Consider the following 230,686-nt stretch of genomic DNA (forward strand, 5'->3'; position numbering starts at 1 on the left):
GTTGACCATGTATTTATGACCCGGCAGCAGGGTAAACCTGTATTCAGTCCCGGTCAGTCTGCCGGTTGCTTCTTTCATGACGTCCATCCCGTTAGCCAACCCGGTTAGCTGCATCGTATTCGCTGATTGCCGGTCTCCGAACTGAAACCTTTTTTGGTTTAGCCGGCCTGCGAATGAGGGGTCGGTCTCTTTTTTGACATTTTCCGAGTCACTGGAAATGATGCCCCGGAATTTGATCCTGGACGTACGCATTTCACCAACACCCTGGGCAATAGTTTCCACAAACAGGGTACAGGCAACAAGTAAAAGGAATAGCTTTTTCATAAACAGTTTTTTAATGTTGATAGCGGGGGTACGTTGCTCTGATAAAAAAACTCCGGAACCGGAGATTTCAAACGGGTAGAATGGCCGTAATAAAAAAAGTAGTATAAAAGGTACAGTTATTTTTGATAAGGCGCTAAAAAAGAATTTCTCTCACTGGCGCAGATATACAGGGTGGATTAGCGGGCAAGGGTATCTGTGTAGGGAAAAGGTTATAAATACCCCCTCTCCCGGTTCGTGGCCCACAAACCGGGAGAGGGGGCCCAAAATCTATTTTATTTTTCACGCCGTTGGTTGAAAACCAGACGGTGGCATATTCAGAGTAACTGAAAACCTGCGACAGCGGAATGATACATACGGAAAAAGACAATAAGCTTTGCTTCTAAGCAGATCATAACTTCTCATACAACCCCCTCAGCTTCTCCCTCGTCATCTGCTTTTCCCAATCCTTGCCCAGCGCATTTTCCCAAAGCGGCTTCATGCCAAGGGAAACATTGATCATCTTGTCAAAATCTTCGTCGTTGAGGCCGGCGCAGATGTTTTTTGGTATGTCTATCCTGTTCTTCTCCACCATGTATTTGAATTCCTTCACACCTTCGGGATAGTATTCTTCCAGGTGGTCGAACACGATGCAGTTGCCGATGCCGTGCTTGGTGCCCAGTAAGTAGCTGAGTCCATAGCTCACGGCATGCGCCACACCAACCTGGCTGTAGGCAATGCTCATGCCACCGGCATAGGAAGCCATCATCAGTTTGTCGTCGCTGTCGGCATCCCAGCCATCCTTTGTTACATATACTTCGCGGCAAAGCTGCAATGCTTTTTCGCCATAACTTTTGCTGAACTCGTTCAGGTACGTGCCGTTCAGGCTTTCAATACAATGTATATAGCAGTCCATGCCGGTATAAAAGCGCTGGTTGGCGGGGGCGTTGGCGGTTAGTTCGGGATCCAGTACGATCTGGTCGAATGGAGTGAAGTCAGAGTTCATGCCCAGCTTTTTGGTAGGACCGGTAAGCACGGTCGTTCGGCTTACTTCGGCGCCGGTGCCGCTTAATGTAGGTATGCCCGCTTTATATACACCCGGATTCTTCACCAGGTCCCATCCCTGGTAGTCTGCGCTGCTGCCGGGATTGTTCATCATGAGCGAAACGGCTTTGGCAAGGTCCATGGCGCTGCCGCCGCCGATACCGATCACACCGCTTACGGTGCCAAATTCTTCTTTGAGCTGGTTGGCCAGTTTGTCAACATAACTTGTCTTGGGTTCGTAGCTAACATCCACAAAGATCATTTTGTCGTTGCCACGAACAGGTACCCGGCCGGCCAGGGGTTTGCCATCAAAGAAATGATCTACCAAAAAAACCATGGGCGCATTTGCCTTGCGGTGAGGAGCGATGATCTCATCCAGTTGGTTAAAGGAACCACGGCCATAGATCACATAGCCTACCATTTTAAAATTTCTGAAAGACATAATTATAATTTTAACCACAGATGACCACGGATTATTAATCACAGATGGCCACAGATCAGAGAATGATTCTTTTTATTCCCTTCTTCATATCTGCGACGTTAAAATTAAGTAATAAACCAGTTTTACAACCCGAAAGTTTCAGGTAAGTCAGAACCTGTGCCATGTGTATATCTGTAAAAGATTCCACAGCTTTGATCTCAACGACCACTTTGTTTTCTACCAGGAGGTCAAGCCGGTACCCTGCATCAAGCCTTACCGTTTCGAATAATAATGGTAATACCTTTTCTTTTTCAACGAAGAACCCTTCTTTACCCAGTACATAAAACAATGCTTCTTTGTAAGCGCTTTCTAATAACCCAGGGCCAAGGGAGCTATGTATTTTATAAGCAGCGCCAATTACCTGGTAAGTGAGATTGTTGAGATTGTTCGTAATAAGGATTTATTTTTTTACACAAATACACAGCTTTTTATCACAAATAACCGCAGAGAAAATTAAAGTGTTTTCTGTGTTAATCTGTGTGTTAATCTGCGTAAATCTGTGGTAAAATATCCACGTAAATCTGGGGTAAAAACCTACTTCAGCATCGAAGCTGCCCTCACCAGGTCCTCCGGCGTATCGATCTCTACGCCCATGTATTCAGTAACCACCATTTTGAGCGGAACCCCGTTTTCGAGATAACGGAGGCATTCAATTTTTCTGCGGCCTCCAGCGGTGTTATGGGCCAGCTGGTGAAGCTGAGCAAGGCCTGTTTGCGGAAGGCATACACGCCAATGTGTTCGTAATAAACCGGCGAAATGGTTTTATCGCGGTGGTATGGGATGGGGCTTCGGCTGAAGAACAAGGAGTTCATGTTCTTATCAACCGCCACTTTTACGTAGTTGGGGTCGGCAATATATTTTTCTTCTTTCAGCACCTGCATCAGCGAAGCCACCTGCACGCCGGCATCATCAAAGGTCTTCAGCAGTTTTTCCAGCGGCGCTGCCTGAACAAAGGGTTCATCTCCCTGCACATTCACTACAATATCCACTTCCATACCGGCGATGGCTTCTGCAATGCGGTCGCTCCCGCTTTCGTGTTCTTTGATGCTCATCTTTACCTTACCACCGTGCGAAGTCACTTCATCAAAAATGATCTTACTGTCGGTAACCACCATCACTTCGTCGAATAAGCCGGTGGCAACAGTATTGTCGTACGTGTGAAGGATGACCGTTTTGTCCCCCAGCTTCTGCATCAGCTTGGCGGGAAAACGGGTGGCGGCATAACGTGCCGGTATCATGGCGATCTTTTTCATCTTTTGTTATTGCTCCGCAATTTAGTTTATCTGGGCGGAGATTAAGCAATGATTTACCACAGATAACCACAGATTTTTTTACAGATGGCCACAGATTATCTGTGGCCATCTGTGCCTGGATCTGTGTAAATCTGTGGTTAAAAAATCATACCCCCGAACTCCAGGAAATAACGGCCTGTGTATCCAGCATGTAAATTTCAAACTCGGTAAGAGCGCCCTGCGCATGCGTGATCTTTAATCTTTTTACCGGGCCCGTGCCTCCCCCGTATCTTTCTCTTTCCACCTCAATGGTCTTATCGCCGGTGTCTTTTTTAATGACGACGTTCTTCAACGGGAATGCATCCTTCTCCGCAACCAGGTCCGGGTACTGCCCGACCAGTCGAAGTAGTAAAAAGCATTGCTCAATGGTAAAATCAGGAAGGAAATAAACATCCGAACCAAACTCGTATCCCTGCGACTTATGCCATTCCATCCCGTTCTTGTACAACTGTTTGGTAAGTGTTGATTCTCCCATTTCATTCAGCGCCAGGTCCGACTTTTTTATTTCCAACGGATTCCCGTTCTTAGCAGATACCTGTGCAAAATAATCAGCCAGGGTTTTTGTTCCTGCCTTTGGCGCAGGCAGCGGAAGTACATAGCTGCTTACGATATACCCGGTCTTACCATTGTAATTCACCTTCCACCAAAATCCGCTGAAGCCTTCGGTGCTGATGGCGGGCTGGTTGGCATCACCGGTCACGGTGACCAGTTTTTCGCCATAAGGGATCTTTTCCAAAACGGTTGCAGCGGTGCCGGGTTGTTCCCGCATGCTCAGTCCCGACCGGGCTGCTGCATAATACGTGTACTGCGAAAAAGAGAACAGGGAGCAAAAGAGAAAGAGAGCAGATACAGAGATCTTCTTCATTGGATTATTTTAGTGAATGCAAGATACTGATACAAATAAAGATCGGGGAAGTGGATTGGAAAAGATTATTTAACCACAGATGACCACGGAAATTATTACGTTGCTTTCTGTGTTAATCCGTGAAAAAATCTGTGGCTATCTGTGGTAAAAACTCCGCATCAATCACTGGTAAAAACTCCGCTCTTTAAAATGACAAGGGAAGCTCATCAAACACCGCATTACAATTCGTACACCGGTATTTTTTACTGAAGGTGGAAGGCTGTCCGTAAGCGACCCGGTTCTTTAACCTGCCCCAGAAATCCTGCGGCATATTTATTTTCTCTTCAATGGTAAGTGCATGTACTTTGCAATCGGGACAGGCAATATCTTTTACATAATCTTCTTCGGCCTGTTTAATGATGGCAGTTGCCTTTTCAAAGTCAGACTCTTCCACCAGCAGTTTAATGCCGCCCACGGCGGGGTTCAGCAGGGGATCAACCGTTACAATATGTTCATCTTTCAAATGGCAGTTGATCTCATTTTCCTGCAACATGCCCAATGTCATATTCGCCAGCATGAAATTATCGTAAGAGGCGATCTGTTTAAAATTCATGCGGTTATTGTTTTCCATCAATGATGAGCGGTGTGTTTCCCTTTCCCATCACGATCACTTTTGCATTCTGGCTGAGGGCAAGTTCCTTCATGGCCTTTATCTGCTCATACTGCAGCTGCTGGTCGGTAAGCCCTGTGTTGATGATGCGCTGGTAATCGGCAATACCCTGTGCCTCCACCCGCTTTCTTTCTGCCTCCTGTTTCTCCTTCAGCAACACAAATTCCATCTTCTTGGCATCCTGCTCCGCATTGATCTTTGATTCGATGGATGCTTTTACCGAATTGGGTAATGTGATATTTCTTACCAGCAACTGCTCCAGCATCAATCCCCTTTTCTTAAAATCTTCTTCGATGCTTTTATAAATGCGTTGCTGAAATTCATCCCGCTTTCCTGCATAAAGGTCAACGGCCTGGTAGTACACGGCATTGTCTCTGATCTTGGTACGGGTAACCGGGCGCACCACTTTATCCCGGTAATCATCACCTGTTTCCCGTAAAAGTTTTGGCGCATCGCTGCCCACCACCCGGTACAGAACAGTAAGGTCGATCGTAACTTCAAGGCCATCACTGGTCAGCACACGGATGGCATCATCACCCATCTTATTACCTTCGTCATTCACCCCGCTCATGGTATAGTTCTGGGTTTTTACATCCAGCCTCTTTACATCCAGCAAGGGATTAATAAAATGAAGCCCGCTGCCCAGTACATCCGCCTGGATATTACCGAATAATATTTTTACGCCCACTTCGCCGGCATTGATCTGCTTTATACAGGAAGTAAGGATACCCAGCAAAATGAAAAGGAGGCCAACGATGCGGCCAACAGACCTGAACCTGGCCAGGGGAGAATTGCTTTTCAGCAAAACAGCTGTAATGACCAGGACCAGGACACCGATGATAATTAAGAACATGTTGTTTGGTTTAGGATCGCAAGTTCAAGAAAAGAATCTATACAGCGGAGAATGGTTTTGCACATTGAGAAAGGATTGGCTAAGGGGATAAAAGAGCAAAAGAGCAAAAAAAGAGAAGGACCGTTTGATCTTTCTCTTTTCTCCTCTTAGCCTTTATCTTTTTCGTTAATTATTCAGCATCAGCGGCATTACCAGCATCAGCAGTTGTTCGCCTTCTCCCTGTTCGGTAGGTTTTATGATGCCTGCTTTTGTGGGGGTGCTCAGTTCCATAACGATCTCACTGGTGTCGGCGCCGTTCAGCATCTCGATCAGGAATTTGGCGTTGAATGCGATCTGAAGGTCCTCGCCATCATACTGGCAGGCCATGCGTTCGTTCCCTTCAAAACTGAAATCAACATCCTGGGCGGCTAATTGCAGTTCGCTGCCGCTGATGCTTAAAGCCACCTGATTGGTACTCTTGTTACTGAACACACTCACCCGGCGCAAGGCATTCTGAAAATCGTGTTTGTTCACGGTCATCTTGTACGGGTTGTCGGCCGGTATCACCACTTTATAATCGGGGAAACGGGCGTCGATCAGCCGGCACACCAGTTCGGTACCGCCGTGCACCACAAAAAGATGATTGCTGTTGTAAGAGACCTTCAGCTCATCTTCGTTATCGGGCAAAGAACCTTTCAGCAGGTTCAATGGTTTTTTAGGAACGATGAAAGAATCTTTTTTAGGGCAGCTTACATCACTGCGGGTATAGCGGACCAGGCGATGGGCATCGGTGGCTACAAACGTGATCCCCTTTTTATCCAGCTCAAAGAACACACCGGTCATAGCAGGACGGAGGTCGTCGTTGCTTACGGCAAAGATGGCTTTGTTGATAGCGGTCACCAGGGCCGAGGAGGTCATGGTAAAAGCATTGGCATCATCTGCAGCAGGTTCTTTGGGGAAGTTGTCGGGTGTTTCGCCCATTACCTTGTACTTACCATTGTCGCTGGTGATCTCCACGGCAAAGTTCTTGTCAACATTGAACGTGAGCGGCTGCTCGGCAATATTCTTCAGGGAATCCAGCAGTATTTTGGCAGGGATACAGACCTTTCCGCTGTCTTTGGCCTCAATATCCAGGTGAACCTTCATCACGGTTTCCAGGTCGGTGGCAACAACGGTCAGCTTATTCTTCTCTATCTCGAACAGGAAATCTTCCAGGATGGGTAAAACGGTATTGGCATTGATAACTCCGCTGATCTGTTGTAACTGTTTCAGTAAAGCCGATGACGAAACGATGAACTTCATATATATATGTCTTTAGTTGGCAAATATAAAATTAACCAGCCTAAATGTACGGGCTATTTTTAAACAATTTTAAAGGGCATTGCCTGGCTGTTTTTTGGCTGAAAGTAACGTAAAACCCCGTTCTGTAAATAAATGATCCCCGGCCCGGGAAACCGGTGGTATAGAACCCCCGGCGTAATCAACAGCCCTTAATAAGTTTAACTGGCATACAATATTAAATAAGGTTATATTGTTAACTGTAAGGCATCAGGCAATGATCGCCTTTGCCAAAATTTATTATTTATGAAAAAACTACTGGTGCTGATGCTCTCGGCATTCTTCAGTATGGGCCTTTGTGGCCAGCCACAACAGATAAAAATCGTAAACTTTACCGTTAAAAACCAGCTACCGCCTGTTATTGACAACTGGAACAGTGTTCCAGGCTCTTTACTGCTGGTGGCGCAGATCACACCGGGTGTTCGTGTCCCGGGCATCCGGTTGGTAGTGCAGATAAAGGCCAATGGCGCCGTTATCTGCGGTAACAGCTCTGCCGGGGGTATGCAGGTAGATAATTTCACTACCCGTACGTTCTCCGCATCAGAACTGACAGGCGCCCTTGCCGGCTGCCGGGACCTGAAAGACGGATCCTATACGATATGTGTCCAGTTCTTTAACGGCGAACGGAAGGAAGTAAGCAATGAAATATGTAAGGAGTTCCGGGTAGAAACGCCCAAAGAAACAGATTTTGCTCCGCCCACGCTGATCATCCCGGAAAATGAAAAGCGGATCTTAAAAAAAGATATACAGAAACCGGTAACATTCCGCTGGACACCACTGGTGCCCAAACCAAGGGAGCCGGTGACCTACCGGTTAAGGGTCTGGCAATTGATGCAGGGCCAGAACGGTACACAGGCTATGAGGGCCAATACGCCCATCGTTTCAAAAGACGTGGAGAACATTACACAGGCAATGGTCACCAACTTGCTGACCGGACCCTGTAAACCTCCTTATCTCTGTGATTTTATCTGGACCGTACAGGCAGTGAACAGGGAGGGAAAACCCATGGGAAGAAACAATGGCAGCAGCGAACCCCATACATTTAAAATACTGGATGATAATATCAATACAAAGATCGACAGCGTAAGTGTAGGCTGTTGCATGAACGGTAAACAAAGCGTTTATGTGAAAATAAACAACCTGCACCCCACCAACCCCGCACAGGTTACGGCCATAAAGTACAGGGTAAATGGTACCGGGCCGCTTACAACACTATCGCCAACCGTACCGGCCATACCCTTTACGATCAATGCCAATTCTTCCCAGGCTTTTACGGCATTGATAAATTGTGTGGACAGCATGAAGACGATCAAATTCATCGTAGATGCCATCTGGCCAACCGATCCCGATAATATTAATAATGAGACTGCATGGGATACCCTGCATTGCGCCTGCGACGCCTGCGACGAAAAGCACTTTACATTAAAAGCACATCCTCCGCCGGTTATAACGTACGGGAACTATACCATAACCTTCAACCAACCGGTAAGCGTAACAACCACGCCTGCAAAGACCATTAAATCCATAAAGGCCGAACTGGTCTATTTTGAAATGGTGCCCGAGAACGATCTGTGTATACCCTGTGATAAAGATGCAGCCACCTATGGCCACTTCATCAACGGTACCAACAGCCAGCAATGGAACGGACCGGCACAAACGGTAAATATCAGTATAACAACGCCGCAACTGACGCCCTGTTGCAGTGCGGTATTCAGATGGTGCATACGGTACAAGATAGAATTTACCGACTGCACCACCTGCAACAAGCTGGTTTGTTATGAAAAGAAAAAAGAAGGATGTGAAAAAGTGGCTGGCGGCATTGATAACCCAAACAATCCTAAATAAACAGCCATGAAAAAACTGATCAACCTCTTTCTGTTTTCATTTGCTGTTATCATCGCAAATGCACAGGCACAGCCGGCAGGATGCTGCCCGCAGTTTTCATTATCAACCAGCCCCATTCATCCCTGCGATGACAATGCGTGCAAATCAGGCCCTGCAGATCCTAATGGAGGAGGTGCCGGCGGAACGGCACAAAGTTTAATTGCCTGCAAGAATCAGCCACAGACCTATTATGTGGTTCCTGCGTTGCCGGGCTTTACATATAGCTGGACAATTCTGGGTGGCACACCGGCCAGCACTACCGGAAACCCGGTAACCATCAACTGGGGAAATGCAAACCAGGGTTTTTTACAGGTGATCATTACAAATGCAGATGGTTCCTGCCGTGATACGATCAGCAGGAAGGTTTGTTTACTGGACGGGCCAACCGCAGCGATCTCCTATAGTCCCAGCCCCATATGTGCCGGGTCCTGGGTAAACTTCAGCGGTGCAGGATCAGTTGGTGCAACCAATTATTACTGGGATTTTGGCGATGGTACAAGCGCCAATGTTCAAAACCCGCCCCCACATATCTATGCCACCGGCGGTACGTATACGGTTGTGTTGACCGTATCCACCGTAGTAACCGATGCGAATGGCATGACCAGGGATTGTGGTTGTAAAGACACGGCCATGGTGACCGTGAATGTGCTGAACAAAAAAGGGATCGATATCTATACAGACGACTGCCGGAAAATGTTATGTACCGGCGATACGGTTAAATATTGCACCAGCACAACCGGCTGCAGCGGATTAACATGGGCCGTGAACGGCGGAGCGATCTTAAGCGGGCAGGGAACCAGTTGCGTAACGGTTACCTGGAATCAACCAAGCGTATATCCTACATCCGTTACATTAACAGCTTCCAGTTGCCCCGGAAGTGTTTGCGGGAATACGGCCACATTGAATGTGCCTGTTCTTTATCCCAACCTGCCCATCCAGGGGCCGCAGAATGTTTGCCCCGGCTCAAGTACGTCTTATTCTTTACCGGCACTACCCGGCACATTTTATTACTGGATGCTCAGCGGCGGCGGAACGATCGCGGGCTACGACAGCAACCACAACGTAATAAATGTAACATGGGGAAGCACAGCAGGCGGTCCGTATAAACTTGTTTGCCGGTATACAAATCCATACAGCGGCTGCAGCGGTGCAGATACCATTGACATTTTCATAAAACCAAAATTCACGCTGAATGGATTGTCGCCGGTTTGTGTGGGCCAGACAACAAGTATTTGTGCAAACGGACCGGTACTCACCTGGACACATTTACCCACCACCGGGTTTACGGTTAATTCCACCACCGCAAACTGTAAGAACATCACCTGGAATGTGGCGGGGAATTATTCTATAACGGCAACCCCGGTAACCGCTTCCAATTACTGTTCTTCCCCGGCATTACTGAACGTAGTGGTGATCGATACGCCCAAGATCAATGCACTGGCCGGCCCATTGGTAGTATGCCCGGCCCAAACGGCGATGTACAGCATTACCAGCAACATGAATGCGGGCACGTTTAACTGGACCATCACCAACGGAACTGTTATACAATACATGGGCGCACACAACGATTCGGTACTGGTACAGTTCACCGGCAACGGAACAATAAGCGTATCACAAACAGTGAACAACTGTTCAAGCTATACACAGGTGGTCAATGTTTCTGTGATCACTTCAATAGGAACCATTACCGGCAACTCCCCAACCTGTATTGACGCGGTTGAAACGTATACCATTGCCGGCCCGGTACCACCCGGCGGCTACACATGGACATTAAGCAATGCTTTGGGGTCCATCATAAATACAACGGCAAACAGTATTACCATACAGTGGAATGGAGCGGGACCTACTGCCACCTGTACGATCACGGCCACTGCCTGCGGCCAGACCGCCAGCAAAGTAGTTACCGTAAATAATCCTCCCAACGGAACGATCACGGCTACCGGAAATTTATGTACCACCGGGGTAACACTGACCACCTCTCTTACAATGCCATCGTATGACTGGTATAAGAATGGTGTGTTCTATACAAATACCGCAGTCAATAATATTAATGTAACAACACCCGGTTTTTATAAAGTAAAATCACCTACACCCTGTTACGGTACGGCCAGTATCAATGTACCCAATACGTTTACATCCAATGTAAGCATCTCGGCAAACAATGTTACGGTATTCTGTCCCGGGGATCCGATCAATGTGACCTTTGTTGCCACGGTGCAGGCAAATAATACATGTACGTACAGTTACCAGTGGTATAACGGTGCAACGGCTATAGGAACCAACAGCCCGTCTTATACAGCAACGGCGGTTGGTTCATACTACGTTGTGATCTCCTGCGGCAATTGTAAGGACACTTCCAATGTTATAAACATTACCATTGGCAATTGTTCCGGGGTTTGCGGTAATTATGATCCGCTGAAAGCAATTGGCAATGATGTGGGGGGTCCGGTTGATGAAATAACAGAACCGGTTTCGGATGCGTTGTTGTCCTACAGCATTAATATCAATCCACCAGTGGCAAGCCCGTGCAACGTGGTTACGTTCAGCGCCAATTATAATTTCACATCACCCCATTCGCCGAATGCAGGGGTGTTCTGGAATTTTGGCGATGGCTTTGGAGCAACTTCATCATGGGCCGGCATGTCGGGCACATCCACCGCGGCCCCGCATACATATACCACACCGGGCATTTATGTTGTATCTGCTTTAATGTATTCCAATTGTCCGCCACCGCCTACACCGCATATTTGCCCGGTGCTGGATACGATCCATTATGTAGTACCTGTTGCTGCCAATTTCGGATATAATGTGAACTGTAATGTGATCAGCTTATCAGACCTGTCAACAACATTACCAAGTCTGGGTTGCACCATCAGCGCATGGGCATGGACTGTTACCGGTCCGGCAGGCGCTTCATTTAATAACCCGGCGGCACAAAACCCTGTGCTTACGGTTACGCAGTCCGGCATGTATAATATTACACTCCTGGTAACATCCAATTGCGGGGGATGCCAGGCAACCATTACGTACCCGGTAAATATTACCGTGCCCACAGCAACATTTACGCCACCATCTCCCATTTGTGCCCTCACTGCTGCACCGTTCTCTGTTACAAACACACCGGGCTTTTCTTATAACTGGAATTTTGGTGATGGATATCAATCCAATTTAGCATCAACCAATCATGCATTTGCAGCAGCTGGTACAAGCCTGGTTACGTTAACGGTAACCGACCTGATGGGTTGTACGGCAACCAGCAGCCAGACGGTAACCATTTTACCGGCACTGACCGTTTCTATACCTACCGATAAATTCATATGCCCGGGTGCAAGCTTTACGCTGACGACCACGCCTGCCGTATTTACCAATTATCAATGGTATTTTAATGGCAGCCCGATAACCGGGGCAACAGGCGCCACGTATAACGCAACCAGCATCGGCGAATATTACGTGATCGTGAATAATGGAACCGGCTGTATTGCCAGGTCGAACAAAATGCATATCTGGCATCATCCAAAACCCATTGCCGATATACAAGGACAAACCATTCAATGCATCACCGGCGGAACAGGGAACATATATTTATACAACAGTATCACCAATCCCAATTATACATATCTCTGGACGGTGAACCCGGTGGCAGTATTCAGCCCGAACAATACACAGTTTGATGCCAATGTAACGGTGAATGCCACAGGCACCTACCAGTTCATTTTAACGGTAACAGATATTACCACGGGCTGCATTGCCAAAGACACGTTCTGTGTGTATGTTTACAATAGTCCCGCAGTAACTATTGCGCCAACCGGTTATTTATGCGAAGGCATCATGCATACGTACACGGCTACTGCAACACCTCCCAACCCGAATTATGTATATCAATGGAGTAACGGGGTAACCGGGATAAGTATGACCACGGCACAGGCCGGCAATTATTATGTGACCGTTTTAGATCCAGCAACGGGCTGTATTGCACAAAGCAACATGGTAACCATTAAGCGCCGCCCTTATGTAGCACTGTTCCCCATCGGTTGCGATACATTGTGCGATACTGCAAAATTAATTCCGCCATTGCCATTGGGCCCGGGACAGGCATACAATGGCGTGTATGTCATTAAATGGTATGTAGACGGAACCTATCATTCAACCGGTCCGGTTTTGAACCTGTCTGCATTAACATTGGGGCAACACCAGATAAATATTGTTGTAAACTTTATCGGGGATACCTGTGCTGCCACATCGGGTAAATACGACCTGTTCATTAAACACTGCGGCGACTGTGATTGCAAGGAAAGCCATTGGGGCGAGACCCAGTTAACGGAAGGAGAAAAGCCACCGGCTGCAAAAAATAATGTTAAAGCAAATATCCCACCGGTGGTCATTGGCAACCCGATAATTATAAATTGCGGGGTTGCACAAAAACTGGATTGCAATAAGACCTATACGATCAATTCTTCTTATATCTGCAAGGATTCTGCCTGTGCAGGCAAGGTCACGTATTCGCTGCAACCACCAACCGGTCCGGCCATTACCGGCAACAATGCATTTACATTTACCACGAACCAAACCGGTACATATATACTTACCATGTATGGCTGGTGTGGCAATAAGATCTGCGACAGCTGTGTCATTGACCTCATCGTTGACTGTAAAAAATGTGATTGCAAGGGCAGCAAGTGGGGAGAGAAAACATACAGCATAGAAAATATGACGAAACCATTTAACTGCGATAAGAACAAGACCATTGATGTAAAATGTAAAAAACCCATCACACTGAATGCTAACTACATTTGTGCAGATGCTTCCTGTAATGCAGCGGTAACATATTCCATGCAACCGCCGGTTGGTGCAGCAACCACCGGAACCCTGCCGCTTACCTTTACGCCCAATCAAACCGGGATCTATACGGTAACCATGTACGGCTGGTGCGGCAATACCATCTGCGACAGTTGCGTTGTTAAATTCAAAACAGAGTGCCCGGTTGATACCACCTGTTGTCCGTACGAGATAAAAGCAGAAGCAGGAACCATCAAATACGATCATGTGCAGATACCCAATGCCACGGTGGGCTCACAAACATTTACCATCAATGGGCTGGGGGCAGCCAATATTACAGAAGTGAGAGCCAATGTAGTAAGCTATACCATCACCGATAATTATGACAAGGAATGCATGAAGTGTGTAAACCTTCCCTTCACCTGGGCAAGTATCGCATCTGCAGCAAATATCGGCCCGGTGCCGGGATTGATCACCATGTATGGCGGAACAACGGTTCCATCCTTTAATGGAAGCGGTACAGGTGCTTATCAAAATCCACGGGAACTGGTGTGGAATAACGGAACGGTCATCCCGATACCGAACAATACCAATATCGGCATGAATTTTATTTTGCCGCCGATGCCGAAGATCGATTGTTGTGAACTGAAAGGAAGGATATGTGTGAAGTTCACGTTCCGGGACAATGACTGCAAAGAGTGTGAAGTGATCGCCTGTTTTGATTTTGTGATAAAGAAAAAATAGGTCAGTGTATCCGTTTGAAAAACAGGTGTCAGTCTTTTTCAAACTGGTACAATAATTAAATAGCGGATCCGTGGTTTTAAACCAAACCGGTTACTGTATGATGAGAAAAAAAATAATAACTGCCGGCCTTTTCTTTTGCCTGTTCTTTCCTGCAGCATCTGCACAGGGGGTGAAAGAAAAATTAAATATCAGCGGCAGCATGGGGGTTAGCTACGAAGGGTATGGCCTGAGCCGGAGCCCCTCGGGCTGGACGGGCTATGCACCCCGGAGACCATGGAACCAGGTACGCTTTAATTTTAATCCTAACTTTCAGTTTGGAAAAAATTTCAACCTGCCCTTCAATTTTAATTTTGCTGCCATACCCACCAATTTTGCCGGGCCCTATGCCGGCATCAAGAACCAGAACTTCGGGCAGTTCATCACCAACCCCATGAATAGCTTTGGCGTGAACCCAAAATACAAATGGGCAGAACTGCAGTTGGGTACGCAGTATTTAAAATATTCTGACCTTTCCACCGGTGATATCGGCATCTTCGGCGCCGGCATTGACCTGCGGCCCCGGTCATGGCGCTTTAAATTCTTTACAGGCATCTCCCAGGAAGGGGTTAATTATTTCAATGGTCCCCCAACAGTTACCGGAGCCTACAAAAGAAAGAACTGGATGCTGCAGGTCGGGAATGAAGTGGAAGGAAAATATTTGTTTGCCATAAACCTTGCCAAGGGAAAAGATGTACCCAACTCATCTGCCCCGCCACCACTTACCGTGAAGCCGCAGGAAGGTGTGGTGATCAGTATTGTGGGCGATGTGTATGTAGAGAATATCTATTTTAAAGCAGAGGCGGCGCAATCAACCTTCACAAAAGATGTAAACACGCCCGTAACAACATTGCTGCGTGGACTAAAACCGTTCATTGAACCGCATACATCCACCCTCACCGATTTTGCCGGCCAGGTATCAGCCGGAAGAAAGTCTGCCAACTTTGATATCGGGGTGATGGCCAAATACATTGGAGCCGGGTTTCAGACAACCGGCTATCCCTACCTGCAGCCGGACCGGGTTGATTATACACTCAACACACGATTCAATGCCTGGAAAGCCGCGTCGGGGAGTTATAAAATGAATGTGGTGGCAAGTCTTGGCCGCAGGGTGAATAATGTAAAGAACACGGCACTAAGGGCAAGCCAGTTCATCGGTAACCTGAATTGGTTCACCCAGTTCAACGAACACTGGAGCCTGAATGTGAACTACAATAATTTTGGTTTTCAGTCTGCCAGCGGCACCAATCCTTATGGTATAAAGAATGTGAGCAATGACCTGGGTATTAACCCGTCATTTACGTGGACGGGTAAAAAGATCATTCACCTGGTAAGCTTCAGTTACAATTACAGCAAGTACGACGAACGGGATGTGATGACGGGACTGACCACTTCCAACAATACCCATACGGCATTGCTGACCTATGTACCAACTTATTTTGAAAAAGACGTTTCGCCCGACTTCAGTGTGCTGTATTTTTATAATGATGTGCCCCTGGCAAAGATCAAACTGTTCACCATCAGCAGTGCGTTGAGTATGCAGGCTGCGAAAAAGAAACTGAAGCTGCGGGGACAGTTGCAATACACCCTGGGCAAGCTGAACAGTTTCAGCAGCAACAACAACCTCATCGCTTCCTGCAATATTGACCTTAAGCTGACGAAGAAACTGAACTGGAATACTTTTTTAACGACCAACTATTTCAAATACGGCAACGAGATTACACCTGTTGGCGCCAATTATTTAGAGAGTACCTGCCGCACCGGGTTCCAGTACCGGTTCGACACAAAAAAACAATGACATGCGAAAAATGATTTTGTTCATCATAGCAGCATTTATTTTTTCTGCAGCAACAGCGCAGATAAATTCCAACCTGGTATTGCAGGCACAACCACCGGCACAGTTATCAGAATGGGGAAACAGGAGGGAAGTGCTTACCCTGGTATTAAGCGCTCCCGGTGCAGTGGGCGGACAGTTTAAACTGAAAACAGAAATAAAAACACCGGATGGAACGGTCATTGCTTCCGCCGACCTGGCAAAGACAACAACATTCACCAACAATCCTACCGGTGCTACCATCTTATTTGCCAATGACGTGGTACCCCTGGAGTTCATGGTATTTACCGGCAGGTATAAAACATCATTACAGCGTACCGGTAAACTGCCGGCAGATAATTATATACTTTGTGTACGGCCCGTACGCCCGGCCGACTATGCGCCCCTGGGGGAAGAGCAGTGCAAGAATTTTTACCTGGCTACTACACAACTTCCTATTTTGATGAAGCCGTATAATGAAGAAGTGCTGGATGCAAAGATGGCGCAAACAGCCATCACGTTCCGGTGGACACCCGTTGTACCACGACAAGCATCACCGGTCACTTACCGGATACAGGTATTTGAAGTACTGTCCAACCAAAGCCCGGTGCAGGCATTGAGGAGCAACCAGCCATTGCTTGATAAAGAGATCCTGGCAGTCACCCAATTCATATGGCAGCCGCAATTGGCTTTTGCACCGGTCGACAGCAATGCAACAAGAAAATTCCCAACCTTCATCTGGACCATTCAATCGCTTGATAAGTCAGGGAATCCTGTGACCCAAACCGATGGCAATGGGGAAGGAAGAAGTGAGCCAATTATTTTTTTTGTAAACCCGGATAAAAACAAAAAGCCTGAAAATAAAATTAAAGAGTCCGGGAACTGATCAGGCTCTCTGATTATTGTTTAAGGGCGGCTGGTTTAACAGCTCTTAAAAAATTTCCCCGGCACTTCTTCCAGCATTGCTTCAATTTTTTTTGCGGCATTGGTTATAGAGAGGCCACCCAGGTTGGTGCAGCGCAGCGAGTGATGGATCTGATCGCCAACTGCTTTCATCGTTTCTATCACTTCGTCCAAAGGGACCAGGTGTTCGTAATCTGACAGGGCCATGTTGGCACAGGATACTGCATTGGTTGCAGCCATTACATTTCTTCCTAAACAAGGAGCTTCTACCCGGTTGCCAATGGGATCACAGATAATACCCAATGAATTTTGTAAAGCCAGCGAAGCGGCAGCAATGGATTGTTGCAAAGTTCCCCCTTTTAATTCTACGATGGCAGCAGCAGCCATGCCTCCACCCGAACCGGTTTCGGCCATGCAACCACCCACCTCTGCAGCAAAGGTGGCATGTGCAGCAATGAATACGCCGATCAACCCGGCAGACAACATGGCTTTCACCAATTCATCTTCCGGCAATTGCATAGAATGTGCTGTACCAAACAAGGCGCCCGGGAGGGCTCCGCAACTGCCGGCCGTGGGAGCAGCAACAATCACACCCATCGAACTTTTTACTTCCATCATGGCACTTACGTACATGATGATGCGGTTGTTGGTTTCACCGCCAATTAATTTATTGGCTTCCCAGGTTTCTTTAAACTGTACCGACTGGCTTCCTAAAATACGGTCGTCATAATGAGTGCCTTTCAATCCAAGTTGTATGGCATTACCCATGATATGAATGATGCCTCTCATTTTTTCAAATACTTCCGGGGCAGAAATATTTCCCCTGGCCATTTCATAATCAACTGCCAGTTCCCACAGAGCTTTGTTCTTACCGGCATTGTATTCCATCATTTCGTTGCAGGTAATAAAAGGTACTTTCAGATCTTTGCGTGCCATTACCGGTAAAACGGGTTGCAGTTGTTTGATGAATGAAACACCTTCCATCGCCTGCAGCTCTTTACAAATACCCTCATCAAAAAAAGCCTGCGATTTAATTTCAATAAAGGAAATTTTGCCTTTGTGAAATTCTATTTCATCAGATTCAACAGAAGCATTTAAAAAGGCAATGATATTTTCGGGTTTGTCACAATAGATCAATGTTTCAAAATAATCTCCTGCCATGGAAACCGGTACATCATCAATGGCGATCACTTCAATCATACCACCACCGGTGGAGATGGCGGTGAGTTTTCTTGTTTCTTTATTGTTGTGTAAAGTTATTTTATACAGGTTGGGGTGGCCATTGCCAATATCAACAATATTGATGGCAACATTGATGCCGGCTGTTGCCAGGTGTTTTTCAGATTCCGGTAACCGTTCATCATGGGCTTCCCATCCTAAAAAACCACCAAACAACCCCATATCCGATCCCTGGCTTTTGTGTGTGGTTGCCAGTGAGCCGTTGGGGTCAAATTCAACCAGTATGTCTTTGATGTTTTCATCCATTAGATCTCTGCACAGCCGGGCAATGCGTAAAGAGGCAGCACAGTGCGAACTGGAGGGGCCACGCATTACCGGACCGATGACATCGTTGAATATGCTGGGGTATGTACTCATTATGCCTGTTAAGTTACTGAATATTTTTTGGGTCAATTACAGGTTATCCTTCCAGAATTTTTCCATGCTCCGCCGCATATGCAGGGTGGTGTTCTTTCCCTGGCTGATGCCATGGTCACGCATGGGGTACGACAACATGGTAAACAGTTTGTTGTTTTTGATCAGCTCATTCACCAGTATTTCAAAATTCTGGTAATGCACATTGTCGTCACCTGTGCCATGAATGATCATGAGGCTGCCCTCCAGTTTACCGGCATGTGTTAACGGAGAGCCATCCCGGTAACCGGCAACATTATCATTGGGTAAACCCATGTAACGTTCCTGGTAAATATTATCATAAAGGGTTTGTTGGGAAACAAAAGCAACGGCAATAGCGGTTTTATAAACATCGGCATGGCGGAAGATACAGTGCAGCGACATTTGCCCGCCGCCGCTCCAACCCCAGATGCCAATACGTTTCTCATCAACAAAAGAATAGGTAGCCACAATTTTTTTAGCTGCCTTCGCCTGGTCATCGGCAGCCATTAAACCGATCTGCCGGTAAATACTTTTTCTGAAATCGCGGCCACGGGGTACACGGGTGCCACGGTTATCGATGCTTACAACAATATAACCCAGCTGATTGCTCAGGTACTGGTGCCAGAGGTTATCACCGGTGCCCCAGTTGTCCTGCACGGTAGAGCCGGCGGGCTCTCCATACACATGAACCAAAAGCGGGTATTTTTTCTGCGGATCAAAACTGATTGGCTTGATCATCCAGGCGTCCAATACCACCTCCCCGATATCTACTTTAAAAAATTCTTTGCTGCGCAAACCCAGCTCATTCATTTTTGCTTTTAAGGCCGCGTTGTCTTCCAGTAGTTTTATTTCATGGTGTGTATTCAGGTTGATCAGTGAGATACGCCTTGGTGTTGCTGCATTTTCAAAACTGTGTATGGCAAATTTGGCATCGGCAGATATCTGGTAACTGTGTTGCCCGTCCATACCAGCCGGTGATACCCTTTCTGCTTCCCCCTTCCCATCCAGCCTGCTGCGGTACAGGTAACGCCGGGTAAAATTTTCGGGCGAAGCAATGTAATATACAAAGCCGCCAACGGGGTCGATACAGTTTATGTTCACCACATCAAAATTTCCTTTGGTAATGAGGTTCATTTCTTTTCCATCCCGGGAAACTTTGTACAAATGCATCCAGCCATCTTTTTCGCTGGTCCATGTAAATGAGGTTGTATTGTCCAGCCACACAATATTATCATGTATATCTAAAAATGCTTCGTCTTTGTCGGTTAAAATATTTTTAAGCGCCATGGTTTTGGTGTTGCCTGTCCAAACGGTGTTGGTGTTCTGTAAACGGTTCAGTTGCTGTATCATCACTTCATCAGAACCGGGTATATACTCCATCCTGGCCAGATAATTATTGCGGGGATCGCCGGGAACTGAAAACCATTTTGTTTTTCCGCCTGCGGCAGAAATCACACCCACTTTAACGGCCGAATTGGCAGTACCCACTTTGGGATAAGGCAAAGGAATTGGTTTTGAATAATTGGAATCAACATTGTTGATCATGTAAAACGTGCCAACGCCCTTTGTATCCGATTGCCAGTAAGCAATATTTTTTCCATCGGGGCTCCAGCGAAACCCATCCCGGTTATCCAGCTCTTCTTCATATACCCAGTCAAATGTGCCATTGATGATATTGCCGCCGCCATCCTTGGTAAGTTGGGTAGTTTTTCCGGTGGCAATATCTTCCACATAAATATTCAGCTTGCTTACATAAGCCACTCTTCCTCCATCCGGAGAGAACTTAGCAAACATGAGTGTAGCTTCTTCAAGTCCTTTGCCTAGTTGAGTAAGCCTGCCATTGGCAAGATTCAGCACCCAATAATCGCCTCTTGAATTCTGGCGCCACACTTTACGGGTATTGGTAAAGACCAATAGTTTGCTGTTGTCTTCGCTCCATATATAATTGGCGATGGACAGTGGTTTGTTTGTTCCGGCAGGAATCAGCTGTTTGGCATTTACCAGAACGGTTCTTAACCTGCTTTCTGCATTGTATACCACAATATCAGTTCCTTTAGCCCCTGCATTGTTCTCCAGGGTAGAATAACCTTTGTTGTCTTTCATCCACCTTACCGGTCCAAAACCTTTCGACCGGTATACATTATTGGAGTAAATATCTTCCAGGGTTAATTTTTTTGTTTGCGCAAAACTGTTGCAGAAACAAAAAACGGCGAAGATGAAAATCAGGCTGAATGAAAGTTTGCGATTCATGTTGTGGATTTTATTTTAAAATAGTACGTATAGTTATTCAACCAGGTAAACTGCTCCCTTAATTGTTTTAAATTCAATCCGATTATCCGGTAGTTTTTTAAAGCGAACATTCCTGCCATTGCTGCTGATCTTACTGCCTGGTTTACATTCAATCCTGCAAACCTCCCCCGCCTTTGATACTATTTTAAGTTGTGTAACCATTTTATTTTTCCAGACAAAATCCAGCTCAAAGGCGCCTCTTGCAACCAACCCTTTGAATTCACCTTCACCCCATTCGTCGGGTAAAGCCGGTAATAATTTTATAAACCCGTCGTGCGACTGCATCAGCATTTCGGTAACAGCGGCGGTAACACCAAAAGAACCATCAACCTGTAATGCCCTGCCGCAAAGCGCAAAAAAGGAAGCAGTGCATTGTTCTTTCAAATACCCTTTGTAAATTTTATTGGCCCGGTTGCCATCATTCAGCCTTGCCCATAGAGCCATTTTCCAGGCACGTGACCAACCGGTAGAGGCATCTCCTCTTTCGTTCAATACTTTTTTATATGATTCAATCAATGCCGGAGTTCTTTTTTCGTACAACACTTTACCCGGGTATAATCCGTACATGTGTGAATAATGGCGGTGATTTTTTTCCAGCGATTTCCAGTCATCTGCCCATTCCTGTAAAGAGCCATCTTTACCAATTTGCGGGGGCACTAATTTTTCCCTGGCAGCTTTAACCTGTTGAATAAAGATGTCATCCTTTCCCAATATTTTTGCGGCTTCCATATAATAACCGAATAAATCATAAAGGATCTGCATATCAATGGAAGAGCCGGCACATATGGTTGTGCCTTCCCGGAATCCGGCGGTTACTTCATCAAAATAAGGTTTGTTGCCACCGCCATCCGGAAAGTTTTCGGGGGATGTGGAGGGATTGGTGACCAGCCATTTTCCATTGGGGTGTGGTACCAAAAAATCCATAAAGAATTGAACCGCACCTTCCATCAACGGAAAGGTTTCTTTTAAAAAATATTTATCCCTGGTGTATTGATAATGCTCCCATATATGTGTGCAAAGCCAGGCGCCTCCTACGGTAAATGTTCCCCAGGTGGGACCGTCCATCGGCGCTGCAACCCGCCATATATCTGTATTCTGATGAAATACCCACCCCCTTGCACCATAATGTTCACGGGCAACCTGTGTGCCCTGGTCGGTTAATTCTTTTATCATTCTTACCAGGGGTTCTGCACATTCCGGAAGGTTACCGCTTTCTACCGGCCAGTAATTCATTTGGGTATTAATGTTGGTGGTATATTTCGAATCCCAGGATGGATTCATATTGTCGTTCCAGATGCCCTGTAGATTGGCTGGTTCTGTTCCCGCCCTGGAAGAAGCGATCATAAGGTATCTGCCAAACTGATAACTCAATGCTGCCATAGAAGGATCGGGTTCTGTTTGAATCTTTTTCACCCTTTCGGGTGTAGGCAAAAAAGAATTTTGAGTACTGGATAATTGCAGTGAAACACGATTGAAATATTTTTTATGATCTGCTACAGCCGATTCCAAAATGGTATCGTAAGATTTATTTTCAATTCCGTTAAAATAATTATCTACCCGTTGATGCTGATCAGCACTCACATCTTTATAATTCACAAAATTGGTAGCCGCTGCAAAATAGATCGTTACAGAATTTGCATTTTCAATAATGAGATTCACATCGTCCGTTTTAATTGTGCCCCCTTCCGTTACTGCTTTTATTCTTGCCTCGTATTTCAGTTTCCCTTCTACTCCCATATAGTCGGCCGACTTTCCTGTAAGCACCAGTCCATCGCTGCCATAAGGATCCATTTTAAAATAATCAGTTGCATAATTGGAATGCGTTTGGTTTCTTTCTCCCCGGAGATTAGCGGTAAAAGAAATACTGCCTGGCTTATCAGCCGTAATACGAACAACAATTACCTGGTCTGGAGCAGAAGCAAGTACTTCCCGCTGATAAGTGATCCCATTGGAAATAAAACTAACACCCGTAATTCCGGTTTCCAGGTCAAGCCATCTTTTGTAATTGGTTATACTGTCCTGGTTCTTAAAAAACAAATGCAGGTTGGCCAGGCATTGGTATTTCATTTGTTCAACCGGGTAGCCCATTGTATTTCTGCCGAATAAATTGTGCGCCGCTAAATACTTTTCTTCAAAAACCAGTTTTTGTATTTCGGGTAAAACTTTATAACCGCCTTTAACAACGGTTGAATACGGGCCACCTGACCAATAGGTTTCTTCATTTAACTGAATGCGTTCTTCCCCGTTCTTTCCAAATACCATGGCGCCCAGGCGGCCATTACCAACCGGCAGGGCTTCGTCCCATTTTTTTGCAGGAGCAGCATGCCATAATAAAGTAGCCGGGTTAAAGGATTGTGTATTGATCTTCAGGGGGATCCCGGTTTTCTGCGCCTGAAGAGCGGATGCTGAAAGAAAAAAAATTACGAAAAACGGGAGCTTGTAATAATTCATCATTGAATATTCATTGAAGTGAGTGCAGAAAAACAAGATAATAAATAAAACATTCTCTGTATGAAAATATATTTTATACTTCGCACGGCATCCATTTTCTTATTTTCCGGAATTTTGCCGGGATTAGTTTTTTATGCTGCCCCTGTCTATTTTTGTATCCCGATGAATAAACAATTTTTTTCAAAAGAAGAGGCCTTTCAGAAAGCAAAACAATACTGTGCCTACCAGGAACGCTGCCACAGCGAGGTGAAGGAGAAACTCTACAGTTTTGGTTTGTATAGGAAGGAAGTGGAAGAACTGCTTTCGAAACTGATAGAAGAAAACTATCTGAACGAGGAACGCTTTGCCATCCAGTTTGCCGGTGGAAAATTCCGGATGAAGCAATGGGGCCGGGTAAAGATAAAATATACCCTCCGGCAAAAGCAGGTAAGCGAATACTGTATAAAAAAAGCGCTGGCCGGCATTCCGGAAACGGATTATTCAGGAACCATGCAAAAACTCTTCGACCAGAAATTAAGAACACTAAAAAGCGAAAAGAACATTTTTATCAAAAAAAGAAAACTGCAGGATCACCTGATGCAGAAAGGATACGAGCCGGCATTGGTAAATTCACTGATCGCCGGGATCTAGTTCCATACACTGGTCCATGTAAAAATCGAACATGCCCTCCCGGTCCCCCGACCACTACCTTTGGTTTATAACCGCTTAACATAAAGAAGTCCCCCCAACTTATTGCCTCTTAGTATCTTAGCTGCTTATGAAGCCTATCAAACAGCTCCTCATCATAACGATATCATTCTTCTTGTGCACCGTTGCCAACGGCCAGCAAGGCACAAAAGAAGAACCCGTGTTCGTGCTAACCGTATTGAATGAAAGATCGCAGCCGGTAGAAGCTGCCACATTGGAGTTGATAAAGGATAATAAATTAGTGAAAGCTGCCATCACAGATGCAAAAGGCCAGGCCCGGTTTGAAAAGATCCCGGCCGGGAACTATACTTTTTCCATTACCAGCAAGGGCTACCATCCGAAAACCACGGCGAATTATTCTTTTCCTTCCACCATAAATACGGCAACGGTAACATTGCTACCCTCCGGCACCACGTTGCAGGAAGTAAGCGTATCATCCCGTAAACCCTTTGTACAGAACAAACAGGGCAAGGTGATACTGAATGTAGAAGCAGCCGTTACCAACGTGGGCTCAACCGTGCTGGAAGTGCTGGAAAAATCACCGGGCGTTACCGTGGACAGGAACGGGGGCATCGCACTGCAGGGCAAGACGGGCGTTTTGGTCCTGGTAGATGATAAACCCACGTACCTGGGTGGAGCAGAGCTGAATAATTTACTCAGCAGCATGAGTTCGGCACAGGTGGAGCAGATAGAGCTGATGACCAACCCGCCTGCAAAATATGACGCCAGCGGCAATGCCGGCATCATCAACATCAAAACAAAGAAGAACAAGGTGAAGGGATTTAATGGTTCATTGACCGTTGCAGCAGGCCAGGGCGTTTACCCCAAGAACAACAACAGCCTGGTTTTTAATTACCGCTCCGGCAAGATCAATACATTTCTTACCTACAGCATGAACCTGAATAAATACCTCACCGATATTTATGCGTACAGGAAGTATTATGATGACAATGGTGCGGTCACTTCTATCCTTGACCAGCCCACGTATTTTTCCGGAACGGTTTTTAATAACACCATAAAACTGGGAGCGGATTATTCTGTTACTCCCAAAACAACCGTCGGTATTGTACTGGGAGGAACCACCATTCAGCGCAAAGGAAAGAGCCGGGCCAGCGCTACCTGGTTAAGCCCGGCAGGAGTGGTGGATTCAGCCATCAGTACCGGCAGCAGCAGCGACAACCATTTTAAAAGCGGGCTGGTAAATGCAAACCTGCGGCATACCATTTCAGCAAAGCAGGAACTGGCAGTGGACATAGACTGGCTGAATTATGCCATCCGCAGCGAACAGTATTTCAATAACCGGTTGCAGTCATCCGGTGGTTACAATGAAGCATCGCAGGGAAATATTCCTTCTGCCATCCATATTGTAAGCGGGAAGGTCGATTATACACAGCGGTTTGGGAAGAACAGTACCTTACAGTCGGGATGGAAATCATCGCATATCAGCACCGACAATACCGCTTCGTACCAGAATTTTCACGGAACCGCCTGGAATGAGGATTATAACAAGAGCAATCATTTTTTATACAAGGAAAATATCCATGCCCTGTACAGCAGCCTGGAAACGAAGTACAGAAAATTCTCCCTGCAGGCGGGGCTTCGGTATGAATACACGGGCTACGATGCCAACCAGCTTGGCAATGTGCTGCAGAAGGATTCAGCTTTCTCCCGCAATTACAGCGGTTTGTTCCCCAGCGGTTACATCAGCTACCAGGCCGATTCTTCCAACAGCTTTACGGTTACCATTGGCCGCCGGATCGATCGGCCTGCTTTTCAGAAACTGAACCCGTTTACGTTCATCATTAATAAATATACCTACCAGACCGGCAACCCTTTCTTCCTGCCGCAGTACAGCTGGAATATAGAACTGGGTCATCAATACAAAAGCATAGTCACAACTAGCGTCTCTTACAGCATCATTAAAAATTATTTTTCGCAGTTGTTCTTAACCGATACCGCAAAAGGGATCTTGTATTATTCAGAAGGGAATGTAGGGCGTACGCACAATATCGGCTTATCCGCCACGCTGATCGTATCGCCGTTCAAATGGTGGTCGCTTACTGCCCAGGCGGTGTTCAATCACAAAGAGCTGAAGGGATATAACGGCAATGCCAATTTCAGATCCGATATCAATCAGCTCAACATCAACATCAGTAACCAGTTCACGGTCTTAAAAAAATACACGGCAGAGATATCCGGGTTCTATACCAGCCGGGCAAGGAATGACCTGCAGGAGGTCTTATATCCTACCGGGCAGCTATCGCTCGGTGTGGCAAGACCTGTGCTGAAAAAGAAAGGCACGCTGAAATTCAGCGCCCGGGACATTTTTTATACCAATGCCATGGAGGGACTCACCCAGTTTACCAAGGCCACCGAATACTTCATCCTCCGCAGGGACAGCCGGGTGTTCAATCTTTCCTTTACATACCGGTTTGGCAAGGCCTACAAAACGGTTAAGCGTTCAAGTGGAAGTGCGGGTGATGAGATGGAGCGGGTAGGGAATGGTTAGGTTTTATAACAAAACAAATAATTTTATTGGCGTCACTATTTTTTTTTGCTTCTCCAAATTCTTCTGAACGCAGCCGAAGGATCTGTCAAGACAAAAAGAAAAGGGAAAAACAATATTTTATTTCAATTCAGCTTTCCAGGATGATGCCTAATTTTATACCCTATGCAGATCGTTGTCCTCATCATTTTCATTGGGGCCATTATCTATACGGTATGGTGGTTACAAAAAAGCAAGGTGCTGGTAAAAGAACCGCTGCCGTTTCAAATAAAGGAAATACTGGAGGAACAGGTACCCTTTTACCAGCAGTTGCCCGAAAATAAAAAGGGCAGTTTTGAGGAACGTACCAAACAATTCCTGGCCCAGGTAAAGATCACCGGCGTTAAGACCCGGGTGGAAGACATGGACCGGGTGCTGATAGCCGCCAGCGCCATCATCCCCATTTTTAATTTCCCCGGCTGGCAATACAGGAACCTGCACGAAGTGTTGCTCTACCCCGATTCTTTTGATCATAAATTTGAACAGCAGGGTGCCGGCCGAAATATCCTGGGCATGGTTGGCAGCGGCGCCCTCAACCATGTGATGATCTTATCGCAGTTTGAACTGCGGCAGGCTTTTACCAATAAGACCGGCAAGAACAATACAGCCATCCATGAGTTTGTACACCTGGTTGATAAAACCGATGGCGACATTGACGGCGTGCCCGGGGCCCTGCTCGGCAAAAAATACATCATACCCTGGCTGCAGCTGATGCAAAAAGAGATGGAGTTCATACGGGATGAGCGCTCCGATATCAACCCCTATGGGACCACCAATGAAGCCGAATTCTTTGCCGTGGTGTCTGAATATTTTTTTGAACGTCCCGACTTTCTGAAACAAAAACACCCGGACCTGTATGCGTTGTTGCTGAGGATATTCAGCCAGCCACTCTAATAAGTATAAGAGTGAAACAATAAAAATTTATTGAGGAAAGCACTTTCTGATCATATTTCTTTTTCTTTTTTGCTTCTCCAAATTCTTCGGCTTCGCTCAGAAGTAACAAATCCTTCGACTACGCTCAGGAGGAGCCCGGAAATCGATTACATCCCGATTTCCTCCGCCAGCTGGCGGACTGATTAAGCCTTGGTACTACTGTGGCTTGTACTTCGGTAACCTGTCTGACGGCAGGCAGGTTCTATTCGTAGGGTCAAACAGCTCACTTTATATTCAAAGTATTATTGTATAATCTTTCCTGCCTTATCCCGATAGCTATCGGAATTGTTTCTCCAGAGCGGAGCCTAAGGATGTATCAAGACAAAAAAGAAAAGTAGAAAACCCTGTCATTCATCAAGCATCTCCCTCCTTTCGTCAAACGGATTTTTCCCCCGGCCCCCGGCCCTCTTTCTTTGTACTGTAAACAGGATACGACCTTATTATTTCATCACTAAAAAAATAAAGCCATGAAAACAATGATCAGTAAAGCCATGATGCTGGTTGCTATAGCAGCAGCGCTTCTTTCTTTTTCGCCCAGGTTTGGCGGCGAGGGATTTGAAATACTCCTGAACGGGAAAGTGCTGCTGCAGCAATTCGGCAAAGACCTGAACACGGTGAAGAACCTGCAGCTCGGCCAGGTATCAGCCAATGACAAACTCACCATCCGTTATCACCACTGCGGGAACGTAGGCAAGAACAGGGTGGTTACCATTAAAGACGGGCAGGACCGGGTATTAAAACAATGGCGCTACAAGGACAGTGAATCCCGTGTTGCCGAAATGCAGTGCAGTACACAGGACATCATCACCCTGAAGAAAGCAGGCACCGATGTTTTTAAGATCTATTATTCTTCCAGCGAATTACCCAATGGACGGATGCTGGCATCCATTTCGGTCGGGAACAATGATGCGGTGAGCAGGAAGTAAATTTTGGTCCAGGTACAGAGAAAACTGCGATTTAAGATTACTGCTCTTATTTTAAGAGTAGAGAACTTATGCTGAAGCTACAGTAGCACAAAAGCAGAGTAGAGTTGTATGGCAGGAACGGGCTGTAATCGTTCCTGCCTAGATTTTTTGTTTCTTTTGTATCAAGGCAAAAGAAAAAGTAAGAAAAGAACCAAAAAATCCCGATAGCTAGCGGGACCTAATCGATTACATCCCGGTTGTGTCCGCCATTTGGCGGACTGATTAACCCCAATGCTACTGTAGCTTCAACAGCAGTTCCCGGTCCTTAGGTTTAAATAGCTGTTTGCTGTTTAAACCCAAGAACAACGAAGGGCTCCCCCAAAAATGTAACCAATAAAAATTTGCAGCGCTGCAACTCATGCCACAAATCTTATAGGTTTTTCAAATGCCTGAGGTCCTTCTCCGGGTGCTTGCCCTCATACTCAGCAAAAAAAGCCACGATCTTTTTAAAATCGGCTTCTTCGTCATTGCCGGTAAAAAAGGCTTCACCAACCACAACCTGTTTGTTCTTAAAATCCAGTGCCACCGGTAATATGGGCACCTGTGCTTTTTTGGCGATATGATAAAAGCCGCTGCGTAAACCATTCACCCGCTTACGGGTGCCTTCGGGCGCCAGGGCCAGCAAAAAATCTTCATTGCCAGCAAAAAGTGCAGCAGCCTGGTCAACCACACCATGCTTGCTGAACCGGTCAACCGGTGTACCGCCCAGTTTTCGCAGCACCCAGCCCAGCGGACCTTTAAACAGTTCCTGCTTCCCTAAGAATTTTGCATGAGGTATATTGAGTTCCCTGCGGGCGGCAAAGCCAACCATCACGTCTTCCTTGCTGGTATGCGGCGCCACCGCTATCACCATTTTTTTAAGATGATGGGGAAAACTGCCGGTGATCTTCCAGCCGGATAATTTCCAGTATAGTTTCAGGATCAGGCGAACCATAAGGTAAGGTAAATAAAAAACCTATAAGGTTTGCTGCGCCGCCGCTGGCAGGTAGTGTTTTGTTTTGAATATTTTGTGACCTGTCATGCTGAGGAACGAAGCATCTCAGGTTAAGCAAACGATCCTGATTAGGAGATCCTTCGTACCCTGCCTACCGGCAGGCAGGCTCAGGATGACAATCATTCAAAACAGGACACTACCTGCCAGCCTTAAAGGGTTTAAAAAATTGAAATTCCGTCTTTCTTCTTTAAATTTAAACATTGCAGGAACGGTTGCTTTAAAACTGCGGCTGACATCAATCATTTCAGCGGCTGAAAATGATCAGCAGACCTGTTCCCTGAACAGCGCAATTTGTATGACGTTATTTTCCCTAAACCTATTTTTCACTTATTCATAAAATATGAAATCAGATTACGAGATCGCCCAGGAAACACCGCTCCGGCCAATCACATCCATTGCCACCGATATGGGCCTGCCCGCAGATATGCTGATCCCGTTCGGGTATCACAAAGCCAAAATAAATATCAAAGAATTTGATGAAAAAAAGATCGCTTCATCAAAACTCATACTCGTAACGGCCATCACACCCACCAAGGCCGGTATCGGTAAAACAACCACTTCCATCGGGCTGGCAGACGGCTTAAAGAAGCTGAAGAAAAATGTGGTGCTGGCATTGCGGGAACCATCGCTCGGCCCCTGCTTTGGTATGAAGGGCGGCGCTGCCGGCGGCGGCTACTCACAGGTGATACCCATGGAAGAGATCAACCTGCATTTCAACGGCGACTTTCATGCCATCACGGCCGCCAACAATACCCTGGCCGCCCTGCTCGATAACTATCGTTTTTATAACCGCGGCAAACCCGAAGGCATCAAGACCGTTCTGTTCAAACGCTGCCTGGATGTGAATGACCGGGTGCTGCGTAAGATCGTGACAGCATTGGACACGCCCAATAACGGCATCCCTTCCGAAACCGGGTTTGTGATCACCCCGGCGAGTGAGATCATGGCGGTGCTTTGTCTTTCGGAAGGACTGGCGGAACTGCGCCAGAAAATTGATGAGATGCTGCTGGGCTTCACCTTTGCCGGAAATGGCTTCACCACCAAAGACCTGGGCGTTACCGGCGCCATCACAGCGCTGCTGAAAGATGCCATACAGCCCAACCTGGTGCAAACACTGGAAGGTACACCGGCCATGATACACGGCGGGCCATTTGCCAATATCGCACATGGCTGCAATTCATTGATGGCAACCAAAACAGCCTTGCAGTTTGGCGATTATGTTGTTACCGAAGCCGGCTTTGCCACAGACCTGGGTGCCGAGAAATTCTTTAACATCAAATGCCGCAAGGCGGGATTGCAGCCGGCCATGAGTGTATTGGTAGCCACATCGCAGGCATTGAAACTGAGCGGCGGCGCCAACGAAAAAACAATGATGCTGCCCGACAGGGAAACACTCACCAAAGGATTACGCAACCTGGAAAAGCATATTGCTATTTTAAAATCATTCAAACAACGGGTACTGGTATCACTCAACCGTTACCATTTTGATACCGACGAAGAGATCGCTTACCTGCGTAGCTGGTGTGCGGAAAAAGAAGTAGCGTTTGCCGTCAATGAATCCTTCCGCCTGGGTGGCGAAGGTGCATTGGAAATGGCGCAGGCGGTGGTGGATATCTGTGAAACGCCCCCGGTACCGCTTCAGCATACCTATGATACAGAAGATGATATTGAAACAAAGATCCGTAAGATAGTAACCACCATTTATGGAGGAAAGGATGTGGTGCTGTATAAAAAAGCGCAGGAAACATTAAAGAAGATAAAAGCGCTGGGACTGGAACACCTGCCCGTGTGTATGGCAAAAACACAATACAGTTTTACACACAACCCCGCCATCAGCGGACTGGATGGTGATTTTAAGATCGATGTGGACGACCTGGTGATCAGCAAGGGAGCCGGGTTCATTGTAGCCGTATGCGGAGAAATGGTCCGTATGCCCGGTCTGCCCAAAGTACCACAGGCGAATTTTATTGACGTGGTGGATGGAAGGATCACAGGCGTGAGTTAAGGGAGATCACTCCTTTAATTTCTTAGTCAGGTTGTCAAACGGTTTAAAAGGCACTTTGCTTAAAAACGATTTCGACATCCAGCCGGGGATATTGCCCCCGGAATCCGTTCCGGTTCATAATAAATGCTTGTGGTTTACTATATAGGCATGGTAACCTTCCAACGGGTACGGTGAGGCACCCGTTTTTTATTTCTTTGGAGGCATTGGTATCAATACACTCGTTCTTTTTTTATAATCCTCAAAAGCAGGATTGCCTTTGTATTTCCTTTCCAGCATAGGAATACCTGAAATAAAGACCAGCAACCCGGTAATCGAAAGCGGGCCTATGATAAACCAGAAAGCATCTGGGTATGGAATGGTAATGAAAAAAATGCCCCACCACATCAGGATCTCCCCAAAGTAATTCGGATGCCTGCTGTATTTCCACAAACCGGTTTGCATGATTGAGCCGGGCATTTTTCTGTTTTTAATAAAAACAGCCAGTTGCCAATCGGCCACAGCCTGAAAATAAAAACCAGTCAGCCAGCAAAAAAAGCCAATCCAGGTAAATCCATTCCAGGTATAAGGCGTTTCAACAGCAGCGTGTATTACCGGGGAAAGAACGATAAGGAGAAATAATCCCTGCAATAAAAAAATCTGTAAGTAACTGCGCCAATAAAATGACTTTCCCCATTCATCCCGCCAGGCCTTGTATCGAAAGTCTTCTGTTTTGTTTTTATTGCGGGTATATATGTGTATGCTTAATCGTAAACCCCATGCAGTAACCAGGGCATATAAAAGTAAATTAACCGAAGGGGCCGGATAACTTAATAAAAGATAAATACACAGTATAATATACCCCATGCCCCAGGCAATATCAGCAATATCATTTCTTTTTTTTATTACGGCAGCTATAAACCAACAGGTAGCATAAATGAAAATGATGAGGAAGCAATGTATGAAAACGGTAAACATTTATGCCACCCATTTTACAATATAATAACCGGCTGTGCTTACAATGCCAGTAAGCACCGAACCCCAGATGATATCAATAAAAACAATGGGTAACGGCCAGTCTTTTAAAGTGGCTAAGTTGGTAAGATCGTACGTGGCGTAGGTAAAAAAACCAAACAGCGCCCCTGCAATAATTGCTTTTGCCAACGAATTTTTTTCAACAGCTGGCAAAATGGCAAAATAAAAAATGCCGATAATGAACAGGAGGTAAAAAATAATGGCAGCGGGCCAGTTTACTTTATCACTTAAAAAACTACCCAGGTATTTTTTGTATAGATCTTTTGCAATAAAACCCAGCCAGGTCATATCTACAGCAAAAAATACTATAGTGGTGAGCAGGTAACTGATAATGAGTTTAGAAAACGACATGGTATAAAGTTAAACCAATTACACTATTAAATGTTTTACGGGCCCGGTAAAAAAATGAAATATATTTGGGTATGAAAAATTTAAAACAATACTTTTTGCTAAGAGAAGATATTACCTATCTTAATTTTGGCTCCTTTGGAGCCTGCTTAAAACCGGTATTTGAAAAATACCAGCAGTTTCAGCTGGAACTGGAACAGGAACCCGTACAATTCATTACCGTGAACGGCCTGAAGTATCTTGAAACAGCAAGGGAAGCATTGGCGGATTATGTGCATTGCCATAAAGATGACCTGGTGTATGTAACCAATCCATCCTATGCAGTGAATGCAGTAGCCAAAAGTTTTAACCTGCAGCCCGGCGATGAAATACTAACTACTGATCTTGAATACGGCGCCTGCGACAAGACCTGGGAATATTATTGCAAAAAAGCCGGTGCCAGGTATGTAAAGCAACACATCACATTACCGGTTCAATCGAAAGAACAGTTTGTAGCAGAATTTTTTAAAGGGCTCAGTCCTAAAACGAAACTGGTTTTTCTCAGTCATATCACCAGCAGCACCGGCCTGCGCCTGCCGGCGGAGGAAATATGTGCGCTGGCAAAAGAAAAAGGCATTATGACCTTTGTGGATGGCGCCCATGCACCGGGGCAGATACCCCTGGACCTGCAGAATACTCCTTTTGATATGTATACCGGCGCCTGCCATAAATGGATGATGACGCCCAAGGGAAGTACATTCCTGTATGTAAAAAAAGAATACCAGCACCTGGTTGATCCGCTGGTGGTAAGTTGGGGTTATAATGCCCTGTTCCCATCCTCATCCAGCTTCCTCGATTATCACCAGATGAACGGCACCCGGGACTACTCGGCTTTTTTAACCATACCCACGGCCATCGGGTTCATGAAAGAGCATAACTGGACAGAAGTGGCCGCAGCATGCAGGAAATTGGTAAGAGACAACGCCCCTGCTTTTTGTGAACTGCTGGATACCACAGCCCTTGCGCCACTCCATGATGATTTTATGCTGCAGCTCTGCAGCGCCGAAATAAGAACAAGTGAACCCGAAAAACTGCACCGGCATTTTTTTGATCAGTATAAGATCGAGATACCGGTAATGCGCCACGGCGATAAAGTGTACCTGCGCTATTCCATCAATGCCTTCAACAGCCAGCAGGACCTGGATACATTGTTTGATGCGATAAAGGAGATAAAGAGAAAGACGGATCTGATCGGGAAATAAATACAGGATACAAGATACCAGGTTCAGGATAGATTCCGGTTATGTAAAAGTTATTTAAGTTTTCAAGCTGCATCCCGGATCTTGTATCCTGGATCCGGGATCTCGTATCCTGCATTTCGTTCTCTACTCCTTCAACTTCTTCGCCAGGTTACTGAAGGTTTCAAAAGGCCCCTTGCTCACAAAGGAGTTTGCCATCCATGCCGGAATGCTGCCCGCAGGATCCAGTTCCACTTCATAATAAATGCTCAGGGTCCTGGGGGTGGGCATGCTCACCTTCCACCAGGCATTGTACTTTGTAACCCTCACCAGTCCTGATTTTTTAGCGATACGCTTCGGCATGCTGGTGCCGGTGATGGTCATGAATTTCGGAAGGCTGTCGGTATTGATCTGCATATGGATCACCACATCCCGGTTCGACATGGGCCAGGGAAGGAGCGTTTCGGTATGATAAATATAATCATGCGGTGAACTTACCTGTACCAGGCTGTTGGCCTTTGAATGGTAGATCCATTTACTGAACTGCGGCACATCCGAAAGAATGGCGATCAGTTTTGAATAGGTGCCGGTAAGAACGGCTTCCACCTTTACGGCTTTGTAATCGGCGTTGGGCACATCCGACGAATACACTTTGATACCATTCTCGTTCTTTTCCAGCTTCCATTTGCGCTGGCTGTGACTTATACCCGGAAGGAGAATGATGAACAGAAGAAAGATGATCTTTACCATATGGGTACCTGGGTGGTTGATGTAAAATTACGGCAGTCTTTACAATAACCGTATTTCCCGGTGAATAAGCCGGGAAAGCTTGCAAAAAATTCCGGGTATTTGTACCTTCCGGTAAAATAAGGATCATGCTGCAACGAACCGCCACCATTACCAGCCTTTGTATATTATTACTTGCATCCTGTGTAAGCTATAGTTCGGGTGAACATGATTATATGCGCCCGGTCTATGTCTATCCCGGCGTAGGGCTGGGAACCATCATTGCCGTGGTCATCTCCTGGAGCAGGAACAAGTCTGTCCTTTGGGCCATTGTGCATGGCTTTTTCGGGTGGCTATATGTTATCTATGCCCTCATCGTGGGAACGAAAAAGGATCAGTAACGGCAGTACGGGCGCCTGAACAGGTCAGATCTGTGCGGCGCTTATATTTTGCCCTGGAATTTATCCGTTACTTTATTGAAAAGGCCTTTGGCGCCTTCTTTCAGGTCTTCCAGTTTCTCTTTGGCCTTTCCTGCCAATTCACTTTCTTTTGCTTTTTCCAGCAATCCTTCCGTTTTCTCTTCCACTTTTTCCTTTACGTTTTCAAAAACGTCCCCGGCTTTTTTAAGCAGGGTTTCTTTGGTACCTTCCGGTGCTTTGATATCCTGGTTCATAAAATATATTTTTAAGTGAGTAATCTTGTAAGGTACAACGCCGGGAAGCCGGAAACTATGACAACCGTTCTGTTTTCGGGTGATAATTGGTAGATGAAGAAATTCCTTTTAGTTTGAATAAGTATCTTTATTTTCAACAGGCCCCGGCAAGGGTATTGAAAAAGCATATAAAAATGATCGAACAAACAGAACTGCTGGTAAGCAAATGGGAGTATAACCCGCCGCTGAATACCCTTGAAGATACCCCAGACAAGCTGACCAGTTATATTACGCTGGATGTGATGAAACTAAGGGCCGCCAGCAAAAAAGGCATTGCCTGCCGCTTTACCTGCGAATTTGTTTTTGAAAAAAGAACGCTGCTGGAATACGTGGCCGCCAACACCTATGTGATCGACTTGCCCGACCTCATCGACCGGAACGAACTGCAGACCATGATCCGGAATACCTACAGTTTATTCAAAGACAAATTTGACATACGAAAACTGGGAACGGCGTTGCAGGATAAAACACTGCTGCCTTTTGATGAATCCCGGTACGACCTGGAGCCGGTACTTGCATTGCTTAATCAGTAAATATTTATTTTTTACCACGAAGACACGGAGAGGGGCACAAGGTTCGGGATACAGGATGCGGGATACGAGATACAAGATACCGGATACAGGATGCCGGATACGGGATGCCAGGTGCCTCGCCCCGGTTCCTGTCTTCACGGACCGGAACAATTGGTTTGACTGCTTTAATCTTTCCAGCGGCTCCGCCAATTCACTTATACGCCCCGGTTCCTGTCTTCACGGACCGGAACAATCCCATTAAACCCATCGCCTTGGTGCACTAACAAGGGAGGTTGATACTGGTTGTTAGGTGCTGAACCCGATCTTTTCCCGGTCTTCCCATTTTCTTTGGGCGGCCTTATCATCAAGCAGGCTTTCTATTGCCTTGTAAATAGCTGCCAGTTGTGCATCGTGTTCACCTATCCGTTCATGAAGTTCGCTACGAAGTTCTTCCAGCTTTTCAGCCAGACCTTTGTGCTGCATTGCCATTTGCTTTAACGAAATGAATGCACGCACCACCGCAATACTCATTTTTATGGCTTTTCTGCTTTTCAACACATTGGCTAACATGGTAACCCCATGTTCGGTAAATGCATAAGGAAGGTACTTCGCTGTACGGTTCCTGGGTAAGTTTTCCATCATCACATTTTGTGATGATGGAAAGTTCTTCCACTCGTTTGCCGTAATTCTAAACATAAAGTCTTTCGGGAAGCGGCTTGCATTTCTTTTTACGGCCTGGTTCATCACTCTTGTTTCTACTCCATAAAGTGCAGCAAGGTCAAAGTCAAGCATTACCTTTTGTCCCCTGATCTCATATATCCTGTTCTGAATGCTTTGTATTACCTGCACGCTTTTTTGGGTTGAAAATAGCAGGCCAAACAACAAAATTTAAGAAAAATAACCCATGCTGATCAGGTGTTTTTCACCCTGGTTTGTCTCACAAACCGGAGTATTGGAGATAAAACCTAACCGCAAAGCCCGCAAAGGAAATGCACGCAAAGGACAAGAAGGATATACTATAGACCAGGAATCACAAACCAGAACGTAGTTGAACATTGATCATTGAATATTGTGTATTGAGTATTTTAACATGCCTCCCCGGCCCCGGTTCCTGTCTCCACGGACCGGAACAATTCCCATTAAGCCCATCGCTCACCCTGGTGCATGAACTGGTGGTGGTTGATAATAAAAAAACCGGGTGTAATTAATGACCCGCTTGTTAAAGGCGGCATTAACCCGAACCCCGGTTTGCGATGTAAAGATAGGAACAGGAAATATGATAGCAATAATTTTGGCAAGATACAGACATACTACGCTGCAATTTCTTTGTAGTATATCTGCGCCTAAAAGTTAAACTCACCGATAGCTCCTTCAAATTGCGCCTTGGGAATGAGGTTGATTGTTTTGTAAAGAGTTGGTAACTTATCTTATAATTTAGCACCTTAAATTTTCTTTAAAATAATTTTCAGTTTTTTTGTCAGTAAAATAAACATAACATCCCTTCATCCCTCTCGTCATTAAAACTCGGTAAATATTTTTAACGTGCTCCTCGAATTTTTCTTTGCTTCGTTTTAAAGTTGGGTCCTTGGTGGCAGTTTTATCCCCAATCAATTTATTTGTTTTTGAATCATAAATTAAATCATTACCAACAATTACTCCAATGTAATCAAACTCGAAACCCTGTGCGGTATAAATACAACCAACTTGTTTTATACCTTCTGGCCTATATGCCCATTCGTACCATTTTACATAGCCTTTAGGGGGCTTAATATCACCATGTGTTTCCCACGGCATTTGAAAATCCCCGATTACAATGTCTTTAATAAACTCGCCATTTTTATCTAAGGATTTACTCCAGGGCCAGCAAAATCCAGCAACCATTCTTGCAGAATTGGGGTGTTCAGCTTCTTTTTTAATTATTAAATCGTAAACCTTTTTTGGCGAATCTAATATTTGAAAATCAAAAACCTCGGTTTTCCCTAAAACCCTTTTTTCATCTGAATATCCGAGTACCGATTCTAACCATAACAAATAATCATTAGAACCCATGCAACGATATTGTGTTTCAAGAGATGTTTCATAAACTTTGCAGCCATATTTACCTGCAGCCTCTTTGATTATCTCTGAATTGCCAATTTCTTGAGACCGCACACTTTGCCTATCATCAATAAAAAATACTGAAGTTTTAGCACAACGAACTAATTGTGTAATTTGTGGCATATCAGTTCTGTCTTCAATTTTTGTATATTGAAAATTGCTTGTTTTTTCTATCCTATGTGCTTCATCAATTAATACAATGTCAAGCTCATTTTCTTTAACTCGTGATGGTAAAAAGCGATACAAGTTTGAAAAAAGAATTTCACCCTCTTTACCTATAAGATTTTTAAGACCTTCGATAAAAGGCTTGGATTTGCAACCATAAAAGACTTTCTTTTTTCTTTGAGCCGCTTCGGCAAGAATATTTAATGCAATAACTGACTTGCCGGTACCTGGGCCACCATGAACAACTATTACAGATTTTTGTTTGTTCTTTTCTGCTTTACGCACTTTTGACCAGATCAAATTTTTTGCAACAAGCTGTTCATTTAATAGTGAAAATACAACTTCATTCGAAATAATTTTATGAACATTATCTAAAAGTTTTTTGGATGGCCTAAGTGGACTTCGCATAAACCGATTAAATATTTCAAAACCACTCCCCTTTGAAAGGAGATCTTTAATTTTATTTGCTAATTCTTTTACATCACCTTTGGTATAAACAGGAAACTCTTCGTATATTTTTTTATAGATTGGATCAAATAATCCTGAGTTTTCGATTTTTGTATAATTGTGACAATACGCACAGCTAAACAAAGCCAGCGGAGATTTTGTGTCAAATTCAGAAACAAAACTCTTTATATAATTTGTGTATCCCTTGACTTGTTGAGATGGGTGGGCGACAATTCTATTTCTTTTCCCTGTAACTGTTTCTACTTGAAATTTTTCTTCAAAATTACCTTCATCCTCCAAAGCAATAACACTTTTCCATTGTTTCAATTCAATTAGAACAATATTATCATTTTGTGCAGCGTCTTTACCAAATAGCAGACAATCAATTCTTAACCCTTGATTATACGGCACCTCATATTCAAGAGCAATCATATTATCAGTAAGACCGGCGATTTCGATTATGTCACGAACTCTTGACAAAGAATTCTGCCACGAATCCATTTCGGGTTCCCCAACTCGTTTACCAAAACGTAGAAAAAAACTCTCAACCATTATATCAGTAAGCCTATTCTCTCTAATATCTTGGACAAATTGAGCAGTGGTATCTTGATATATCAACATAATTATAACTCATTGTATTTTTTTGCAGACCCCTTCGCTTTATCTACCGGATATTTCTCCGCATTGGCTTTTATTTTTTGTAAAACAATTTCTTTTATATCAAACCCATGCTTTTGAGCCAATAAAAAGGCAAAAGCAAAAATATCTGCCAACTCTTCTTTTATTTTCTCTTTATTTGCTTCTTCCGGTTGTTTCCAAAGGAATAATTCAAGCAATTCGTTTGCTTCAACAGAAATAGCAACAGCCAGATCCTTTGAGTTATGAAACTGTTCCCAATCTCTTTCATTTCGGAATTTAATAAGGGCGTCAGTTATTTCTTCTATCTCTGTCATAAATGGTTGCTGTTATAAGTAAATGCTGCCTGATAATACAAGAATTGTATTCCTTTGCCTTCGTGTCACGAATCATAACCGTTCGGTTCGTGAGCCACAAACCAGGGCATTGAGGCTAAGAGATACACTAATCCCAGAATTTCACCTTCCCCATTTTCCAGGGATCCAGGTATTCCATATCCACGGTAAAATTCTCTTTCAGGTCACGGTATTTTTCCGTTTGCCGCAGTTTGCCATTCATATAAAAATCAACGCTTGTCTCACACCAGTCATTTCCCAGCCTGGTATAATCATCACAAACGATCTCTGTTTTTTGTCCGTCTTTATTGTTCAGTATCCGCAGCGTAACCAGCTTTTCCTTATCCACCCAAAACTGGTTGCTTTCGGTTTCCGGCCTGTCGGTACCTATTACCACCACATTTTTTCCCTTCCAGGTTGTTTCAAAGGTCTTATCAGGGTTATAACCGATCTCCTTCAGTCTTTTATAAACCCCAACCAGCGGAAAGGAATACATCCCTCCCAATACAAACAACAGGTCGTGTGGCTGGTAGCTCCTGCTTTTTAATTCATTCTTTTGAAACCGGTACACCGAGTCGTTCACAAAAAAGAAGCTATTGCCTGCGGCGGGATCATCAATATCGATCCGCAGCTTATCGGGATATACCAGCACTTCGTACCAGGTGGCGGTCCGTATCAATGAATCATTCCGGTAAAAACCGGTTTCCTGTACAAAGGACAGGTTCTTACGAAAACCGGCTGCGTGTTTTGCATACATCTGCTGCACCATATCCTGTGCATGGGCGGTGGATGCAAAGCAGAGGAAAATGGCCGTTAAGATCTTTATGCCGGGACGGGTGCTCATGAGACTGCGTTTTTGATGGGCAGAAAGTTACAAATTATTCTGGGGAGGAAGATCTAACCACAGATAACCACAGATATTGTTCACAGATTTACACAGAAACTCTGTGTAAATCTGTGAACCAATCCGATCAATCTGTGGTTAAATCTGATGAATCTGTGGTTAAAAATGAACCAAAGCTTCTTATTGTTTATATAGCCCGGGTGTGCTAACTTTACACTATCAAGTCTTTTAAATGGAAGACCCCCTGGTTTACACAGACAAACAGGGTTTATCATTAAAACCGGCAGGCCCAAAAGACGGGAATTTCACTGTTTCCATCAGCGGATCCGTCATTGAAATCCTGGATCACCTCAGCAATAACCAAAACCTGCTTCCTGCACCCCCATCCCGTAAGATCCATATTACAACAGGGGGAGGGAACGACATCATACATATCATAAGCAACGGACAGTTACAGGAAGCGTTTTTTATAAATATCGATGCCGGTGGCGGAAACAAGCTGATCGTTGGTACACAAGATCCCATGATAAAATTACAGGTGGAACATGCGGATGAGAACGATCTTATTTTGCCAGACAACCTTCCGGGTACATACGAATGTTATGAAAAGAAAATTCAGCAATGGAATGAAACAAACCGTAACCCGGACGGGTTGTGGAAAAGTATAAAGCGGCGGCTGGTTTATTTCTTTGGCCGCGACCTGAAGTTCAGACGCCCTTTTATCTTTGAAGAAAGGATCAGGCGTGGTTTAAGTTCGTTACACCTGCACAAGGTGGACCAGGCCACGCTGAAAAATAATTATTTCACTACCCGCCAGCAGGTAGATGAACTGGAAGCCATTGCCCATGCCGGTGATATATTATTAAGGTACCAGGACGGCTACCCCTTTGACAGGTATTTTGTAGGCGTATGGCAACATGCCGGTCTGTACCGGAAAAGGGGCCAGGTCATTGACGCCATGGGAAACGGAACCTACCTGCGAACCATGGATGCTTTTGCAGAGGCGGATGGGATTCTATTGCTCCGGATCAACGGCGTTTCAAAGGAACAGGTGCAGCAGGCATTGGCCTATGCATTTGAACAGATAGGTAAATGGTACAGCGTGGATTTTGATGATAATATCGCCGAACAGTATTGCAGTGGGCTGATCGTAAATGCCTACAAATTTGCCGGGGTACTGGAAGCCGGTTACCGGCGTGGCGAATCGATCCATCCCGACGACCTGCTGAAACTTCCCGGCGTGGAAATTATATGGACCAACCGGCCAGACCTGCTGAAAAGAACCGGGATCCAAAAACCATTCAACAAAGAAAACAACCGACCGCAGTTTTTTAAACACAAAAAGCTTACCGTTGCCGGGTGTCAGAAATGACAGGGCATTGGATGTAAGAACCCGGATCCCTTTGCGCTCTTTGCGATTACCCTTCGGTCCAGGATAAAACCTAACCGCAAAGCCCGCAAAGAAAATGCCCGCAAAGGACACGAAGGATCTTTGTTTATGCTGCATAGCTGCACCGGAAGAAAAATTTCTCTATCTTCCAATTATGAAAAAAAACCTGTTTTTCTTTTTCCTCTTTTCCTCCTTTTCACTCTTCGCCCAACACGAAACACCCTATAAGCTCATTGCCTACGCCACCGGCAAAGCCGAAACCATTACCCAATATCCCATTGATAAGCTCACCCATATCATTTACAGCTTTTTAAAAATACAGAACGACACACTTACTTTTCACAACGAAGGCCAGGAAAATACGGTGCGGCAACTGGTTGCATTAAAGAAAAAATACCCGCAGTTAAAGATCATGGTATCTGTTGGCGGATGGGGCGGCTGTTCTTTCTGCAGCAACCTGTTTGCCTCTGCCCAACACCGGCAGAACTTTGCCAAAACAACCGCGGCGCTTTTTAAACAGTATGGTATCGACGGGCTTGACCTGGACTGGGAATACCCGGCCATTGAAGGTTATCCCGGCCATAAATATGACAGCGCCGATAAAAATAATTTCACCGAACTCATCAAAGCGCTGCGGCAGGAACTGGGCAATGACCGCCTGCTGACATTTGCAGCCGGTGGATTTGTAAAATACCTGGAGCAGTCGGTGGACTGGGATGCTGTAATGCCGCTGGTGGATTTTGTAAACCTGATGACCTACGACCTGGTAGGCGGGTATGCTACCGTAACCGGCCATCACACCCCGCTGCATGATTACCAGCCCGGGCAGGAGTCCACCAGCAGGTGCGTGAACTGGCTGCTGGATAAAAATGTTCCTGCCGGAAAACTCATCATCGGCGCTGCCATGTATGCCCGGGTTTGGGAAAACGTAGCAGGCATCAACAACGGTTTGTACCAGGCGGGTAAGTTTAAACGGGGAGTGGCCTACTCCGGTTTCAAAAAATACTTCAGCGATACGCCGGGGTTTAAATATTACTGGGACAGTATGGCAAGAGCGCCTTATTATTACAACGCTTCCCTGAAACTATTTGCCACGTTTGATGACAGGCGGTCTATACAGGAAAAAACCGGTTTCATCCGGAATAAAGGATTGGGCGGTATCATGTTTTGGGAGCTGGCGCAGGACCGGGTAAAAAATGGCTTGGTGGAAGAGATGTATAACGGGTTAAGAAAACAGGAACACGAATGACAACGATGAAAGCGGACCTGCACGGATCCCGGGGATCCACGTCATCCGTGTTCCTGTTTTAATAGGTTCACCTGTTTTCCGAATAAAAAATTACTGTATTTTTACAACCGGTGCAAAGATCAAGGTCCATACAAACAAAAGCAAAACTGGTTCGTTTCACTACAGCGATATTCCTGTGCGGATGCCTGTTGTTCTTAACCGGTATCAACTTCCTTGTTTATGGCAACAGCAATACCGTTTGCATGTTTGAACAAGCTGATACGGGAGGACCGAAGGATGAAGCGCCTGAAAAACCTGTTGAAGAAAAATCATCCGGCGTAAGCAACATGCAGGAAGAGTATGTGCACGAGCAGCACCTGCTGCGTGGCCTTACTGCCGCAGATAATACCTTTAAGTACTTCCTGATGGACGAGGCCAGGCTTGCCATCGTTCATTTTGAACTCATTTCACCCCCACCCGACCTTTAGTATTCTCATCGCAGCCCGGCCTCCCGGCCCGGCAACTCCGGATACCCCGGATGAATTTCTGTAAGCATAACATCCGGCATTGCTTTCTGCAGCAGCGCCGAACGACCAAAATATTTTATCATGAAAACACATACCAGGGAATTTCCTGAAAATAGTACAACATCACGGGCATATGAATTGCTCAAAGAAGGAAACAAACATTTTGCAAGAAGCCTGAAGATGAACAGCAGCCCGCTGCCGCTTTTGGAAACCGTTCAGGCCGAACGCCCCTTTGCTGTTGCACTCAGTTGCACAGATTGTCCCCATCCGCTGGAACAGGTATTTAACCAGGAGCCAGGCGCAATATTCAACGTACGCATTGCAGGCAATGTCATCAATGAAGACGTATTGGGCAGCATCGAATATGCCTGTAAAATGGCGGGGACCGGGCTTATTTTGGTGCTGGGCCATACAAAATGCGGCGCCGTAAAAGGAGCCTGTGACGGGGTGGAATTAGGCAACCTTACCCCGCTGCTGAAAAAAATAAGACCAGCCGTTGAATCCACAAAAGCATACGGACTTGGCGATCATCATTACCTTTTTGCCGAAAAGGTGGCATACCTTAATGTGATCAATTCCATGGAAGATATCATGCAGCGGAGCAACATCATCCGTGAACTGTGCCGCGAAGGAAAGGCCGGCATCGTGGGCGGTATCTTCAACCTCGAAAGCGGAAGGGTTCATTTTGTACGGGAGATCTTACCAACGGAAACAGAGGATTCCCTTCCTGCGGAGATGAATGGATAGTGCCACTACCCGGGTAACAGGACGGGTGAAGCGGCTCAGCAAATAATCTGGTCCGTACTCTATAATTTGTTTTGTTGTAAAAAACCGGGGTATCTTACTTCGGTTTTTTGCTTTATTTGCTATCATTAAAACCGATCCGGGTATTAAGCATTAAATTGCTGTTTGAGAGAAGGATCGTTTTTTAAAAGATAAGACATGGTCATTGCCATCTGCATCATTTTTATTTTGGGCTATGTGGCCATTGCGCTGGAGCACCCCATCCGGATCAACAAAGCTGCCACTGCACTGGTAACGGCAGCACTGTGCTGGTCTTTATATGCGCTGCTTTCAGGCGACAGTCATGCTGCAGCGGAACATCTTACAGGCCACCTGGGTGACGTGTCGGGGATCCTGTTCTTTCTGATGGGCGCCATGACCATCGTGGAGATCATTGATGCACACGATGGGTTTTACCTGATAACAAGCCGCATAAAAACCACCAACAAAAGAAAAATGGTATGGCTGCTTGCCTTTATTACTTTTTTTCTTTCTGCTGTTTTAGACAATCTTACCACCACCATTGTACTGGTCTCGTTGCTGCGGAAGATCATTGCTGATAAGGAAGAAAGGCTGATGTTCTCCGGGCTGGTGGTGATCGCAGCCAACGCAGGAGGCGCCTGGTCACCCATCGGGGATGTAACTACCACCATGTTGTGGATCGGCGGACAAATTACGGCCGGCTCCATCATATTTCAAACCATATTACCAAGCCTGGTAAGTATGATCATCCCTGCAGCATTGATAAGCTGGAGGATGAAAGGCGAACTGAAGCGGGCAGACAGCGTAGATGAACACGGCGCCAATTTCAATACCAATTCCTTTCAACGGAACCTGGTGTTTGTGGTGGGGGTATGCAGCCTGCTGTTTGTGCCGGTCTTTAAAACCATCACGCACCTGCCACCCTACATGGGTATATTATTCGGCCTGGGAGTAATGTGGGTGATCACCGAACTGATCCACAGCGGAAGGGACGAACAGGAAAAAGGGCTGTTGTCTGTTAACCACGCCTTGCGTAAGATCGATACGCCGAGCGTGTTGTTCTTCCTGGGTATATTATTAAGCATCGGCGCCTTGCAGGCAACGGGAGTATTGAATGATCTTGCTGTTGCCATGGACGAAAGGATCGGCAACATATCGGTCATCACGATGTCCATTGGTTTGCTTTCTTCCATTGTAGATAATGTGCCGCTGGTTGCTGCGGTGCAGGGCATGTATTCATTGGAACAGTACCCAACGGGTCATTTTTTCTGGGAGTTCCTGGCGTATTGTTCCGGTACCGGCGGCAGTGTTCTCATTATAGGTTCGGCGGCCGGTGTGGCTGCCATGGGGCTGGAGAAGATCGAATTTTTCTGGTACCTGAAAAAGATAAGCTGGCTGGCCATTGTTGGCTATTTCGCCGGCGCGGCAGTGTTCATGCTGCAGCATTTCCTGGTGGGATAAATAAATCACCAGGTAAGATATGAGCAGGTTATGTTAAAAAATGTGGGCTGTACCGGGCTCGAACCAGTGACCCTCACGTTGTCGACGTGATGCTCTAAACCAACTGAGCTAACAGCCCTTATGTAGTAAGTGATAAGTTATAAGTTGGAGGAGCTCACAAAGCAAACGATCTTACTTATTACTTACAACTTAACACTTACAACTCTTTTAGAATTCCGCACTCTTCGGATACCTCGGGAAAGGGATCACATCCCGGATATTTCCCATACCGGTCACAAACTGCACCAGCCTTTCAAAACCTAAACCAAAGCCTGCATGCGGACAGGCGCCAAAACGCCTTGTATCGAGGTACCACCACAGCTCTTCGGCAGGGATGTGCATCTCTTCCATGCGCCGGGTAAGTTTATCCATGCGCTCTTCCCGCTGGCTTCCGCCAACAATTTCTCCAATGCCCGGAGCCAGGATATCCATCGCTGCAACGGTTTGTCTTCCGGGCTCGCATCCATCATCCTGCCGCATATAAAATGCCTTGATGGCAGCAGGGTAGTTGGTAAGGATCACGGGTTTCTTAAAATGCTTTTCCACTAAATACCGTTCGTGTTCACTCTGCAGGTCAATGCCCCATCCTTCAACCAGGTATTGAAATTTCTTTTTCTTGTTGTGGTTGCTTTCTTTTAAGATATCGATCGCCTCGGTGTATGTGATGCGTTCAAAATCATTGTTCACCACAAAGTTCAGTTTCTCCATCAGCCCCATTTCACTCCGTTCGTGCTGCGGCTTTTGTTTTTCTTCTTCTTCCAGCCGTTGTGCCAGGAACTCCAGGTCTTCTTTGTTGTTGTCCATCGCATACCTGATGATGTACTTGATGAATTCTTCCGCCAGGTTTGCATTGTCTTCCAGGTCGTGGAAAGCCATTTCGGGTTCTATCATCCAGAACTCGGCCAGGTGGCGGGTGGTATTGGAATTCTCTGCACGGAACGTGGGCCCGAATGTATAGATATCACTGAAAGCCATGGCAGCAAGTTCACCTTCTAGTTGTCCGCTCACCGTAAGGTTGGTGCTTCGGCCAAAGAAATCTTCTTTGAAATTCAGGGAACCGTCATCATTTTTCGGAGCGCTGCCGTCCATAGGCAATGTGGTTACCCGGAACATTTCACCAGCGCCTTCTGCATCGCTGGCGGTGATGATGGGTGTATGCAGGTAAACAAAACCCTTCTTATTAAAAAACTCGTGCACCGCAAAAGCGAGTGAATGCCTTACCCGGAAAACAGCGCCGAAGGTATTGGTGCGGAAACGCAGGTGGGCGATCTCCCGTAAAAATTCCAGGCTGTGTTTCTTTGGCTGCAGCGGGAATTTTTCTGCATCACTGTCGCCCAGTATCTCAATAGAGGCGGCTTTCAGTTCCACTTTCTGACCCTTGCCCAATGAAGCCACTACTTCGCCGGTTGCCTTTATGCAGGCGCCGGTGGTGATCCGTTTTAAAATGCTTTCGTCAAATTTGCCCAGTTCGGCAACCACCTGTATATTGTTATTGGTACTGCCGTCATTAAGGGCAATGAACTGGTTGTTGCGGAAGGTACGTACCCACCCCATTACGATGGCGCTGTAGTTGCTGTTATCACTGGCCAGCAGGTCTTTGATCCGGGTTCTCTTGTTGAACATATGAAAAGAAATTGGGGGGCAAAGATAAGATAGAAACGCTGATGACGCAGATGAAAGCAGATCTGCGCAGATCAAATCAGTGAAAATCCGCCTAAATCAGCGTCATCCGTGTATCTATCCCCCAAAAAAATTGCATTTTGTAAAAAAAGCCCTATTTTTGAGCCGGAACAGGCCGATAAGTTTATCCAATCATTCTCTTTATCACCAAGCCGGGTTCTATCAATATAAATTCTCAATCACCATTTCAGATTTAAGACGGGATTTTTGAAGAAAATCATTTTTCATTTTTTATGTACGATATTTCACAACTGAACGACCTGCTCGTTCCTGAGTTGCTTGACATTGCAGAGCAATTTGATATTCCCAACGCAAAAAAACTTGTAAAACAGGACCTCATCAATAAGATCCTGGAAAACCAATCAAACATGAGCACCGAAAAAAAGAAAGACGAGAAACCCAAACGCAAGCGCATCATTAAACCCACCGCAGCAGAAAGCGAAGCAGAAGCAGCCTACACCAAGCACAAAAGGCCCGAAGTGGAAAAGAAACCCGCTAAAAAAGCAGCTGCCGAAGAAGAAATGGAGTTAATGCCCATCACCGACGAAGAAAGCACCATACCACCGGCCATCGCCCAGATGCTGCAGGAAGAAGATGTGCAGGGCCCGGAAGAAGAACTGGATGAAGAAGAAGAAGATCCTGCCCAGCCACCCGCCAAGCAATTCAGTCAGCGCCGCGACCAGCAGGCATTTAACATTGAATTTGACGGCGTGATACTTGGCGAAGGCGTATTGGAAATGATGCCCGATGGATACGGATTCTTACGAAGCAGTGACTATAATTATTTATCCTCTCCGGACGATATCTATGTTTCTCCCAGCCAGATAAAACTGTTTGGCATTAAAACCGGCGATACGGTTTATGGCAGTGTTCGCCCGCCGAAAGAAGGGGAAAAATATTTTGCCTTACTGAAAGTGGAGACCATCAACGGCAAATCGCCGGAAGAAGTAAGGGACCGGGTTCCGTTTGATTACCTGACGCCTTTATTCCCTTTTGAAAAATTAGAACTGTGTACAAAAGGAGATAATTACAGCACCCGGATCATGGACCTGTTCACGCCGATCGGTAAAGGACAGCGTGGACTGATCGTTGCCCAGCCAAAAACGGGTAAGACGATGTTGCTGAAGGAGGTGGCCAATGCTATTGCTGCCAACCACCCCGAGTGTTACCTGATGGTGGTGCTGGTGGATGAAAGGCCGGAAGAGGTTACCGATATGGAACGCAGCGTGAAGGCAGAAGTGATCGCATCTACGTTTGATGAGCCTGCAGAAAAACACGTACGGGTAAGCACCATGGCCCTGCAAAAGGCAAAACGCCTGGTGGAGTGCGGACACGATGTGGTGATACTGCTTGATTCCATCACCCGTCTGGCGCGGGCGCACAATACCGTAGCGCCGTCGAGCGGCAAGGTATTGAGCGGTGGTGTGGAAGCCAATGCGATGCAGAAGCCAAAACAATTCTTTGGTGCAGCAAGAAAGATAGAGAACGGCGGATCACTGACCATACTGGCAACAGCGCTTGTGGATACCGGAAGTAAGATGGATGAAGTGATCTTTGAAGAATTCAAAGGAACCGGTAATATGGAATTGCAACTGGATCGTAAATTGTCTAACAGAAGGATCTATCCTGCCATCGACATCGTTGCCTCTTCAACAAGGCGTGATGACCTGTTGCTGGATAAAGACACGTTCCAGCGCATGTGGGTGTTGCGCAAGCATATTGCCGACATGAACAGCGAGGAAGCCATTAACCTGTTGCTGAAGAATATGAAAGGAACAAAGGACAATGCGGAGTTTCTTATCAGCATGAACGGGTAACCAATTAAAAATTAAAAATTAAGAATTAAGAATGAGCTGCTGTTGGGCGGCTCTTTTCTTTGACGGAGAGAAATGCCGAAAGGTTCAATTTTTAATTTTTAATTCATAATTTTTAATTTAATTATCATGGCCATTCAGAAACTGACCATAGAAGAATTTCTGGAACTATCCAGGCAATACCCCGTGCTGGATGTACGCAGCCCGGGTGAGTACGGTCATGCACATATCCCCGGCGCATACAGCTTACCCTTATTTACTGATGAAGAACGAAAAGTAGTTGGCACCACCTACAAACAGCAAAGCCGGGAAGCAGCGATAAAGGTTGGATTGGATTATTTTGGCGTGAAGATGAAGAAGATGGTGGAAGATGCGGAGGAAATAATTTGTAGTTTGAAGTTTGTGGTTGAGGGTACACAGATACAAGAGCCATTAACTATAAACCACAAACCACAAACCACAAACACGGTACTCATCCACTGCTGGCGTGGCGGCATGCGCAGTGCGGGCGTTGCCTGGCTGCTCGACCTCTATGGCTTTAAAGTGTATACACTGGCGGGCGGATACAAAGCATACCGCAATTGGGTGCTGGCCCAGTTCGAAAAAGAATATGATTTTCACATCATCGGGGGTTATACCGGCAGCGGAAAGACCGAAGTATTGAATGAACTGCTGAAGCAAAATAAACCCGTCATTGACCTCGAAGACCTGGCAAATCATAAGGGTTCGGCATTTGGATCGATAAAAGACAAGCCCCAGCCAAAGCAGGAGATGTTTGAGAACTGCCTGGCACAAAAGCTGAGTGATACAGGATACAGGATGCAGGATATGGATGATAAAGATCCCGCATCCCGGATCCTTCATCCTGCATCCTGTATCTACCTCGAAGACGAAAGCCAGCGGATCGGCAACCTGCAGATACCGATGCCGCTCTGGTACACGATGCGGAGGTCCCCCGTCTACTTCCTGGATATTCCCTTTGAGGAACGGCTTGACTACATCACCGGCGAATACGGTAAAATTGAAAAAAAAAGGCTGAGCGAAGCCATAGTACGGATACAAAAACGGCTGGGCGGACTGGAGACAAAAAATGCCATCCGCTTCCTGGAAGAAGGCAACCTGAAGGACTGTTTCCGCATTTTGCTCAGTTATTACGATAAATGGTACAGTAAAGGGTTAAATAACAGGGAAAATCTTGCCTCCCTGTTAAATAAAATACCCTGTAAGGGCGTTGATACAAAAACCAATGTCCAAAAACTTTTGTCATGCAAAACCGTAAGCGCCTGATCCTTGCCTTTGTCCTGCTCGTTTCATCATTTCACGTTATAGCCCAGAATAAGAAAAGCCTCGAAGACATGGACCTTACCGGCCTGTGGAGGGGCTTCATGTATAACGATACCACCCGGCTTAATTACCGCTACGAAATTGCCATCAGCGAAAAAAAGGGAAAGCTGTACGGATTTTCCCATACCTATTTTATTCTGAACGATAAAGAGTACCATGGCGTAAAAAAGATCAGGATCAAACGGGATGGGGATGAGATAACCACCGAAGATGTAGAACTGATCGCCAATAATTATCCCATAAAACCACCCAAGGGAGTGCGGGTATCAAACACGTTGATATTCCAGGTAAAGGACACGGTCATGGTGCTGAGCGGAATGTTCAGCACCAACCGCACCCGTGAATTTGCCCCGGCCACCGGCTTCATCCATGTAGAAAGAAAAAATGATTACCGGAACAGCGCCCTGATCCCCCACCTGGAAGAACTGGGCCTTGCAAAAGAACTGACCTTCGTGAATGAAGAGAATAATAAACCTTCGGCGGTAACGGCTACCGTACTAAAACCGGTTCCTGTTGCGGAAGAAGAAAAAATAATCCAGGCCGCCGTAAAGAAACAGGCGGAAGAGATCAAACAACCGGTAACAACGCCGGCTGAAAAGCAACCCCTTGTTGCCAAAGCAGAGAACAAGCCTGTAACAAAACCAACCGAGCCCGTGGTAGCAAAACCGGCCCCTCAAAAACCGAAAGAACAGGTTGTGACCAAAGCGGCAGAGTCACCTGTGAAGAAAACAGAGACCGTGGTTGTAAATAAGCCGGTAGTGGCAAAGGCGGAAACACAGCCCGTTGCCAAAGCAGAAACAAAACCTGCAGAAGTAAAACCCGCTCCTGTAACACAGCCGGTAAAGACCGACCCGACCGCAGCAACCGATATTGACAAACGAAAAGTGGAAACGATACAAACGCTGTACTTCAAATCCGACAGCCTGGAACTGGTACTGTATGATAACGGGGAAGTGGACGGCGATACCGTCAGCATTGTAATGAACGGAACGGTGATCATGCCAAAGGTTGGATTGACCACCAATGCCGTTAAGAAAAAGATCTCCACCAAAGATGCGGGCGACAGCATCCGGATAATCATGTATGCCGAGTCGCTGGGAAGCCTGCCGCCCAATACCGGCCTGCTCATTGTGAATGACGGCAACGACCGGTACGAGATACGTTTCAGCGGCGATATGGAAAGAAATGCAGCGATCGTATTCAGAAGAAGGGAGTAGCGGTTACCTTTGCAGGATGGATGAAATAAAACTTACGCAATATTCCCGGGGGGCAGGATGCGGGTGCAAGATCGCCCCGCAGGTGCTGGATGAGATATTAAAAAGCAACAACAGCGCCCCGGTCATCAAAAATTTACTGGTTGGCAACAGCAGCAGGGACGATGCCGCTGTCTATGATCTCGGGAACGGGACGGCCCTGATCTCCACCACCGACTTCTTCATGCCCATTGTGGATGATGCGTTTGATTTTGGAAGGATCGCTTCGGCCAATGCCATCAGCGATGTGTATGCCATGGGCGGCAAACCCATTTTAGCCATCGCTGTTTTTGGATGGCCTGTTGAAAAACTGCCTGCTGCGCTGGCGCAGAAAGTGCTTGACGGAAGCCGGAAGATCTGTGAAGAAGCCGGCATCCCATTGGCAGGAGGACATAGCATTGATTCGGCAGAACCCATTTTCGGACTTTCGGTGAATGGACTGGTGGATATAAAAAACCTGAAGAAAAATAATACTGCAAAAGCCGGGGATGTACTTTTTATTACCAAACCGCTTGGCGTGGGTATTTTATCCACCGCACAAAAAAGAGGGTTGCTGAAAGAAGAACACCTGCAGGTGATGATCAGCCAGATGACAGAACTGAACAAGGCCGGCGAAGCGCTTGGAAAAACGGAAGGCGTTACTGCCATGACCGATGTGACCGGTTTTGGTTTACTTGGCCACCTCATTGAAATGGCGGAAGGCAGCGGCCTTTCTGCAGAAATAAATTATGGTGCATTACCCGTTGCGGAAGGGGTTAAGGAATATTTAAGCCAGCGCATCGTACCCGACGCCACCTACCGCAACTGGAACAGCTACAGCAGCAAAACGGGTTTTGAAAAAGGAGTGAATGTGATGGAAGCGTTTAATCTGTTACCCGATCCCCAGACAAACGGAGGCCTGCTGGTTGCCGTAGATGCGGCTTCTGTTGCTGCCGTAAAGAAATTACTGGAAGAGAACGGACTGGGAAAATTTGCAGAACCGGTTGGAATGATGAAGCCGGCCGCAGATAAAACCGTTTTCGTGAAACAATAAAATACCGGCCGGCAGGTATCTTTTATCTTCAGCAGAATTGTAAATTGGCACTTAAATAAACTGTATGAAAAAGACATTCCTCATTGCTTTCTTATGGATCGCTTCGGTCAGCAGCTTTGCCCAGGTGAATGTGCAGACCCTGATAAAACCCGGAACCAGGCTGATATATGCGGTGGAAGCCAATTACCAGAAATATAATTTTATAGTGACCGTCAAAGCACTTGTTCCTGCATTGGTATTCGACTGGGAAATGACCGACCCCATCAACAGCAGCGGTACCATTACCCATACCGCCACCGCGATGATCTCCGGCAATACCATGTATAATTATTTTTCCGGCGGACAAAAAACACTCGATGACAATACCCTCAGCGTGTGGCTGAGTAAAAATATCTTTACGGGACTGACGAAGAATTCCCGGGCTGTGATGATGAAAATGAATACCAACGAGTCGCCTCAAAAAATGGGGATCACGGAGGAAGATCCCGAAGAGTTGCAGATCCTGGTGAATGGTGAGAAAGAGACCGTGGAAGAATTCACTGCCCGGCAACTGAATGAATCAGGAGAACCGGCAGGGGATGATGTTTACTTCAGCTTTGCCAATTCAGCCAAAATGCCTGTCATCCTCCGGATGAAGAATGGTTTCTATATCGGGTTGAAGGAAATAAGAACCAAATAAGCGGCCGGATCAGAGCAGGGAATCGATCCGTTTTGCCAGCTTGTGATCCTTATCGGTTACGATATCCCCGGCATCGTGGGTGTTCAGCCAGATCTCTACTTTATTATACACATTGGTCCAGAGCGGGTGGTGGTCCATCTTTTCTGCTTCCAGGGCAACCCTTGTCATGAATGCGAAAGCGGCTGAAAAATTTTTGAACTCAAATTTTTTGTAGAGGCTGTTGTTTGATTCTTTCCACATGATAGAACGTTTAAGTCGTTTAAGTCGTTGAAGGGTTCGTCATTGCGAATGAAGCGATAGCGAAATGAAGCAAGCTTCTGATCAATGACGTTAAAATATCAGGTGTTGCTTGTTCTTTATTTTCTCGTTGGTCATTTCGGTGACCAGTTGTACGCCCGGTATGGTACGTATCGACTGCAGGAGATTCTTCAGGTCTTCGGCAGCTACGGGATCCCCCTTTATCAGCCACAGGAAATCAAGGTGTTTGAATTCCGGCAACAGGTATTCCCCGTCATACTGGTTGTTGTATAAATAATGCGCCACTGAAATGGAAGGGATGGCGTATTCATAAATGCTGAAAAAATAACTGCGCTTCTTTTTGGTGAGCTGTATCTCGATGTCGTTGTTCACCCGGAAATTAAAGCCGAGGAACTGGTTGAGCTGCCAGCTGAACTGGTAATCTTTAATGGGCGCAACAATGCCCAGCAGGGTGGAGTCTTCAAAGAACTCTTCCGCCAGCGCTTCGTTGTCAATTTTTAATTTCTGCCCCGTTGCCATTTTACTATGCCCTGTTAAAATACGGTAGTGTCCTGTTTTGAATATTGTCATCCTGAGGAACGAAGGATCTCCTGATCAGGATCGTTTGCTTAACCTGAGATGCTTCGTTCCTCAGCATGACAGGTCACAAAATATTCAAAACAGGACACTACCTAAAATACGATGTCGAATATTATTTCTTCGTTCCCACGCTTTACTTTCACTTTGGTTGCATCTCCCTTGCTGAATTTACCCAGGGTCTGCATATATCCCTGCACATCAGAAACCTTGTGGTCACCGATCTGTATGATCACATCTCCTGCCCGGATGCCCACTTTTTGTGCCAGCTTTCCTTCACTCACCCCATCTGCCCGTACACCGGCGCCGCTGTAGGTATAGTCGGGCATGATGCCGAGGCTTACGCCAAAACTTCTTTTGCCCTGTGCTGCCGCCTCCCTTGTTTTGGTAAAGGCAAGCTTCCCTTTTTTATCTGTTTGCTCAATTACCTGGTAGATGTATTTCAGCAACTGCAGCTGGCCGGTATAATTTATCTTGTCTGCATCATCGCCGGGCTTGTGATAATCGCTGTGGGCACCGGTAAAGAAGAACAGCACCGGGATGTCTTTGCGGTAAAAAGAAGTATGGTCACTGGGCCCGGTGCCGCTGCTGTCGAAGTGTATCTTAAAATATTTATCCGTGGCAGAAAGTGACTGGCCCCATGCAGGCGATGTACCATAACCGCCGATGGTAAAACCATGCGTGCTGTCGTTCAGCCTGCCCACCATATCCATGTTTATCATGTAATTGGCCTTAGTAAGGTCAATGGTGGAATGCTCGGTAAAATACTTACTGCCGTATAAACCCAGTTCTTCTCCCGAAAATGCAATGATAAGGTAGTTGTTGTTCTTCAGTTTCGATCTCTTAAGTTGCTTAGCCAGTTCGATCAGCGCTGCTGTCCCACTGGCATTATCATCCGCCCCGTTGTGTATCATGGGAGTGCTGCCGGTATAAAGGGAATTATGGTCTTCCCCATAACCCAGGTGATCGTAATGGGCGCCGAGTATGACGGTGTTGCCGGCTCCGTTGTCAATATAGCCGATCACGTTATGCCCGGTCCGCTTTTTCTCACTGATGGAGACCTCTGACCGGATATCATAGGATGTGGTTTCGTCTTTTAAGTATTTTTCCTTCGCTTCTTTGCTGATGTAGAGCACCGGGATCTTTGCCGTTGCAGTCTTTGACCTGGGCTCGAATTTCAGCTCGTCCCTGATGTCAGAATTGTTGTAAATAAAAAGGGCCGTTGCTCCTTTTGACGCAACATTGGTCACTTTTTTAGTGATGGCATCTTCCAGGTCGAAGTGGGGATTGTTCTTGTTCTCCTCCAGGATCTCTTTCAGGTTCCAGAACCAGATGGTACCGCTTTCGGGCAAGGCAATGGCTGCAGAAGCGCTTGTTTTTGCACGGGCGCTGTATGCCAGGGGAAAGAAATCCTTTTCTAAAGAAAGGTTGCTGTTGTTGATGCTGAGGGATGTGGAAGGATCTATTTGTTTCCCTTCATTCACTTCAAAGGACTGGATATAGCTGCCGTTCTCCCCTTTTGCGGCTAAACCGGCTGTTTCAAACTGTTTGCTGATGTATTCATAAGCCAGTTTCTCCCCGGCGCTGCCGGTCCTCCTGCCTTCCAGCCTGTCATCGGCCAGGAAACCGATATGCGTTTGCAGGTTGCTGATGACCAGCTTATCTGCCTTTTTTAATTTTTGTGCCGAAAGGGTTGTTGAGAAAAATAATGCCAGCCAGAGGATCCGTTTCATGTAATTGCTTTTGGTGAAGAGCCACAAAGGTAGTTTAGCGAAGGGCTAAATTTGTAAATGGAGTGTAAAAATTAATCACAATGTCATGTTTGAACCACATAGGAACATAGAACACATAGAAATGCATTTAAAAACTATGTTCCCTATCTTCCTATGTGGTTCAAAATTCATTATCTTAATTCCGCATTGCCCCTCCCATCTTTCCTATTTCGTAACCGGGGATGGGTGTTTACAGCTATTTTTGCAGCCAAGGATAGTTTGGCAAAGCAGATAAACATAGCACTAGTAGGCAATCCCAACAGCGGAAAGAGTTCCCTTTTCAATTATTTGACCGGGCTTAAGCAACAGGTGGGCAATTTTCCCGGGGTGACCGTTGACAAAAAGACCGGCTCCAGTGTCATTACTCCCGGGCTTACGGCTACGCTTATTGACCTCCCCGGCACCTACAGCCTTTATCCCAAGCGAAGTGATGAATGGGTGGCGTATAAAGTACTGCTTAACCAGGACGAAGAAATAAGACCCGATATGGTTCTGCTGGTGGCAGATGCCAGCAACCTGAAACGCAACCTGCTTTTCTGCTCACAGATCATCGACCTGGGTATACCCGTGGTGGTGGCGCTTACCATGATGGACCTGGCAAAAAGAAAGGGAACACAGATCGATATACCGGGTTTGGAAAGGGAATTGGGCGTACCGGTTGTTCCGGTCAACCCCAGGAAGAACAAGGGCGTTGAACAACTGAAAAAAGTGATCGCCCGGTCTGCAGAAAACCTCTACCAGCCGCCTGCCCGTGATTTTATTGAGAACAGGGCCCTTGCCGAAAATGCCATCGCTTCTGTAAAAGAGCATTTCCCTGCCTTCAGCGACTATACCGCCATTCATTACCTCATCAACCACGAACATTTTTTGCTGGATGAGAAAATGCAGCATACCATTGAACAGATAGAGGCCGATAATAAATTCAACCCCACCAAAACACAGGCGGAAGAGATCATACAGCGGTATGGCCGCATCAAACACATCATGCAGCAAACGGTGGTGGAAGCCGACCCGTTGCAAAAGGCATTGTTCACTGAAAGGCTTGACGACCTGTTGCTGCACCGGCGATGGGGCTATATTATTTTACTGGCCGTGTTATTCCTGCTTTTTCAAAGTGTGTTCTGGGTGGCCAAATACCCGATGGATGGTATTGAATGGGCCTTCGGCGAATTCAGCGGCTGGCTCGGCGGCATACTTCCTGCATCGTGGTGGAGCGACCTGCTTATCAATGGCGTGGTGGCCGGCCTCAGCGGCATCATGGTCTTTGTGCCCCAGATCATGATCCTGTTCGGCTTGATCACCATACTGGAAGACACCGGTTACATGGCCCGTATCAGTTTTCTCACCGACAAGCTTATGCGCAAGGTTGGATTGAATGGCAAGAGTGTGATGCCGATGATCAGCGGCTTTGCCTGCGCCGTACCCGCCATCATGAGCGCCCGGAATATCGAAAACAGGAAAGAGCGCCTGCTCACCATCATGATAACACCGCTGATGAGCTGCAGCGCCCGGCTGCCGGTGTACACGATCCTGATCGCCCTGGTGATCCCTTCAAAATTATATTTTGGTTTTTTGAGTTTACAGGGGCTGGTGATGATGGGATTGTACCTGCTGGGAACCGTAATGGCATTGATCGTTTCCTGGGTGATGAAGTGGTTCATCAAAAGTGCGGAGCGCAGCTTTTTCATTTTAGAGCTACCCACTTACCGGGCGCCGCGGTGGAAGAATGCATTGGCCACCATGATCGAGAAGGCAAAGATATTTGTGTTTGACGCAGGAAAGGTGATCATGATGATAAGTCTCTTGCTCTGGGCGCTGAGTACCTATGGTCCCAAACAAAAAATGGCAAACGTATCGGCGAAGTACGAGCAGCTGATAAAAGAAAACCCGCAGCAGGTAAATGAACTGAATAAACAACGCAAGACGGAACTGCTGCAAAGCTCTTTTGCCGGCACGTTGGGCAAGGCCATTGAACCGGCCATACGCCCACTGGGCTACGACTGGAAGATCGGCATTGCACTGATAACTTCATTTGCGGCCAGGGAGGTTTTTGTAGGCACCATGGCAACTTTATACAGTGTGGGGGAAGGGGCAGATGAGAATGATAATACACTCCGGAAAAAAATGGCTGCTGCCGTAAGGCCCGATGGTTCTAAAGTATATAGCCTGGCAACGGGCTTATCCTTACTGGTGTTTTATGTGCTGGCCATGCAGTGCATGAGTACCCTGGCGGTTGTAAAACGGGAGACCCGCAGCTGGAAATGGCCCATCATACAATTCATTTACATGACGGGGCTGGCTTATTTGATGAGCTGGGTGGTGTACCGGGCATTTTCCTGACCGGGTTTTATTGCAAAACGGATGTCAGCCTGGCATTACACGGCTAAAACCTCACATACTTTTCCATCAGCTTCTTATCCGTTCCTTTTTCTCTTGCTTTCTTTGCCTGCTTTCTTAAAATAAATTCAAACACACTCATCCATCCGGGGAGGTTACTTTCGCTGATATCGAATAACCAGGCCAGGGCTAATTTATCTTTTGGAAATCCATTGGGTTTGCATAGCCCGTCGCCTGCCAGTCCATAGCCGATCTGCAGGCTTTGTTCAAAGCCCCGGCTGGCCGGCCTCAGCTCCACTAAAAATTTACAGGGCTTACCGCTTCGGTTACGGAATAAATGATTGATGTTTGGTGCTGCCGTTGCCGACTGTCCGGGCTTAAGCCTGTGTATTATTTTGCCTGACTGTACCTGTACCTCTCCTTCCATGCAATCAAATTTTTCGCTGTAGGTTTTGTGGTAGTGCAACCCTACGCCACCGCCATCTGCCAGCTCCACTTCCACCAGGGTATATTCACCGTTGGTATCGGCATGTGTTTTTAAAAAGGTTACACTGTCTTTTTGAATGGGGTTGTAGATCTTTCGTTCCATGAAAGCCATTTACGCAAAAATAATATTACACGGATTTAGAGGGGGAATAAAAATAATGAACAAGGAACAAGGAATGTCGAATTTTGAAGTGTATCCTCTTTAGCATTCCGTTCCTTGTTCAAAATTCCTTGTTCCTTGTTCGATATTCAACAGCTACCAATCCACCGCATAAATGATCCGGTTCTTCACCTGCGGGTAGATCTTCCGGTACAGTTCATTCAGCACATCTTCTTTACGGGGTTCGTTGTAGCGGTTGTTGTTTATGAGGCTCCAGTCGTTGCCATCAAGGGCCCGGCTGTCGCCGGTATAGGTAGCGTATTCTTCCTGCCAGTTATAATCTTCCTGGTAAGAGTTCCGGCTGATCAGTTTCCGGCTGGCTGCATCGGTAATGGCCACTTCCATTTCGGCCCGGGCATTAAATGACTGCCGGGTGATGTTAACCGTTGCGTACACGGTCTGGTAAATGGGTTTGCCGCTGGTATCCCTGCCGGTCTCAACCCGCTTGCTGGCATTACGGCTGTAGCGGTAGCTTTGCGGACGGGGCAGGTTCATATTGCGCAGGGTGAGGTCAACCACCCAGTCGGGTTGTATATTATCACGCCGGGCTTCCCAGTCGGTATAAAAACGGGCGGGGTAGCGATTGCTGTTCTTCAGCTCCCTTACCAGCGTTTGCTGAAAATATTCGTTGCTGTAGTTATACCCGTAGTTGCCCCAGTTGCTGTTGAAGAAATAGGAATTATCCTGCACCGGGTTCACCTGCACATTCACAATGGCGCTTTGGTAGGCCTGGTCCATTTTTTCTTTGGCGTCTTTATAACCGGCAACAAACTTATCGGCCTTCTTGTAGTAGTTGTACGCCTTCTTTGCATTGTCGCGGCCCGTTCTGCTTAAATAGTCGCCGGCCCCGTTGTAATATTCTTCAGCGGCCTGCTGCTTCAGGTCGTACATGGTTTGCTGGTAATTGACGGGGGTAATGGCAGCGTATGCCGCATCCACATCGATGATGGCATTGTGCATATCCTGCAGGTTGCTGTATTCATCCATGATCTTATCCCAGCGGCTGAGCTCTTTGGATTCCTCCAGGCTGTTGATCTTGCGCAGGTGGCGCTGCTGTGCCAGGTTGTATAGTGTGGGGAGTGCATTGATGGCTGCTGTGTCGGCTTTGTTCTTTTTCAGCGCCTTCACGGCGTCAAACAGCGCATTGTCCGTATCACTGCGGTCCAGGTAATTTTTTTTGCTGCTGCTGCAGCCTGCAAATATGAGCAGGCTTGCCAGTGTGTAAAAGATGTATTTCATATAATGCCCTCCCTGGTTGTTGAACGGTGAAAAGGATACCGGTGTTACAGACTGTATTAAAGTTATAAAAAGATTAACAAGGAGGAGGATTAACCACAGATCTGCACAGATTATTGCCACAGATGGCCACGGAAGACCAGTTATAAACCCGGGTCATTCTAACCTCTCTTGTGATCTGTGAATCAATCCGTGCAGATCTGTGATTAGATATCCGGCCCTGGTTGTTGGACATGAGACCAACAACGGCGGGGAGTTTTGTTTTGCTGCTGGTCGGGAGACCAGGCAGCGGCGCTAACGGGGGAACACCGACGGCGGCGAAGCACAAATGCGCCTGTTGGCTGCTTTGCGAATTCTTCGATTAATAGACTGCTTGCTTAATTTCGTAATCTGATTTATCAAATGTCTATGCTCAGCAAGAGTAGAAATATATGCCGCATTGCATTTGGTTGCAATATTGAAATCTGGGTCATTAAGAGTACCAATGGAATATTGATCAAGGAATTACGAATTTTGAAGTAGGATTCTAATTAGTATTCCGATCCTTGTTCAATATTCCTTGTTCCTTGTTCATTATTCAGGTTTTTCCTAGCTGTTCTTGGTCCTGGGCGAAGCTGAATTATGCCACTCAACCGCCTATTTTCGCCGCTCATCAAATCCGGCCATTTCCCCAAAAATTATTTTATCCCACCAAATTCAATACCAGCGGGACTTTTTGTAAAAACCAGCTAATATCCAGCACCCACTACTGTAAAAAATATGGTATTATGTGTTGCATAGTACTAAAAACTTATTATCTTTGTGATGTGAAAGGGATAAACCGGTTGTTTTCCGATCACAGAGTTCTTAAAAAGTATAGCCTATTTCAAAACGATCTTCCACCCCCCTCTCCTTAGGAGAGGGGATGGGGGTGAGGTCGAAAGTATAGCCACTGAATAACAGGCAGAACAATAACCGCAAAGACGCTAAGGCGCAAAGCCATGAAAAAAGCGCCTTGGCGTTTGGGCGGTGAAACAAAAACCTGTTTGAAAGTATAGCTCAAATTTAACCGAGCTTCATCGCCCCTCTCTCCCCTAGTCGAAGGATGGAGAGGGGTAAGGGGGTGAGGTGGTATAGCCATGAAAAAATTATTTTAGTAGATGAATCTCATTACCCCCCTCTCCGCCAGCTGGCGGAGAGGGGTTGGGGGTGAGGTTAAAATTTAAAGCCATGAACATAGAGAACACAGCCAGCCAGATGCGTAAAGGGGTTTTGGAGTTCTGCATCCTCTCGGTCATTAAACAGGGCGAGGCCTATCCTTCCGATATCATTGATAAGATGAAGGCGGCCAACCTGAACATACTGGAGGGAACATTATACCCCCTGCTGACCCGGCTCAAGAACGCCGAACTATTATCCTACCGTTGGGAAGAAAGTACCAGCGGCCCCCCACGTAAATACTTTTCACTTACTCCAAAAGGTGCAGAGTTTTACAAAGAACTTGAAACCACCTGGTTTGAACTGGCCAATGCCGTAAAGGCGCTGACAGAACAGGAACAGGTATATTCCGATAACAACAACTTCAACAACCCTCAGTAAAAAAGTAAAGTATAGCCATGTTTCCTTTTTTTACTGGCTCAACAACTAACGAAACAAAAAACTAAAGCCATGAAACAAGTAATAAATATAAACTTCCAGGGCCGGGTGGTTCCGATAGAAGTTACAGCATTCGAGTTGCTGAAAAATTATACCGAAAGCCTCAACCGGCATTTCGCCAACGAGGAAGGCAAAGAGGAGATCATCAACGACATTGAGAGCCGCATTGGTGAACTGTTCCAGGAAAGGATATCCAAGGGCGCCACCTGCATTACCGATGACGACGTGAAAGCCATCATCAAAAGCATGGGCAACCCCGAAGATTTTGAAGCCATGGACGACGCCCCGGGCGCTTCTTCTGCCTCCTCTTCCTCTTCGCGGCAGGAGCAACAAACAACCAGCAGCAGCACTACATCTACCGGGCATAAAAAACTGTTCCGCAACGAAAACGACAAGATACTGGGTGGTGTTTGCGGCGGCCTGGCCAACTATTTTAACATCGACGTGGTGGTGGTGCGGATAATCTTTGTGATACTGCTGTTCTCCGGTATCGGGTTCCTGACCTATATCGTGATGTGGATAGCAGTGCCCAGCAGCAGCACCGAACAGATCGGCGGCACCCGCCGGAAACTGTTCCGTGACCCGGATGAAAAAATGATCGCCGGCGTATGCAGCGGCATCGGCAATTATTTCGGCATCAACCCCTGGATACCAAGGGTGCTGTTCCTCCTGCCATTCCTGTCCTTCCTTTCACGCTGGGGCCACTGGGGCGGCTTCTGGGATTTTGGTGATGTGATACGCTTCACCTTCAGTCCTACCTCCTTAATTATATATATCATATTATGGATCGTGATACCCGAAGCATTGACCACTTCCGAAAAACTGGAAATGAAAGGGGAGAAAGTAGACCTGAATTCCATCAAGGCATCGGTGGCTGAAGAAATGAAGAGCGTGAGCAAGAGGGCCGAGAAGTTTGGAAAAGAAGCAGCCGGCACCATCAGCGAAAAAGCAGGCGCCGTGGCAGGAGATGTAAAGAGCTTTACCAAACGGAACCGCGGCGGACTGGGTAACGTGATCGCCATGATCGCCAAGATATTCGCCTACTTCATCATCGGTTGCGTAACATTCGCCTTTGTAATGGCGCTGATCGGGATGGGCGTCTTCGCCATCGGCATCTTCCCGCTGAAGGATTATATCCTGCGCGGGCCCTGGCAGAACATCTATGCATGGGGAACCCTGCTGCTGTTCATTGCAGTGCCCATCATTGCCATCATCACCTGGCTGATCCGCAAGATCGCCCGCGTGAAAAGCAACAGCCGCATACTTGGCTGGACATTCGGCAGCCTGTGGACAATAGGATGGGTTTGCCTGACCATGCTGATCGCTACCATAACCCGTGACTTCAAATCAGCAAGCCGCCTCGAGGAAGAGCAGGTAGCATTGGTGAATCCCCAGGTAAATAAACTGGTGGTCACTTCCTCCCTGCCTTTCAGCAAAAAATATTATGGCCGCAACTGGATACGTTTTGAGCCTTTTGAGAACCTGATCGACGAGGATACCGCCTATGTACGCAACGTGTACGTGGAAATTACAAGGTCACCCAACGACAGCTTCCAGGTAACCATGAAAAGAACGGCCAGGGGCAATAGCCGGGCAGATGCCAATGACCTGGCAAACCTGATCAAATTCAGCGTAGAGCAAAAAGATTCCGTGCTGTTGCTTGAAAAAGGGATCGCCATCAACAAGACCGATAAGTTCCGTAACCAGGGTGTTGTCATCACCGTGTATGTTCCGGTAGGTAAACAGATCCGCATCAATAAAGGGATCGGCTGGCCGGTGCATATCGGCAGGGACTGGGACAGTGAATGGAATAATGACTATTACGACGGGGAGCAAAACATCCGCTGGCAGAGCGATGTGGACTACATCATGAAAGAAGATGGTCTGTATACACTCGACGGACGCAAGGCCGATGGCTGGAATGACAGGGAAGGCAGCAGCATTAAAAAGAGCCGCAACCGCATCAGCACCGGCGGCGATGGTTACCGCTACGATGAGTTTGACAAGAAGGCCGATTCTTTACGGAGACTGGAAGAGATAAAAAAGCAGAACAAGATCGATTCGATAGAAAAGGTGAAGGAAAAACTGGACAGCATTAAGGAGAAGATCGAGAACAGCGGGAACACGGAGCCCTTAAGCAGTACGCTCCGGATGCAGGTGAACGATCCCATGGTAGAAATCAACTAAACCAAGACCCATGCAAAAAAGAAACCTCTTATACGCTGCGCTTATCCTGGCGATGGTAGTTGGGTTAAGCTCCTGCTTTCACCGGCACCACGATGTTCACGTGCGGATCAATGACGACGAAGATGTTTACCGCCTGCGGGCCTCCTTTGACAAGGACCTTACCCGGGATGTGCAGCGGGTGATCAATGATCACCTGCGTAAACACCAGGCCCACGCATTTGTAACGGTATATACCGATAAAGAAATAACGCTGGACGACGGAACAAGCTTTTACATAAAGTCAGGGCCCGGCAGGCTGCGGATAAAAGTTGACAGGACCGGCAACCCGGAAGAAGGCAACGAAGCTGTAATAGAAATGTGCGACGAGATCAAAGAGGTATTGGCAGGCAGGTATGATAATCAATAACCGGCAAACAGGGATAGTCAATGAAAAGATATTTTTTATCCGGTTTATTCAGCATGACGGCAGCCATCGTGTTCGGGCAGATCGACCGTTCGACGGACCTGTACAAAATACTCAGGCAAAAAGATAGCCTGTTGTTCAATGCCGGCTTCAATACCTGCGATACGGCCGAGCTTGAAAGGCTGGTGAGCGATGACTTTGAGTTTTATCACGATCAATCGGGCATTACGCCCACCAAGGCCGATTTTATAACAAGCATCCGCAACGGGCTTTGCAAACTGAACTACAAGGCAAGAAGGGAACTGGTGGAAGAAAGCGTGGAAGTGTTTCCGCTCAACCGCGACGGGGTTTTATACGGGGCCATACAGACAGGCAGGCATAATTTTTATGCCATCGAAAAAGATAAGCCGGAATACCTGTCAACCACTGCCGTTTTCACCCACCTGTGGCTTCTGGAGAATGGCAACTGGAAACTGAAACGGGTATTGAGCTACAATCACCAGGAACCAAAGCGGTTGAACTAAATAATTTCCATAGTATTATCCTGAGCGTAGCCGAAGGAAAGATCGTTTCAATAGTTGAGTTGAAGTTGAAACCAACAAGGTCCTGCCTTTATAGGCGGGACTTTTTAATGTTTAACCGCAAAGCACGCAAAGGCCTTGCGTTCTTTGCGTGCATTTTCTTTGCGGTTAAACAAAATCCTTAAAAGTTTTTGAATTACTTTTGCAGGCATTAACGATCACTTCTAAACTCTTTTAAATGAAGAACACCCCTTTCACACAAAAACATATTGATTTAGGCGCAAAGATGGCCGAGTTTGCCGGTTACAACATGCCCATCAGTTATTCGGGCATCAATGATGAACATGCAGCCGTTCGCAAAAATGCCGGTGTGTTTGATGTAAGCCATATGGGCGAGTTCATATTAAAGGGAGAGCATGCGCTGGACCTGATCCAACGAACAACCAGCAACGACGCATCCAAATTAACGGATGGCAAGGCACAATACAGCTGCCTGCCCAATACAACCGGCGGCATTGTTGACGACCTGATCGTGTACTGCCTGGAAGAGAACAAGGCATACATGCTGGTGGTGAATGCCAGCAATATTGAAAAAGACTGGAACTGGATACAGCAGTTCAATGACAAGGGAGTGGAGATGCACAATATCTCCGATAATACCTGCCTGCTTGCCATCCAGGGCCCCAATGCCACAAAGATCCTGCAGCCGCTTACCGAAATGGATATCATGAACCTGAAATATTACACCTTCTGCAAAGGAACATTTGCCGGCGTGGAGAATGTAGTGGTAAGCGCAACAGGGTATACCGGCGCAGGCGGAGTCGAGATTTACTTTGAAGACAAAGGCGATAATGCTGATAAGGTATGGAATGCAATCTTTGAAGCGGGCAAAGCAGCCGGCATAAAACCCATTGGCCTCGGCGCCCGGGATACCCTGCGGCTGGAAATGGGCTATTGTTTATACGGCAATGATATTGACGATACCACATCGCCCCTGGAAGCCGGGCTTGGATGGATCACCAAATTCACAAAAGAATTCACCAACAACAAATATTTTGAAAAGCAAAAAGCGGAAGGCCTCACTAAAAAATTAGTGGGTTTTGAAATGCTGGAAAAAGGAATTGCCCGGCACGATTACGAGATAAAGGATTTTGAAGGAGGGGTGATCGGAAGGGTTACCTCCGGTACGCAATCCCCCTCGCTGGGCAAGGCGATCGGCATGGGATATGTTACCAGCAAATACGCTTCACCCGGCAGTGAGATTTTTATCAGCGTTCGCAATAGTTTGCTGAAAGCGGTAGTGGTGAAGATGCCCTTTGTGTAATAAATAATTTTGAACCACATAGGATCATAGAACACATAGCTATGTTTCCTATGTGCCTATGTGGTTCAGGTGCTTGCCTCAAACACCAAGCTCAGAAAGAAATGGTAAAGATCCATCTCACTACATTCATCAGCGCCCCCATTGAACGGGTCTTCGACCTGGGCCGCAGCATCAACCTGCACCAGATCTCTACCGCACAAACCAATGAAAAAGCAGTAGCCGGTGTGATCAGCGGGTTGATCAATAAAGATGAAACGGTGACCTGGAGAGCAAGGCATCTTTTCAGGACCCGTCGCTTTACGGCTAAGATCAGCACCATGGAACGGCCTGTTTTTTTCACCGATGAAATGGTAACGGGTGATTTTAAAAGTTTTTATCATGAACACCATTTCAAGTCCGTGGATAACGGGACCATCATGATCGACGTGGTTCATTTTGAAACGCCTTACGGCATCATTGGAAGAATAGTGAACAGCCTCTTTCTCCGCTCTTACATCGAAAAATTCCTGTTAAAAAGAAATGCCGTGATCAAAGAATATGCCGAAACACAAAAGTGGAAAGCAATATTGATCTAAATTTGTGCCGATGCAAACAAACAAGCCAGAACTCTTTACCTGCTTCTCCCCTTCTCTTCTGAACCTGTATGATGTTGACAAAAGCATTGTGGTGATCATTGATGTGCTGCGGGCAACTTCCACCATTGCTACGGCATTGTTCAACGGGGCCAAAAGCATCATCCCGGTCGACAGCGTGGCGGAATGCATCCGCATCGGCAAACAGATCGACAGCATCACCGCCGGCGAACGGGATGGCAAGATCGCCGAAGGCCTAGAACACGGCAATTCGCCGTTTGAATATCCCCGCGAATTCATTGAAGGGAAGACCCTGGTGCTCACCACCACCAACGGAACCAAGCTGCTGCACATGGCGCTTGACAGGAATGCGAAAGGAGTTATTACCGGGTCCTTTCCCAATCTTTCTGCGGTGTGCGATCACCTGCTGGCACAAAACCAGAATGTGATACTGGGCTGCGCCGCCTGGAAGAACCGGGTGAACCTGGAAGACACATTGTTTGCCGGGGCTGTCATTAACCGCATCGGGAAAAATTTTTCCATCAACTGCGATTCATCGCAGATGGCCATGGCCATTTACAAGGAAGCAAAACCGGACCTGTACAAATTCATGAAGAATAAAGAGGCATCCCACTATAAACGCCTCACCGGTTTCGGGCTGGAGAAAGACATACGTTATTGTCTCACGGAAGACGGCGCCAACATCCCGGTTGTATATGGGGATGGAAAATTAGTTGCAGGATAAAACGCAAAAAACCATTCAAATTACAGCTTCTTTCACAGAAGCCGAAAATTTTTTCCTTAACATTCTTTTTTATAAATCTTTCCCTTTTACAATCCAAACCCTCAGCTTTTTTCCTTTACTTTTGCAAATTGGCTTTTTCACAACGGCCAATGGAACGATTCATAAAAACCCATTAATAAATTGGCATTACCGCACCTTATCAAGTTTGTTTACAACAATGGTTCCGATGAAGTGATCCGGCGTGGAAAGAAGATCCACAGCATGGGTTTTGTAGAACTGGTAGAGCATGACCAGCTCATGAGCGGGGTGGTGTTCCGAGTGAAGGACGATAATTACAACACGTTTTACAAAGTATACATTCAGAAGTACACCGACCCCAAATCCATGACGGTGCGCTGTTCCTGTCCTTACAACCTGGGAGACATCTGTCGCCATGAAGCGGCTGCACTGATACGGCTGCAGGACATGGTGGACAAGAATATGCTGGGCAACACGTCCATTCATTACAACCAGCGGCATACCGTGGCCAAGATGAAACACATTGACCTGAAGATGATCAAGCTGCTTTCATCGCCGGGCATCTATGCCGAAGCAGAAAATATCCTGCGGAGCACAAAGGCAAATATCCTGAAAGCCGCTGATGAACGGATAGAGGCAGAACTGGTGGTGGAGGGGGAAACCTTTCCCCTGGTCATCCAGAAGAATGACGAAAGGAATTTTGATACCTCCTGCAAATGCGGGGAGACCGAGCATCCACTCTGCGAACACAAGACATTATTGTTTTTACAGTTGCTGGATGCCTATGGCCCTAATTATTTCGACAGTATACGGAACTGGGATAAGGAAAAAAATAAACTGCTTGCCATTTATGGTTACAGCCTCAGCGACAATATTGCCGGCAAGTTTGAATTTACTTATAAAGACGGCAAGCCATTTTTAAAAGTGCTCGACCCTGCCATTAAAAGAGTCGCTGCTGCTGCGCCTTCGTCCCGTCCTGCCGAAGCATTCATTGTTCCCGAGATCCCGAAAGAGGAAGAAGTGGCGGTAGTGGAAAAGCCGGGAAAAAAGCTGGGCATTGTTTTCAACTTTAATACAGCCACCTACCCGTACTTCAGCGTGGATGCCATACAGGGGGAAGCCGATGAAGAAGATAAAAAATACGTGGGCAAGGTTGAAAAACTCGACCTGAGTAAGTTTGTGGATACCGAATCATTCAGCGAAGAAGACAAACAGTTGCTGCAGCAGGTGCGTAAACTGCAAAGCAGCGAAATAAATAAATACCTCGACCGGAACTCTCCTTTCAGCGGCATCTGGGAAAACATCATCCATACCGATGGCGATGACCTGCCCGAAGAGACCAAGGCGCTGATCGCTGAATACCTTCAGCCGAAACTGAAAAAGATATTTGAAGAACAGGCAGCCAGTCAATTCGCCTTCTTCCTGCCCAAAGCAAAAGCATTCACCACGGCAAACCTGGCGGATATGGAATTAAGCAGCCAGTTCATTTCGCCGTTCTTTAAAGTGTTTGCAAAGAACAGCCATTTTGAGATCGCCTGCCGGGTAAAACGGGCAAATGATGCATTGCCCTTCAGTGATAATGAATGCGGCAGCAGCCTTGTTTTTCTTCACGAGGAAGTTTTATACCTGTGGCAGAAACCGGAAGATGTGATGCAGGCAGAGAAATTCCTGAAAGAAGGCAATATCCAGCTCAGCAAAGAGAACTGGGCGGAGAAAATGCAGAAAATAATACTGCCCCTGGCAAAAGAATACCACGTGGAGTTTGACAAGAGCCTGGTGAGTGAAATAAAAAGCGGCGAACCGGAAGTAAGGCTGCAATTGCAGGAGAAGGGAGACTTCCTGGTATTTCAACCCCTGTTTTCCTATAAGGGATTTGAGACCCGGGCATCCGATAAGGACAACATCATCATACCCGAGGGCAACAAGATCCTTATCATTGAACGCAACCGGGAAGCAGAGGAACGGTTCATGGCAAAACTGGAAAGCCTGCACTCGCAGTTTGTGCGTCATGAAGGAGGGAACAACCTGGTGTTGAAAGGCGTGGATGTACTCCGCAACAACTGGTTCTTTTTGTTTGTGGATGCCATGAAGGAAATGAAGGTGCCGGTGTACGGATTTGAAGCATTGAAGAATTTCCGGTTCAATACGGCAAGGCCAAGCACCCATATCCATGTAAGCAGCGGCATGGACTGGTTTGATGCAAAAGTGGAGATCGAGTTCGGCAGCCAGCGTGTGGGCATTGATGACATAAAGAAAGCGCTGGTGAACAAACAGTCATTTGTGCAGCTGGGCGACGGCACGCTCGGCATACTGCCCGACGAATGGCTGAAAAGATACTCACTGTTATTTAAAGTGGGCGACGGGCGCAGCAACCAGTTGCGTTTATCCAAGTATCACATGAGTGTGATCGATGAACTGTATGAGAACAGGGATGAAAGCGAGCTGAGTTTTGAGCTGGATGAAAAATACGAACGCCTGAAGGAATTCAAGCACATCCCGGAGGTTCAGCCACCGGAGCACCTGCTTAAAATACTGCGCCCGTACCAGACCTCGGGCTACCAGTGGCTCAATTACCTCAACGATGTGGGTTGGGGAGGGATACTGGCCGATGATATGGGTTTGGGTAAAACCATCCAGGCATTGAGCATGCTGGAGCATTACAAGGATGTGAATGGTTCTTTGAAAGCGATCGTTGTTTGTCCCACCACCCTTATTTACAACTGGAAGAATGAAGTGGAGAAATTCACGCCTTCCTTAAGCTGGCATATTCATCACGGCAGTACCCGGGGCCGCAGCACTGAAGAACTGCAGCAGCAGAATATCATCATCACCACCTACGGCACCTTGCGGAGCGATATACAACTGCTGCTGAAGGTGCACTATGATTATGTGATACTGGATGAAAGCCAGGCCATTAAGAATCCGGCATCAAAGGTCACCAAAGCCGCCTGTTTGCTGAATGCAAAGAACCGGTTGTGTATGAGCGGAACGCCCCTGCAGAACAATACCTTTGATATTTTTGCACAGATGAATTTCCTGAACCCCGGCCTGCTGGGTAATATGGAATTCTTCCGCAATGAATTTGCCACCCCGATCGATAAATTCGGCGAGCAGGATCAAAAAGAGCACTTACGTAAATTATTATACCCGTTCATTTTACGCCGCACCAAGGAACAGGTGGCCAAAGACCTCCCGGAAAAAACGGAGACGATCCTGTTCTGTGAAATGGAAGACGAGCAGCGGAAGATATATGAGGTTTACCGGAACACGTACCGTGAAAAGATCCTGGGCAGCATTGATGACCAGGGCATCGGTAAATCACAACTCACCATTTTGCAGGGGCTGATGAAACTGCGGCAGATCTGCGACAGTCCGGCCATACTGAATGAAGAAGAGAAACACCCCAATCATTCCATCAAACTGGATGAGCTGGCCAGGGAGATCGAAGAGAATATCGGCGACCACAAGGCGCTTATCTTCTCCCAGTTCCTGGGCATGCTGGCATTGATCAAAAAGAAACTGGTAGAGGACGACATCAAGTTTGAATATTTCGACGGAAGCACGTCGGCAGTTGACCGGGAAAAAGCCATTCAGAATTTTCAGAACAACGACGAGTGCCGGGTATTCCTGATCTCGTTAAAAGCAGGTGGCGTGGGATTGAACCTTACCGCAGCGGATTATGTATACATTGTGGATCCCTGGTGGAACCCGGCCGTAGAACAACAGGCCATTGACCGTACGCACCGTATCGGCCAGACAAAGAATATTTTTGCCTACCGGATGATCTGTATTGATACGATCGAAGATAAGATACTGCAGTTGCAGGAGCGGAAGAAGAAATTAGCCAGTGAATTGATCGCCGATGATGCCAGCTTTGTAAAAGCGCTGTCCAAACAGGACGTGGAGTATTTGTTCAGTTAAGTTCAAAATCCTGCCACGGCAAATTTGCCAGGACAGGATCAATGTTTTTAATGACCGTCAGTTGTTACGAGGCGATAAAATCTTTCAGGCGCTTAAAATCCCGGTTATTATTTGATACAAACAGGCTCCGGAAGGCCTCGCCGAAATACTTCAGCACAGCGTTAAATGTAATACCATGATGATGGGGGGTATAGCTTTTCATACATTTGGATTTTGAATATTAAAAGTACAAACTTTATGCCGGGGTTGTCAAGCGCAAATTTGCTGATTTTTAACGCCGGTAATTTCCGTACTCTTTTGCTTATTTCACAGCCGATCCGTTAAGGTCACGCCTGAATTTGCGGCTCTTCTTGTAATACCGTATCGGGTATATGTCCGGGTTCTGCCTGATCTTGCCTATAAAATTCCGGATGACCTGCACCAAAAGGGTGGATGACTGGGTTTGATATTTGGTTTTATTCATAGAAAAATAGATTTACACCCCTGTAACGATACGTATAAGATATTATTGTACAATGAGGCCGGTCTTTTAAAAAAAGATGCCCGGGCAGCCTTAAAAATCATTAACCTTAATTAACCTTATACCAATATTGGTTAACCGGCTTTGAGAGGGCCGGCCTATACTTTTGTGTTCAAATAAAAGTATAGCCATGAAATATTTTACGCTCCTGATCAGCCTCTTTTTCTTATCCATTGCAGCCAATGCCCAAAAGGGCGGGTTTGCCCTGAAGGGTCAATTGACCGACAGCCTGCAGAAACAACAGGTAGGCGACGCCACGGTTTCGCTGGTGAACGCCAAAGATTCTTCGCTGGTGGGTTTCACCCGCACAGATTCTGCCGGCCGCTTCCGCTTTGATCACCTGAAACCAGGTAAGTACCGCCTCTCGGCATCGCAGGTGAATTTTCACCCGCAGTGGAAGAATTTTGAAGTGAACGGCGATGTTGACCTGGGCCCGGTTGTGATGAAAGACAGGTCCATTATGGAAGAAGTGACCGTAAAAGCCCAGCGCCCCCCCGTGGTGGTGAACGGTGATACGCTGGAATTCAATGCCGAAGCATTCAAAACAAAACCCAATGCCGTGGTGGAGGATATGCTGAAAAAAATGCCGGGTGTGGAAGTGGATAAAGACGGAAGCATCCGGGTAAATGGCAAACGCATCAGCCGGGTGCTGGTGAATGGCAGGGATTTCTTCAATGGCGACCCCAAGATGGCCACGAGGAACCTGTCTGCCGATGCCATTGATAAGGTGCAGGTATTCGATAAGCAATCCGACCAGTCGGAATTCACCGGCATTGATGACGGAAACAAGACACCCACCCTCAACCTGAAACTGAAAAAAGATAAGAAGAATGCCGCTTTTGGCAAGGCAACCGTTGCTGCCGGAACAAAAGACCGCTACGATGGCCAGTTCAATATCAATAAATTCAACGGCGACCAGCAACTCTCTGCCATCGGTATGGCCAACAATACCAACCGCCAGGGGTTTTCCATCATGGACATGCTCAATTTCAGCGGACAGTCGAGAAGGATGATGAGCGGCGGCGGGGGAAGGATCGTGATCAATAATGGCAATGATGATGAATTTGGTTTACCGGTTGCCGGCATCAACAATAACCAGGGCATTACCCAAACCATTGCCGGCGGGTTGAACTATAATGACACCTGGAAAAAGAAGACGGAGGTGAACGCCAGTTATTTTTACAACAACCTTACCCTGGATAATACCCGGAACACCAGCCGGCAGAATATCCTGCCCGGGAATGAATTCAACTACCTGCAGAACAGCAGCACGGAAAACAAGACGAACAGCAACCGGTTCAACTTCAGCGTGGATCATAAGATCGATTCATTCAACTCCATCAAACTCAGTTCGGTGTTTGGTTATCAAAAGGGCAGCAATGCAAAAAAGAACGACTACGAATCCTTTGTACCCAATGACAAGATGCTGAACAATGGGTTTTCCAATACCAGCAACACCACCGAAGGATATGTAACCAACCAGGAATTGCTGTACAGGCATAAATTCAAAAAGAAGGGAAGAACCTTTTCTGCTACCGGCAGTATGCAGTATAACGACAGCCGGGCAAAAGGCACCCAAAATGCCATCAACAATTTCTTCAGCAACGGAACGATCAGCCAGCGGGATACGCTTGACCAGGTGACCAGGCTGAACAGTATTACGCAGAGTTATGGTGTAAATGCCAGTTATACGGAGCCACTGGGCAAACGTTCACTGCTTGAGTTCAGGGGATTTTATAATACCAGCACCGGCGACCTTGACCGTAAGACATACGACTACAACAGGACCAGCGGCACACATGATAAGATGAATACCATTTTAAGCAATGCCTTTGAGAACACCTATGATTATATGGGAGGCGGCATCAGCATGCGTACCCAGCAAAAGAAATATGGTTACAGCGTTGGCGCCAACCTGCAGCATGCACAGCTCAACAGTCATTTAAAAGACAGTGCATTCCGCATTAAGCAGAATTTTACGAACCTGCTGCCGGTTGCAAACTTTAATTACAATTTCACCAAAACGAAATCGCTGCGGCTCGATTATTCCACCTCTGCATCGCAGCCAACAGCCAAACAGTTGCAGCCGGTGCAGGATATCAGCGATCCGCTCAACATCATCTCCGGTAACCCGTCTTTAAAACAATCCTATGCACATAATGCCAGCCTGCAGTTCTTCAATGCCAGCCCGGCCCGGCAGAAGAACCTGTTTGTATTCCTGAATTATACCGCTACACAGAATGCCATTGTGAACAGCGACAGGATCAATGCATCCGGCGCCCGCACCAGCATGCCGGTGAATACGAACGGTGTATATAATATAAATGCGAACATCGACCGGGGCTTCCGCATTAAAAAACTGAATACCCGGCTGGAACTCGGTTTGAATGCCAATTACAACCGCTCGGTCAATTTTATCAATGATGACAAGAATAAGACCAGTGTTCTATCGGTGATGCCAAGGGTGAATGCCAGCTACAGTTATAAAGAACTGCTGGACATAAGTGCAGGAGCAAGGGTAAGCTACAACAATGCCCGGTACTCCCTGCAGCCATCGCTCAATAATAATTACTGGCGCCAGGTATATGAACTGGAAGCTACGGTTAACCTGCCTGCAGGATTTACCATCAGCAATGAATTCAGCTACAGCGCTTACACCGGCCGCAGCAACGGATACAATACCAGGGTTGCCTTATGGAATGCTTCGGTGAGCAAGCAGGTATTGAAGAGCAAGAAGGGAGAGATCAGGCTCAGCGCCTTTGACCTGCTGAACCAGAATACCGGCGTAGACCGTAACGGCAATGCCAACTACGTGGAAGATGTACAGTACAAAACACTGCAGCGCTTTTTTACACTTGGGTTTACTTACAGTCTGCAAAAAGCGGGCAACGGCGGGCCAAGGGCTGTGATAAGAACATTCTAACGCCCCTGTTGAACGCATGAAAGACCATCCTGCGAAAGCGGGGTGTTTTTTATTTTTAACAGGCTAATGGTTGATCAGCAAAGCAAAGGACTTTTCAACTTCTTTAACAAAAAACCCGGCAATCCGTTTTTACTGGCACCATGTTTGAAAAGTATAAGCGGACCAAAATATTGGCATCATGAAAAAGATATTGTTAAGTATGCTGCTTGTTTCTGCAGCCCTGTTCGTTGCAAACAAATCCACGGCGCAGGTGAGTGTTCAGGTAAATATCGGCGACCAGCCGGAATGGGGCCCGGCCGGCTATGCTTACGCAGAATATTATTACATGCCCGATATTGAAGCGTATTATTATGTACCCCGCCGCCAGTTTGTTTATTTATCAGGGGGCAGGTGGGTCTTCGCAGCTTCCTTGCCGCCCATGTATTCACATTACAACATATATACAGGGTATAAAGTGGTTATGAGAACACCCCATGCATACAGGTATTTTAAAAACCACCGGGTACGGTATGCCGGGTACAGGAACAGGTATGATCAGCAGGTGATCCTTGTTAATAAGCACGACAACGGCAATCACTACGGCCACTATAAGAACAAGGGAAAAGGACGCGGTAAAGGAAAGCATTAAAAATATTACGGAACACAAGAACAAACAGCCAGGAGCCACCATATGGTGGCTCCTGTTTTTATAGAAGACCCGGCAAATGAAATAAAGATTGGCTATTTTCACAAACGATCAATATGGATATCCTGTTAGACATACTGAAGGAAATGGTCAAGGCCCACCCGGGATCTGAATTTGTGAACAGCCTGTACCAGCAATACTGCAACCGGGGTGGCCTGAGTAAAAAACAACTGGAGGGGCTGCACAGCAAGGCGGTGAAGGCCAACAGCATTTCACAAAGCAAGATGGCAACGCTGGAAGCGATCATTAAGAAGAAACCAACAAGAGAAAGGGCAGCCGCCAGTATAAAAGCAGACCTGCCGGCAAGGGATGAAGCCCTTGGTAAAATGCTTTCAGCCATTCTTGCCAAATACCCGCAGCATAAAAGAATAGTGTTCCTGCGGTCAAAGTATGATAACAATGAGAATATCTCTCCGGCAGAGGTTGAAGAAATAAAAAAATTCAGCAAGCTACTGCTGAAATGATAAGGCCCGGTGCATCCGCACCGGGCCGTTTGTTTTCCTGGATATCCTTAATTCGTTACGATCCGCACCGGGCCATTGCCCTGCAATGCTTTTTGCTTTGCTAAAAAATCGCTGCTGGATATCTTCTTTCCTTTTGAAGGGACCTTTAAATTTTTCCTGTCGGCCTTCTTATCTAAAACTTTTGCTGTAAAAACGATCTCGCCCTTGTTGGCATCAAGTCCCAGTATCATGCCGGGCAGTCCGTTGAACTGTTCCGGTCCGGAAGCCACGGGGATCTCTTCGCTGTACCAGGCAACTATATCACTGCCCCGGGTCGTTTTACCCGTTGCTTTTTTACAGGCATACCCAAGGATGGTCTTTGTTTCCCCTTCTTCCAGTTTCCAGGCAAGGCTGCGTATGGAATCTTCCACTAAATAAAGGTCGTCCATCAGCTCCCTTATTTCCACCGCCTTTTGTGTATTGAAATTCCGGTAGTATTCATTCTCGCCGCTGCCGCCCATGCGTATCACCACCCCGCTGCCGCTGTTTTGCTCGGTCATATCGGGTTCTTCTTCCACCGATTTGAACAGGCTTTGGTTGTCGGCAAAAAGCAGTTCAAATTTTGCCGTGCGGAACTGCGGGATCATCGACCGCAGCTGCTGGTTCTCTTCGGGAATACGGCGGTACATATCCACCGTTTGTTCGAAAGTGATCCTGCCCTCCTTTACCTGGGCGGTTGCTGCCTGCAGGCATACAACAGCAGCAATAAATGATAATGTTCTTTTCATGACACATGATTTTGTTTAATGATGAGATTTACCGGGCAAAGCTATTTTATCAGCCGTCCAAAGCAGGTTAACCAGCCTTGCATTAAGGTTAATTAAGGTTAATGAAGGGGTGACCGTATTTATTTTAAAAGTAGTTTTGTTGCCTGATGAATAAATTACGCATGGCACGGGTACTGATGACAGCAACCATTCTGCTGATCATTGCTTTCCAGGCATACTGGATGCGGAAGCTGTACCTGGAAGAGACCGCCGGCTTTAAAAAGACCACCGACGTTATTTTCCGGGATGCCATGTACCGCCTGCAGGTGCAGCGTTTTTCCGGCGACACCCTGGCGCTGCGGGGCGGGCTCGATGATAACCTGTTCATGGCCGACTTCATCAGCAGTGTGGAAAAGATAAAGGGCAGCGACAGCCTGAAGCAGCGGCTGGTGATATCGATGGACACCCATTCGGAAAAGGTTGTGACAACCGAAGAGAAACAAGCTGCAAAGAGGGATAAGGATACCATCATTTATGTAACGTCAAAGGACAAGGACCTTCCTCCGCCCATCCTGGCGGAAACACTGATCCGGACCAGGAACCTTTCCGATTCCATCCCGGTAAGAACGGTGGACTCCATGTACAGGGCCCTGCTTCTGAAGGAAGGGATCAATGTGAACTTCACTATCATAAAGACGAACCCGGTTTTGCTGGGTACAGATTCGGGGGTGAAAAGGTTCACCATCAAAATGGATGAACCCCGCGGTACTTTTTCAACCAAGCGGGTCCCGGTGGGATTGATGCAACCCGTTTTTTACCGGGCCGAATTTGCCGACCCCGGGATGTATGTGTTGAAGAAGATGGGCATGCAGTTGCTGTTGTCGGCCTTGCTGATCAGTTTTACCATACTCTCCTTTGTTTTTATCTACCGGAGCCTGCTTGCACAAAAAAGACTCACCGATATCAAGAATGAATTCATTGGCAACATAACCCACGAACTGAAGACCCCCATTGCCACCGTAAGCGTTGCCATTGAAGCGATGAAGAATTTTGATGCCCTTCAGAATCCCGAACGGACCAAAGAATACCTGGGCATTGCCGGGCTGGAGCTGAACCGGCTTTCGATGCTGGTTGACAAAGTGCTTCGCCTGTCCATGTTTGAAAAGCAGCAACTGGAATTAAAATATGAATGGTTCGACCTGCAGCAACTGGTAAAGGAAGTGACGGATTCCATGCAGCTGCAGTTTGAAAAATCCGGCGCTGCAGTGAACGTGAATTCCCGGGGCGTGGATTTTTCACTGATGGCCGACCGGATGCACATAAGCAGCGTGGTCTATAACCTGCTCGACAATGCGTTGAAGTACAGCAAGGGAAGACCCGAAATTGAAATAAGCCTGGAGGCCACCGAAAAGGAACTGCTGCTGATGATAAAGGACAATGGCATCGGCATACCGGCCGCATACCGGGAAAAGATATTTGATAAATTTTTCCGGGTGCCGCACGGCGATAAACACAATATAAAGGGATATGGCCTCGGCCTGAGCTATGTGGCGCATATCATTGCAGAACATAAAGGCCAGGTGCGTGTGGAAAGCGAAGAAGGGAAAGGAACGACATTCATCATTAAATTACCCAAATAAGATGGCTGTTAAAATACTGTATGTAGAAGACGAATTATTCCTGGCCAAGATCGTGAAGGAAAGCCTGGAGAGCAGGGCCTATGAAGTGCTGATGGAAGCGGACGGCGACAAGGCCTTCCCCTTGTTCAAGCAGCACCGGCCGGATATCTGTGTACTGGATGTGATGCTGCCCAACAAAGACGGGTTTGCCATTGCCGAAGAGATACGGGGCATGGATGCCCAGGTGCCCATCATATTCCTTACGGCAAAAGCGCAGACAGAAGACCTGGTGAAAGGGTTTAAGACCGGCGGCAATGATTATATCCGAAAACCCTTCAGCATGGAAGAACTGATCGTTCGTATTGAAAATGCGCTCCGGTTCAGGAGCGGGGAGAAAAAACCGGATGATAAAAAAGATGTGGTGAAGATAGGCAAGTACAGTTTTTATCCGAACCACCAGGTGCTGAAGAATAACGGGGACGAACGGAAACTTTCATTCCGGGAAACGGAATTACTGAAAGTGCTTTACGAGAACCGGGACAAGATCATTGACCGCCGCGACATACTGAACCTGCTCTGGGGCAATGATAATTTCTTCAACTCCCGCAACCTGGATGTGTACATCACCAAGCTCCGGAGCTATTTAAAGAATGACGCAGCGCTTGAAATAATCACCATTAAGGGGATCGGCTACCGGTTTGTGACCGATTAAGATCATTATTGGTAGGGTCCTGTTTTGAATATTTTGTGACCTGTCATGCTGAGGAACGAAGCATCTCAGGATAAGCAAACGATCCTGATCAGGAGATCCTTCGTTCCTCAGGATGACAATCATTCAAAATAAGACACTGCCTCATTCCTTTATAAATACCTGTGCTGCATTATCGTTCTTCAGGAACACAAGCATGCTTTTCTTCTCTTTCAGGTAAATTATTTTACGCACTTCGCCACGTACGGTCAAACCGTCTTCTGCAGGCGATACACTGCTAAAACTACCACCACCGTTCCCTTTCAGCAGGAGGGCGCCAGGGCCATCAATATTGCCAACCATTACCGCCGCATCGTTTGAATTACCGCATACCAGGATGTCTTTAATGCCATCCATGTCCACATCATCAATAACGATGTCGTTCACCGTGGACAGTTGTGCCATCTCCGGGAACGGGATAAAACGGAAGGAGGCATTTCCCTCATTGATCAATACCCCCGATTCGAAAAGATTGGTCTTGTATACATCCATGCCTCTTTTTTCCTGTTCGGTAAAGATATCATCCAGCGTTTTACCGGAGTAATCCCGGTAGCGGATAAATTTTTTCCGCATGGCCGGCATCTGGTCCATCAACTGGTCGCGGCTGAAGAGGGGGTAACATTTTCCCTGTATATAATAACCCAGCACCGCATCATAGCTTCCATTATTGTCAAAGTCCTTTGCATAAATGGTGCAGGGTTGGTTCACATTTCCCTTGATGGTAGAGTTCAATCCCCGGTTGCCCATGATAAGGTCCAGGTCGCCGTCGTTGTCCATATCTTCTGCCTTCATGTTATACCACCATCCGCTGAAAGCATCCATGCTGATCACAGAATCTTTTCCGGAGGGGGCCATGATATGCACGGTGTTTTGCGTTTTTTTAAACTGCCCGTCCTGGTAACTGAATATTTCAACCGGCATCCATTCGCCACTGATGGTCAATTCTTTTTTCCCATCGCCATTCACATCGGCCCAGGCAGCCTGGTTCACGATACCGGGATTGAGTAATTCTTTTGCATACGCCTGGGTGACATCGGTAAAGACCCCTTTGTTGTTCTGCAGCAACATGCACCGGTCGGGTTTTGGAAAAACGCCGGGTAACACATGCCCGCCAACAAACAGGTCCTGGTCGCCATCGCCGTCAAAATCCAGGGCGGTCACACAGGATCCGTTGAACCCTTCTTTTGGTAATGCTTTTACAGAACGGGTGAAATTCCCTTTCCCATCGTTCAAAAGCAACCGGTCCTGGTACAGATTGCTGCCGGCCGGGAATTCTGCACCGCCGCTTACCACGTAAAGATCCATATCGCCATCACCGTCTGCATCAAAGAACAGGGCGCTCATGTCCTCAAAATTCTTATCAGCAGCAAAAGCAGCCTGCTTTTTTTCAATGAATGAACCGCCTGCATTCTGCATCATCAGTTTCCCTTCAAAACCTGCGGCGCCGCCAATGAAAATGTCTTCCAGCCCATCGCCATTCACATCTGCCCTGGCAAAGTAAGGTCCTTTGCGGCTGCACTTGTAAGGGATCAGCGGCTCCCGTTTAAAATCAATGAAATCATTTTCATTTTGAGTGAACCGGAACCTGGATTCTTTGCTGATGTCTTTAAAGGAAATGTTTTTCTTTTTTGCAGGGGCGCCGGTACCCGGGGATGCATTCGATTCAAACAGCATCAGTTCCTGGTCGGTATTTACATTGGTAAGTACAATGCCCTTCTGGCCCGGGAATATGACCTCCACTTTTGGAATGACCGTTTCAGCGCCTGTGCCAAAATGAAGCACATGCTCCATGCTTGATAAAAAACCACGTTGCGGATGATAATGCTGCAGTTGCAACTGTCCTTTCTGGTCGGTAAGTTTTACGGTTACCCCAAACACTTCGTCAAATGCGCCCGGTGCCTTGTAAAACCGGAAGCGTAAGAAATGGGAAGAAGCAGCAGCCGTCTCCCGGGTATTGTTTTTAAAAACAAATGCCGGCCCGTCAACATTATTTACCACCAGGTCCAGGTCGCCGTCGTTATCCAGGTCGGCATAGGCTGCGCCGCTTGAAAAAGAGGGAGGTGCATCACACCAGGTGTCGGTGTAGTTGTCGAATTTTAGCGTACCGTTGTTCCGGTAAATATAATTTTTGGTAGGTACCACGGGAATGCTTTGCAGCCAGGCGTTCAGGTCAACCGCACGTCCGTTGTTCATGGTACGCATCACCGAATCCAGTATGAAGACCTTGTAGTCCCAGTCGGTGATGTCACGCTTGATCCCGTTTGTAACATAAATGTCTTTTCTCCCGTCGTTGTCAAGATCGGTGATCAATGGCGCCCAGCTCCATTCGGTTTCTGCCACGCCGGAATAGTTGGCTATTTCACTGAAACTGCCGTCGGCATTGTTCAGCTGCAGGCTGTTGCGTGGGTACTGGTAATACAGCCCGTACTTTACCATCAGGTGAAACTTATCGTAGTTCTGGTTTACCGCAAAGAGTTGTTTTTGCCGGACCGGGTTCTCCACTGCCATGTCCACTACATATATATCTTCATGCCCGTCGTTATTGATATCGCTGATATCGGAACCCATGGCTGAAAAGCTGGTGTGTTTGATGTAATCGGTAAGCCGGTTGGTAAAGGTACCGTTGCGGTTATTGATGTACAGGAAATCGGGCTTATTGAAATCATTGGCCACATAGAGATCCGGCCAGCCATCGTCATTGATGTCGGCAATGGATGCGCTGAGGCCAAATGCATGATCGATGAGACCGGCCTTTTTGGTGACGTCCACAAATTTACCGCCGCGGTTCTCAAACAACCGGTCACTGGTATATACGGTCACGGTATCTTCCGAGTAAACCATCTTGCCGTTCACCATGGTAACAGGGATGGTCATGGATTTACTGAAATCATTCGGGTGGTCTACAAAAAAAACATCCTTATCCCCGTCATTATCGTAATCAAAAAAATAGGATTGTATGGTGAAGCTTGCGTCATCCAGTCCGTAGGCGGCTGCCTGGTCGGTAAAAGTTCCGTTGCCGTTATTGATGTACAGTATTTTTTTCCGGAGTGCCGGGTCTTTGAAACCCGACTTGTTTACAAAGATGTCAAGCAGCCCGTCGTTGTTGATATCAACCATGCTTACCCCGGTCTTGATGCCGGCGCCGCCATTTACCCCGGCCGTTTCGGTGATATCCCTGAACTGAAGATTGCCCAGGTTCTGGTATAGTTTGTTGCTGCCAAGGGTGGAAGAAAAATAAATATCGGGCAGCCCGTCGAGGTTTATGTCGCCAATGGCCACGCCGCCACCCGTGTACAGGTTCTCGTACATGTACATGAACATATTGGATGTCTCCACAATGTCGTTCCGGAAATTTATGCCTGTAGCCGTTCCGGGTAAAAGGGAAAACAGTTTTGTGCCGGTTGCCTGTTGTGCTTCTGCGGTTCCTGATAAAGAAACGAGGAGCCACAAAAGGGCAAACCGCCTGTGCGATGATGACATATTCTGTTTATTTGGTTAAGGCCTGCGGTATAATGTTTTCAGCACATGGTTACCAACTTCTTTTCCCTGCACAATACTTATACGGGCTGTTTCGGGATAATGTATGCCGCCATATACCCGGCTCCACGTAGATTCATAGGCTGCATCCAGGAACGATTTGAAATGACGTGCCTTGTTGCCAAACTGTATCTCTATCTCATCGGTGAATTCATAATTTTCTCCCAGCAAGGCGGTCAGCACAACCGCTGCTGCATCAGATACCACCGAGTGACCGCTGGTGAATTCAGGGAAGGGCGGTGTTTGAATATACGGGGTCCAGTTCTTATCGATCAGCCGGTTGATGATGGTGATGGGCCGGATCAGGTTGCCCCGGTATTTTTCATCCCAGCAACTGATGAATGCATCAAAGATGGCGATGGATGTGAGGGCATACACCTGTGCCGCTTTGGTGACCGGGATATTCTTTTGTTTACAGGCCTGCTGACCGATCAGGATCCAGTGCCCGCCCGGAGAGACCTTATGAATGAAATAATTGAGGTGGCCGATGTTGACGGATACATTGGGATTATCATCCCAGTAAAGGGCGATCTCTTTTTGCGTGGTGTCGAGATTTTTTCCAATTTCATAAGTTTCCAGTACTGTTTTGTAAAATTTGGAATCTTTTGATTTGCTGTACAGCAGTTTTTCTTTTGGTGCGAACTGTGTTGCAGACCTTAATGTCATTGGCCGGATGGTATTCCAATAGGGCTCCAGCGCCTGCGCATAGTCGAGTGGAGTAGGTTGCCAGGCGCCCGGCGCACTGGAATATGTAAAACGGGTCATTCCTCTCGACTTCAGGTAATTGTCTTTTTTTGTCCATGCAATGATGCTGTCTGCCACGCTGCGGCCAAATGCAATGGACTGCTGGGCAACAACGGAATCGCTGTGTAAGAAAAGCGAATCGGCAAATGCTTTGCGCCAGTCGCTGAATTTGTATTCAGAACCAACCAGGGTTTGCGCCACATGTGAGAAAGAGATGCAGGCAGCTATGAAAGGGTCGATCTTTTTACCTGCCGGGGGAACCGGAACTTTGTTCAGGCCATTCAGTTTCCCGGCCAGGGTCACCAGGGCCGGGTCATCATAGCGTATGCACTCATAAAAAGCAATGGTTGGGTATACATAAACCCGGCTGGCAACAATGGGCGTGAACAGGTCGGTCATCACCGTGTTCACCAGCATCGTATTCAGGTCATGGAGGGTTTGTTCTTTGCTTTGCGCTTTTACATCCGTGCTGGCAACAGCAGCAAGCAAAAGAATGAGAAAGGAAATTCTTCTGAATAAGAACAGCTTGTACATATGGAACGTGTTGGTGGTAATATTCTCAAATTTAATTTTTTTTCCTGTCTGTACCCGATAATAATTAAACTGCCCCTGAATTCTCAGCAACGTCTCCGCCAGGGTCGTTGCGTATTGCGAATACACAACGTCCTGCTCTTACGGATGCCACGGCGTGGTCTTCGACCAGCCGGAAAAAAAGAATTTAACCACAAAGACACGAAGACACTAAGGAAAATGCTGCGCATTTTTCTGCTTCAGTCCTTCGTGCCTTTATGTCTTTGTGGCAAACTGGTACCCGGGAAAAAGGCGCAAGCGCTGTACTTTCTTCGTGGCTGGTCATAGACCACGCCACGGCGTTCAAGGAGCTGAACAGAAATATAAAAAAAATAATACGGCAGGTAAGATCATGCCTGCAGGGCCGCTTCTTCTTTTCTCAGTTGCCTGTCAAAAATAAAGGTACCCAAAGGGATGACCGCTGCGGCAAAGGCTTTGACAAACCAGCCAAAACCCTTTTTCAGGTTTCCCATCACTTCAAAGGCAAACCACAGGAAGGCAACAAACAGAACGCCGTGCATCCAGCCGAAGATCTTTACGGCTTCGGGAGTATTATAAAAATATTTCAAAGGCATGGCGATCAGCAGCAGTGCCAGGAATGAAATGCCTTCGGCAATGCCGATCATCCGGAAGCGATACAATAATTTTTTTGAGTCCTGTTCTTTCATTATTTATTTATGGAGGTGTTTTAATAATTGACAACCTGTTCAACGATGGATGCAGGTATCTCCCTCCATTCGTACTGCTGGTTGCGCAGTTGCGGTTCAAAACCGGCTTCTTTAATGGCCAACTGGATGGACCTGCTGGTAAAGCGGTGTGGGGCGCCGGCAGCGCTTACCACATTCTCTTCGATCATGATGCTGCCAAAATCATTGGCGCCACCGTGTAAACAGATCTGTGCCACCTGCTTGCCAACCGTAAGCCAGCTTGCCTGTATGTTGGTGATGTTGGGCAGCATGATGCGGCTGATGGCGATCATACGGATGTATTCTTCGGCAGACGTGAGGTTGTGTACGCCTCTTATTTTTGCCAGCAGGGTATCCACATCCTGGAATGTCCATGGGATAAAGGCTAAAAATCCTTTTGCATTTGCCGGTTTGCGGCTCTGTACTTCCCGGAGTTTTACCAGGTGTTCAAAGCGTTCCCGGATGGTTTCCACGTGGCCGAACATCATGGTGGCCGATGTTGTGATGTTGAGCTTATGCGCTTCATGCATGATGTCGAGCCATTCCTGTGCCCCGCATTTCCCCTTGCTGATCAGCCGCCTTACCCGGTCGGTCAGAATTTCTGCCCCGGCGCCCGGCAGGCTGTCCATGCCGGCAGCTTTCAATGCCATCAGTACTTCCCGGTGGGTGCTCTTCTCCAGTTTGGTAATATGGGCCACTTCCGGCGGGCCAAGGGTATGCAGTTTGATATCCGGGTAAAGCGATTTTATCTCTTTAAAAAGGTTCACATAAAAATCCAGCCCCAGTTCGGGATGATGGCCGCCCTGCAGCAAAAGTTGGTCGCCGCCGTACCGGATGGTCTCTTCGATCTTGGTCTTGTATGTTTCCATACCGGTGATGTATGCATCGGCATGCCCGGGGATGCGGTAGAAATTACAAAATTTGCAGTTGGCAATGCATACGTTGGTGGTATTCACATTCCGGTCTATCTGCCAGGTCACTTTTCCGTGGGGCACCTGTTTTTTCCGTAATTCATCTGCCACAAACATCAGTTCTGCCAGGGCAGCATGTTCAAAAAGAAAAATACCTTCCTCTTCCGTAAGAAATTCAAAAGCAAGCGCTTTCTGGTACAGGTCATTCATGTTCATATTTCCCGGTTGTGTAGTTAATGGCAAAAGTACATCCAAATTCCTGCATGGCCATCGTTCTCCCCGGCTGCTGTCTTCACTTCCCTGGCCGGTGTCTTCACCGACCGGAACAGATCACTTAATTGTATGGCCTTCGGCCAACAGGTTTTTTAACCACAGATTGCACAGATGGGATCACAGATTTACACGGATTATTATCCAGGGCGAAGCCGAAGGAACCGCAAATGCCCCAAAAAATATTCAATACTCAACATTCAATGTTCAACCTGCTTACCGGCAGGCAGGTATTCAACGGAATCCCGTTCATTGAATATTGAATATTGAGCATTGTGCATTAATATTGATCATTCTTTCATTTCGCAGCCTGGCTTTGTCTCCTCGTTGCAGCGGAATAATATTCCCGTATGCGTAGTAATACGGTTACATAACAGGTATTACCCGTATAGATAGAACCGAAGAACCAAAATACCTTTATTTCATTATTATGTAATTATTCAATCTTAATTCCCTCACTGCGATGAACTTTAAACAGCTTCTTATCATGCTACTCTTTGCCGGAGTGGTCTGCCAGGCAAAAGCGCAGAAGCTGGACAGCACGATTGAGGCGCTTCAAAAAATACCTGCCAAATACCTTTCCAGAGTTGAGAACAAAATAGATAAATACAGTAGCCGCATTACCGGCAAAACAGAAAAGACTCTGGTCAAACTTGCCCGCTGGGAGAATAAGATCAAATCACTTCTGGAGCAGGTGAGTCCGGAAACGGCACAAAAATTATTTGGCAACAATCAACTAACCTTCAGTAGTGCACTGCAAAAACTGAAAGAAGGTAAAGCAGTTGTGGAAGGATACCGGACAAAGTATAATGAATACCGGGATAAATTAACTACCAGTATAAAGTACCTGGAGCAACAAAAAGATAATCTGGATAAAAAATATATCCAGCCGATTAATGCAGCAAGGCAAAAGCTGGATGAACTGGAAAAAGATCTGTCTACTACCGAATCAGTAGAGAAGTTCATTAAAGAAAGGAGAAGGCAACTGATGGATGAAGCGGTGAAGTATCTCGGTAAAAATAAGTATCTGACTAAGATTGATAAAGAGGCGTATTACTATATTGAAACCCTTCGTAACTATAAAGAACTCTTCAGCGACCGAAAAAAAGCGGAAGACCTTGCCCTTAAAATCCTCAATAAAATACCTGCATTTAAAAAGTTTGCACAACAGAACAGTATGCTTGCCTCCTTGTTCCGCCTGCCTTCGGGAAACGGAGGATATAGTCCGCAGGATTTGGCCGGCCTGCAAACCCGGGAGAGCATCAATGCCCTGATACAGGATAGACTAGCCTCTGGAGGCCCCAATGCAAGCCAGACATTCAGCCAAAATATGCAAAGAGCCCAGGCGGAATTAAATCAACTAAAAAGCCAGGTACTAAAGGCGGGTGGTGGCAGCAGTAGTGATGCCAATATCCCAAGCTTCAAACCCAATAGCCAGCGGTCTAAAACTTTTTTGCAGCGCCTCGATTTCGGAAGCAATTTCCAGTTTGGAAGAAACAACAGCCTGGTGCCCAGCACCGCAGATATAGCTTTGAGTGTGGGGTATAAATTAAATGATAAATCAATTGTGGGTATCGGAGCCAGTTACAAGATGGGCTATGGCAGTATCCGGAGGTTAAGCATCAGTCACCAGGGAATCGGACTCAGAAGTTTCATTGACTGGAAACTGAAGAAACAGTTTTTTGTAAGCGGGGGCTTTGAAATGAACTACAACGCTCAGTTTAAAAAACTTTCTCAGTTGCGAAGCCTGGATGCATGGCAGCAATCGGGGCTTATAGGCATAACCAGAAAAATGAATATTAAAACAAAGTTCTTTAAGGGAACCAGTGTGCAGTTGCTCCATGATATGCTGTACCGGCAGCATATACCGGTAAGCCAGCCCTTTCTTTTCAGGGTAGGTTATAGTTTCAGATGATCTATTAATTTTTTTATACAATGAGAAGAGTATTTAGTATTTCAGCATTATGGCTACTAAGCTGTCCGGTAATCGGACAGAACCTGCCCGGCGCCATGAAACTTCCGGATTTTGTTCAACCCACCCCGGAAGTTAGTTCAATACTTAAAGCAGATAATCTTTCGGTAAGCAATGCTACCGGGTCACCGAATATCAGTATTCCCATCGGAACACTTGCCGTAAATGGGATTAAGCTGCCGATCACCATCGGGTACAATTCAACAGGGATAAAAGTGGATGAATATTCCTCCATGATAGGAACAGGGTGGAACTGTAGTCCGGGAGGGGTGGTATCAAGAACAATCTTTCATAAACCCGATGAAAGCAGAAGCGGCAGCAGTTATCCTACCAATTTAAGCAATCCCAACTTCAATTCCTGGATGCGAACCTGCTGAATTTTTTAAAAAATACCCCGGATGCCGAATCGGATATATTCAGTTTTTCATTCCTGAACTATTCGGGCTAGTTTATCCTGGATTGAAACCGTACTACAATCATCCCACTATCAAATTATAACCTGAAGATAAAGGTGATCAGCAATAACTTTTTAAACGGGTTTGAGATCACAACCGAAGATGGAACCGTTTTGAAATTTGATGAGACAGAAACCAGCAAGAGCAGGAACCCGCTAGGCACCAGCTGCCCTAAAAGTTATGAATACAGCAATAATATAACCAGCTGGTACCTTACCCGTATCACAGCGCCGAACAAGCGCTCTTATATGAACTTCACCTACCTCACCCAGAACATCCTTTTTGAGCAATCGATCAACCAGTTTGTCTCAAAATGTATCTCAACAGAATATCACATGTATGGTGGAGGCGATGAATGGAATACATGTCCTACAGGAGCTGCACAATCCGTAGGATCAGAAACTTTTTACACATGTGTAACCCGCCAGTTAGTGACGAGCAAATTCCTTTCTAAGATCATTACTTCAGCCAATGATACAGCTTCCTTTATTTATGATGCCTCTATGCGGCAGGACCTGGATTCGGGAAAGCGGTTGTCTCAAATTAAAATCATTAGCCGGAACGGCACACCCATCAGGCAGGCAACTTTGTATGCTTCCTACTCCAATGGAACAGGTACATCAACGTATACAAACTCAAACAAACGGATGTATCTCGACAGCCTGCTTATGGATGATATTACCAGTTCGGCCAATTCTCTCAGCTATAAGTTTGAATACAACAGCCGGGGCAGTGTGGCAAACCGGCTCACTTTCGGGCAGGATATATATGGCTACAGCAATGGCCATGGAAGTAACCCTTCGCTGATACCTGTTTTGCCCTCTACAGATCAGAATTATTCTCATTTTAACAATGGAACAGGAGCAACGTCAGTAACTTTTGGCGACCGCTCAATAGATACCAATTATGCAAAGAAGGGTTTATTGAATAAGATCATTTATCCTACCGGTGGTTACGATACCATTATTTACTACGCCAACAAGTATTATAACAGCACCACACATGTGTTGGCTGGCGGATCTTCTGTTGCATCTATCCAATCATATTCATTTGGCAGCAAGGCAATGGAAAGGTCTTTTTCTTATACCGATACCAGCGGCAATTCATCAACGTTTATGCTGAGTACACTGGCAAGGTGCAGCAAACAGGACCTTGTTTATACAAGTGGATATATATGCAACGGGGGACAATGTTTAGGTTGTTTTCCCGTATCGGTCACCATAGGCCCTTCTTACTGGTCGGCCAGTGTGAGTTCTAATCTTATTAACCCGATTACAGCATTGGGCAGCCAACATGCATATCATAGAAATGTGAAAGAAAGCACGGTGGGAACTGTTAATAATGGGTATACCGAACATCATTACCAGTTTTTTAATGGTGGTAACCTGTTGCCATACGACCTGTTGAATAACCCGGTATTGTCTGCACCCATGCAGGTAGTGAATGATATAGTGATCGGCGAAGATCTTACCAGGGTATACCGGTATGACACCGCTACGAGCAGTTATAAGCTGCAAAAGAGCACCACCAATTACCTGTTCATGCACCATTTTGATGATTATTACAATTATGTGATACAGGATAATAATTTCATGCCCTTGTATACCAACACTCCGCCAGCCTCTTATGAATTTCTACGTTTTGATGCAACCAAGTATGCTATCAACAAATTCGTGGTGTATTCCGACAGTACAATAGAAGTCACTTATGATAACAATAATGATTCGTTTATTGTTAAAACGGTAACTGAACATTCAAATTCCCTGCACACATACCCCACCAAACAAAAGGTATATACCCCGGACGGGGATACGCTTGAAACCAGGATGAGTTACCCATTGGATGGCAGCGCCTCAGTATTGACAGCCCGCAATATTGTGGCTCCGGTATTGGAGGAGAAAAAATATAAGAACAGCAGCCTGCTTTCAACGGTAACAAATACCTATTACAACTGGCTTTCGGATAGTTCAATAGTTGCCTTACAAAAAACGCAGTATAAGGAATTAATCAATAGCCTGCCTGTGCACATCAATTACATTGGATATGATTCCTTAGGCAATGTACTGGAGATAGCCAAAGACAGCGGTGTACATAAAAGTTACTTGTGGGGACATAATAAGCAGCTGCCCATTGCTGTTGCCAGCAATGCTGCATCCAATGAAATCTTCTATACCAGTTTTGAAGAAACTGATGGCACTGCAGACAGCGATGCAAAAACAGGAGGCAAGAGCCGTACAAGCAATTATACGGTGAGTTTCAGTCTGCCTAACAGCAAAAACTATATCCTGAGTTACTGGAGTTGGGATGGAAGCAAGTGGGTCTACAACGAAGCCGCCTACACAGGGTCAACCACCATTACAGTAGCCAATAAAATTGACGAAGTGAGGGTTTACCCTGCAGCAGCGCAGATGGTGACATTTACCTATACCCCGCTGCTAGGCATGACAAGTCAGTGTGATGCCCGCAACCAGGTAAGTTATTATGAATACGATGCCCTGAACAGGCTTAAACTGATCCGTGATGAGAACAGGAAGATCGTCAAGCTGTTTGATTATAAATATCAGCAGTAAAAACTGAATGAGAAAAAACATCATAAACCAATTAATTACAGTATCATGCTCACTGTAAAGAAAATAAGGTCAGTGACTGTTGCCATATTTTTTGCAACAGGAACAAATGCACAGGATTCCCTGCCCCCGGCTTTTCCGGAGAACAGTAAACTGAATTATGTACGGACCTGGGATGCATTTTATCCGCAGACTAATAAGGACACCCTGATGGGAGGGCTACTTTGCCAGGTAAGGCAGATAACCCAGTATTTTGACGGGTTGGGCAGGCCGATAGAAACGGTAACAAAGAACACCAGCCCAACCATTGGAGATATCATCACTGCAAACACCTATGATGAATTTGGCAGGGAGAGCCATAAATACCTGCCGTTTCACTTAGTCAGAATGTTTGCAGGGGGAAATTTTAAATATGACCCTTTTTCAAGTATCAGAACCCATTACTTAAATAATTTCAACGACAGTTTTCCTTATAGCAAAACGGTATATGAGCAATCTCCGCTGAGCAGGCCAATTAAGGTTTATGCACCCGGCAAAAGCTGGGTCGGAGAAAGCCATGGTATCACTATGCAGTATCTATTTAATACCGTTTCCGACAGTGTTCGCAAATGGGTCATCAGCAGTAACCAGCCATCTACTTCTTCAAGATACGGAGCCGGGCAACTAGATAAAACCATTACAACCGATGAGCATGGAAAACAGGTAATAGAATACAAAGACGCAAAGGGAAATATCATCTTAAAAAAAGTTCAGCTTAATGCTTCCCTGCCGGGGCACATGCCGGATGGCTTTGCACCTACTATATTTATAACGATCTAAATGAACTGACCTTTGTACTGCAACCCAGGGCAGTAGAACAACTCATTAATAACAGTTGGTCATTCGGAACTTATGTACTTGACGAATTCTGTTTTCAATACAGCTATGATGAACGGCACCGCATGATCTCCAAGAAAGTACCGGGAGCCGGGATCGTATACATGATCTATGATGCCCGTGACAGACTGGTGATGACACAAGACTCAATATTACGTGCTGCACATAAATGGATTTACACCATTTATGATGTATTGGACAGGCCAACCACGTCCGGACTGATAACCGATAACAGCTATTATAACAATGCAGCCTACCACCGCAGCCAGGCACAAACCAGTACCAGCTATCCCAATACAGGAAGTTATACCAATGAAGTGCTTTCCAAAACATTTTATGACGATTACAGCTGGCGCAGCGGGGAAAGTAACCCCCTGTCTGCAACCCGCAGTACCAGTTATGACAGTTACCTGTTGAGTAACTCCAATACCACATGGCCTTATCCACAGGATGCAACAGCCCAAAGCAGCCGCTTAAGAGGAATGGTAACTGGAACAAAAACAAAGATATTGGGCAGTAATGATTACCTGTACACAGTAATGTTCTATGACGAGAAGGGAAGGATCATACAGACTCAGAATACAAACATAACTGGCGGAACCGATATCATGCTAACCCAGTATAGCTGGACAGGGCAGCCCCTGTTGTCTGTTGTAAAAACAGAAAAGGCAGGCACTAATTCACAAACTGCCGTTGCATTGACAAAACTTAGTTACGACAGTTCCGGGAGGCTTTTAAAGACAGAAAAAAAGATAAGCCATACAAAAGTGAACAGCGGCAGCATGCCTGGAAACTGGACAACGATCAATGAAAATGAATACGATATCTTAGGACAGGCAATCAGCACGAAAAAATTTGGAACCACCACACTTGATTCACTTAAGTATGAATATAATATCCGGGGTTGGCTTACCAGTGTGAATAAAGAATATATTAAAGACTCTGTCAATGGCCACTGGTTTGGGTTTGAATTGGGATATGATAAGCCAACCTCTTCTGTGAGCAATACCACTTATTCCAACCAGCAGTATAATGGGAATATCAGTGGTATGATATGGAAGAGCGGCGGCGACCAGGAGAAAAGGAAATATGATTTTACCTACGACAATGCCAACCGGATCACCGGGGCCGATTTCAAACAGAAATTCGGAAGTAGCTGGTCAAAAACAGATCCCGGAACCGATGTGTTTACCATTGATTTCAGCCTCGATAGCTTAACCTATGACGCTAATGGGAATATCCTGACCATGCGTCAGAAAGGATTAAAAATTAATGAGAGCCCGGTAATTGACCGGATGAACTACACTTATATGAACAGCGGGGTAAGTAACCGGTTGCTTTCGGTAACCGAAGGCGGCGGCATTGGAAGCACGGATAATAAGCTGGGCGATTTTACTGATATAAATACCAGTAATGATGATTACTCCTACGATGCCAACGGCAATATGATCTCGGATAAGAATAAAAAAATTGACAGCATTAAGTATAATTATTTAAACCTGCCACAAACGATCTATATAAGCTATGCGGTTAATCCACCGTACAGCAACCGGAGCATAACTTATACGTATGATGCGGCCGGTAATAAGCTGAAAAAAGAAACGTATGAAGTTACCGCCACCGGGGTGAACAAACTGATCAGTACAAAATACCTCAATGGCCTCGTGTACGAAAGTAAATTAACCAACCAGGGAGGCAGCCCCGAAGCGGATGATTATACGGATAAGTTACAGTTGATGCCAACCGAGGAAGGCAGGGCAAGAGTTTCAGCCGACAGCAGCGTTGTGCTGTATGACTATATGATAAAAGACCATCTGGGCAATGTACGGGTAATGCTTACTGAAGAAAAAGATACTACTTTTTATATTCCGGCTACCCTGGAGGATTCTACTTTGGCAACGGAAGAATTATATTACAGTTACCTTTCAGATGGCCGGGTGAATGTTTCCACGGTTACCGACTACCCGGCTAATACACCAGCAGGTAATAATTATGTAGCAAAGTGTAATATACCCGACCGCATACCACTGGGGCCAGCGATAACCCTGAAAGTAATGGCTGGAGATAAATTCAATCTTACCGTAAACAGTTGGTGGAAATCCACCAATACCCCCAATTCACCGGAAAATATTACAAGTAAACTGATGAGTGCCCTGGAGACCAATATCGGCGCCATACAGGGCAGCAAGGCCTCCTCGGCAGAGTTGGCAGCATCCGGTGTTTTTACACCTGGAGTAGCCGCCTTTTTTACCAGCCAGAACAGTAGTGGGAACAGCAGCCGGCCCTGGGCTTTTGTAAACTGGATACTGTTTGATGAGCAGTTTAGATTTGTTGCTGCCAGCAGCGGCTTTCAGCAGGTGGGTACCAGCAATACCTATACCACCCATGTTGAACAGGACCTGTCTATAACTAAAAGCGGATTTTTGTATATTTATGTAAGCAATGCAACAGATAATATTCCGGTGTACTTTGATAATTTACAGGTAACACATATTAAGGGGCCACTGTTAGAAGAAACGCATTACTATCCGTTCGGGTTAACAATGGCGGGTATTAGCAGCAAAGCCCTGGCCTTTGGCGGAGCCGAGAACAAGTACAAATACAATGGCAAGGAAGGGCAGCGAAAGGAATTTGCAGATGGCAGTGGGTTGGATTGGGTTGATTATGGAGCAAGGATGTATGATGGACAGATTGGGAAGTGGCATGTGATTGATCCTCTAACTGAAATAGATCGACAATGGTCCCCATATACTTACGTTCATAACAATCCTTTAAGATTTATTGACCCTAATGGTATGGCAAATGCAAGTGCTCGAAACACTAAATCAGAGGATGATTTATTTGAGAACTCTGCGATTAAACCTATGTATTGGGGTGAACGGAATAATAACAAACCTAATGATTGGTTTGCCAAAAAAAATAAAGATGGAACTATTAGTATGTACCAAGACAAAGGAAATAAATCTAACTACCAACATAATAAGTATACAAATGAAGTGTACGTAAATGTTGGTGGAGACGGCTTAACTGCTGAACAAGCAGAATATAATGCTCATAATTGGATAGGAACTCCCAATAGTAGTTCTACATCAAATTCAAGTGTAGGAAGTACAGATTATTCGATTCCCTATTCGACCATTGGCGGTACATTAGCAACAAATGCTAGTAATTATTATTTTAATGCAGAAGGTTGGTATAGTTATTCTCAAAATAAATTTTATTCCCATTCATTTTATGGTAACCAGTATACGAATGGAGGAAGAGGCGCTGCTGCAAGTACAAGTAGGTTTCTGAATCGGATTGGATATGGTTTTGGAGCATGGAATGCTTTTTCTATAAATGCTCAATATCGAAATGGAGAAATTGGAGCAGGAAGAATGAGGATTGAACAATCAAGCAATATTATTTCTACGTTTGGTGGAATTTATGGAGCAGCTCATGGAGTAGGCTGGGAAGCTGGTAGAGCAATATCAACTATTCCTTCGTATAGAGAAAATGTTCGTCCGATAATACAAGATATTTTTGGCTGGGAAAGGGATGAATATCCTAAATATTTATCAGGAGCAAGATCTTTAATAAAAAATTTATAAAGCCAAATAAATGAAAATTCTTAATGTTTATTATTATAATTATTATAAATTCTACAAAAATTTACTTAAAGACCCTGACCCTCATGTTGCTACAGTCTTAGCGTTGAGTTTTAGTGAATCTTTATTGCTGAATGGAGTATCTGATATAATTGCCTTACAATATTTTTGTTATGAAATAAAAATAGAGTTTCAGTTCACAATTCTTTGTTTTATAATAATTTTTAATTTTCTATATTGTTTTAGACCAAATCGAACTAAAATTATTATTAAAGATAAACCAACAATATATAATAGTAAATCTTTTTCAATTCTCTTAACTATACTATTTTTTGTAATAACCACTTCGTGGCTTTTTTGGGGTGGCATTTATGGAAAATATCTATTAGCCAATTGTAATTAATTTGGGTTGTGTTCTAATCGTTACTTTTTGAAATGTTGGATTGATAATTTTCGCATCTGTGGATATCTCCGCTGGTTCAATTTCTTTTACTACCCAGGTGTTTTAACAACTCAGGAACGCCACTGCCTTGTCTTTTGGCCATCAGTTAATATTTGACATAGCATTCGTATATTTAATAAGCAAAATGTTCTTTGATTATTTTAGGTGCATAGCTTATGTATGCTGCGCTTTAAAGATAAACAGCCATACCCGTTCGGGTTAACAATGGCGGGAATTAGCAGCAAAGCCCTTGCTTTTGGCGGAGCAGAGAATAAGTATAAATATAGTGGCAAGGAGGAGCAACGGAAAGAGTTTGCTGATGGTAATGGTTTGGATTGGATTGATTATGGAGTGAGGATGTATGATGCACAAGTTGGAAGATGGCATGTAGTTGATCCGTTGACAGAGGCAGCTTTAAGGCAGTCGCCATATAATTATTGTGTTAATAACCCGTTAAACAATATTGACATTTCTGGCAGATTCACAATTTCAAAGGAAACCGAAAAGTTATTAAAAAATAAATATCCCCGATTTTATAAATATATTACCTCTAAGGAAGGTATTGAGAAAATGGCATCAATTCCTAAACTTATTTCATTACTTAAAGTATTGGGGCTAAGCCAGGATGATATCAAAAAGGAATTTACTTTCGGTTCAGGAGCAGAATTGCAAGTTTCTTTTAAGCATACATTTAGGGCATACACTCCAGAATATAAATTAGGGAAGATAATTGAGATTGATTCAAAATTTCTAGATATTCTTGAATCTGCGAAGACTGATGAAGAAATAGCAGGCGCACTGTTTGCTATTTCTGAAGAAATAACACATGAAGAAGGGCATAGAATAAGTATGTTGCGTTTTTTAAGTACTAATCCTACTGATCCAAATATTGATATGTCTAATATGCATACTGGTAAAGAAGATGGCACATGGCTGTCTGAACAAATGTGGGGGCATGCAAATGGTTATAATGATTACAAGTCTCTCAACCCTGATGCTAAGAATTTTATGCTAGTTACACTTTTAAATGCTATAAGAGTAGTAAAGAATGAAACCGAAAATGGAAATGATGCAAACCTTCCTCCAAAAGAATTACCCCAAGACCCTCCTAAAAAAGGAGGTGGCAGAGCGCCATACTTCTATTAAAATATAAGCAAACCTAATGTCAATGAAAAGATATACTATACTAGCATCTATACTTTTAATTTCTTTTTATGAAATTAAGGGACAAGCAGTATCAAAAAAATATTTTTGTGAAATAATATCTGAGTTTATGAATTCGCAAAAAGTTGCAAATGCATTTCGCAGTACAGCAAGATTTCATGATTCTACACTAATTATAGTTGACCCTGATACTATTTTAAACAGATGTAAATTAGTCAAGTGGCGTGGATATTTAGTAGCGTTAATTTCTAATGGTGAAATTGCTGATAGCTCAAGAGAATTTGATGCCAATTACTTGTTCAAAAATCGTTGCGAATATTATATTCTGAATTACAAAAAAATTAATGCTTCTACCTATTATATTCAAATAAGACATGGATGTACAAATCATATAAGTAGTGCAACTATTTGGAAGAAAAAAAACAAATATTTCTTAGGAGATATTGAAAATGGAGTTTTATAAAGATGGAGTTATTGTTCCAGTCACCACTTCTGACGCAAGAAGTAGTTGCCGCAGCCTTATTTCTCAGCAAAGCCTATAGTAAGGAACTTCGCATCGTGGTGTCCCCGCTTTTTCAAATTATTTACAGCCCTTGTGTTCCGCTAACTCAGGAGAACCATAGCGTTGTCTTCTGGCCATCAGTTAATATTCGACATAGCTTTCGTATATTTAATAAGCATTTGTTCTTTGATATTTATTGAGTGCAGGTAAGTTTGGTATTGTATTTACAACGATAACATTTTTACCCGTTCGGGTTAACAATGGCGGGCATTAGCAGCAAAGCCCTGGCTTTGGCGGAGCAGATAATAAGTATAAATACAACGGAAAGGAGGAGCAACGGAAAGAGTTTGCTGATGGAAGCGGGTTAGATTGGGTTGATTATGGGGCAAGGATGTATGATGGGCAGATTGGGAGGTGGCATTCAATCGATATGTATTCCTCTTCTTTTGTCAAACAATCACCATATAGCTACACAGATAATAATCCGATTTGCTTAATTGATGTTGAAGGAAAATACCAATATCCAGCTGGCAAAGAGGGGCAAAAGCAGGCAGAAAATTATCCAAGACTTACAAATTATTTGTCATCAAATCAGATTAATAAAGATGTGACAAAAAGCCCCCGAATTATGGCTGGATTATTAAAATATAGTGGAGGTAATCTTACCCCTACTGAAGTAAACAAAGCAACGTCTTGGGGAAGTGGACCAATAATTAAAGTAGTAAATCAGCCAGGGGAAAACTCAGGTGGAATCGAATCATTAATGCCCGGAGCATTAGGATACTATGATCGTGAAACTAATACAATTGAAATATCAAAAGAAATTGCTGATCAATTAGAGTCAATGACTAGCCAGGAAGATATTTTGGCTGCCTTATATCAAATTTTTGAAACAGTTTGTCATGAGACAGTTCATTATGGAGACTATTTAGATGGGAAACGACAACATGAGAATGATGCTTCAGGTTTTGGAGGTGAACCAGGAAAAGCATTTGCAGTGGACGTATTCAGTTCTATTTTTAGAAAACCACAACCAGGTTGGGATGGTAGAGTTAATTTAATGGAATTAAATGGAAAAATTGATATAGCAAAACAAAATATTAAAGCTCATGTAGAAGTTGGAGAATTGGAAGTTATTCCATCTTATGTTCCAGAAAATAAAAGCAATCCAAAATAAATAAAAGCAACTGAGGTTTTGTACATCATAATTCCCCCTAAACATTAATAATAAATTATATTATTTACGCTGCATAAACATGAAATATGACTAAGGCATTTATCTTTTATTTTTTAATTAGTTTATCTACAAAAGCTCAACAAATAGATAATGCAAAAATTTTTAATGAATTAATGAATGAATTGTATAGAATCGAAGATTGCCATAAAATAATTAAGCCTCCCTTTTTTAAATGTTGCCCAGCAGACACATTTTCTTCTATTAAGCAAATTATGGATTGCTGTAATCAAAGTAACATACCCTTAAGTAAGAGAGTTTATTGTACAGAATGTATTAATGAGTCGGAACTCGATACACTTGAGTTTTTGATAATTATTAATGATACATTGGCTACCTTGAATAAGGTAAAGTGCAAAAATATTGTTTTGAAAGAATTGACCAAAAAATCAGCTTATTATGATTTTGTTAATAATATTGATAAATTCCAGACCTCTCCTTTTAAGCTAAATATAACTTCATTAAAACAAAAAAATGTCACATTCATAACAAAGAGTAGTTTCCTCAGCCAGAGTAAAGAAATTAAATACGGAAAAATGGGAAAACAATTTACTATCGGGTATATGAATTTCTCTTCAATTGTTTTTAATAGGAAAATGACACTTGGTGTTTTTCAAGTAACTTTTCTTGGGGGACGACTTTGCGGTTACTCAAGATATGTATTAATTAGAAGGTCAAATAACGAATGGAATATTTATAAAAAGATACCACTAGGTGATTTTTAGTTTCTTCTCAGAAAGACCTCTTCGCCGCAATGGGTGTTCTGCCAAACCGTAAGCGCCGCCGTCTGGTTTTCAACCAGCGAAAATAAAAGTTGAATAGCTTTCGTATATTTATTAAGCAATCGGTCTTTGATATTTTTTGGTGTGCAAGTAAGGCAGGTATTGTATTTACAGGGATAACATTTATATCCGTTCGGGTTAACAATGGCGGGCATTAGCAGCAAAGCCCTGGCCTTTGGCGGAACAGAGAATAAGTATAAATACAATGGCAAGGAGGAGCAGCGCAAGGAGTTTAGTGATGGAAGTGGATTAGAGTGGGCAGATTATGGCGCAAGAGTGTATGATGCACAAAATGGGAGGTGGCATATACCAGACCCATTAGATGAAAATGAATACGAAAGGGAAGTTAATAATGCCTTTAAAAGGGAATTGGGTTTTGTCTTTAACGATAAAGAACCTGAAAAAGTTGAAACCAGTGAACTATCTGAAATGAAAAAATGTGCAACCAAGGTAGCATCACTTTTTACTCCTAAAAATGCTATAGATCCAGAAGCTTCAGCAGTACATTACAATAGCAGCCCTTATGCTTATGTGCTGAATAATCCACTAAAGTATATGGATTTGTTCGGATTAGATACAGTATGGAAACCATTGCCAGATGTATCAGTTACAACAAAAGCAAAGAGTAACAATAACAACTTCCCTCCACATTGGTTAGGCCCTTCAATGATCCTTGCTGGACAACCTTGGTTGTCTAAACGTTTTGTAACTCCAGGTTCTTCTCCGGGTACTTCACTTGCTTCAACTGTTTTAAATAAAACTATTCCTATAAATTCTCCTGTAAGGTTACCATCCCCTGTTATTAACAAGTCAGGTATGAGAATAGTATATACGAAATCAGTGGGTAAATTTTTGGGTAGATGGGTGCCGTTTGTCGGATGGGCTCTTACAATTTACGATATACATAAAACAGCAATGGAATATAATAAAAAAGGGGCATCAGACAGTGAGCGAGAATCTCTAATGTCGGCGTATGGGCTGGCCTTTTAAGGTATGAATAAATAAGTATGGAAGACAAATTGTTAAAAGATATAATTGTATTGATTGAGGCAAAGATGGGTAGATATGCTACGCCAATCACAAGAGCGACTTGCCTTGAAAAAGACTTAGGTATAACTGGTGATGATGCGGGGGAACTTCTTTTAGAGTATGGTCAAAAGTTCAACATTGATGTTTCAAAATTGAACTTAAGAAAATACTTTACTCCTGAAGGCGATACAATTTTACAAGCAATTTTAAGAATGATTACAGGTAAAAAAGCAAGTAAGGATAGTGAACTTACTGTTGGAGATTTAGAGAAAGGAGTAATTGCAAGACGATTAGATGAAGAAGTAATAAACAGTTGAAAATAACAAAGCCCCTCACGGGGTTTTTGTATTTTAGTTCAGAGCTTTTTTTACTGCCCAGGTATCCCGCGAACTTGGGATCGCTGCTGCCTGGCCTCCTGGCAAACAGCCAATATTATCTATAGCTTTCGTATATTTAATAAGCAAATTGTTCTTTGATTATTTTAGATACATAGCTTAAGTATGCTGCGCTTTAAAGATAAACAGGCATACCCGTTCGGGTTAACAATGGCGGGAATTTCAAGCAAAGCCCTGGCCTTTGGCGGAACAGAGAATAAGTATAAATACAATGGCAAGGAGGAGCAGCGGAAAGAGTTTGTTGATGGTAGCGGCTTAGATTGGGTTGATTACGGGGCAAGGATGTATGATGGGCAGATTGGGAGGTGGTTTGTTATTGATCCCTTAACTGAACGAATGCGTAGGCATTCTCCGTATAATTATGCCTTTAATAACCCTATCAAATATATAGATCCTGATGGGATGAAACCTGCGGGGGATTGGTATTGGCTGGATAAGAAGGACGAAAAAGATAAAAATGACGCATCTTCATCTAATGCTGATGTTAGACTTAATGGGGCTGAAAGGCAAAAATCTTTAACAGAATTACAATCGGGAGTAAAAGGCGAGTTGCAAATAAGTATGGATAATACTACTGGACTATTAAGTTGTACACAATTAATAACAGGCCCCCTTCAAGCAAGTAACCAACTTATATATGATATGATCAATGATCATTCAATAACTATTGATGTATTGTGTTATATTGGTAATTACAACTCCCTCGGTCAACTTTTTTCTGGAGGTTGTTTTATGGGCAATACCGTTACTCCTTCGACAATTCCAGGTAATAAATCGTCTGTTACGGCAAACCAAGAAATAAATCCAGTCGCCCTTTCTACATCAAGCAATTTCTTTAATAAACCTGGTGCAGACATTATACATGAACTTGGAGAAGCTTTTTTGGGAGCGTTGCTTGCACAAGTTACAGGACGCTCCTCTGGAGATTCTAGAGCAAAATATACAACCTATCCTATTGTGCATGATGCTGCTCCACGTCAGTCTGGCCCTCAAAGTAGAGCATATTTTGACGCTGCAGGTAAGGCCATAATGCTGCCAATAAGAGGAGGGATGGTTGCTTTTTACGCAGGAGATATTAATGACTCAACTCAACCTTTCAAATTTATTGAAGGGGCAATTTTACGATAAATATTTACTATTATGAATTTAAAATTAATCTCCTTTAGTTTAGTGATTCTTTCACTTTCATATGGTACTAATAAAGTTGGCGATAACCCTAAAATTGAAAGAGGGTGTGATCTAAAATTTACGGTTACAAAAATTGATTCAACAAAGAGGCTATATGTTATTTACGCCAAAAAACTTGATACACTATATAAAATTATTTCTCATAAAGATTCAAGTAGCAGCGACTGTGTTAGAATTAAAGTTGGGAAATCATATAATCTGAATATTAAATCAGTTTTTGCAAATTCAGCTTCACTGCTACATATTAACGCTTATAAATATGAAAATGATGTTGTTCGAATAGGTGATAAAGGAACATTGTGGGATTTGTTTTATTGCGAGAACTTAAAAGGATTGTGTTATTATAAAAGTTGGTAGTATTCCGCCTCCACTAATACTCCAAATACTCTTGAAAATCTTACAACCAAACTGCTCGATGCTCTGGAAAACAATATTGGAGGTATTCAGGGCAGCAAGGTATCCTCTTAGCCGCTGTTTGTGTTCCTAAAAAACGGCCCGCCGCCGTCTGGGTACTGAGCATAGTCGAAGTGCAACCAACGGCGAAACTGAAATTAATACTCCCCTAGTTGTTTTTTCTTTCGCCTCATTGGGTGTTCCCGCTGGTTTAAATTATTTGTTGCCCCAGGTGTTCCGCTAACTCAGGAGGGCCGCTGCCGGTCTCCTGGCCAGCAGCCAATAGTATCTATAGCTTTCGTATATTTAATAAGCAAAATGCTTTTTGATTATTTTAAGTGCATAGCTTATGTATGCTGCGCTTTAAAGATAAACAGGCATACCCGTTCGGGTTAACAATGGCGGGCATTAGCAGCAAAGCCCTGGCTTTTGGCGGAGCAGAAAATAAGTATAAATACAATGGGAAAGAGGAGCAACGAAAAGAATTCTCAGATGGTAGTGGATTAGACTGGATGGATTATGGAGCAAGAATGTATGATGGACAGATTGGGAGATGGAATGGTGTTGATCAAAGCTGTGAAAATTATGTAAACCAAAGCCCATATGCCTATGTGGGTAATAACCCTATATTATTTGTTGATTTTGATGGTAATGACTACGGAGTTATTGTTGATAGAGGTAGCAAGACAATAACTATAAGGGCACATTTTTTAACAACAAGTAAAAATAGTCAAGCATTTGCTACTCATGGAAGTGGTAAATGGAATGAGCAAAGTAACAAATATGTTTTTGTAGCTGGTAGTATCAAGGATCTCAAAAAAGGGAAGGCTGATGTTTATAATATCAATATTAACATTACTTCTGAAATATTGGATGGAGATAAAAGATATTTAAATACAGGAGGAGTTATGGAGCATGATACGCCACGTAGTGATAAAGCAGACGCTGACCAAACAGGAATTGTTAATTCATTTGATGAAGTTTCAACATTTAATGACCCCCCAAATACAGTAACTCGAGGAGTAACAGTAGATAATAATGTTAGGGTACTAGCAGAAGATGTCAATTCGGGGATAACTACTCATGAAGTTGATCACGCATTAGGGAATGCGCATAAACCCGAAGGCTCAATTACTGCGGGTAGCCAGGAAAGTACTGTACGAATATCAAATATTAGTGAAACGCTTAACGGTGTAGGTATTGGAGGAACTACAAGCGAAAGAAATAATAATTCCACGGTAGGAAATGGAACACTTTTGCAAGGTTCAAGTATTCAAGGGCTAGAATCAGGAAAAGTAATTACAAGAAAAAGGTATGAACGAATTATGCGCAAAGTAGAGCAAAGAGAAAAAAGGAAAGGAAAAAAAGAAAAAACAAACTAATCAATGAGATGTATAATCTATATTATAATTTTATTTTGGCCAATTTGCCTAAAGGCTCAGCCTATTAATCATGAGCAAATTGCTCTTGATCACTTTATGGAAAAGATATTTGATTTGAAATATAAAAAATTAAAAGCTATCGAATTTTCTGGTTTTACTGAAAATGCACTAACGAGAATAAGATATGGAAATAATTGTTTTGAAAACTTGCCCGACTTGCACATAAACTTGTTCTTTAATGCCCAGGATAAGTTAATAACTGAAAAGAAAATTATTTTACCCTTTAGAAAAGGTTTAAAAATAAAACGAATTAATATGTTTAGTTCAAAAAGATTTAAACTACTTATTTGCGGAGTAAACACAGTTAATGATAGATTCTATGTAAGCATAGAAATGTTTAAACTTAATTATCATGTAGATATATATTTGTTTGAAATGGATAAAATGGGGAATATTTTAAGGTGGTGTGAAACAGGCGCAACATTTTAATCTGATGTCCCTCTTCACTGCCGCGGGTGTTTATAATTAAATGGTTTGCCGCCCTCTGTTTTTCAACTAATGGCGAAACTGAATTTAATACTCTCTTCGTTATTTTTTGTTTCCCCTAATTGGGTTTTTTTAATGGTTCAAATTATTTGCTACCCCAGGTGTTCCGCTAACTCGGGAGCTCTGCTGCCTGGTCTCCTTGCCAGCAGCCAATATTATTTGTAGTTTTCGTACATTTAATAAGCAAAATGCTCTTTGATTATTTTAGGTGCATAGCTTATGTATGCTGCGCTTTAAAGATAAACAGGCATACCCGTTCGGGTTAACAATGGCGGGTATTAGCAGCAAAGCCCTGGCCTTTGGCGGAGCAGATAATAAGTATAAATACAATGGGAAGGAAGAGCAACGGAAAGAATTTGCTGACGGTAGTGGTTTGGATTGGATGGATTTTGGAGCAAGGATGTATGATGGGCAGATTGGAAGGTGGCATGTGGTAGATCCGCTGAGTGATCAAATGAGGAGGCATTCACCGTATAATTATGCTTTTGATAATCCAATTCGTTTTATTGACCCAGACGGGATGATACCAAAATCATCATCCCTAGATTTGCCTGATAACAAAGCTCCAATAAATAGGCGTTTTGATAGTGATGATGATGACGGCCATATCCCTATCTGGATGAGGGATAGACCTATGGTTATTGCTCATAGAATAACAATTGATAAAAAAGCGAAGAGAGTTGATGTTCTCAGTAATCGACTTCCATATGACGAAGTGAGTTTTGATAATGGAGTAACATGGGAGATAAAGGAAAAGGGCTGGTTTAATGAAAATGAGTATGAAGCCAATGGATACGAAGTATGGCATCCTCATGGTGTGGGAATGGGGGCTGTTGATGAAGCAATTATTACTTTAGGAGGTGCAAAAGTTTTAGGTTGGGTTTCTGGAAAAGTATCAAGTTTGTGGATTGGCAGTACTGCCACTGGAGCAGGAGCTGAGCTCGCAATTCGTACAGATATTGTAGTGTTTGGCGGTAGATCTGGTCAATTAGTAAAGACTTTAACCGGTCCCGCGAACAGTGTACTAAAAGGTAGTGAGGGGAGGATATTCATAACAAATAGTGGAGGTAAAGTAATTTGGGATATTACAAAAGACAGGGCAAAATCCGTGATTCCGGGGCAAGGATTTGGAGCTAAAATTGCTCCAACAACAGAACAATTAAACTTATTAAAAAAAGTATGGGGAGATTAATTATGGAAAATAATTGGAATACATCAGTTGGTGAAATATTAAGCGTATTTCGTGGGGCCTTGCTGTCTATTATTCCTTGGCTTGAAAAAGCAAGAATCAAATGGATAGAAAATGAAGCTTATGATGATTGGGATAATATAGTAAAGGCTTTGTATGAAAATATCGTTTGCTCTTCATTAATAGGTAAAGTTCTTCCTGAATATTCAATTGCTAAATACGAATTTCACTATGATGATTATTCAAAACTTGACTACATCAAAGTTGAAAGCAAAGACCACTCTGATAAAAACTTAGCCTTTGTTTCGTTTCAAAACAAATCTCTACCACTTGAGAATGTTAATGTAGCTATTCTAGATGAAATAGATAGAGTTATTGGATATGCTAGTTTAAAGTATAGCGATTTGGAGTTTGTATTTATAAGAAAAAAGGAAGGTAAAAAGGAGATTGTAAATATAATAGAAATATCTCTTTAAATAAAGTTATATGTACAAGTTAGCTTAAAATGGTTAGAAGCTGAAGGTAGGCTGGTGGCTCCCGGCTTCAGTTCGCCACACGAAACGAAAAGTAGTATCTGCCGCCGTTGGTGTTCTCCTTCGTCTCCTCAAATTTACAGTTTCTCACTTTATTGAACGCCCCCGTCTGGCCTGCCTGCCGGTAGGCAGGTCTTCGACCAACGGGAACCATACTGTTATCCTTAATTACCAGAATAATGAGTGAGTATCTTAAAACTGTCTGTTCCTGTTATGTAATAGCTTGCTGATGAGTAATAATAATCTTCAGGATTGCCGCACAGGCCCGCTTTAACCGGGTTGTAATGAATATAATTCATCTTTTGCTCAAACACAGCAGCTGTCCTGAGTTCGATACTCAGCGACTCCCGTTTCCATACCTGGTAATCCCGGTCATGGTTATTTACTTTAAAACCGGCTAGGCTTTCCCGGTCGCTTTTTTCCAACGAGCGCTTTAATTGCTGTGCTGTATACTTCATAAAAGATGCCTGTATAGCAGGCGGCGTATATCCAAACATGGGTTGCCAGATGAGGTGAATATGATTGCTCATGATAACAAAAGCAATTAAAACAATTCGCTTATTCTTTTACCAGGTATTCCAGGCTGCTAATAATAACATCTTTATGTTTATCCTGCAAAAGCAGGTGTTGCCACTTATAAATGGTAGCTGTAAAAAATTGTGGCCAGTATTCAGGATAGGCCTCTTTCACCGGGCTAATATAAATAGCCTGTATTTTTAACATCGGTGTTTTTCTCAGGGAAAAAAGGAAAAATAACGTAAGGAACATCCTATTTTTCGCTGTTGGTTGCACTTCGACTATGCTCAGTACCCAGACGGCGGCGTATCGTTTAATTATGAACACCAACAGCGGCGAAAAGTGAGAAACTGTAAATTTGAAAAGACTAAGGGGAACACTAACGGCGGCAAGAGGCTAAATTTAGAAAGTATCCTTTATTAATAGGACCTGTTTCAAGCTATCTATAAAATTTATATCTTTTGGAAAACTAAATTTAATAGAATCGATCTCTTCATAAATTATTGACTCAGCTTTATATTTTGCTTTAATTAATACCCATGCATAACAAGCATCTTTATCGATTTCACCAGTAATTGAATTTTTCAAATAAGTTTGCATATACTTATCAAGGTTAGAATAAATTATTCTAGACTCAACGGTATCTCCTAAAGTTTGTAATTGTGACGCTTTGAAAATATCACGATACATCTTTTTTTTATACGGCCTATCAAAAGTTTCTTCCGACAATGAATTTAAAAATAACTCACCACTTTTATAATCTTTCAACAGGAAATATATAGAAATCTTGAGTTTTATTGATTTTGCTTTTGTTGATTCACAAACTTGAGATGTATCGAGTGAATTTATTGCGAATTTTAAATAATCCTTGTTATACGAGTTTGAATACATTACAATCATTTTGCTTGCATTTCTATATGAAGCATTGCATTCTTTAATACTGATAGATTGTGCACTACATTTACTGAGAATTAAAATAATTAATATACAGCTTCCAAGTTTTTTCATTTTACATATCTTTTAATAGGAGGGGATGAAATAATAGTATTACTATATGCATTGGGTAGTGGTATTCCAAGATGAACAAATGAGACAGCTCCATTCGGAATGAAATGCCAAAAATTACCTGATACTTTTATTAGTGGCGTTGAATTGCCAGAAGGGAGAAGTTGAGATGCCGGGATGTTAATTGTGCCAACTGAATATCTAGTATTTCCGCCAACTAAACTACCACTACCATTCTCAGCAGGTCTTGTTATAGCTGTTGAATAATTTTTCCCATTAAATACTAATTCGGCCTCACCAGTTGCTACTAAAGCGTCTCCACCACTATATTTCGTAGCATTTCTAATATTAATTGAAACTCCAATAAATTCTCTATTATCCACTCCAAATTTTCCTCCAGAATATTTAATATTAGCTGTAATATTGGCGCTAGTGGTAACTTCCGCCGTTATAGTATGATTGGCTCCCATAGTAGATTGCATATTTTCTTCAAAGTCACTACCAAGAACTCCAATATTTTTATCCGTGCTGGTGGTGTATGAATTAAATCCTAAATCTTTAATAATGTCGTTATCTTTTCCAATATAAGTATGTGTGCTAGGAGTATTTGTTGGTGAGGTCACATTATTACTCCATTCATATTTTCCTGTTATCTTATTTTTAATCCAATCATCAGGTTGTTCTGAATTTTCTTTCTCTGTATTATCTTCTTCTTCCTTGTGTCCAATCCAGAACCATTCACCCGGCCGCATTCCATCCGGATCAATAAACCTTAAGGGGTTATTAAATCCATAATTATATGGAGAATGTCTTCTCATTTGATCCGCTAAAGGGTCTATAACATGCCATCTTCCAATCTGCCCATCATACATCCTTACTCCATAATCCATCCACTCCAACCCACAGCCATCAGCAAATTCTTTCCGCTGCTCCTCCTTCCCATTGTATTTGTACTTATACTCTGCTCCGCCAAAGGCCAGGGCTTTACTGCTAATGCCCGCCATTGTTAACCCGAACGGGTATGCCAAAACAATGAACTTTGATGCCTGAATTTACTACAAATGAAGGGGATGATGGCAGTTATTTCGTCGTTGGTCAGAGACCAGACGGCGGCGATGTGTTTTCAGTGGGGAACACCCATGGCAGCGTAGAACGAGGCGGTAGAAGGAGAAAATTAGTGTGTAATTTGCTTATTTTCATCATACATCTCTATTACCTTTTTTAAATAAAACAGCATAGTTTCAGTATCCATTTTGTTTTTTCTAGAAAATTCAATAATCTTCATCAACACTATATCTACTTGCTTAATATTGAGTATTTCAAAACTGGTGTCCTGTTTTACCAAAATATGTTCTGTGGAATGGCTCTTAAATGCGCCAATTCGATATATGCCGAAGAAGCTATATCCCAACACTTTTTGTGTCTTAAGTTCAGTAGCATAAACGTAATTTATGCTGTTTTTTACGTCCGCTTTATCTAATATTTTTTCATTTATAAAAAAAGAAGTGATTTCACTTTTGATTTTATTTATTATTAAATCACTTTCTATTTTTTGAGCGTTAGCTATAAAGTTTGATAATACTATAATGACAATATATATTAAACGCATATGATTATTTTTTTTGTTTATTTTTTTTGATTTGATCAATTATGTTGTTTGAAACCTTTGTGGGGCCTTCTTCAGCTACTGTATCACCTCTATTAGCTCGAATAATAATGTTGTTTTTAGTTGCGTGTTCAATTTCATGACCAATTACTGCTGCTAAAATTTCAATAAAAGTTAATCCGTTGGTAGATCTTCCTTCCTGTCCATCTCCTTTAAACATAACTATATCCCCTTCTTTATCTGCAGCCAACATTTCATTAATCCTACCTATGTATATATTAATTGTAGATTTATTTATATCAGCATCAATTGTTTTTCCTGACCCATCAGGAATCAATAAAACTTCGTTAACTGTTCCTCCAGCTACATCAATTATTTTTCCTTCCTTGTCTACTGCTTTTCCATCTTTTAATACAATTTGTATCGGTTGTTGAGAATTAACCAATTTCGTAAATTGCTCCATCCCAGCTTCTGTTTTCTGCAACTCAATGCCAATCCTTTTATCATTACCCGAAGCGTATTCAGTATATGCCCCTTTACCACTATTAGCATTTGGGTCATAAATTAATTGTCCATCTTTATTTCTCCAACCAGCAGGGCCTTGTTCCTCATCTTTTTTATCTAGCCAAAACCAATCACCACCAGGTTTCATTCCGTCCGGATCAGTAAATCTGAGAGGGTTGTCAAATGCATAATTATAGGGAGAATGGCGACGCATTTGTTCAGTTAAGGGGTCAATGACACTCCATCTCCCAATCTGCCCATCATACATCCTCGCTCCATAATCAATCCAATCCAAACCATTGCCGTCAGCAAACTCCTTCCGCTGCTCTTCCTTGCCATTGTATTTGTACTTGTTCTCTGCTCCACCAAAAGCCAGGGCTTTGCTGCAAATTCCCGCCATTGTTAACCCGAACGGGTAGTAGTGATTCCGCCGCAAAACCTTGTCCTGTTATAGATTTCAATGAACTCATTAACTACTTAAATATAACCAATTTGGTTGATAAAAGCAGGTATAAAGGTCTTTCATTGATCGTTATTTTCTCCCTTGGAATGAAAATCAGTTTCCACCAGTTTTTTGTATGCCATTTTCACTTCCTGGTTCATATAATCCTGTGCCACACCAACATAGCGGTAAAATTCCTTGCTGCCGGGTGCATGACCCGATATTTTTCTTACCAGTAATTCCGGTACGCCCATGATGAGGAGGGTAGTAATAGCGGTCCGGCGCATGCTGTGGGCGGTGATGTGTTGATGAAAACGCCAGCTCTTTCCATTCCTGTCCTTAAGTTCAACCAGCCTGCCCTGCCTGCTTATTTTTTTTGTGAGGGGCTGGTCCCAACCTGCTTTTTCCATCAATTTCTTTACTTGGATATTAAGATTGGAAACTGATAAACGGGGTAAGATATATTTGCCGGCCTTTCTTCTGTATTTTTCAACAATCGCAAGGGCATAAGCAGGCAATGGGATATTCACTTCTGAGCCTGTTTTTTGGGTAATAATTTTCAGGTAAACCTCATTGCCGGTATAAACCAGGTCTTTTTTCTTAAGGTTCATGAGGTCGCTTACCCGGAGGGCAACCGTGCAGCCAAATACAAAAATGTCTTTTGCCCGCTTCAGGTAAATAGTAAGGGCATCCTCAAATTCCTTATTTGTTATTAGGAATTGTAGTTTTTCCGGCTGCAATACCACGGGTGTAGGTTTTTGAATGGACACCCGGAATGTTTTGTGATAATTGCCCACGCTAAAACCTTTTTCTGTTTGCAGGTAATTGAAGAAAGACTTAATGGTTTTGAAAGTATTAATGACATAATTATCGCTGTATCTTTTTTCCTTGTACAGGAAGGCGGAAAACTGGTGATTGAACCTGGCCCAGTAGTTCCTTTCTTTATGCAGGGTTCTCATGGATGCCCGGTGCAGCAATTGTATCCTTAACGGTGTATCCTGCCTGGCTTCGAACTCTGTAATTAATTTTAAAGTATAGGTATAATTGGCAATAGTGCCTGCCCTAATTCTTTTGCAGGAAACCGAAAGGCGCCTGCCAGAGGCAGATTCTTTAACGAAACGCTGAAAATGTTCAGATACAAGGATCCGGGGAGTTGATCTTTTCATGATAAAAATATTTATATAGGTAAAAAAATTGCTTTTTTCCGCCGAAGCTGCTTTCCGGTAGTGTCCTATTTTGAATGATTGTCATCCTGAGGAACGAAGGATCTCCTAATCAGGTTCGTTTGCATAACCAGAGATGCTTCGTTCCTCAGCATGACAGGTCTTTTTCTCAGCAATGTCTCCTGCAAGGGACATTGCGTTTAGCGAAGACGCAAAGTCCTCGGCTTACTCACAAGGCCGGGGAGAGACGTTGCTGGGAAAAGAGTGGGAATATCGAACAAGGAACATGGAATTCTGAACAAGGAAGGGGATGCTTAAAAGCATAGTACTTCGAAATTCGACATTCCTTGTTCCTTGTTCGATATTCAGGAAACTGTTCCCGGTTGTGTAATAATTTGAAAAAGTACATCCATTAGGTTGTAAATTCGAAAACCGGGTATGAGAAAGCTTTGTTATATAGTAATATGTCTTTTACCCTTGCTGGGGGCAAGGGCACAGGAAATATTACCCCAGGCAGAAACAAAGTTCATCACCCGTTTCCCGTTCAAACAATTCAGCGGGGGGGTAATGGTCATACAGGCCCGGTTTGGCGATGTGCCCGACAGCCTGAACTTTATCCTCGACACCGGGAGCGGGGGCATTTCGCTTGACTCTTCTACCTGTGCGGAGTTCCATATCCCGGTAAAGCCTTCCGATACCAGCATCACCGGTATTGGCGGGGTACGGAAAGTGGCTTTTGCATTCGACCGGACCCTTCACCTGCCGGGGCTGCGGGTTGACCATCTTAATTTTCACGTGAACAACTACGAAGTGCTGAGCAGTGTTTATGGCGAAAAAGTAGATGGCATCATCGGGTATAGTTTCTTCAGTCGTTTTATCATTAAAATAAATTTCGACAGCAGCATGATCGAAGTGTACAGCCCCGGCAGGATCCAGTATCCCCGCAACGGCACCCTGCTGCACCCCGCTTTTACCAACCTGCCCATTCAATGGCTCGACATAAAAGATAAAAAAAGGATGGGGTTCAATTTCTATTTTGATACCGGCGCTGGCCTTTGCCTGCTGCTGAGCGAAGATTTTGTAAAAGACAGCGGCATCCTGCTTTCAAAGCGCAAACCGGTGGTAACGCAGGCCGAGGGACTGGGAGGCAAGCTGCAAATGCGGCTTACCCTGGTAAAGGAAGTGAAAGTGGGCCCCTACCGGTTCAGGCATGTGCCCACCTACCTGTATAAAGACGACTACAATGTTACTTCATACCCGTTCACCGGCGGCCTGCTGGGCAACGACCTGCTCCGCCGGTTCAACATGATCTTTAATTATCCCAACCGGGAGATCCATTTAACACCCAACAGCCATTTTGAGGAAAGCTTTGATTATGCCTATACGGGCCTGGGTATCTATTATGTAGACGGGAAAATAATCGTGGAAGACGTGATCAAGGGCTCCCCGGCCGATAAGGCCCATTTTAAAGTGAATGATGAAGTGATCGCCGTAGACAGGAACTTCTCATTGAACATGCAGGTATATAAGGCTATCCTGCAGCGGCCCAACGAGACCGTCAAGGTATTGATAAGAAGGGATGGAGCGGTGCTGAAGGAATTGACCATCAATACCGCCCGTATCCGTTAAACAGCATCAACCGTTTACGCTCCCCTCCGTACATTTGCAACATGATACAATTTGAAAGATTCAGTCTTGATAACGGGCTTGTGGTCCTGGTTCACCAGGATAAGAGCACACCCATGGCGGTGGTGAATGTACTGTACGATGTGGGCGCCCGGGATGAAGACCCCGCCAAAACAGGATTTGCACATTTGTTTGAACACCTGATGTTTGGCGGCAGCGTGAATATACCCGTGTATGATGAGCCGCTGCAGCTTGCCGGCGGCGAGAACAATGCCTTTACTACCAATGACCTTACCAATTATTACTGCCAGTTGCCGGCCGAAAACCTGGAAACGGCATTCTGGCTCGAAAGCGACCGCATGTTGTCCCTGGCATTCAGCAAAAAAAGCCTCGAAGTGCAGCGCAAGGTTGTGAGCGAAGAATTCAAAGAGCATTACATCAATAAACCATACGGCGATGTATGGCATAAAATGCGTGAGCTGGCATACACTACACACCCGTACCGCTGGATGACGATCGGCAAGGAACTGGGCCATATTGAGAACGCCACGCTGGATGATGTGAAGGCTTTTTTCAATAAGCATTATAACCCCTCCAATGCCATCCTGGTTGTTGCCGGCAATGTGACCACGGAAGAAGTGAAAAGGCTGGCAGAGAAATGGTTTGGTCCCATACCGGCCGGTGAAAAATACAACCGCAACCTGCCGGCCGAACCAAAGCAGACCGAAGCCCGGGTACATACAGTGAAAGCGGGCGTTCCGTTGGATGCGCTGTATAAATGCTGGCATATCTATCCCAGGACCGATAAGCGGTATTATACCGCCGACCTGATCACCGAGATCCTGAGCGGGGGCGGTTCTTCCAGGCTGTACCAGTCATTGGTGAAAGAAAAACAACTGTTCAGCAATATTGAATGTTATCACCTGGGAAGTACCGATGCCGGCCTGCTCACCATCGAAGGCAAACTGGTGAAAGGGGTGAAGATGGAAACGGCAGAAGCAGCGATCAGGGAAGAGCTGGTAAAACTGCAGGAGGAAGGCATCAGCACCCGGGAGCTGGATAAAGTGAAGAACAAAACGGAAAGCATGATCGCCTTTGAAGACATGAGCATAACCAGCCGGGCCGCCAGCCTGGCCATCTACGAACTGCTGGGGGATGCCAACCTCATCAATACCGAACTGGACCGCTACCGGGCCGTGACGGCCGAAGAGATCCGGAACGAATGCAAAATAATTTTTGACGAAAGGAATTCCAATACGCTGTATTATTATTCCAATAACTGAACTAAATGAACAGAACCGAAGCGCCGCTGATAAAAGATGCCATTGAATTTAACCTGCTGCTGAAACCGTATGAATTGTTCACGCTGGATAACGGCGTGCCCGTTTACGCCGTGAATGCCGGGGCGCAGGAAGTGCTGCAGCTGGAGCTGGTGTTTTATGCCGGTAACTGGTTCGAGCAGCAGCGGTCCGTGGCATCGGCCACCAACTATTTATTAAAGAATGGCACAACCGGTAAAACCGCATTTCAGCTTAACGAGGAATTTGAATACTATGGCGCTTACTGCAACCGTGCCTGTTATAATGAAACGGCCGTTGTGTCCCTTTCTTCGTTAAGCAAACATTTACCGGCCCTGTTGCCTGTTATCCGGGAGATGATCACCGACTCTGTTTTCAATGATACCGAACTGGATATTTATAAGCAGAACAGCAAACAGCGCCTGGCCGTGAGCCTGAAGAAAAGTGATTTTGTTGCTGCCCGCCTTTCGGATGCCCACCTGTATGGCGAAGAACATCCGTATGGAAAATATACAAATGCCGAAGACCTGGATGCACTGAACAGCAGCCTGCTTAAGGAATATTTCCGGCACTATTACCTGAACGGACACTGTGTGATCTTTGTGAGCGGCAAATTACCCGGCGACCTGCAGCAGCAGCTGAACCGGGCATTCGGTGATCTCGCCATCCGGACCTTTGATAATAAACTTCCTTTTATAGATACCTCCCCGGCAACAGAAAAAAAATACCGCATTCACAATGATCCCGATGGGGTGCAGGGCGCCATCCGCATTGCAAGGCCCTTCCCCAACCGGCATCACCCCGATTTTATGAAAGTGATGGTGCTGAACACCCTGTTTGGAGGATTTTTCGGGAGCCGGCTCATGGCCAACATACGGGAAGACAAAGGATATACCTATGGCATTCACAGTTATGTGCAGAACCATATCCAGCAATCGGCCTGGGTGATAAGCACCGACGCAGGAAAGGATGTTTGCGAAGCAACCATTGAAGAAGTGTATAAGGAAATGGCAAAACTGCGGGAAGAAAGGATTGATGAAGACGAACTGATGCTGGTGCGCAATTATTTGGTGGGTACCATACTCGGTGACCTCGACGGCCCCTTTCATATCATGGGCCGCTGGAAGAACCTGGTGCTGAATGGTCTCGGGGAATCTTATTTTTACGATTCGGTGAATACCATTAAAACGATTTCGGCAGAGGAACTGAATGTGCTTGCAAATAAATACCTGGTGCCGGAAGATTTTTACGAATTAGTAGTAATTTAAAGAATATTAATGATCCTTAAACCAGGTCGTTTACCGGTTTGAAAAAACGGATGTCAGCCTGAGCTTGTCGAAGGCGATTAAGTAGAACGATTAGCTTCGACATCCCGATAGGTATCGGGACAGCCTGACAGAATTTATTGTTCAGAATTTTCAAACGGATGCACGGCCTTTAATCATCCGCCAACTGGCGGAGACAAGAATATGCAAAAGTGGCTGATCAAAATACTGGTGTGTTCGGTAAATGTATTTGTGCTGGCATATATCCTGCCGGGCATTACGATCGTTGATTTTTTTACCGCCATCATTGTTGCGGTGGTGCTGTCATTGCTGGATGCTTTTGTGAAACCGCTGCTTGTGCTTTTCACACTGCCTGCCACCATTGTAACGCTTGGACTTTTCCTGTTTGTGATAAACGCCGGCATCATCCTGCTGGATGCCTATTTTGTGCATGGGTTCAAGGTAGACAGTTTCTGGCATGCCCTGCTGTTTGGGGCCCTGCTCTCTTTTTTTAATTCGGTGGTGCACCGGAAGGCATTTCCTGCAGAAGATAAAAAGGAAGAAGTATAAACTACTTACCGTATTGAACGCCGTGGAGTGGTCTTTGACCAGCCACGAAAGAAAGTACAGTCGCTTGCGTCTTTTTTCCTGGTACCAGTTTGCCACAAAGACACAAAGGCACGAAGGACTGAAGCAAAAAAATGCGCAGCATTTTCTTTAGTGTCTTAGTGTCTTCGTGGTTAAATTCTTTTTTTCCGGCTGGTCGAAGACCACGCCGTGGCATCCGTAAGAGGCAATTCTTAAACGCTTGAACGCCGTGGCGTGGTCTCTGACCAGCCACGAAAGAAAGTACAGTCGCTTGCGTCTTTTTTCCGGGTACCTGTCTGAGTCATAGCAGCACAACCAAAAAATATTTCCCGCCTTTGTTCCTGTAAAAGCACCGTTGGTTCCGGCTGGTCGAAGACCACGCCGTGGCATCCTGTATAAACTGCTTGCCACATTGAACGCCGTGACGTGGTCTCTGACCAGCCACGAAAGAAAGTACAGTCGCTTGCGTCTTTTTTCCTGGTACCTGTCTAAGTTATAGCGGCAAAAGGCAGACTCAGGGGGACAGTTCCTTATTCAATTTTCATATTGAACCGCCTTGCCTGTTCTTTAATGGTCTTTTCCACTTCGGTTTCTAAAGTGGTGCCCGCATCGTTCTTGTTGTTGATATTTCTGACCCTTTCGGCGGCTATATAGGCATCTCTTTGCGCATTCAGCCTCGTTATCTCATTCTGAACATTACTGCGTTCGGCGCTTTTCTGGTTAACAAGTGCTTTCAGTTCTTCTTTGGTCTTGTTCTTCAAACTGTCGGGCAGGGCCTTTTTATCGAGTTTGTCCAATACCGCATCACCTTCTTTTTCTTTTGCATCAACCAGGTCCCAGCTTTCATTCTTATATAGCTCTTTTTTGCCTTTAACGGTCACCCGTTTTATGGCTGCCGACTTATTGGTGGCATAGTTTAACTGGTCAACCTGCACCTGCTTGGCCTGTTTGGAAAATCCATCATAGCTATATGCAATATAGGTATTGTTCAGTTTGTCATTCAGCGAGAACAACACACTGTCGTACGGCGTAGGAATGTCTTCGGTTTTCGCATCCTGGTTGATGTTGCTGAAACTTCCGTTGCCGCATTCGGCGCCCAGGTTCCAGTGTTCCCGTATCCCGTCCATGCGGCTGCCGCAATAGATCGTGTTCACGATCACGCCTTTCTTCTTTGCCTCCGCACAGGCTTTTGCATAATGCAGGTTGCCCTGTAAGAAATCTTCGTTGCCGGCAATGAAGATCACTTTATAACTGGATGTATTTGCATCCCAGGCGAGTTCATCCATGGAGGTGAAGATCACGTGGCCGCAATATTCATCACCACCATAGGTGGTAAGACTGAACAGGTTCTGCGAAAGCGAATCCAGGTCGCTGATGAAACCATTTATCTTTTTTACATAACCCGCTTTTACGTTGTTGCTGCTCCGGCCATATTCATAAAGTGCTATTTCTATCTGCGGCAGCACATCGTTTTCACATGTTGCTTTTCCCATTACGGTCACCATGTTCCATAGCTGCGCCTTGGCCTGTTCTATCAGCCCGTCCATGCTGTTGCTTACATCCAGCAGGATGGCAGCCTGGATCTTCGGGCGGGCATTTTGTACAGGCGCCGGTTTGAGCGGACCGCTTTGGGTACCGGTAAAAGAGGAAATGGTGATCACTGCGGCCAGGGCAAAAAAAGAGGCAACAGCAGTTTTGAGGAGTGATTGCATAAAGAGAGGTTTTCATTCAGATGCAGCGCTTTGATGAATTGCACATGCGGGTTTTAAAAAAGGACCGTCTTTATATTTGTGTTAACATTCAAAAAGAGGAATTCAAGCTATAAAGTACAAAAGCAATTTGGTAAGCTCCGGCAACATCTGCTAACTTTACCTATAATTTATCTTATGCAATTCGACAGAAAAGATTTAAGCAACGATGAGTTGATATCCATCTATAGAAAACTGCTGCTGCCCCGGATGATCGAGGAAAAGATGCTGGTATTGTTGCGGCAGGGAAAGATCAGCAAATGGTTCAGCGGCATCGGGCAGGAAGCCATTGCCGTTGGCGCCACCCTTGCGTTGCAGAAAGACGAATGGATCATGCCTCTGCACCGAAACCTGGGCGTATTCACTTCCCGGGATATGCCGCTGAGTAAACTGTTCATGCAGTGGCAGGGCAATAAGGAAGGATACAGCAAGGGCAGGGAACGTAGTTTTCACTTCGGCACCAGGGAACAGCATATCTGCGGCATGATATCGCACCTGGGTCCGCAGCTGGCCATTGCAGATGGGGTAGCGCTTGCATATAAACTCAGAAAAGAAAATAAGGTATCGCTGGCCTTCACCGGCGATGGCGGAACCAGCGAAGGGGATTTTCATGAAGCATTGAACACGGCTGCGGTGTGGGACCTGCCGGTGATCTTCATCATTGAGAACAATGGCTATGGATTGAGTACACCGGTGAATGAACAATATCGCTGTAAAAGTTTAGTAGATAAAGCCATCGGTTACGGCATAGAAGGCGTACAGATCGATGGGAATAATATCCTGTCGGTGCTTGATACCATTAAAGGTGTTCGGGATTACTGCATTAAAAATCAAAAACCCTACCTGATCGAGTGCATGACCTTCCGCATGCGCGGGCATGAAGAAGCCAGCGGCACCAAATACGTTCCTAAAGAACTCTTTGAGGAATGGGAAAAGAAAGACCCGGTGAAGAATTTTGAACAATACCTGGTTGCCGGACATGTTTTAACCGGTACAAAGATCGACCAGATCAGGAATGAGACCAAATCATATATTGAAACGGAATTGAGTATTGCATACAATGCGAAGGCACTTGTTGCGGATCTGGAAGAAGAGGTTAATGATGTGTATGCGGAGAGAAAGGATGCAGGATACAAGATGCAGGATACGGGTACGGATCATCCGGGATCTGGCATCCTGAATCCGGGATCTCCTGATAAGCGTTTCGTCGACGGCATCAAAGACGCCCTTCATCAATCCATGCAAAAACATCCCAACCTTATTTTAATGGGCCAGGATATTGCAGAATATGGTGGCGCTTTTAAAATAACGGAAGGGTTTGTGCAGGAGTTTGGAAAAGAAAGGGTGCGGAACACGCCGCTCTGTGAAAGCGCTATTGTGGGTGCAGCATTGGGATTAAGCCTGGAAGGATACAAATCCATGATGGAGATGCAGTTTGCCGATTTTGTTACGGTGGGGTTCAACCAGATCATCAACAACCTGGCAAAGATCCATTACCGCTGGGGACAAAATGCCGATGTGGTCATCCGCATGCCCACCGGCGGAGGCGTAGGCGCCGGTCCGTTCCATTCGCAAAGCAATGAAGCATGGTTTGTGCATACGCCGGGATTGAAAGTTGTTTATCCTTCCACCCCTGCCGATGCAAAAGGATTACTGATCGCTGCCATCAACGACCCCAACCCTGTAATGTATTTTGAGCATAAGGCATTGTACCGTTCGGTAAGCGGCCCGGTACCGGATGAGTACTATGAGGTTGAGATCGGCAAAGCAAGACTGGTGCAAAGCGGAGATGATATCAGCATCATCACCTATGGTTCGGGCGTGCACTGGGCCATGGACTATGCAAAGAATCACGAAGACATTTCCTTTCATATTCTGGATCTCCGGACCTTACTGCCCCTGGATCACGATGCCATCAAAGAAGCGGTTGCTGCCACCGGCAAGGTCTTACTGCTGCATGAAGACACGCTGACCGGCGGCATCGGCGGTGAGATAGCTGCATGGATCGCTGAAAACTGTTTCAGCCAGCTGGATGCACCGGTGATGCGTTGCGCTTCGCTGGATACACCCATCCCGTTCAACCTGGAACTGGAAAAGAATTTTATGGCCTACAGCAGGCTGGATGCATTTGTGGAGAAGCTGCTGAATTATTAGTAATTTCAGTATCCCTGCCCAGTCTAACTAAACTGTTTAAAAAGTGTCAAAGGTTCATTTTCGCCGTGGCGCCCGTGAGAGACAATTCTTAAACCCGTTCCGCCGTGGCGTGGTCTTTGACCAGCCACTAAAGAAAGAACAGTCGCTAACGTCTTTCTTCCCAATTGCATGCCTGAGTGATAGCGGCAGAACCAATGAGTATTTTCTGCCTTTCTTTCTGTGAAAAAGACCGTTGGTTCCGGCTGGTCAAAGACCACGCCGTTGCGTCCGTGAGAGGCAATTCTTAAACCCGTTCCGCCGTGGCGTGGTCTATGACCAGCCACTAAAACAAGAACAGTCGCTTATGTCTTTCTTCCCAATTGCATGTCTGAGTGATAGCGGCAGAACCAATGAGTATTTTCCGCCTTTCTTTTTGTGAAAAAGACCGTTGGTTCCGGCTGGTCAAAGCCCACGCCGGGGCATCCATGAGGGGCAATTCTTAAACCCGTTCCGCCGTGGCGTGTTCTATGACCACCCACTAAAGAAAGAACAGTCGCTAACGTCTTTCTTCCCAATTGCATGCCTGAGTGATAGCGGCAGAACCAATGAGTATTTTCTGCCTTTCTTTCTGTGAAAAAGACCGTTGGTTCCGGCTGGTCAAAGACCACGCCGTGGCATTCGGGAGGGGTAGAGGGTTTTAATTTGGATCTGGAATTCCAGCCTCAGCGAAAGCCTGGAACTGGAAAAGAATTTTATGGCCTACAGCCGGCTGGATGGATTTGTAGAGAAGCTGCTGAATTATTAGTAATTTCAGTATCCCTGCCCAAACCATCTAAACCGATCAACAAATGACAAAGAATCTTTTATTCATTGCAGCGATCACCGTTTTCATTTCCTGTGCCCAGCCCGGTAAAAAAGAAAGTCCGGCAACAGCTTCGGCCGGCAGTACATACCTCCCGGCTGTTTTTGCCGACCCCAACCGGCTGGAAAAAATAAAGGGGGCTATGTCAGTCGTGGACAGCATCTACAAAAAACATGCAACCGACAACCATTTCCCTGCCATTTCTTTTGGGGTAGTGGTAGATGGGCAACTCATCTATAAGAACAGCTATGGTTATACCGATGTTGAAAAGAAGATACCGGCAACCTCATCCTCCCTGTTCCGCATTGCTTCCATGAGTAAAAGTTTTACCTGCATGGCCATTTTAAAACTCCGGGATGAAGGAAAACTGAACCTGGATGATCCGGCGCATTTATATATCCCTGAGCTAAAAAATCTGAAGTACCCAACCGCTGATGCGCCGCCGATCACGATACGCCATTTGATGACACATGGTGCCGGCTTCCCGGAAGATAATCCCTGGGGCGACCGGCAGCTTGCGGATACCGATAAGGACCTGATGGAATTCATCGGCAAACAGATCTCTTTTTCCAATCCGCCGGGCATTGCTTTCGAATACAGCAATTTAGGTTTTGCACTGCAGGGGAAGATCATAACAAAGGTATCCGGCATGCGGTACCAGGACTATATCAAAAAAAATATTTTTGATCCGCTGGGTATGAAAACTGCCACGTATGAATATGCAGATGTAGCTCCTGGTAAATTAGCACATGGTTACCGTTGGCTGAATGAGAAGTGGAACGAAGAAGTATTGCTGCATGATACAAAGGACGGAAGCTGGGGTGCCATGGGCGCCATGATCAGTTCTATTGATGAGTTTGCCGGTTATATGGCATTCCATCTTTCTGCCTGGCCGCCAGGCAATGCAAAAGATGACGGACCCATAAAAAGAAGTTCGGTGAGGGAAATGCACCATCCCTGGCGGTGGAATGGTTTTAATGCGAATTTCAAATTCCCGGATGGAAGGACCTGTGCCGTTACATCAGCGTATTGTTATGGTTTGGGATGGTTGAATGATTGTGATGGTAAAACGTATATTTCTCATAGTGGCGGACTGCCGGGCTTTGGAAGCCAGTGGCGCATCATGCCCGATTACGGCATTGGCGTAGTTGCATTTGCCAACCGTACCTATGCACCCATGGGGGGCGTGAACCTGCGGGTGCTGGATACGATCATCAAAATGGCCGGCCTGCAACCCCGGCAACTTCCCCCGTCAAAGATCCTGGAGCAACGCAAAAATGAGCTGATGAAGATATTGCCCGGCTGGGATAAAGCCGAACAGAGCGGCATCTTTGCCGAGAACTTTTTCCCGGATTACCCGATCGACAGTCTTAAAAAAGAAGCAAGAGGCCTGTTTACAAAAGCCGGAAAAATAATTGCGGTCAAAGAAATGAGACCCGAGAACCAGTTGCGGGGTTCTTTTATCATTGAAGGGGAGAAAATAAACATCGAAATATATTTCACCTTATCACCTGAGAATCCTGCATTGATACAGGAGTATCATATAAGGGAAGTACCGAAACAATGATTTTTAACCGCAGAGGCGCAAAGGCGCAGAGTTTTGGTTCGAAAGAAGTTGAACGCCGTGGCGTGGTCTATGGCCAGCCACGAAAGAAAACCAATAAGTATTTTCCGTCTTTCTTAATATGAAAGCACTGTTGATCCCGGCAGGTCAAAGACCACGCCGGGGCATCCGGGTAGGAAAAGGCAATTCTTAAACCCGCGAACGCCGTGGCGTGGTCTATGACCAGCCACTATTGAAAGTACTATCGCTTTCGTTTTTTTTCTTTTGTAGCTGTCTATTTCATAGCGGCAACACCAATAAGTATTTTCCACTTTCAAAAACAGCGATGGTACCGGCAGGTCGAAGACCACGCCGGGGCGCATGGGCGAAAAATATACGGCCTTCCTATCTGGGGTTACACTACCCGGTCCTGTATGGCGTCTAAAAAATCCTTGCGCCTGCGTTGTGATACTTCCAACCCTTTATTGTTTTCCATCATTACATATCCGCCGTCATGCCGTTGAAATTCTTTCACCTTTTTCAGGTTGATCAGATAGTGGTGGTGGATGCGAAAGAACCTATGTCCTCCCAGCTGATCTTCAAATTCACCCAGTGCCTTTGACGATACCAGTTTATGGCCATCGGTTAAAAAAACATAGGTATATGAACCATTCGCTTCACAGTAAATGATTTCGCTGAAATTGACAAAAACGATCTTATCCGACATGGCGATGCCAATCTTCTGGTCGGTGTTGCCGGAATGGTTATTCAACAGCTTATCCAGGTTTTGTAATTGAATGGAAAGCCTGCCCAATTCGTTCCGTACATCATGCCTTATCTTCTGTATCACTTTGATCACATCCTCCGAACCCACGGGCTTGAGTAAATAATCCACGGCGCTCAATCGGAATGCTTCCACGGCATATGCATCGTATGCTGTAACAAACACAACCCGGAAACCGGGGGATGGAAAACTGCGAACGAGATCTACGCCGGTCATTCCCGGCATTTCTATATCGAGGAAAACAAGGTCTGGATGCAGTTGTTCGATCAGGGCCTTTCCTTCTTCGGGGGAGTTGGAAACAGCCAGTACTTCCACATCCTCCCGGCAATGCTTTTTCAGTAATGTGCTCAAAACACTTACGGCAGAAGGCTCGTCATCAATTAGGATGGTCCGTATCATGGGTTAATTGTTTGGCTTGTTGGGATAAGGTGAATGGCACCTGGATCTTAACCAGCGTGCCGATAGCCTGGTCATGGTCCTGCAGGTCGGTTATACTGGTGTGGATGGCAGTGCCGTATTCCTTTGACAGCAGTTCGAACCGTTTTGACAGCAACTGCATTCCCTTTGAATGATGTCCGTGCCGGAATTGCTGCTTCAGTTCTGCTGCTTTTTTCCTGCCGATGCCGTTGTCTTCAACCTCGAACTCTGTGGCCCGGCTGCCCTCATGAATACGAACCTGCAGTTTCCGCTCCCCTTTTTTATTGGATAACCCATGCCAGATAGCATTCTCAATATAAGGCTGCAGCATCATGTTCGGGATCATCCGTTCTTCGGCATCCAGTTCCGGGTCTTTTTCGATGGAATATTGCAGGTTCGGTATCCTTAGATTTTCCAATGACAGGTACAGTTCAAGCAATTCCAGTTCCTGCCGGACACTAACAAAGGGCTGATCGGCATTATCCAGAAGCATCCGCAGCAGTTTGGAAAAGCGGGAGAGGTAGAGTTGGGATTTTTCGTTGTTCTCATTAACGATCAGGTCCTGGATCGCATTCAGGGAGTTGAACATGAAATGCGGGTTGAGCTGTGCCCTGAGACTTTGCAACTCCAGTTCTGCCATCTTATGCACGGCTTCGGCTTTTTCAACTGCCCTTAGTCTGAGTGTTCTTTGACGCAAGTAAAGGAAGACAAATACTAAAACAAAAATCAGCATCCCCGTCCCCATCATCCGTATTTCATTTTTTCTATTAATGACAGCCTTTTCTCTTTCCTGCTTTGCTTTGGTAGTTGCAAGCACCAGCCCGGATCTATATTTTTCTTCAGCTACTGCCTGCTCATGTTTAAGTTGTTCTTCCGCTTTTATTCTTTCCTGCCCGGTTCTTTCATCGGCCACTGCCAGATCAAAAAGGTATTTCTCCTGCGCAGCCTGTAATGCATGACGGGTTCTTTCTTCGGCCAGTTTTTTTTCACCGGCAATTCTTACTTCGGCTAAAGCCCTGTCATTTTGCGCTTTTTCTTCCGTAACCGCTTTTTCCACTTCGAATTGGGTACGTTGCTGCTCCAGTTTACGGGTGGTTTCGTTATTCATTATTGAGTCTCTTATTTTCAGATGCATCTCTTTGTACTCAATCGCTTTTTTATAATCTTTTAGCGCTAAATAGATTTCAGATAGCTGCCGGTAGGCATTTTGTTCACTTTGCTTGTACCCGAAATCTTTCATTACTGCTGCAGCTTTGCTGATATACATGATGGCTGAATCATATTTATTTTTTGCTTCCTTTTCCGGCAACCGGGCAGACTGCTTAGCCAAGAGCGAACCAATATTGATTTCTGATTCAGCAACACCCCACTTATCGTTTACCGCCGACCGCAATTGTAAAGCAGAACGGCACATGCCTAATGCTTCATCAAGTTTACCCTGCTTGGTTTTTACAGTACCTATCTGGTTATACATATATGCCTCGTTCTGTTTGTCGTTCAAATCCCTGTAAATTTCCAGCGTCTTGGTAAATACATTTATAGCTTCTTCATATTTTTCCTGTTTTGTGTAAATAACACCGAGGCTGCCGGAGGCAGATGCAATTCCTCTTTTATTTCCCGTCTCTTCCGATATTTTTAAGCTCTCTTTTGCTGCAGTAAACGAAGCGGCCAGGTTGTTCTCATACTGGTAAAGCACACTTAAGTTCCGCAATGCACCTGCTATCATATTTTTATTGCCCGCCTCTCTTGCCAACTTCAGCGCAAGTAGAAAATTTTTCAGCGCCTCGGGGTAATTAGCCAAATTTCCATAAACAGACCCAATACCGAGATAAGTAGTCATCAACCCGTCTTTATTACCCAGTTCCTCATAAATTTTCATTGCTGCATGGCGGTACCGAAGAGCTTCCACATAGCTGTCTTTTTTGGTATGTTCAAAAGCAATGCTTGTAAATGTATTTGCCTCAGCAGTCTTGTCTCCCATTTCATGATACAGGCTTGCAGCCAGTTTATATTTACCTACTGCATTTTCCCAGTTGCCTTTTTTTGATTCGGCCTGCCCTTTCAGAATTATTGCATTTGCTTTACCGGACTTATAATGGAGTACGGAAGCCAGCATTTCTGAACTGTCTGCGTAGGTAATTGCCTTTGCAGTATTATTAATGCTGATATATTTTGAAGCAAGATCATTGAGCAGTTTTACCTTATTGGAATCCTGTTTTGCAGAATTAAGAACGGTCAGCAATGAATCAATTGTTTTGTTCTGGCCACAAACAGTTAAGCCGCAGAAAAGAAGAAGCAATTTCCAGTATACGATGCGAATAATACTTATCATGCTGATATTTTACCGACAACGATTTTATAGTATAGAGCCCGGTTTGTTAAATAGGGTGCGAACCAGATCGCAGAAACCAGAGTTTTTGTATCTGCAAAAAAAGACTGCTTTAAGTTAGTAAATTAATACAAGGAACAAGCTGCAAATTCATTGATTAATAAATGCAGGAATTCTTTAATAACTGAAGCAATAATGCTATAAGTGCAAATACCGGAGCCTGATTGCTTCCGGGACCGTAAAAAACCATTTTCCCTGCCTCAAATCACTTATCATTCCAGGGCATCAGTTATTAAATGGCTTCCCCGCCTGTTAAGCAGCTATTGCCAGTAGTGTTATGGCATAATAGATTTGGTTCAAAATCATTTCAGTCACCAAACTATTTGTTATGAAAAAAGCAACCATCTTCCTTGCTCTAGCAATCACATTTATTGCTTGCAAAAAAACAGAACAAGACTTTTCAATATCTAAAGATGAACCAGGTACAGTTGCTGCTAAGGGTAGCGGTGCTACCAGCAGTTTTACAGTTCGTATAGATGCCGTAACGCTTAATCCCTCCAGTCCTGAAGGTCCTTATGTTGGCGCTTATGGATATATAGGCAGCGGTGGAGGAGGAAGTAGTGTTTCTGCACGGGGCTTTTGTTATGGTACCAGCCCCACACCAACCATTGCAAATAATAGTGTTTCGGTGGGTTCCGGGGCAGGGAATTTTTGGGCTAAAATAACAGGGCTGACACCAGGGACCTATTATATCAGGGCTTATGCAATCAAAAAGGGGATTGTTTATTATAGCTATAATGAGTTGGAATTTATCTGGGTTTACTAAATCATCAGCAGACCGGAATTCAATTTAACCTGTCACACAAAAGCCAAAACACAATCTGCAAGATATAAGTTCAAAATAAAATGAAACGCTAAGATTTATTAAGATAAGCCACCATTAAAATTACTGTTATGAAAAAGTTTATTTCATTTTTTGTTATAACGATCTTTCTTTTCGCTAATGCGGTAAAGTCTCAGGTTGCCTGGAATACATTTCAGGGAGGTAATGGATATGATGTGGGTGCAGAATTGGCAATGGATGGAGCTGGGAATATTTACGTTGCCGGATTCTCAATAGGATCCTGGGGTTCTCCAATAAGAGCATTCAACGGTGGATCACATGATGGTTATGTCGCCAAATTTGATAGCAATGGCAACCTGCTATGGAACACTTTCCTTGGAGGAACAGGCAGGGATTGGTGTAGCGGAATAGTAATAGATCCTTCCGATGGCTCAATCTATGTTTCCGGGGAAAGTGATATTGCCTGGAACCCGGGAATAATTAAAAACCCCTATTTCAGTGTAAATGACGGATTTATAGCCAAACTAAACCCGGCAGGAGCTATCCAGTGGGTTTCTTATATTGGGAATGTAATTCCGGGAACAGTGGCTTCCAGCAAAAATACTTATGACATTGCTTTTCATAATAGCAACTTGTATGTTGCCGGTTATTATGCTGCGCATTCCTCCGATTTTCCAGGGAACCCTTGGACGATGACAAGTTTTATGGCACGAATGAACCTGAGCGGTACAATTACCGGGTTTGAAAAATTTGGCACTCCTGCTTCAATAGCTGGAGAGCCGATAAGCTTAGCCTTTTCATTAACTGTTTCACCCGACGGTATTATTTATGTGGGGGGACATTCAGATGCTGCATGGAACACATCTTACTGGTGGGGTTCTCCATTAGAAAGTCATCATGGCTCAAAAGATGCATTCCTCGCTGCATTTAATAGCGCAACAGCTTTTGGCAGTAATCCGTCTCACGGATTGCTGTGGTACACATTTATCGGTTCTTCAGCTAATGATGAAGCGTTTGAAATCTATGCCGGTGCGGATGGGTTTGTATATATATCCGGGTATTCAGATCAAAACTGGGGCACACCCGTCAATCCTTTTTCCGGAACAAGAAATTCCTTTGTGAGTAAGCATGCCAGTAACGGAACCCGTCAATGGCACAGCTTTGTAGGCTTGAATTCTTATACCTCTTATATCGTATCAAGTTTATTTCATGGTCCGGACAATACTATTTTCCTGTCCGGGGATTTTAACAATAATCCGAGCGTTACCCAATTCAATGCCGGTTCCGGAACCCTGATTCGGAATATACTTCCAAGTTGTACTCATGCAGAAGGAACAGCAAGAGATATAAAGTACAGTGATGGTTATATATATGCCGTGGGAGAAACATATTTCTCATGGGGAAATCCTGTTAATGCACATTCCGGATCTGGCCAGCATCATAATATGTTTGTTGCAAAGTTTACTCCCTTCAATATCACGGCATCCGCGGGCCCGGATGAAAACCTCTACTTCGGCTATGCACCCGATCAATGTGTAACAAAAACGGCAACTATAACCTACGGCAACGGCCCTTTTACTTATAGCTGGACATTAGACCGGGCATTACTGCCCGGAGAAACAATGACAGGCTCAGGTACGGCATCTGTTACTGTATGCCTGATGGATACGGCACAGCTCTGTTTAACTGTAACGGATGCCACCGGATGTACGGCTACGGATTGTGCCAATATTTTTGCCGAAGATGTAAGATGCTTTGCCGGAAACAGTCAACCACATAAGGTTTTGATCTGCCATAATGGGAATACGATCTGTGTAGATGATAATGCAATTGCCACTCACCTGGCCCATGGCGATTATGTTGGCCCCTGTGTTTCCACGTTTGCAAACCCGGGCGATATAGAGATCACGGAAACACCTAAACCGGGATTGACCATTTATCCAAACCCAGGAAGCGGCCGTTTTACCATAACATTAAATGGTAATGATATAAGCAGCCGTGAAGGGGCGCTCCGGGTAATAAACAGCAACGGCCGGGTAGTGAAGCAATGGAACATGAATGGACAGAACAGGATCAGCCTGGAGCTTAATGTACCCGGAACTTATATGGTACAACTGGTGACGGGCAGGCAGGTTATTACAAAGAAACTAGTTGTGTTGCATTAACGTGGATAGGCCTGCAAGCAGGATATTTTAACCGCAGACCTGCCTACCGGCAGGTAGGGGCGCTAAGACGCAGAGTTTTAGTTCGAAAGAATTTATTTCTCTGCGTCTCTGCGCCTCCGCGGTTTATTGATGGTACCGGCTGGTCGAAGACCACGCCGGGGCATAAGAATTTATTTCTCCCCGGGGTGATAGGTCTTCTCCGCATGCTTCATCACATCTTCTTTATAAAACAACACATCTTTGAATTGTCCCTTGCTGTACATCAGTCCCTGGTCAAAGAAATGGGGAGAGCCGGGATCGCCGCTCTGGCCGCCGGCTAATAATGACCTTGCTTTTATCTTCTTGCCAAATTCTACGGCACAGATAAAACTGTTACCATTAACGCCGTATCTTTTTTTAGTGCCTGGAAAGGTCCGGCTGGTATAGGAAGGCAGCATGCCCCAGGTGGAAGAAACGAAGCCCACCGGTATGCTTGGTTTGCTGTCATCAAATTTATTATCCATGTCGGATGAGATCCGCTGGAAGCGGTTTATCTCTCCCCAGGGCACCTGCCACTTGCCGAACCGGTCCTGCAGGTCTTTAATGGTTGCAAGCAACGGTAATAGCATGTCTTCATAAGATGCACTTGCTGCAAACCGTTCCGTTTTTGTGACCTGGTCAACAAATTCAAACTCATCTGCATCCATGCTGCGTTGTATCTTTGAGATCAACCGTTGTCCCCATTCCACGGCCAGGGTGGTGGCAATGGAATTTTCCCCGCAGCGGTGATCCCAGTTCTTTAAAACAGCCACCGGTTCTTTAAGCATTGCATACAGGGAATCCTTGACCGGAACCGTATTTTCAAATGACCGTACCAATGCCGGCACCAGGATCTCAAAAGCAGGTAACCGGTTATCATACCCGGCTTTGATAAGTTTGTTGATGTCGTATTTATTTTCTTCAGCCAATACCCTTACTGCATTGATGCCCCGGAAGTTCTCTCCGTCAGGCGCCATATAAAAGGGGTAGTCCTGTTTTTGGGGACTGTACTTTCCGGCAACGGTATAGGGTGTGGAGTTACAGTTCTGCAGCCAGCCGTTTACCGGGTTGATACTCTGTATTATTTCACCGATGGGATGCTGGCCCTTCCATTCCGTTGCAGCCGTGCTGCCATCAACGGCCTTGTTCCAGTTGTATTTAGTATCCCTTGCCGGGATGCGGTTGCCATGCCAGTAAGCAATATTGCCTTCGGCATCGGCATACACGGTGTTGTTGGAGATGTTTCCCTTCAGGTCAAGCGTCTTTTTAAAATCGGCAAAACCAGCTGCCTTGGTCCGTTGCCAGCATTGGATCAACCCGTTCGCAAGCCGGTTATCGGCCCGCAGGCTGAGCACCTGGCCATTGCGGTTTGCCATGAGCGGCCCGTGGTGGGTGAATAATACCGTGACCGTTTTTGATGAAAGGGCTGCATCATCTGTTCTGAACCTTATGGTGATCTTTTTTTGTGTAACGGGCCTTGTAGTCTTCTCATATTCATACACAAGTTTTCCGTTCTTTTTCGAGATCTTCTCAATATAGGTATCTGCTGCATCCACGCCGCTGGATGTATGCATCCATCCGCAGTGTTCATTGAAGCCCTGGTATACAAAGAACTGTCCCCAGGTTACTGCACCATAGGCATTCAGGCCTTCTTCACTCACCATGTGTACTTCGGGACGGAAATAGAATGTTACGTGCGGATTGATATACAGCATTGCATTGCCCGAACTGCTGATCTTTGGTGAAATGGCAAAACCGTTTGAGCCGGTCAGCATTTCTTCGTCCTTGTTTTTACGGGAGGAAGAAAGATCTTTTCCTTCCAGGTAAAAGGATGAAAATTCTTTTTCGGTGATGTCTGCCACATTGATGGCATTGATACTTCCATCCGTCCACAAAAAAGGATACCAGGGTTTGAAACGGGTCAATAAAGCCGGTTTAACAGCCGGGTTCTTATAGAGATAATAATTGATGCCGTCTGCAAAAGCATTACATAGTTTCTGCATCCAGAGAGGGGCTTTTTTATAATCATTTTCTGCATCTGCAGAATCAAAGAGTATGCGGTTGAGCAGGTCCCACACCAATTCATTTTCGCCTTTTGTTTCCGAGACCCGGCCCAGTTTGTCAATGTAATTCATCTCCACACGTTTAAAATCATCTTCGCACTGGGCATACATCAAACCAAACACGGCATCGGCATCCGTCTTGCCATAAATATGCGGAACACCATAGTTATCCCGGATGATGCTGATATTCTTCGACTGGGTTTCCCAGCGGGCTGTTTCAGCATGGGAAAAAGGCTGCGCAAATAACTGAAGAGGGAAAAAGAGTATTGCGAGGAAATATTTCATGCTAATTATTTTTCGGTTCATTGGCTTCCAGTACCCGGAGGAAATTTCCGCCCAGTATCTTGCGGATGTCTTTCCTGCTGTAACCTCTTTTTAAAAGTTCCTTCGTGATAAGCGGCATGGCGGTCACGTCATCTAATTCCTGCGGTAAAGAATTAACGCCGTCAAAATCGCTGCCCAGGCCAACATGGTCTGCGCCAATAAGTTTTACGATATGATCGAGGTGATCGAGTAAAAGAGAAAGTGGCGGGCGCAGCGCTTTTACTTCTTCCGGGTATTTCGTAAACAAAAACATGTCTGCAAAATAAGGTTCCGGGTTTTGCTTTAGTAAAGAATCCCGCTCTGCCTTATGATTATTATTGAATATTTCGGTACGCCTGTCGAAGCTGCTGTCTACAAAACCAGAATAGAAATTAAGATGAATTACGCCACCGTTTTTACCAATGGCTTTTACCTGGTCATCTTTTAAATTGCGCCTGTGCGGACAAAGACTGTATACACAACTGTGCGAAACAAGCGCCGGTTTTGTGGTTGTGTTAATGGCATCCCAAAAAGTCTGTTCGCCAACATGAGACAGATCTACCAGCATGCCCAGTTCATTCATTCGCTTTATAACCTGTTTTCCAAAATCAGTTAATCCCGTTTTTCTTACGGAGCCCGGCTCTCCCTCCTTTGGTGGGAGTTGGAGGGAGGTTTCTGTTAATGCTGATGTTGCCCAGTCTGTAGAGTTGTTCCAGGTAAGCGTCATGTATCGTACGCCTCTTTTATAAAAATTATCCAGGTTGTCTAAATTGTTTTCAATCATGTGCCCGCCTTCCACGCCAAACATGGCAGCTAATTTTTTTTCTTTAACGGCCTGGCGCAATGCTTCCACACGCCCCACCATCTTTATTTTCCCGGGATTGCGTTTGGCAACAGCATCCAGGGTATCCATTTGCCGGTTGGCCCATGCGTAGGGATTTGCCTGCTGCCCATCGCACCACACAGAGAACAACTGTACATCCACGCCGCCTTTTTGAAAACGGTCAAGATCAGAATGTGTTTTGCCGCTGAGGTCACTGTCCATCTGCAGGTTCTTTTCAATGGCCGTACTGAGAAGATCGTTGTGGGTATCAACAACAATGGATTTGAAGTGGAGTTTTTTGTAAGCCTGTGCAGATGCCATAAGCGGCACAAAATATAAAAGGCAGGCAATAATTGTTCTGATCATGATTTATACTTTGTGTGATTTTCAATAAAAGCCTAATCTGTTTTTCCTTTCTCTCCCACAAACCATTGCTCCTTGTTTTTGAACAGCACATTGAACGTGGTGAGCGAACCATAGCAACGGGTGATGTATTGCTGGATGCTCACTTTTTCTTCGTCGCTTAGTTTTTTATTGCTGTTGATATTCTGTTCCAGCACCCGGAGCCGGTCACGCAGCATGACTATTTTATGAAAGAAGTCGTCGATGGGGATCTCTTTCGGCTTCAGTGTCTTATCGGCTGTTTGCAGCACCATCGTACCGCCGATCCATTTATCGCCGATGGGTACAATTTCGGTTACGTCGCTCCATTGCCGCAGGATCTTCAGTAAGGATTTCTCCACTTCAGAAACGGTTTCCACTTCGGCGGATACATTTTCTGCGATGATCTCGTCCAGCGCATTGTCTGTTTTATCAATTTCTTTTACCCCATGATTGATAAAGGAGATAAGATAGGTGGCGTAGCGTACCGCCACGACCACACCGGGACCAAACTGCGTGTGCTGCAGCCGGGTGCCAATGCCAAGGGTCAGTTGATCAGGTTCCATATTTTTTAATTTTTACCGGGGGCCCGGGCCCTTTGTTTTTTTTCGTGTTGTTTTTTTATCAGCCGCATCGTGAGCGGAACGAACAGCGGCAGGAAAGAAGAAATATAGGGGTTGATGAGATAAACAAATGCAAATATGGTGAACAGGGCAGGAACGACCACGGCCCTGAACGAATAATATTTTGCATCGGCATGGCTTAGCCCTTCCGATAATTTATTTTCCGGGTTGCCGATGTACCGCCACATGAACAGGTTGAACAAGCCCAGCAGGATGATATTGGCCGTATAAAAGATCACCGGGGTAAAAACATGCTTCATGATGTATTCGCTGTAAAAAAGCGGTGCTGAAAGGCATCAGGGCAACTGCAAACAGGAAAAGCAGGTTCAGCCATAATAATTTCGGGGTATAATTCACTACATAGCCAAACAAACGGTGGTGAACGGTCCAGTAAATACCGATGAACATGAAACTGATGATGAAGCCGACGAATTGGGGGATCATATGTGCCAGCGCTTTCAGCAGTTTCCCTTCCGTGAGTTCGGCCCTTTCGATCTCCGGCACCTTAAGTTCGATCACCAGCAGTGTAATGGCAATGGCAAATACCGCATCACTGAAAAGGATCATCCGTTCCAGCTGGAATTCTTTTTTGAGTTCGTTGTGGAGGGGGTTCATAAAACAGCAGTTATGGTCAGTTTACTTTTTTGAACTCGTAGGGATTGTATTCAATGAAGTCGGCCACCTTAACGGTCACCGCCATCACTTTCCCGTTCTCCACGGCAAAGGGGAAAATGGCTTTGCTGAATTCAGGGTCACTGAACGTGGCATAGAACCGGTTGCCGCCCAATGATTCCAGTTTTGCATACATGTTTGGGTGGTGACTGAATTTCATTTTCAGCTCAGCGCCTTCCTGAACCACGCTCATATTGCCATACACTTCATTGGTATAATTGCCGCAATAGTCTTTTACCGCCAGGGATGGCTTTAGTTGCAGGGCAACGGAGTCCTGCATCTTTTTATCCTTCTTTTCATCTTCCTTTTTTTGCTGGTTGTGAAAACCAAGATAGAATTTACTGTAGTTTCGGTAGGGCTTGCCTAAGTAAGCATCGGCGATCTCCCATTTCAGCGCTTCGTAGAAACTGTTCTGATCGGTATTGGTAAAGACCAGGATGCCCAGTTTTTCTTCCGGCAGCAGGGTAACGCTGGTAACAAAACCATTTACGCCGCCGGTGTGTGATACCACTTTCTTACCGCAGTATTCTTCCAGCATCCATCCCAGGCCGTACAGGCTGAAGTGACCGGTATTGAATTGTTTGCCGCCATTGCCCAGGATAGAATGCGGGAACCAGGTTTGTGCAATGGCAGCGGGTGTTATTACCTGCTTGCCATCATATTTTCCGCCATTCAATTGCGCCATCACCCAATGGCTCATATCGCTCACGGATGAACCAATGCTGCCGGCAGCCGCCAGGTTATCAATGCTGCAGAAGGGGATCTTTACGAGCTTTCCTTCGGCCATGGTGTGTGCGCTGCATTTGTTGGGGCGCCCGGAAAATCTTTGCTTAATGCCAGGGAGCTTGTCATGCCAAGCGGCGTGAATATTTTTTCTTTCAGGTATTCTTCCCACTGCAATCCCGATGCACGGGGTATCACTTCGCCGGCTGCAACAAAGGCGGCATTGGTATAGCCCCATTTTGTACGGAAAGGATAAGGCGCTTTGATATGGCTCATCTTTTCTATCACGGCTGCCCGGGAGAGGTTGCTGGTCCAGTAAGTAAAATCTCCCTGGAAGGTTTGAAAGCCGATGCGGTGACAAAGCAGGTCTCTTACAATGGCCTGTTCACCTGCTGCTTTATTGTCCAGTTTGAATTGCGGGATCCATTTGGTCACTTTATCATCAAGCGATATTTTCTTTTCTGCATCCAGCATGGCCAGGGCGGTTGCTGTAAAAGCTTTGGTGTTGCTGCCGATCATGAACAACGTGTTCTCATCCACCTTGTCTGTTCCGTTCAGTTCCTTCACACCGTAGCCTTTCATCAACACCACTTTCCCGTTCTTTACAATGCATACTGCTGCGCCGGGGATCTGCCAGCCTGTAAGGGCATTGTTCACATAACCATCCAGGCTGTCTTTTACAAAAGAAGGGATGCTGTCGTTTTGACCAAGAACATGCAGGGAAAGAAACAGGAAGGAAACCAAAAGGAGTCTTTTCATATCAGCGTTTTGAACAGGAAAAGTACTTCTCTTTTTTTAATTTCCTGCCTGCCCCGGGATTTTCGGGGCATCCAGCTTTAACAGTTCAAGTTTTGAACGCCGTGGCGTGGTCTATGACCAGCCACCAAAGAAAGAACTGTCAACTTGCGTCTTTTTGCGCCGGATTTTATTATGGGCCAGGGATAATATTGTGATGTTGATGCATTATTCAGGTAATCAGAGAGGCTTACTGGTTCCAGCTGGTCAAAGACCACGCCGGGGCTACCTGAAGGCAAAAGATTTTTCGCTTTGGTGGGTGTTCCCATGCTATCCGTATGCCAACTCCTAAACCCGTGAACGCCGTGGCGTGGTCTATGACCAGCCACCAAAGAAAATACTGTCGATTGTGTCTCTTGGCCAGGTACCCGTTTAGGACATAGCGGTAAACCAATAAATATTTTTCACATTTCTTTCTGTGAAAAACACCGCTGACAGTTACCACAGTCCGTATATTTTTCGGAATGGAATCATCTTACCCGGTGGAATGGCCCCAGTTTTATACTGCCAGCATTTACATGCGTAAAATGCTGCTTTCAGATAAGGAACACAAAGAGATTATCGTAGACAGCCTGAAATTCATGGTTGCTGAAAAAAGAATCATTTTGTATGCATTCGTGATCATGGGTAATCACGTACACCTGATCTGGCAACCCATGTTTGGATGTAATCTGCCGGAGATACAGTCGTCTTTTATAAAATATACGGCAAAACAGTTGAAGCGATCAATGGAAACGAGCGATCATAAAATGCTTGATTCATTCCGGGTATATAAAGAAGATCGTGCCTATCAGATATGGAAACGCAGGCCACTGAGTATTGAACTCAGAACAACTGCTGCATTTGACCAGAAACTAGACTATTTACATTACAACCCGGTAAGAGCAGGCTTATGCATGAACCCTGAATCTTATTATTACTCCTCCGCCGGATTTTATTATAGTGCCAAAGATAATTTTGGGATGTTGACCCATTATTCAGGTAATTAGAGTGGCTTAGCGGTTCCGGCTGGTCAAAGACCACGCCGGGGCATTAGAAACAGGAAGGAAACCAAAAGGAGTCTTTTCATATCAGCGTTTTGAACAGGAAAAGTACTTCTCTTTTTTTAATTTCCTGCCTGCCCCGGGATTTTCGGGGCATCCAGCTTTAACAGTTCAAGTTTGAATTTATACGAGGCGTTTAAAATGTACTTATTGAATGTTACTTCATCGGCCATGCTGGCAAATTCATACGTGGGCCTGTATCTCAGCATGAAACTGTCCAGTTGATCCGCCTCCAGCCGGGTTATCCTTTTTACAAAGGTCTTATTGAAACGGTAGTCAACAAATTTTTCCTGCTCCTGCTGCTCCAGTCTTGCCCGGAAAGCTTTAAGCCGTTTGTTCCTCCGGAAGCGGAACATGTTGATGATCTCGTTCACATCGGCGCCCACAGCGCCATCGGGCGATATGCTGGTCTTGATGGTCGGCTTATGAAAATCATAATATTCGGCATAGGCCTGCCGGTTCTCCATCGAATCCTGCCGGTATGATTTGGCGATGACCACTACCTCCTTTAATGTGTTGTACCGGCTTTTCACGTGAACCCGCAGGGAGATGTCGAACTGGGAAAGGTCGGCAATATCCTTTACAGCAAATTTCTGGGTGGGCTTTTCATGGTAGATGAACGTGAGGGAATCTTTTTCTGAGACGGTGATCCGGTAACGTCCCATCGAATCGGTGCTGCTGTATCTTCCCCCCGTACTCTCCACCCGCACCTGCTCCACGTAATTTCGTTTGGAGGAATCAAACACCGTTCCGCTTACGGTCAGTTGTGCGTTGGAGAATTGAGCAACGCCGGCAAAAAATACCAACAGGGTTATTTTTAGTAATGACCGCAAAAGGATTCAGGTTGATTGGTAAAAGTAAAAATACCTGTTTAAAGCAAATTTACGGGGGACAGTTTTAACTGCGATTTTGCTTTTGCATCAATGACCCGATCACCCCGGGATAGTGAGCATGTTCGAGTTCATGGATCTTCTGCGCAAGCGATCCGGGCGTATCATTCTCCTCCACGCTGCAGGTGGCCTGGAAGATTATCTCACCGTGGTCGTACAGTTCATCCACGTAATGAATGCTGATGCCACTTTCTTTTTCCCCGGAAGCAATAACGGCTTCATGCACATGGGCGCCGTACATTCCCTTGCCGCCGTATTTGGGAAGCAGGGCCGGGTGAATGTTGATGATCTTCTTTGGATAAGCCGCTATTAAGGAAGCAGGGAGCTTCCATAAAAACCCGGCCAGCACAATGAAACCGATGTGGTGCTTTTGCAGTACGGGTAAATAATGATCGCCGTTGAAAAACCGTTCCTTTTCTATGAGCAATGTGGGAATATTGTTTTTGGAAGCGATCGTTAGAACGCCTGCCGTGGGTTTATTGCAAACGATCAACGCAATTTTTACAGTGGAGGAGCCGGAGAAATGATCTATGATCTGCCGGGCATTGCTTCCGGCGCCGCTGGCAAAAATGGCAATGTGGATGGTGCTGCCTGTCTTTTTACCGCTGATCTTGTTCCATATTTTAAAGATGTATTTCTTAAAGAAAGCAAACTGCCCGAACGGGATACTTATCAGTAAAACACAAAGGGGCCAGAGCAGGGTTATGAGCAGGATATACAGTATGAACCAGGTGATGCCTTTTTCCAGGCCGGTCAGCAAAAGCAGTTTGCGCCCCGCCCATCCGCAGAGGCTTCCACCCAGTGCAAAAGTGCTTATTATTAGCGCCAGGTTGAGGCCATTGACCCCCCAACGTGTTTTCAATTTCTGAAACATGGCGCAAAAGTGTATCAAAAATTTGTGAATCGGCACCGAAAAACGAAAAAAATAAGCATTTAAAAAGGCTTTACAAACACATGACAATTACGCTTCAGTCGTAGGCACAACCGGCTGAAAACCACGCTGGATAAGGGAAAAAAAATTTTAACATTGTTGATATATTGTCAGTATCCTGCCTTATTTTTGCAGCCGAACCAGGATATTTTTCCACATTAGCCCCGAATAACTGTATGAGTCGCTATAGAAAAATCTTTAACAGGGTACTGCCCGCTCTTTTTTTAACTGTTTTCCTTTCTATTAATATCAATTCCTACGCTGCCGATGGCGAAGCGCTTTTCAAAGCGAATTGCGCTGCCTGCCATAAGCCCGACAAAGACTTTACCGGTCCGGCTCTTAAGGGATGGAAGGACAGGGTTCCTGCCGGTGACTGGATTTATAAGTGGATAGAGAATTCAACTTCTTTAAGAGAAACAGATGCTTATGCAAAGGATCTTTGGAATAAGTGGGGAAAAGCACAAATGACGGCATTTGGCAACCAACTTAAGAAAGAGGATGTGGATGCGATCATGAAATACGTGGACGACTGGGCCCCACCAACAGCGCCAACTACGGGGCCAGCCAGCGCACCCGCTACCGACGATTCGCTGCTTTTCGGGATACTCACCCTCGTACTGGCCCTCATTGCCTTTATATTATTACAGGTAAACAGCAACCTGCGCAAGCTTTCTGATGAAAAAGAAGGGGTACTGCGTACCGAACCTGTTCCTTTCTATAAGAACAAGACCTACCTGATGTCGGGCATCCTGCTGCTGTTTTTGGTGGGTGGATACTATACGATCAATGGTGCCATCGGCCTGGGCCGCCAGCATAATTACCAGCCGGAACAACCCATCTTCTATTCACATAAAGTACACGCCGGCACCAACCAGATCAGTTGCTTATACTGTCACGGCGGGGCGCAGGACAGCAAGCAGGCCAGCATTCCATCCGTGAATGTTTGTATGAACTGCCATAAATCGATCAGTAAGTATGAAGGCCCGGATGTATTGGTAAGGGAGAATGGAACCGCGGTTGACGGTACTGCTGAAATTCAGAAACTGTATGCATACGCCGGTTGGAACCCGGCCACAAAGACCTACAATCCCGATAAAAACGGCGACGGCATGCCCGATGGGTCAAAAACGATCGAATGGGTGAAGGTTCATAACCTGCCCGACCATGTTTATTTCAATCACAGCCAGCACATAAAAGTGGGCAAACAGCAATGCCAGACCTGCCATGGTAACATCCAGGAAATGCCGGAAGTTTACCAGTTCACGAACCTGAGCATGGGCTGGTGTATCAATTGCCACCGGGAAACCAAGGTTGACTTCTACGATAAGGAGAATGCTTCCGGCAATAAGTTTTACAGCATTTACGAGAAATTCCACAAAGACCTGAAAAGCCATAAGATGGACAGCGTGACCGTGGAAAATATCGGTGGAACAGAGTGCCAGAAATGTCACTATTAATCCAGGAACAGATTATTCGAAATTGTATATAGAACAGGTTGTTGACCGCCAACCGTCAACTACTAACTGTCAACTGAATAAAATATGAGTAAGAAAAAATACTGGCAAAGTTTTGGAGAACTGAATCAAACAGCAAGTTTTCAGGAATCAACCAAAAATGAATTTAGAGAGGAACTGCCGCCATTGGCCGACCTTGATGAGAAAGGTATTTTAGATGCCAAAGCTCCCCGGAGGGATTTCCTTAAATATTTAGGCTTCAGCACAGCCGCCGCTGCCGTGGCTGCCAGTTGCGAAATGCCAGTGCGCAAAGCGGTGCCTTATTTACAAAAGCCAGACAATATCATTCCCGGCGTTGCCAACTATTATGCTTCTACTTATGTAAATGGCGGCGATACCATTTCGGTTGTGGTTAAACAAAGAGACGGCCGTCCCATCAAGATCGAAGGAAACGAACTTTCCAGCATAACAAAAGGCGGAACCAACGCCCAGGCCCAGGCATCTGTGCTTGACCTGTATGACAATACCCGGCTGCGTTACCCCATGCAAAAGAACGGGAAAGGGTTCAAGGAAGTTCCCGGTTTTGATGCTTTTGACAAGATGGTTGGGGCAGAACTGGCGGGGATCAACGGCAAGCCGGTTGTATTACTTACCTCCACGGTAAATTCACCTTCTACCTTAGAAATAATAAAAGAATTTTTAGCAAAATACCCGGGCAGCCGTCATGTACAGTACGATGAAGTGAGTTACAGCGGCATGTTGCTGGCCAACGAGATCTGCTATGGCAAGAAAGCCATTCCTTCTTATCATTTTGAAAATGCGAAAGTGATCGTTAGCCTGGGCGCCGATTTCCTGGGCACCTGGCTCAACCCGGTGGAATTCAGCAATCAATATGCACAGAACAGGAAAATAAGTGGTGAAAAGCCAACCCTCAGCAGGCATTTTCATTTTGAAAGCATGATGAGCATGACCGGCAGCAATGCAGACGACCGCTTTACACACAAGCCTTCTGAAACAGGCGCTGTTGCCCTGGCCCTGCTTTCACAACTCGGATTGAGCCTGGCTCCGCAAAATATCACGGATAAAAAACTGGCAAAGGGAATTGAAAAGGCAGCGGCAGCGCTGAATGCACATAAAGGCGAGGCGCTGGTGGTTTGCGGCAGCAATGATGCCAACATACAAATGATCGTGAATGCCATCAATGAACAGATCGGCGCCAACGGAAAGACCATTAACTGGGCCGTTACCACTAACTATAAGAATGGCATTGATGGAGATATGGCGCAACTGGTGAGCGACATGAACGCAGGCACGATCGGCGCCCTGCTGGTTCATGGTGTTAACCCGGCTTATTCTTATCCCAACAGCAAAAAATTCAAAGACGGATTAAGCAAGCTGGTAAGTGTTTCCTTCAACGGAACCATGGACGAAACAACAGAACTGTGCAAATACATCATCCCTTCACACCACTGGCTGGAAAGCTGGGGCGATGCTGAGCCGAAAACAGGTTACTACAGCATGATACAGCCTGTTATCAATCCGTTGTTCAAGACAAGAGCATTCCAGACTTCGCTGATCAGGTGGAGTTCGGCTGCAGGCAGCATGATCAATGACTACGAAACCTATTTCAAAACATACTGGAATGCCAAACTGGGCGGCCCGGATCTGTATAATAAGGCCTTGCAGGATGGTGTGGTAGAACCGGCAACCATGCCTGTGGGAACTGCGGCTTTCAATGCCGGAAGATTAAGTGATGCCGTAGCAGGTATTGGTGCCATCAAGACCGGTAAAACAGAAGTGGTGCTTTACCAGAAAGTATCAATAGGCAATGGCACCCAGGCCAATAACCCCTGGTTGCAGGAACTGCCCGACCCGGTAAGTAAAGTAACCTGGGACAACTATGTGATGATGAGCCCGGCAATGGCCAAATCATTATTGGGACTTGATGTGATGAACCAGGAAGGCGGAAACCAGAGCAACTACGAAGTGCACCCGGAAAAACCCGTGGTGAAAGTTACCGCTGAAAACGGCGCCGTGGTTGAATTGCCGGTGATCGTTCTTCCGGGGTTGAATAAAGATACCATTGCCATTGCAGTGGGTTACGGAAGGGAAAGTGCAAATAAGGAGGAGACAGCGAACCATATCGGCCGGTCAGCAGCTGGCGCCGGAAAGAATGTGTATTCCATGGTGAATTTCAACGGCACCTTTCAATATTCATCCATGTGCCTGGTTGAAAAAACAGGAAGGACCTATCCGCTTGCGCAAACGCAGGTGCATGGTTTTACCGAAAGCCGCCCGGTCATTTTTGAAACCAATCTTACCAGCTACATTGCTGATCCTGAAGCAGTACTTGAAGAAGTAAATGCAGAAAGAAAGATCCTGATGTATGCCGGCGGAACCGATTTTGTAAAAGACGCCACCATTTATCCCGATTTTGAAAAGCCGGGCATTAAATGGGGCATGAGCATAGACCTGAATACCTGTACCGGTTGCAGCGCCTGCGTGGTAGCCTGTACAGCCGAAAATAATGTGAGCGTGGTTGGCAAGATGCAGGTTCAGCGGGCACACGAAATGCACTGGCTGCGTATTGACCGGTATTTTACCGGTGACCTGGAAAACCCGGATGTGATATTCCAGCCCATGCTTTGCCAGCACTGCGATAATGCACCCTGCGAAAATGTTTGCCCGGTAGCAGCAACCAATCACAGCAGCGAAGGCCTGAATCAGATGACCTATAACCGTTGTATCGGTACAAGGTATTGTGCCAACAACTGCCCATATAAAGTGCGCCGCTTCAACTGGCTGGATTATACCGGGGCCGACAGTTTCCCCGACAACCAGAACCCAATGGTGGGTACATATATGGATGAATCAGTACTGCAGATGAACGATGACCTGACCAGAATGGTGCTGAACCCGGATGTTACCGTTCGTTCACGTGGTGTGATCGAAAAATGTTCTTTCTGCGTTCAGCGTTTGCAGGAAACCAAACTGGAAGCCAAGAAACAACAGGACCCAACCCTGGTGCGTAATGTTAAAACAGCCTGTATGCAGGCTTGTCCTACACATGCCATCAGCTTTGGTAATGTGAATGATAAACAAAGCGATGTATACAAGATCAGGAACGTGGAGCAGAAACACCGCTCATTCTATGTGCTGGAGCAGTTACACGTTTTGCCCAATGTGAGTTACCTGGCAAAAGTTCGGAATACCGACAGGCATATTGGTGTGGAAGAAGGCCATGCAGAAAAGAAAGAAGGCGAAGTGAAAAAAGAAGTGAATGCACATCCATAAGGGCATAAAAATCTGTGGATATCAAACCAAGTAAAAAATAAAAAGTAAAGATTAAAAAGCAGGACCCGTTCATCTTTTTGATCTTTGACTTTTGACTTTAAGCAATATGTCATTACTGAAATACGAATCGCAACAAAGGGAGCCGCTGGTAGATGGTAATAAAGATTACCACCAGGTAACGGAAGATATCATTCGCCCCATTGAGATGAAACCAAGCCTTCTCTGGTATATAGGATTTTATATCAGTGTGGGTTTACTTTTATTCGGGGTGTATAGTGTGTACCGGGAGGTTACCTATGGTATCGGCCAGTGGAATGTAAACAAGACCATCGGCTGGGGCTGGGACATCACCAACTTCGTATGGTGGGTGGGTATTGGTCACGCCGGAACGCTGATCTCTGCCATCCTTTTATTATTCCGCCAGGGCTGGAGAACAGGGGTGAACAGGGCCGCGGAAGCAATGACGATCTTTGCGGTAATGTGCGCCGGCCAGTTCCCGATCTGGCACATGGGCCGGGTATGGATGGCTTTCTTCGTATTGCCTTATCCGAATACACGTGGCCCGCTCTGGGTTAACTTCAATTCCCCGCTGTTGTGGGACGTATTTGCGATCTCAACTTATTTCACCGTTTCATTATTGTTCTGGTACTCTGGTTTGCTGCCCGACCTGGCAACCGTACGTGACCGTGCTAAAACCAAGTTCCGCAAAATGTTCTATGGTGTTGCGTCTTTCGGCTGGACCGGGAGTACCAAACACTGGCAGCGTCATGAATCATTATCACTGGTATTGGCGGGCTTAAGTACGCCGCTGGTATTGTCGGTGCATACGATTGTATCATTTGACTTTGCCACCTCGATCGTTCCGGGCTGGCATACCACCATCTTCCCTCCCTACTTTGTAGCGGGTGCCATCTTCAGCGGGTTTGCCATGGTGCAGACGCTGATGATCGTGGTGCGTAAAGTACTGAACCTGCAGGATTATATCACCCTGGGCCATATTGAGGCCATGAACAAGATCATTGTACTTACGGGAAGTATCGTGGGTTGTGCCTATTTAACCGAGTTATTCATTGCCTGGTACGGGCAAAACCCATACGAATGGTATGCATTCAAAGAGAACCGTGCCAACTTATACAGCCCGTATGGCTGGAGCTACTGGCTGATGATGTTCTGTAACGTGGTGTCACCACAGTTGTTCTGGAGCCGTAAACTGAGAAGGAATATCACCGTTACCTTCTTCATGAGCATCATCGTGAACATCGGTATGTGGTTCGAACGTTTCGTGATCATTGTTACATCGGTGTACCGCGATTTCCTTCCTTCCTCCTGGAGTACCTATTACAGCCCCAGTATCTGGGAAATAGGTTTCTACCTCGGAACATTCGGTTTGTTCTTCACCTGCTTCTTCCTGTTTGCAAAATACTTCCCGGTAATTGCGGTGGCGGAGATCAAAGCGATATTAAAGACCAGCGGAGAGAATTATAAAGCAAAAATGACCGATATAGAGAAGGCGGATGCAGAGAAGTTTTATATTGAAGAAGTGTCACACGCACATCACTAAAAATTAAAGGTTTAAGACGTTTAAAAGTTAATATATGGCTGGAGGAATTAAAAAATTTGTTGTAGGAACTTTTGATGATGAAAAGGTATTGTTTCCTGCGGTGAAGAATGTTCGCAAGGCAGGATACAAGATACACGATGTGTACACCCCTTTTCCCGTGCATGGCCTCGATCATGCCATGGGCATCCGTGAAACAAGCCTGCACACGGCAGGATTCATCTATGCCATCACCGGTACCACAACGGCGCTTACATTCATGACTTGGGTGTTTACCAAAGACTGGCCGCTGAATATCGGCGGTAAGCCGCACTTCGCATTGCCGGCCTGGATACCCATCACGTTTGAATTAACGGTGCTGTTCTCGGCCGTAGGCATGGTACTTACTTTTTGTTACCTGTGCAACCTGGCACCCTTTGTTAAGAAACATCATTTTCATCCAAGGGCCACCGACGACCTGTTTGTGATGGCCATTGAATGTACCGGTAAGACCAATGATGCCGAAGTACAGTCTTTTTTAAAGAACGCAGGGGCTCAGGAAGTGAATGTTCAGGAAGTGGAGACCGGCTGGTGGATCGGGACCTATGATAAAACACAAAAGTTGTATAAAGAAGAAAAAGGGTATTAACAGAACAAAGAAGGGAAAAGGAATACTATTTCCTGCTTAATAATAAAGAAGTTTATCAGAATGAAAAAAACAGCCATCATAGCAACACTGGTCCTTACAACAGCGGTTGTGTTCACCAGTTGCGACAGCAAACGGCAGCCAGGTAAAATATACATCCCCGACATGGCGTACAGCCGTGCATACGAAAGCTATGCAGAAAGGGACTCTGCCATATTTACCACAGACCCGAATGATGCAGGGCATAAGATATTCTATAACAATATGGCGCCGGCCGGTACCATTGGCAGGGGAGAGCAGTTCCCTTTCAATATACCAAACGACAGTAACGGACTGATAAACCTGAGCGCCCAGGTAAAAAATCCACTGGCTCCCCTGACCGGTAAGGAACTGGAAGAAGCGGGCAGGCTGTTCAATATCAATTGTGCCGTTTGCCATGGAGCAAAAGGAGAAGCCAATGGCCCCCTTGCACCAAAAGTGGGTGGTGTGAAAAGCATCATTGCCTTGTCACCTACCTACAGCGACGGACGGATATTCTTTATAATGACCTACGGGCAGAACAACATGGGAAGTTATGCTTCGCAGCTGAGCAGGGAACAACGCTGGAGGATCGTGCAGTACATACGCACACTGGAACCAAAAACAGCTGCCCCGGCAGTTGATGCAGCACCAAAAACAGACAGTGCTGCAGTAAAAAAATAATAAATAACGAATTCACTTAAAATAAAGATCAGATGGATCATCAATTTCAACTACCGGGCAGTTATAAAAAGTGGACGTATGGCCTTATTGGCGCCGGTGTAATCGCATTGTTGTATGGATTTATCATGTTTCACCCGTTAGCACATGCAGGGCATGGCGAAAATGTGAACAGCACCCGTTTCTGGGCCGTGCTTTTACAGAACAGCGTATTCTTTTTGCTGGTGGTGAACGCAGCCATGTTCTTTATTTGTGTTACCACCATGGCCATGGCCGGCTGGGTGGTTGCTTTCCGGAGGGTCTCAGAAGCCATCTCAAGCGTAGTGCCCATTTTAGGGGTCATTACTTTTGTTATTTTAATGGCCATCGTATTTGGCGGCCGTACAGACATCTATCACTGGCTGGATACAGAGGCCGTTGCAAAAGACCATATTTTAAATGGGAAGAGCGGATTCCTGAATGCCAAGTTCTATGCCATCTGGTCTTTCCTTACCATTTTCCTTTGGTGGTTCCTGGGCAGGAAGATGAGAAGCCTGAGCCTGGAAAGCGATAAGAAAGGGCCCATGGATTATGAGACCGGGAAGAAATGGATATGGAACAATACCGTTTGGGCTTCTTTATACTGCGTGGTGTTTACCCTTACCGTAGCCTCCACCATACCATGGCTCTGGCTGATGAGTATTGATGCACACTGGTACAGTACCATGTACAGCTGGTACACATTCGCCAGCACATTTGTATCCGGTATGTCGCTGATCGCTTTGTTCGTGATCTATTTAAAGAACCGCAACCAGTTGCCTTATGTTACCGAAGAGCATCTTCATGACCTGGGTAAATTCATGTTTGCGTTCTCTGTTTTCTGGACATACCTGTGGTTCTCGCAGTACATGCTGATCTGGTACAGTAACCAGCCGGAAGAGACCAAGTATTTTATTGAGCGGATAGGAACGGCAGAAAAAGCAGGCCCGTATAAAGGCCTCTTCTTCTTCAACCTGATCGTGAACTTCCTTTGCCCGTTGCTGATATTGATGAGGAGGGGAACCAAAAGGAACTGGACCATGGTCACCATCATGGCGGTGCTCATCATCTTCGGTCACTGGATAGACCTTTACCAGATGGTGATGCCGGGAACACTGCATGAACATTTTCAACTGATGCCGTTTGAATTCGGGGTTGCCTGTTTCTTCATCGGGCTGATCATGTGGGGAGTGGGAAATTACCTGACCAGGCATTCCCTGCTGGTAAAGAATCATCCTTTCCTGAAAGAAAGCATGATCCATCATACCTAAACATTCCGTTGCTTTTGTAACAGAAGGCAGTTGAATGGGGAACCAAGTTTTTAAACAAGAGACCAGAATAATATTTACAGAAAATAACTTTGAATATGAAGGAGTTTTTAATGGTAGTTTTAGGCACGTTGATCTTCGTGGTCATCTTCCAGATTGCGAAAGCCAGTGAGTATGTGAGTGTGTTAAAGGGTGAGGAAAAGACCCGTAAACAGAATAACCGCATCAATGCCTTTTTACTGATGGGGCTGCTGGTGTTTGGTTTGATCGGGGTCTGGTACTGCAATGAATTGTTTTACGGTAAAACACTTTTTCCACAGGGTTCTGCATCGGTAGAAGGAGAAAGCCAGGACCAGATGTTTATGATTACAACGGCCGTAACCGGGGTTGTTTTTGTCCTTACACAGGTTTTATTGTTCTGGTTTTCGTATAAATACCAGGAGTCTGATAACCGCAAAGCGTTCTATTATCCGCATAATACCAAACTGGAATTAATATGGACGACTGTTCCAGCCATCTTTCTTACCGTGCTGGTTGTATTTGGTTTAAAGTATTGGTTCAAGGTCACTGCTGATGCACCAAAAAATGCTATTGTTGTGGAAGTTACAGGTCACCAGTTTGCCTGGGAATTCCGGTACCCGGGAGCTGATAAAATGTTAGGTAAAAAGGATTACAAGCTCACCACATCAAAAAATAACCTGGGCGTTGACTTTAATGACCCGGCAAGCAAGGACGATATTCATGTGAATACCACCATGCATATCCCGGTAGGCGTACCGGTAAAAATGGTGATCAATTCACAGGACGTGATCCATGATGTGGGCCTCCCTCATTTCCGTATGAAAATGGATGCGGTGCCGGGCATTCCCACCACCCAATGGTTTACACCAAAATATACTACCGCTGAGATGAAGCAGAAAACGGGCAATCCCGATTTTACGTATGAAATAGCCTGCGACCAGTTGTGCGGGGCCAACCACTTTGCCATGCGGGGAGTGATCATTGTGGAAACAATGGAAGAATACAAAAAATGGCTGGCCGAACAAACACCTGAATACGTGAGTCTTTTTGAGAAAAAGGCCTCACAGCCTGCTGTGCCGGACAGTGCCGCAGCAAAACAAACAGCACAGGCATTGCCTGTAAATAAATAATTAACCGGGTCCCGATAGCCCTGCCGGCAGGCAGGTATCGGGAAGAAAAAAAAGCAAGAAAATGAGCGTAGCTACATTACAGCATTCAGATGTTCACGGAGCACACGATGCACATCATGAACATCACCACCACGAAACGTTTATAACCAAATACGTTTTCAGCCAGGATCATAAAATGATCGCCAGGCAGTTTTTGATAACGGGTATAATATGGGCCATCATCGGTGGTATGTTCTCTGTTGTATTCCGTTTGCAATTGGGCTATCCGGAATCTACCTTCCCCTGGCTGGAAGATATTTTTGGCCATTGGGCTGCAGGGGGTAAACTTAAACCTGAATTTTATTATGCACTGGTTACCATGCATGGAACCATCCTGGTATTCTTTGTATTAACGGCCGGCCTGAGCGGAACCTTCGCAAACTTTCTTATACCGTTGCAGATCGGTGCAAGAGATATGGCTTCGCCTTTCTTAAATATGCTGAGCTACTGGTTCTTCTTTCTTGCTTCCATCATCATGTTCTGCTCTTTGTTTGTTCAAACAGGACCTGCCAGCGGTGGCTGGACAATTTATCCTCCCTTGAGTGCACTTGGTGATGCATCAAGCGGAAGTAAAATAGGGATGGACCTTTGGCTGGTCAGTATGGCCATGTTCATTGTTTCGTCTTTATTAGGGGGCCTTAATTATATTACTACCATCTTGAACATGCGTACAAAAGGAATGAGCATGACCCGTTTGCCTCTTACAATATGGGCCCTGTTCTTTACTGCTGTACTCGGTGTTCTTTCTTTCCCGGTGCTTTTATCTGGCGCTATCCTGTTATTGTTCGACCGGAACCTGGGAACAAGTTTTTATTTAAGTGATATTGTTATTGCAGGTAAGATCTTACCGAACGAAGGCGGAAGCGCCATCTTATTCCAGCATCTTTTCTGGTTCCTCGGGCATCCCGAAGTATACATCATCTTATTGCCGGCCATGGGTATGAGTTCGGAGATCATCAGTGTGAACAGCCGTAAGCCGATATTTGGTTACATGGCCATGGTGGGTTCATTGTTTGCCATTGCCATACTTGCATTCCTGGTATGGGCACACCATATGTTTGTAACGGGGCTCAATCCTTTCCTCGGATCTGTCTTCGTACTGCTTACTTTACTTATTGCGGTACCATCCGCTATCAAAGTATTTAACTGGCTTACCACTTTATGGAGGGGAAGTATCCGCTTTACACCGGGTATGCTGTTTGCCATTGGATTTGTAAGCTTATTCATCAGCGGCGGGTTAACGGGTATCTACCTGGGAAACTCTGCGCTTGACCTTCACCTGCACGATACGTATTTTGTAGTTGCTCACTTCCATATCGTAATGGGTGTGGCATCTTTCTTCGGTATGTTCGCAGGGGTATACCACTGGTTCCCTAAAATGTTTGGCCGTTACCTGAACAATACGATGGCATACATACATTTCTGGGTTACCATTGTGGGAGCTTACCTGATCTTCTGGCCCATGCACTACGAAGGGCTTGCCGGTATGCCACGCCGCTATTATGATTATTCCAACTGGGAATCATTTAAAATGTTTGGCGGACTGAATGAATTCATAAGTTTTGTTGCCATGGTCGTATTTGCTGCGCAGTTGTTGTTTGTATTCAATTTCTTCTACAGCATTTTCAAAGGAAGAAAGGTTACCACTTCAAATCCATGGGGTTCCAATACACTGGAATGGACAACACCGATCAAGCCTGGCCATGGTAACTGGGTTGGCGAGATCCCGGAAGTGCATCGTGGTGCGTATGATTATGGTAAGGACGGAAAAGAATTCATTCCGCAGAATACACCGGTGGGCGAGAATGAATCACGCCACTGACCGGGAGTGAATACGGAAGCGGTGAAGCTGAATTGACGCGTAATAAAATAAAGATTTTTGAAAAGCATAGAACCGGAGCATACCGCCATGAGCAACTCAACCTCGTTTAAGCTGGTGAGTAAAGTGAAAGATTACTTTCAGCTTATCAAGTTCACGTTGAGCTTCATGGTAGTGTTCAGTACGGTGGTTGCCTTTTTAATTGCACCCAACGAACAGTTCTATGTACGGGATAAAATAACATCAGTTCTTTTACTTTTTGTTGCAGGAATGCTGGTGACCGGTTCGGCAAATGCCATTAACCAGTTGCTGGAAAAGACATCCGATGCATTGATGAAGCGTACGGCCAAAAGACCGGTTGCCAGTGGCAGAATGGGTATGCAGGAGGCCGGGATCTTTGCCTTCCTCACAGGAGGCGCCGGGGTATTCATGATGTGGTGGTATTTCAACGTGGAAAGCGCCCTGGTGAGTTTATTCAGCCTGTTCTTGTACGGCTTTATTTACACACCCCTGAAGAAGGTCAATTCTGTTTCTGTGCTTGTTGGCGCTGTCCCGGGGGCCCTGCCCTGTTTGATCGGATGGCTTGCTGCTTTTGGAAACGGAACCATTGCATGGACAGGCGGTTGGGTGTTATTTGGCATCCAGTTCCTTTGGCAGTTCCCGCATTTTTGGGCAATAGCCTGGCTGGCGCATAAAGATTATACAACAGCAGGGTTCAAACTGTTGCCGGCAGACAAAGGACCAACCCGGTTCACCGCCATGCAAAGTATCATTTACAGTGCATTGATGATACCGATGGGGCTCCTGCCGTATTATACCGGCATCAGCGGGTTATCAAGCCTGTTTGTTTTGCTGGGCTGCAACGGGTGGATGGTTTTTGTGAGCATAATATTATTCATCCGCATGGATGCAAAAAGCGCCCGAAGGGTAATGTTCAGTTCTTATTTTTATTTAATGATCGTTTTGCTGGCATTGTTTGCAGACAGGACGGTTCATTAAAGCCGGAAAGTTAAATTAATAAATACCCGTAAGGGACAAAGAGATATGAGTAGCGTGGTAATGGAACAACGAAAAAAAATTCATCCGCATAAGTTTACCCTGTGGGTGGGCATTGGAAGCCTGGTGATGATGTTTGCAGGGTTAACAAGTGCTTATATAGTAAAACGAAACCAGGCCAACTGGCAGACATTTGAACTGCCGCAGATATTCTGGTACAGTACGGTTGCTATTTTACTGAGCAGTGTGACCATTTACCTGGCGGAGAAAGCGTTTAAGCAGCGGGAGATGAAGAAGTACAGGCAGTTACTGGCCATTACCGTGGCTCTGGGAGTTCTTTTCATGGTTTCACAGGGGCTGGGTTTTCAGCAGTTATGGGCAAGGGGAATTACGCTGCAGTCAAATGTATCGTACTCTTTTTTGTATGTGATCGTTGGTCTCCATGGAATGCATGTGCTGGGTGGAGTGATCGCTATGCTGTTCCTGTTTGCCAGGGCATTCAGCAGCAGGATAAGGATCTACAACAGCGTGCCGGTTGAACTGGTAAGCATCTACTGGCATTTTGTAGATGTGCTCTGGATATATTTATTGATCTTTTTAATGATGATACGATAAGCAAAAAGTTATAAGTAGTAAGTTATAAGTTAACTCATTAAACTTAAAACTTAAGACTTAAAACCTAAAACTTAAAACTTAGATTTTTTATTATGTCAACAACAGCGATGCCAACAAATACCAAATGGTGGAACGGGGGCCGGAGCCCTTTCAACGCCAGCTATGGTAAAGTGATGATGTGGTACTTTTTGATGAGTGATGCGTTCACCTTTGGAGCATTCCTTATCAGCTACGGTACCATCCGTTTCAGTGTTAACAGCTGGGCCGATCCGAACCAGGTGTTCAATGCATTTCCGGGTTTCGGGCACCAGAACCTGCCACTGGCATTTGTTAGTTTAATGACCTTCATTTTGATCTTCAGCTCAGTTACCATGGTACTGGCTGTGCACGAAGGACATAAAATGAACAGGAAGGGAGTTGAGAAATACATGATACTGACCATTCTCGGCGGACTTGCGTTCCTGGGTTGCCAGGCATGGGAATGGACGCACCTGCTGACCGGCGAACATATTGCCATGCTGGGCGATGGTTCATTGTCGGTAGTGCCCACTACGGTTAAGATGAATCCATGGGGAACACATGTGGCCGCGGATGCGGTAGCCGCAGCGCTGCAAAGCACCCCGCATGACAAGCTGGTTGAAATTGCTTCTACCCTGCAGCATGGAGGCGCTGCACATGATTTAACAGCCAAATCAGCCGGGGAACTTATAACTGCCATACAGGCTTCGCCTGAACTTCATGTTACCCATACAGGGCCCATTGCCTTTGGAGGATATTTCTTCGGCATCACCGGCTTCCACGGCTTCCACGTATTCAGCGGTGTGGTCATCAATGTGGTGATGTGGGCTAAAACAAGACTGGGCCATTTTGACGAAAGAGGCCACTATGAAATGATCGAGAAAGCCGGTTTATACTGGCACTTTGTGGACCTGGTCTGGGTATTCGTATTCCTTTGTTTCTACCTTATTTAAGTTGAACGGATTAAAATTTTGATAAAGAAAAATAATTCTTATGAGTGAACATGCTGCATCTTCTTCAGAAATAACCTTTGCACATGCGCCGGCAGAAGGTACCGGGCGTATCTGGAAAGTGTTCTGGCTCCTGTCTGCGGTTACTGTTATTGAACTGGTACTTGGCTTTGGACTGGCAAAACACTGGTACGGAGACCCGGCAACAAGTCATGCGGTGATCCTTTTTGTAAAGGGCGTTATCTGTATCCTGTCGCTTGCCAAGGCATTTTATATTGTATCGGTGTTCATGCACCTGGGCGATGAGATCCGGAATATGATCATGACCATTGTGGTTCCGCTTTGTTTATTCCTCTGGTTCATAGGCGCCTTCCTCTGGGACGGTGACAGCTGGAAGAACCTGCGTAATACCAATGCGGGCAGCCGTCCTGCACAAACAGAACAACATCACCAGCCCGCTGTTGATAAGGACGCAAAGAAATAGATCTCCGGTGTAGGAAATGATATATGACCATCCGCCAACCGGCGGATGGTTTTTTGTTTTATACGATAATTGGATTTCATTGCCGTAAATTTGCACCGCATATAAAAATGAACAAAAAAGCAATTTTAGCGCTCCTCCTTGCCATCGCAATGCCCCTTGCAGGGTATTTCATTGTAAAGCATTACAGCAAGGAAGCCGTGCACATGCCCCGCCGGTATTTTACACCCGATACCGTTATTGTATCTGAAAAGAACGGGAAGACCGTTACGGATACCATCTGGCATAAAGCAAAGAATATCCGGTTCACCAACCAGCTCGGTAAGAAAGTCTCACTGGATGACCTCCATGGGAAAGTGCTGGTGGTTGATTTCTTCTTTACCCGCTGCCCGAGTATTTGCCCCGGCATGGCCCGCAGTATGAAACGGCTGCAGGATTCTTTTACAAAGAACGACAGTATTGTTCAGTTCATTTCCATCAGCGTGGATCCGGAACACGATTCCGTGCCACAGTTGCGTAAATTTGCCGACCGTTATAATGCCAACCACGACACGTGGTGGTTTGTGACCGGCGATAAAAAGGAAATTTATGATTTCGCATTGAATGAACTGAAAGCAAGTCTTGCGGATACCGAAGTTGACACGGCATTCATCCATACCGAAAATTTCTTCCTGCTCGACAGTAACCGGGTTGTACGGGGTTGGTATAATGGTTTTGATACGGTGAAGCAGGCGCAACTGGTAAGGGATATCCCCCTGCTGATGCTGGAGAGAGATAAAAAAGCGCCGTCGGTATTCCGGGATCTTATTCCCATACTGCCCGTGATCTTTACCGCCATCGGAATTGTGATCGTGGTGATCGTGATCTTAAATAATAAACGGAATAAAAAGCCTTAGTAATGTTACAGCCTTCACTTAAAAAGAATGATAAAAAAGCAAGGGTACTGATCTTTACGTTGTCAGCCATCGTATTTGCTGCGGTGCTGGTATTGAGCAGGGTAAAGCTGGATGTTGACCCGGGATTTGATGTGCACCTGTTTGCGCTGGCGAATGCCGTTATCAATTCGGTTGTGGCCGTATTGCTGGTGGCCGGGCTGATCACGGTAAAACAAAAGGACCATGTATCACATAAGCAGATCATGCTTTTTGCCATCCTGCTGTCGGTATTGTTCCTGGTATCTTATATCTGCCACCACCTGTTTGCAGGTGAAACCAGGTTTGGGGGTGATGGCATCGGCAAGACGGTCTATTACATTATTCTCTTTACCCACATTCCCCTTGCCGGAATCGTTCTTCCCTTTATTTTGTTTACTGCATACCGGGCATTGACCGGAGACTATGATAAGCACAAAAAACTCGTAAGGATCACGTGGCCGCTTTGGTTTTATGTGGCCGTAACAGGGGTGCTGGTTTACCTGATGATCAGTCCGTATTACAATTAAATTTATTGCAGCAATGAATAATGCCGGCCCTGCCTTTTCATCTTTTAAAATAATGCACCGGGCCATGTTCATTGGGCAATTGGTATTCCTCGGTGTTTTGTTCTTCCTGGTTTACCGGAAAATGGTTTCGCCGCCATTGGCTGCACAGGATAAGATCTTCCAGGTAATTGCTATTGTGTTTTCAGCCGTTGCTTTCTTTGCCGGCAATGAACTCTTTAAAAAAAGGCTGGCAGCTATTAAAGATGATATTGATCTAACCCTGAAGGGAAAGTTTGAGAAATACCGTTCTGCCTGTATCATTCAGTGGGCTTTGCTGGAAGGAGCTGTTTTATTTTCCGGCATTTGTTTTTTCCTGGCAGGTAATTATGCGTTCCTGGCCCTGGCTGCCGTGCTTGCTCTTTTGTTCATGCTGCAGGCGCCGGATAAAAACAAAATGGCACTGCAGTTGGGATTAAGCAGTGCAGATGTTGAAGCGTTATAATGCTTCAACAATGATCTTGGCCGGGCTCAGGTAAACTATTTTTATGGAAATGATATCACCCGCTTTTATTCCCTCTTTAAAAGGAAGCTTTGCCTGTATCCTGTCTCCCACAACATTTACATAAATGCCATGGAGCGATACTTTATAAACGGTTGCTTCAACGGGTGTTTGAGATTTATGAAGTTTTAAGGCGGTGTGGAATTCCGGGATATAGGTATTGTCAAAAAGTTTGGCGGTTATTTTATCTTTCTTCTCCGGGTTCTCCAGCATAAAAGTCACTGGTTCATTTAATTTATCTTCGGCAGGCCTTACCTGCCAGGGCGAAACGGACACCGGGAAGAAAAGGTAACTGTCAATCTCTTTTACAAAATATTTATCTTCTGCAATTTTCAGGTAACCAAGAAACCTGTTCTCCGTTTTGGCTTTATTTACTAGGGCATCCAGGGCGGTATTGTATAAATAGCGGATGTTGGAAGCGACCATTTTATTTCCTCTTGCCGAAATGCCTGCCGTGAAGTTCACCACGTCCCCGATATGAAAATCGTGTGTCTTTTTAATAACCCCTTTCTTTTTTAACAGCCCCTGCGTTTCATCATCTACCGGCCCGTTGATCGCTTTCTTCTTTCCGTTGGCATCGTACTCGATCATCACGGTCTTTTTTTCGTGATTCACAAATGAAACCTTTCCCTGTAAAATGGTATTGGACATGATTATAAACTTAATTCAACCAGTGGATCCCAAAATCGTTTTTTAAGATCAACCACGGTATCGTTCTTAACAGCAACCCCGTCTTTCTTCAATAACTCTTCCATTAAGGTGGGTGTTGCAAAGTGATGTTTGCCGCTCAGCATCCCGTTCCGGTTAACCACCCGCTGGGCAGGCACTTTTGGTTTGGCGTTGTGGGCTGCATTCATGGCCCAGCCTACCATGCGGGCCGAAAGCTTTGTGCCCAGGTATGCAGCAATGGCTCCATACGAGGTAACCCTTCCTTTCGGGACCTGCCTCACCACATCATATACATCATGGAAAAAACTGTACTCCTTCAGCGTATCTTTTGGCCCTTCCTTTTTTGCAGGGCCCGCTTTTCCTGATTTTTTACCGGTATCTTCTTTGCCATTGTTCACTAAAGATAGCAATTCATTTCTCTTTGGTTCCGGAACATTCTTATATGCATAGGGGCAATGCCTGCAGCCGTTGCCGCAGCAATACCCCCTGTCTGAATGGTATTTGGCGGTCAAAACAATAAACCCCTGTTCATTGTAATAATAATCTTCCCCTTCAAGCCAGCTGTTCTTCATGCTTTAAAATTTCCTGCAGTTGTTTATCAATATCTTTTATTTCCGGAGGGAGTATAAACTTCAGGTAGTGTATCTTTTTGCTTTGCGCTATATCCAGGTTTTCGTAATGCGTTTTGATCTTTAATTCTTCTTTTATGTCCTGGTCTGCATACACATTATCTGAATCTTCCAGCAGGGTAATAGCATACAGGCCTGCCACTCTTTTTGTAAAAAGATACAGGTCCGGCGAATCGGTTTTAAGGTGAATAAACCCGCCCGGTTTCAGGACCTGCTGGTATAAACGCAGGAACCGGGGGTGGGTCAGCCTCTTTTTTGCCCTCGAAGTACGGAGTTGGGGATCGGGGAACGTGAGCCATATCTCGTCCACTTCACCCGGGGAGAAATAGTCGGTGAGTTTTTCGATCTGGGTACGCAAAAAGCCGGCATTGGCAATATTTTCCTGCAGGCATGTCTTTGCACCGATGTACATGCGGTTGCCTTTAACATCCACACCAATAAAATTCTTCCCCGGGAAAAGCCGGGCAAGCCCCACCGTATACTCGCCCCGGCCGCAGGCAAGCTCCAGTACCAGGGGATTGTTGTTTTTAAAAAAAACAGGCCATTGTCCCCGCATACCGGCCGGGTATTCCAGTGCATTGGAAAGGCTTTTAAAATCAGCAAAACGCTGCAGTTTTTTTTGCGCCATGGGCGGCAAAGATAATTAATCAGCCGTTGATTGGTCGCATTAAATCTCCCTGAAAACCTTCCTAAAATGCCATAGAATCAGCCATAAATAAAGTAGATTTGCATGCTACAGTAAACTAAAACTACTTATATGAATACGGTTATCGTACCAGTTGATTTTTCCGAAACATCGTTGCATGCTGCCCGTTATGCAGCCCAATTGCTTGCGGGTCATTATGGGGTAACCATGATCTTATATCACAGCTACAGCAGGTCTTCCGAAGCAGAAAAAGCAACAACTGACCTGGAAAACCTGAAAGCCGGACTGATGAAAGCGCATGTTGTGAAGATGGAGATACTGGCACATGAGGAAAGCGATTTTGTAGATGGACTCGAGAAAGCAGCCCGCCACCGCCGGGCCGACCTGGTGATCATGGGTATCACCGGAAAATCAGCCCTGGCACAGGTGTTTTTCGGGAGCAATACATTGAAAATGGCCGAAACAAAAGCCTGCCCGGTACTCATCGTTCCGGAAAATGCCGAGTTCAAACCCCTGAAGAATGTGATGCTTACTTCCGACTTTAAGAACACGGTTGAAACCACGCCTTCGGTTCCTATTAAAGATTTCTTAGACATTTTTCAGCCACAGCTGCATATAGTGAATGTTGACAAAGACCACTATATCTCCCTGACGGAAGATTATGAAAAGGAAAAGCAGGAACTGAAACAGATGTTTGCTGACTACCGGCCTGAATTTTATTTTATGCGGCTGTATGATGTGGACGAAGCCATCAATTTATTTGCAGAAAGCAGGAACATCGACCTCATCATCGCTGTTCAGAAGAATCATTCATTCATTGGCAAATTATTGAGCGGTAACCGTACTAAAACATTATCCTACCACAGCAAGATGCCGATACTGGTGATGCATGAGTGATCAAAAGACCGGCCGGTCCCTGCCAGCAGATGATCTCTTTAATCATGGCTGTCAAGTTCTTCCAGGCTATGAATTACCCGGGGATCTTTAATTTTAAAAAAGCCCGTCACTTCTTCACACAAACTTTCACGAACCGTGATCAGCAGGTTACCGGTGTTTTTATTATTGCTATAAACAGCCGCCACTTTTTCTATTGCATTATAAAATCCTTTTCCTTCCAGTTCAAGTATACCGGCCTCATCGATCACCAGCCAGGCCGGATCTTGGGTCAGTGCTTCCAGTAAGATCAAATTGGCCCTGTTGAATGCGTTAGTGTAAAAAAGAAATTTACCTACAGGCGTAAGCGGTTCATTTGTATTTTCTGGATCGGTACATTCAATATCAAAAACTTCCTTTGTGTTTACGTCGAGTATTTTCCGCCTGCCGTCCATATCGGGCATCAGCACGCCGTATATGTTTTTCTGACGGGTACACCATTGCATCAGTGCCGTGGTTTTACCGCTGTGGATGGGCCTGAAAAGATAAGGATACTCATTCTGGTTTTGATGGATCTGAACAGGTGAGGGACCAATGAACCAACGCAGAAAGGAAAAACTGCCAGCGGGCCAGCCCGGAATATTCCCTGCTTTTTTGCCAGGCCAGGCCGGTAAGCTGTCGCAGCATGGGTAGAAAGGAGAGGGTCTTTAATACCTCATCACTGTACCTGCTTTCTTTCTTCTGCAACAGTTTTTGTATGAGCCGGGTAAACAAGGGGCTGATCAGCATGAACCAGATAAGAATGGCAGACAATGTCCAGCTGAATGTTTTTACAACCGCCAGCCACCCTTGCCTGGTATCTGCAGCAAAAATAAAAAGCACAACAGATAGAACAACCAGCATCAATATCATTGCCCACAATTTCTGGTAAAGGGTTTTTCTTTTATCCGTATTCCCTTTGTATATTTCTTCATTGATCGTTTTAGTACTGTCCACTGCCAGGATGCTTTTATCAGCAAACAGGCCCTTAATGGTCTTATAAGCGATCCAGGCGATGATCATTCCGCCAATCAGATAAATGGCCAGGTAGGTGGCCACGATCCACAGGCTTCCATTGCTGGCGGAGATGCCAAACTGTTTTGCAATATATGCGACCATTTCATCCATTACCTTCCAGAAGGACTTCCCAAAGAATAAAGTAAGGATGATCAGTTTTTGAATGGCCGATTCCAGCATGGCGATGGTGCTCAATACTAAGATGCTGAAAAAATTGATCGGTAGCAGACGGAATATCCCATACCCCAGCAGGGCCTGGAAGGAAACAGCAATATAGGCGGGGAAGGGAGTGTGAGGGCTTACCATTGCTTTTACAATAAGAACGATGAGGGCGCTCTTTAAGACCTGTTTTAAATGATGCGACGAAATTTCTGCAATAAGGCTGATGATAATAACCGCCATTCCTCCTACCACCAGCCCGGTAAAAGGGACCTGCAGCGCATGCATGATGCCGCCCAGGCCCGATTCGGTAAATGCCCATAAAGCGGTCAGCCGCTGCGCAGCAGCAAGGCGTTGTCCTTCCGTCAGATTTTTATACCCCGTATTCATGTATGTAAAAAGTAAACAGGCCGGTACAAATATAAGAAACAGCCGGCAGCAGGTTTTTTACAGGAAGCTTATTTGTCTGCTTAGGTGCAATTTGTTATTTTTATTGTTGCTGCACGGTTGCTGTTTGCTTGCTGTTTTTCCTGGTTGCGCCTGTAACGGCGGTGCTGCATTTAAATTTATATCAATGAACAAGGAAGCCAACAAATTCATGCGGAAAGCGATCCGCATTTCGGTAGCAAACGTGGAAAAGCAAAAGGGCGGCCCCTTCGGGGCCATCGTGGTAAAAGACGGAAGGATCATTGCCCGGGGCTCTAACCAGGTCACTTCCAGCAACGATCCCACGGCACATGCAGAAATAGTAGCCATCCGAAAAGCCTGCAAGGCGCTTAAGACCTTTCAACTGACCGGTTGTGAAATTTACACCAGTTGCGAACCCTGTCCCATGTGCCTGGGCGCCATCTACTGGGCCAGGCCCGATAAATTATTTTATGCCAGCAGCAAGGAAGATGCAGCAGCCATCAATTTCGATGATAAGTTCATTTATGAGGAAATAGCAAAGCCTGTTGAAGAAAGGAAACTTTTTACCAAACAGGTGCTGCGGGAAAAAGCACTGGAAGCCTTTGAAAAATGGAAGATAAGCCCCAATAAAATCGAATATTGATGATCCGTTTTATTCTAAACGATAAACTGATCGAAACAGAACTTCCATCGGGGAGTACGGTGCTTGATTTTGTGCGCTGTCACAAAAGACTCACCGGTACCAAGATCGGTTGCCGGGAAGGAGATTGCGGCGCCTGCACTGTTTTAGTGGGAGACTTTGATCTCCATAGCAATGGGGGTGACAAACTGGTTTACCGCTCCATGACGAGTTGCCTGATGCCCCTGGGCAATGCACAGGGAAAACATATTGTTTCGGTGGAAGGGATCAACCTGCCTGCCGGTAGGCAAGGCATGAAAGAATTGTCGCCGGTACAACAGGCCATGGTGGATACCAACGGTACCCAATGCGGATTCTGTACCATTGGCTTTGTGATGTCCCTTACCGGCTTCGTACTGGATGAAAATACAAAACAATACGGGGAGGCCATTGCTTCGATAGATGGGAATATATGCCGGTGCACCGGCTATAAATCCATTGAAAGGGCAGCAGCAATACTTTCGGAGAAGATGAATGACAAACCCGGCAAAGAAACAATTGCCTGGCTGGTGAAAAAGAAATTCATCCCTGAGTATTTTTTGCAGATCAAAGACAGGCTTATTCAATTAAGAGAAACAGCAGCGCAACAGGCAAACGGCCATTCAGAACAAGGGCTGATGATTGGTGGCGGCACTGATCTTATTGTACAAAAGGCGCTGACTGTAAAAAGATCTTCTGTTCAGCATTTGTCTGATAACAGTGAATTGCACGGGATAAGATCTGAGAACGGGCGATGCTATATCGGGGGTGCTGTAACAGTTACTGCCTTTGCTGAATCGAAACGGATGCAGGATATTTTTCCTGGCCTTCCGCAATACATCAAACTCATTTCCTCCACACCCATCCGCAACATGGCCACCATGGCGGGTAATATCGTTAATGCTTCCCCCATTGGCGACATGAGCATATTTTTCCTGGCGCTGGATGCTGAACTTGTATTGAACAGGATCGGGAAAAAAAGGACCGTAAAGCTCAGGGATTTTTATAAGGGATATAAAGAGACCGACCGGTCTGCTGATGAACGCATGGAGCAGATCGTTTTCACTCCCCCGCAAAAAGACCAATTCAGTTTTGAAAAGGTCTGTAAGCGAACACACCTCGATATTGCCAGCGTGAACTCGGCATGCCAGGTAAAACTGGATGCAGGCGGCCTGATCGAAACGATTCATTTATCTGCCGGGGGCGTAGCGCCTTTTCCCAAATACCTTACTGCCACAGCAGATTTTTTGAAAGGGAAAATGATCAGTGCAGCAGTACTGAAAGAAGCAATTGCTGTAATGAATACAGAGATAGCGCCCATCAGCGATGCAAGAGGTACGGCAGATTACAAACGGTTATTGCTGCGGCAATTATTCCTGGCACATTTCAAAATTAAAGAAGAACTGATCCGGCAGGTTGTTGGAGTATAAAACAAGGGAGCCACCGTAGTGAATAAAGACACAAAAAATACAGGCAATCTTTTCTCTCTGCCAACTGGCGGAGGCGGAAATATTGATGCGGTAAATCACGTAACAGGAAGCTCTGTTTATGTGGATGACATCCCCGTGATGGAGGGAGCCTTGTTTGTAAAGGTTTTTGATTCACCGCTGGCACATGGCAAAATAAATAAGCTTGATTTTTCTGCAGCTGAAAAGCTGGATGGTATTGTAAAAATATTTTCCTGTAAAGACATCCCGGGGGAGAACCAGGTCGGCGGCATCATCCCCGATGAACCCTTTTTAGCTGACCAGGAAGTTCACTACCGTGGGCAACCGGTTTTGCTGGTGGTGGCAGAAAACGAAGACGCTGCTGAGGAAGCCATCAAAGAAATTAAAATTGAAATTGACCCACTGCCTGTCATCACCGATCCCCGGGAAGCCTTCAAACAGGGAAATTTATTAAGCCCTTCAAGAAAATTTGTAAAGGGAGACGTGGCCGATGCTTTCACAAAGTGTAAATATATTTTTGAGGGAAGGGCAGAATCCGGCGGACAGGAACATCTTTACCTCGAAACGCAGGGAGCCTATGCTTATCCAACCGAGCACGATAGTGTGAAAATATTTTCCTCCACACAGGGCCCCACACAGGTACAGCGTACGGCAGCAAGGGTATTGGGAGTAGGGATGAATCATGTAGAAGTGGATGTGCCCCGTCTTGGCGGCGGCTTTGGCGGCAAGGAAGACCAGGCATCGGCATGGGGTACCATGGCGGCTATGGCAGCATGGATATTAAAACGCCCTGCCAAATGCATTCCGCACCGGATGGAAGATATGCGGATGACGGGTAAAAGAAATCCGTACAGCACGGATTATAAGATCGGGCTGGATGAAGCGTATAACATCCTTGCTTACGAAGCTACTTTTTACCAGAACGGAGGTGCGGCTGCAGACCTTTCACCAGCCATTTTAGAACGCACTTTATTTCATGCCAGCAACAGTTATAATATCCCGCATGTAAAAGTCACTGCACATTCCTGTAAGACAAACCTGCCTCCCAATACCGCATTCCGCGGCTTTGGCGGTCCGCAGGGAATGTTTGTGATAGAAGCTGCGATCGATCATGCGGCAAAAAAACTACGGGTTGCCCCGGATATTATCCAGCAGAAGAACCTGATGAAGAACGGCGACGAATTTCCCTACGGTCAGATCGTTTCGGAATGCCAGGCACAGCCATGCTGGGAAGAAGTGATGAAGGAATACGATGTGGAAGCAATAAAAAAAGAGGTTGATTCCTTTAACCGGCAAAATCAATTTCATAAAAAAGGATTTTCACTCATGCCGGTTTGTTTCGGGATCTCTTTTACCAACACCATGATGAACCAGGCAAGGGCATTGGTGCATGTATACTCAGACGCAACAGTGGGAGTGAGCACAGGAGCTGTGGAAATGGGACAGGGGGTGAATTCGAAAATGCTGCAGGTGGCTGCCACCTGCTTTGGTATCTCTCCCCAAAAAGTGAAACTGGAAAGCACCAATACATCAAGGGTCGCCAATACATCCCCTTCCGCGGCAAGTTCTACTGCCGACCTGAACGGCAAAGCATTGCTGGATGCATGCAACCAGGTAAAAGAACGGCTGCTCTCATTCATTAAAACGGAATTGACGGATGAAGAAGGTGCAGATGTGGAAATAAAGGAGGAGGTTGTTCATATAAACAATGAGGCCTCTGTATTCAACTGGAAAAATGTGGTTCAGCAGGCTTTTCTCAAACGCATCAACCTGAGCGCCAAAGGACATTACGCCACGCCGTTCATTCATTATGATAAGACAATAGAGAAGGGCCATCCATTTGCATACCATGTTTATGGTACAGCACTTACAACTGTAACAGTTGACTGTTTGAGGGGAACGTATGAAATTGATGCCGTAAAAGCGGTGCATGATTTTGGCAGCAGTATGAACCGGGCCGTTGATCTTGGCCAGTGCGAAGGCGGGATCGTTCAGGGTATCGGCTGGATGACGATGGAAGAAGTGGTTTATGATGCCGAAGGGAAATTATTATCCAATGCATTGTCAACCTATAAAATACCCGACATCTATGCTGTTCCCAAGACCATTGATGTGAAATTCCTGAATACCGACGGAAATGAGATGGCCATCTTCCGGTCAAAAGCAGTAGGAGAGCCACCCTTGATGTATGGCATCGGAGCCTACTTTGCCATCCGCAATGCTGTTCTGTCATTTAATCCGGCTGCCGGTATCCCCTATTCGGCTCCCATCACGCCGGAAAAGGTATTGATGGCTTTATACTCCAACAATGGCAGGTAAACGATCCATATACAGTAACCGTTGCTGGCTGGATGGAAAACTTCAGCCTGCAACAATTTGTTTTGAGCATAGCCTCATCACAGAATTATTCACGGGTAAGACCGAAGGGGCTGAAGACGCCGGTGACAATATCTTGATGCCGGGGATCATTGATGCCCATGTTCACATCAACGAACCGGGGAGAACAGACTGGGAAGGATTTGATACGGGTACCCAGGCTGCTGCCGCGGGCGGCATCACCACGATTGCCGACATGCCGCTGAATGCAAGCCCGGTCACCACAAACGTGAACGCATTCAATGAAAAATTGCATGAATCAAAAGATAAACTGCATGTGAATGTCGGTTTCTATGGGGGACTGATCCCGGGGAATCAAAATGACCTGGAAGGTTTGATACAGGCAGGCGTACTTGGTATTAAATGTTTCCTTACCCATTCCGGCATTGATGAATTTCCGAATGTTACGGAGAAAGAACTTGATGCAGCCATGCCGGTCATCGCAAAATATCATATTCCCCTGCTGCTGCATTGTGAGCTGGAGGGGGAACGTACCGATCAATTGATGAAATACCCGACCAGCTATGCGGCATACCTGGCCAGCCGGCCAAAGGCATGGGAGAACGAAGCGGTTGACCTGGTGATAAAGCTTTGCCGTAAACATCGTTGTGCAACACATATCGTACATGTATCATCCGCAGAAGCGTTGGGGAAGATCCAAAAAGCAAAACAAGAGGGATTGCCTTTGACGGCAGAGACCTGCGCTCATTATATTTACTTTAATGCTGAAAATATTCCCGATGCAGACTGTTTATATAAATGTGCGCCACCCATCCGTGAAAAGGAAAATAATGAACTGCTGAAAAAAGCATTGAAGGACGGAGTACTGGATTTTATTGCTACCGATCATTCGCCTGCACCACCGGCTATTAAGGAACTGGAAAGCGGTAACCTGCAAAAAGCATGGGGCGGTATTGCCGGCCTTCAGTTTTTGTTACCTGTTGCATGGACGGCCATGAAAGAGACCATTTCCCTGGAAAAATTCATTCCTTTGCTTACGGAACACCCGGCTGCGTTTTTACAGACAGATCACCGGAAAGGAAAACTGGCTGTTGGATATGATGCTGATCTGGTTGTGTGGAACCCGGAAGAAAGATATGAAGTGAAGACGGAAGATATCCTGCACCGGCATAACTGCAGCCCGTATACCGGGCAGCGATTATACGGAACGGTGCAGCAAACAATCATAAACGGGATGACGGTTTACGGTAATAAAAAAATAATTCAGAAAAACGCAGGACAATGGCTTTTGAGAAAGTAAAAGAAATAATTAAAGAAGCTCCGGCATTCACCCGGCTAACAGATCTTGCTGCGGAAAGGCTGGGAGGGAAGGTCCTGTATGCCACCGATGATTTCTTTGCGGAAAAGGAGAACCTGATCAAACCCGGCCGGGGGATCTTTATTGCAGATAAATATACCGACCGTGGCAAATGGATGGATGGCTGGGAAAGCCGCCGCAAACGCACACCGGGCCACGACTGGGCTGTAATACAACTAGCTGCACCGGGTAAAATTGCCGGCTTTGATATTGACACTAATTTTTTTCTTGGCAACCATCCACCCCATGCATCTGTTGAAGCAGTAAATATTCCCGGCGATCCGGCGATCAGCGATTGGGATACCGCTGCATGGAAAGAGGTATTACCCAAATCACAGCTCGATGCCGGTTCACAGAATTTTTATGAATGCAAAAGCGATGAGATCTGCACCCATATCCGCCTGCATATTTACCCGGATGGCGGTGTGGCAAGGCTAAGGGTATATGGGGAGGTATTCAAGAACTGGGATGCTGTTTCTGCTGCTGAAGAACTTGACCTGGCTGCAGCGATCAACGGCGGCAAGGCCATCGCTTGCAACGACATGTTCTTCAGCGCCATGGGTAACCTGATTATGCCGGGCCGTGGCATTAATATGGGGGATGGCTGGGAGACCAGGCGCAACCGTACTCCCAACAACCGTGACTGGGTGATCCTTAAACTGGCTCACAAGGGAAATATTGAACGCATTATAGTTGACACATGTCATTTCAAAGGCAACTATCCCGATAGCTGCTCTATTGAAGCCTGCATGAGCGGTAATGATGATGAAGTGATCAATGATAAAGTACAATGGCAGGTATTATTGCCGCAACAAAAACTACGTGCTGATAGCGAACATGAATTTACAAAAGAAGTAAATAGCGGAAACAGCTTTTCTCATGTAAGGCTGAATATCTTCCCCGATGGCGGTATCAGCAGGCTGTGTTTGTTTGGTAAGAAAAAGAATTAATAATGCTTGGGATCATTTTATTTTCGGTACTGGGATTCGTTTTGATCATGCTTACCATCATGACCTATTACCTCCGTAGTATAACCCGGCAGGTTGATGCGGACGATGAAGCCGGCCTGGATGTAGAAAAGAAGAAAGAAGAAATTGCTTCCTCGCAGAACTTTGTTTATACCGCATTGGTCCTGGTATCGGTGGCAATGGTGGCATCGCTTTACCTGTATGTAAGCGGCACGGCATGGGAGTCGCATTTAATGGAATGGATGAATATTGTGCTGCGGCTGATGCACGTTACTTTCGGCATTGCATGGATCGGGGCTTCTTTCTATTTCGTTTTCCTGGAGAACGCACTCAATCGCACCAAAGATGTACGGGATGAGCTCGCCGGTAACCTCTGGGCGGTACATGGCGGAGGATTTTATTACCTCGAAAAGTATAAAGTTGCTCCGAAGACCATTCCGAAACATCTTCATTGGTTCAAGTACGAGGCCTATTTTACCTGGGTTACCGGTTTTTGCCTGTTGTTTGTGGTGTATTACTTTAATGCATCGGCGCTCCTGGTTGATAAGAATATCCTGGATATCAGCCCGCTTGCTGCCACAGGCATAGGGGTGGGTTCTTTTATCGTAGGGTGGGTCATTTATGACCTGCTTTGCAAATCACCGCTTATTAAAGAACCAATAGTATTTACGCTGGTTGGTTTTGTGGCTTTGGTCGGGTTTGCTTATTTCTACTCCCATGTTTTCAGCGGCCGTGCCGCATACATACACTTCGGTGCCCTGGTCGGAAGCATTATGGTGGCCAACGTTTTCTTTGTGATCATTCCTGCGCAGAAGGCCATGGTGCGTGCTGCAAAAAGGGGGCTGCCCCCGGACCCGCAACCGGGAAAAAATGCACTGAACCGCTCCCTGCATAATAATTATTTCACCCTGCCGGTTTTGTTCGTGATGATCAGCAATCATTTTCCCACCACGTTCGGGTATGAACAGCCCTGGCTGGTACTTGTCATTATTTCTTTGGGAACTGCTGGTGTAAAACATTACCTTAACCTCCGGGAAAAAGGACAATTGGCGGTGTGGGTATTGCCGGTATCTGTGGTGATCCTGCTGGCCGGTGCATTCATCTCTGCCCCGCCCAAAGACCCGGGAGCCTGCAATTCAAAAATTGAATTCAGCGAAGTGAATGCCATTATCCAGGCAAGATGTGTAAGCTGTCATTCATCCAAACCAACGGACGATGTTTATAAAGCGCCCCCCAACGGCGTGATCTACGATACGCCGGATGATATTGTAAGAAAGGCAGCCCTGATCATGCAGCGGGTGGTGATAACGAAGACGATGCCGCAGAACAATAAGACGAACATCACACAAAAAGAAAGGGATATACTGCGCTGCTGGATCGAACAGGGTGCACCCGTAAAGTGATATATAAGTAATAAGTATAAATGTTCCGTATGACAATAAAAGCGTTCAATAAATTGGGCAAGGCAGAGAAAACAAAGCAACTGCTTGCTTGTTGTGGTTCTTCCACGTGGGCTGACCTGATGGTAAAGCAATTTCCATTTTCCGGCGAAGCGGACCTGGTCAATGCAGCAACCGATGTCTGGTACAACCAATGCAACAGCATCGACTGGCTTGAGTCATTTACAAATCATCCCAAAATAGGCGATCTGAAAAGCCTTACTAAAAAATTTGCCGGCAAGGAACAGGCCTCCGTAGCCGCTGCTTCCAAAAAGACCATTAAGGCTCTTGCGGATGCCAATGCAGCCTATGAAGCGAAGTTCGGGTTCATATTCATTGTTTGTGCAACCGGGAAAACTGCAACAGAAATGTTGTGCCTGCTGGAAGACAGGTTAAGTAATACGATCGGGGAAGAACTGCATATTGCCATGGGCGAACAAATGAAGATCACCATACTCCGCTTTCAAAAATTTATTACCGAAGGCGATTGGAGCGTTTTAAAGCAGGGCCAGCTTACCACGCACGTGCTTGATACTGCAGTGGGTAAGCCGGGGAAAGGGATCAGCGTCCGGTTACAGATACCGGTAAACGGCGTTTGGCAAAGCATCGCTCAAGGCATTACAAATAGCGATGGAAGGGTTGGCGATCTGTTACCCGCTCAAAAAAAACTGGCTCATGGGAATTATAAACTGGTTTTTGATACCGGCAGTTATTTTGCCGCTCAAAAAATAAAAGGTTTTTATCCCGAAGTGGATATCCAGTTCATTGTTTTTGATGATGCACATTATCATGTACCGCTGCTGGTCAATCCTTTTGGCTATTCCACTTACCGCGGAAGTTAAAGATCAACCGCAAAGACACGAAGACGCTAAGTTTTACTACTTAGCGGTAAAAAAATAAATACGTATGAGTACTACAATTCCAACGAATCAAAAAGAACAATTATTCAGTAAGTTAAAAGATGCTAATACTGCTTTCCAGCAAATTTATCCCGGCGACCGGAGTGAACGCCAGCCCGTGCATACCCTGTACGGCGGCGCCAACCTGTTTAAATACGATGCAGCCATATCACTTGGGAAAAGAGCGCTGGAGATATTTGAGACCTATGCACCCGATCACAAAGTGTTCGGAAAAGTATTCGGCATGGATACCGTTTCGGGATTCAGCAATAAAGTATATGATAAGGTAATTGCAAAACTGAAGGCGGAAGCCATTGAAGATTTCCGGATCGATTTTGAAGACGGTTACGGCAATCGCAGCAACGAAGAAGAAGATGAAACTGCCCTTACCGCTGCATTGGAGGTTGCAAGGGGTATGAAAGAAAAGACCCTGTCGCCTTTTATCGGCATCCGCATAAAACCGTTTGCAGAAGAAATGAAGGAGAGAGGCCTGCGCACCCTGGATATATTCATCAGCACATTGGTAAAGGAAACCGGTGGGAGACTGCCGGATAATTTTGTGGTCATGCTTCCGAAGGTTACCATACCTGAACAACCTGCCGCCCTTGCTTCTTTTTTTGATATTCTTGAAGAAGAATTGAAAATTGAAAAAGGTATTTTGAAAATGGAGATGATGGTGGAGACCACCCAATCCATCATGGCGATCGACGGAACCAATCCTTTATATAAATTCATCAGGGCTGCCAACGGAAGATGTATTGCCATGCATTTCGGCACCTATGATTATACCGCAAGCTGCAGCATTACGGCAAAGTACCAGGAAATGGATCATCCTGTTTGTGATTTTGCACATCACATGACGAAAGTGGCGCTGGCTCATACCGGCATCTGGCTGAGCGATGGCGCAACCAATACCATGCCCATTGGTCCGCACCGGGGCGATCACTTAACGAAAGAACAGATGCAGGAGAATATGGACACCGTGCACCGTGCCTGGAGAAAGGGATATGATCATATCCGGCACTCCTTGTGGAATGGCTTTTACCAGGGATGGGACCTGAACCCGGCGCAGTTTCCCATGCGCTATGCTGCTGTATTTGCCTTCTTCCTGGAGAGCTATGACGATGCCGTGGAACGCCTGAAAACATTTGTAGAGAAAGCAGCCCGGGCAACATTGATCGGCGATGTTTTTGATGATGCCGCAACCGGGCAGGGGTTGCTGAATTATTTTTTACGGGCCCTGAACAGCGGTGCTATCACGGAAGAAGAAGTGCTGGTAACAGGATTAACGCTGGATGAGATACGTGGACGTTCTTTCAAGCGGATCTTAGAAAACCGGAAAAAGTAATGGATGTGTGGGAATTCATACATGCTAAATTATCGGCCACTGTACCCGTGCTGTTGTTATATGTATTGGAGAGCGAAGGAAGTTCGCCGGGAAGAAAAGGATTTAAGATGGCAGTGTCTGCCGACGGAACATTTTGCGGCACCATTGGCGGAGGTATCATGGAACATAAACTGGTGGAAAAAGCAAAGGACATACTTCGGAAAAATGAAAAGAGTGTTTTACTGTTGCGGCAGCATCATGATAAGGAACATGCCGGCAATCAGTCGGGGATGATCTGCAGCGGCAGCCAGCTGAATGCGTTCATTCCTGTTTCAACCAATGCCAAAGGAATTATCGAGGCGGTCATTTCCGGAAAAAAGACCCTCATTGAACTATCGCCACAGGGAATACGACCTGCCAAAGGATCCGTACAGGGACTTCAGTATAAAACAGATGCTGATTGGTTTTACAGTGAAGCCATCAACGAGCAACCGGTGATACATATAATCGGCGGCGGGCACGTAAGTCTTGCTTTATCGGAACTGATGCATTTCCTGGGGTTTTATGTAAACGTATATGATGACAGGCAGGACCTGAATACCATGCAGCAAAATTCCTTTGCTGATGAAAAGCATTCTATCCGCGGCTATGATGAGATCAATGCCTTCATGGCCCCGGCAGAGAACGATTACGTAGTGGTCATTTCATTTGGTTATCGTACTGATAAGGCTGCCATGAGACAATTGCTGAAAGGAAAGTTCTTTTACCTGGGGCTGATCGGCAGCGACCGAAAAGTTCAAACCCTGTTCGCTGAATTAAAAGAAGAGGGGATCTCCGCAGAAGTACTGGCCAGGGTACATGCGCCTGTCGGCATCAATATTTACAGTAAGACAGCACCGGAAATTGCCGTCAGCATTGCCGCCGAGATCATCCGGGAGAAAAATAAGGACCTGTCTACCGGAAGAAAATACTGATCGCAGCAAAAAAGCAACGATATAAAATTCTTCTTTTAACTACCGGACAGAGATCTTTTTCCGGATCACATTGGACGTTGTTTTATTCATTATCCCGGGCTGTGCTCCACCAATACTGATCATTACCGAACCTTTTGGCTGATATGTTTTTCCTGATTCGTTAACCAACGATAATTGTTCAGGCGTTAAAGTGAATGACACGGTCCTGCTTTGTCCTGCTTTCAACGAGATGCGCTGGAACCCTTTGAGGGCTTTAACAGGCGCTTTGGCAAACAGATCCAGGTGTGATATATATAACTGGACCACTTCTTCTCCATCCCTTTTCCCGGTATTGGTTATCCTTGCCTTCAAAGTGACATGTTTTCCGGCTTTAACGGAAGATGGGATACTGAGCATATCGTAATTAAAACGGGTATAGCTTAGCCCGTAACCAAACGGGTATAATGCTTCGCCGGTAAAATAGCGGTATGTTCTCCCGGCCATATCGTAGTTGCTGAAATCGGGGAGGTCTGCGTCAGCTTTATAAAAGGTAACCGGTAAACGGCCGGCCGGATTATAATCACCGAACAATACATCTGCTACCGCCATACCCGCACTTTGACCCCCGTACCAGGCATTTACGATGGCGGGTATATTTTCACTTTCCCAGGTAACGGCAAGTGCACTGCCGGTCATGATAACAAAGACCACCGGCCTGCCGGTTGCTTTCAGTGCTTTCATCAATTCCGTCTGCACAGCAGGTAATAAGATACTTGTACGGTCACCGCCTTTAAAACCGGGAACGGCCACCGGCATTTCTTCTCCTTCCAGCTGCGGGGATATACCACCCACAAAAACGATCGCATCAGCATCTTTTACCCGGTTGGCAAGAGCAGCAAAATCAGTCTTTACATAGTGGCCCGATCTGAGCCGGATAAATGCATTGCCTTCTGATTGACAGAATTCCACGGTTATTTTATAATGACCGTCTTTGTTTACAGGTAATTGAAATTGTTTGCTGCCTGAGCGGTTCCTGGGCCATGCATTGACCATGAGGGAATCGTTTATAAAAATGCGGTAGCCATCGTCTCCTTCGATCTCGAAATTCATCTGTTCGTCTTTTGCAGCAACCAGGGTGGTGGTATAGCGGGCTGAATAGTGTGTACTTCCAACTTCCGGCGCGGGGGCTTGTCCCTCGTTCCAGTAATGGTCGATCTCGTTGTCGGTGGTTGTATAGACCGGCTCGCCTTCTAATTTTTCATTATTGAAATATTCCGCTTTTACGCCAAGCCTGTTGCCGGCACTGAAACGGGTACGGAGGTTTTCATACAGCATCAGTGTATCACTGGCATAGCCGACTGCATTTTCATAAACCACTTCTGTATTTGCACCGGTTTTTTCTTTTATACCTTCCAATACGGAGATGACCTTTGAAGGGGTTCCGTTGTAATTACCCAGTACAGAGATCTTATTATCTGCATTGGGCCCAAGCACAACGATTTTCTTTAATTTTTTTGAAAGGGGCAATGTGTTGTTCTCATTCCGGAGCAGGACGATGGATTGCTGTGCCATTTTCAACGCATGGGCTTTGTGTTCCGGGGCCTCCAGTTTGGAGAAAGGGATCTGTGCGTATTTCACCTTAGAACCCGGATCGAACATACCCAGGCGGAAGCGGATGGCGAACAGCCTTTTTAATGATACGTCCAGTTGTTCTTCTTTGATCAACCCGTTCTTTACCGCATCGAACAATGTTCTGTAAACGGAGTTGCCGCATTCCAGGTCGGTGCCGTGTATTACGGCGTCCACGGCGGCACTGGTCAGATCCTTATGGGTCTTATGATACCGGAAAAAATCATCCACGGCCCAGCAGTCACTGGTTACATAGCCGGTAAACTTCCATTGATTTCGGAGAATATCATTCATTAACAGGTCGTTGGCGCAGCAAGGTTGCGTATTGATGGCATTATACGCACACATCACACCTGCCACTTTAGCATCCACAACCAGTTCTTTAAAAGCAGGTAAATAAGTATCCCAAAGATCATAGGCAGACGGATTAAAATTATCCGAGTGCCGGGTTGACTCTGGTCCACTGTGAACAGCAAAGTGTTTGGCACAGGCTGCAGCTTTTAAATACTTCGGGTCATCGCCCTGCAAGCCGTGCACGAATGCTCTTGCCAGCATAGAGGTCAGGAAAGGATCTTCCCCATAGGTTTCCTGTCCGCGGCCCCAGCGTGGGTCACGGAAAATATTGATATTAGGCGTCCAGTATGTTAATCCCTGGTACCTGTTGCCGATGCTGTTGGTCTCGAAGGCCTTATTATAAATGGCTCTTCCTTCGGTTGCAGAATAATCAGCCATGCGGCGCAGGGAGTTGGTATCCCATGTTGCGGCCATGGCGATCGCCTGTGGGAAAGAGGTTGTCTTGTACGGCGTTCTTGCCACGCCGTGCAGCACTTCATTCCACCATTCATAAGCCGGTATGCCCAGGCGGGGAATGGCCGGAGCAGCATTAAGCATCTGTGCCACTTTTTCTTCAAGGGTTAACCGGCTCACCAGGTCATTGACCCGTTGCTCAACGGGCAGGTTGGCATCCCACATGGGGAATGATCTTTTGTCCTGCGCATGAACGCCAGCTGCCAAAAACAAAGCAATGGTCAACAGCACAGGAGTGATTACTGATCTTGTCATTTTATTATTATTCTGAAATGTTTATTTTATCCTGCCCCATCTTATAAATGAACATCAGGTTTATGGAGGCAATCTGGTCTCTTACACGAAGCCTTAAGAAGAACGAAAATAGCATTCCCTGTCCTTCTTTTTTTAGATTTCATCAGCCATTTTAAATAAATTTAGGGATTATAAAAAATATGCTGTTGTTAGGGATCGATCTGGGCACTTCTTCTGTAAAGGTTTCTGTACTGGATGCAGCAACACAAAACTGTATTGCCTCCGTTCAATACCCCGAAACGGAAGCAGGTATCATTTCCCTGCATCCCGGCTGGGCCGAACAAAGTCCCGAAGGATGGTGGGAGAATGTAAGACAGGCCATACTGAAATGCCATGCCACCAGGCTATATGTTCCGCAGGATATTGCTGCCATCGGCATCGCCTACCAGATGCATGGCCTGGTGCTGGTGGATGAGGACCAGCAGGTGTTGCGCAATTCCATCATCTGGTGCGACAGCCGTGCTGTTGAGACCGGCGATGAAGCTTTTGCAAACATCGGAAAAGAAAAATGTTTGTATCACTTACTAAACTCTCCCGGAAATTTCACTGCCTCCAAACTGGCATGGGTCAAAAAGAATGAACCGGCCATTTTTGAAAAGGTCGACAAGGTCATGCTGCCCGGTGATTTTATTGCGATGAAACTGACCGGCTCCATTACCACAACCGTTTCTGCACTTTCTGAAGGGATCTTCTGGGATTTCCGGAGCAACGGTATTTCAAAAGATGTTACTGATCATTTTGGTTTTGACCGGTCTGTGTTTCCTGCCATCAATGCAGTATTCTCACCACACGGGCAATTAAAAGATACGGTTGCAGCAGGGTTGACTTTAAAGCCAGGCATACCGGTCACCTATAAAGCGGGTGATCAGCCGAACAATGCACTTTCATTGAATGTATTGCAGCCCGGGGAAGTGGCTGCCACGGCCGGTACCAGCGGCGTTATTTACGGAGTAAGCGATCAACTGGAATATGATCAGCAGTCAAGGATCAACAGTTTTGCACATGTAAATCACCCGGCTCCCTCTCCTTTGGAGAGGGCGGGGGTGAGGCCCGCATAGGCATTTTATTATGCATCAACGGAGCCGGAATTTTTAACCGATGGATAAAGAACCTGTTTGGTGCTAACCGTACTTATTCCGAACTGAATCATGCAGCCGCTCCTATTGGCCCTGGCGCAAATGGTCTGATGGCGCTCCCTTTTGGCAATGGGGCAGAGCGTATGCTGAATAATAAGGTGGTGGGTGCACATTTTAAAAACCTTGATTTTAATATTCATACGGGAGCGCATTTAGTAAGGGCGGCACAGGAAGGGGTTGCTTTTGCATTCCGCTATGGATTAGATATTATGCGGGAGAACGGCATGCAGCCTTCCGTCATAAGGGCAGGAAGAACGAACCTCTTTTTGAGCGATGTGTTTACCAGGACATTTGTGAACAGCACACAGGTGCCCGTGGAATTTTATGAAGGAGACGGAAGTTACGGCGCTGCCATCGGTGCCGGTATTGGTGCCGGCATCTTTAAAGATACTAAGGAGGCTTTCGGTAACCGGAAGCCCGTTGGTTCTGTAGAACCCGAAAGTCGCAATATCCATGAAGAACTTTACCAGCAATGGAAATGTTTTTTAAATGAAAGATCCGGCAGCATAAAAAATGAATTAATCAATATAGCTTAACCAAAAAAAAGAAGATGAAAATTGTAGCAGGACAGCATGAATTCTTTAAAGGCATTCCGCAAATAAAATACGAAGGAAGGGATTCAGACAACCCAATGGCATTCCGCTGGTATGATGAGAATAAACTGGTAGCCGGCAAACCCATGAAAGAACATTTGCGCTTTGCCTGTGCCTACTGGCATTCCTTTGTTGGCAGCGGCGCCGATCCTTTTGGCGAGCCCACGCATATTTTTCCCTGGGATAATATTTCGACAGGCTCAGTACGGGATGCGGTGGAAAAGGCAAAAGACAAAGCAGATGCCGCATTCGAATTCATGACCAAACTCGGTTTGCCATTTTATTGCTTTCACGATGTGGATGCGGTAGAATATACCAATGATGTTGCTGATAACGAAAGACGCCTGCAGGCGATCACTGCTTACCTGAAAGAAAAGCAGGACGCCAGCGGCGTAAGATTATTATGGGGTACCGCCAATCTGTTCTCCAACAAACGATATATGAATGGTGCTGCCACCAATCCCGACTTTCATGTGCTGGCACACGCAGGAGCGCAGGTAAAGGCAGCATTGGATGCCACCATTGCACTGGGTGGTGAGAATTATGTTTTCTGGGGAGGAAGGGAAGGATACATGAGCCTGCTGAACACGAACATGAAAAGGGAGAAAGAACATTTTGCCCGCTTCCTGCACACTGCAAAGGATTATGCAAGAAGGAACGGTTTCAAAGGGAAATTCTTCATTGAACCAAAACCCTGCGAACCATCCAAACACCAGTACGATTATGATTGCGAAACAGTGATCGGCTTCTTACGTCAATATGACCTGTTAAATGATTTCAGTCTGAATATTGAAGTGAACCACGCAACCCTTGCCGGTCACACATTCCAGCATGAGTTACAGGTAGCTGCCGATGCAGGCCTGCTTGGAAGCATGGATGCCAACCGCGGTGATTACCAGAACGGATGGGATACGGACCAGTTCCCCAATAACATCAACGAACTGGCAGAAGCCATGCTGGTCATCCTGGAGGCCGGTGGTTTTAAAGGAGGCGGTATCAACTTCGATGCGAAGATCCGCCGTAACTCCACCGATGCGGAAGACCTGTTTCATGCGCACATCGGGGGTATGGATGCGTTTGCAAGGGCATTGATCATAGCGGATAATATTTTACAAAGATCAGACTATAAAAAAATAAGAACAGAAAGATATGCATCCTTCGACGGCGGTAAAGGAAAAGAATACGAAGCAGGAAAATTATCGCTGGAAGACCTGAGAAACTATGCCATTGAAAACGGGGAGCCAACGGTCATCAGTGGCAAGCAGGAGTACCTGGAGAATATCATTAACCGGTTTATTTAGTAGTAAGCTGCAAGGGGGAAGCTACAAGGGACAGGCATGCAGACTTAAAACAGACTGACCAGGAAAAAGAGGTTATTAATTTAAGACTTGCCCCCTTGAGGCTTGTGTCTTGCAGCTTCTTTAAAAATATTATAAAACCAAAACGCAACGCTCATGAATTTTCTCGGCACAGTTGACTGGATATTCCTTATCCTGTATATGTTGGTGATAGCCGGCATTTCCATATGGTCCATCCGGAAGAGTAAGGATTCGCCAACGGATTATTTCCTGGCCAACCGTAATCTTGGCTGGTGGGTGATCGGTGCTTCTATACTTGCTTCCAACGTAGGTTCTGAACATATCGTGGGCCTGGCCGGATCAGCCGGTTCATCCGGAACGGTGCTGGGGCATTACGAATTGCACTCCTGGATCGTTTTAATATTGGGCTGGGTGTTTGTTCCTTTTTACATGCGCAGCATGGTGTATACAATGCCCGAGTTCCTGGAAAGAAGATTCAATGCAAAGTCAAGGCGTTTGTTATCGGTCATTCAATTGCTCAGTTACGTCATTGCCAAAGCATCGGTAACCATTTTTGCGGGTGCATTGGTGTTTAACCAGATACTGGGCGTAGAGTTCTGGACAGGCGCCATTATCCTGGTGGTGGTAACAGGCGTGTATACCATTTTCGGAGGTCTCCATGCCGTAATGTATACCGAAGCGATACAGGCTTTTGTTTTATTGATCGGTTCGGCCGTTCTGTTATTTGTAGGCCTTGATAAAGTGGGAGGCTGGAATGCGTTGATGAACGAATTCCCGAAGGACAAACTGAATATGTTCCGTCCGCTCAGCGATCCTGAATTTCCGTGGCTGGGTATTTTATTTGCATCGCCCATTGTGGGTATCTGGTATTGGTGTACCGACCAGCATATCGTGCAGCGATGCCTTGCCGGAAGGAATGAACAACAGGCAAGACGGGGAACGATCTTTGCGGCTTACTTAAAACTACTTCCGTTCTTTATATTTCTTATCCCTGGTTTGATCGCTTATGTGTTACACGCAAAAGGACAGTTAACATTGCCGCTTAATGCCGACGGACAAACCGACTATAACGCGGCTTTTCCTGCCATGGTGGAACAGATCATGCCGATGGGCCTTAGAGGTCTGCTGGCAGGAGGTCTGCTGGCAGCGCTGATGGCTTCACTGGCTTCGGTGTATAATGCATGCTCTACGTTATTTACAATGGATATTTACCAGAAAATGAAACCCGAAGCGGACGAAAAAGAATTGGTAAGGGTGGGTCGTATTGCAACAGGCGTAGTGGTAATACTGGGCATGGTATGGATACCGATGATGGGCCGCATTTCCAGTACACTGTATACCTACCTGCAAAGTGTGCAGTCTTACCTGGCGCCGCCCATTGCAGCGGTATTCTTATTAGGCGTATTCTTTAAGCGCCTGAATGCAAAAGGAGCTTATGCCGCCATGGTGGTAGGTTTCGTTCTGGGCCTTATTAAACTTACACTCGAATTGTTTAAGAATGACCTGGGTGGATTCCTGTACGATTTTGCCACCATTAACTTCCTGTATTTCTGTATTTACTTATTCCTGTTTTCTATAGCGGTAATGGTGCTGGTAAGCCTGCTTACTCCAAAACCATCTGAAGAACAGATAAAGGGATTGACCTTTGCCACCACAGTAGCAGAAGACAAAGTGGCCAGCCGTGCAAGCTGGAACAGCCTCGATGTTATACTGTCATTGATCATTGTGGCCATTATCGTATCTGTATTCATTTATTTCTCTCCATTGGGAATCGCTAAGTAATCATTCTGAAAATTGTAAAATTCGGTTTATTGGTTGCAGGGATGTTTTCTTTCCCCCTTTCAAAGCCGCCATCCAGGAAGGCAGGGGCATGAATGTAATGGCTACCTATAATAAGCTGTGGGGAATGCCGGCGCACATCAACAAACACCTGCTTACAGATATTCTGAGAAAAGAGAGGGGTTTTAACGGTGTGGTGGTTTCTGATTATTCCGCCGGAAGGGCGCTGAAGTGGTACAGATGTATATCCGGGATGATTACGCATCGGTTACAAGACCCGTGAAGGAATTGAAAGGCTTTAAGAAGATATGGCTTGAGCCCGGGCAATCTCAAACAGTTAACTTCACCATCGATAAAGAACTGCTTTCTTTTTTTTGATGCCAACGTGAAATGGACAGCAGAGCCGGGTGATTTTACCGTGATGGCTTGGACCGCTTCTGATAAAACGGAAAATATTAAGTTTGTCCTTGTTAAGTAAGTTGCTTGGCACCGGGAATAATAAATTAACCAGATAAACCCATACGCTCATGTTGTTGCAGCAAACCATGCGCTGGTTCGGACCGAATGATGCCGTCGGCCTCCGGGATATACGGCAGGCCGGTTGCAGCGGCGTGGTAACAGCCCTGCATCATATTCCTGTTGGGGAAGTGTGGAGTGTTGAAGATATAAATAAAAGAAAAAAGATCATCGAAGATGCAGGATTGACATGGACGGTCATTGAAAGTCTGCCGGTGCATGAAGACATTAAAAAACAAAGCGGCGCTTTTCTTCAATATATTGAAAACTACAGAACGAGCTTACGCAATGTTGCCTCCTGCGGCTTAAAAGTGGTCACCTATAATTTCATGCCCATACTTGACTGGTTACGGACGGATGTTTCGTATGCCATGCCGGATGGCAGCAGGGCCCTGTATTTTGAACGGGCTGCATTCATTGCATTCGACCTGTTCTTGCTGAAACGACCCGGCGCTGAAAAGGATTATACAGACGAAGAAATAAAAAAAGCGACCGCACGGTTTGCGATAATGAATGAAGCAGAAAAAGAGAGATTGTTCCGCAATGCCATGCTGGGCCTGCCGGGCAGCGATGAAGCATTTACACCCGGACAGGTTTTAACTGCATTAAAAACCTATGAAGGTATCAATGCCCAAAAACTGCAGCAGCATCTTTTCTTTTTTCTTAAACAGGTAGTTCCGGTTGCGGAAGCATGTGGCCTGCAAATGGCCATTCACCCCGACGATCCGCCTTATCCGATTCTTGGATTGCCAAGAGTGGTAAGTACAGAACAGGATGCGCTGGATATTATCCGGTCGGTACCTTCACCGGCAAACGGACTTTGTTTTTGCACGGGTTCTTTTGGAGCAAGGGCGGATAATGACCTGGTAAGCATGATACAGCGCTTTGCCGATAATATTCACTTTCTTCACCTGCGTAACACAAAGCGGGATTCAGAAGGTAATTTTTACGAAGCAGATCACCTGGCCGGCGACACAGACATGTATGCCGTTATGAAAGAAGTGGTACAGCTGATGAAGCGGCGGAATGTTTCCCTGCCCATGCGGCCCGACCATGGCCACCAGATGCTGGATGACCTGGATAAGACCCCTTATCCCGGTTACAGTGCTATCGGGCGTTTGCGTGGACTGGCAGAATTACGTGGGCTGGAACTGGGCATTTACCGTTCTTTGTACCCGGGGGATAAACTGAATTAACAAGATTGATTAGAAATGAGCAAGATCACGAAAGAATTTTTTGGCCTCTACGATGATAAAGAGATCCATCGTTTCACCCTTATGAATGCAAAGGGAAACCGTGTTTCGGTGATCAATTACGGGGGTACGGTCATTTCATGGATACTGAATGATGAGAACGGGAAGGCAAGGAATATTGTTGCCGGTTTTGATACGCTGCAGGAATACCGGGATGCCACGGCTTATTTCGGGTGTATTGCCGGGCGCTATGCCAACCGGATCGCCAATGGCCATTTTTCCATCAACGGGACCAACTATGTACTTGCCTGCAATGATGGAAAAACCACCTGCATGGAGGTAACAGGGGATTTGATAAAAAGGTTTGGGATGCGACCGTGATCGAAAAGGATTCCCCGGTATTATCACTGAATTATTTCAGCCGGGATGGGGAGGAGGGTTACCCCGGCAGCCTGGATGTTACCGCTGAATTCTCTTATACCGATGATGATGAACTGGTCATCCGGTATTCAGCTGAAACAGACAAACCTACTCCCATCAATCTTACCAGTCATTGTTATTTTAATTTATCCGGTGATATGGGGCGCAGTATACTGGATCATTCGCTGCAGGTAAATGCTGACCACTATACACCCCTGAATGCAGAACGGATCCCGACAGGCGAATTGATACCCGTGGCAGGAACAGGATTTGATTTCCGGGAACCGGCTTCAATAAAGGATAACCTGGAGCGGTCAGCAGAAGAATACGACCATAATTTTGTGCTGAATAAGAACGGGAACCCCTTTTCATTTGCTGCATTGCTGGCCGGGCCGGGAGGCCATCCAAAAATGGCTGTATTCACTACCGAGCCGGGCCTGCAGTTGTATACCGGCAATTTGCTCGACGGCAGTTCGAAGAACCGGGATGGTAAAGGGATCGGTAAATACAGTGCCCTGTGCCTGGAGACCCAGCACTTCCCGGATTCTCCCAACCAGCCTCAGTTTCCTTCAACTATATTAATGCCGGGGAAGAAATTTTTTTCGAAGACGGTTTATAAGGTCAGTGCAGAGTGAATACTGAACAAGGAACAAGGAATATCGAATTTCGAAGTAGCGTTCCGATAAGAATCTCCGTTCCTTGTTCAAAATTCCTTGTTCCTTGTTCGAAATTGTATAAAATAAAAAAGCCCGTCCAAAACTGAACAGGCTTTTATTAAATATGCTGTAGGGGAAGGGATCGAACCTTCACGAGGCAGTTAGCTATAACACAAAGCCTGCCTACCGGCAGGCAGGTTCGGTGGTCGACCCCGGTCATCTCGCCTTAGGCGAGACGGCTCTATGTTACGTTTATCCTGTTGTCCTCACCCCCGAGACAAGGGGGCATGTCTGCCAAAAATCATCTTACAATCGCCTTTTAAAACCACTAGGTGACCGATTTGGTGACCTGTTTTAGCCTTTTCCTGATTGTCGAGTTAAAGAACTAGTTAGTTTTTAAATAGTGAGTAAATATAATAATGATTATTATGCCATCAATGCATGAGATTGTCCTTTTTCAATTTCCTGATTTTAACCATAGTAAATCGGAATGTAAAGAATAGCGACTCTGGGCCTTTTTTTCTTCATATAAGGGAAACCTGAATCCCAAATAAGCCATAACTATTTAATAATGGTAATGCCCTGGATAATTTTGATACAAAGAAAAGCCCATTTTTATAGGCTAGGGTCTGGGTCAAAGCGTGAGCCATATCAAAATGGTCAATGCTCCGAAAATGAGATTAATAGCAATATTTACCATCGGGCTTAATCTAGCTCCGTCATCATCAAAAATGATAGCCCGCACAAGAGTGCCAAGCACATAAGCGGCGAAGATGAAAAAAACAATAATAAGTGTCATTTGATATGTTTAATTGAAAAGAAGGGCAGCCGAAACTGCCCTTTAAATAGACCTCTGGTTTCATTTTCAATGGTTTTTGAGTAGGAGCGAAACACATATCAAAAGCACCAGCAACAAAATGCGGCATAACTCCTGCTATCAGAAGCAATACGTCAAAAGGAGATGTAGATCTGAAAATGCCGATATGGGATATCCCTGCCATTGATTTTATAAAGAATCAATTCTTTAGAATCAGCGGCAACCCTGTCTACAAAACACCAGGTATTCCGGGGAATGCTGTCATACGATTCAATACATAACACCCGGAACGGACAGTAGAGCTTTCTCAAATAGCCTTGTTGGTTGATCACCATTATTGAAAATGGATCGATCAACGATTTAAAATTGACTTTCTCCATATGGAAGGCCCGGCTAGTTTAAGAACCAACTTTGCTGCTGGTTACTCAGGGCATACTTAAGCTGTTCAACGAAATGAAATGCATTCACCGACCGGTCCAGGAAATTATCAATGTAGGTGGATTTGTTTGCTCCGGTGAACAGGTTATACAGACGCCACAGGTTGATGGTTCCGTCCTCATTCTTACAGAATGACTGGTCCCTGTAATAATCCTTAACAACTGTGCTGATCTGGTTATCTCCAAATAACAGCGGGGGTAATTCATTCTGCATGGCCTTGGGGAGATTTTGATACATACGACAGCGGCCTATTAACAGGGCAAATTGCTGTTCGGTTAAACTGTGCTCCTCAAAATAGCGCATCATCGTCAAATGATATGGTGCATTGTAATTTTCCAGTAATGAACGGATGCATGCTCTTAGCTGGCCAATACTGGTAACCTTTAAGTCACTCATGTAACCATCTGTCCAAACACACAGGTTGGTACACACTTTATTCTGGAAACCGATGAATATCTTAAAATGCTCATCGGCGCCCTTTTTGTTGTACAGATTATCTTGGTTAAGCGCCTTTACCCCGCCGATGGTGAGAGATAGCCGGGATCCGTCTATTTCATCATAGACCGTTGGGATCTCAATTAAAAAGGCCATTCTCTCATAATAGAGGGTTTTCTCATGTTCCTGCAGCTGAATAGCTGGCTTATCCTTTGCCTCCGGGATTCTGCCCTTAATCGGATGAGAAAGCCTCACATTGGGTTTCAGAATTGTTTCACCGCTGAAAACAACAGCTGTAATATCTAAGGTGTCTGGATAAAATCAGCCTGTGATATTAGCGGCTCATTATCCTTTATGAAAACCGGGATGATATGCTTTTCTCTAATCTCTTCAACGCTGCTCTCGATCGTATTTGCCTCAATAAAGGCTGATCCGGATGACAATCCTTCCCCGGTAACAGCAGGTGTTACCACTATGGCATTATTTACCTCTTCATTAGGCAATGTTTGTGTGAGTTCCATTAGCTGAAGGTTTTAGATTGTTAAGAATAGGATTGACTTTAACGGGCTGTAGTAGCTCTTTGCGCCTTGCAGTGAACAGGTTTAAGTGTGTTTCCTGGTAAACAGGGCATTTGTTGTACAGTGTCAAAAGATCATCCACAGAACCACAACCATTGATCTTTTGAATCAGTTCTTCTTCGGATATAATTTCTGTTGTTATGCCCGGTATAATTTCAGAAATTATATCCTCACCCTGGTTGCACCAGTTGTTGATCTGCTTCCCGGTTTCAACGGAAATTTTGAATTCCGGCTTGCTAATGAAAAGAGAAGTACGGTCTTTGCTGGCCACAGCATTGTGCTTACTGTCAACATCCAATACGATGGTGAATTCATAATCCAATCCATCACGTTGTACCCCCTTTAAGCCGACTTTCTCCGGGATCATTTTGCCGTTCTTTTCATTTAGTACATAATCTTGTTTACTCCGGATAGTGCCTATGATATGGCAGGAGCTTTGGAGCATAGCCTGCACAAAGGCATTGTGCCGGTGTGTTAGCTTACCCCAATTGGTAAAGGAATTGCCAGCCATGTTTGAATGGATATCCAGTATTCCGCCGGTACCATCCCACTCGTGGGAAACACTGTCAATTATTATGACTTCCATTTTACTGTCCTCACATAGCTTAACTGCCTGGATAAACTTCTCAGGGCTAAATGGAGGCCCAATTGCGATGGTATTATAATCGCCCAAGTGAGCATATAGGTCTGCAGAACTGTTTTCGGTGTCTATGACGGCAATTTTGTTCCAGTTGCCACATAACCCAAAAGCGATAAGCAAGGCCCCAATACTTTTACCAGATCCACTTGGTCCCTGTAAGGCTAGTTTCATCTTAGCCTTTTTACGGGATGCTTTTTGTAGTTGCATAATATTAGATTTATTGATTTAAAAAGCAAGGGGCAAGCATTACACTTGCCCCCGTTTGTAGCAATGGCTGCTGTTAAGCCAAAGCTTTGGCCCTCGCGGAATTAGTAAATTCATGCGTTTCAACAGCATCTGCAGGCGGAACTCATAGGTGTAGGAAAGGGTCTTCACTTCTCCGGTTTCCTGAACCGTATATTCATACGGCTCACAGGCGACCCGTTCAATTGCTCCCGGCATTTGGGTGCCGATCAACCCTTTTGCCGTCGCCTCATCCAGGGCAGCATACATAAAGCAACGCTTTGTGGTTGCATAGAACCTGCCGGTATTTTGGCTTTGAACAATTGAAACATCTCCCTCCAATTCAAGAGAAATGTACTGATCGCCATCATTTCCCTGGCGAACATGGTAGTTTTTAACTTTGACCATTTTTAAATGATTTAAATGTGATTAAAATAATTATTGGTTCAAACCCCGGGGTAAGAACCGCAAACTTGAATGGGCGGGTGCGATTCTGGTAGGGCATTTACGCACTCGCTGTTGAATACCATCACATAATTTTAAAAATTATGGGGGGGGGTATTTTTTTGGAATTGATGAAGCGGGGTTTATTTCAATTTTAAGTTGAAAAATTAAAATTGATTATTTATGGGTATAATATTTCTTAACTTACATATATCCCCGGAGAGAAATTCATAACTCTAAACCTTGAGATGATGAAAAAGGTCTTCATTTTAATTTTATTTAATTGCATCGCTGGACATTTGGATGCACAAAGTCTTGCAATTAATATTGATGGATCAGTAGCAGACGCAAGTGCTATGCTTGATATAAAGAATCCAAATAAAGGAATACTTATTCCAAGAACATCAACTACAACCAGGATAGCGATTGCCACTCCTGCGAAGGGATTAATGGTGTATGATACTACAACAAATAGTTTTTGGTATCATAATGGTACAGTATGGACAGAATTGAGCCAAGGCAGCGGACTGGCATGGAATATTGCAGGAAACACAGGCGTAAACCCAACAACAAACTTTCTTGGAACAATAGATAATATTCCTCTAAGTTTCCGTATTAATAATCAGAAAGCTGGTAGAATTGACTCAACATTTTCCAATTCATTTTTTGGTTACCAATCTGGCAATTCTAACACAACAAGTAAAAACAATACGGCAATTGGCTTTCAAGCTCTATATTCATTAAATCCATCTGGTGGAGAAGAGAATACCGCAATTGGATCTTTAGCGCTTAAAAACAACAATGCTGAAAGAAATACTGCAGTGGGGTATAAAGCTTTAACCGCAAATACAATTGGCGTTTATAATTCTTCATTAGGCATGCAGTCTTCAAACGCAAATACAACAGGATCCTTTAATACTGCAATAGGGGCTATGGCACAAAATTCCAATACAACAGGCAATAATAATACAGCCATAGGATATGGAGCTGTAGATCATAGTATTGTGTCCAGTTATAACACTGGTGTAGGTTCAAGGGCCATTGGAGGAAATGAAACAGGGGAAAATAACACAGCTATAGGTTCCTATGCATTATCAGCATTAATAGGTTTTTTTAATGTTAATACAAGTACGGCTGTTGGTTCACATGCTCTATTCCACAGTAATGCATTTGTTTCCGGAAGTTCATCAGGGAATGTTGCAGTTGGGGAACGTGCAATGTATTCAAATGGTAGCGGTTCAAGTAATACGGCTATTGGCACACGTGCTATGTATTTCAATAATAAAGGAGGAGGTAATACTGCTGTGGGTGATTATACTTTATATTCAAATACAAATGCAGAACTAAATGTTGCTCTTGGTTCACAAGCATTATATACACAATCATATGATAATGGAGGCGCCGCCTGGGTTTCTGAAAATGTAGCAGTTGGCTATCGATCACTTTATAGTAACCAGCCTACAGCTCAAATTAATGGATACAGGAATGTAGCTATAGGTTCACAATCAATGCATGAAAATACAACCGGTACCAAAAATACAGCAATGGGATATCAGGTACTTTTTAATAATACTAGTGGTGATTTTAATACTGCTATTGGCTTTAATACATTATTTGCAAATAAAGCTGGTTCTAATTCAACAGCAGTTGGTGCTTTCGCTATGTTAAATGCTTATGATAATAACACCGCCTTTGTAAACAATAATGTGGCATTTGGTTTTGAAGCATTGATGGGCAATTTACCAACCTCAAATAACACTGGATTAAAAAATACTGCAATTGGATATCAAGCTATTAGAGAAAATTCAACAGGGAATAATAATACAGCAGTTGGATGGCAAGCTATGACATTAAATACAACAGGCGGCTTCAACACAGCAATCGGGTCATCAGCATTAGCCAGAAATAATGTAGGTGAAGGGAATACTGCTATCGGAAGTCAGGCTTTATTAATGAATACTGCGGGAAGTAGTAATGCTGTTTTAGGTAATGGGTCTCTTAGTCAAAATTTAGCAGGTAGTTCTAATACTGCTATTGGTGCTTTGGTTATGGGTAATGGAAGAATAGGAAATAATAATACTGCAATAGGGGCTGGCACTCTATCATCTAATTATGCAGGAGATAATGCAACAGCAGTTGGCTATAATGCTATGGCTAACACAAATCCTTCGCAGGCGCAATTTATCAATTATAGTGTTGCTTTAGGTTATCAAGCTCTTCGTGGCTCTACAACTGTAGCGAATAATACAGGCAATTATAATACTGCTATTGGTTATCAAACTTTGCTTAACAATAGTGGAGGTCAAACTAATACTGCAACTGGGGTGCAAGCACTACAGAATAATACTTTAGGAAATGCAAACACTTCAAATGGAATGCAATCTCTAATAAACAATTCTACTGGCTCATGGAACTCGGCCTATGGTTCACAAGCTTTATATTTAAATACAACTGGTATAGAGAATACTGCTGTTGGCTTTGAATCACTTTTCTTTAATTCAACAGGCAATAGAAACACGGCTTTAGGTCTTGTCGCTGGTTACCACTGTTTGGGTGATAGTAATGTCTTTGTTGGTTATAATGCAGGTTATTATGAAACAGGTTCAAACAAACTTTATATTTCAAACAGCAATACAACCACTCCATTAATTGGCGGTGATTTCTCAACTGGAATTGTAACTATTAAATCATTACTTACTTTGGCTCCTACTACAACACCCGCCAGTCCGGTTAAGGGGATGATCTATTTTGACAATACGACAAACAAACTCCGATGTTATGATGGAACAGTATGGAATGATTTGTGGTAAGAATAATCTAAATCGAGAATAAATCAACGAATTAAGAGTATAGTTCCATTTAAAAAGACTTCTCCTTTAGAATCAGATCCTTTGATTAAATAAGTATATGCGCCATTGGGAAGTTTTGTTCCTTTATAAATTCCGTCCCATCCAGTGTTTATATCTGTTGTTTTGAAGATTTCATTACCATACCGATCATACACAATAAGGTACTTTAAACTTAAAGATGTTCCAGGTGGAATCCGGAAAACATCGTTCTTGCCGTCTCCATTGGGGGTAAATGAATTTGGAATATAAATTTCTCTTAGAACTTTTACGGTTAGGTTTTTATCTGCATAGCAGCTATTAGTTGCAACTACTTTTAAGTTATAAATAGTAGTAACTGCAGGGTTAGCGACTGGATTAGATATTAATGGATTATTCAAACCCATTGATGGCGTCCATAAGTAACTGACGATATTGCCAGTAGCAGTGGCATTTAATTGAATCGAATTGCCTGCCGATATTGTCGGGGTTGGAGGATTGAACGAAATAGGGGAACAGGCTTTACAATCATTATTATTGTATCAGAATAAACGAATGGTGTGATTGAGCAGCTAGATACCGTACTCATAATGCAATTAACTTTATCCCCATCGGAAAGGCTGTTATTGGCATAGGTAAGCCCGTTTCCACTGACATTGATACCATTTAATTGCCATTGAAATGCCGGCGTGGTTCCAACATTAGCGGGTATTGCAGTGAAGGTAACAGGAATACCGGTGCAAATTGCACCTGACGGGTTTGCAGTAATGTTTATGACCGGATTAGGACTAGAGTTTACTGATATGGTTATAGTGTTTGAAGAGGCTGTGTTGACAGCCAGGCAGGTTCCGCTGCTTATTGTTATATCGCAAGTAACATTATTCCCATTAATCAGCGATGTGGTGGCAAATGTATTCAAAGGACCACTCTGAATACTAGTTCCATTTACTTTAAAATTATAGTTCACAGTACCACCTCCTGTATTTGTTGTTGCAGCCGTAAAAGTTACCAGAGTCCCTGAGCAGATAGTACCCGAAGGAATGGCGGTAATATTTACGGCAGAGGTAATATTCGGATTCACAACCATAGTAATGGAGTTTGAAGAAGCGGTAGTTGAGGTGAGGCATGCTCCTCCAACAATAGTAATATCACACGTAACTGTATTTCCGTTATTGAGTGTTGCAGTTGTGAGAATATTCAAAGGACTATTCTGAACGCTGGTTCCATTAACTTTAAAATCATAGGTTATTCCACCACCACCGGTATTTGATGCAACAGCAGTAAAAGCAACCGAAGTTCCGGAGCAGATAGTACCCGAAGGATTGGCGGTAATATTCACGACAGGGGTAATATTCGGATTTACAACCATAGTAACGGTATTTGAAGTAACAGAAGTTGGCGAAGCGCATGCTAAACTGGATGACATGTTAACTGTAACAAGATCGCCATTTGCAAGAGTGGTGGTTGTAAATACTGGAGAATTAGCACCAGCATTAACACCATTAATCTTCCATTGATAACTAGGGTTAGCTCCACCATTAGTTGGGTTGGCGGTAAAAGTCACCGATGTGCCAACACATGCGGTTGTAGAAGATGCCACTATTCCTACAGATGGGGTTATTACCGCAGTAACGCTCATGGTTATTGTGTTTGAAGAAGCTACTGTTGATGTCAGGCAGGTGCCTCCAGTTATTGAAATGTCACAGGAAACTGCATCACCATTAATCAAAGTCGATGTAATAAACATGTTAGAACCACTGTTCTGAACACTTATTCCATTAACTTTAAAATTATAGTTCACTATGCCACCTCCTGTGTTTCCTGCAGTTGCAGTAAAAGTTACTGATGTACCAGAACAAACAGTGGTACCGGGATTAGCAATAATACTTACAGAAGGAGTGGAATTTGAATTCACTGTCATTGCGATGGTATTGGATGTTGCGGTATTGGTTGTTAAGCAAGTACCCCCACTTATGTTAATATCACAGGAAACTATATTTCCATTTGTAAGTGTATTTGTTGTGTATGTATTTGATCCGCTATTTTGAACGCTACCTCCGTTTATTTTAAAATCATAAGTAACTGTTCCACCAGCGGTATTACCCGCTACTGCCGTAAAAGTTACTGATGTACCAGAACAAACAGTGGTACCAGGATTAGCCGTAATATTTACTGAAGGGATTAAATTGGGATTCACTACCATTGTAATGGTATTGGATGTTGCTGAAGATGGAGAAGCGCAGGTTAAACTGGATGTTATTATGACTGTAACATTATCTCCGTTAGCCACTGAATTTGTTGTATATGTTGAAGCATTTGTTCCAACATTTCCGCCATTTACCTGCCATTGATAACCTGGTGCAGGACCTCCATTATTAGGTGTGGCTGTAAAAGTTACTGATGAACCAAAACAAATAGTGGTACCAGGATTAGCTGTAATATTTACAGAAGGGATTAAATTAGGATTCACTACCATTGTAATAGTATTGGATGTTGCGGTATTTGTTGTCAAGCAAGTACCACCACTTATGCTTATATCACAGGAAACTATATTTCCATTTGTAAGTGTATTTGTTGTGTATGTATTTGAAGCACCATTTTGGACACTGCTCCCATTTATCTTAAAATCATAGTTTATTGTACCACCAGCAGTATTTCCTGTAGTAGCAGTAAAAGTTACAGACGTTCCAGAGCAAATCGCACCAGGTGGATTTGCAGAAATATTTAGTGTTGGTGTTGACGTTGGGATCACACTTACAATCAAAGATTGTAGTGGAGAAATACCACAGGAATTATTAGCCGCAACTGAAATAATCCCTCCGGTAGCTCCAGCAGTTGCATTAATACTTGTTGTTGACGAATTTCCCGTCCAGCCTGATGGAAGTGTCCATGTATACGAAGTGGCACCGGTAACGGCTGGAATACTATAAATATTTGAACTTCCGCTACAAACAGTAGGATTACCTGAAATTGATCCAGGTGTTGACATTAATAAACATGGGCTATATTTCGCAGCAAATGCATCAATGGAACCGTTCGAAGTAAGATTCATTGTTCCGACATTAGGATCAAAATCTGCAGTACCATTAAAATGCCCGCTACACGTAACATGCGTGGCCATCTGTTTTAATAGATGTACACTTGGTTCCGGTAAAACCTGTACCAATATTAAAAGCCCATTGATAAGCGCCCAAGGTTGAATATTTAGCTATAAAGATATCGGGCACTCCCGTAGAAGCAGTTAGATTTGCAACCCCTGGGCCCGGATCAAAGTCAGTCGTATTGGAAAATTGTCCTGTAATATATATATCGTTTGAAACGTCATTAATAAGACTTAGTCCCCAATTAATTAAACCAGTGTTTGGTGAAGAAACTAAAGAGAAAGCCCATTGATAAACGCCCGAGGAATTATATTTGGCTAAATATGCGCCAAAACCTGTAAGATTAGCTGTACTTGGTCCCGGGTTAAAATCAACAGGTCCCTGGTAAAATCCTGTTATATAAATATTATCTAAGGCATCTATGGCAATACTATAAGCGTTATCGTCTAAAGTTCCACCAACTCTGAAGGCCCATTGATAAATTCCTGACGAATTATACTTTGCAACAAAGATATTGTGGCCCGGATAAGATGTTAGAATTGTAAGATTAGCAACCCCTGGGCCAGGATCAAAATCAGCCGTACCTCCAAATTGTCCCGTTACGTAAACATTTGATGAGCCATCAACGACCAGAGAATATCCTAGGTCTTCAAATTGGCTACCGATATTAAAAGCCCATTGATAAACACCAGACGAATTATATTTGCTACAAAGATATCATCTCCTCCAACAACAGTAAGGTTAGCAGTTCCAGGCCCGGGATCAAAGTCTGCTGTTAACCTAAAATAACCAGTAATAAATATATTGCCTGAGCCATCTACGGTAATAGATTTCGCCCAATCCCAATCTGTACTACCAATCTTAAAAGCCCATTGATAAACACCAGACGAATTATATTTTGCTACAAAAATATCGGCAGCACCATTACTTGTAAGATTAGCTGTGCCTGGTCCCGGGTCAAAATCGACAGTACCTCCAAAATATCCTGAAACATACACATTACCAGATCCGTCAATCTTAATTATTGGCCAATTAGCAGTTCCGTTTACGTTTCCTATACCAAAAGCCCATTGATAAATTCCATTTGCATTATACTTTGCTAAAAATAAACTCCCTCCTGTTGCGCCTATAAGAATAGCTGTCCCAGGGCCAGGATCGAAATCTACCGAACCACTAAATGTTCCCGTAATATATGTATTTGAAGAAGCATCGAGTGCATTTGAAGTTGCGCCATCTCCAAATGTGGCGCTTCCTATGTTAAAAGCATAATGAAGGTTTGGATTTTGTGCATTTACATTATTGTTTAATGCAGAAAAGAATATTAAAATAATTAGGTAAGTGGTTTTGAAATGAGTACTTGCCGAAATACTCTGACAATAGGCAAATACTTTAAATCTGAGCTCATTTATTTTATTAGTAGCCAGCATTGGTTTTATATAATTGATGAAAGAATATTTCATCTGGTAATCTCACTGTAAACAAATTACTACAAAACCGATGTAATATTAAATATCTTGCATGTTTCCTGTAAATAAATATTCTATACCCGCAATTCTAGACAAAGAATTGATTTTGAATAGTGATGTTTTAAAGCATTCTGAATATTCTAAATATTTTGCAATTTTCAGCTTAAATTAGTGATCAATAAACCTTTATGCCCAATCAAAGCCCAGAGCAAAAAGCCAGGGAATCTATTGACAAGCAACTCATTGCTTGCGGGTGGGTTATACAGGACAAGGATAAAATCAATCTTTCAGCTGGCTCTGGAGTGGCCGTTCGGGAATATCTTACAGACACAGGGCCGGCGGATTATATATTGTTTGTGGATCGTAAACCTGTTGGTTTGATTGAAGCTAAAAGGGAGGAAGAGGCTGTTCGGCTGACCATGCATGAAGAACAGACCAATGAGTATCGTACCAGTAAGCTAAAACATCTTAATAACGAGGCCCTTAATTATGCTTACGAAAGTACCGGGCAGCTTACCCGATTTACCGATTTCAGGGATCCTAAACCCCGCTCAAGGCCTGTCTTTTCCTTTCACCGCCCTGAAACCTTCAGAGATTGGCTAAGACAAAATCGTTCTTTGCGAGAGCGGCTACAGGATCTTCCGACTTTGGAAACTGATGGGCTGAGAGATTGCCAGATAAAGGCGATCAATAATCTTGAAGGTTCTTTTAGGAATGCCCGGCCTAAGGCCTTAATACAGATGGCTACCGGCTCTGGAAAGACCTTTACGGCAATCAGTTTTATTTACCGGCTGCTTAAATTCAGTAATGCCAAAAGGGTGCTATTCCTGGTCGATACCCGAAACCTTGGCGAACAGGCTGAGCAGGAATTCATGAGCTTTATGCCCAATGATGATAACCGGAAGTTTACCGAGCTCTATAATGTGCAGCGGCTAAAAAGTAGTTATGTAGCCAATGATAGCCAGGTATGCATCAGTACCATTCAGCGCCTAAATTCAATTTTAAGAGGCCAGGAGCTGGATGAGAATGTTGAGGAAGAGAATCCCAATGAACGGAAAGTATTATCCCAAAGAACCGATGAATGTGGTGTATAATGAAAAGTTGCCTATTGAGTTTTTTGATTTTATTGTAATAGATGAATGCCATCGGAGTATTTATAACTTATGGAAACAGGTATTAGATTATTTCGATGTATTTCAGATAGGGTTAACTGCAACACCCGATAATCGAACTTTTGGCTATTTCAACCAGAACGTGGTAAGCGAATATGGTTATGAGGAGGCGGTAACGGATGGGTACTGGTTCCTCAATGTATACCTTATCGAAACAGAGATTTCGAAGAAAGGGGGTGCTATATGGAAAGGGGAATACGTGGATAAGAGGGAAAAACTCAGCAGAAAGAAAAGATGGGAACAGGTAGATGATGATATAACATATACAGCCAAGCAGTTGGACGATGATGTAGTGAATCCTAGTCAGATAAGAACTATTATACGAGCATTTAAAGATCACTGGAAGGAGATATTTCCGCAGAGAGAAGAACTGCCCAAAACCTTAATATTTGCCAAAACTGACAGCCATGCCGATGACATTATCAATATTACCAGGGAGGAGTTTGACGAAGGCAACCAGTTCTGTAAAAAGATAACTTATAATGCCGAGGATCCCAAGGGTACGCTATCACAGTTCCGGAATACCTTCTATCCCCGCATTGCCGTCACGGTTGATATGATCGCCACCGGTACGGATGTAAGCCCTTTAGAGATGGTTTTCTTTATGCGTGATGTAAAAAGCCGCAATTACTTTGAGCAGATGAAAGGCAGAGGCACCAGGACGGTCTCACTGGATGATCTGCAGAAAGTAACGCCAAGCGCAACTTATACTAAAGATCATTTTGTAATTATTGATGCAATTGGAGTTAGCAAAAGTGTAAAACAGGATAGCCGGCCACTGGAGCGTAAGCCAACTGTACCGCTAAAGGATTTACTGCAGGCGGTTGCTGTTGGCGCACAGGATGTAGACACTTTTACTACTCTTGCAAACAGACTGCTGCGATTGAATAAACAGATGACTGAGAAAGAACATCTCCAGTTCCTGGAAAGAACAAAAGGTGTTCCGTTAAGGGAAGTAGCAAAGAGCCTGCTGGAAGCATTTAATCCAGATATCCTGGAAGACATCAGGTTAAAAGTAGAAGTAGCCCATGGGCATGAGTCGCCTGCTAAGATGGAAGAACTGTTTAAAGCACAGCATGAAAAGATACTGGTGGAAGCTGCCTCCCTATTCAACGGAGAGCTGAACAACTTCATTGATAATGTACGGAAAGTGCATGAGCAGATCATTGATGTGGTTAATATTGACACCGTAACCAATATTGGCTGGGACAAAGACCAAAAAGAAAAAGCCGAAGCTCTGATTACTGATTTTAAAACCTGGATGGAAGCACACAAAGAGGAAATATCAGCCCTGCAAATATTCTATAACCAGCCATACCGGCGCCGGAATTAACTTTTGGTATGATTAAAGATCTCCTGGACAAACTAAAAACAGATAAGCCCTTATTGGCACCTCTGAGAGTATGGGATGCTTATGAACACGTAAAGGGGAACAAACATTCAGTAAAGAATGAGCTGATTGTGCACACACCGGTTAAATTGACCACCTCATACCGGTGCAAATTGACCACCAGTTTTGCTGGCGAAGATTTCAGTATTCATGCATGACTTTAAAGCTGTCATTTTGGCTTTTTGTTTATAGTTTATTTATTGTTTTTCGGGTTGATTACCGTTTTTTCTCCTTAAAGATTCTCCTTTCAGTTCCAGCCTATGAGCCTGGTGGATGATTCGATCCAGGATAGCATCAGCAACTGTTTTTTCGCCGATTATTTCATGCCACTTGCTGACTGGTACTTGTGAAGTTACAATAATAGATCCTTTCCCATGCCGGTCTTCAATGATTTCTAAAAATGCGGCCCGATTTTGTGCATCCAATGGATTGATACCAAAGTCATCGAGGATCAGCAGGTGTTGTCGTTCTAGTTTGGCTAGTTCCCTGATATATGAACCATCCGCTTTTGCCATCTTGAGCCGGGCAAAAAGTTTTGGAACACTGTGGTATACTACCCGGTACCCCATGCCACAGGCCTGGTAACCGATTGCAGAAGCTATATAGCTTTTACCGATACCAGTACTTCCTGTGATGAGTATGTTCTCCTGCTTTTCAAGGAAGCTGCACTCTGTAAAACGCATCACCTGGTTCTTCTCCATATTGCGGTCGCTGTTGTAGATAATATCTTCCAGCGCTGCCTTATAGCGGAACCTTGCGTTTTTCACCTAGCGTTCAATAGAACGGTTCTGCCGGTCGTCCCATTCGGCATCAATAAGGTGTTCAATAATTTCATCGGGAGTATAGCTTTCCTGCTTCCCCGATTCCAGGCTCGTTTTAAAAGCCCGGTGCATGCCGAAGAACTTCATCTTCCGCATCTTCTCCATAGTTGTTACATTCATTGTCTATCGTTTTTGGTTAATAATTATTGGTAATAATCTTCCCCCCGTATATTATCATGCAGGGGCATCTGTTCCTCGGTATTTTCTTCCTCGGCCTGTTTGTCCAACCCACGTTCCAGTATCTTCTGTATCGTTTTATAATTGTAAAGCCCATAGCCCAGGGCCCGCTGACAGGCCCTGGTCAGTCGTTCAGTACCCACTTTGTTTCCAAAACTTAATACTCCCAAACAGGATTTATACGCCTGCTCGGGATGTTGTTTGCGGTCCAGTATCTTTAAAATGTAAAGGCGCACGTCTTCATGTATACCCGCTGCCCAGTTTAAAAACTTATCGGGTGTCCATTCACTCACAAAGCGATGGGCAGAGGCGAGATGATCTTTTTCTGTACTGTAGGTATAGGAACTCTTTACACGCTTATGCAGAGCTATGCGTTCATAGTTATAAAATACTTCCACGCTATGACGGGAATACAGAAGCTTTACTTTCTTTCCAATAAAGCGATAGGGAACACTGTAGTAATGCTTATCGGGACTAAGACTCACATGGCCGTTCTTCATGACCGTGACAAAGAGTTGTTTTTTCATTTCATAACGCAGCGGAGGAAGCGGCTGCATAACCAATCGTTCCACTTCTTCGTACTGTTGTCTGCGACTGTAATTACGTCCTCTCAGCATCGCATCATTGTGCTGTTCCAGTGCAATGCGTATAGCCGTATTTAGTTCCTCGAGGCTGAAGTAGGCATTGCCTCTGAGCTTTGCATAAATACGGGTATAGACCAACCGCACTGCATTTTCTACCAATGCCTTATCTCTGGGTTTATAAGCCCGTGCCGGCAATACCGTTGTACCATAATGTTCAGCAAAATCAGCAAAGGTCTCATTTAAGGTAGGCTCGTATTTGCTGCTGCGGGTAACAGCTGACTTTAAATTATCCGGAACAATAGCTGCAGGCACACCTCCGTAATAGTGCATGGCATTTTCACAGGCTGCAATAAAATCATCCTTTTGCTGGGTCATTACCGCTTCCACATAAGTAAGTTGGCTGGCACCCAGTATCGCTACAAATACCTCTACATCACGGATCTCACCGCTTACCCTGTCTATAATACTCAACCGGTCACCGGCAAAATCCACATACATTTTATCTCCAGCCTTGTGTTCCATATGCATGCTGGGATTCACCTGGCCCTTCCACTGAACGTAGTAATGGTTAAACTGTGAGCGGCCCACACCATCGGGATATTGTTTTCGGTAGTCTTCCCAGATCAACTGGCGTGTCACTCCCTTTTTCTTCAACTCTTTGTCGACATAGGGGAATAAACCAAAAAGTGTTTGCAGCCTGTGGGCTGGTGGCTTCTCGGGAGGCTGGGTAAAAATCAATTCCAGGTCAGTATCACAGAGCTCAAAAATTTCATAAAATCTAACCCGCTTTGTAAGAATATCTGTACGTATTTTTTTACTGTGTTACGCGACACACCGGTCTGCTCAGCTATGCTCAGCTTTCCTTTCTTTTGGGAATACAAACGCAGGATTTGACGTATCTTGTTCATGCTGATAAATTGATTGGCCATGTTGAATGAAGTTTGATTACTCAAAGCTTATTCAATCATGACAGCTTGTCAACATCAACACTGAAATCTGCTTGCCGGGATGGTCAATTTGGACCGGCGAAGGGGGGTCAGTTTCAACCGGCGAACAGGGGTCACTTTAAACCGGTTTCAGGTGGTCAATTTCACCGGATTTTGCAGCCATATTTATAATCTTCTTGAAAAGAGTAATATTCTTGGCAACTGTGTTAGGCCCGTTGCTATCCTTCACAATCATGAAATTTATAAACTGTTCAAGAAACATATGAGTAATTTCAACTAAAAGAATATCAGAAATACCATGTTCGCTGCTTAGAAAGCGCTCGATTTTTAGTTTAAAGAAATGGTAGTTCTTAATTGTATTCATGGAGAAGCTTTTTCCAGCCTGAGATGCAATCATCTCGTTATGATATTGAATTGCTTCAAGCAGGGTTTTGTCGTTTGAGGAGATGCCTAGTAGGTGGTTCTTGATCTTTTTGAGGTCTATATATTCATCCTGGAGTAATACCAGGGTCTGGATCTGAGCCAGGCGCTTTTTGTAAGCATCAAGGGATTGATTGATTTGATTTGCCAAATCAAAACCATCAAGGACTTTGCTCTTTCGTGTGTTCCAGTATTTGGATGGAGTAAATAGGCCAGTCGAGACCTCAATTTTACGCTTTCCCTTTATTAGTCGAATGTAGATGGGTGCCATTCCCTTCTTGTTTGCCTTGCTTTTATTAAGCCAAAAGAGCGATTTTAGTTTGCTATCCATACTGATTGTTTTGGACAACCAGGGCAGGTTAAAACAGGTGACCGATTTGGTGACCAAAATGGGCAAAATAAGCAGTACTGCAGCGGGGGCTAAAATAAGAAAGCCTTTATAACTCATTCGCTATAAAGGCTTTCTGTAAATAAATGCGCTGACTATGCTGTAGGGGAAGGGATCGAACCTTCACGAGGCAGTTAGCTATAACACAAAGCCTGCCTACCGGCAGGCAGGTTCGGTGGTCGACCCCGGTCATCTCGCCTTAGGCGAGACGGCTCTATGTTACGTTTATCCTGTTGTCCTCACCCCCGAGACAAGGGGGCATGTCTGCCAAAAATTTCATCACCCCACAATTTTCAAGAACTTGTTTGATGACACAAATCTATAGGAATATCCAATATGTTTAAAATATTTTATCAAAAATTTGGAAATTATAGAAATAATTCAAATATTTGTTTATTAGTTTAAAATATTTTAAAAACACAAAACGAAATGGCTGCTAAATTAAATCTTGACAAATTAGACCTCCAGATCATTCACGAAATGATGGAAACCGCAGAGATCTCTTATGCCGAACTGGGAAAAAAACTGTTTGTAAGCGGAGGTACCATTCATGTACGCATAAAAAAATTACAGGAATCCGGTATTGTCAAAGGTACAAAACTGAACGTGGATCTGAAACAGCTGGGATATGATATCACCGCCTTTGTGGGCATCTACCTGGAGAAAAGTTCTTTGTACGATACCGTTGCCAAAGACCTGATGAATATACCCGAGATCGTGCGGCTGAATTACATCACCGGTAACTACAGCATGTTCATCGAAATAGTCTGCAAGGATATTACACAGCTTCGTTCTGTGCTGCATGATGAACTGCAGAAGATAAAAGGGATCGAACGTACCGAAACCTTTATTTCGCTTGAAGAAGGATTTAACCGGAATGTGCAGGTGGCGCCGGCGGTGTGAGGATGCCGGATGCCAGATACAGGATACCAGATGCCAGATGCCGGATACAAGATACCAGATGCAGGATACCGGATACCGGATACAGGATGCACCCAAAGACTTTGAAAAACTCTTATATGCACGGGAACTATCCGGTATCTTGTATCACGTATCGGCTTTACGTTTCCTTCACATCCACCGCATCTCTCAACCCGTTTCCCAATAAATTAAAAGCAAGCACCAGCAGCATGATGGCAAAGCCGGGTATCAGTGCCAGCATGGGATTGTGGGTGATGATGAAATTGTAATTCTCCTTTATCATCAGTCCCCAGCTGGGTTGCGGCGGCTGAATACCGATCCCCAGGAAACTTAGTCCCGCTTCCACAATGATGGCCGTGGCAAAATTTCCTGCAGCGATCACCATTACAGGCCCGAGTATGTTTGGTAAGATATGGCGAAGGATGATGCGGTTGTTTCGTAAGCCCAGCGCCCTTGCCGCCTGTACGTATTCCATTTCCCTGATGGCCATTACCTGCCCGCGGATCAGGCGGGCCACACTCACCCACATCGTCAGTCCGACCGCAATGAAGATCTGCCAGAATCCTTTACCCATGGCCATGGTGATGGCGAATACAAGCAATAAAGTAGGGATGCTCCAGGTAACATTCACCAGCCACATGATGAGTTCATCAACCCAGCCACGGTAATAACCGGCCAATGCACCTAAAATGATCCCGAGTGTCAAAGAAATAAGCACGGCTATTAAACCCACCGCCAGGCTCACCCTTGTGCCGATGATCAGCCTGCTTAAAATATCACGGCCGAACTTATCGGTACCCAGCCAGTATTTCCTGGTAATGATGCTTTGCGCAATGGCTGCCGGGTTGTTGTTTGTTAATTCTTTGATGGAATAATACTGCACAAGGGTTGTGTCTTCGTCAATATATTTATTTACCAGCAGGCTGTCATCATGGATGCGGTAGCCATTGATGGGAATAAGGCGACTGCTGTTCTTCCTGCCATTCCATAAAACAGCTAGCCAGTTTTGCGGATCGCTGCTTTTGCGGTCCGGGATAACCAAAAACTGTTGTGTATAGCCGGGCTTCTTTGCCTGTATCTCCACCGTCTGCAGGTCGGCATTGGGAGAATTATCGGGAGCAATGATATAGCCGAGCAGGGATAAAACAGCGGCCATAACAATAATGAGCAGTCCAAATAAAGCGCCCTTGTTTTTCTTAAGGCGCTTCCAGGTCTCTGCCCTGAATGAAAAGTGTTTGCCTGCCATGCTGTAAATTACTGATTCAGCCGTTTATTTCACGCTTCTTTCTTTCCAGGTATAACGTCCAAAAGTACCCAGCCAGCCTGCAATGACGGTATAAATGATGTGGAAGGGCTGCATCAGGGGAAACAGCCACAATAACTTCTGCTTACTAAAGAATTTTGCCACCGGGTACAGGAAGACCAGTTCAGTAATTGTTTTTGCAGCCAGTAACAATAACCATACTCCAAACATTGAACATTGAACATTGAATATTGGATATTGAATATTATTAAATACAGAAATTACCGGTAGTGTCAGCAGCAGGGCATTTACCAAATACACCAATAGCAATACCCAGAAGATCCTTTTGTCGTCATACTTATTTGCCTTACTTGCCCATCGTATCCGCTGGTTGAAAAATTCCCCAACCGATCTTACCGGTTCGGTCTGCACGATCACCTCTTTTGATCTTAAAAACATCACCCGGTCCGGGTAGCGCCTGTATATCTTATGCATCAGCAGCATATCATCGCCGCTGGCAATGGTATCAATACCGCTAAATCCGCCCACTTCGTCAAAAGCTTTTCTGGTATAGGCCAGGTTGGCGCCGTTGCACATGCTGTGGATCTTTTTATATACCGATGCGCCGGTGATCCCCTGCAGGGTCATAAAATCAAGCGCCTGGAATATTTTGATAAACCTCACCCCGGCCTCTCCGCCAACCGACCGAAAGAGGAGAACTGGCATTGCTATGAATTGGGGTTGATGTTCTTCATAAAATGCTGCGATGGTTTGTAACCAGTTTTGCGGAACAATACAATCGGCATCGGTTGTTACGATGAGTTCGCCGGTTGATCGCTGGATGGCTGCTTCGATGGCTTTCTTTTTATAGGAGTTTATTCCGCTGCCACCAATGATGTCTTTCAGTGTAACAAGCGCCAGGTTTTGTGATCCATACTTCCTGGCTATCGCAGCGGTATTGTCTGTTGAATGATCATCCACTACCAATACCTCATATAGATCTTTTGGATAGGATTGATTGCACACAGAATCCAGGCAGGCGGCAATGTTCCTTTCTTCATTGCGGGCGGGGATGATGATGGTTATCTTGGTTTGAGGCCTGCCTGTCCGGTAGGCAGGTTTGAGGTTTGGGGTTTGTCCTTCGGCTACGTTCAGGATAAGTTTGAAGTTGGGAATAGACAGCCAGCTTTGCCAATAATAAATGATGAGTAAAAAGTACAGGCCAAATAAGATCAATATAATGAGGAGTAATGCCTGTTGCATAGTGGTTTGCCGTATCCCGCCCTCAGCGGAACCTTTAACACAAAAATAATTTTTAATAATTCAAACGAATGATTATCTTTGTTTAGTTGCATAAACAACTATATGTCAAACAACCAATTTAAGAAAGGCGAATTATACAGTTTCATCACGGGCAAGGCAAGCACGGCCATCGGGAGGCGGCTGCAGAAGAATTTCAAGCAGGCCAATATTGAAATAACGATCGAGCAGTGGAGTGTGCTGTATCATTTATGGAAAACGGATGGCATGAGCCAGCAGCAGTTATGCGACGCCACCTTCCGGGACAAGCCCAGCATCACCCGGTTGGTTGATAACCTGGAGAAATTAAAACTGGTAAAACGGAATGCATCCAAAGAAGACCGCCGTAAGAACCTGATCATTTTAACGCCTGTTGGAAAAGAGATGGAAGAGCGTTGCATGGAAGTTGCCAATGTTACCCTGAACGAAGCATTGCAGGGTGTTACCAACGGGCAGATAGAAATAGCGAAGGAAGTGTTGCAGATGGTGTACGAGAACCTGAAATCATAGATCCAAGATACCAGATCCAAGATACAGGATACCGGAGTTTTAAGTTATTATCTGTTATCCTGTATCCCGGATCCTGTATCCAGTATAAATCTTTAAAATAATCTTTATGAGCACATCCACTACATCTACCACTTCGCTCAAAGGCGGCGAATGGCTGATCAAAGAAAGCAATGCATTTGAAACCTACATCCCCGAGGATTTTAACGAGGAGCAGTTGATGGTAAAAGACATGTGTCTTCAGTTCCTGAACACCGAAGTGCTGCCCATCGTTGACCGCATTGACAAACTGGAAGCAGGGTTAATGCCTTCGCTGATGGTGAAAGCCGGCGAGCAGGGGCTGCTGGGGACCTCTGTTCCCGAAGACCTGGGCGGACTGGGAAAAGATTTCATCACTTCTACCCTGGTGAATGAAGGACTGGGGGGCGGCTATTCATTCAGCGTGGCTGTTGCAGCACATACGGGTATCGGTACCTTACCCATTTTATATTTTGGCACCGATGAACAGAAGAAAAAATACATTCCCAAACTGGCCAGCGGCGAATGGAAGGGCGCTTACGGGCTGACCGAACCCAACAGCGGCAGCGATGCCCTGGGCGCAAAAACAACAGCGGTACTTTCTGCCGATGGTAAACATTATATCCTCAACGGGCAAAAATGCTGGATCACCAACGGTGGCTTTGCCGATGTATATACCGTGTTTGCAAAGATCGACGGGGATAAGTTCTCCACCTTCATTGTTGAACGCGGCATGGAAGGGTTTACACAGGGACCCGAAGAACACAAGATGGGCATCAAGGGATCTTCCACGGTACAATTATATTTCCAGGATTGCAAAGTGCCGGTTGAGAACCTGCTGGGAGAGATCGGTAAGGGCCACATCATCGCATTTAATATCCTGAATATCGGCCGCCTTAAATTATGTGCTGCTGCCATCGGCGGAAGCAAGCTGGCATTGAACACATCCGTTGAATACGCAAAAACAAGGGAGCAGTTCAAAACAGCCATTGCCAATTTTGGCGCCATCAAGTACAAGCTTGCTGAAATGGCCGTCCGCATCTTTGCCAGCGAAAGCGCTTTATACCGCACCAGCAAATGGATCGATGACAAGGAAGTTGAACTGGCTACAGCCGGCAAACCTTTTAATGAAGCCTTGCTGGGCGCCGCAGAAGAATATGCCGTAGAGTGTGCCATTTTAAAAGTACATGGCAGCGAAGTGCTGGATTATACGGTGGATGAAGGCGTGCAGATACACGGAGGCAATGGCTTCAGCGATGAATATGCTGCCAGCCGGGCTTACCGCGACAGCCGCATCAACCGCATTTATGAAGGCACCAACGAGATCAACCGGTTACTTACTGTTGATATGATATTGAAGCGTGCCATGAAAGGCAAACTCGACCTGATGGGCCCGGCCATGGCAGTCAGTAAAGAACTGATGAGCATTCCTGAATTTGGTACGGAAGACGATACGCCGTTTGCAAAAGAGCGCAAGACCATTGCCAATATGAAGAAGGCCATCCTGATGGTGGCCGGCGCTGCGGTACAAAAACTGATGATGCAGATCCAGGACGAACAGGAGATACTGATGAATATTGCCGACATGGCCATCGAAACATTTGAAGCAGAAAGCACCCTGCTCCGTATCATCAAGCTGGCTGACAAGGAAGGAGAAGCTGCATCACAGGTGAAGATCGATATGATGCGTTGCTACCTGAATGATGCCGTGGATAAAGTGAACAAGGCCGGTAAGGAAGCCATCAATGCGTTTGCCGGCGGCGATGAGCAACGCATGATGTTGCTGGGCCTGAAACGGTTCACCAAAACAGAACCGTTCAACAGCAAGGATGCCAGGCGAAGGATCGCTGATAAACTGATCGCAGAGAATAAATATCCCTGGTAGGATAGATAAACTGGTTAATCTATATGAACACCTCCGTAATGAGGTGTTTTTTATTTCTCCTGGGCGGAGCCGAAGAATTTACCAGGACAAAGGAAAGATCAAGAAGCATTATTTATAACTCTCTGATTATTGATGTCACTTTTTTGCTTGCCCAAATTCTTCGGCTCCGCTCAGAAGTAACCAAATCCTTCGGCTCCGCTCAGGAGGGCACTCACAATCGATTACAGCCCGATTGTGAGTTGGTTCCCTGATTAAACTTTTGTGCTACTGTGACTTGTACATCAGTAACGCTACTCTTAGGATCAAGCACTTCACAATATTGCTGATTGCTTTATATTCAAGGCATAAGGGCGTTTGATACTTTAGTTTACTGCTTTTAATTTAAGAGTAGAGAGATAGTGCTGAAGCTACAATAGCACAAAAGATGATTAGTGCTGTATGGCAGGAAGGGGCTGAAATCCTTCCTGCCTTGTCCCGATAGCTATCGGGATTGTTTCTCCTGAGCGGAGCAGAAGGATGTATCAAGACAAAAGAAAGATAAAAATCAAGGAGAATTACTTAAATATAACTCTTTGAATATTGTCGTCACTTTTTTGCTTGCCCAAAAAGTAACCAAAAGGGCACTCACAATCGATCACAGCCCGATTGTGAGTTGGTTCCTGATTAAACTTTTGTGCTACTGTGACTTGTACATCAGTAACGCTACTCTTAGGATCAAGCACTTCACAATATTGCTGATTGCTTTATATTCAAAGCATAAAGACGTTTGCTGTTTTAGTTTACTGCTTTTAATTTAAGAGTAGATATATAGTGCTGAAGTTACAGCAGCACAAAAGTTGATTAGTGCTGTATGGCAGGAAGGGGCTGAAATCCTTCCTGCCTTGTCCCGATAGCTATCGGGATTGTTTCTCCTGAGCGGAGCCGAAGGATGTATCAAGACAAAAAGAAAAGAAAGAAACCTAATAGCAATCCATCTCCACTTCCCCCATCTCCATCGGTATCCTTCCCAGCTGCAGCAGCACCGTATTGCAGCGGTGAAGCAGCGGCGCCGGAAGTTCAGCCGTTCGGGCATGATTCCAGAACGTGAGCAGCAGGTTCTGCTGGATGGGCGTAAGCGGCTCGGTGAGTTTTAAGATCAGGTGGTGCAGGGCCGAGATCTCATCATCCCGCAGGTGGTTAAAGGCATTGTGGGCCAGCAGGTCCATGGTAAGGGAGAGAATGGTATTGCTTTGCAGCATGGTTATGGTTTTAACGTGTATAAGCCTGCCTGCCGGTAGGCAAGCTCTGACTATAACGTGAAGAAAACGTAAAGATTATGTTAGGGAATTGTGATGGGCCGGGAATGTGGAAAGGGTGGGGAAAAGAGGAGTTAATTTGACCCTTATTCATCTGGCATAAGTCAGGAAAGGCAATTTTTGACTCATGTTTTTGGAACATAGGTCATTTTTGAGGATTTCTGATGCAAGTACGGGGTTTAAAAAAGCGGATGGCCAGGCCAGGTTTTGTGCAGGTAATATCAGCGTATGGTCTTTCCAAAAGGCATCATCGATATCTCGATGAGCTTAAAATGCTGGCGGGCAAAAGGAATACCGATGATGGTAATGGTTAAAAGCAGGCCAAAGACCACATGCATCAGCGCCGTGTAAAGCCCGCCGCTCAGCAACCATATAATATTAAAGAGTATGGAAAGGCAGCCCGTATTTGCTGAACTGCTTACCACTTCCTTGCCAAAGGGCCACAATACCAGGCCTGCCAGTTTAAAACACTGCAGGCCCCAGGGTATGCCTACTACGGTAATGCACAGCAATATGCCACCGAAAAAATAGCCCAGCGCTGCAAAAAAGCCGCCGAAGATGAGCCAGATGAGGTTGCCGGGGAGGTTCAATTTGGGTTTGTATATTGTCGCATGAAGATACAGTAAAGGGTAGGTTAAAAAAAGAGAGTTACGCAAAAAAGTTCTATATCAAATTGACTCTAATGCGCCAAAAGGATTTTTGTTATCACGGCTAGATATTTTCCGGAATAGTTTTGGAAGACCTTTTTGAAACCATCCAGGCAATTTTCCGTGATGTATTGCAAACCCTATTTCTCCATTCTTAAGAAGCGCCAGTACTTTATGTGTTTGAGCCGAGGTATCAACTATTTTTAATTCGTCAATGTTTTCGAATCTTTTATTGAGTTGGAATAAATTGCCATAATAATTTCTTTCTATTTCATAGGGCGGAACATCATGTCCTCCCTGTATTGCCCGTTCCTTTACACGCAAAGCAGAAAGTTCAGTATTTGTCAATCCAAAAAAAATCAGGTGAATTTTATAACCTGATCTTTTAAATCTTGTAATTGTTCTCCAGTGTTCACTGCTTGGGAAATGTCCTTCGTAAACAAAATCATCTTTTATTGCCAGAGAGGTCTTTACTGATGACTCAAAACGTTCATACAGCCATTCATCAGCAAGGTGTTTCGCTTCCTTAATAGAAAATTTTCTTGTTCTGTATAATTCGAGACGTTTTTGCATAGCCAATTTATCACCATCAAAAATCTGATAATTATCCTGAATGATTTTTGGTAAATGTGTAAAACCCAAGGTGGATTTCCCCGACCCATTTGCACCTGTTATGATATACAGATCAGGCAAGCCTGAATTTTTTTCTTATCTGATCACTCTCTTCCTCGGAGTATTTTTCAATGACTTTAAATTCATTGATTTTCCTGGATAAAACAACTAGGGATATATAACCTTCCGGATGCTCGATATAGCATTGATCTGGAGGCAATTTATCGGAGTTGATCATAAAAGTCAGGCCACTTGATAGTTTTTTTGCACGCAAGTTTTTAATTGCCTGATTTGCGAGCCTTTCGGAACGATTTAGATTCATAGAATTTCAGCGTGGTTAGTAGTAAACTCAAAGTTAATGACATTATTTGATTTTAAAATATTGTGGATCAGTACATTAAGTACATAAAATGCGATTTAATAAAATATTTATACAACAAAGTGTTGTAATTAAGATTAAAGTGTTGTATATTAGTTGAATAATTTAGAGATGAAGTACTTAATTGATATAGCTCCTAAACAGGCCCAAACAATCCAGAAATATCTGGATAATGGAAATTATACCTCCTTATCTCAGTTTGTAAGCACTGCAATTGAGAACCAGCTGTCGCTGGAAGAAAATGACATGGAAGGGATGGTGGCTTATAAGCCGGAAACATTAAACAAGACAATTTCAAATACAGGCGCTGTAATTGTGCCCGGTAGTTTTGAAAAATACAGTTTAAAAAATATTCCGGAGTATAATGAGGTTATTAATGCGCCCGAATTTAAAAATCTTGTATTTGCTTCCCAGAACATTCCTGAAGATCAGGCTTGGATATGGGGGCAGATAAATAAAATATTTCCTGTAAAAGTTGGTGTACGTATACTGCATCAGCTGCTGGCAACCAGGCAGTCAATAGAGCTTAATGAATTTCTTGATATTGTAGCAAAAGAAGCAACCAATATTGCTGAAATGCTAAGAGGGCATGAAACAAAAAACGGCAGAATGAGAGGGGAAAAAACCTCACCTGGCCTGCCATCTGCAGATGAGAAAAGCCAGAGTCGCTATAAATTTCAGTTTATGGTTTACCTGCGTAAAGATGGACTGATGGATGGAGCTATGTCTTTGATGAAATTCTGCAGTGTATATGAAGAAAGAAAAAAACAAATGATAGGTATAACGGAAGCAGGGTTAAAATTTTCTGCTATCAGTAATCCCGTACTGGATGAGAATGATTTTGATTTATCGTTGGGTAAAGAGGAAAGCCTGTTTTACATAAACCATATAAAGGAAAATGTAAAGGGGGAGTATGCAGCTATAAAATGGATGCTAGAAAAAGTAAACACTGAAAAAACTACCCGGGAATTACTAAACACGGAAATAGAAAAAACTTATGGCAAGGTTTGGAGCGCAACCGACGCTATAATAAATACACAGCGGGCAGGTATTACAGCCCGGATGTTTGAACTGGGACTTATTGAGAAGGAAAAGGATGGTATTTATGTAAAATATCGGGTGAGTGAAATTGGGAAAAAGCTTATATCAAAATGAATTCATACACCCGGCTGAGCTAAATAAAATATAAACAAACATTTCAAATTTAATGATTATGGATTATAAAATCTCTCCAGGCACAGCCGGGAATTCAGATATTCCTGAAAGGTATGATGATTTACCAAATCATAATATTGAAGTCTTTCAAAGTGAAAACATTCAAAATATTCTTGATGCTAAAGGAAAAAATCAAAGCTGTGTTGAAATTCATTATGAGATAAAAAAACTTGAGAAAGCAGAAAGACAAAATATAAAATCTTTACTCGGAGAAGAATATTTTGAATTGCTTTTAAAGTCTTTTAATCAGTGTGAATCACAAGATATTGAAGAGCAAGTTGAAAAAGTGAAGCTTGCTCTAAAAAATGAAGACAAATGGTTTTCCTTGCTGATTACAGAAAAGAACACAACAGGCTTAATTGGCGATGAAACTGGCAATGAACGTGGATCAAAGTACCACGCCCTTATGCGACATACTAATAAATCAGAAAAAGATGAAGTATCAGGCGGCACTTTCGGAAAAGGCAGTTCGGTTTACACCTATTGTTCCGGATTATGGCTTTGGTTTGCATATACAATTCTTGAAAAACCGTGGAATGATACAAGGGCTCGTTTTATTGGAAGAGGTATGTTAGCTCCATTTACTGATAGAATTGAAAATAGAAGTTATAATGGCCCTTTGTGGTATTCAAGACCGGAACTTCAGAAAGATTATATTAACAATAATCCTCAACAAGGCTTGCCTTTTGTTAATAAAAATGCTCATGAAGAGGCTGCCAAATTCGGAATGCTAAAACGCGAAGAAACAGATCCAGGAACGACTTATCTAATTCCTGTATTTTGGCCAGAAGGTGTTGATGCTAAAGAAATGAATGCAGAAAAAATTTCCAGAGAATTAAAACGTGAAATTATTAAAAGATGGTTTGTCCCGATTTATAATTCACAACTTAAGTGTTTTATTAAAATTTCGGGTGACACCGATAATAATATCACTTTAACCAAAAAGGAACTAGATGAAATTCCCGAATTAAAATATAAACTTGAAATATTAGAATGGTATAATAATGGCGCTGATAAAGCAGATAAAAGATTTAAAATAGCCCCGATAAAAGTTGAACTGCCATTGTTGATAAAATCTCAACAAAAAAAAATGGAAGAAAAATATGGCAAGAAAATAGGGAATAAAAAGATTTCTGCAACCATGGATTTAGTTGTAAGGGTGTTAAATGAAGATGAAAAAGGGTTTAAGGGGTTTTTAGATGAAGAAGGAATTGGAACTGTTAACAGGGTTGCTTTAACAAGAAATAAGGGTATGATAATTAATCATTACCCATATAATCCAAGAACAAAACAGGACTTTAAAACAATAGCAGGAGAAAGTAATTTTGAAGCAATGCTTTTTGCAGGAAGGATGAGTAATATTAACCAGCCTGAAGAAGTGACAAGCTATTTGGAAATGTTCCTTAGCTATGCTGAAAATCCTGCACATAATGAATTGATTCATAATGATAGAGATTTAAATAGGTGCAATCTAAAACGTTTCGAAAAGCAACCTTTTCCTGCACCAGTTAGTAGGGTAAAAGGAATTTTAGATAATATTTATGCAAAAATCCAAGAATTCTTTCCTAAAGATGACAAGCCTCCTGCAAAAAATGAAATTTGTTCTTTTTGGAGAAAACTTTATAAACTGCCCTCTGTAGGAAATGAAAAGGTAAGTGAACCAAGGTTTAATTATGAAACACTAGAAGAGGGGTTTGATAAAGAAGGAAGATATTCTTGGAGGCTCAAAGTATCTTCATCTAATCCGGAAAAGAAAGTCAAACTTGAGTTTGGACATTATTTAAATTCTCATGAGGGTGCTATTAAAACTGAGGAAGAATTCACAAACTTAGGTGTTCCAGAGTTTAAAGAACTTTTGGTAAGCGAAAATGGAAATCTCGTTTCGGAAGTTGTTCTTGAGTTTGATAAGGAAGAAGACAAAGGTATTCCAAGAGTAATAGAAATAAAGACCTGTCGAATTACAGGAAACAATTTATTTAAAAATATGGATCCAGTCTTAGAGATTACTGACTCTTTAATAAATTAAAATATGGGTACTAAAAAATTTGATATTAAAACATATGAATCTTTTTCAGTGCCAGTAATTGAGTATAAAAAAAAGGTATATGATAAAGAGGGAAATCTTTTACCAATTTCGCCAGGTAAAGCCAATCCTATGGAGCGAGGGTATAATTCTTTTAGTATAGACATTCATGAAATATATCATGATGATGACTCAAAGATATCTATCAGAAAAATGACTGATACTATTTCAATAGAGCTTTATCCTGATTGGACTAATAAGTCTGGTTTTGAATCCAAATTACCTAAACTACTCAATACCGGGGAAAATCCAAATGAAGTGTTAGTATTGGCAATTCGTTTGGTCTGCCCAAAGCTAAATTTTGTTATCGAAAGCAAACGATTATTACTCAATGAAATATTGGAGAAAAGCCCTATAAAGTTTAGCCCATTTAATTTAAACGATGTTGTAGGGAAGATTGAGGTTCAAAGTGAGTTAGTAAGGGCAAAAAGCTCTAATCCAACAAGCGATACGATTGCGTTTTCAAATCTCACTATTTTATCTAGAAACCGGACAATTTCATTTTATGTAGACGAAGTAGATGATATTGGAGGAGCAGCATTGCCTATAACACCAGGAGACACAAAAGACAAGATGTTTGTGATGAAAAACCTAAAAAAGCTTGGAACTGATCCCCCGACACTAATTTATCATAACCAGTTCAAAGACTTTTTTAATAATGGAGATAAATATTTAACTGTTCAAGCAATAATGATACTGGTCGGTCAACCTTATTGTGAACAATTATTAAAATGGTTGGTATTTGGTAAGCCAGATTATGAAAAAAAAGAGCATAAGATTATTATTAAATTTATTGGTGAATTGTGTGATAAAAGGGAAAAAGAGTTAGAGGAAATCACAAAAGAAGCTGATGAGGGAAAAAAAAGTTTAGAATATTTAAAATTGTCTAGTTTAATTTTTGAAAATATCCAAAGTGTGGGTCCAGGGTGGAAAAAGATGCTTTTTAATACTATTCAGAAAGAAAAATTATAAGAAATGCTAAGTATTGAAAAATTATATAGAATTAATAAAAATAATGAAGATTTAATTCAGTTATTGTCTCCAGAAATTACAGCTTCAAACCAAGAGTTATTTTATAAAAAAAGTGGGGACCAAAATAAATTCAATAAAGAGTTAAGAAACAAAGGAATTGATTTAATTAATGGCGAAAAATATCCAGAATTGGAAAACTCTTTAACTAATATTCGACAGGAGATTATTATATTATTAAAAAATAATAGCGACATAAAAAGACCCCGACTTGATTTAGATATGGCCAAGATATTTCATAAAAATTTAAATCTTCCCAAGATGGCTACAATTGATTATGAATTTTGGAAGTATATCACACTTTTCTATTTTATAGAAGTAGTGAAATGGAGATGGGAAAAAGACCCGGAGAAACCCGAAAACTGGAATACTAATGCCAAGGCAATATGTGGAAGATCTTTGGGGTTGACGCTTAATAAAAAAAAATATGATGAGGATAAAACAATTTCCTACACAATTAGAAACCAACGAATTGATTGCTATCGTTATTGGTGGATAGGAAATAAGTTATTTGATAAAACAAAAGGGTATTACTATTTGGATAAAATATCTGAAAAATTTAAAAATGAAGATGCTTCACTTCAGGATTTTTTGAACCATTTAGAGGGGAATAAACTTTTAAGTGAGAATGATCGTGTTTCAAAGATTATGGCTGAATCAATTCTTCTTTCTCACAAAAAATTTAGTGAAACTGAGATGCGCAATTCTTTTAATCGTTACAATGCATTTAGTAATCGTTTATTTATGGAAGCAGAGGAGAAAATGATTAAAAAAGAAATCTGCCTAATTGATGTTTAAATTTATCGAAAGATTTTAGAAATAATTGAAGCAATTTGCTTAGCCAATAAAGGAGGTACCGCATTGCCAACCTGCTTGTACTGTTCAGTTCGTGGCCCACAGAAAAAATAGTTGTCCGGAAATGTCTGAATTCTTGCAGCTTCTCTTACTGTAAAACTTCTGCATTGCAGTGGGTCTGCATAAATATAAGCATGGCCATCTTTTGAAATATGACTGGTTATTGTTTTGCATGGTTCTCCTGGTAGCTGAACCATAAAACGTTTTACAAAGTCGCCTGTTTTTACATTCTTATGGTTTGGTAAAAGTAAAGAAGGGAAATCCTCCAATTTTGGAGAACGGCCTTTAATCTTTCCAAAACAGGAAACAAATAAATATCGCCATAGATCGTTTCTCATATGACCCCTGGCTTCATGATTGGCAACGCCTTTAAGCATCTTATCAAGATACCACTCTGGTCTATAGTTTACAGAAGCATCAAAATCTACATACAGATTCCCTCTGTCTTTACGTGGTATAGAAATATTGTCGATAACCTGCATCATTTTATTCCACACAACCTCATCAATCTGTTTTTTTAATCCTGGAGATCTTAGCGATTCTAAAGCCGCCTTCCATTCCTGTTTTCCGTCTTTTTCTTTTGACAATCCACTGCGAAGGGCTGGCAAACCTGCTAATACATCTTGAACAGAAATTTGTTTTTCGGCCGGAATCAGAATATTGGGCTCTAAAGTAATGTCTTCTCTTATGCCTAATAAAATAACACGGTGTCTTGTCTGAGGGATTCCATATTTTTCTGCTCTGATAATGAAATCTGAAGGACGGAATTCTTCCGTAAAAAAATTCTTTTTATTAGGTCTTTTTACCAGTGAAAATATCTTATATCCATATTTGCTTTTTGGTATCTTATTTTCCCCATGCAGTTTTCTATATGATTCAACAGGATTTCTCAGATCGTTCAACAGCTCCTTGAAAATGGATTCATTTTCTACTTTTGAAGACAGCAGACCTTTCACATTTTCCATTATAAAAACCGCAGGTTGATGCTTTGCAAGAATTCTGTAATATTCCCTAAATAGATAAACTCTTTCATCTTCTTTATTCAATCCTTCCTTTTCCTGTCTTCTTGCCCTGCCTACCAATGAATATGCCTGACAGGGAGGGCCTCCGATTAAAAGAAAATTTCTTTCACCTTTACGCGACTCTCTGATTCGCTTATCAATTTGTTCATGGTCTTTCTGATCTCCCAATGAAAATCTCCATGCTTCATATTTTGCAGCATTGGCTTGTTCCGGGTAAAGTTTATACAGATCTTCAACTTCTTTTATTTCTCCCCGGACAAACTGATAATATTCCGGTGGGAACTGATTGACTGGAAACTGGCGAAGAAAACTTCGCAGTGTTAGTGTTTTATGTGCAAACTCATCTCTTTCAATGGACAAAACAATTTTAAAAAACCGCTCATTCTTATCATTTACAACTGAAGTAAAACCTTCACCAAGGCCACCTGGTCCTGCAAATAAATCTATTATAGGGATTTGTTTACTGCTCATTCAGGGAGCAATATTACTACATGTAAATTGAAGTTCCTGGAGTTTTACCCCAAATAAATGGGAAAATCAACATAACTTTTTAAGAATAGAATATAATGTTCTTTCAAGCCTCTGGGGCTTTAACCTGCATTCCCAAATAACCATCACCTTCCAGTTATCTTTTTTCAAGGTTTTTATGACTTTTTCATCATTAGCCTTATTCCGGTTTATCTTATCCATCCACCATTTGGTTCTTGTCTTCGGCATAACAAAGTACTTACAGTATTTATGCCCATGCCAGAAACAGCCATGCACAAAAATCACCGTTCGGTATTTGGGTAAAACAATATCCGGTTTACCGGGGAGATTTTTAACGTGGAGCCTGTAACGGTATCCGTTTGCATGCAGAAACCTGCGTACCAGCATCTCAGGCTTCGTATCCTTGCTGCGGATCTGCTGCATATTATAGCTACGTTGCCGGGGTGTATGCACATCTGCCATACCATAAATCTACGGATGTTTGCCTTACCGCCTGCCTGCTCAGTTGATCTTTACCGCAGTCATTTTTCTCTCGCCCCGCTTAAAATAAAAACCGGTTACCTTTCCGGTGGCGTCTTTTTCAAAACTGAAAAGGATCGTTATCTCTTTGGCAAAAAATTCTTCGGGAGAAGAGAAATAGATCTTATACACATCCCGGCGGTTTACCGTAAATAACGACTGGCCCCCGTTGCGGCTGATGGTTATGGTATCGCCATTTATTAAATAATCCCCGGTATACGCATCCAGCACAGCGTCCGGAACGGTAACCAGTTTTTTTACCAGGGGCTTATAATAATCTTTCCATCCATATACTTTGGCCACGCTGTTGATCACTTCATTTAAAATACTGCCGTTGTCGCTGTTCACCATCACCACCACGCCATCGCCATTTTTAAAACTGCCTTTATAGGCGCTCAGGAACCCTTCGTCTGCACCATTGTGGCCAAAATATTTATTGTTGCCTTTCGTCTCAATAAAAACGCCCAATGCCGCATTGCTGTCGATATAAGGCGTCAGCCGCAATGCCGTCATTTGCTGATCAAGTACTTTATTTGACCTGCCCTCCAGGGAAAGCTGCGTTTCAATGATGTATTTTGAAAGGTCGGTGGGGTTTGTCCATAAGCCGGCGGCAGCCTGCTCGGGATATAAATGAAACCGGGTATCTACTTCTTTGCCGTCATCGCGGTAACCGGTTGCTAAAAATTTTTGATTGTTTGCAGCGGGTGGCTGGGTGTAGGAACTCATCGTCATACCCAGGGGTTTTAAAACGTTTTGCCACATATACACATCATAAGGCTGCTGCGTAATATCCTGCAGCATCAATTGGGTAATGGTAGTACCGCCACCGGAATATTGATAACGCAGTCCCGGCTCAAATTGTGAGCGTACCGCCCCGGTATTGGCAGGCGCTTTGCCATTGAGCACTTCGGGTAAAGAAGGAATGGTATCGCCATTGGCATAGCCCGGGAAACCATGCACGGTTAGCCCGGCAGTATGACTGAGTAAATTGGCCGTGCTGATCTTTTTCCCTTTTGATAAAGAGTCGTAAGGGAACTTCCAGCTGCGGAGATAATTATTAATGTCGGCGTAAAGGTCAATTTTTTTATCCTGTACCAGTTTTAATACGCCCACGCCATTCAACGATTTGCTGATAGACCCAGCCTGGAAAAGTGTTTGTGTGGTAACCGGTTTTTTTGTTGCGGTATCGGCCAGGCCATAACCACGTGCCCACTCAATCTTATAGTTATGTATCACGGCGATGCTCAGGCCACGTAATTTATAATAGGCCATCCGTTCCTGCAGGGTCCACTCATTCATACTGTCCTGTATCTGCAGCCAGCCGCTTAAATTGGTTTCAACCTGTTTTATTTTCGCTTCAATGTCTTTGGAGTAGGTGGGCTGCTGCGCCTGCGCAAAAAGGGGTATGATAAAAAATACGATCGCTCCGGATTGCTTTAGTAGTTGCCGCATATGGATCTGTTTTTGATTGAACAAAATACAATAAAAGACGGTAGTGTCTCAGTTTAAAATCGAATTCTTCATTAAAATGAGCTGTCAGGTTGAGCTTGTCGAAACCGATTTAATAATCGCCTTCGACAAGCTCAGGCTGACAACAATTTTTAAACTTAGATACTACCTAAAAGACGGGCACAGGTGAACGGCACCGTTATTTTTATAATACCTGACATTAATCAGCAACCAAACCCACCCGGCTCATCAGAATCCGGCGGCTAAGCCACTTTTTTTGTACCATGAAAATCTTCCATCGCATAAGGAGGTTTTTTATCGTCCTCCTCCTGCTGCCTGCCCTGGGTGCGGGCGCACAAAGAACGGCCAGCATCGACCTGGCGTCCATTCGTAACATGCGCCACCAGCTCAACGGGCTTAATGTGAGCGGATTCTACCATTTTAATGAACGCCTCATCGGCGGCATTGAAATGAACCGCTTCTTCCCGGTGAAACGGGTTAAAGGACAAGAGCCGATGGAGATCTCGGCCTGGGACTTTGACCTGAATTTTCACTACCTGCTTCCGGTGAGCAGAACGGTAAAACTTTACCCGCTCAGCGGCATCAGCCATACTTCCGAAAGGGAACTCAACCGGGTTAACGGCGAAAGTATCTACGAACGCTTCTGGTCTTTTAATACGGGCGCCGGGATCGTCTTCCTGCTGGATAGATGGTCGCCGCACGCAGAGTATATGTTTACCTGGGGGCATATCAACCAGCAGTTCTTACTGGTGGGCATCAGTTATGAGATCGAGTGGGGGCACAAGGAGAAGAAGTAAGGGATCATTCTTCCTTCTGAAACCGATACGTCTCCGGAACGGCTCAAAAACAAAAAAGCATCAACCGTCCATTGATGCATATACAATTAATTATTGGGAGGTTATTTAACTTTTGCCGGTTGTTTGGGCAGGCCAACAGCTTTTAATAATGCTTTTGCAGCATTCGCTTTTTTCACAAAAAAGGGATGCTTTTCGTAATTGCCGACCTTGCTGTCAATTACAGCATTGGGTTTTTTACCTTTTGCTTTGCTTTTATTTTTAGCTATTACACCCATGATTCAAATTTACAAATTATTTCCTGTGTATCAAAAAGGCCTCATAATCCCTTCGCTCAGTAGATTGCTCCCAGCTTCCGTTTATTAATCCGGATATATCAAATTCTGAACTGATCTGTTCCAGGTAATTGGTTATACCCATTCTGTAAAGTCTTGTTCTTGAAAGCGTACTGCCCTTAGCGACAACCAGTGAGCCTGGGTATTGGTCAGTAAATCATATACGGTGGCTGCTACAGTTGCCAATACCTTCCGGCTGTCGTTATTATTGGTAACAACAGTATCACTTATTTCTCCTGTTGCTTCATCAAGGTCGCCAAAGGCAAGGTTAAAAACAGCATCGCCGATCTTTGTGTAGCGAATAACTTTTTTTATTTTTCCTTTAGGTCCTTCACTGAAGAATTCATAATCAAGGAACCCGCTATTGGTTTTATATTGATATCTTGGGAGATACATCTTTTATCCGGACTGAATAGTAATTAAGCAGGTGATTTAATCCTTCTCATCCTTCCTCCTGAAGCCGATCCTTGTCCGGTGTGGCTGTGGCGGGTTCAGCAATTTATTGAGATAGCTGAAGACCAGGGCGATCTGCTCATCGTGTTTACCCATTTTCTTTTCTATTTTTTCCAGTTGTAGCAGTATGTCTTTATGGGTCATCAGCAGGGCTCTCATCCGGGTGAATACACGTATATGATCTGGATGTTTACGGCGATAGCGGTTGGGCTGTTCAATACCGAGGAAAGCATGGCTACGCTCTGTTCGGTAAAGGCCATGGGTATGTACCTTGTACCACCCCATCTTGAGGTCGCAATTTGCGACCTCAAGTTTTCATATTCATCTTTTGTAAGCCGGAACATAAAATCTTCTGGAAACCTTTCTTTATTCCTGTTTACCTGCTCATTCAATCTCTTTGTTTCAACTTTATAAAGAATTGACAGATCAAAATCCAGCATTACCTTTTGCCCACGGATAAGATAGATATTATTCATCACCAGCTCATCAGAAATGATGGGGATCTTAGTATTCTTGGTCATATTGTTCCATTTAGAATTGGATGTCACAAATTGTGACATCCAATTCTAAAGTAAAGCCGCCAACAAAATAAATTGAGTTGTTTTTCACACTAAATTCCGGTGATTTTCAGACCCGGGTTCACAAGATGCGGCTCAGGATCTCGTGTTCTTCCATGGAGATGTATCAAAAAAAAGAAAAGAAAAACCACATAGTAACGGCAACTGTTTTTACCAATTATTAACCAGCACTCAACGTATTTTGAGTTATCTTTCCTCCATGAAATTCCTGCTGACAATGATATCTGTTTTGGCTGCCATAAATGGTTTTGCACAGTCCGAAAAACCGTTCATAAAGCTGGTGGAGCCAACCAACGAGCAGAACAACGTAAAGACCTCCCGCCAGTTTGTGGTGGGCAGCACCTGCAAAAGCTGCGGACTGAGCATCAACGACCAGCCGGTAAAAGTTTACCCCACCGGCGCCTTTGCCTATGAGCTGAACCTGAAACCCGGCGATACCGCCTTTAACCTGGTTGCTTTCTTTCCGCCCGACAGGACCACGGTTAAAAGAATAACCTACACCTATACATTGCCGCCCCCACCCGATACGGTCAAAACACTGGAGATCGCCAGCATTGAAACATTTCCCGAAGGAAATTTATTTGTACAGGCGGGAGACCGGATAAAATTCAGGGTGAAGGCACTCACCGGCTGTAAAGTGATGGCTAACCAGCATGTTCAGTTATGGGAAATGCCCAACAATAAAATGCCCGGCATATACCAGGGCGAGTACCTGGTAAAAGAAACAGACAGTTTCCTGGTTTCAAAAATTCCGGTCAGCATTACCGATTCAACCGGCAAAACAGTTACAAAAGAAACAAAGACCTGGGTGAGCATGTTTGGCCCGATGGCGCCGGATGTTGCAGTCACCAAAGGACGACTTGCTTATTTATTATTCGGACTGGGTGATGACCGGCTGGGCGGCGCCAAGATCGGTTACCTCGATTCGAACGTGCTGCTGAAGATCGTGGGTAAGGTTGGAACCAAATACAAAGTACGCCTGTCGAAATACCGTACCGCTTTTATTGATGAGGATGCGGTTGAGTTCCTGCCCAAGGGAAGTTTTACGCCCGAATCACTTACCGGCAGGTGGACCGTGTACGGCGACAGCAGTTTTGATTATGTGCAACTGGGCCTGTCTGCACGGTTGCCTTACCAGAGTTTTCAACTCGTTGATCCCTCGAAGATCGTGGTGGATGTTTTTGGCGCCACCAATAATACCAACTGGATAACGCAACTGGAGAATACAAAAGAGATAAAGAATGTTTCGTACGAACAGATCGAAGACGAGATCTTCCGCATTACCATTGAACTGAAACATGCACAGCACTGGGGGCACAGCATTTATTACCGGGGCAATATCCTGGTGATAAAGATAAAACGGCAGCCAACCGGTTTGGCACTGAATGATCTGACCATTGCCGTGGATGCCGGGCATGGCGGAACCAACAGCGGTGCAGGCGGCCCAACAGGCTCTTCAGAAAAAATGCTCACGCTGGCCGTTGCATTGAAACTGCAGAAAACACTGGAAGCGGCGGGCGCTAAAGTGATCATGACAAGAACGACAGAGAAATTTGTTGACAACAAAGAACGCATTTTATTTTACCGCGACAGCATGCCCGACCTGCTCATCAGCATTCACCTGAATTCTGCTGCCGATCCCATCCGGGTTACGGGCACCAGCACGTTCTACCGCTACGCCGGATTCCGCAGCCTGAGCAATTTCATCTACAAACGCATGCTGGAACTTGAGCTGAAAGAACACGGCAATAACAGCAGTTTCAATTTCATGCTCAACAGTCCTACCGAGTATCCCAATGCACTGGTGGAAACGCTCTTCATCAGCAATCCCGAAGATGAGATGAAGATCCTGGATGAAAGATTCCAGCAGCAGATAGCGGATAAGATACTCCTTGGGGTAAAGGATTTCCTGGAGAACTGCAAAAAAGATAAGTGAGGAATGAGTCAGAGACTCGGGACCATTGCATCCCGGTCAGAGACCGGGACGAGTGAATCCTGGATGAAAGATTCCAGCAGCAGATAGCTGATAAGATACTGTTGGGGGTCAAAGACTTTTTAGAGAACTGCAAAAAAGATAAGTGAGGATTGAGTCGTAGACTCGGAACCATGGCATCCCGGTCAGAGACCGGGACGAGTGAGTCGGGTTCAACGTTCAACTATCAATGCTCAATGAAAAAGCATTCTGCTGATGTTAGCTTACTTCCCACTTGAAAATTGAATATTGAGCATTGATTATTGAATATTGTCTTTTGAAGTGAATCTTTTACGTATTAATGCTCAATACCTGCCCGTCTGGCAGTCGGGTTCAATGCTTAACCATCAATGTTCAATTAAAATCCAGGCACTATTAACGGAAGTAATAACCAGCTGAACAATGTAATGAGTATAACACAAATGATATTCAGCACAAACCCGGTCTTAAGCATCTGGTTCAGTTTGATATGACCGCTGGCAAATACGATGGCATTGGGTGGCGTACCCATGGGCATCATGCTGGCACAGCTGGCTCCCAGTGTCATGGGTATACCCAGCAGCAGCGGATTGATCTGTAATGCATCCGCCACGGCAGAAATTACAGGCGCCATCACAATCACCTGGGCAATATTGCTCATCACTTCACTCAAGAAAACGGAGATAAGGGTCACCACAAAGATCAGCACCAGTATATTGTCTGTGGCAAAGCCGGCAATGTATTGCCCGAGGCTTTGCATCAGCTTCGCATCTTCCAGGGATTTGGCCAGGGCAATGCCGCCGCCAAACAATAGCAGGATGCCCCAGGCCATGTTCCGGGTATCACTCCATTCCAGCAGGCGTTCATCCGGATCTTCTTTGGTTCTGCCGCTTGGCACCATGAACAGGCTGATGGCACCGGTCATGGCAATGATGCTGTCATCTAACTGGAATAATTTCTGCGAAGCATTGATGAGGTCCTTGCTGATCCATAAAAATGCCGTGCTGCAAAAAACGATCAGCACCCTTTTTTCCTGGCGGGAAAACTTACCCATTTCTTTCAGCTCGGCATGTATGAAATTCCTGCCTTCCAGGCTGTGGGCAAGATGATTGGGATACAGCCATTTCACCATAACGAGGTAAAGCACCAGTAATAAAATGACCGCCAGGGGCATGCACAGCATCATCCAGTTGGCAAAGTCGATCCCGTGTTTGTAGTGTTCATTCAGGTGCCGTATATAGGCCACGTTGGGCGGCGTACCAATGATGGTGGCTATGCCGCCGAAATTGCTGGCATAGGCAAGCGACAGCATCAGCGTGAGTGAAAAGTTTTTGATATTGGCATTGGGGTCGGCATGTTTGCTGATGACATGAATGACCGATGCCCCGATGGGATACATCATCATGGTGGTGGCGGTATTGCTCAGCCACATGCTTAAAAAACCTGTTGCCAGGATAAAGCCAAGTATGATATTATTGCCGTTCGTTCCGGTGAATTTTATGATGCTGAGGGCGATGCGTTTGTGCAGGTTCCATTTCTCGATGGCCATACCCAGGAAGAAGCCGCCCATAAAAAGGTAGATGATGGAATCGGAATAGGATCTGGACGTCTCTTTAATGGAATTGATACTGAGCAGGGGGTATAAGACCAGGGGCAGCAGGGCCACCACCGCCAGCGGCATGGCATCCAGCACCCACCAGCTTATCATCAGTACGGCAATGGACAATACCAGCTTTGCCTTAAGGTCGAGGCCCAGCGGGTTTACAAAAAAGAAGAACAGGCAGAGTAACAGACCCGTGACCAGGGCTGCTTCCTTTTTATATTTTCTGAAAAATTCCTTCATGCGGTTAGTAATGCTTTGCCAATTTATAACAGTTTCATCAATATATGTAAGGCATCGGTGGTCATTTTAAATGACCGGTCTTGTTTAACCAGCCTGCGTGTTTTCCCGCCCGCCAGTAAAAATTTGAAATGCAGCAGGGCCGGGTTAATTTTATGGCTCAATAAAATCAAATGTATGGGCAACTTAGTAAAAGAATTCAACGACTACCGCACCAAAATGAACGAGGTCATCTTAAGCAAGGAAAACCTGGTGATAAAGCGGTTGTGGAACCTGGATACAAACACCTATGCCGCCGGGGCGCTGGATGTAAAGACAAAGGAACTGCTGGGCCTGGTGGCCAGTATGGTGCTGCGCTGCGATGACTGCATAAAGTACCATTTGGGAAAATCGCATGAGCTGGGGGTTAGCACCGGAGAAATGTACGAAGTTTTTGCCGTGGCGAATATTGTGGGGGGAACGATCGTGATCCCGCATACGAGGCGGGCAGCGGAATACTGGGAGGAACTTTTGAATAATGAACAAGGAACAAGGAATGCCGAATGATGAAGTCGTATTTTTATCAGCATATCGTTCCTTGTTCAATATTCCTTGTTCCTTGTTCGATATTCCTTGTGCAAAGAGGGATTGAATACTGAACAAAGAATGGGGAATGATGAAGTGAAAACGGTTGTTTTTCCCTTTCTCATATTCTTGAAATTGCCGAATTTGGAGCGATAGCAGATATTTATTACTATAGTTGTTGTTATGGAAAGGAAATTTGACCTTGATGAACGCCTTATCAACTTTGCAGGCATGATCATTGATATTTCTGAAGTACTTCCTAAAAGCCTGGCGGGTAACCATATCGCTGGCCAATTGGTAAGAAGCGGGACAGCCCCGGCTTTAAATTATGGAGAGGCCCGGAGTGCGGAATCAAGAAGCGATTTTATTCATAAAATGAAAATAGCAGCTAAGGAATTAAGGGAAACATATAATTGCCTCCGGATAATCAGGAAGCGGAAATGGTATGCAGAAGAGAAGCTGGTGCCTGTCCTGGACGAAAACAACCAGCTAATATCCATTTTTGTAAAAAGTATAGAAACTGCCAAAGGGAATAATGTAGCCAAAAAGGATGATACCGCCGGATAACTTCCTTGTTCAATATTCCTTGTTCCCTGTTCGATATTTTTACCCTTGTTCCTTGTTCGATATTTCTTAACTTTAGGCCTCAATAGCAAGACCTATGAGTGATACAGCAACAACAGCCGCCCCGCTTACTTCAAAAGACTTTGTAACCGACCAGGAGGTACGCTGGTGCCCTGGTTGCGGAGATTATTCCATTTTGGCACAAGTGCAGAAAGTGATGCCAACGCTGGGTATTCCAAGAGAGAACATTGTGATCGTTTCCGGTATTGGCTGCAGCAGCCGCTTTCCCTATTATATGAATACCTATGGCATGCACAGCATCCATGGCAGGGCAACAGCGGTAGCCAGCGGATTAAAGGCGGCAAGACCCGAACTGAGTGTATGGATCGTTACCGGGGATGGGGACGGACTGAGCATTGGCGGCAACCATACCATTCACCTGCTGCGCAGGAATTTTGATGTGAATGTGCTGCTGTTCAACAACCAGATCTATGGTCTGACGAAGGGACAATACTCTCCAACTTCGGAGGAGCATAAAATAACCAAATCAACCCCGTTCGGAAGTATCGATCACCCTTTCAATCCACTGGCTTTGGCCATGGGCGCCGATGCAAGTTTCATTGCCCGTACCATGGACAGGGATCCGAAACACCTGCAGGCCATGCTGATCCGTTCACAGGAACACCGGGGCGCTTCTTTTCTGGAGATATACCAGAACTGCAACATCTTCAACGATGGCGCTTTTGAGATCTTTACCGAGAAAAAGACCAAGCCGGATGAAGTACTGTTCCTGGAACAGGGCAAACCATTGATATTCGGCGCCACCCAAAACAAGGGGATCAAATTAGACGGGTTTAAACCCGTGATCGTTGACCTGGCTGCAGGCGCAAGTACCGACGACCTTTGGGTGCATGATGAAAAAGATTTTTATAAGGCACAGATACTGATCCGCATGTTTGATGACCCGAGACTGGAAGGACACCTGCCAAGACCATTCGGGGTGTTCTATGAAACCGAAAGGGCCTGCTACGAAGACAGCATGACCATGCAGATAGATGAAGTGATCGCCAAAAGAGGAAAGGGAGACCTGGATAAATTATTAAGAGGCAGTGAGACCTGGGTGATCAATTAGTCCCCATACCCTAAAGGGGGAACCATGCGAAGATTATGTTTTATTAATATCAAAAGAGCCATCAATTTCTGATGGCTCTTTTGTATAAAAATATTTCGATTCGATCTTTGCTTAGTTCTTCTACATAATCAGTCCCCCCTTTAGGGGATAGGGGCGGGCGGAGGGGGTTACAACATATTTTTTTTCAGCAAATACTCTGCGATCTGCACCGCATTGGTGGCAGCGCCCTTTCGGAGGTTATCACTCACGATCCAGCAATTGAGTGTTTTGGGTTGTGTTTCATCCCTTCTTATCCGGCCCACAAACGTGTCGTCCTTGTCAAATGCAGTCAGGGGCATGGGGTAAATGAAATTGGCCACATCATCCTTTACCACAACACCGGGCGCTTTTGAAAGGATATCCCTCACTTCATCCAGGTCAAAATCATTCTCAAATTCTATGTTCACGCTTTCGCTGTGCCCGCCCATGGTAGGAATGCGTACGCAGGTGGCGGTAACCCGGATGCTGTCATCCCCAATGATCTTTTTCGTCTCATTTACCATCTTCATTTCTTCCTTGGTGTAACCATTGTCCAGGAACACATCAATATGCGGTATCGCATTCAGGTCGATGGGGTATTTATAGGCCATTTCACCTTCAATGCCTTTGCGTTCATTCATCAGCTGTGTTACCGCTTTTACACCGGTACCCGTTACACTCTGGTACGTGCTTACCACCACCCTCTTTATTTTATATTTTTCATGAAGCGGTTTAAGCACCACCACCATCTGTATGGTAGAGCAGTTCGGGTTGGCTATGATCTTGTCTTCATTGGTCAGCACAGCAGCATTTACTTCCGGTACCACCAGTTTCCTGGACGGGTCCATGCGCCAGGCGCTGGAATTATCGATCACGGTAATTCCGGCTGCAGCAAATTTTGGTGCCAGTTCCAGGGAAGTGCTTCCGCCGGCAGAAAAAATGGCCACATTGGGTTTGGCTGCAATGGCATCATCGGCGCTCACGATCTTATATTGTTTATTCTTAAAGGTCACTTCTTTACCGATGCTCTTTTCAGAAGCAACAGGGATCAGCTCATCAACGGGGAAATTCCTTTCGGCCAGCACCTGAAGCATTTTAGTTCCTACCAGGCCGGTGGCGCCAACAACAGCAACTTTCATTTTTTACACAGATTTTATTGGTTAAAAAACATTGCAGGGCTTTCTGCAATGGGGTAATATTGAAGCAGCGAAATTACCAACTTAATGCAGCCCATCCAAACCGGTCCGCATATCCTTTGAAAGACCTGTATTCAGCAACCCTTATTTGATCCGGATGTTTTATATGGTTAATATGAGTAAACCGGTTTTGATCTTATTCTTTGCAGCACTGCTCACCGGCAGCAGTACCGGGCAGGTTGCCAACCGCTACGACATCGTGATAGATGAATTAATGGCCGATCCCGCTCCTGTTACCGGTTTACCCAATAACGAATGGATCGAATTGCGCAATACTTCTTTATCAGCCATTAATTTATCCGGCTGGAGGATCGGGGATGCAGGCGGTCAAAGCGGGCCGATGCCTTCTTATAATTTAATGCCTGATAGTTTTGTCATTGTCTGCACGGCAGGTGCTGTTGCTGCCATGAGTGCATACGGGCCGGTCATTTCTGTCAGCGGCTTCCCCTCACTGGATAATACCGGCGACCTGATCTATTTACGCAGTGTGCAGAACCTGGTCATCCATTCGGTCAGTTATACCGATGGATGGTACCGCAATGAACTCAAAAAAGACGGTGGCTGGACGCTGGAAATGATCGACAGCAAAAATCCCTGCAGCGGCTTTGGCAACTGGAAAGCAAGCGTTGATATAAAAGGTGGAACGCCCGGGAAAAAGAATTCAGTGGATGGAGTCAATAAAGATATAACAGCGCCCCGGCTGTTGCGGGCCTTTACAACAGACAGTATGAATATTGTATTGGTATTTGATGAACCCCTGGACAGTTTAAAGGCTGCAACAACCGCTAATTACCATATCAGTGATGGTATTGGCACACCTCAATCAGCAATTACAATTGCGCCGGTTTTTGATAAAGTGAATTTGCGGTTAAATGCGCCACTCAGCCGTAATAAAATATATACGGTTACTGTATCGGCTGTTCCTGATTGCATGAATAATATCATCGGGGCGGAGAATACAGCAAGGGTTGGGTTAAATGAGATGGCCGGCAGCCTGGATGTTGTTATCAATGAGGTACTTTTCAACCCGGCAGCTGGCGGGACAGATTATGTGGAGGTATACAACCGCAGCAACAGGATCATTGATCTTAAACAGCTATACATTGCCAATCGCAGCAGTGCAGGCGTTATAAGCAATATCAAACAGCTGAGTACTGATAATTATTTACTTTTCCCGCAGGATTTTATGGTGCTGACCGAAGACCCGGAGATCGTGAAGAGAGATTTCATCACATTTAATATGAATGCATTCGCAACCATTCCTTCCATGCCTTCTTATAATGATGATAACGGAGATGTGATCATCCTGAATGCACAGGGAGCTATTGTAGATGAGCTGAGCTATGATGAAAAATGGCATTTCAAACTTATGGATAACCGGGAAGGAGTTGCATTGGAGCGGATAGATCATAATGCAGCCACCCAAAACCCGGATAACTGGCATTCGGCTGCAACCAGCGTGGGATATGGCACACCCACCTATAAGAATTCACAATACCGTATTGACCTGCAGGTGCAGGGAGAAATAACCGTAACGCCGGAGATCATTTCACCGGATAACGACGGCATGGACGATTTTGCAACGATTGATTACCTGTTTCCATCAGCAGGATATGTTGCCAATATTACCATATTTGATGCGGCTGGCAGGATGGTGCGACCCCTTCAACGAAATGCCTTGTGCGGCATAAAGGGAAATTATCGTTGGGATGGATTGGGTGAAAAGAACCAGCGGCTTCCCACCGGTATTTATGTCATTTACACAGAAATATTTAACCTCGAGGGAAAGAAAAATCATTTTAAAAACATTATTGTGGTGGCAAGAAAAAACAACTGACCCGTCCCGGTCTCTGACCGGGATGCTATGGTTCCAAGTCTCCGACTTGCCTAATATACATAACTAAAAAAAGAAAATATGTCCGGCGACCGATACCCGATCACCGATCAAAATGCCTGCTATTTTTTAACAATGACCGTTGTCAGTTGGGTGGATGTTTTTATCCGCCCCGTTTATAAACAGATCATAGCTGATTCGTTGAATTTCTGCGTGGAAAATAAAGGACTTACCATTTTCGCCTGGTGTTTAATGACCAACCACCTTCACCTTATAGCAGAAGCAAAAGAAGGAGCAAAGCTTTCACATATCGCCCGTGACTTTAAGAAATTCACTGCCCGTTCATTATTGAGGGCAATTGAATCTGAGCCGGAAAGCCGCCGTGACTGGATGCTTTATCGTTTTGAATTTGCCGGAAAGTACCTGAGAACGGTGGAGAAGTACCATTTCTGGCAGGATGGGAATCACGCTGTTTACCTTGACCCACACAAACCGGAGATGATGCGGCAGCGGCTGAATTATGTGCATGAAAATCCGGTGAGGGCAGGAATTGTTGAAGAAGCAAAAGACTATCTTTATAGTTCAGCAAGGGATTATTGCGGAAAAAAGGGATTGGTAAGAATTGAATTATTGTGAGACAGAGTCTCATTACCATGGCATCCCGGTCAGAGACCGGGACGAGAGAAGAGACCGGGACGAGAGAGAAGACCGGGACGGGTGCTAAATAATTTCATCATCTATAAAAACAGAAACATGAACATCCGGTTCTTGCCAGCCATGCTCATTGCCGCAATGGTAATTTCATCATGCAATAACAAATCAGATATGCCCTCTAAAACAGCCTACAAATGGCCCGACAGTATTAAAGCACCGGTAGCAGAAAAAAAGCCAAAAGAATTGACCGCACACGGGGATACCCGTATTGACAATTATTACTGGATGAATGATTTTTTTAAAAAGGGCCCCGACAGCACGAAGGCTGTAGAATACCTGGAAGCGGAGAATAAGTATTACGATACCATGATGGCCGGCACAAAAGCCTTCCAGGAAAAACTGTATGCAGAAATGAAGGCAAGGATAAAGGAAAAGGATGAAAGTGTTCCGGTGTTCAAGAACGGCTATTATTATTACAACCGCGTGGAAGAAGGGAAGGATTATTTTGTGTACTGCCGCAAGAAGGGCACCCTGGATGCACAAGAAGAAGTGCTGCTGGATGTAAATAAAATGGCGGAAGGGCATAATTACTTCTCCGCAACAGGATTTGATGTAAGCACAGACAATAAGTTACTGGCTTATGGCATTGATATGTTATCAAGACGCCAGTACACGATCTATATAAAGAACCTGGAAACAGGAGAGGTTTATAAGGATGCCGTTTCAAATACAGAAGGAGACCCGGTGTGGGCCAATGATAACCAGACCTTCTTTTATACATCAAAAAACCCGGTAACCTTGTTATCTGAAAAGATCAAACGGCATAAACTGGGGGCTGATGCAGCAACAGACAAGATTGTTTATGAAGAGAAGGACCAGACCAATTATATCAGCGTGGGAAAGACCAAGTCGGATAAGTTTATTATCATCAGTTCAGGGGGAACCCTTTCGTCTGAAAGCAGGTTCATTGATGCAAACAGACCCGATGATGCGTTTAGAGTTTTTCAATCGAGAATGAAAGAAGTGCTGTATGGTGTGGACCATGCCGACGGTAAGTTCTTCATCCGCACCAACCTCAATGCAAAGAACTTCAAAGTGGTTACCTGCACCGAAGACAAGACCGACAGCAGCAACTGGAAAGAGATGATCGCACATGATAAGGATGTGCTGATACAGGGAATTGACCTGTTCAAAAACTACCTCGCCGTGTCGGAGCGGAAAAATGGCCTGACCCAGGTACATATCATTAACCTGCAGAGCAATGCCGGTCATTACCTGGCATTTGATGAGCCCGTTTACCTGGCAAACCTGATGAATACGCCCGACTTTAATTCAGAAGTAGTGCGGTTCAATTATACATCCCTTACAACACCCGGCACCGTGTATGATTATAATATGGGTACCAAAGAAAAGAAGCTGATGAAGCAGCAGGAAGTGGTAGGCGGGTACGATAAAACAGCATATGAAACGGAAAGGCTGTTTGCCACAGCAAAGGATGGCACAAAGATCCCCATTTCGATCGTGTACAAAAAAGGATTTAAGAAGGACGGAACTGCGCCGCTGATGCTGTATGGCTACGGTTCATATGGAGCAAGTATGGAAGCAACATTCAGCAGTGTACGGTTAAGCCTGCTGAACAGGGGTTTTGCGTATGCCATTGCCCACATCCGCGGGGGGCAGGAAATGGGTCGTTACTGGTACGAGGATGGCAAAATGATGAAGAAGATAAACACGTTCACCGATTTTATTGATTGTGCGGAATTTTTGCTGGCCGGTAAGTACACGTCAAAAGAACACCTGTACACAAGCGGCGGCAGTGCCGGTGGATTGCTGATGGGTGCTGTTGTAAACATGCGCCCCGATCTCTGGCACGGCGTGATCGCTGCCGTACCATTTGTAGACGTGGTTACTACAATGAGTGATCCGTCCATTCCGCTTACCACCAATGAATACGATGAATGGGGGAACCCGGCCAATAAAGAAAATTACATGTATATGCGATCGTACTCACCGTATGATAATGTTGAAAAGAAGGCATACCCGAATATGCTGGTAACAACCGGTCTGCACGACAGCCAGGTACAATATTTTGAACCGGCAAAATGGGTTGCCAAACTCCGGGAGATGAAAACAGATAATAATAAACTGTTGCTGTATACCAATATGGAAGCTGGGCATGGCGGTGCATCCGGAAGGTTCAAAGCATTAAAAGACAGGGCAAGGGAATACGCGTTCTTGTTTGCGCTGGAAGGAATTACGGAATAAAGACACCGGCCAGATAAAAAGCCGAAGCCATTCATGGCTTCGGCTTTTTATCTAAAATATCATTAAGTTCAAACCAGGTCAATATCAAAATTCACCAGTTGCACAAATTCAGCAAGGCGTTCGTCAATATCGGCTTTGCTGATCTCCTTCAGTCTTTCCGGCCCGAATTTCTCCACGCAGAAACTGGCCATGGCGCTGCCGATGATGATGGCTGTTTTCATGTTCTCAAAACTGATGTCCTTTGTTTTAGCAAGATGGCCGATAAAGCCCCCGGCAAACGTATCGCCGGCACCGGTGGGGTCAAACACTTCTTCAAGGGGAAGGGCGGGTGCGAAGAACACATGATCTCCATGAAAAAGCAATGCACCGTGTTCCCCTTTCTTGATGATCAGGAACTGGGGTCCCAT

General features: G+C 44.8%; 182 protein-coding genes, 1 tRNA gene and 11 pseudogenes (1 of these 194 cut by a window edge). 112 read left to right on the top strand and 82 right to left on the bottom strand.

Features of this window, described 5'->3' with window-relative positions:
• The 8 genes and pseudogenes from IPJ02_14730 to dnaN form a co-directional block, all read right to left on the bottom strand.
• The coding region (locus IPJ02_14730; GenBank protein MBK7376747.1) for a hypothetical protein at positions 1–324 on the bottom strand (324 nt) is incomplete at its 3' end.
• Between the two features lie 388 nt (positions 325–712).
• Positions 713–1,786, bottom strand: coding sequence for an iron-containing alcohol dehydrogenase (locus IPJ02_14735; protein ID MBK7376748.1), 1,074 nt, complete (start codon positions 1,784–1,786; stop codon positions 713–715).
• A 55-nt stretch (positions 1,787–1,841) separates the two neighbouring features.
• The gene (locus IPJ02_14740) at positions 1,842–2,219 is read right to left on the bottom strand and encodes a GxxExxY protein (protein MBK7376749.1); all 378 of its coding nucleotides are present in this window, start codon (positions 2,217–2,219) and stop codon (positions 1,842–1,844) included.
• Positions 2,220–2,359: 140 nt separating this feature from the next.
• Positions 2,360–3,078: pseudogene (kdsB, locus tag IPJ02_14745) on the bottom strand (3-deoxy-manno-octulosonate cytidylyltransferase).
• 145 nt (positions 3,079–3,223) lie between these two features.
• Positions 3,224–3,982 carry an SH3 domain-containing protein gene (locus IPJ02_14750; GenBank protein ID MBK7376750.1) on the bottom strand — a complete coding sequence of 253 codons (759 nt, stop codon included), beginning with the start codon at positions 3,980–3,982 and terminating at the stop codon, positions 3,224–3,226.
• A 184-nt stretch (positions 3,983–4,166) separates the two neighbouring features.
• A complete protein-coding gene (locus IPJ02_14755) occupies positions 4,167–4,574 on the bottom strand; it encodes a DUF2007 domain-containing protein (GenBank protein MBK7376751.1) in 408 nt (135 codons plus the stop codon).
• Positions 4,575–4,578: 4 nt separating this feature from the next.
• Complete coding sequence (locus IPJ02_14760; protein MBK7376752.1) at positions 4,579–5,484, bottom strand: prohibitin family protein; 906 nt, start codon at positions 5,482–5,484, stop codon at positions 4,579–4,581.
• Positions 5,485–5,649: 165 nt separating this feature from the next.
• Positions 5,650–6,765, bottom strand: coding sequence for a DNA polymerase III subunit beta (dnaN, locus tag IPJ02_14765; GenBank protein ID MBK7376753.1), 1,116 nt, complete (start codon positions 6,763–6,765; stop codon positions 5,650–5,652).
• Positions 6,766–7,047: 282 nt separating this feature from the next.
• Between dnaN and IPJ02_14770 the strand changes: the two genes are divergently transcribed.
• The 4 genes from IPJ02_14770 to IPJ02_14785 all read left to right on the top strand — a co-directional run bounded on the left by IPJ02_14770 (position 7,048) and on the right by IPJ02_14785 (position 16,940).
• Positions 7,048–8,646 carry a hypothetical protein gene (locus IPJ02_14770; GenBank protein MBK7376754.1) on the top strand — a complete coding sequence of 533 codons (1,599 nt, stop codon included), beginning with the start codon at positions 7,048–7,050 and terminating at the stop codon, positions 8,644–8,646.
• Between the two features lie 6 nt (positions 8,647–8,652).
• A complete protein-coding gene (locus IPJ02_14775) occupies positions 8,653–14,205 on the top strand; it encodes a PKD domain-containing protein (GenBank protein ID MBK7376755.1) in 5,553 nt (1,850 codons plus the stop codon).
• Between the two features lie 97 nt (positions 14,206–14,302).
• Positions 14,303–16,039: a hypothetical protein gene (locus tag IPJ02_14780; GenBank protein MBK7376756.1), complete on the top strand. Its 1,737-nt coding sequence runs from the start codon at positions 14,303–14,305 to the stop codon at positions 16,037–16,039.
• A gap of 1 nt (position 16,040) precedes the next feature.
• Positions 16,041–16,940: a hypothetical protein gene (locus IPJ02_14785; protein ID MBK7376757.1), complete on the top strand. Its 900-nt coding sequence runs from the start codon at positions 16,041–16,043 to the stop codon at positions 16,938–16,940.
• A gap of 35 nt (positions 16,941–16,975) precedes the next feature.
• Here IPJ02_14785 and IPJ02_14790 read toward each other — a convergent pair whose 3' ends face one another.
• From IPJ02_14790 to IPJ02_14800, 3 genes are read right to left on the bottom strand one after another with little or no spacing between them, the layout of a single operon-like run.
• On the bottom strand, positions 16,976–18,553 hold the full coding sequence (locus tag IPJ02_14790) for an L-serine ammonia-lyase, iron-sulfur-dependent, subunit alpha (GenBank protein MBK7376758.1): 1,578 nt from the start codon (positions 18,551–18,553) through the stop codon (positions 16,976–16,978).
• Between the two features lie 36 nt (positions 18,554–18,589).
• On the bottom strand, positions 18,590–20,821 hold the full coding sequence (locus IPJ02_14795; protein MBK7376759.1) for a S9 family peptidase: 2,232 nt from the start codon (positions 20,819–20,821) through the stop codon (positions 18,590–18,592).
• A gap of 33 nt (positions 20,822–20,854) precedes the next feature.
• Positions 20,855–23,314 (bottom strand): glycoside hydrolase family 95 protein, encoded by a 2,460-nt coding sequence (locus tag IPJ02_14800; protein ID MBK7376760.1) that lies wholly within the window; start codon positions 23,312–23,314, stop codon positions 20,855–20,857.
• A gap of 159 nt (positions 23,315–23,473) precedes the next feature.
• Between IPJ02_14800 and IPJ02_14805 the strand changes: the two genes are divergently transcribed.
• The 4 genes from IPJ02_14805 (at position 23,474) to IPJ02_14820 (ending at position 28,402) form a co-directional block, all read left to right on the top strand.
• A complete protein-coding gene (locus IPJ02_14805; protein ID MBK7376761.1) occupies positions 23,474–23,941 on the top strand; it encodes a RecX family transcriptional regulator in 468 nt (155 codons plus the stop codon).
• Between the two features lie 127 nt (positions 23,942–24,068).
• Complete coding sequence (locus tag IPJ02_14810; protein MBK7376762.1) at positions 24,069–26,507, top strand: TonB-dependent receptor; 2,439 nt, start codon at positions 24,069–24,071, stop codon at positions 26,505–26,507.
• A gap of 162 nt (positions 26,508–26,669) precedes the next feature.
• Positions 26,670–27,437: a zinc-dependent peptidase gene (locus IPJ02_14815; GenBank protein ID MBK7376763.1), complete on the top strand. Its 768-nt coding sequence runs from the start codon at positions 26,670–26,672 to the stop codon at positions 27,435–27,437.
• Positions 27,438–27,943: 506 nt separating this feature from the next.
• Positions 27,944–28,402 carry a hypothetical protein gene (locus IPJ02_14820; GenBank protein ID MBK7376764.1) on the top strand — a complete coding sequence of 153 codons (459 nt, stop codon included), beginning with the start codon at positions 27,944–27,946 and terminating at the stop codon, positions 28,400–28,402.
• 409 nt (positions 28,403–28,811) lie between these two features.
• Here the strand turns inward: IPJ02_14820 and IPJ02_14825 are convergent, their stop codons facing one another.
• Entirely contained in the window at positions 28,812–29,375 is a 564-nt protein-coding gene (locus IPJ02_14825) for a 1-acyl-sn-glycerol-3-phosphate acyltransferase (GenBank protein MBK7376765.1), read from the bottom strand.
• A 400-nt stretch (positions 29,376–29,775) separates the two neighbouring features.
• On the opposite strand from IPJ02_14825, the gene IPJ02_14830 reads away from it, so the two are divergent.
• The gene (locus IPJ02_14830; protein MBK7376766.1) at positions 29,776–31,440 is read left to right on the top strand and encodes a formate--tetrahydrofolate ligase; all 1,665 of its coding nucleotides are present in this window, start codon (positions 29,776–29,778) and stop codon (positions 31,438–31,440) included.
• A gap of 186 nt (positions 31,441–31,626) precedes the next feature.
• On the opposite strand, the gene IPJ02_14835 is transcribed toward IPJ02_14830, so the two are convergent.
• A complete protein-coding gene (locus tag IPJ02_14835) occupies positions 31,627–32,394 on the bottom strand; it encodes a DUF1295 domain-containing protein (protein MBK7376767.1) in 768 nt (255 codons plus the stop codon).
• A complete protein-coding gene (locus IPJ02_14840) occupies positions 32,395–32,802 on the bottom strand; it encodes a DUF2177 family protein (GenBank protein MBK7376768.1) in 408 nt (135 codons plus the stop codon).
• A gap of 71 nt (positions 32,803–32,873) precedes the next feature.
• On the opposite strand from IPJ02_14840, the gene IPJ02_14845 reads away from it, so the two are divergent.
• Positions 32,874–34,040, top strand: a complete 1,167-nt coding sequence (locus IPJ02_14845) for an aminotransferase class V-fold PLP-dependent enzyme (protein MBK7376769.1) — start codon at positions 32,874–32,876, stop codon at positions 34,038–34,040.
• A gap of 123 nt (positions 34,041–34,163) precedes the next feature.
• On the opposite strand, the gene IPJ02_14850 is transcribed toward IPJ02_14845, so the two are convergent.
• Positions 34,164–34,766 (bottom strand): hypothetical protein, encoded by a 603-nt coding sequence (locus tag IPJ02_14850; protein ID MBK7376770.1) that lies wholly within the window; start codon positions 34,764–34,766, stop codon positions 34,164–34,166.
• A gap of 125 nt (positions 34,767–34,891) precedes the next feature.
• Between IPJ02_14850 and IPJ02_14855 the strand changes: the two genes are divergently transcribed.
• Positions 34,892–35,143, top strand: coding sequence for a hypothetical protein (locus IPJ02_14855; GenBank protein MBK7376771.1), 252 nt, complete (start codon positions 34,892–34,894; stop codon positions 35,141–35,143).
• Positions 35,144–35,184: 41 nt separating this feature from the next.
• Here IPJ02_14855 and IPJ02_14860 read toward each other — a convergent pair whose 3' ends face one another.
• On the bottom strand, positions 35,185–35,373 hold the full coding sequence (locus tag IPJ02_14860) for a CsbD family protein (protein ID MBK7376772.1): 189 nt from the start codon (positions 35,371–35,373) through the stop codon (positions 35,185–35,187).
• Between the two features lie 155 nt (positions 35,374–35,528).
• Here IPJ02_14860 and IPJ02_14865 point away from each other — a divergent pair, with 155 nt between their 5' ends.
• A complete protein-coding gene (locus IPJ02_14865; protein ID MBK7376773.1) occupies positions 35,529–35,987 on the top strand; it encodes a hypothetical protein in 459 nt (152 codons plus the stop codon).
• Positions 35,988–36,272: 285 nt separating this feature from the next.
• Here IPJ02_14865 and IPJ02_14870 read toward each other — a convergent pair whose 3' ends face one another.
• From IPJ02_14870 to IPJ02_14885, 4 genes are all read right to left on the bottom strand, one after another.
• The gene (locus tag IPJ02_14870; GenBank protein ID MBK7376774.1) at positions 36,273–36,815 is read right to left on the bottom strand and encodes an ORF6N domain-containing protein; all 543 of its coding nucleotides are present in this window, start codon (positions 36,813–36,815) and stop codon (positions 36,273–36,275) included.
• Between the two features lie 585 nt (positions 36,816–37,400).
• Complete coding sequence (locus IPJ02_14875) at positions 37,401–39,296, bottom strand: DUF2075 domain-containing protein (protein MBK7376775.1); 1,896 nt, start codon at positions 39,294–39,296, stop codon at positions 37,401–37,403.
• 2 nt (positions 39,297–39,298) lie between these two features.
• Positions 39,299–39,628 (bottom strand): nucleotide pyrophosphohydrolase, encoded by a 330-nt coding sequence (locus IPJ02_14880; protein MBK7376776.1) that lies wholly within the window; start codon positions 39,626–39,628, stop codon positions 39,299–39,301.
• A gap of 127 nt (positions 39,629–39,755) precedes the next feature.
• The gene (locus IPJ02_14885) at positions 39,756–40,490 is read right to left on the bottom strand and encodes a hypothetical protein (GenBank protein MBK7376777.1); all 735 of its coding nucleotides are present in this window, start codon (positions 40,488–40,490) and stop codon (positions 39,756–39,758) included.
• Between the two features lie 232 nt (positions 40,491–40,722).
• On the opposite strand from IPJ02_14885, the gene IPJ02_14890 reads away from it, so the two are divergent.
• From IPJ02_14890 to nhaD, 5 genes are all read left to right on the top strand, one after another.
• Entirely contained in the window at positions 40,723–41,862 is a 1,140-nt protein-coding gene (locus IPJ02_14890; GenBank protein MBK7376778.1) for a hypothetical protein, read from the top strand.
• Between the two features lie 172 nt (positions 41,863–42,034).
• Positions 42,035–43,129, top strand: coding sequence for a glycoside hydrolase family 18 protein (locus tag IPJ02_14895; protein MBK7376779.1), 1,095 nt, complete (start codon positions 42,035–42,037; stop codon positions 43,127–43,129).
• Between the two features lie 110 nt (positions 43,130–43,239).
• Positions 43,240–43,596, top strand: a complete 357-nt coding sequence (locus IPJ02_14900) for a hypothetical protein (protein MBK7376780.1) — start codon at positions 43,240–43,242, stop codon at positions 43,594–43,596.
• Positions 43,597–43,716: 120 nt separating this feature from the next.
• On the top strand, positions 43,717–44,382 hold the full coding sequence (locus tag IPJ02_14905; GenBank protein MBK7376781.1) for a carbonic anhydrase: 666 nt from the start codon (positions 43,717–43,719) through the stop codon (positions 44,380–44,382).
• Between the two features lie 195 nt (positions 44,383–44,577).
• Positions 44,578–45,861, top strand: a complete 1,284-nt coding sequence (gene nhaD, locus IPJ02_14910; protein ID MBK7376782.1) for a sodium:proton antiporter NhaD — start codon at positions 44,578–44,580, stop codon at positions 45,859–45,861.
• A 43-nt stretch (positions 45,862–45,904) separates the two neighbouring features.
• On the opposite strand, the gene IPJ02_14915 is transcribed toward nhaD, so the two are convergent.
• Positions 45,905–45,979: transfer RNA gene (locus IPJ02_14915), tRNA-Val, on the bottom strand.
• An 89-nt stretch (positions 45,980–46,068) separates the two neighbouring features.
• Positions 46,069–47,523 (bottom strand): asparagine--tRNA ligase, encoded by a 1,455-nt coding sequence (gene asnS, locus IPJ02_14920; GenBank protein MBK7376783.1) that lies wholly within the window; start codon positions 47,521–47,523, stop codon positions 46,069–46,071.
• A gap of 290 nt (positions 47,524–47,813) precedes the next feature.
• Between asnS and rho the strand changes: the two genes are divergently transcribed.
• The 5 genes from rho (at position 47,814) to IPJ02_14945 (ending at position 53,703) form a co-directional block, all read left to right on the top strand.
• A complete protein-coding gene (rho, locus tag IPJ02_14925) occupies positions 47,814–49,397 on the top strand; it encodes a transcription termination factor Rho (GenBank protein MBK7376784.1) in 1,584 nt (527 codons plus the stop codon).
• Between the two features lie 126 nt (positions 49,398–49,523).
• Complete coding sequence (mnmH, locus tag IPJ02_14930) at positions 49,524–50,681, top strand: tRNA 2-selenouridine(34) synthase MnmH (protein MBK7376785.1); 1,158 nt, start codon at positions 49,524–49,526, stop codon at positions 50,679–50,681.
• Positions 50,660–51,955 (top strand): hypothetical protein, encoded by a 1,296-nt coding sequence (locus IPJ02_14935; GenBank protein MBK7376786.1) that lies wholly within the window; start codon positions 50,660–50,662, stop codon positions 51,953–51,955. Before mnmH ends, IPJ02_14935 begins: the two co-directional genes overlap by 22 nt.
• 16 nt (positions 51,956–51,971) lie before the next feature.
• A complete protein-coding gene (selD, locus tag IPJ02_14940) occupies positions 51,972–53,024 on the top strand; it encodes a selenide, water dikinase SelD (GenBank protein ID MBK7376787.1) in 1,053 nt (350 codons plus the stop codon).
• Positions 53,025–53,088: 64 nt separating this feature from the next.
• Entirely contained in the window at positions 53,089–53,703 is a 615-nt protein-coding gene (locus tag IPJ02_14945; GenBank protein ID MBK7376788.1) for a hypothetical protein, read from the top strand.
• A 9-nt stretch (positions 53,704–53,712) separates the two neighbouring features.
• Here the strand turns inward: IPJ02_14945 and IPJ02_14950 are convergent, their stop codons facing one another.
• From IPJ02_14950 to IPJ02_14960, 3 genes are all read right to left on the bottom strand, one after another.
• The gene (locus IPJ02_14950) at positions 53,713–53,943 is read right to left on the bottom strand and encodes a 4a-hydroxytetrahydrobiopterin dehydratase (GenBank protein MBK7376789.1); all 231 of its coding nucleotides are present in this window, start codon (positions 53,941–53,943) and stop codon (positions 53,713–53,715) included.
• Between the two features lie 90 nt (positions 53,944–54,033).
• On the bottom strand, positions 54,034–54,480 hold the full coding sequence (locus tag IPJ02_14955) for an IPExxxVDY family protein (GenBank protein ID MBK7376790.1): 447 nt from the start codon (positions 54,478–54,480) through the stop codon (positions 54,034–54,036).
• 152 nt (positions 54,481–54,632) lie between these two features.
• The gene (locus tag IPJ02_14960; GenBank protein MBK7376791.1) at positions 54,633–56,270 is read right to left on the bottom strand and encodes a M20/M25/M40 family metallo-hydrolase; all 1,638 of its coding nucleotides are present in this window, start codon (positions 56,268–56,270) and stop codon (positions 54,633–54,635) included.
• Positions 56,271–56,423: 153 nt separating this feature from the next.
• Between IPJ02_14960 and feoB the strand changes: the two genes are divergently transcribed.
• Complete coding sequence (feoB, locus tag IPJ02_14965; GenBank protein ID MBK7376792.1) at positions 56,424–58,649, top strand: ferrous iron transport protein B; 2,226 nt, start codon at positions 56,424–56,426, stop codon at positions 58,647–58,649.
• Positions 58,650–58,692: 43 nt separating this feature from the next.
• On the opposite strand, the gene IPJ02_14970 is transcribed toward feoB, so the two are convergent.
• Together IPJ02_14970 and IPJ02_14975 are read right to left on the bottom strand one after the other, a co-directional pair.
• Entirely contained in the window at positions 58,693–59,235 is a 543-nt protein-coding gene (locus IPJ02_14970; protein MBK7376793.1) for a cupin domain-containing protein, read from the bottom strand.
• Positions 59,236–59,388: 153 nt separating this feature from the next.
• Entirely contained in the window at positions 59,389–60,531 is a 1,143-nt protein-coding gene (locus tag IPJ02_14975; protein MBK7376794.1) for a hypothetical protein, read from the bottom strand.
• Positions 60,532–61,737: 1,206 nt separating this feature from the next.
• Here IPJ02_14975 and IPJ02_14980 point away from each other — a divergent pair.
• The 8 genes from IPJ02_14980 to IPJ02_15015 all read left to right on the top strand — a co-directional run bounded on the left by IPJ02_14980 (position 61,738) and on the right by IPJ02_15015 (position 71,854).
• Positions 61,738–62,106: a PadR family transcriptional regulator gene (locus tag IPJ02_14980; GenBank protein MBK7376795.1), complete on the top strand. Its 369-nt coding sequence runs from the start codon at positions 61,738–61,740 to the stop codon at positions 62,104–62,106.
• A 69-nt stretch (positions 62,107–62,175) separates the two neighbouring features.
• Positions 62,176–64,350 carry a PspC domain-containing protein gene (locus IPJ02_14985; GenBank protein ID MBK7376796.1) on the top strand — a complete coding sequence of 725 codons (2,175 nt, stop codon included), beginning with the start codon at positions 62,176–62,178 and terminating at the stop codon, positions 64,348–64,350.
• Between the two features lie 10 nt (positions 64,351–64,360).
• Positions 64,361–64,756, top strand: coding sequence for a hypothetical protein (locus IPJ02_14990; GenBank protein MBK7376797.1), 396 nt, complete (start codon positions 64,361–64,363; stop codon positions 64,754–64,756).
• Between the two features lie 20 nt (positions 64,757–64,776).
• Positions 64,777–65,277 (top strand): nuclear transport factor 2 family protein, encoded by a 501-nt coding sequence (locus IPJ02_14995; GenBank protein MBK7376798.1) that lies wholly within the window; start codon positions 64,777–64,779, stop codon positions 65,275–65,277.
• 235 nt (positions 65,278–65,512) lie between these two features.
• Positions 65,513–66,598 (top strand): glycine cleavage system aminomethyltransferase GcvT, encoded by a 1,086-nt coding sequence (gene gcvT / locus IPJ02_15000; protein MBK7376799.1) that lies wholly within the window; start codon positions 65,513–65,515, stop codon positions 66,596–66,598.
• A gap of 101 nt (positions 66,599–66,699) precedes the next feature.
• Positions 66,700–67,173 (top strand): SRPBCC family protein, encoded by a 474-nt coding sequence (locus tag IPJ02_15005; protein ID MBK7376800.1) that lies wholly within the window; start codon positions 66,700–66,702, stop codon positions 67,171–67,173.
• 10 nt (positions 67,174–67,183) lie between these two features.
• On the top strand, positions 67,184–67,915 hold the full coding sequence (locus IPJ02_15010; GenBank protein MBK7376801.1) for a 2-phosphosulfolactate phosphatase: 732 nt from the start codon (positions 67,184–67,186) through the stop codon (positions 67,913–67,915).
• Positions 67,916–68,095: 180 nt separating this feature from the next.
• Positions 68,096–71,854 carry an SNF2 helicase associated domain-containing protein gene (locus tag IPJ02_15015; protein ID MBK7376802.1) on the top strand — a complete coding sequence of 1,253 codons (3,759 nt, stop codon included), beginning with the start codon at positions 68,096–68,098 and terminating at the stop codon, positions 71,852–71,854.
• A gap of 64 nt (positions 71,855–71,918) precedes the next feature.
• On the opposite strand, the gene IPJ02_15020 is transcribed toward IPJ02_15015, so the two are convergent.
• Together IPJ02_15020 and IPJ02_15025 are read right to left on the bottom strand one after the other, a co-directional pair.
• The gene (locus tag IPJ02_15020) at positions 71,919–72,056 is read right to left on the bottom strand and encodes a hypothetical protein (protein ID MBK7376803.1); all 138 of its coding nucleotides are present in this window, start codon (positions 72,054–72,056) and stop codon (positions 71,919–71,921) included.
• Positions 72,057–72,155: 99 nt separating this feature from the next.
• Complete coding sequence (locus tag IPJ02_15025; GenBank protein ID MBK7376804.1) at positions 72,156–72,317, bottom strand: hypothetical protein; 162 nt, start codon at positions 72,315–72,317, stop codon at positions 72,156–72,158.
• Between the two features lie 187 nt (positions 72,318–72,504).
• On the opposite strand from IPJ02_15025, the gene IPJ02_15030 reads away from it, so the two are divergent.
• The 3 genes from IPJ02_15030 to IPJ02_15040 all read left to right on the top strand — a co-directional run bounded on the left by IPJ02_15030 (position 72,505) and on the right by IPJ02_15040 (position 76,446).
• Positions 72,505–75,297, top strand: coding sequence for an outer membrane beta-barrel protein (locus IPJ02_15030; GenBank protein MBK7376805.1), 2,793 nt, complete (start codon positions 72,505–72,507; stop codon positions 75,295–75,297).
• Positions 75,298–75,475: 178 nt separating this feature from the next.
• The gene (locus IPJ02_15035; GenBank protein ID MBK7376806.1) at positions 75,476–75,925 is read left to right on the top strand and encodes a hypothetical protein; all 450 of its coding nucleotides are present in this window, start codon (positions 75,476–75,478) and stop codon (positions 75,923–75,925) included.
• A 113-nt stretch (positions 75,926–76,038) separates the two neighbouring features.
• Entirely contained in the window at positions 76,039–76,446 is a 408-nt protein-coding gene (locus IPJ02_15040) for a hypothetical protein (GenBank protein ID MBK7376807.1), read from the top strand.
• A 47-nt stretch (positions 76,447–76,493) separates the two neighbouring features.
• Here the strand turns inward: IPJ02_15040 and IPJ02_15045 are convergent, their stop codons facing one another.
• Positions 76,494–77,213, bottom strand: a complete 720-nt coding sequence (locus IPJ02_15045; protein ID MBK7376808.1) for a GLPGLI family protein — start codon at positions 77,211–77,213, stop codon at positions 76,494–76,496.
• A 146-nt stretch (positions 77,214–77,359) separates the two neighbouring features.
• Between IPJ02_15045 and IPJ02_15050 the strand changes: the two genes are divergently transcribed.
• Both IPJ02_15050 and IPJ02_15055 read left to right on the top strand, forming a co-directional pair.
• Positions 77,360–78,832, top strand: a complete 1,473-nt coding sequence (locus tag IPJ02_15050; GenBank protein ID MBK7376809.1) for a HAMP domain-containing histidine kinase — start codon at positions 77,360–77,362, stop codon at positions 78,830–78,832.
• A gap of 1 nt (position 78,833) precedes the next feature.
• Positions 78,834–79,523: a response regulator transcription factor gene (locus tag IPJ02_15055; protein ID MBK7376810.1), complete on the top strand. Its 690-nt coding sequence runs from the start codon at positions 78,834–78,836 to the stop codon at positions 79,521–79,523.
• A gap of 141 nt (positions 79,524–79,664) precedes the next feature.
• Here the strand turns inward: IPJ02_15055 and IPJ02_15060 are convergent, their stop codons facing one another.
• The 4 genes from IPJ02_15060 to mqnC all read right to left on the bottom strand — a co-directional run bounded on the left by IPJ02_15060 (position 79,665) and on the right by mqnC (position 86,223).
• Positions 79,665–83,039, bottom strand: a complete 3,375-nt coding sequence (locus IPJ02_15060) for a VCBS repeat-containing protein (protein MBK7376811.1) — start codon at positions 83,037–83,039, stop codon at positions 79,665–79,667.
• A 15-nt stretch (positions 83,040–83,054) separates the two neighbouring features.
• On the bottom strand, positions 83,055–84,374 hold the full coding sequence (locus IPJ02_15065; protein ID MBK7376812.1) for a vanadium-dependent haloperoxidase: 1,320 nt from the start codon (positions 84,372–84,374) through the stop codon (positions 83,055–83,057).
• 386 nt (positions 84,375–84,760) lie between these two features.
• The gene (locus IPJ02_15070; protein MBK7376813.1) at positions 84,761–85,078 is read right to left on the bottom strand and encodes a DUF3817 domain-containing protein; all 318 of its coding nucleotides are present in this window, start codon (positions 85,076–85,078) and stop codon (positions 84,761–84,763) included.
• Positions 85,079–85,098: 20 nt separating this feature from the next.
• A complete protein-coding gene (gene mqnC / locus IPJ02_15075) occupies positions 85,099–86,223 on the bottom strand; it encodes a dehypoxanthine futalosine cyclase (GenBank protein MBK7376814.1) in 1,125 nt (374 codons plus the stop codon).
• A 541-nt stretch (positions 86,224–86,764) separates the two neighbouring features.
• On the opposite strand from mqnC, the gene IPJ02_15080 reads away from it, so the two are divergent.
• From IPJ02_15080 to IPJ02_15160, 17 genes are all read left to right on the top strand, one after another.
• Complete coding sequence (locus IPJ02_15080) at positions 86,765–88,192, top strand: hypothetical protein (protein ID MBK7376815.1); 1,428 nt, start codon at positions 86,765–86,767, stop codon at positions 88,190–88,192.
• Positions 88,193–88,212: 20 nt separating this feature from the next.
• Positions 88,213–88,626: a hypothetical protein gene (locus IPJ02_15085; protein ID MBK7376816.1), complete on the top strand. Its 414-nt coding sequence runs from the start codon at positions 88,213–88,215 to the stop codon at positions 88,624–88,626.
• A gap of 134 nt (positions 88,627–88,760) precedes the next feature.
• Positions 88,761–91,274 carry a hypothetical protein gene (locus tag IPJ02_15090; GenBank protein ID MBK7376817.1) on the top strand — a complete coding sequence of 838 codons (2,514 nt, stop codon included), beginning with the start codon at positions 88,761–88,763 and terminating at the stop codon, positions 91,272–91,274.
• A gap of 45 nt (positions 91,275–91,319) precedes the next feature.
• A complete protein-coding gene (locus IPJ02_15095) occupies positions 91,320–92,090 on the top strand; it encodes a hypothetical protein (protein ID MBK7376818.1) in 771 nt (256 codons plus the stop codon).
• An 839-nt stretch (positions 92,091–92,929) separates the two neighbouring features.
• Positions 92,930–95,737, top strand: coding sequence for an RHS repeat-associated core domain-containing protein (locus tag IPJ02_15100; protein ID MBK7376819.1), 2,808 nt, complete (start codon positions 92,930–92,932; stop codon positions 95,735–95,737).
• Positions 95,738–96,356: 619 nt separating this feature from the next.
• Entirely contained in the window at positions 96,357–97,322 is a 966-nt protein-coding gene (locus IPJ02_15105; protein MBK7376820.1) for a hypothetical protein, read from the top strand.
• 22 nt (positions 97,323–97,344) lie between these two features.
• Positions 97,345–97,803 (top strand): hypothetical protein, encoded by a 459-nt coding sequence (locus IPJ02_15110; protein ID MBK7376821.1) that lies wholly within the window; start codon positions 97,345–97,347, stop codon positions 97,801–97,803.
• 469 nt (positions 97,804–98,272) lie between these two features.
• On the top strand, positions 98,273–99,019 hold the full coding sequence (locus IPJ02_15115; protein ID MBK7376822.1) for a hypothetical protein: 747 nt from the start codon (positions 98,273–98,275) through the stop codon (positions 99,017–99,019).
• A gap of 86 nt (positions 99,020–99,105) precedes the next feature.
• A complete protein-coding gene (locus IPJ02_15120) occupies positions 99,106–99,801 on the top strand; it encodes a hypothetical protein (GenBank protein MBK7376823.1) in 696 nt (231 codons plus the stop codon).
• Positions 99,802–100,002: 201 nt separating this feature from the next.
• Positions 100,003–100,848 carry a hypothetical protein gene (locus IPJ02_15125; protein ID MBK7376824.1) on the top strand — a complete coding sequence of 282 codons (846 nt, stop codon included), beginning with the start codon at positions 100,003–100,005 and terminating at the stop codon, positions 100,846–100,848.
• 17 nt (positions 100,849–100,865) lie between these two features.
• The gene (locus IPJ02_15130) at positions 100,866–101,204 is read left to right on the top strand and encodes a DUF1493 family protein (protein MBK7376825.1); all 339 of its coding nucleotides are present in this window, start codon (positions 100,866–100,868) and stop codon (positions 101,202–101,204) included.
• A gap of 183 nt (positions 101,205–101,387) precedes the next feature.
• Complete coding sequence (locus tag IPJ02_15135) at positions 101,388–102,410, top strand: hypothetical protein (protein ID MBK7376826.1); 1,023 nt, start codon at positions 101,388–101,390, stop codon at positions 102,408–102,410.
• A 12-nt stretch (positions 102,411–102,422) separates the two neighbouring features.
• Positions 102,423–102,827, top strand: coding sequence for a hypothetical protein (locus IPJ02_15140; protein MBK7376827.1), 405 nt, complete (start codon positions 102,423–102,425; stop codon positions 102,825–102,827).
• Positions 102,828–103,216: 389 nt separating this feature from the next.
• Complete coding sequence (locus tag IPJ02_15145) at positions 103,217–104,245, top strand: hypothetical protein (GenBank protein MBK7376828.1); 1,029 nt, start codon at positions 103,217–103,219, stop codon at positions 104,243–104,245.
• Between the two features lie 3 nt (positions 104,246–104,248).
• Positions 104,249–104,734, top strand: coding sequence for a hypothetical protein (locus IPJ02_15150; GenBank protein ID MBK7376829.1), 486 nt, complete (start codon positions 104,249–104,251; stop codon positions 104,732–104,734).
• A 280-nt stretch (positions 104,735–105,014) separates the two neighbouring features.
• A complete protein-coding gene (locus tag IPJ02_15155) occupies positions 105,015–105,983 on the top strand; it encodes a hypothetical protein (GenBank protein MBK7376830.1) in 969 nt (322 codons plus the stop codon).
• A gap of 2 nt (positions 105,984–105,985) precedes the next feature.
• Positions 105,986–106,456, top strand: a complete 471-nt coding sequence (locus IPJ02_15160; protein MBK7376831.1) for a hypothetical protein — start codon at positions 105,986–105,988, stop codon at positions 106,454–106,456.
• Between the two features lie 221 nt (positions 106,457–106,677).
• Here the strand turns inward: IPJ02_15160 and IPJ02_15165 are convergent.
• The 6 genes and pseudogenes from IPJ02_15165 to IPJ02_15190 form a co-directional block, all read right to left on the bottom strand.
• Positions 106,678–107,236, bottom strand: a pseudogene (locus IPJ02_15165) (transposase).
• 195 nt (positions 107,237–107,431) lie between these two features.
• On the bottom strand, positions 107,432–108,037 hold the full coding sequence (locus tag IPJ02_15170; GenBank protein MBK7376832.1) for a hypothetical protein: 606 nt from the start codon (positions 108,035–108,037) through the stop codon (positions 107,432–107,434).
• Positions 108,034–109,038, bottom strand: a complete 1,005-nt coding sequence (locus IPJ02_15175; protein ID MBK7376833.1) for a hypothetical protein — start codon at positions 109,036–109,038, stop codon at positions 108,034–108,036. The genes IPJ02_15170 and IPJ02_15175 overlap by 4 nt, the downstream gene beginning before the upstream one ends.
• A 170-nt stretch (positions 109,039–109,208) precedes the next feature.
• A complete protein-coding gene (locus tag IPJ02_15180; protein MBK7376834.1) occupies positions 109,209–109,643 on the bottom strand; it encodes a hypothetical protein in 435 nt (144 codons plus the stop codon).
• Between the two features lie 4 nt (positions 109,644–109,647).
• Positions 109,648–110,544, bottom strand: coding sequence for a hypothetical protein (locus tag IPJ02_15185; protein ID MBK7376835.1), 897 nt, complete (start codon positions 110,542–110,544; stop codon positions 109,648–109,650).
• A 122-nt stretch (positions 110,545–110,666) separates the two neighbouring features.
• Positions 110,667–111,752: a tyrosine-type recombinase/integrase gene (locus IPJ02_15190; protein MBK7376836.1), complete on the bottom strand. Its 1,086-nt coding sequence runs from the start codon at positions 111,750–111,752 to the stop codon at positions 110,667–110,669.
• Positions 111,753–112,187: 435 nt separating this feature from the next.
• On the opposite strand from IPJ02_15190, the gene IPJ02_15195 reads away from it, so the two are divergent.
• From IPJ02_15195 to IPJ02_15210, 4 genes are all read left to right on the top strand, one after another.
• The gene (locus IPJ02_15195; GenBank protein ID MBK7376837.1) at positions 112,188–113,378 is read left to right on the top strand and encodes an aspartyl protease family protein; all 1,191 of its coding nucleotides are present in this window, start codon (positions 112,188–112,190) and stop codon (positions 113,376–113,378) included.
• A 41-nt stretch (positions 113,379–113,419) separates the two neighbouring features.
• A complete protein-coding gene (locus tag IPJ02_15200; GenBank protein MBK7376838.1) occupies positions 113,420–114,658 on the top strand; it encodes an insulinase family protein in 1,239 nt (412 codons plus the stop codon).
• A 5-nt stretch (positions 114,659–114,663) separates the two neighbouring features.
• Complete coding sequence (locus IPJ02_15205; protein ID MBK7376839.1) at positions 114,664–115,941, top strand: insulinase family protein; 1,278 nt, start codon at positions 114,664–114,666, stop codon at positions 115,939–115,941.
• Positions 115,942–116,142: 201 nt separating this feature from the next.
• Positions 116,143–116,508: a phage holin family protein gene (locus IPJ02_15210; protein MBK7376840.1), complete on the top strand. Its 366-nt coding sequence runs from the start codon at positions 116,143–116,145 to the stop codon at positions 116,506–116,508.
• A gap of 548 nt (positions 116,509–117,056) precedes the next feature.
• Here the strand turns inward: IPJ02_15210 and IPJ02_15215 are convergent.
• Positions 117,057–118,238 (bottom strand): hypothetical protein, encoded by a 1,182-nt coding sequence (locus IPJ02_15215; protein ID MBK7376841.1) that lies wholly within the window; start codon positions 118,236–118,238, stop codon positions 117,057–117,059.
• 174 nt (positions 118,239–118,412) lie between these two features.
• Here IPJ02_15215 and IPJ02_15220 point away from each other — a divergent pair, with 174 nt between their 5' ends.
• Together IPJ02_15220 and IPJ02_15225 are read left to right on the top strand one after the other, a co-directional pair.
• The gene (locus tag IPJ02_15220; protein MBK7376842.1) at positions 118,413–120,428 is read left to right on the top strand and encodes a dehydrogenase E1 component subunit alpha/beta; all 2,016 of its coding nucleotides are present in this window, start codon (positions 118,413–118,415) and stop codon (positions 120,426–120,428) included.
• 827 nt (positions 120,429–121,255) lie between these two features.
• On the top strand, positions 121,256–122,836 hold the full coding sequence (locus IPJ02_15225) for a beta-lactamase family protein (GenBank protein MBK7376843.1): 1,581 nt from the start codon (positions 121,256–121,258) through the stop codon (positions 122,834–122,836).
• Between the two features lie 391 nt (positions 122,837–123,227).
• On the opposite strand, the gene IPJ02_15230 is transcribed toward IPJ02_15225, so the two are convergent.
• Together IPJ02_15230 and IPJ02_15235 are read right to left on the bottom strand one after the other, a co-directional pair.
• Positions 123,228–123,995 (bottom strand): response regulator transcription factor, encoded by a 768-nt coding sequence (locus IPJ02_15230; GenBank protein ID MBK7376844.1) that lies wholly within the window; start codon positions 123,993–123,995, stop codon positions 123,228–123,230.
• Positions 123,973–126,345 carry a tetratricopeptide repeat protein gene (locus IPJ02_15235; GenBank protein ID MBK7376845.1) on the bottom strand — a complete coding sequence of 791 codons (2,373 nt, stop codon included), beginning with the start codon at positions 126,343–126,345 and terminating at the stop codon, positions 123,973–123,975. The genes IPJ02_15230 and IPJ02_15235 overlap by 23 nt, the downstream gene beginning before the upstream one ends.
• A 385-nt stretch (positions 126,346–126,730) precedes the next feature.
• Here IPJ02_15235 and IPJ02_15240 point away from each other — a divergent pair, with 385 nt between their 5' ends.
• Both IPJ02_15240 and IPJ02_15245 read left to right on the top strand, forming a co-directional pair.
• Positions 126,731–127,168: a hypothetical protein gene (locus tag IPJ02_15240; GenBank protein MBK7376846.1), complete on the top strand. Its 438-nt coding sequence runs from the start codon at positions 126,731–126,733 to the stop codon at positions 127,166–127,168.
• Positions 127,169–127,296: 128 nt separating this feature from the next.
• On the top strand, positions 127,297–129,351 hold the full coding sequence (locus IPJ02_15245; GenBank protein ID MBK7376847.1) for a T9SS type A sorting domain-containing protein: 2,055 nt from the start codon (positions 127,297–127,299) through the stop codon (positions 129,349–129,351).
• A 170-nt stretch (positions 129,352–129,521) separates the two neighbouring features.
• Here the strand turns inward: IPJ02_15245 and IPJ02_15250 are convergent, their stop codons facing one another.
• Genes IPJ02_15250 through IPJ02_15280 form a run of 7 tightly spaced genes read right to left on the bottom strand, consistent with a single transcriptional unit; the run spans position 129,522 to position 135,716 of the window.
• Entirely contained in the window at positions 129,522–131,717 is a 2,196-nt protein-coding gene (locus IPJ02_15250; GenBank protein ID MBK7376848.1) for a penicillin acylase family protein, read from the bottom strand.
• Position 131,718: 1 nt separating this feature from the next.
• Entirely contained in the window at positions 131,719–132,924 is a 1,206-nt protein-coding gene (locus tag IPJ02_15255; GenBank protein MBK7376849.1) for a dipeptidase, read from the bottom strand.
• 32 nt (positions 132,925–132,956) lie between these two features.
• Complete coding sequence (locus IPJ02_15260; protein ID MBK7376850.1) at positions 132,957–133,505, bottom strand: hypothetical protein; 549 nt, start codon at positions 133,503–133,505, stop codon at positions 132,957–132,959.
• 5 nt (positions 133,506–133,510) lie between these two features.
• Positions 133,511–133,750, bottom strand: a complete 240-nt coding sequence (locus tag IPJ02_15265) for a hypothetical protein (protein ID MBK7376851.1) — start codon at positions 133,748–133,750, stop codon at positions 133,511–133,513.
• Positions 133,719–134,177, bottom strand: a complete 459-nt coding sequence (locus IPJ02_15270) for a DUF1211 domain-containing protein (protein ID MBK7376852.1) — start codon at positions 134,175–134,177, stop codon at positions 133,719–133,721. Before IPJ02_15270 ends, IPJ02_15265 begins: the two co-directional genes overlap by 32 nt.
• A 16-nt stretch (positions 134,178–134,193) precedes the next feature.
• The gene (locus tag IPJ02_15275) at positions 134,194–135,021 is read right to left on the bottom strand and encodes a DUF3471 domain-containing protein (GenBank protein MBK7376853.1); all 828 of its coding nucleotides are present in this window, start codon (positions 135,019–135,021) and stop codon (positions 134,194–134,196) included.
• On the bottom strand, positions 135,000–135,716 hold the full coding sequence (locus IPJ02_15280; protein MBK7376854.1) for a beta-lactamase family protein: 717 nt from the start codon (positions 135,714–135,716) through the stop codon (positions 135,000–135,002). Before IPJ02_15280 ends, IPJ02_15275 begins: the two co-directional genes overlap by 22 nt.
• A gap of 500 nt (positions 135,717–136,216) precedes the next feature.
• On the opposite strand from IPJ02_15280, the gene IPJ02_15285 reads away from it, so the two are divergent.
• The gene (locus IPJ02_15285; protein ID MBK7376855.1) at positions 136,217–136,741 is read left to right on the top strand and encodes a transposase; all 525 of its coding nucleotides are present in this window, start codon (positions 136,217–136,219) and stop codon (positions 136,739–136,741) included.
• A 116-nt stretch (positions 136,742–136,857) separates the two neighbouring features.
• On the opposite strand, the gene IPJ02_15290 is transcribed toward IPJ02_15285, so the two are convergent.
• Positions 136,858–137,601, bottom strand: a complete 744-nt coding sequence (locus tag IPJ02_15290; protein MBK7376856.1) for a hypothetical protein — start codon at positions 137,599–137,601, stop codon at positions 136,858–136,860.
• A gap of 91 nt (positions 137,602–137,692) precedes the next feature.
• Entirely contained in the window at positions 137,693–138,559 is an 867-nt protein-coding gene (locus IPJ02_15295) for a phosphoribosylglycinamide formyltransferase (protein MBK7376857.1), read from the bottom strand.
• Positions 138,560–138,792: 233 nt separating this feature from the next.
• Between IPJ02_15295 and IPJ02_15300 the strand changes: the two genes are divergently transcribed.
• The 15 genes from IPJ02_15300 to IPJ02_15370 all read left to right on the top strand — a co-directional run bounded on the left by IPJ02_15300 (position 138,793) and on the right by IPJ02_15370 (position 155,523).
• A complete protein-coding gene (locus tag IPJ02_15300; protein ID MBK7376858.1) occupies positions 138,793–140,073 on the top strand; it encodes a c-type cytochrome in 1,281 nt (426 codons plus the stop codon).
• Between the two features lie 84 nt (positions 140,074–140,157).
• Entirely contained in the window at positions 140,158–143,364 is a 3,207-nt protein-coding gene (locus IPJ02_15305) for a TAT-variant-translocated molybdopterin oxidoreductase (GenBank protein ID MBK7376859.1), read from the top strand.
• Positions 143,365–143,470: 106 nt separating this feature from the next.
• A complete protein-coding gene (gene nrfD, locus IPJ02_15310) occupies positions 143,471–144,925 on the top strand; it encodes a polysulfide reductase NrfD (GenBank protein MBK7376860.1) in 1,455 nt (484 codons plus the stop codon).
• Positions 144,926–144,959: 34 nt separating this feature from the next.
• Positions 144,960–145,550, top strand: a complete 591-nt coding sequence (locus tag IPJ02_15315; GenBank protein ID MBK7376861.1) for a DUF3341 domain-containing protein — start codon at positions 144,960–144,962, stop codon at positions 145,548–145,550.
• Positions 145,551–145,610: 60 nt separating this feature from the next.
• The gene (locus IPJ02_15320; GenBank protein ID MBK7376862.1) at positions 145,611–146,249 is read left to right on the top strand and encodes a cytochrome c; all 639 of its coding nucleotides are present in this window, start codon (positions 145,611–145,613) and stop codon (positions 146,247–146,249) included.
• 32 nt (positions 146,250–146,281) lie between these two features.
• A complete protein-coding gene (locus IPJ02_15325; GenBank protein ID MBK7376863.1) occupies positions 146,282–147,535 on the top strand; it encodes a quinol:cytochrome C oxidoreductase in 1,254 nt (417 codons plus the stop codon).
• Between the two features lie 95 nt (positions 147,536–147,630).
• Positions 147,631–148,683: a cytochrome c oxidase subunit II gene (locus tag IPJ02_15330; GenBank protein ID MBK7376864.1), complete on the top strand. Its 1,053-nt coding sequence runs from the start codon at positions 147,631–147,633 to the stop codon at positions 148,681–148,683.
• A 61-nt stretch (positions 148,684–148,744) separates the two neighbouring features.
• A complete protein-coding gene (locus IPJ02_15335; GenBank protein MBK7376865.1) occupies positions 148,745–150,544 on the top strand; it encodes a cbb3-type cytochrome c oxidase subunit I in 1,800 nt (599 codons plus the stop codon).
• Between the two features lie 87 nt (positions 150,545–150,631).
• Positions 150,632–151,540 carry a protoheme IX farnesyltransferase gene (cyoE, locus tag IPJ02_15340; GenBank protein MBK7376866.1) on the top strand — a complete coding sequence of 303 codons (909 nt, stop codon included), beginning with the start codon at positions 150,632–150,634 and terminating at the stop codon, positions 151,538–151,540.
• Between the two features lie 45 nt (positions 151,541–151,585).
• Complete coding sequence (locus IPJ02_15345; GenBank protein ID MBK7376867.1) at positions 151,586–152,152, top strand: heme-copper oxidase subunit III; 567 nt, start codon at positions 151,586–151,588, stop codon at positions 152,150–152,152.
• Positions 152,153–152,244: 92 nt separating this feature from the next.
• On the top strand, positions 152,245–153,123 hold the full coding sequence (locus IPJ02_15350) for a cytochrome c oxidase subunit 3 (protein ID MBK7376868.1): 879 nt from the start codon (positions 152,245–152,247) through the stop codon (positions 153,121–153,123).
• 40 nt (positions 153,124–153,163) lie between these two features.
• Positions 153,164–153,604 carry a cytochrome C oxidase subunit IV family protein gene (locus IPJ02_15355; GenBank protein ID MBK7376869.1) on the top strand — a complete coding sequence of 147 codons (441 nt, stop codon included), beginning with the start codon at positions 153,164–153,166 and terminating at the stop codon, positions 153,602–153,604.
• A gap of 107 nt (positions 153,605–153,711) precedes the next feature.
• Positions 153,712–154,497, top strand: coding sequence for an SCO family protein (locus tag IPJ02_15360; protein MBK7376870.1), 786 nt, complete (start codon positions 153,712–153,714; stop codon positions 154,495–154,497).
• 2 nt (positions 154,498–154,499) lie between these two features.
• Positions 154,500–155,042: a DUF420 domain-containing protein gene (locus tag IPJ02_15365; GenBank protein ID MBK7376871.1), complete on the top strand. Its 543-nt coding sequence runs from the start codon at positions 154,500–154,502 to the stop codon at positions 155,040–155,042.
• A 13-nt stretch (positions 155,043–155,055) separates the two neighbouring features.
• Entirely contained in the window at positions 155,056–155,523 is a 468-nt protein-coding gene (locus IPJ02_15370) for a hypothetical protein (GenBank protein MBK7376872.1), read from the top strand.
• Here the strand turns inward: IPJ02_15370 and IPJ02_15375 are convergent.
• From IPJ02_15375 to trmB, 3 genes are read right to left on the bottom strand one after another with little or no spacing between them, the layout of a single operon-like run.
• Positions 155,518–156,231 (bottom strand): hypothetical protein, encoded by a 714-nt coding sequence (locus IPJ02_15375; GenBank protein ID MBK7376873.1) that lies wholly within the window; start codon positions 156,229–156,231, stop codon positions 155,518–155,520. The genes IPJ02_15370 and IPJ02_15375 overlap by 6 nt on opposite strands.
• Before the next feature lie 2 nt (positions 156,232–156,233).
• Positions 156,234–156,821, bottom strand: a complete 588-nt coding sequence (locus tag IPJ02_15380) for an MGMT family protein (protein MBK7376874.1) — start codon at positions 156,819–156,821, stop codon at positions 156,234–156,236.
• The gene (gene trmB / locus IPJ02_15385; GenBank protein MBK7376875.1) at positions 156,802–157,506 is read right to left on the bottom strand and encodes a tRNA (guanosine(46)-N7)-methyltransferase TrmB; all 705 of its coding nucleotides are present in this window, start codon (positions 157,504–157,506) and stop codon (positions 156,802–156,804) included. The genes IPJ02_15380 and trmB overlap by 20 nt, the downstream gene beginning before the upstream one ends.
• A 129-nt stretch (positions 157,507–157,635) precedes the next feature.
• Here trmB and IPJ02_15390 point away from each other — a divergent pair, with 129 nt between their 5' ends.
• On the top strand, positions 157,636–158,421 hold the full coding sequence (locus IPJ02_15390; GenBank protein MBK7376876.1) for a universal stress protein: 786 nt from the start codon (positions 157,636–157,638) through the stop codon (positions 158,419–158,421).
• Between the two features lie 38 nt (positions 158,422–158,459).
• On the opposite strand, the gene IPJ02_15395 is transcribed toward IPJ02_15390, so the two are convergent.
• On the bottom strand, positions 158,460–158,903 hold the full coding sequence (locus tag IPJ02_15395) for a hypothetical protein (protein ID MBK7376877.1): 444 nt from the start codon (positions 158,901–158,903) through the stop codon (positions 158,460–158,462).
• Between the two features lie 49 nt (positions 158,904–158,952).
• The gene (locus IPJ02_15400; GenBank protein ID MBK7376878.1) at positions 158,953–160,002 is read right to left on the bottom strand and encodes a hypothetical protein; all 1,050 of its coding nucleotides are present in this window, start codon (positions 160,000–160,002) and stop codon (positions 158,953–158,955) included.
• Positions 160,003–160,186: 184 nt separating this feature from the next.
• Between IPJ02_15400 and IPJ02_15405 the strand changes: the two genes are divergently transcribed.
• The 9 genes and pseudogenes from IPJ02_15405 (at position 160,187) to IPJ02_15445 (ending at position 171,427) form a co-directional block, all read left to right on the top strand.
• Positions 160,187–160,663 (top strand): nucleoside deaminase, encoded by a 477-nt coding sequence (locus IPJ02_15405; protein MBK7376879.1) that lies wholly within the window; start codon positions 160,187–160,189, stop codon positions 160,661–160,663.
• A complete protein-coding gene (locus IPJ02_15410; protein ID MBK7376880.1) occupies positions 160,663–162,108 on the top strand; it encodes an FAD binding domain-containing protein in 1,446 nt (481 codons plus the stop codon). The genes IPJ02_15405 and IPJ02_15410 overlap by 1 nt, the downstream gene beginning before the upstream one ends.
• Positions 162,109–162,246: 138 nt before the next feature.
• Complete coding sequence (locus IPJ02_15415) at positions 162,247–164,445, top strand: molybdopterin-dependent oxidoreductase (GenBank protein MBK7376881.1); 2,199 nt, start codon at positions 162,247–162,249, stop codon at positions 164,443–164,445.
• Positions 164,435–165,763 (top strand): allantoinase AllB, encoded by a 1,329-nt coding sequence (allB, locus tag IPJ02_15420; GenBank protein ID MBK7376882.1) that lies wholly within the window; start codon positions 164,435–164,437, stop codon positions 165,761–165,763. Before IPJ02_15415 ends, allB begins: the two co-directional genes overlap by 11 nt.
• The gene (gene alc / locus IPJ02_15425) at positions 165,745–166,770 is read left to right on the top strand and encodes an allantoicase (GenBank protein ID MBK7376883.1); all 1,026 of its coding nucleotides are present in this window, start codon (positions 165,745–165,747) and stop codon (positions 166,768–166,770) included. Before allB ends, alc begins: the two co-directional genes overlap by 19 nt.
• A 197-nt stretch (positions 166,771–166,967) precedes the next feature.
• A complete protein-coding gene (locus IPJ02_15430; protein MBK7376884.1) occupies positions 166,968–168,191 on the top strand; it encodes a urate hydroxylase PuuD in 1,224 nt (407 codons plus the stop codon).
• Positions 168,192–168,220: 29 nt separating this feature from the next.
• A pseudogene (gene uraD / locus IPJ02_15435) lies at positions 168,221–168,709 on the top strand (2-oxo-4-hydroxy-4-carboxy-5-ureidoimidazoline decarboxylase).
• Positions 168,710–169,133: 424 nt separating this feature from the next.
• Entirely contained in the window at positions 169,134–170,474 is a 1,341-nt protein-coding gene (locus tag IPJ02_15440) for a phosphoenolpyruvate kinase (GenBank protein ID MBK7376885.1), read from the top strand.
• Entirely contained in the window at positions 170,474–171,427 is a 954-nt protein-coding gene (locus IPJ02_15445) for an XdhC family protein (protein ID MBK7376886.1), read from the top strand. Before IPJ02_15440 ends, IPJ02_15445 begins: the two co-directional genes overlap by 1 nt.
• 39 nt (positions 171,428–171,466) lie before the next feature.
• On the opposite strand, the gene IPJ02_15450 is transcribed toward IPJ02_15445, so the two are convergent.
• Positions 171,467–174,097, bottom strand: a complete 2,631-nt coding sequence (locus IPJ02_15450) for a glycoside hydrolase family 3 C-terminal domain-containing protein (GenBank protein MBK7376887.1) — start codon at positions 174,095–174,097, stop codon at positions 171,467–171,469.
• A 179-nt stretch (positions 174,098–174,276) separates the two neighbouring features.
• Between IPJ02_15450 and IPJ02_15455 the strand changes: the two are divergent.
• The 8 genes and pseudogenes from IPJ02_15455 (at position 174,277) to IPJ02_15490 (ending at position 181,727) form a co-directional block, all read left to right on the top strand.
• Positions 174,277–175,808, top strand: a pseudogene (locus IPJ02_15455) (carbohydrate kinase).
• A gap of 14 nt (positions 175,809–175,822) precedes the next feature.
• Positions 175,823–177,166 carry a xylose isomerase gene (gene xylA, locus IPJ02_15460; GenBank protein ID MBK7376888.1) on the top strand — a complete coding sequence of 448 codons (1,344 nt, stop codon included), beginning with the start codon at positions 175,823–175,825 and terminating at the stop codon, positions 177,164–177,166.
• 153 nt (positions 177,167–177,319) lie between these two features.
• Positions 177,320–178,966 carry a sodium/solute symporter gene (locus tag IPJ02_15465; protein ID MBK7376889.1) on the top strand — a complete coding sequence of 549 codons (1,647 nt, stop codon included), beginning with the start codon at positions 177,320–177,322 and terminating at the stop codon, positions 178,964–178,966.
• Complete coding sequence (locus IPJ02_15470; protein ID MBK7376890.1) at positions 178,908–179,246, top strand: hypothetical protein; 339 nt, start codon at positions 178,908–178,910, stop codon at positions 179,244–179,246. Before IPJ02_15465 ends, IPJ02_15470 begins: the two co-directional genes overlap by 59 nt.
• Positions 179,204–179,441: pseudogene (locus IPJ02_15475) on the top strand (fibronectin type III-like domain-contianing protein). Before IPJ02_15470 ends, IPJ02_15475 begins: the two are co-directional and overlap by 43 nt.
• Before the next feature lie 67 nt (positions 179,442–179,508).
• Complete coding sequence (gene uxuA / locus IPJ02_15480) at positions 179,509–180,675, top strand: mannonate dehydratase (GenBank protein ID MBK7376891.1); 1,167 nt, start codon at positions 179,509–179,511, stop codon at positions 180,673–180,675.
• 15 nt (positions 180,676–180,690) lie between these two features.
• Positions 180,691–181,053, top strand: coding sequence for a hypothetical protein (locus IPJ02_15485; GenBank protein ID MBK7376892.1), 363 nt, complete (start codon positions 180,691–180,693; stop codon positions 181,051–181,053).
• Complete coding sequence (locus tag IPJ02_15490; protein ID MBK7376893.1) at positions 181,002–181,727, top strand: galactose mutarotase; 726 nt, start codon at positions 181,002–181,004, stop codon at positions 181,725–181,727. The genes IPJ02_15485 and IPJ02_15490 overlap by 52 nt, the downstream gene beginning before the upstream one ends.
• 655 nt (positions 181,728–182,382) lie before the next feature.
• Here IPJ02_15490 and IPJ02_15495 read toward each other — a convergent pair.
• The 4 genes and pseudogenes from IPJ02_15495 to IPJ02_15510 all read right to left on the bottom strand — a co-directional run bounded on the left by IPJ02_15495 (position 182,383) and on the right by IPJ02_15510 (position 185,286).
• Positions 182,383–182,547, bottom strand: a complete 165-nt coding sequence (locus tag IPJ02_15495) for a hypothetical protein (protein MBK7376894.1) — start codon at positions 182,545–182,547, stop codon at positions 182,383–182,385.
• Between the two features lie 411 nt (positions 182,548–182,958).
• Positions 182,959–183,959 (bottom strand): annotated as a pseudogene (locus tag IPJ02_15500) (DUF3871 family protein).
• Positions 183,934–184,866: an AAA family ATPase gene (locus IPJ02_15505; protein MBK7376895.1), complete on the bottom strand. Its 933-nt coding sequence runs from the start codon at positions 184,864–184,866 to the stop codon at positions 183,934–183,936. The pseudogene IPJ02_15500 and the gene IPJ02_15505 overlap by 26 nt, the downstream one beginning before the upstream one ends.
• A 36-nt stretch (positions 184,867–184,902) precedes the next feature.
• Positions 184,903–185,286, bottom strand: coding sequence for a hypothetical protein (locus IPJ02_15510; protein MBK7376896.1), 384 nt, complete (start codon positions 185,284–185,286; stop codon positions 184,903–184,905).
• Positions 185,287–185,573: 287 nt separating this feature from the next.
• On the opposite strand from IPJ02_15510, the gene IPJ02_15515 reads away from it, so the two are divergent.
• Complete coding sequence (locus tag IPJ02_15515; GenBank protein MBK7376897.1) at positions 185,574–188,132, top strand: hypothetical protein; 2,559 nt, start codon at positions 185,574–185,576, stop codon at positions 188,130–188,132.
• 23 nt (positions 188,133–188,155) lie between these two features.
• On the opposite strand, the gene IPJ02_15520 is transcribed toward IPJ02_15515, so the two are convergent.
• The 3 genes from IPJ02_15520 to IPJ02_15530 form a co-directional block, all read right to left on the bottom strand.
• Entirely contained in the window at positions 188,156–188,548 is a 393-nt protein-coding gene (locus IPJ02_15520) for a gliding motility-associated C-terminal domain-containing protein (protein ID MBK7376898.1), read from the bottom strand.
• A gap of 53 nt (positions 188,549–188,601) precedes the next feature.
• Positions 188,602–191,268 (bottom strand): hypothetical protein, encoded by a 2,667-nt coding sequence (locus IPJ02_15525; GenBank protein MBK7376899.1) that lies wholly within the window; start codon positions 191,266–191,268, stop codon positions 188,602–188,604.
• Between the two features lie 621 nt (positions 191,269–191,889).
• Positions 191,890–192,675, bottom strand: a complete 786-nt coding sequence (locus tag IPJ02_15530; GenBank protein MBK7376900.1) for an SBBP repeat-containing protein — start codon at positions 192,673–192,675, stop codon at positions 191,890–191,892.
• 227 nt (positions 192,676–192,902) lie between these two features.
• On the opposite strand from IPJ02_15530, the pseudogene IPJ02_15535 reads away from it, so the two are divergent.
• Positions 192,903–195,434, top strand: a pseudogene (locus tag IPJ02_15535) (DEAD/DEAH box helicase family protein).
• 39 nt (positions 195,435–195,473) lie between these two features.
• Here the strand turns inward: IPJ02_15535 and IPJ02_15540 are convergent.
• From IPJ02_15540 to IPJ02_15550, 3 genes and pseudogenes are all read right to left on the bottom strand, one after another.
• Positions 195,474–196,217, bottom strand: a pseudogene (locus IPJ02_15540) (ATP-binding protein).
• Between the two features lie 23 nt (positions 196,218–196,240).
• Positions 196,241–197,787 (bottom strand): annotated as a pseudogene (locus IPJ02_15545) (IS21 family transposase).
• Positions 197,788–197,923: 136 nt separating this feature from the next.
• Positions 197,924–198,673 (bottom strand): phage integrase SAM-like domain-containing protein, encoded by a 750-nt coding sequence (locus IPJ02_15550; protein ID MBK7376901.1) that lies wholly within the window; start codon positions 198,671–198,673, stop codon positions 197,924–197,926.
• A 369-nt stretch (positions 198,674–199,042) separates the two neighbouring features.
• Here IPJ02_15550 and IPJ02_15555 point away from each other — a divergent pair, with 369 nt between their 5' ends.
• Positions 199,043–199,516, top strand: coding sequence for an Lrp/AsnC ligand binding domain-containing protein (locus IPJ02_15555; GenBank protein MBK7376902.1), 474 nt, complete (start codon positions 199,043–199,045; stop codon positions 199,514–199,516).
• 157 nt (positions 199,517–199,673) lie between these two features.
• Here the strand turns inward: IPJ02_15555 and IPJ02_15560 are convergent, their stop codons facing one another.
• Both IPJ02_15560 and IPJ02_15565 read right to left on the bottom strand, forming a co-directional pair.
• Positions 199,674–200,780: an ABC transporter permease gene (locus IPJ02_15560; GenBank protein MBK7376903.1), complete on the bottom strand. Its 1,107-nt coding sequence runs from the start codon at positions 200,778–200,780 to the stop codon at positions 199,674–199,676.
• A 24-nt stretch (positions 200,781–200,804) separates the two neighbouring features.
• Positions 200,805–202,040 (bottom strand): glycosyltransferase, encoded by a 1,236-nt coding sequence (locus IPJ02_15565; protein ID MBK7376904.1) that lies wholly within the window; start codon positions 202,038–202,040, stop codon positions 200,805–200,807.
• Positions 202,041–202,142: 102 nt separating this feature from the next.
• Here IPJ02_15565 and IPJ02_15570 point away from each other — a divergent pair, with 102 nt between their 5' ends.
• Entirely contained in the window at positions 202,143–202,586 is a 444-nt protein-coding gene (locus IPJ02_15570; GenBank protein ID MBK7376905.1) for a MarR family transcriptional regulator, read from the top strand.
• Between the two features lie 106 nt (positions 202,587–202,692).
• Entirely contained in the window at positions 202,693–204,486 is a 1,794-nt protein-coding gene (locus IPJ02_15575) for an acyl-CoA dehydrogenase family protein (protein ID MBK7376906.1), read from the top strand.
• A 959-nt stretch (positions 204,487–205,445) separates the two neighbouring features.
• Here the strand turns inward: IPJ02_15575 and IPJ02_15580 are convergent.
• The 3 genes from IPJ02_15580 to IPJ02_15590 form a co-directional block, all read right to left on the bottom strand.
• Positions 205,446–205,724, bottom strand: coding sequence for a hypothetical protein (locus IPJ02_15580; protein MBK7376907.1), 279 nt, complete (start codon positions 205,722–205,724; stop codon positions 205,446–205,448).
• A 278-nt stretch (positions 205,725–206,002) separates the two neighbouring features.
• Positions 206,003–206,371 carry a YccF domain-containing protein gene (locus tag IPJ02_15585; GenBank protein ID MBK7376908.1) on the bottom strand — a complete coding sequence of 123 codons (369 nt, stop codon included), beginning with the start codon at positions 206,369–206,371 and terminating at the stop codon, positions 206,003–206,005.
• Positions 206,372–206,449: 78 nt separating this feature from the next.
• The gene (locus IPJ02_15590; protein ID MBK7376909.1) at positions 206,450–207,121 is read right to left on the bottom strand and encodes a zeta toxin family protein; all 672 of its coding nucleotides are present in this window, start codon (positions 207,119–207,121) and stop codon (positions 206,450–206,452) included.
• Between the two features lie 409 nt (positions 207,122–207,530).
• Between IPJ02_15590 and IPJ02_15595 the strand changes: the two genes are divergently transcribed.
• Genes IPJ02_15595 through IPJ02_15610 form a run of 4 tightly spaced genes read left to right on the top strand, consistent with a single transcriptional unit; the run spans position 207,531 to position 212,544 of the window.
• The gene (locus IPJ02_15595; protein MBK7376910.1) at positions 207,531–208,574 is read left to right on the top strand and encodes a hypothetical protein; all 1,044 of its coding nucleotides are present in this window, start codon (positions 207,531–207,533) and stop codon (positions 208,572–208,574) included.
• Positions 208,575–208,632: 58 nt separating this feature from the next.
• On the top strand, positions 208,633–210,660 hold the full coding sequence (locus IPJ02_15600; GenBank protein MBK7376911.1) for a hypothetical protein: 2,028 nt from the start codon (positions 208,633–208,635) through the stop codon (positions 210,658–210,660).
• Positions 210,661–210,663: 3 nt separating this feature from the next.
• Complete coding sequence (locus tag IPJ02_15605; protein MBK7376912.1) at positions 210,664–211,689, top strand: hypothetical protein; 1,026 nt, start codon at positions 210,664–210,666, stop codon at positions 211,687–211,689.
• A 3-nt stretch (positions 211,690–211,692) separates the two neighbouring features.
• The gene (locus tag IPJ02_15610; GenBank protein ID MBK7376913.1) at positions 211,693–212,544 is read left to right on the top strand and encodes a hypothetical protein; all 852 of its coding nucleotides are present in this window, start codon (positions 211,693–211,695) and stop codon (positions 212,542–212,544) included.
• A gap of 2 nt (positions 212,545–212,546) precedes the next feature.
• Here IPJ02_15610 and IPJ02_15615 read toward each other — a convergent pair whose 3' ends face one another.
• The 3 genes from IPJ02_15615 to IPJ02_15625 form a co-directional block, all read right to left on the bottom strand.
• Positions 212,547–214,094: a DNA cytosine methyltransferase gene (locus IPJ02_15615; protein MBK7376914.1), complete on the bottom strand. Its 1,548-nt coding sequence runs from the start codon at positions 214,092–214,094 to the stop codon at positions 212,547–212,549.
• Positions 214,095–214,160: 66 nt separating this feature from the next.
• Positions 214,161–214,574, bottom strand: a complete 414-nt coding sequence (vsr, locus tag IPJ02_15620; GenBank protein MBK7376915.1) for a DNA mismatch endonuclease Vsr — start codon at positions 214,572–214,574, stop codon at positions 214,161–214,163.
• Positions 214,575–214,613: 39 nt separating this feature from the next.
• Positions 214,614–216,083, bottom strand: a complete 1,470-nt coding sequence (locus tag IPJ02_15625; protein MBK7376916.1) for a serine hydrolase — start codon at positions 216,081–216,083, stop codon at positions 214,614–214,616.
• 281 nt (positions 216,084–216,364) lie between these two features.
• On the opposite strand from IPJ02_15625, the gene IPJ02_15630 reads away from it, so the two are divergent.
• Positions 216,365–216,898 (top strand): hypothetical protein, encoded by a 534-nt coding sequence (locus IPJ02_15630; GenBank protein ID MBK7376917.1) that lies wholly within the window; start codon positions 216,365–216,367, stop codon positions 216,896–216,898.
• 101 nt (positions 216,899–216,999) lie between these two features.
• Here IPJ02_15630 and IPJ02_15635 read toward each other — a convergent pair whose 3' ends face one another.
• The 3 genes and pseudogenes from IPJ02_15635 to IPJ02_15645 form a co-directional block, all read right to left on the bottom strand.
• On the bottom strand, positions 217,000–217,173 hold the full coding sequence (locus IPJ02_15635; protein MBK7376918.1) for a hypothetical protein: 174 nt from the start codon (positions 217,171–217,173) through the stop codon (positions 217,000–217,002).
• Positions 217,174–217,189: 16 nt separating this feature from the next.
• Positions 217,190–217,626, bottom strand: a pseudogene (locus IPJ02_15640) (hypothetical protein).
• 36 nt (positions 217,627–217,662) lie between these two features.
• Positions 217,663–218,204 (bottom strand): annotated as a pseudogene (locus tag IPJ02_15645) (ORF6N domain-containing protein).
• 256 nt (positions 218,205–218,460) lie between these two features.
• Between IPJ02_15645 and IPJ02_15650 the strand changes: the two are divergent.
• Positions 218,461–220,197 carry an N-acetylmuramoyl-L-alanine amidase gene (locus IPJ02_15650; protein ID MBK7376919.1) on the top strand — a complete coding sequence of 579 codons (1,737 nt, stop codon included), beginning with the start codon at positions 218,461–218,463 and terminating at the stop codon, positions 220,195–220,197.
• A gap of 394 nt (positions 220,198–220,591) precedes the next feature.
• On the opposite strand, the gene IPJ02_15655 is transcribed toward IPJ02_15650, so the two are convergent.
• Complete coding sequence (locus IPJ02_15655; GenBank protein ID MBK7376920.1) at positions 220,592–222,055, bottom strand: DASS family sodium-coupled anion symporter; 1,464 nt, start codon at positions 222,053–222,055, stop codon at positions 220,592–220,594.
• Positions 222,056–222,229: 174 nt separating this feature from the next.
• On the opposite strand from IPJ02_15655, the gene IPJ02_15660 reads away from it, so the two are divergent.
• From IPJ02_15660 to IPJ02_15670, 3 genes are all read left to right on the top strand, one after another.
• On the top strand, positions 222,230–222,598 hold the full coding sequence (locus tag IPJ02_15660) for a carboxymuconolactone decarboxylase family protein (GenBank protein ID MBK7376921.1): 369 nt from the start codon (positions 222,230–222,232) through the stop codon (positions 222,596–222,598).
• Between the two features lie 201 nt (positions 222,599–222,799).
• Positions 222,800–223,183, top strand: a complete 384-nt coding sequence (locus IPJ02_15665) for a four helix bundle protein (GenBank protein ID MBK7376922.1) — start codon at positions 222,800–222,802, stop codon at positions 223,181–223,183.
• A gap of 94 nt (positions 223,184–223,277) precedes the next feature.
• Complete coding sequence (locus tag IPJ02_15670) at positions 223,278–224,312, top strand: 2-oxoacid:ferredoxin oxidoreductase subunit beta (protein MBK7376923.1); 1,035 nt, start codon at positions 223,278–223,280, stop codon at positions 224,310–224,312.
• A 167-nt stretch (positions 224,313–224,479) separates the two neighbouring features.
• Here IPJ02_15670 and IPJ02_15675 read toward each other — a convergent pair whose 3' ends face one another.
• Positions 224,480–225,469 (bottom strand): aspartate-semialdehyde dehydrogenase, encoded by a 990-nt coding sequence (locus IPJ02_15675; protein ID MBK7376924.1) that lies wholly within the window; start codon positions 225,467–225,469, stop codon positions 224,480–224,482.
• Between the two features lie 172 nt (positions 225,470–225,641).
• On the opposite strand from IPJ02_15675, the gene IPJ02_15680 reads away from it, so the two are divergent.
• The 3 genes from IPJ02_15680 to IPJ02_15690 all read left to right on the top strand — a co-directional run bounded on the left by IPJ02_15680 (position 225,642) and on the right by IPJ02_15690 (position 230,279).
• The gene (locus IPJ02_15680) at positions 225,642–227,363 is read left to right on the top strand and encodes a lamin tail domain-containing protein (protein MBK7376925.1); all 1,722 of its coding nucleotides are present in this window, start codon (positions 225,642–225,644) and stop codon (positions 227,361–227,363) included.
• A gap of 78 nt (positions 227,364–227,441) precedes the next feature.
• On the top strand, positions 227,442–227,996 hold the full coding sequence (locus IPJ02_15685; GenBank protein MBK7376926.1) for a transposase: 555 nt from the start codon (positions 227,442–227,444) through the stop codon (positions 227,994–227,996).
• A gap of 156 nt (positions 227,997–228,152) precedes the next feature.
• Positions 228,153–230,279, top strand: a complete 2,127-nt coding sequence (locus tag IPJ02_15690; GenBank protein ID MBK7376927.1) for a S9 family peptidase — start codon at positions 228,153–228,155, stop codon at positions 230,277–230,279.
• A 68-nt stretch (positions 230,280–230,347) separates the two neighbouring features.
• On the opposite strand, the gene IPJ02_15695 is transcribed toward IPJ02_15690, so the two are convergent.
• On the bottom strand, positions 230,348–230,686 hold the 3' portion of the coding sequence (locus IPJ02_15695) for a bifunctional hydroxymethylpyrimidine kinase/phosphomethylpyrimidine kinase (protein MBK7376928.1). The gene runs 585 nt beyond the window's last position; 339 of the gene's 924 nt are visible here — the last part of the coding sequence; its start codon lies beyond the right edge, outside the window; its stop codon occupies positions 230,348–230,350.

The sequence above is a fragment of the Chitinophagaceae bacterium genome (assembly GCA_016710165.1).
Classification (GTDB): Bacteria; Bacteroidota; Bacteroidia; order Chitinophagales; family Chitinophagaceae; genus Ferruginibacter.

Excerpts from the sequence above, each read along its gene's own strand:
- IPJ02_15665 (MBK7376922.1), top strand. The coding sequence starts at position 222,800 with ATGGAAAGGAAATTTGACCTTGATGAACGCCTTATCAACTTTGCAGGC.
- IPJ02_15120 (MBK7376823.1), top strand. The coding sequence starts at position 99,106 with ATGACTAAGGCATTTATCTTTTATTTTTTAATTAGTTTATCTACAAAA.
- IPJ02_15170 (MBK7376832.1), bottom strand. The coding sequence starts at position 108,037 with ATGAAAAAACTTGGAAGCTGTATATTAATTATTTTAATTCTCAGTAAA.
- IPJ02_15680 (MBK7376925.1), top strand. The coding sequence starts at position 225,642 with ATGAGTAAACCGGTTTTGATCTTATTCTTTGCAGCACTGCTCACCGGC.
- IPJ02_15175 (MBK7376833.1), bottom strand. The coding sequence starts at position 109,038 with ATGGCGGGCATTAGCAGTAAAGCCCTGGCCTTTGGCGGAGCAGAGTAT.
- IPJ02_15085 (MBK7376816.1), top strand. The coding sequence starts at position 88,213 with ATGAGAAGAGTATTTAGTATTTCAGCATTATGGCTACTAAGCTGTCCG.
- IPJ02_15655 (MBK7376920.1), bottom strand. The coding sequence starts at position 222,055 with ATGAAGGAATTTTTCAGAAAATATAAAAAGGAAGCAGCCCTGGTCACG.
- IPJ02_15570 (MBK7376905.1), top strand. The coding sequence starts at position 202,143 with ATGTCAAACAACCAATTTAAGAAAGGCGAATTATACAGTTTCATCACG.
- IPJ02_15300 (MBK7376858.1), top strand. The coding sequence starts at position 138,793 with ATGAGTCGCTATAGAAAAATCTTTAACAGGGTACTGCCCGCTCTTTTT.
- IPJ02_15225 (MBK7376843.1), top strand. The coding sequence starts at position 121,256 with ATGACAAAGAATCTTTTATTCATTGCAGCGATCACCGTTTTCATTTCC.
- IPJ02_15030 (MBK7376805.1), top strand. The coding sequence starts at position 72,505 with ATGAAATATTTTACGCTCCTGATCAGCCTCTTTTTCTTATCCATTGCA.
- IPJ02_15630 (MBK7376917.1), top strand. The coding sequence starts at position 216,365 with ATGAAAATCTTCCATCGCATAAGGAGGTTTTTTATCGTCCTCCTCCTG.
- IPJ02_15375 (MBK7376873.1), bottom strand. The coding sequence starts at position 156,231 with ATGTCCAATACCATTTTACAGGGAAAGGTTTCATTTGTGAATCACGAA.
- IPJ02_15650 (MBK7376919.1), top strand. The coding sequence starts at position 218,461 with ATGAAATTCCTGCTGACAATGATATCTGTTTTGGCTGCCATAAATGGT.
- IPJ02_15635 (MBK7376918.1), bottom strand. The coding sequence starts at position 217,173 with ATGGGTGTAATAGCTAAAAATAAAAGCAAAGCAAAAGGTAAAAAACCC.
- IPJ02_15180 (MBK7376834.1), bottom strand. The coding sequence starts at position 109,643 with ATGCGTTTAATATATATTGTCATTATAGTATTATCAAACTTTATAGCT.
- IPJ02_15220 (MBK7376842.1), top strand. The coding sequence starts at position 118,413 with ATGCAATTCGACAGAAAAGATTTAAGCAACGATGAGTTGATATCCATC.
- IPJ02_15040 (MBK7376807.1), top strand. The coding sequence starts at position 76,039 with ATGGATATCCTGTTAGACATACTGAAGGAAATGGTCAAGGCCCACCCG.
- IPJ02_15355 (MBK7376869.1), top strand. The coding sequence starts at position 153,164 with ATGAGTGAACATGCTGCATCTTCTTCAGAAATAACCTTTGCACATGCG.
- IPJ02_14985 (MBK7376796.1), top strand. The coding sequence starts at position 62,176 with ATGAAACAAGTAATAAATATAAACTTCCAGGGCCGGGTGGTTCCGATA.
- IPJ02_15125 (MBK7376824.1), top strand. The coding sequence starts at position 100,003 with ATGGCGGGCATTAGCAGCAAAGCCCTGGCCTTTGGCGGAACAGAGAAT.
- IPJ02_15315 (MBK7376861.1), top strand. The coding sequence starts at position 144,960 with ATGGCTGGAGGAATTAAAAAATTTGTTGTAGGAACTTTTGATGATGAA.
- IPJ02_14795 (MBK7376759.1), bottom strand. The coding sequence starts at position 20,821 with ATGAATCGCAAACTTTCATTCAGCCTGATTTTCATCTTCGCCGTTTTT.
- IPJ02_15135 (MBK7376826.1), top strand. The coding sequence starts at position 101,388 with ATGCTGCGCTTTAAAGATAAACAGGCATACCCGTTCGGGTTAACAATG.
- IPJ02_15405 (MBK7376879.1), top strand. The coding sequence starts at position 160,187 with ATGAACAAGGAAGCCAACAAATTCATGCGGAAAGCGATCCGCATTTCG.
- IPJ02_15415 (MBK7376881.1), top strand. The coding sequence starts at position 162,247 with ATGGAGGGAGCCTTGTTTGTAAAGGTTTTTGATTCACCGCTGGCACAT.
- IPJ02_15035 (MBK7376806.1), top strand. The coding sequence starts at position 75,476 with ATGAAAAAGATATTGTTAAGTATGCTGCTTGTTTCTGCAGCCCTGTTC.
- IPJ02_15395 (MBK7376877.1), bottom strand. The coding sequence starts at position 158,903 with ATGCAATGGTGTACCCGTCAGAAAAACATATACGGCGTGCTGATGCCC.
- IPJ02_15255 (MBK7376849.1), bottom strand. The coding sequence starts at position 132,924 with ATGATCAGAACAATTATTGCCTGCCTTTTATATTTTGTGCCGCTTATG.
- IPJ02_15265 (MBK7376851.1), bottom strand. The coding sequence starts at position 133,750 with ATGTGGCGGTACATCGGCAACCCGGAAAATAAATTATCGGAAGGGCTA.
- allB (MBK7376882.1), top strand. The coding sequence starts at position 164,435 with ATGGCAGGTAAACGATCCATATACAGTAACCGTTGCTGGCTGGATGGA.
- selD (MBK7376787.1), top strand. The coding sequence starts at position 51,972 with ATGGATGAAATAAAACTTACGCAATATTCCCGGGGGGCAGGATGCGGG.
- IPJ02_15070 (MBK7376813.1), bottom strand. The coding sequence starts at position 85,078 with ATGAAAGAACAGGACTCAAAAAAATTATTGTATCGCTTCCGGATGATC.
- IPJ02_15495 (MBK7376894.1), bottom strand. The coding sequence starts at position 182,547 with ATGACACTTATTATTGTTTTTTTCATCTTCGCCGCTTATGTGCTTGGC.
- IPJ02_15450 (MBK7376887.1), bottom strand. The coding sequence starts at position 174,097 with ATGACAAGATCAGTAATCACTCCTGTGCTGTTGACCATTGCTTTGTTT.
- IPJ02_14975 (MBK7376794.1), bottom strand. The coding sequence starts at position 60,531 with ATGAAATACATCTTTTACACACTGGCAAGCCTGCTCATATTTGCAGGC.
- IPJ02_15100 (MBK7376819.1), top strand. The coding sequence starts at position 92,930 with ATGCCTGGAAACTGGACAACGATCAATGAAAATGAATACGATATCTTA.
- IPJ02_14880 (MBK7376776.1), bottom strand. The coding sequence starts at position 39,628 with ATGACAGAGATAGAAGAAATAACTGACGCCCTTATTAAATTCCGAAAT.
- IPJ02_14980 (MBK7376795.1), top strand. The coding sequence starts at position 61,738 with ATGAACATAGAGAACACAGCCAGCCAGATGCGTAAAGGGGTTTTGGAG.
- IPJ02_15235 (MBK7376845.1), bottom strand. The coding sequence starts at position 126,345 with ATGATAAGTATTATTCGCATCGTATACTGGAAATTGCTTCTTCTTTTC.
- IPJ02_15215 (MBK7376841.1), bottom strand. The coding sequence starts at position 118,238 with ATGCAATCACTCCTCAAAACTGCTGTTGCCTCTTTTTTTGCCCTGGCC.
- IPJ02_14775 (MBK7376755.1), top strand. The coding sequence starts at position 8,653 with ATGAAAAAACTGATCAACCTCTTTCTGTTTTCATTTGCTGTTATCATC.
- IPJ02_15615 (MBK7376914.1), bottom strand. The coding sequence starts at position 214,094 with ATGAGCAGTAAACAAATCCCTATAATAGATTTATTTGCAGGACCAGGT.
- IPJ02_14935 (MBK7376786.1), top strand. The coding sequence starts at position 50,660 with ATGCAAAACCGTAAGCGCCTGATCCTTGCCTTTGTCCTGCTCGTTTCA.
- IPJ02_15600 (MBK7376911.1), top strand. The coding sequence starts at position 208,633 with ATGGATTATAAAATCTCTCCAGGCACAGCCGGGAATTCAGATATTCCT.
- IPJ02_15365 (MBK7376871.1), top strand. The coding sequence starts at position 154,500 with ATGTTACAGCCTTCACTTAAAAAGAATGATAAAAAAGCAAGGGTACTG.
- IPJ02_14755 (MBK7376751.1), bottom strand. The coding sequence starts at position 4,574 with ATGAATTTTAAACAGATCGCCTCTTACGATAATTTCATGCTGGCGAAT.
- IPJ02_15670 (MBK7376923.1), top strand. The coding sequence starts at position 223,278 with ATGAGTGATACAGCAACAACAGCCGCCCCGCTTACTTCAAAAGACTTT.
- IPJ02_15555 (MBK7376902.1), top strand. The coding sequence starts at position 199,043 with ATGGCTGCTAAATTAAATCTTGACAAATTAGACCTCCAGATCATTCAC.
- IPJ02_15200 (MBK7376838.1), top strand. The coding sequence starts at position 113,420 with ATGATACAATTTGAAAGATTCAGTCTTGATAACGGGCTTGTGGTCCTG.
- mnmH (MBK7376785.1), top strand. The coding sequence starts at position 49,524 with ATGGCCATTCAGAAACTGACCATAGAAGAATTTCTGGAACTATCCAGG.
- IPJ02_15485 (MBK7376892.1), top strand. The coding sequence starts at position 180,691 with ATGAGCAAGATCACGAAAGAATTTTTTGGCCTCTACGATGATAAAGAG.
- IPJ02_15045 (MBK7376808.1), bottom strand. The coding sequence starts at position 77,213 with ATGAAAAGAACATTATCATTTATTGCTGCTGTTGTATGCCTGCAGGCA.
- IPJ02_15370 (MBK7376872.1), top strand. The coding sequence starts at position 155,056 with ATGAATAATGCCGGCCCTGCCTTTTCATCTTTTAAAATAATGCACCGG.
- rho (MBK7376784.1), top strand. The coding sequence starts at position 47,814 with ATGTACGATATTTCACAACTGAACGACCTGCTCGTTCCTGAGTTGCTT.
- IPJ02_15675 (MBK7376924.1), bottom strand. The coding sequence starts at position 225,469 with ATGAAAGTTGCTGTTGTTGGCGCCACCGGCCTGGTAGGAACTAAAATG.
- IPJ02_14845 (MBK7376769.1), top strand. The coding sequence starts at position 32,874 with ATGAAAAATTTAAAACAATACTTTTTGCTAAGAGAAGATATTACCTAT.
- IPJ02_14820 (MBK7376764.1), top strand. The coding sequence starts at position 27,944 with ATGAAAACAATGATCAGTAAAGCCATGATGCTGGTTGCTATAGCAGCA.
- IPJ02_15010 (MBK7376801.1), top strand. The coding sequence starts at position 67,184 with ATGCAAACAAACAAGCCAGAACTCTTTACCTGCTTCTCCCCTTCTCTT.
- IPJ02_15305 (MBK7376859.1), top strand. The coding sequence starts at position 140,158 with ATGAGTAAGAAAAAATACTGGCAAAGTTTTGGAGAACTGAATCAAACA.
- IPJ02_14830 (MBK7376766.1), top strand. The coding sequence starts at position 29,776 with ATGAAATCAGATTACGAGATCGCCCAGGAAACACCGCTCCGGCCAATC.
- IPJ02_15390 (MBK7376876.1), top strand. The coding sequence starts at position 157,636 with ATGAATACGGTTATCGTACCAGTTGATTTTTCCGAAACATCGTTGCAT.
- IPJ02_15205 (MBK7376839.1), top strand. The coding sequence starts at position 114,664 with ATGAACAGAACCGAAGCGCCGCTGATAAAAGATGCCATTGAATTTAAC.
- gcvT (MBK7376799.1), top strand. The coding sequence starts at position 65,513 with ATGAAGAACACCCCTTTCACACAAAAACATATTGATTTAGGCGCAAAG.
- IPJ02_15195 (MBK7376837.1), top strand. The coding sequence starts at position 112,188 with ATGAGAAAGCTTTGTTATATAGTAATATGTCTTTTACCCTTGCTGGGG.
- IPJ02_14895 (MBK7376779.1), top strand. The coding sequence starts at position 42,035 with ATGAAAAAAAACCTGTTTTTCTTTTTCCTCTTTTCCTCCTTTTCACTC.
- IPJ02_15565 (MBK7376904.1), bottom strand. The coding sequence starts at position 202,040 with ATGCAACAGGCATTACTCCTCATTATATTGATCTTATTTGGCCTGTAC.
- IPJ02_15270 (MBK7376852.1), bottom strand. The coding sequence starts at position 134,177 with ATGAACCCCCTCCACAACGAACTCAAAAAAGAATTCCAGCTGGAACGG.
- IPJ02_15160 (MBK7376831.1), top strand. The coding sequence starts at position 105,986 with ATGGAAAATAATTGGAATACATCAGTTGGTGAAATATTAAGCGTATTT.
- IPJ02_15575 (MBK7376906.1), top strand. The coding sequence starts at position 202,693 with ATGAGCACATCCACTACATCTACCACTTCGCTCAAAGGCGGCGAATGG.
- IPJ02_15095 (MBK7376818.1), top strand. The coding sequence starts at position 91,320 with ATGCTCACTGTAAAGAAAATAAGGTCAGTGACTGTTGCCATATTTTTT.
- IPJ02_15685 (MBK7376926.1), top strand. The coding sequence starts at position 227,442 with ATGTCCGGCGACCGATACCCGATCACCGATCAAAATGCCTGCTATTTT.
- IPJ02_14905 (MBK7376781.1), top strand. The coding sequence starts at position 43,717 with ATGAAAACACATACCAGGGAATTTCCTGAAAATAGTACAACATCACGG.
- IPJ02_14735 (MBK7376748.1), bottom strand. The coding sequence starts at position 1,786 with ATGTCTTTCAGAAATTTTAAAATGGTAGGCTATGTGATCTATGGCCGT.
- nhaD (MBK7376782.1), top strand. The coding sequence starts at position 44,578 with ATGGTCATTGCCATCTGCATCATTTTTATTTTGGGCTATGTGGCCATT.
- IPJ02_15345 (MBK7376867.1), top strand. The coding sequence starts at position 151,586 with ATGAGTAGCGTGGTAATGGAACAACGAAAAAAAATTCATCCGCATAAG.
- IPJ02_14825 (MBK7376765.1), bottom strand. The coding sequence starts at position 29,375 with ATGGTTCGCCTGATCCTGAAACTATACTGGAAATTATCCGGCTGGAAG.
- IPJ02_15080 (MBK7376815.1), top strand. The coding sequence starts at position 86,765 with ATGCTACTCTTTGCCGGAGTGGTCTGCCAGGCAAAAGCGCAGAAGCTG.
- IPJ02_14995 (MBK7376798.1), top strand. The coding sequence starts at position 64,777 with ATGAAAAGATATTTTTTATCCGGTTTATTCAGCATGACGGCAGCCATC.
- IPJ02_15020 (MBK7376803.1), bottom strand. The coding sequence starts at position 72,056 with ATGAAAAGCTATACCCCCCATCATCATGGTATTACATTTAACGCTGTG.
- IPJ02_15595 (MBK7376910.1), top strand. The coding sequence starts at position 207,531 with ATGAAGTACTTAATTGATATAGCTCCTAAACAGGCCCAAACAATCCAG.
- IPJ02_15625 (MBK7376916.1), bottom strand. The coding sequence starts at position 216,083 with ATGCGGCAACTACTAAAGCAATCCGGAGCGATCGTATTTTTTATCATA.
- IPJ02_15690 (MBK7376927.1), top strand. The coding sequence starts at position 228,153 with ATGGTAATTTCATCATGCAATAACAAATCAGATATGCCCTCTAAAACA.
- IPJ02_15660 (MBK7376921.1), top strand. The coding sequence starts at position 222,230 with ATGGGCAACTTAGTAAAAGAATTCAACGACTACCGCACCAAAATGAAC.
- IPJ02_15105 (MBK7376820.1), top strand. The coding sequence starts at position 96,357 with ATGCTGCGCTTTAAAGATAAACAGCCATACCCGTTCGGGTTAACAATG.
- IPJ02_14840 (MBK7376768.1), bottom strand. The coding sequence starts at position 32,802 with ATGTCGTTTTCTAAACTCATTATCAGTTACCTGCTCACCACTATAGTA.
- IPJ02_15055 (MBK7376810.1), top strand. The coding sequence starts at position 78,834 with ATGGCTGTTAAAATACTGTATGTAGAAGACGAATTATTCCTGGCCAAG.
- IPJ02_15465 (MBK7376889.1), top strand. The coding sequence starts at position 177,320 with ATGAATTTTCTCGGCACAGTTGACTGGATATTCCTTATCCTGTATATG.
- uxuA (MBK7376891.1), top strand. The coding sequence starts at position 179,509 with ATGCGCTGGTTCGGACCGAATGATGCCGTCGGCCTCCGGGATATACGG.
- IPJ02_14785 (MBK7376757.1), top strand. The coding sequence starts at position 16,041 with ATGCGAAAAATGATTTTGTTCATCATAGCAGCATTTATTTTTTCTGCA.
- IPJ02_15400 (MBK7376878.1), bottom strand. The coding sequence starts at position 160,002 with ATGAATACGGGGTATAAAAATCTGACGGAAGGACAACGCCTTGCTGCT.
- IPJ02_14950 (MBK7376789.1), bottom strand. The coding sequence starts at position 53,943 with ATGTGGAAAGAATCAAACAACAGCCTCTACAAAAAATTTGAGTTCAAA.
- IPJ02_15185 (MBK7376835.1), bottom strand. The coding sequence starts at position 110,544 with ATGGCGGGAATTTGCAGCAAAGCCCTGGCTTTTGGTGGAGCAGAGAAC.
- IPJ02_15065 (MBK7376812.1), bottom strand. The coding sequence starts at position 84,374 with ATGTACAAGCTGTTCTTATTCAGAAGAATTTCCTTTCTCATTCTTTTG.
- trmB (MBK7376875.1), bottom strand. The coding sequence starts at position 157,506 with ATGGCGCAAAAAAAACTGCAGCGTTTTGCTGATTTTAAAAGCCTTTCC.
- asnS (MBK7376783.1), bottom strand. The coding sequence starts at position 47,523 with ATGTTCAACAAGAGAACCCGGATCAAAGACCTGCTGGCCAGTGATAAC.
- IPJ02_15515 (MBK7376897.1), top strand. The coding sequence starts at position 185,574 with ATGAAAAAGGTCTTCATTTTAATTTTATTTAATTGCATCGCTGGACAT.
- IPJ02_15380 (MBK7376874.1), bottom strand. The coding sequence starts at position 156,821 with ATGAAGAACAGCTGGCTTGAAGGGGAAGATTATTATTACAATGAACAG.
- IPJ02_15230 (MBK7376844.1), bottom strand. The coding sequence starts at position 123,995 with ATGATACGGACCATCCTAATTGATGACGAGCCTTCTGCCGTAAGTGTT.
- IPJ02_14835 (MBK7376767.1), bottom strand. The coding sequence starts at position 32,394 with ATGTTTACCGTTTTCATACATTGCTTCCTCATCATTTTCATTTATGCT.
- IPJ02_15110 (MBK7376821.1), top strand. The coding sequence starts at position 97,345 with ATGAAAAGATATACTATACTAGCATCTATACTTTTAATTTCTTTTTAT.
- IPJ02_15260 (MBK7376850.1), bottom strand. The coding sequence starts at position 133,505 with ATGGAACCTGATCAACTGACCCTTGGCATTGGCACCCGGCTGCAGCAC.
- IPJ02_14885 (MBK7376777.1), bottom strand. The coding sequence starts at position 40,490 with ATGAGCACCCGTCCCGGCATAAAGATCTTAACGGCCATTTTCCTCTGC.
- IPJ02_14750 (MBK7376750.1), bottom strand. The coding sequence starts at position 3,982 with ATGAAGAAGATCTCTGTATCTGCTCTCTTTCTCTTTTGCTCCCTGTTC.
- IPJ02_15250 (MBK7376848.1), bottom strand. The coding sequence starts at position 131,717 with ATGAAATATTTCCTCGCAATACTCTTTTTCCCTCTTCAGTTATTTGCG.
- IPJ02_15005 (MBK7376800.1), top strand. The coding sequence starts at position 66,700 with ATGGTAAAGATCCATCTCACTACATTCATCAGCGCCCCCATTGAACGG.
- IPJ02_15245 (MBK7376847.1), top strand. The coding sequence starts at position 127,297 with ATGAAAAAGTTTATTTCATTTTTTGTTATAACGATCTTTCTTTTCGCT.
- IPJ02_14955 (MBK7376790.1), bottom strand. The coding sequence starts at position 54,480 with ATGGCAACGGGGCAGAAATTAAAAATTGACAACGAAGCGCTGGCGGAA.
- IPJ02_15140 (MBK7376827.1), top strand. The coding sequence starts at position 102,423 with ATGAATTTAAAATTAATCTCCTTTAGTTTAGTGATTCTTTCACTTTCA.
- IPJ02_14990 (MBK7376797.1), top strand. The coding sequence starts at position 64,361 with ATGCAAAAAAGAAACCTCTTATACGCTGCGCTTATCCTGGCGATGGTA.
- IPJ02_15115 (MBK7376822.1), top strand. The coding sequence starts at position 98,273 with ATGTATTCCTCTTCTTTTGTCAAACAATCACCATATAGCTACACAGAT.
- IPJ02_14760 (MBK7376752.1), bottom strand. The coding sequence starts at position 5,484 with ATGTTCTTAATTATCATCGGTGTCCTGGTCCTGGTCATTACAGCTGTT.
- IPJ02_15580 (MBK7376907.1), bottom strand. The coding sequence starts at position 205,724 with ATGCTGCAAAGCAATACCATTCTCTCCCTTACCATGGACCTGCTGGCC.
- IPJ02_14850 (MBK7376770.1), bottom strand. The coding sequence starts at position 34,766 with ATGGTAAAGATCATCTTTCTTCTGTTCATCATTCTCCTTCCGGGTATA.
- IPJ02_15550 (MBK7376901.1), bottom strand. The coding sequence starts at position 198,673 with ATGAGTTATAAAGGCTTTCTTATTTTAGCCCCCGCTGCAGTACTGCTT.
- IPJ02_15525 (MBK7376899.1), bottom strand. The coding sequence starts at position 191,268 with ATGGCCACGCATGTTACGTGTAGCGGGCATTTTAATGGTACTGCAGAT.
- IPJ02_15145 (MBK7376828.1), top strand. The coding sequence starts at position 103,217 with ATGCTGCGCTTTAAAGATAAACAGGCATACCCGTTCGGGTTAACAATG.
- feoB (MBK7376792.1), top strand. The coding sequence starts at position 56,424 with ATGTGGTTCAAAATTCATTATCTTAATTCCGCATTGCCCCTCCCATCT.
- IPJ02_15150 (MBK7376829.1), top strand. The coding sequence starts at position 104,249 with ATGAGATGTATAATCTATATTATAATTTTATTTTGGCCAATTTGCCTA.
- IPJ02_14780 (MBK7376756.1), top strand. The coding sequence starts at position 14,303 with ATGATGAGAAAAAAAATAATAACTGCCGGCCTTTTCTTTTGCCTGTTC.
- IPJ02_15050 (MBK7376809.1), top strand. The coding sequence starts at position 77,360 with ATGAATAAATTACGCATGGCACGGGTACTGATGACAGCAACCATTCTG.
- IPJ02_15280 (MBK7376854.1), bottom strand. The coding sequence starts at position 135,716 with ATGAAAAGACTCCTTTTGGTTTCCTTCCTGTTTCTTTCCCTGCATGTT.
- IPJ02_15335 (MBK7376865.1), top strand. The coding sequence starts at position 148,745 with ATGAGCGTAGCTACATTACAGCATTCAGATGTTCACGGAGCACACGAT.
- IPJ02_15330 (MBK7376864.1), top strand. The coding sequence starts at position 147,631 with ATGAAGGAGTTTTTAATGGTAGTTTTAGGCACGTTGATCTTCGTGGTC.
- IPJ02_14790 (MBK7376758.1), bottom strand. The coding sequence starts at position 18,553 with ATGAGTACATACCCCAGCATATTCAACGATGTCATCGGTCCGGTAATG.
- IPJ02_14805 (MBK7376761.1), top strand. The coding sequence starts at position 23,474 with ATGAATAAACAATTTTTTTCAAAAGAAGAGGCCTTTCAGAAAGCAAAA.
- IPJ02_15350 (MBK7376868.1), top strand. The coding sequence starts at position 152,245 with ATGTCAACAACAGCGATGCCAACAAATACCAAATGGTGGAACGGGGGC.
- IPJ02_15510 (MBK7376896.1), bottom strand. The coding sequence starts at position 185,286 with ATGGTCAAAGTTAAAAACTACCATGTTCGCCAGGGAAATGATGGCGAT.
- IPJ02_14800 (MBK7376760.1), bottom strand. The coding sequence starts at position 23,314 with ATGATGAATTATTACAAGCTCCCGTTTTTCGTAATTTTTTTTCTTTCA.
- IPJ02_14810 (MBK7376762.1), top strand. The coding sequence starts at position 24,069 with ATGAAGCCTATCAAACAGCTCCTCATCATAACGATATCATTCTTCTTG.
- IPJ02_15060 (MBK7376811.1), bottom strand. The coding sequence starts at position 83,039 with ATGTCATCATCGCACAGGCGGTTTGCCCTTTTGTGGCTCCTCGTTTCT.
- IPJ02_15530 (MBK7376900.1), bottom strand. The coding sequence starts at position 192,675 with ATGCTGGCTACTAATAAAATAAATGAGCTCAGATTTAAAGTATTTGCC.
- IPJ02_15275 (MBK7376853.1), bottom strand. The coding sequence starts at position 135,021 with ATGGCCGAAGGAAAGCTCGTAAAGATCCCCTTCTGCAGCATTGATAAC.
- vsr (MBK7376915.1), bottom strand. The coding sequence starts at position 214,574 with ATGGCAGATGTGCATACACCCCGGCAACGTAGCTATAATATGCAGCAG.
- IPJ02_14815 (MBK7376763.1), top strand. The coding sequence starts at position 26,670 with ATGCAGATCGTTGTCCTCATCATTTTCATTGGGGCCATTATCTATACG.
- IPJ02_14890 (MBK7376778.1), top strand. The coding sequence starts at position 40,723 with ATGGAAGACCCCCTGGTTTACACAGACAAACAGGGTTTATCATTAAAA.
- IPJ02_15430 (MBK7376884.1), top strand. The coding sequence starts at position 166,968 with ATGGTGGCATCGCTTTACCTGTATGTAAGCGGCACGGCATGGGAGTCG.
- IPJ02_15285 (MBK7376855.1), top strand. The coding sequence starts at position 136,217 with ATGGAATCATCTTACCCGGTGGAATGGCCCCAGTTTTATACTGCCAGC.
- IPJ02_15440 (MBK7376885.1), top strand. The coding sequence starts at position 169,134 with ATGAGTACTACAATTCCAACGAATCAAAAAGAACAATTATTCAGTAAG.
- IPJ02_15295 (MBK7376857.1), bottom strand. The coding sequence starts at position 138,559 with ATGTTTCAGAAATTGAAAACACGTTGGGGGGTCAATGGCCTCAACCTG.
- alc (MBK7376883.1), top strand. The coding sequence starts at position 165,745 with ATGGCTTTTGAGAAAGTAAAAGAAATAATTAAAGAAGCTCCGGCATTC.
- IPJ02_15560 (MBK7376903.1), bottom strand. The coding sequence starts at position 200,780 with ATGGCAGGCAAACACTTTTCATTCAGGGCAGAGACCTGGAAGCGCCTT.
- IPJ02_15360 (MBK7376870.1), top strand. The coding sequence starts at position 153,712 with ATGAACAAAAAAGCAATTTTAGCGCTCCTCCTTGCCATCGCAATGCCC.
- IPJ02_14770 (MBK7376754.1), top strand. The coding sequence starts at position 7,048 with ATGAAAAAACTACTGGTGCTGATGCTCTCGGCATTCTTCAGTATGGGC.
- nrfD (MBK7376860.1), top strand. The coding sequence starts at position 143,471 with ATGTCATTACTGAAATACGAATCGCAACAAAGGGAGCCGCTGGTAGAT.
- IPJ02_15320 (MBK7376862.1), top strand. The coding sequence starts at position 145,611 with ATGAAAAAAACAGCCATCATAGCAACACTGGTCCTTACAACAGCGGTT.
- IPJ02_15240 (MBK7376846.1), top strand. The coding sequence starts at position 126,731 with ATGAAAAAAGCAACCATCTTCCTTGCTCTAGCAATCACATTTATTGCT.
- IPJ02_15605 (MBK7376912.1), top strand. The coding sequence starts at position 210,664 with ATGGGTACTAAAAAATTTGATATTAAAACATATGAATCTTTTTCAGTG.
- dnaN (MBK7376753.1), bottom strand. The coding sequence starts at position 6,765 with ATGAAGTTCATCGTTTCGTCATCGGCTTTACTGAAACAGTTACAACAG.
- cyoE (MBK7376866.1), top strand. The coding sequence starts at position 150,632 with ATGAGCAACTCAACCTCGTTTAAGCTGGTGAGTAAAGTGAAAGATTAC.
- IPJ02_15410 (MBK7376880.1), top strand. The coding sequence starts at position 160,663 with ATGATCCGTTTTATTCTAAACGATAAACTGATCGAAACAGAACTTCCA.
- IPJ02_15190 (MBK7376836.1), bottom strand. The coding sequence starts at position 111,752 with ATGAAAAGATCAACTCCCCGGATCCTTGTATCTGAACATTTTCAGCGT.
- IPJ02_15445 (MBK7376886.1), top strand. The coding sequence starts at position 170,474 with ATGGATGTGTGGGAATTCATACATGCTAAATTATCGGCCACTGTACCC.
- IPJ02_14960 (MBK7376791.1), bottom strand. The coding sequence starts at position 56,270 with ATGAAACGGATCCTCTGGCTGGCATTATTTTTCTCAACAACCCTTTCG.
- IPJ02_14855 (MBK7376771.1), top strand. The coding sequence starts at position 34,892 with ATGCTGCAACGAACCGCCACCATTACCAGCCTTTGTATATTATTACTT.
- IPJ02_15155 (MBK7376830.1), top strand. The coding sequence starts at position 105,015 with ATGCTGCGCTTTAAAGATAAACAGGCATACCCGTTCGGGTTAACAATG.
- IPJ02_15025 (MBK7376804.1), bottom strand. The coding sequence starts at position 72,317 with ATGAATAAAACCAAATATCAAACCCAGTCATCCACCCTTTTGGTGCAG.
- IPJ02_15130 (MBK7376825.1), top strand. The coding sequence starts at position 100,866 with ATGGAAGACAAATTGTTAAAAGATATAATTGTATTGATTGAGGCAAAG.
- IPJ02_14970 (MBK7376793.1), bottom strand. The coding sequence starts at position 59,235 with ATGGAACGAAAGATCTACAACCCCATTCAAAAAGACAGTGTAACCTTT.
- IPJ02_15325 (MBK7376863.1), top strand. The coding sequence starts at position 146,282 with ATGGATCATCAATTTCAACTACCGGGCAGTTATAAAAAGTGGACGTAT.
- IPJ02_15610 (MBK7376913.1), top strand. The coding sequence starts at position 211,693 with ATGCTAAGTATTGAAAAATTATATAGAATTAATAAAAATAATGAAGAT.
- xylA (MBK7376888.1), top strand. The coding sequence starts at position 175,823 with ATGAAAATTGTAGCAGGACAGCATGAATTCTTTAAAGGCATTCCGCAA.
- IPJ02_14875 (MBK7376775.1), bottom strand. The coding sequence starts at position 39,296 with ATGTTGATATATCAAGATACCACTGCTCAATTTGTCCAAGATATTAGA.
- mqnC (MBK7376814.1), bottom strand. The coding sequence starts at position 86,223 with ATGAACATGAATGACCTGTACCAGAAAGCGCTTGCTTTTGAATTTCTT.
- IPJ02_14945 (MBK7376788.1), top strand. The coding sequence starts at position 53,089 with ATGAAAAAGACATTCCTCATTGCTTTCTTATGGATCGCTTCGGTCAGC.
- IPJ02_15210 (MBK7376840.1), top strand. The coding sequence starts at position 116,143 with ATGCAAAAGTGGCTGATCAAAATACTGGTGTGTTCGGTAAATGTATTT.